A 230,686-nucleotide genomic window follows, 5' to 3' on the forward strand; every position below is an offset into this window, starting at 1 on the left:
CGCTTGACCGCGAAGAGCGGCACGATCACGCGAGACGACATGGTCGAGGTCTTCGGTGCCCCACCGGAGGATCTGGAGCTGCCGGACTGGCTGATCGAATGGAGCCGAAACAATTCGCTGCCGAGCCGCAGGCAGCCGGCGCCCCACGACTGGAGGTGAGCTGTGCGGAGACGCCATCTGAGGCTCGACGCGCCCTAGCCGCACCCGTGTCCGCTCGGTACATTCGGAAGGTATGGACAACAGTTCACGGGAGCCGATCGACTCGAACCGCATCAGCGACCAGCCTGCGCTGCGCAGCTCGTCCGGCACGATCTGGATCGTGGCCGGCGCGCTGTTCCTCGTCGTGATCGCGGGCGTCCTGGCCGCAGTCATCTCCTCCGGGGGACCTGCGATCGGGTATGCGATCACCACGATCGCGGTGGCAGCTGCGCTCTACCTCGTCCTGCTCATCTCCCGATTCGCCATTCGCCCGGGAAAGGTCCGCCTGTGGGTGATGGCCGGGTCGATGATCGGCATGGCCCTCGTCGCGGTCATCGGTCTCATGCTGTGCGTGGGGGCCGCCTCGGCGGGGGCCTGAACCGACGCCACCCAGTGAGACGGACCATTGCGTTCGAACGCCCGCAGATTAGACTCAGCAGCTGATAGATGAGCGCGCCTGCGGGCCGCATCAACCCCGGATGGCGAGCAAAGGCGCATGCATCCCTGAAGAGATGTAGAGGTAGGCCATGAGTGCATCGGCTGTGGAATCGAGTGCGGACAGGGCACGGGTGAGGAAGGCCGTCGTCGCGGCCGGATTGGGCAATGCCCTCGAATGGTACGACATCATCCTCTTCGGCTTCATGGCGACGTCCATCACCGCGGTCTTCTACCCGGGGGAGGGTCTGTCCGCACAGCTGATGACCTGGGCGACCTTCGCGATCACCTTCGTCGTCCGTCCCCTCGGGGCCGTCATCATCGGCCGCTACGCCGACAAGCACGGCCGCAAATCCGCGCTGTCGCTGACGATCGGCCTGATGACCCTCGGCGTATTCATCATCGTCGTGCTGCCCGGGGAATCGGTGCTCGGCATCTGGGCGGCGATCATCCTCATCATCGCCCGCATCATCCAGGGCATCTCCGCCGGCGGCGAATTCGGTTCGGCGACGGCCTTCCTCACCGAGAACGCGAAGCACGGCAAGGCCTTCTACGCCTCCTTCCAGACCGCGACTCAGGGCATCTCGATGGCCATGGCCGCCGGAGTCTCCTGGATCTTCAGTTCGGCATTGAGCGAGGACGCCCTGCACTCGTGGGGCTGGCGCGTGGCCTTCGCCATCGGCCTGCTCATCGGCCCCGTCGGCTGGTACATCCGCTCGAAGATGGACGACACCCCTGAGTTCCAGGCCGCCGAGAAGACCGACAGCCCGCTGCGCACCCTGCTCGGCCAGCACTTCGGACGCCTGCTCTCGGCGTTCCTCATCATCGCCATGGCCACGATCTCGGTCTACCTCATCACCTTCCTGCCGCAGTTCGCTGTCGACAACCTCGGCCTCGAACCCTGGGCGGCGTTCCCCGGCGCCGTCGTCGCCGGCGTCATCACCCTCGTCGGCTCCCCGTTCGCCGGGAAGCTCGCCGACAGGGTGGGCCCGACGACCGTGATGATCCCGACCACCATCGTCGGCGTCATCGTCGCCTGGCCGATGTTCATCCTGCTCACGTCCAACCCCTCGATCAGCGTCCTCACCCTGTGCGAGGCAATCGTCGGCCTGTTCATGGTCTTCTACTTCGGGCCGATGCCCGCCCTTCTCTCGGAGCTGTTCCCCGTCCAGGTGCGCAGCTCGGGCATGACGATCGCCTACAGCCTCGGCGTGGCGATCTTCGGCGGCTTCGCCCCGCTCATCCTCACCGCCCTGCTCAGCGCCACCGGCGAGCTGACCGTGCCCGGCTTCTACTACGCTGCACTGTCGCTGCTCTCCCTCATCGGCGTGATCGCCGCGCGGAAGGCGTACAAGCAGCGCTGACGTCGCCGAGGCGGCGCGACGCGGCCGCGAGGCGTCGGGAGGGCGCTTGGGTCCGTTCGTGTCCGGGGAACCCCTCATTCAACGTCCAATCCGGTTTTCGCGACGAGGCAACCGCGAAAAGCTGACTGGCCGTTGAACGAGCGCCGGGTGCTCGCGAGCCTTCACCGCCGGGAGCCTCACCTGCCGACTGAAACCGAGCTAGTCGCGTCCTCGGCCGCGCGAGCAGCCGAGACCCGGCGCTCGAGGCGGACGACACGGGCCAGCAACGCGACCCATGCGACTGCCAAGGTCCCGAGGACCAGCCATACCGCAGTCGGCTGCGTGCCCAGGGCGAGCAGGATGGCGCGGGCGTTCGTGAGGATGATGATGCCTCCGGCGGCGATCGCGAGGACACGCGCGGGCAGGAGCTTCACCAGCCATGCGGCGAACGGTGCGGCGATCACTCCGCCGATGAGCAGAGCAGCCACGATGGTCCATTCGATGCCCTGCGAGCCGAGGGCGATGAGGAATCCCAAGGATCCGCCGACGGCGACGAGGAACTCGCTCGTGTCGACCGAACCGATGACCTTGCGCGGTTCCAGACGACCCGATGACAGCAGAGACGTGGTCCCGATCGGACCCCAGCCGCCTCCGCCGATGGCGTCGAGCGCCCCGCCGACGAAGCCCACGGGCACGAGCATCCCGGCGCTCGGCCGTGTTCGCAAGGTCGGACGCCGCCCGCCGAGGGCGAGGAACCGCCAGATGACATAGACGCCGAGGGCGAGCAGAATGCCCGAGACCCACGGCGTCACGGCCTCACCGTTGAGATTGGCCAGAACGGTCGAACCGATGAGAGCTCCGATGAATCCCGGTCCCGCGAGGATGCTCACCGTCCGCCAGTCGACGTTGCCGAACCGGTGGTGCGAGATGCCGGAGACCAGTGTCGTCCCCAATTCGGACAAGTGCACCGCCGCCGAGGCGGCCGCCGGCGCCGTACCCGCCGCGAGCAGCAGAGTCGTCGAGGTCACCCCGTAGGCCATACCCAGCGATCCGTCGATGAGCTGGGCGAGGAGGCCGACGAAGCCGAGGACGATGAGCTGACGCATGTGCTTGCCTTTCGGAGAGACACTGAGAATGCACACACTATCCAAACTGTTGAGCAGAATGCCATGCGGCAGGGGCTCCTGACGAACTCGGACGCTTTGCGTCGAAAAATGACATCGAACGCCCAAAGTGCCCGGGTGGCTGCGGGTTTAGGCCAGACGTTCGGATTCGGATAGCCTGATCGGATGGATGCAATCGACATGAACCGCATCGGCACGATCGAGAAAACAGTTGAACAATCAGCGGAAGGGTGGGCGTGGTGACGGTCCATTCATCCCCCGGCTCGCCCGCCCCTGCCGTGGCGGGCTCGTCCTCGACAGGGAGGTCTGCATCCGGTCTGCCCTCGCTCGGGCTCATCTCCCACGGGACCTCATCGGCCCAGGGCCAGGCTCTCATCGAGGCGCTCGCCGCCGCGGTCGCTGACGACCTGCGTGAACGGGGATTCGTCGACGAAGTCGTGCTCGGCCACGTCGATGTGCAGCAGCCCGATGTCGACGAGGTGATCGACCGACTGCCGTCCGACTGCCCCGCGGTGCTCGTGCCCCTGCTGCTCTCGCCGGGCTACCACGTCCACGTCGACCTCGCCGAGGCCCTCGAGCGCGCCGCCGACCGCGATGTCCGCCTGGCCATGACCCTCGGCCCCGATGCGCGACTGGCGAAGATCCTCGCCGACCGTCTCCCGCCCCTGCGCGAGGACGACGAGGTGGTGCTCGCCGCCGCCGGCTCGAGCGACGAGCGTGCGAACAGGTTCTGCGAAGCGATGGGCGAACTGCTCGCCAGTGAACTCGGCCGGGCTGTCTCGGTGGGATTCCTCGCCGGCGGGGGAGTGCCGCTCAAGAGCTTTGTTGAGCAGAATCGACCGGACGGTTCCCGCCTCATCGCGGCCAACTATCTGCTCGCGCCGGGCTTCTTCGACGACCTCGCCAGGTCCCTCGTGACCGACCCAGGCCCGGCGCAAGGAGGCAGCGAGCAGCGCCTCCTCTCCACGCCCCTGCTCGCCCCGGGTCCCGAGACCTGCGCCGTCCAGAACCCGGGCGAGGCCCGAGTCCAAGCGGTTCCCACGGAGCTCGTCGACATCGTGCGCGACCGCGTGCTGGATGCCTTGGGCGACTGACCGCCACTCCCTCCCCGCAGCCACCTCCTCCCATCGCCCCGCGGGGCCTCTGCCGCCGGCGGGCCTCCAGCCGCCCAGCCCGAGAGCGCCGCCCCTGGTTCTGTGACGTCATATGTCGGCCGGTGACATCCATTCAACTCGTGAATTTGTTGAGCAATCTAAAGTCTTGTAGCGTGACTCATCACTGGTTCCCCGCAGCGTTTGGAGATGACCATGTCCACTCAGGTGGAAACGAGCAAGAAGAGCCCTGGTGACAGGGCCGCACGGAAATCGACGCGCCCGAAGAAGTCCAATGGGCAGTGGAAGGTCGACGGCCATGAACCGTTGAACAAGAACGAGATCGACAAGGCCGAAGACAACGGGCTCAATGTCCGCGACCGCATCGAGAAGGTCTACGCGAAGGGCGGATTCTCCTCGATCGATCCTGATGACCTGCACGGGCGCTTCCGCTGGTGGGGCCTGTACACGCAGCGCAAACCCGGCATCGACGGCGGCCGCACCGCCACCCTCGAGCCCCATGAGCTCGAAGACGAATACTTCATGCTCCGGATTCGCATCGACGGCGGAAAACTCACCACCGAACAGCTGCGCACGATCGCGGACATCTCGAACGAATTCGCCCGCGGCAGCGCCGATCTCACCGACCGCCAGAACATCCAACTCCACTGGGTCGAGATCGAGAACGTCCCCGAGATCTGGCGCCGACTCGAAGCAGTCGGACTGCAGACGACCGAAGCCTGCGGCGACGTCCCGCGCGTCATCCTCGGTTCACCCGTAGCCGGTATCGCCGCTGACGAACTCATCGATCCGACTCCGGCGATCGAGGAGATCTCCCGCCGCTACATCGGCGACCCGAGCCTGTCGAACCTGCCTCGGAAGTACAAGACCGCGATCACCGGCCACCCCAGCCAGGATGTCGTCCACGAGATCAACGACTGTTCCTTCGTCGCCGTCGACCACCCCGAACACGGCATCGGCTACGACCTGTGGGTCGGCGGAGCCCTGTCGGTTGTGCCGCGCTTCGCTGAACGCCTCGGCGCCTGGGTCGCCCCCGACCAGGTCGTCGACGCCTGGCTCGGCGTCACCTCGATCTTCCGCGACTACGGCTACCGCCGCCTGCGCAACAAGGCGCGCCTGAAGTTCCTCCTCGCCGACTGGGGGCCGGAGAAGTTCCGCGAGATCCTCGAAACCGAATACCTCGGTTTCAAGCTCGCCGACGGACCCGCCCCGGACAAACCGCTCACGGCCGGCGACCACGTGGGCGTGCACAAGCAGGCCGACGGCCGGTACTTCATCGGCGTCAGCCTCATCGCCGGACGCGCCTCGGGCACTCTGCTCGGCCAGGTCGTCGACCTCGCCGAGAAGTTCGGATCCACCCGGCTGCGGACCACCCCGCACCAGAAGATCCTCCTGCTCGACATCGAGGAATCCGACGTCGACGATGTCGTCGCCGGACTCGACGCGCTCGGCCTGTCGAGCCGCAGGGACCTGTTCCGGCGCTCGACGATGGCGTGCACGGGCATCGAGTTCTGCAAACTCGCGATCGTCGAGACCAAACAGACCGCCGCCGACGCGGTCGCCGTGCTCGAGGAGCGCCTCGCCGGGCTCGACCTGCCCCACCCGATCAGCCTCCACCTCAACGGCTGCCCGAACTCCTGTGCCCGCATCCAGACCGCCGACATCGGCCTCAAGGGTCAGATCGTCACCACCGACGACGGACAGCAGGTCCCCGGCTTCCAGGTCCACGTCGGCGGGGGACTGGCCTCACAGGATCGCGACGAGGCCGGGCTCGGCCGCACCGTGCGCGGACTCAAGGTCACCGTCGAGGACCTCAACGATTACGTCGAGAAGCTCGTCCGCCGATTCCTCGACGGCCGGACCGAGACCGAGACGTTCTCCGAATGGGCCCACCGCGTCGACGAGGAGGAACTGAAATGAGCACGACCGCTGCCAAGCGCACCATCGACGAACTCAAAACCCTCGCCGAGGCGGGCGCCCGTGAACTCGGCGGCGCCCCGGAGGCCGGCGCAGCCGAGTCCAACCCTGCCGACGTCATCCGCTGGGTGTCCGAGCACTTCGACACCGCCGCCTGCGCCGTGGCCTGCTCGATGGCCGACGCGGCCCTGCCGCACTATGTCGCCCAGTACCTGCCCGGCGTCGATGTCCTCTTCCTCGACACCGGCTACCACTTCCCGGAGACCTACACCACCCGCGACGAGGTGGCCCGCAGAGTCGACGTCACCATCGTCGACGTCCTGCCCGAACAGACCGTGGCCGAACAGGACGCCGAGTTCGGCAAGGACCTCTTCGCCCGCGACCCGGGACTGTGCTGCGCCCGTCGCAAGGTCGCACCCCTGCAGAGATCGCTGGCCGGCTACGAACTCTGGTTCACCGGCGTCCGCCGGGACGAGGCGCCGACGCGGACGAACACACCGCTGATCACCTTCGATCAGAAGAACGGGCTGGTCAAGGTCAACCCCCTGGCCGCCTGGTCCTTTGACGACCTCCTCGACTACGCACGAGCCTTCGACGTGCCGGTCAACCCACTGCTGTCACAGGGCTACCCCTCCATCGGATGCCAGCCCTGCACCCGTCCCGTCGCCGAGGGCGAAGACCCCCGCGCCGGACGCTGGTCAGGAACGACGAAAACAGAATGCGGACTCCACACATGAGCATCACCGACCCCACCATCGACCAGACCACCCGGACCACCCTGTCGACCCTCGACGTCCTCGAATCCGAGGCCATCCACATCGTCCGCGAGGTCGCCGCCGAATTCGAGAGACCCGTGCTGCTGTTCTCCGGCGGCAAGGACTCCGTGACCGTGCTCCACCTCGCGGCGAAGGCCTTCTGGCCGGCGAAGATCCCTTTCGGCCTCCTCCACGTCGACACCGGCCACAACTTCCCGGAGATCATCCGCTTCCGCGACGAGACCGCGCAGCGTTTCGGCCTCGACCTCACGGTGGCCCGTGTCCAGGACTACATCGACGACGGCCGGCTGCGCGAACGCCCCGACGGCACCCGCAACACCCTGCAGACCCAGCCTCTCCTCGACGCCATCGCCGCCGGCGGCTTCGACGCCGTGTTCGGCGGGGCCCGCAGGGATGAGGACAAGGCCCGGGCGAAGGAGCGGATCCTGTCGCTGCGCGACGAATTCGGCGGCTGGAACCCCAGCAGCCAACGCCCCGAGCTGTGGAACCTCTACAACGGCCGCCACCTGCCCGGCGAACATGTGCGCGTGTTCCCCATCTCGAACTTCACCGAACTCGATGTGTGGAGCTACATCGCCCGGGAGGACATCGCCCTGCCCGAACTCTACTTCGCCCATGAACGCGAGGTCTTCGATCGTGACGGAATGTGGTGGGCCACCGGCGAATTCTCCACCCCGCGCGAGGACGAGACCGTCACCCGCCGCATCGTGCGCTACCGCACCGTCGGCGATATGAGCTGCACGGGCGCCGTCGAATCGACCGCGAGCGACATCGACTCCATCCTCGCCGAGGTGGCCGCCACCACCGTGACCGAGCGCGGAGCCACACGCGCCGACGACCGGATCTCGGCCGCGGCCATGGAAGACCGAAAGAAGGACGGGTACTTCTGATGACACTCCTGCGCTTCGCCACTGCCGGATCCGTCGACGACGGGAAATCGACCCTCGTCGGACGTCTGCTCCACGACGCGAAGGCGATACTGGCCGACCAGCTCGCCGCCGTGACCGCCACGAGCGCCGAACGCGGCTTCCTCGGCGGGGAGTTCGACTTCGCGCTGCTCACGGACGGCCTCCGGGCCGAACGCGAACAGGGCATCACGATCGACGTCGCCTACCGCTACTTCGCCACCGACCGCCGCTCCTTCATCCTCGCCGACTGCCCCGGGCACGTGCAGTACACCCGGAACATGGTCACCGGCGCCACGACCGCCGATGCCGTCGTCGTCCTCATCGACGCCCGCAACCGGCCCACCGAACAGACCCGACGCCACCTCACCGTCGTCTCCCGGCTGGGCATCCGGAACGTCATCATCGCCGTCAACAAGATCGACCTGCTCGACTATGACCAGGCCGCGATCGAATCCGTCGCCGAGGAGGTGCAGGACCTCGCCGCAGAGATCGGCCTCGACACCCCGCACATCATCCCGATCTCCGCCCTGGCCGGGGACAATATCGCCACCGCCTCCGACAACACCCCCTGGTACACGGGACCGGCGCTGCTCGAACTCCTCGAGACCCTGCCGAGCACCGAGGAGGACACCGCCGACCTCGAACCCTTCCGCCTCGACGTGCAGACGGTGCTGCGACCGCAGGGCGGACTGGCCCCCGGTCTCGACCCGGACGCCTTCCGCGACTACCGGGCCGTGGCCGGACAGATCACCTCGGGGCGGGTCCGACTCGGCGATGAGATCGACATCCATCCTGCGGGGGTGCGGTCGACCGTGGTCGGCATCGACACCGCCGACGGGCAGCTCGAATCCGCCGGTGCCCCGCTGTCGGTGGCGCTGCGGCTGGCCGATGACGTCGACACAGCACGCGGCAGCGTCATCGCCGCCGCCGGCACCCTGCCCCCGGCCCGCAGGCAGCTGCGCGCCGAAGTGTTCCCCTTCAACGCCGAGGGTCTGCGTTCGGGGGACCGCGTGCTCATCAAGACCGGAACGACCAGCGTCAAGGCCATCGTCACCATCGACGCGAAACGCAACCTGGCCACCTCGGTGCTCGAGGACGCCGAGGTGCTCGCCGGCAACGACATCGGTCTGGCGCAGGTCAAGCTCGCCGCCGCTCTGCCGGTCCCGGACTTCCGCGAGCACGGCCCGGCCGGTGCGTTCCTCATCATCGACCCGCAGACCGGCAATACGCTGGCCGCCGGAATCCACACACCCGAACAGGAACTCTCATGAGCCTCTTCCTCGCACAGGCCCCGGGCAGCGTCATGCTCATCGGCGCCGGACCCGGCGACCTCGGCCTGCTCACCGTCACCGGTCTGCGCGCCCTGGAAGCGGCCGACGTCATCGTCGCCGACCGCCTCGGCGCGCGCTCGATCATCGACCAGCTGACCGAGGAGAGGGGAGCACCCCTCGATGCGGTGGTCATCGACGTCGGCAAGCAGCCGGGCCACCACCCGGTGCCGCAGGAGAGGATCAACGAGATCCTCGTCGAGGAGGCCCGGCGCGGCCGCCGCGTCGTCCGCCTCAAGGGCGGGGATCCCTTCGTCTTCGGGCGCGGGGGAGAGGAGGTCATCGCCTGCCGGGAGGCCGGGATCGACGTCCAGGTCGTGCCCGGAGTCACGAGCGCGAACTCCGTTCCGGCCGTCGCCGGCATCCCGCTCACTCACCGCGGGCTGGCCACCTCCTACACCGTCGCCACCGGCCACGACCAGCTCACCGAGATCGGCGGCGACCGCGACCACACGGTCGTCGTGCTCATGGGCATCGGCACACTCGTGCATTCGGCGATGGTGCTCGCCCGCGGCGCTCGCGGCCCCGACTGCCCGGTCGCGATCGTCGAGGACGGCTTCAGCGATTCCCAGCGCGTGACCATCGGGACGCTGGGCACCATCGCCTTCCACGCCGCCCGTCGCAGTGTGCGCTCGCCGGCCGTCATCGTCGTCGGCGACGTCGTCACCCTCAGCCCCTATGCCGCCGGCGCCTTCGACTCCGCGGCGGCACCGCACCCCGAACTGGCAAGGAACCCATGACCTACATCATCGCCCAGCCCTGCGTGGACGTGAAGGACCGCGCCTGCATCGAAGAGTGCCCGGTCGACTGCATCTACGAGGGCAAGCGCTCCCTGTACATCCATCCCGACGAATGCGTCGACTGCGGCGCCTGCGAACCCGTCTGCCCCGTCGAGGCGATCTTCTTCGAAGACGATGTGCCCGAGGAGTGGGAGGACTACCACGCCGCGAACGTCGACTTCTTCGACGACATCGGCTCCCCGGGCGGGGCCGCCGCCCACGGGGTCATCGACAAAGACCACCCATTCATCGCGGGACTGCCCCCGCAGAACACCGACGACTGACCGAGGAGCACCCATGACGACAACACCCTTCCGCGTGGCCATCATCGGCGCCGGACCCGCCGGCATCTACGCCGCGGACCTGCTGACGAAGGCCGAGCACGACCTCGACTTGAGCATCGACCTGTTCGAACGCCTGCCCTCACCCTTCGGCCTCGTCCGCTACGGCGTCGCCCCGGACCACCCCCGCATCAAAGGCATCATCAACGCGCTCATCAAAGTCCTCGACCGCGGCGACATCCGCCTGTTCTCCAATGTCGAATACGGCGCCGACATCAGCCTCGGCGAGCTCACCGATCGCTATGATGCAGTGATCTTCTCCACCGGCTGCTTCAGCGACGCACCGCTCGAGCTGCCCGGCATCGACCTGCCCGGTTCCTACGGGGCCGCGGACTTCGTCAACTGGTACGACGCCCACCCCGACGTCGACCAGACCTGGCCGCTGGAGGCCGAGAAGGTCGCCGTGCTCGGCAACGGCAACGTCGCCCTCGACGTGGCCCGGGTGCTCGCGAAGCAGGCCGATGACCTGCACACCACGGAGATCCCCGACCACGTGTACGAAGGGCTGAAGTCCTCACGCGTCACCGACGTCCACATCTTCGGCAGGCGCGGGCCCGCCCAGGCGAAGTTCACCCCGCTCGAGCTGCGCGAGCTCGGGCAGGTCGCCGACGTCGACATCATCGTCTACCCCGAGGACTTCGAGTTCGACCAGGGTTCGCTCGAGGCCATCGAGTCGAGCAACCAGGTCAAACAGGTGACGAAGACGCTCACGGACTTCGCCATGCGGGAGGAGACCGGGGCGAAGCGGAGATTGCACCTGCACTTCCTGCATGCACCGGTGGCCGTCCTCGGCGAGGATCGGGTGACCGGTCTGCGCACCGAACGTCAGGAACTCGACGGCACCGGCGGGGTCACGGGGACCGGTCAGTTCCACGACTGGGACATCGACGCCGTCTACCGCGCCGTCGGCTATGCGGGCACGCAGCTGCCGCAGCTGCCCTTCGACGAGGCCAAGCGCGTCATCCCCAACCACGAGGGACGCGTCGTCGACGCGAAGACCCAGGCACAGGCCGCCGAGGCGGACGTCATCCCCGGCGTGTACACCACCGGATGGATCAAACGCGGGCCCGTCGGCCTCATCGGCCACACCAAGGGTGATGCGCTGGAGACGATCACGCACATCCTTGCCGACCAGGACGCCGGGGCGCTGACCGACCCCGTCTACCCGGAGGAGGACGCGATCGTCGAGCTGCTCGAGGCCAAGGGCGTCGACTACGCCGATTGGGCCGGCTATCACCGTCTCGAGGCGGCGGAGAAAGCTCTCGGCGAGGCCGAGGGCCGCGAACGGGTGAAGATCGCGACCCGTGAGGCCATGCTCGCCGAGGCTCGCGCCCATCTCACCGCCGAGGCGAACGCCGCCGGCTGACATGGTCGGCTGACACGCTCGGCGACGAAAATATGTGAGTCATCTGGAGGCGTGATTGTCCGTTGTCGGGGGCACAAGCCGGTGATAGCTTCGTCAATTGTCCCGAATCGTCCTGCGAGAGGAGCATTCGATGTCAAAGCATTCCCGGGGCAGTGCTCGAATCGAGCAAGAGCACGCCCCTCCGCCCGATGACCACCGGAAGCCCGACTCGCCTGCGGACATCACGAAGCCCTCATGGGCGTTCATCTTCAGGTCGACGATCCGCGAATTCTCCGCCGATGGATGCACCGACCTCGCCGCGGGGCTGACCTATCGCACTGTGCTGTCGATCTTCCCGGGTCTGCTCGGCCTCGTCTCGATCCTCAGCCTCGTCGGACAGAGCACCGCGGTCTCCACCGTCCTCGACCAGGTGCAGGGAGTCGTTCCCGCTGATGCCTGGAAGTCCATCCGGCCCGCGCTCGAGAACGTCCTCTCGGCCCCGGCCCCGGGCATCGGCCTCCTCATCGGTCTGCTCGCAGCCCTGTGGTCGGCCTCCGGGTATGTGAAGGCCTTCGGCAGGGCCATGAACATCCTGCACGACATCCGCGAGGGACGCGGATTCATCAAGTTCAACCTCCAGATGTACCTGCTGACAGCTTTGATCCTCGTCCTCGGGGCGATCGCGCTGCTGATCTTCGTCCTCTCGGGACCGATCGCCGAGGCTGTGGGCAGCGCGATCGGCTTGGGTTCGGTCGCACTCATGGTGTGGAGCATCGCGAAGTGGTTCGTCCTCGCCTTCATCGTCGTCTTGGTCCTCGCTCTTCTCTACTATGCGACCCCGAACGTCCAGCAGCCGAAGTTCCGGTGGATCAGCCTCGGCGCCTTCGTCGCCATCGTCGTGATCGTCCTCGCCTCGGCCGGGTTCTTCTTCTATGTCGCGAACTTCGGCAACTACAACAAGACCTACGGCGTCCTCGGCGGGGTGATCGTCCTGCTGCTGTGGACGTACATCGTCAACGTCATCCTGCTCTTCGGTGCCGAGATCGACAGCGAACTCGAACGCGGCCGCGAACTGCAGGCCGGGCTGCCCGCCGAGGAGGACCTCCAGCTGCCTCCGCGCGACACCAAGGCCAGCGATAAGAAGGAGCGGAAGCGCCAGGAGGACATCGAGCGTGCCCACAATCTGCGCAGAACTGAGGGGGAGAGCCAAGAGTAGAGGGATGCCTCGGGCAGGCAGCAGACGCGACCAACTGCCCCACCCGCAGGCCTCACATAGTGACCCGAAACGTTCCGCTATTCGACCCCGCCACCAGGAATCCGACCGCATCGCCGCCCGAAGCCGCGACCTCGGCGGATGCGGCTCCGGAAGTGATTGACATAACAGGACTGCAGGAGAAGACTGACCGCGGAGATTCTGCCGTCACAATCCTGGGAGGCGAAGGTGCCCTCAAAAAATCCCCTGTCATCCGGCTCGCACACGAGCGTGACAGTCGTCCATGACAAAGGACTCAAACGCGATATCGGCAAGACCGGGCTGCTCTTCACCGGAGTCGGGTCGATCATCGGTTCCGGTTGGCTTTTCGGCGCCTTCGACGCCGCGAGCATGGCCGGCCCGGCCGCGATCCTGTCCTGGGCGCTCGGCGCGGTCCTCATCATCTTCGTGGCGCTGAACTACTCCGAACTCGGTGTCATGTTCCCCGTCGCCGGCGGTGTCGTGCGCTACCCGCACTATGCATTCGGTTCGTTCGCGAGCTACACCAGCGGGTGGATCACGTGGCTGTCGGCGGCGGGAACCGTCGGCATCGAGGTCCTCGCGGCCGTGCAGTACGCCTCGAGCTATATGCCGTGGCTGATGGAGTCGAAGGAAGGCGTCCTCGTCCTCACGGTGCCGGGTATCCTCGTGAGCATCGCGATGGTCGCGGTCTTCTGCGTCATCAACATGTTCGGGGTGAAGTTCTTCGCTCAGTTCAACAACGTGCTCGTGTGGTGGAAACTGCTCGTCATCGTCCTCGTGTTCGTCGGACTCGCGCTGCTGGCCTTCAACCCCGGTCACTTCCACATGCCCGAGTTCGGCGGATTCGCCCCCAACGGCATCGCACCGATCTTCGCGGCCCTGCCCGCGGCGGGCATCGTATTCTCCTACCTCGGATTCCGCCAGGGCGTGGAGTTCGCCGGCGAGACGAAGAACCCGCAGAAGAATGTGCCGTTCGCTGTCATCGGTTCGATCGTGCTCACCGGCATCATCTACATCCTCCTGCAGGTCGCGTTCATCGGCGCCATCCCCACCGACCTGCTCAAAGACGGCTGGGGCGGACTGTCGTTCTCGAACTCGGCCGGACCGTGGGCAGAGATCGCGATCATGCTCGGTGCGATGTGGCTGGCGATCATCCTCTACATCGATGCCGTCGTCTCCCCGGCCGACACCGGCCTGATCTTCACCGCGCTCACCCCGCGCCTGTCGTACTCGCAGGCCCGCGTGGGCAATGCCCCGAGTGCGATGACGAAGCTGAACAAGAAGGGCATCCCGTGGTTCGGCCTGGTGGTGACGTTCATCGTCGCCTGCTTCCTCTTCTTCCCGTTCCCGTCGTGGGCGAAGATGGTCGGGTTCATCACCTCCGGCACCGTCATCTCCTTCGGATCCGGCCCGGTCACGGTGGCGGCGCTGCGCCGTCAGCTGCCCGACCAGGAGCGTCCGTTCCGGCTGCCCGGCGGGGACACCCTGCCGTTCCTCGGATTCCTCGCCGCGAACCTCATCGTGTTCTGGACCGGCTGGGACACGAACTGGAAGCTGTTCCTGGCGATGGTGCTCGGCTACGTGGTCCTCGGTCTGCACTACGCCTTCAGCGACCGCAGCAAGATCCCGCCGCTGCAGTTCAAGTCCGGCTGGTGGATGGTCCTGTGGCTCGGCGGTCTGGCCGTGCTCAGCCTGCTGAGCAACTATGGCGAAGGTGCCATGGGCGTGCTCACGTTCGGATGGGGCGAGCTGATCTGCACGGTCTTCACCGCGATCGTCTTCTACGTCGGCATCAAGACCCGCCTGAAGTCGGAGGAAGTCATCACCAACGTCGAGAACACCAAGGAGACCCGCGCCGAACACATCGACGGGGAGTGATTCGTCGTCCGAGCCAGACGGGCCGCCGCGTCAGATCTCACTGACGCTGCGGCCCTCGTCCTAAGGTTGCCTCGTCTCGACCCCGACGCGTTCCGCGTCTGCGAACGGGGCCGATACATTTCGGCCAGCCGATCATTGGTGTTTTTCTCTACGCTGCCAAGTGAGTTGAAGCGCATGGTGACGCGAGCAGTCTGTCTGAGTCATGTGGGGTGATTGACGGTGTTCGGCCGGGAGCCCAAGATGAAATCAAGTCGCCGCTCGGTGGCTTGCGCCAGTTGAGACCGGAGGGGTTTTACTTCGGGGCATGATTCGAGGAGGTCGGTGATGGGGAAGAAAAAGAGGCAGTTCCGGACACCGTGGAGCATCCTGACGATCGGAACACGGGGGAAGACAAGGAAAAGACGGAAGCCGGGGAAGCTGTCTCTGACCAGGCGGAGGACGAGCAGTTCGAAGAGTGTTCCGAGACGGGGTCGTTTGAAGAATTGGCTCACGCGATAGTCCGCAGCCGTTCTGCAGGGGGTTCAATCGTGTCACCGTCCGCTTGACGATGAATTATGGAACTGACACACATGAAGAGCTTCACGAGGTGAACGATTCATTCGCTGAGGAGATGAGACCGGTGGACGTACCGGATCGGATGACAGCCGCTTACATCGAGGCCACCGGAGGGGTCAAGAACATTCGGATCGGCGAGCTGCCCGTCCCCGAACCGGGCGCGACCGAGGTGCTCGTGCGGATGGAGGCCAGCGAGGTCAACCACGTCGACCTCTTCGTCCGCTCCGGCGCATTCCCCACACCGATGCCGTTCCCCTTCGTCATCGGCCGGGACCTCGTGGGCACCGTCGTCGCCGTCGGCGAAGCGGTCGAGGCATTCAGCCCGGGTGATCGAGTGTGGTCCAACAGCCTCGGCCACGGCGGTCGCCAGGGCGCGTTCGCCGAATACGTCACCGCCCCGGCCGCACGGGCGTACCCGCTTCCCGAGGGCATCGACCCCGCCGAGGCGGCCCCGGTCCTCCACGCGGCCGGAACCGCCTACATCGGGCTCGTGCGCGAGGCACGGCTGCGCCCGGGCGAGACCATCGTGGTCAGATCGGCCAGCGGGGCCGTGGGCACCGCGATCGTCCAACTCGCCGCGGCCATGGGCGCCCACGTCATCGCCGGTGCCTCGACCGGCGACGAACAATGGGTCGCCGACTGCGGTGCCGCGGACGTCCTCGCGAAGCATACCGATGACTTCTGCGAACGGGTCGAGCACGCCGCCCCACACGGCGTCGACGTGTGGTGGGACCCCAGCGGCGATGACGACTTCGACCGGTCCGTTCCCCTGCTCGCTCACGGCGCCCGCATCATCGCGATGGCAGGGATGCAGGCCACGCCGAGACTGCCGCTGGGCCAGCTCTACACGCGCGATGCCAGCGTGCTCGGCTTCGCGATCAGCAATGCCTCGGCCGCCGACCTCGCCGAGGCGGCCCAGGCGATCAACCAGATGCTGGCGACCGGGCGCCTGCGCGGTCGCACCGGTGCGACCTTCCACCTCGCCGAGGCGGCCGAAGCCCACCGGGCCCTCGAAGACGGGGGAGTGCGGGGCCGGATCCTCATCCTGCCCTGACCGGGACGAGCAGAGACGGCGAAGCGGTGGGAGCTATCGCCCGGCCTTCCCGGTCGGCACCACCATGACAGGTCCTCGCGCGCGATTGAGGACCTCGCGGCTGACGGAACCGAGCAGTGTGCTCTTCATCCCGCCACGACCGCGAGTGCCGACCACCGTCAGCTGCGCCGTGCGGGTCTTCGCCTCGAGGAGGTCGGCCGGATCGCCGAGCTCGACGTCGACGGAGATGTCGAGGCGCGCATGGCGTCGACGCAGCCAGGTGATCTCCTTCTCGACCGATGCCTGCAAGTTGCTCCGGCGAAGCTCGGTGATCGTGTCGAACTCTTCGAGGTCCGGGTACCAGTACTTCCACTCTCTCAGCAGCGGCAGCGCAGTCAGCACCCGCAGAGGGACCTCGAATTGCTTCGCCTGCTGTGCGGCGAGAAGCAGCACCATGCGGCTGCGCTCGGACAGGTCGATTCCAGCCACCACCGGCGCGGTGTCCCGATCGTGTGTGAAGAACTCGCCGTCCGGCCCGTCTCCCGGTTGGTAGTCCTGCGGGATGACCACGGTGGGGCACTGCGCATGGGCGGGAAGGGCCGCGGCGACCGAACCGAGAAGCTGTCCGATGAAGCCGCCGCGACCATGGGCGCCGACGACGACCGTCTGCGCACGAGCACTGAGTTCGGCGAGCACTCCGGTCGGGCTGCCCTCTGCCGAAGAGAACGTCGCTTCTCCCGGGTAATCGCGCAGATACTCCCGAGCGTCATCGAGGAGCTTCTCGGCACGATCTCGTTCGGCTCGGGCTTCGGCCGTGACCAGAATCGCCGGCTCACCGGTGTACATCATGGGAGGGAGCCGGTAGACGGTGGCGACCGTGAGGGCCGCCCCGCTGCTCAGTGCTTCTGCGGCGGCGAAATGCAGTGCGGACCGGGCATGATCCGAACCGTCGAAGCCCACCAGCACGCCGAAGTCGCGATCGGCGGAATCGAAGGCAATTGTGTCGTTCATGACCAGAGCCTCAGGCTATGACTGGCGGGGAACGATCATCACCGGACCCTGAGCGCCGTTGAGCACACCGCGAGAGACGGAACCGAGCAGCGCGCTTCGCACCGCACCGCGGCCTCTGGTGCCGACCACGGTCAGCTGCGCCGTCGCACTCCAGTCACTGATGACGTCCACGGCGTCGCCGATCACGACATCGATGGAGATGTCCAGGTTCGAGTGATCGTCGTACATCCATGAGTGGTTCTCGCGGATCGTCTTCTCAAGTTCACTCTGACGACTCTGGCTCGACTTGTTCTGGAGTTGGACGTCGGGATACCAGTACAGCCATTCCTCCGCCAGCGGCATGACCATGAGGATCTTCAGCGGCGCGGCCTTCTCCTCTGCCACTTGTGCCGCCTGCTTGAGGACCTCGTCGCTCTGCACTGAGCCATCGATCGCGGCGACGATCGGGCCGCTCTGCTTCTGCTCGGCACCGGTCTCGTTCTTCGCAGTCGCCTCGGCGGAGGCGGTCCCGGGAAACACGATCGTGGGGCAGTGGGTGTGAGCCGGAAGCGCCGCGGCGACCGAACCGAGAAGCTGCCCGATGAAGCCGCCGCGTCCGCGAGCACCGACGACCACCAGCTGGGCCTGCTTGGAGAGTTCGGCAAGGGTGCCGGTGGGATTGCCCTCGGCGGCGGCGAGGATGACCTCGCCAGAGTGGTCTTTGAGTTGTTCCTGGGCCACCTCGAGTGTGGCTTCGGCGGCCTTCCGTCGGGCGCGATCTTCCGGCTCCGAAGGCAGAGACGCCATATTGGGATAGATCGGGACAGGGACCGTGTAGGCGGTGACGACAGTGAGAGTCGTCTTCCGGCGAAGTGCTTCGCTCGCGCCGAACTGCAGAGCCGATTCGGCGTGGTCTGAGCCGTCGAAGCCGACCAGGACTCCGAGATCACGGGTGCTCAATTCAGCGGCTGTTACATCCTCGTACATCGTGAACCTCCTGCCGGGGTTTCTCAGATCCCGAGCGACGGCGACAACCCCGAAAGCGAAAGCACCGTCGTCCGATTCCACTATATCAATGTTTTCTACATTATGTAGAATTCCTTGCGTCCATATCGCTGGTGCTGTTGGGAACGATCAGAACGGGCGATCTCGCCTGGTTGAGCACACTCCGACTGACTGACCCGAGGAGCAGGCTGGCGACACCTCCGCGACCGCGGGTGCCCAGCACGACGAGTGCTGCCGTGCGTGCCGCGTCAGTCAGCGCGACCGCTGCCGAACCTTCCGGCAGCTCGAAGCGTACCCTCAGCCCTCGGTGACGTTCCTTGACGGCCTCAGCCAACTCTTCGAGATGGTGTGCGTATGCGTGAGACGTCGCGGCACGGTCACCTCCACCACGCGCACTCGACGCTTCAGTGGGGACGGCTGAGACGAAAGCGAGTCGACGCCCGCTCAGCTCGGCGGCACGTGCGGCGACCTCGGCGACCGGCAGAGCAGAGGAATCCAGGTCGATTCCGGCGACGACCTCATCCTCGTAATTCGACCGAACCTGTTGAGACTCCGAAGACGATTCAGGAGAGTTCTCCCGCGTCAGTGCTTCTTCGTCGACATCTGTGTCCGGGAACGGCACCACCAGCACGGGGCAATGCGAATGTGCAACGAGCGCGCCCGAGACGGTGCCCAGCAGTCGGCTCGCCAGCCGGTTGCGTCCGCGTTTGCCGACGACCGCCAGCCGCGAGTAGCGACTGGCTTCGGCGAGCACTTCTGCCGCGTCTCCCTCGATGGCCTGCGCAGAGGCCTCGACGCCCGCGCTCCGAGCCTCCGCGGCAAAGTCTTCGAGCATCCCCTGCGTCGCATGCCCGATGCTGCGATGGCGCTCGTCGGAGATCGTCGGAGCGTGACGCCGGGGAATCACCGGGACGCTGTAAGCACCCACCACCCGAAGCGAACAGCCGTGCTCTTCGGCGATGGAGACGGCGGTCGTGAACGCCTGCCGGCTGTTGTCCGAGCCGTCCACTCCGACCAATATATCCGCCGGTGGGAGGGTGAAGAGAGCAGTCATGGCCTCACCGTACGCGAAGTGCCCGATTCTTGGGAGGGCCACCTCGCCGGGGCGGCGCCCCGCCCGGGCAACCCCGCGTCCCGTTCACGCCGGGATTCAGTCGGCGGAGTCCTTCTCCTCGGCGAACCGAGTGAAGTAAGTCAGCGTCTCGAACACGTCGACGGCGTCGGGGTTGGCCACCCGTTCGAGGGGGTGGCCCTGAATGAGCCGCTTGACGGGAACCTCGAGCTTCTTGCCCGTGCGGGTGTGGGGCACCGCCGGCACGTCGATGATGTCATCGGGCACATGTCGCGGGGAGGCCTTCGTGCGCAGCTCCTCCCTGATCTTCTCGCGCAGCCGGTCGTCGAGTTCGACGCCTTCGGCCAGGACGACGAACAGCGGCATCCAGTATCCGCCGTCGGGCTGTTCGGCGCCGATGACCAGGGATTCGGTGACCTCGGAAATGCCGTCGACGACGTCGTAGATGTCGGCGCTGCCCAGGCGCACGCCGTGTCTGTTGAGCGTGGCGTCCGAGCGTCCCGAGATGATGACGCTGCCGCGGTCGGTGATCGTGATCCAATCGCCGTGGCGCCACACTCCGGGGAACATCGAGAAGTAGGTGTCGCGGTAGCGCTCACCGTCCGGATCGTTCCAGAACTTCACCGGCATCGACGGCATCGGTGCGGTGATCACCATCTCCCCGACCTCGCCGATGAGAGGCTCGCCCGCATCGCCCCAGGACTCCAAGGCCACACCCAGGACCGGGGCCGACAGTTCTCCTGCCCACACCTCGAGGTTCGCAGCCGAGCCGGCGAAGCCGCTGACGACGTCCGTGCCTCCGCTCGTCGAGGCCAGCTGAACGCGCTCGCCGACGGCGTCGCGGACCCAGGCGAAGCAGTGGGCGGGCACGGGCGCGCCGGTGGCGCCGATCGTCCGCAGGGCCGACAGGTCGAGCTCCTCGCCGGGTTTCAGCCCGGCCTTCATTCCCGCGAGGAAGATCCCCGGGCTCACCCCGAGGACGTTCACCTCGTTCTCCGCGGCGATCTCCCACAGCCGGCGTGGGCCGGGGTAGAGGGGGCTGCCGTCGAAGCAGACGGTGGTCGCGCCTGCCAACAGCGCCGAGGCGACCAGGTTCCACATCATCCAGTTCGTATTCGTGTACCAGAAGAAGCGGTCGCCCGGGCGAAGGTCGAGGTGCAGTCCGAACAGACGCAGATGGTCGATGACGACACCGCCGTGGCTGTGCACGATGCCCTTGGGGATTCCCGTGGTGCCGGAGGAGTAGAGCACCCACAGCGGAGTGTCGAAATCGACCCGGACGAACTCCGGCGGTGTATCGCCAGAGGCGATGGCGTCCCACGCGACGAGATCAGTGATCTGATCCTGATCGCCCCATGACCCCGCACCGAGGTTGTCGATGCCGACGACTGCCCGCAGCGTAGGGATGCGCGCGGCGAGGTCGGCTACCTGGTCGCGGCGGTCGAAGGCAGCGCCGTTCCAGAAGTAGCCGTCGGCGGCGAAGAGCACTGTCGGTTCGAGCTGTCCGAGCTTGGCCGCTGCGCCTTCGGCCGCATAGTCCTGGGCACAGGCCGACCAGATGGCGCCGATCGAGGCGGAGGCGAGGAAGGCCACGAGCGTGTGGTGGGTGTTCGGCAGGTAGCCGACGACCCGGTCGCCCTGCTCGACTCCGCGCTCGCGCAGCCATGCGGCCACCGATCCGACCTGACGTCGCAGCTCCCGCCACGTGACCTCGATACGGTCGCCGCCTTCGGTGACGGTGATGATCGCCGGCTCGTCGACCAGCTGTTCGTCGAGTGCGGCGCGCAGGGCATGTTCGGCGTAGTTGACGTGAGTTCCCGGGAACCAATCGGCGCCCGGCATGGACCTGTTCGCCAGCACCTCGGTGTAAGGCTCGTCGGAGACGACGTCGAAGAAATTCCAGACCGCACCCCAGAACCCGTCGAGATCGCTCACCGACCAGCGCCACAGATCGTCGTAGCTGACCATGTCGCGGCCCGTGCGCTGGTTCGCGAATTCGGTGAATTCAAGGATCTGCGGGCGGGGAGTCTGGTCGGGGTACGGACGCCAGATCGGTTCAGCGGTCAATTCTTCTCCTCAGCTCAGCACCTCAGTGGGCAGCAGTGGTCGAAAGCCTCGAGCACAGGAACGAGCGAGGCTCCTCATGCAGGTGAGACGGTGACTCAACTTTATCCCTACCGACGGCTCATACGGCACCTGAACCGAGGGGCATCCGTCAGCGTCGTGCCTGGTGGCGTGAACTTTGCTGTGATTTTCCGACACGACCGCAGTGAATTGCCTATGAATGTAGTTGAACTATGTAGGATCGTTTGGGCATTTCGGAAGAATGCAGCGTCAAGTGGAGGAACAGAACAGTGATGCGGCTCGGGGAACGGCTTCGGCGTTGGGGTGCTGAACAGGCTTCGACGAAGCAGAAGGTCACCGTTTCCAAACTTCGACACCGCGAGTACAGGTGGCAGCGGCCGTTCCAGGAACGTCAGGTGAAAGCAGGGCTGGCGCCTGAACGCGGCTACGATGCTCGAGCCGTGGCTGAGGACAATCTTTCGGTCGTGACGAGTGCGCTGAGCTCTGCTGGAGTCGAGTTCGTGGTGCTACCCCGCCCGAACGAGTTCAATCCGATCGTCGTCATCGCTGAAACCGAAACACCACAAGCCATTGATGCCCTGTTGCAGCTGGACGCACACGAAGGTTGGGACTCGCACGCAACCGGTTTCTCGGGGCGGCGGGGGCTGCTGTCGAAATTCTCCTCGAAGCCTGAAGACGTAAGCAGGATCCGTTGTCGGCGCCGTCTGAAGGCGCGGAACGGCAAGCTCATGAATACGCGCTTCGAGGATGTCATCATCGAGACCTGGGCGGTATTGGGCTCGGAGGTGGAACGGGTCGACGGCGATATGCACGCCGCGGGGACTCTGCACCGCCGCATTGCGCAACGAGGAGTCCCCGTCGAATATCTGACTCCGGAGAAGTGGCAGAAGACAGTTGCTGCGGGAGGGCAATTGACTCTGCCGTACCCCCACCTCTACGACGTCGTCGACCCTGTTGACATCGTCTACACCTGGGTCGACGGAGACGACCCAGACTGGCGGCAACGCAAGCGCGCCGTCGAGGCGGCACTCGAACATGGAACGGTGAACGAGACCGCCACGATTCCGTCGCGTTTCACCAGCAGAGATGAGCTCAAGTACTCATTGCGCTCGGTCGAAGCCTATGCCAGCTGGGTCAACCACATCTACATCGTCACAGATGGGCAAGTGCCGGCCTGGCTGAACACCGACCATCCGAAGATCACTGTCGTCGACCACCGCGAGATCTTCACCGACAACGCTGCCCTGCCGGTGTTCAACTCCCATGCGATTGAGTCGCAGCTTCATCACATCCCAGGCCTCAGCGAGAGATACGTCTATCTCAACGACGACATCTTCTTCCTGCGCCCCACCGACCCGTCGCTCTTCTTCACCGGCAATGGACACTCGAAGTTCTTCCCGTCGAAGGCCCCTCTCGATATCGATCCTCCGTCGGTCCGGGACCTGCCGGTCCTGTCAGCAGCGAAGCGCAATCGCGCGTTCCTGCAAGGCAAATTCGACAGAACAGTGACGAACAAGTTCAAGCACACTCCTCACCCCCAGCTGCGCTCGGTGCTCTCAACGATGGAGACAGAGCATTTCGACGAGTTCGCGAGAGTGGCACGGTCGACGTTCCGTCATCCTGACGATCTGTCGATCCCGTCTGCGCTCTACCATTTCTACGCGTACGCCATCGGACGCGCCATCCCTGGCAGCATTCGCTACGCCTATATGGATATCGCCCGCGAGGACGCCGAGCTGTACTTTCTGCGGCTCTCCAGACGGCGTGACCTCGATGTGCTCTGCCTCAACGACACGAACACCGCTGATGCTGATCAGGAAAAGCTCGATGAGATGATGCGAGATTTCCTCGAACACCAGTTGCCCATACCCAGCACTTTTGAGAAGAGGGCGGAAGACCAATGACCGATAAGAAGTTTGCGGTGGTCTCTGCCGTCTACAACGTTTCGCGCTATCTCGACGACTTTCTGACTTCCCTCGACCATCAGACGCTTGACCACTCCCTCATCGAGATCATCCTTGTCGATGACGGCTCGACTGATGACTCGCTCGACCGGCTGAAAGAATGGGCCGCTACGACGGACTTCGCCGTAACAGTCCTGACCAAGACCAACGGAGGTCAGGCATCCGCCCGAAATCTCGGCCTCGGCGCAGTCACCGCTGAATGGGTGACGTTCACCGACCCGGACGACACGTTGGCGGAGGACTACTTTGAGGCTGTCGAAGCGTCCTTAGGTTCTCACCGCAACGCTGAGATGGTGATCTGCCACCTGTTCGATCACTTTGAAGCGACGGGCGAAGTGAAGGACTCACATCCGCTGCGGCATCGGTTCCGTGGAGGCGACCAACTTGTCGATATCGATCGCTTCCCCGAATATGTCCACTTGCATGCTTCTTCCGCCTTCTTCCGAACAGCAAAGGTGAACGGTCTCGGTCTTCGATTCGACGAGAGGATACGACCCACTTTCGAAGACGGCCATTTCGTGCAGAAGTATCTTTTGGCGCTGCCGAAGAGGCTGGTCTCGGTGGTCGATTCGGCGAAGTATTTCTATCGTCGGCGGGCCGATAAATCCTCAACTCTTCAAACCAGCGCGACCGACCCTGGCAAGTACACGACCGTTCTAGAACTCGGATGCCTCCAGCTCCTCGAACAGGCGGCACCCGAGGTCCCTTTGTGGTTGCAGTACGTCATCATCTATGAGCTGACGTGGACCTTGCGTGCAGAAGAGGCAATGTATTCGGCAACGTCGAGCATAGAGTCGACTGCCGCTGCCCGGTTCCACGAGCTCGTCAGCCGGATCAGAGGACATCTCTCGTCAGAAGCAATCGAATCGTTCCCTCTGATCAAACGATCCACGACCCAATTCGAGGCACTGGCGCACGGCTACGTGCAAGAGAACTGGCGGTGGCAGTCTGTGGTGGTAGACAGTCTGGATGAAGATCGTCGCCTCGTCGAACTGCGTTATCACTACACGGGAACTATGCCACGCGAAGAGATTCGCTTCAGAGGCAAACCTATTGAACCCTTGGCCGCGAAGACTAGAGATTTCACTTATCTGCGCGAGGCACTGGTTCACGAGCGAATCCTCTGGGTGTCCGCAGATGGGACTGTCGAGATTCTTCTCGATGGGAAGCGAGTTCCGGTGACATTCGGTTGGCCGAAACCCCGCCGGTTCTCGGTTCGACCGGCTAAGGTTCAAGCACAACGGGGCGCAAAGCGAAAACAGAATCCAAAGACGAGGCGTTTTGCGCCGAAGAAGCGTCGTTCAAAGGTCACCGCGGAGGACTCTTTCGTGTCGTCGATGGCTCGGTCGGCACCAATACGTCGAATGTTCGCGGATGCATGGGTGCTGATGGATCGTGACGTGAATGCAAATGACAACGCTGAACATCTGTTTCGCTACCTGCGCAAGCGACGGCGCGATATCAACGCGTGGTTCGTGGTCGAGAAAGACTCGTCTGATTGGGACCGTCTGCGCGCCGAGGGGTACAAGCGGCTGATCCCCTATGGTTCGCGACTGTGGAAGGCGCTCTGCCTGAATGCGCGCTTTATCGTCTCGTCACATGCCGATGCCTATGTTTCTTCTCCTTTTATTCTGTCGAATGGGGAGAAGCCGAAATGGAAATTCGTCTTCCTCCAACACGGCGTCACCAAAGACAACATTTCACGCTGGCTGAACGGCAAGAAGCTTGCGGGGATGGTGACGTCTACGGTTGAGGAATTTGCTTCGATCGCAGGCGACCATTCACCGTACAAACTCAGCGCCAAAGAAGTCTCACTCACCGGAATGCCACGCCACGATGTGCTGGCGAAGAAAGCCTCTGCTTATACGCTCGAAGAGCGGTCGATTATCACAGTCATGCCGACTTGGCGCCAATTTCTGGTCGGCGACACAATCGGCCGCGGCAATCGGCGGCACCTCAACCGCGAGTTCTTCGAATCAGAGTTCCTGCATCGTTGGATGAACGTTCTTGAGTCTCCCGAACTTCAAAAGATGGCGAAAGCGCACGAGTGCAGGATCATGTTCATGCCACACCCGAATCTCGAGGACTACTTGCCCGAACTGACTCTGCCCGACCACATCGAGGTCCGTTCCTACTCGGAGATCAATGTCCAGGATGTGATTGCTCAATCGGCTGTTGTGGTCACTGATTACTCTTCGATCGCCTTCGACGCAGCAATTGTGCATCGACCTGTTGTCTACTATCAGTTCGACCGAGACAGGGTTTTCGGCGGAGACCATCTGACAAAGCCCGGATACTTCTCGTACGTCGAAGACGGATTCGGACCGGTCGCGCTCGAACACGACCATGTGCTGGAAGCTCTGCGTACGACTCTAGAACATGGCAAAGAACCAGCACCGGAATACATGCGAAGGATCGAACGAACCTTCGTCGCACCCGGCCACGCGTGCAGCCGTGTTACCGAGATGATCGAAGAACTCGACCGTCCGGTGAAGATCGGCGATCACCGCCCTACCCCGGAAGCTCCAGAGATCCAATACAGCAATTGAGCCTCTGGGCGTCTTTCTTCAGCCCGAACGATTGCGGTGACGAGGGCATCGTCTTTCCTTGATCCGGTCGGCGTTTGCACGAGGCACCGGTCCCGGCCACGACCCCTGTTGTGATCATGCGCGCGGGTCTAGCGTGGAAAACGCGAACCCGTTCCGGCACTGGCGTCTCAGGAAGGAAGTGGCACCCATGACTGGGGAACACACAGCATCGGCTGGATCACGTGATCGCACCCCGTGGACCGCACCGCAGCGACGGGCCCTGTTCGCCGGTGTCGGCAGCTGGACTCTGGACGGTCTCGACTACTTCATCCTCGTCTTCGTCCTCACCGATGTTGCGCACGGGCTGAAATCCACGGTGACGACCGCCTCGCTGGCCATCACACTCACCCTGCTGCTCCGGCCCATCGGCGCGATCATCTTCGGCGCGTTGGCGGAAAAGTTCGGACGCAAGCACATCCTCGCGCTCAACGTCGTGCTGTATTCGCTCATCGAGGTCATCAGTGCCCTGTCGCCGACGATGGCCTTCTTCCTTGTCACCCGCATCTTCTACGGCATCATGATGGGCGGAATCTGGGGCGTGGCTTCGGCGCTGACGATGGAGACGGTGCCGAATCGGTCCCGCGGGTGGGTCTCCGGCATCTTCCAGGCGGGCTACCCCATCGGATACCTCATCGCAGCAATCCTCTACGGGCTCCTTGGCGAAGTTATCGGCTGGAGGGGCCTGTTCGCGCTCGGAGGTCTGCCGATCCTCCTAGCCGTCTACATGTGGATCTTCGTCAAGGAATCCCCAGTGTGGCTGGAGCGCGGCACTTCGAAGGAGTCGAAGCCCCGCTATCTGGAGACCTTCAAGCAGTCGTGGAAGGTCATCGTCTTCGCCATCGTGCTCATGGCGGCGTTCAACTTCTTCTCCCACGGCACACAGGACATGTACCCGACGTTCCTCAAGGAGCAGCACGGATTCGGCAACGGAGTGGAATCCCTTATTGCGATCTTCTACAACATCGCTGCGATCCTCGGAGGGATTCTGGCGGGCACACTGTCGCAGAAGTTCGGCAGGCGGTGGGTCATGATCGTCATGGCGCTCCTCGTCCTCCCTGCGATTCCCCTGTGGGCTTACAGCCACAGTGCCGTCATGCTCGGCCTCGGAGCGTTCCTCGTCCAGTTCATGGTCCAAGGCGCATGGGGTGTAATTCCGGCCTATCTCAACGAGCTCATGCCTATGGGTGCTCGTGCCATGCTGACAGGTTTTGTCTACCAGGTGGGCAACGTCATCGCCTCCCCGAATTCGACCCTGCAGGCCAGCTGGGCTGAGCATCTGGGCGGCAACTTCTCCCTGCCGATGTCCGTCATCGCCGCCAGCGTGGCCGTCATCATCGCCGTCCTCGTCTTCTTCGGAAAGGAGACGAGGGACAAGAGCATTGAAGGCGATGGATAGGGCCTGCCGTCACTTCCGGCTGTTCAGCCCCACACCCCGCGCGTATCGTGGACGATCTTCTGCGTGAGCAGGGTCCGATCGAGGCGCGTGAACTCGGTGTGGTCGACCAGCAGGAGAACGATGTCGGCCGCTCGTACGGCCTCATTCACCTCGGTGAGAGTGACATTGCCCCGAGCCTCGAGCTCTTCGGGCAGTTCGTCGATATTCGGTTCGACAGCCATAATGGTCGCCTGGGGGAGTTCGTCGGCGAGCTGGCCGACGATCTTGCGGGCCGGGCTCTCGCGCAGGTCATCGATGTTCGGCTTGAACGCGAGTCCGAGGGCGGCGATCTGCACGTCCTGGATGCGCCGAGCCTGGGGGAGGAGCTTGTCGAGCACGTAGCCGGGCTTAGCGTCGTTGACCTCACGAGCGGTTCTGATCAGTGAGGATTGCTCAGGGGCAGTGGAGACGATGAACCACGGATCGACGGCGATGCAGTGTCCGCCGACGCCGGGCCCCGGCTGCAGGATGTTCACGCGCGGGTGATGATTGGCGAGCTTGATGAGCTCCCAGACGTTGATGTCGAGCCCGTCGGAGATCATCGACAGTTCGTTGGCGAAGGCGATGTTGACGTCGCGATAGGCGTTCTCGGTCAGCTTCGCCATCTCAGCGGTGCGGGCATCGGTCATGAGGAACTCGCCCTCACAGAACAGCTCGTAGAGGTCGCGCGCCCGCTCACCGGCGTTGCCGTTGAGGGTGCCGACGATGCGGTCGTTCGTGCGCAGCTCGATCATGATCCGACCGGGCAGGACTCGTTCGGGGCAGTGCGCGAAGTAAATCGTCTGTGCGCTGCCGGGCTTGAGCGTGAGATCCGGGCGAGCGTTGATGATCGTCTCGGCGAGGAACTCCGTGGCTCCGGGAGGTGAAGTAGATTCGAGAATAATCAGCTCATTGCCTTCGAGCAACGGCGCGATCTGCTTGCCTGCGGTCTCGATATAGGACAGATCCGGTTCGTGCCCGTCCTTGAATGGGGTGGGCACCGCGACGATGTAGTTATCGGCGTGCGGCGTCTCCGTGGTGGCGCGGAGGTAGCCCTGCGAGACGACTCCGGCCACTGTCGTCGCCATGTCCGGTTCGACGAAGGGAACCTGGCCGGCGTTGATCGTGGCCACTGCATCGGCATTGACATCGACCCCGATCACGTCCGCTCCGGAACTGGCCAGAACCGCCGCGGTCGGCAATCCGATGTAGCCGAGGCCGATAACTGCGACTGACGGTCGGTCGTTCTCGGAAGTCGGGTTCATAAAATATCTCTCCAAGTTTCTAGGCTCCGGTCAACGACCGCGGCGCGGCAAGGTAGCATCTGCGCGGCTCAGACGCCGACCGACGTGGCGCACAGCAGAAGTAATGCTAATAAAAAAACTCACATCCATGAAATAGTAGCCGTTTACAGCATAGCTCCTGAGGACTCGACAGTAGCTGAGTTAAGTTTCGATAAATATTTGCGCTCGCGATACTCTCAGCGCGAACTGCCCGCGAAAATCTGGTCTAATTGCTTGAAAATCGAACTTTTATACTCGCTGTCGGCGGGCCCGGCCATGAAGCCTCGGTCGGGCCGTTTTTTTGCGTCGCGAACACAGCTTCAGAACACGAAGGAGCAGCTTTGAACGCTGACAATTCGGGCATCTGCCCCAAAGTGATGGTCATTTACGGTACTCGTCCTGAAGCCATCAAGGTGGCACCCGTGGTCAAGGCGCTCGAAGCTGCCCCGAATCTCACCCCGATTGTCGTTGTCACGGCCCAGCACCGTGAAATGCTCGACCAGGTCAATGCGGTCTTCGATATCGTTCCCGATGTAGACCTCAACCTCATGGCACACGGGCAGACGCTCAATTCCATTGCTGGCAGTGTCATCACGAAGATCGACACCGTCCTCGAAGAGCACAGGCCTGACGCGGTCGTCGTGCAGGGTGACACGACGACAGTCATGGGAGCCGCGATTGCGGCCTTCAACCGCGAGATCCCGGTGGTGCACTTGGAGGCGGGACTTCGCAGCGGTGACATCAACTCGCCATTCCCCGAAGAGGCGAATCGCAAGATCGTCTCGCAGATCGCTCGCGTGCATCTGGCACCGACGATGGTCTCTCGCCGCAACCTGCTGGCAGACGGCGTCGCGGATGAGGACATTCATGTCATCGGCAACACTGTGATCGATGCCTTGCATTGGGCGGTTGCGCGGCCCGTGGAGTTCAATGTACCTGAGCTTCAGAAGCTGACTCACGACGAGCGCAAGGTTCTGCTGGTGACCACGCATCGTCGCGAGAATCTCGGCGATAACATGGTGAGTATTGGGAAGGCCATGCGCCAGTTGGCGGTGACCTATCCGGATCTGCTCATTGTGTGGCCGGCTCATAAGAACCCAAAGGTTCGTGCATCGATCGGACCTCACATCGGTGACCTCGATAACGTTCTTTCGATCGAACCTGTCGAATATGGGGAGTTCTCGCATCTGATCAACGCATCTGACATTGTGCTCACTGATTCCGGCGGCATCCAGGAAGAAGCGCCGAGCCTCGGCAAGCCCGTGTTGGTGCTCCGCGAGAACACCGAGCGCCCCGAGGCGGTTGATGCAGGAACGGTCAAGCTCATTGGCACAGCTGCTGAACGTATCGTCTCCGAAGTCTCAGCACTGCTCGACGATTCGAAGACGTACCGAGACATGGCGAACGCCGTCAATCCTTACGGTGACGGACATTCAGCTGGTCGCAGCGTGGCAATTCTCAGGCAGTTGGTCTCCCCGTCGCAGGGCTGAATCTTTCGTCGTGCTCTCAGTCAGAAGCAGTAGTGCTCGGGGGCGTACCCAAACGAATGGACATCACTGTTGGCGAGTAGCAGATCGTCGTCAACCGACCAAGTATGCGAATGGTTCCCCCGGACTTGAACGAAGTTGAAACGGTCGGCTGAATATATCCTAGCGCCCGCGTCGATGAGCCTTCGCTGCAGATCTGTGTCCTCGCCGAGCGTGAGCTCGGCAAAAGGGTGATCGCGCAGAGTATTGCGCCGCGCCATGAGTGTGGGACCCATGACGAGATCGGTGTATCGGTGCTCGCGTTCCGGGAACCGGCACATGACGATATTGCGTCCTCTGAGCAGAAGGTAGTGCGCCTGCTTGCCGATGAGATCAGCATGGGAATAGCGAAGCGCGGCGAGCTGGTCTGAGAGGTAATGTTCGCCGTAGATATCGTCATCGTCCATTTTGGCGATCACGTCTCCGCCAGCGGCCTCGATGCCGCGATTGAGGCATGCGCCCAGTGTGAGATCAGTGGATGCGGTAACAATTGTGAAGTTGTCGATCCCGAGGTTCTTAGCGCGCGTACGGAGGTCGGCGGCTGGATCGAATCCATGAGCGACCAGGACAAGTTCCCGGTTTTCATGCGCCTGTCGCGCGTGGGTGGAGAGTACATCGTCGAGGTGGTCTGGACGATTCGTGGAGACGACTGCCGAGACGGACTGGGGGAACGGCTGCTCATACTCGACGCCAAGCGAATCCATGACGGTCATCGCCCGATGCGTGTATGTGTGTTCCTTCCAGATTCTCCGCTGCGCCTTGTGCACGGCGCGCTCACGTAACTCCTTGCTGCGTACCAGTGCTCGTAGGGTCAATTCCGCATCCTCGCGTGTCTCGGGCTGCGGCACCTCGTCGGCCGGGAAGAACTCCTTCGTTGCCGCGTTCGGTGTGGTCACCACTGGAGTCCCTGCTGCCGTGATCTCGAAGATCCGTCGCGCACACATACTCGGCGAATCCACAACGGAGTTGACATTAAGGAACACCTTGAAGTTCTTATATGCGGTGAGCAGGTTCCGGTACGGAAGCGAGCCGATCACGTGCTGATCAAGTGGGCTGGGGAACTGATAACGCTCGTCTTGGCCGAAGAACCGGGAGAAGATCTCGAGACCGTGCTGCATCCGACCCGAAATATTCGAGGCGGCACCGAGGAGCATGTCCATCTGCTCCCGGCGCTCCGGGTACTTGTGGGCGAAGTACATGCCGGCGAAGGCGATATCCCGTGCGGCGACGTTCTTAGCAGGACGGGACGGGTTGTGAATGACGGGCTGAGCCGCGAACGGAAGGGCCGCGACATTGTCGTGGCCCACGACCGACTGGTAGTCGGGGATGAGTCGACTGTCGCTGGTGAAGACGGCGTCGGCGAGCTTCGCCAGCGGAAGGAAGTCGTCGAAATGTGGCGGGTCTTCCTTGTTCCAGAAGACGGTCGGAAGGCCCCGACGGCGGCACTCAGCAAGCAGGTCGACGATCTCGGCGCTGGGGCCGGAGCTCCCAGTCAGCTTGAACTTCCACTCGCCGTCATTGCCGTTCCACGCAGACTCAACGAAAACGAAATCGAGATCGGCGAGCTGGTTCGGCCATTCCGTTCGAGAGAGCGGGATGGTGGTCCACTCGAAGCCGAGGCTCTGCGCAGAGAACTCGTCGAGGATGGCTCCGACCCGAACGTCAGCGAACACCGGTGAATGCTGGGGAATTGGCATGGGCGGGAAAAGTTCTTCGAGGTCGTTATTTGCCAGACGACTGGTGGCTATCTCCGCGGCAGACTCCGAAACGCCCTGGGCGATGGCGCGGCGACGTCTCCACGTCGAGAGTTGGGTGGGCCCACCCTTGCGCAGATGCCACAGCGCGGTTCTGAGCGTGCGAAGCGGAGCGTCGACCAATTATTGTTCCTTTCGGCGGAAATTCGCGCGAGTCGAATGGTGTCGCCACGATTTCTGTATCAATCCTGTCAAAGTCAATAGTACAATCGGAGAGTTGAAATGCCCTGACTGCAACTTTTGTAGTCATGCTCGGTTGAATGACCTCCCGCCGAGCATATGAGTCGAATGAAATGAGGACAGTGGGAAGCAATTCTGGGCCCATTCCCTCACGGACCCCAATGAGGCGGAACGGCAGAGCCATGGCGCTGTCCCTCATCGATGGTCTCGTCTTCGCGTTCCTCGTCATGGCGATGACCCTCGTGCGGTACGACTTCCACACCTATTTCGTCAACGCTCCAGGCATGCTCGTCTGCTCGGCGATCGCTCTGGTCGTCTTCCTCATCGGCGGTCCACTGGCGATCTATCGCGGACGCTATCGTCGCGGATCGACCGATCAGTTCGCCGCCATCGTCGGCACCGTCGCGTTGGGCGTCGGCCTCATGTGGGTGGCCGAATTCGCCTTTGCCAAACGACTGCTCATCCCCACCAGTGTTCCCATCGCCGCAGGCGCCCTGATGATCGTGGTCAAGAGCCTCGAGAACTGGGTGCGGCGCAACCTGCGACAGCGCAGACTCACGACCTCGGGGTCGTCGCGGCCGACCCTCGTCGTCGGCGCGGGAAATCAGGGAACGCTCGCTCTCGACATGATCGCGCAGGACACGCGCAACGAGTTCGTCGCCGTCGGCATCCTCGACGACGATCCGGCCAAACGGCACCTGCGATACAACGGCACCCGGGTGCTCGGGCCGATCAGCGATATTGCGGCTCAAGTCGACCGCACCGGTGCCGGTGTCGTCATCATCGCCATCGCGGACCTGCAGCCCGAAGAGCTCTCTCGGATCGCTTCCAACCTCGAATCGCGGCCGGTCGAGATCAAGATCATGCCGAACCTCTCGGACTCCGATTACACGCGGCCCGAACCCGATTCGCACGATGTCGCCGATCTGCGCCACCGCGGCTTCCGCGATGTCAGCCTCGAAGATCTCATCGGTCGCCAGCCGATCTCGACGAATATCGACGACATCGCCTCGGCGATCACGGGCAAGGTCGTCCTCGTCACCGGGGCCGGCGGCTCGATCGGCTCGCAGCTGTGCCGTCAGGTCTTCCGCTTCGACCCGGCCCGCCTCGTCATGACCGACCGGGACGAGTCCGGTCTGCACGCCACCGAGCTCGGGCTCGAAGGCTCGGCGCTGCTGACCAGCGACGACCTCGTCCTCGGTGATCTCCGCGACCCCGCATTCATTGATTCCCTCGTCGCCGAGGTCAAACCCGACATCATCTTCCATGCCGCAGCGCTCAAGCACCTGACCTTCCTCGAACGCTTCCCGGAACAGGCCGTGCGCACCAATGTCGGTGCCAGCCTCGATCTGCTCGAAGCCGCTGTGACCCATGACGTCGAATCCTTCGTCCACATCTCCACGGACAAGGCGGCCGGGGCGACGTCCGTGCTCGGTCGCACGAAGTTCTCGATCGAACGGGCGATCGCCTCCGTGGCGGAAGAGACCGGGCGCCGGTACATGTCGGTGCGGTTCGGCAATGTGCTCGGCTCCCGAGGTTCGGTGCTCGAGACCTTCGTGGCTCAGGTGGCCGCGGGCGACCCTGTGACCGTGACCGACCCGGAGGTCACCCGGTACTTCATGACCGCCGATGAAGCCTGCGAGCTCGTCCTGCAGGCGGCCGCCATCGGAGGGCCGGGCGAGACGCTGGTCCTCGACATGGGCGAGCCGATCAGGATCGACGACCTGGCCAAACGCGTCATCGCCCTGTCCGGTCGGACCGACGCGCGGATCGTCTACACGGGACTGCGTCCGGGGGAGAAGCTCAGCGAAGCGCTTCTGTCGCCGGGCGAAGTCGACGATCGCCCCAATCATCCGCTGATCACCCAGGTTCCGATCACCCCGATCGACCTCGAGGCGCTCAAGACGCTCGTGGCCGCATCCCGGGATCCGCAGGTCTTCACCCATCGCGAAGCGCTCGAAGCGCGGCTGACAAGCATCCTGGGCTTCGATCAGAACCCCGAGATCGGGGCGGCCGCTGCCGTCGCCGAGGCCCCGGCGACCGCGGAGCCGACCGGAGGCGAATTCGGACCACAGGACACCGGAGCCTGCCGCTGATGGACCTGCAGTCGCTGGTGATCCTCGTCGTGGCCGCTGTGGTCACGGCGTTCAGCGCCCTCCTCGCCTTCCCTCTGCTGCGCCGGGCCGGGGTCGTCGATGTCCCTTCGCATCGGTCCTCACATTCGCAGTCGACCGTTCGCGGCGGAGGCATCGCCATCGGTTGCGGCATCACCGTCGCCACCGTCCTGGCGATGGTCTGGAACATCGCCGAGCATGGGGTCTTCGGGCTCGGCAGCATCCTGCTGCCCATTGGTTTCCTGGTGCTCACCTGGTGCTATTCGGCGATCGGGATGAGCGACGATCTCGACTCGCTGAGGCCTTCCGGACGGCTGTTCGGACAGGTCGTACTGGCGCTGCTGTTCAGCGCGACCATTGCGATGTTCTCCACGCAGGGGATCGCCCACGTGCTGGCCTTCGCGGTCATCGGGGTCGCCACCGTCAATGCGGTGAATTTCGTCGACGGACTCAACGGCTATGTCACCGAATGGGCCATCGTCACCGGCGGCTGGTTCGCCTTCGTGGGCGCATGGATCGGAGAGAAGGACGTGGCGCTCCTGGCTCTGGCGCTGGCCGGTGCTGCCGTCGGGTTCCTGCCCTTCAACCTCGGCCGGGCCAAGGCCTTCCTCGGCGACACCGGCAGCTACGGCATCGGCGCGGCGGTCTTCGCCCTGGCCGTGTGGCTCTTCGTCCAGGGAGTGCCGATCGTCGTCATCGTCGCCCCGATGATCTTCGTCTTCTTCGATGTCGGCCTCACCCTGGTTCTGCGTCTGTTCCGCGGTGAGAACATCTTCCTGCCGCATCGGGAGCACATCTATCAGCGCATCCAGCAGGCCGGTTGGCCGCACAGCTCGGTGTCCCTCTTCCACGCCGCACTGAGTGTGCTGGCCTGCATCTTGGCCGTTCCGACGCTGCTGAGCGGCAACACCGCGACGACTTATCCTGCCCATGTGTTCTGGATCGTCCTCATCGCCCTCTATGTGCTTCTCCCGCTGTGGCTGAAGCGACGCACGGAACAGGAGGCGGTGCCGGTATGAGGATCGTCCTGCTCAGCCATTACTACTATCCCGAGGTCGGTGCCCCGCAGCGTCGCTGGCGAATCCTCGTCGATCACCTCCGTGCCGTCGGTCATGACGTCATCACGGTCGCTCCGCACCCCCACTATCCGTATTCCGATCGGGCCGGTTTCTTCGGGTCCCGGGTCGGGTGGGGCCGTCGCCGTGTCGACGTACGGCTCGGCGGCACGTGGGACACCGGAGTCGACGGGGAGCGGATCCTGCGCGTGCCCTACCTGCACAGCGGCTCATCCATGGCCCGGCAGCTGCTCGACCAGACGGTGTCCGCTACCGGAGCCATGTCGGCCGTGATCGATCGGCTGCGTGGCAAGATGAGACCGGACGTCATCGTCTCGACGACTCCGGCCCTGCCGTTCCTGCTCGCAGGAGACACTCTGTCGCGTCTCCTGCGCGTGCCGCACGTCGCGGAGGTGCGCGACGCCTGGCCGGATCTCATCTCGGAGATGAACCTGGTCACGGGTGCCCTCGGAAAGTATCTGCCGGGCACGCTGACGAAGTCCCTCGAACATCGTCTCCTGCCCGGTCTGCTCACCCGTGCCCAGCGCCGAGCCGCGGTCGTCGTCGTGACCACCGATGGTTTCAAACACCGGCTGGAGCAGCGCGGAGTCACCGCCGAGGTGGTGCGCAGCGGCGTCTCTCCCGCAGAGCTCGAGGGTGCTTCCGGTCTGACGGCTACGGGAGCGATCCCTCTGATCGCACCGGCAGAGGAGACCGAAACCGCAGCCGACACTGCGAAACGCAGTTCCGCGGCTGCTGGTAGCGGCCTCAACCTGCTCTATGTCGGCACTGTCGGCCGGTCTCAGGACCTGAGTACCTCGATTCGTGCCCTGGCCCGCACCGAGGGTGTGCGTCTGCGCATCGTCGGCGGCGGCGTCGACACGGCCGAGCTCAAGGCAGTCGCGGCCACGTACCACGTCCCCGTCGAGTTCTACGCCCAGCACGCAGGGGCAGAGCTTGCCGCGCACTGGGAGTGGGCCGATGCCGGGCTCGTCAGCCTCAGTCCGCTCGAGTCCTATGAATACACGGTGCCTTCGAAGCTCTATTCGCTCATGGCTCGTCGGATCCCCGTCCTCGGCGTCGTCGCCGGCGAGGCAGCGGACATCATCACCGGCACTGCCGCCGGCGAGATCGCGATTCCTGGGGACACGGACTCCGTGGCCGCGGCGATGACGAGGATGCGCGAACGCGTCGAGGCCGGGGAGGACTTCGGCACGAACCCGCCGGCCGGTCAGGAACCGCGCGAATGGGTGATCCGGCACGCCTCGGCGGCGGCGATGGGACACGGTTACGAACGCATTCTCAGGCAGGTGATCGCGTGAATCTGCTCTTCCTCGCCCGCCAGATCACCAATGCCGTTGCCACAACCGCAGGTCATGTCACCGACGACCGCGTCTTCTTCAGCATGCAGCTGGCCCGTCGCCTGCCCAGCCCGGCTTCGCGGCTCGTCGGGCGCGCACTCGGCCGAATGCCCGGTGACGCCAGTCAGGCCGCTTCTGCTTGGCTGCTCGGTGAGGAGACGAAAGCGAAGAGACTCGTCACCGGTTCGCGGACACCGTCGCGGCTGCTCGGCGAAATTGCCCTCAACCTCGGACTCCTCGACGAGGCCGAAGCCATCGCGGAAGCCGTGCCGGAGGCCACGGCGTTGAACTCGCGCATTCAGTGGACCAAAGGACGCATCGACGAAGCCATTGACGTGCTGCCCGACGGCGCCCGACGAACACGACTGATCGAGGAGCGCCTGTGCCTGCAGCCCGGCTGGTGGCCCGAAGTTTCGAGCCACATCACAGCCCGTCCGGCCGGCAATCGAGCGGAGACGGCTCAGCAGCCGGCGGCCCTGCATGTGCTGACGAATTCGCTGCCCCACACGCGTTCGGGTTATGCCTACCGTTCGCATGCCATCCTCACGACCCTGCAGAAGGCCGGACACCGAGTGGCCGCGGCGACCCGCCCCTCCTATCCGGTCACGATCGGACGGGTGAGCTCGGGCCCGGTCGAGACCGTCGACGGTGTCGACTACCTGCGACAGGTGCCGCTGCGTCCGCGGCCCACACCCACAGGACGACTCAGTGATCAGGCGAGCTGGATCGCCGCTCAGGCACAGGACCGCGGCGCTCAGATCCTCCATACGACCACGCATTACGTGAATGGTCTGGCCACGGGGGCGGCAGCGAACGCGGCGGGCCTGCCCTGGGTGTACGAAGTCCGTGGTGTCCTCGAGGAGACGTGGGCGGCCGCAGGTGGCAGCCCAGCCGAGCGCACCGCGCGACGAGACAGTCAGCGCTTCAAGCTCATGCGCGCCAAGGAGATCGAAGTCGCCCAAGCCGCCGACGCCGTCATCACGCTGGGCGAGACGATGCGCGATCACCTCATCGCCGGCGGAGTGCCGGAAGAGACGATCACCCTCATTCCGAACTCGGTTTCCGAAGCCGTCGTCAACGCCGACGTCGAACGCGCCCCGGCCGAGGTGAGGAACAGTCTCGGCCTGCCCGAGGAAGGCATCTGGGTCGGAACTGCGGCCTCGATCGTCGGCTACGAAGGTCTCGATGACCTGGTCGACGCCGTCATCATCGCCCGGGACAACGGCATTGACCTACGACTTCTCATTGCCGGAGACGGTGTCGCCCTGCCGGAGCTGCGAGAACGAGCCTCCGCACTTGGTGACAAAGCGGTTTTCACCGGACGGGTGTCGCAGGTCGAGGCGATTGAATATCAGCTCGCGCTCGACGCTATCGTTGTCCCTCGGAAAGATGAGCCCGTGTGTCGTCTGGTCACGCCGATCAAACCCATCGAAGCGATGGGGTTGGCGCGGCCGGTCGTCATCTCCGATCTGCCAGCGCTGCGGGAGCTGGTTCCGGGGTCGGCAGGTGTGTGCGTGCGGCCCGGAAATCCGAGAGAATTGGCCGATAGGCTGTCGGAGCTGGCCTTCGACGAGGGCGCAAGGAAGAGATTCGGACAGAATGGACGTGAACATGTGCTCGGGACACGGAGGTGGAAGGACATCGCTCGACGATACGGCCAGGTCTATTCCCAGCTCACGGGAGCGGGTGCGAAGTGAGTGAGACAAAGAGCTCGAACGAGGCGACGAACCCGCTCGGCCTGAGTTCGATTCCCTCTGTCTCGAGCGAGGGACTTGTCCCCGTCGGTCGAAGAACCAGTCTCCGCAGCTATCTTGGGGCCCTGTGGAACCGGCGGCACTTCATCCTCGCCGAATCCCGGGCCAAGATGAGCGGTTCGACGAGGAAGAACCTACTCGGATACGGATGGCTATTTCTCAACCCGTTGCTCTCCGTGCTCGCGTTCTGGTTCATCTTTGGATTTATCCTCGGTTCCTCGCGTGGAATTGAGAACTTTATTGGCTATCTCGTTATTGGCGTCTTCTTCTTCCAATACACGGGCAAGTCGATGACCGGCGGGACTGGGGCGATACGAGCTGGTGCATCAATGATCCGGGGATTCCAATTTCCGCGTGCCGCCTTACCGGTCTCAACGGTGCTGCGGAACCTTCTCGACTTCATTCCGAGCGTTGCCGTCATGGCGATACTCATTGCGGTTATCCCGCCTGCCGAGGTGATCACCTGGAGAGTAGTGCTCATCATTCCGGTCATCATTCTGCAGACCGTATTCAATGTTGGCCTTGCCTGCTTTCTCGCTCGAATCGGTCACAAAATCCCCGACCTGACGAACTTCATGTCAATTATTAGCCGCTTCTGGCTCTACGGTTCCGGAGTATTTTTTTCAATCGATGAGATGCTGTCCGGTCGTCCTATTCTGTTAACGATAATGCAGTTCAATCCGATGCATGCGTTCCTGACATTGACCAGGGATTCGCTGCTCTACGGTGTCGACTCCCCGACGTGGTTGTGGGTCGTGGGCGTCGCATGGGCTTTTGGTCTGCTCATCGTCGGATTCATATTTTTCTGGCGAGGGGAGGAAAGCTATGGCCGACTTTGAATCACATGCTCCCAATATCGTCGCAGACAATGTTCAGGTCCGCTACACCGTCGATACGAATGACCCCACCCAGAGAACGAAAGGTTTGCGCCGAGTTTCCGACTTATTAGTTGGCCGACAGGGACAGACCACAGTTCGTGCGTTGCGTGGCGTGAATTTCGTTGCGCGAGAAGGAGAAATGGTCGGTATCGTCGGAGCCAATGGCTCGGGGAAGTCGACGTTTCTTCGTAACGTCGCGGGTGTCGAACAACCAGATCGCGGGCGCATCCTTGTTCGTTACCAGCCGTTGCTACTTGGAGTTAGTGCAGCACTGCAACCCTCGCTCTCTGGCAGTGAGAATGTACGGCTAGGCTGTCTGGCCATGGGGTTGTCGCCCGAAGAGGCAGACGAAGCCTATGACCGTGTCGTCGAACTCTCGGCACTAGGGGACGCGATTCATCGTCCGATGGGCACCTATTCATCAGGAATGGGCGCCCGCCTGCGGTTCGCGATCGCGCTGTCAGCCCGCCCGAAAATATTGCTCATCGATGAGGCGCTATCCACTGGCGACGCAACATTTGCTGAACGCAGTGAACGAGCTATGGACGAACTTCTTGACGAGGCGGGAACAGTCCTGCTGGTCAATCATGCAGCGAAGGTCATCCAAGAATTGTGCACGCGTGCTGTGTGGATGCACAAGGGCGAGATCCTCATGAACGGTCCGGCCGACGCTGTCGCGGAGAAATACCGGTGGTGGGCGTGGAATGTGGCCAAGGGGAAGGAGGACATCGCGGATAAACTTCTCGCCGACGTTGTCAGCAATGCGATCAAAGAGGAAATCAATATCCTCGAACCCGAACTCATCAAGCATCCGATTCCTCGTCATGCGGCGCGACTGAAGAAACGGAAGAAGGCATCGGAGCGAGCAAGACATTTAAAGAAAAGAGACGATCTGGCAAATCCTGAAGAAGGTGGCTCACTACTTGCGACCAGTGTAGAGCCACGCGTTTGGCCCAGAGACCTTGAACGGCCTTTGCCGAAGGCGGAATTTCCTCCTCTTCCTAAACCGGCGTCAAAAGCAATATCGGACGTTCCGCGTTTAAATGATGCTACACCTCGTCGACTTAGGACAGGGGACAGGAGAGTGATCCTCAGAGCCGCTGACCCGGAAGATCGCGCTTCGTCGGTAGCAACTGGCGGTGATCTAACCAACCGAAGAATAGCCTCGCGATCTCGTGTAGGCACCGACGAGCGGTACGCGGAGCGACAAAAACAACATGCGGCCTATAGACAGCAGAGATCAGAATATGATGATGCGCAGTCAACAGGAGACTCGTCTTGATGAACATTGCAATCTTTGGTTCGTGCGTCAGCAGAGACACCTGCGAGTTCATGCCGGGTGCTCAGGTTCTGACTTACGTCGCACGACAATCGGTCACTAGCTTGATATCCCCTCACGGCCGAACCGGAATTGATCTGAGCGGACTGGAATCAGCGTTTCAGAGGCGGATGGTGCAGAGCGACCTGGATGGGACCGGCTTCCACCGAATTGCGAATAATGACAGGCCGCTGGACCTCGTGATTATCGACCTGGTGGACGAGCGACGAGGGTATTGGGAGTATCCCGACGGAACGACCATAACCAATTCGGTAGAGATAGAATCCTCTGGTGTGGCCGCCAGGGCTAGTGAGCATGGTGCAAAACTTGTGGAATTCGGGACAGACCAACACTTCGAAGCGTGGAAAAAAGGCTTCTCGTTACTTATTGATCAGTTGCACTATACCAATCTTTTGGGGCGGACCGTCCTGTTAGATATCGAATGGGCTAGAGCAATCGACGAGGCTCCTCACCCGAAAGGCGGTATCGTCAACCGACTTGGCCGCCGTTGGCGGCAAATGCAGCGAGGCATACGAGACGCTTCTAGGCAACTCTCCTCTGGGTACGGGATAAAGAAGGCCTGGGACCGGTTCTCCAACATAAAACCGACGCTCGCTGAGGAATTTTCAGAACGAGCTATGGAGGCGAACTACCTATACAGACGGTATCGCAAATACGCCTGTTCTAGGGTTGAAAAAACCATTACGCGATCAAGCCAGGAAGTTCGTATAAATTCTAGGCATAAGTGGGGTCCTCAGCCGTTTCACTATCGGGACGCCGACTACCGCTCAATTGTAACAAGCATACTGGCAGATCTTTCGACAGCCCAATAAAGCTCGGAGAACTCATTGCATATCTGCTCCAAAGAAGCCTACAGCCACGGCACTCAGCCGAGAATGGCCGGACTATGAATGGAACACATCTTCCTACCGATACATATCACACTTCACTGCTGACGTGATAAGGTTATGACGTGAATTACTTTGAGCATATGAAGCTAAGGCTTGCCGGTGGCGAAAACTATGTTCCGCACCGGTTGGGTCGGAAGAGCGAAGTCACTCAGCTCGCAAATCTTATAGGAGTAAAAACTCCGAAACGATACGCTGTAGCGAACATAGAGGATGTGTTGAGTTCCGACTTGCCGGATGAGTTTGTCCTCAAGCCTCTTTTCGCGTCTACATCAATTGGCGTTAACATTCTTCGTAGAACCGAAGATAGATTTATTGATCTCATGTCCGGCGATCAGCTGACAAGAGACTTGCTGATTGAACAGGCTCGTTCAATCTCCCTTCGTTTTCTCGACGATGAGAGAAAGGGCGAATACATAGCAGAGGAGCTGCTCCGAGACCACGAAGGTGCCTTTCCTCCCCCGGATATTCGAGCCTACACCTTTCAAGGCGAGATTGGCATGATCCTTAAAGAACATCATTTAACTGCTCCGGCTCGGGCTATGTATTTTGATGGGGACTTCCTCCCATTTCACGATGTTCATAATAGATATGGTGTGGCAAGAGGAATGGAAAAGTTGGAGTCCATTGAGGAAGCCGTGACTCCGGAAAACTGGCAGAACATCCTCAGGGTCGCAAAGCGTGTCTCAACTTCCGTGCCTAGCGCCTTCTGCCGAGTGGACATGTATGATGCGCAGGGTGGCATATATCTCGGCGAAATTACGCTGCTACCGGGGACATTTTACTATCAAAATCGGAAACTGATGAGCCAATCTGAGGCTGAACGACTCGGTCGCATGTGGACCCGCGCTAAAACCCGTCTAGAAGGTACTGCCGAGACGTGGAAATAATAAACGGAAAGCGTACGGGGCCTCTCCCACCCCCGCCCGGTTCCTGATGGGCGAGGAAATATACACAATGGTACATCCAATAGAGATAATCGTTTAGGGTAAAGAGGGTTTGATAATGTCAGACAACTTCTCAGGAAGAATATCAAGGTCCCTTCGTAAGGCAGCAATCAACAGGAAGTTCGCTGCAGACTATTTTCCTGTGATCGAACAGGCCTGTACTGAAATCGAGGAGATTCGTGAGCGGTATTCTGTTGTGCCAGGTGAACGGGTGTGGTTTGCGATTCAGACCCGTACATCCGCTCCGACAACTTCGAACTCTGCTCTATTAGAAATTCGTGCCCTTGGCCGCGATGGTACGCGGCAGAGTATCCCCGGGTGGGGGTTTGTATCGGGTCGTGTCGGTGAGTATCACTACATTGAAGTCGAGGAGGAGAACCAGCCCTCGATTACTAAGTTCGCAGTTCGGGTGCCCAGTAATGTAGTCGAGGTCGAGCTGGTAGGCCATCGGTGGAAACGTGATGTTCGTACTCAGGTAGTCGGAAGCATCACTGTTTGGAATTCACTACCGGGTCGGATCCCAACCACGGATTCGGGTATTCCAATTGAACTTCCTGCGGATCAGTATATGCAGGAAGAGCAACTGCCGGATCGCACAGGAACGGTTAGCGTCCGATTGCCTATCAGGGGTGGTACCACAGCTGGACGGGTACCCATCGCCGTCAGCTATTTTAACGGTAGCGAAGAAATTATGCCTGTTGCAGATATGGCGCAGCATAAAGACCACGGCCCGATTGTTCTATTCGACTCCGAACCTTACTCGTCCAAAATGATACAGTTCGATTTGACGATCCCTGACGGTGCAACCGAGGTCGCATTGAAGGGTCTTGACTGGGGAAGTTCAACTCCAACTATATTGAACAACGCGGATTTGTACTTCTCCAAAAGTAGCGACTCTGAGATCGATCAGTTCTTAACAGGGCTGGAATCCACTGACAGGTTGTTGGTTATAGACACCACCGCTCCTCCCGTTGGTCATGAAACCTTGTCGTTGAGGCCGAACAACCTTACGTTGGCCTGGGCCAAGTTGGGCATAAACGTCATCTTCCTTCCGTTCTCTAGTATCCAGGACCAGTCGATGCGTCCAATTCCAGGCGTGCTACAGGTTGGACGAGAGATGGTAGGGCGGATTAGGGATTGGTTGGTAGAGAACAGGCAAGGAGCGATGAATACATATGTTTGCTCGTCGTTTCCTGATGCTGATTCAGTGGCTGCTATCGACGTTTTCAACGCGCTCGGGTGGAATACGGTCTATGAATGCCGCGACGATATGGAAGAATTCAACCGCGTAGGTTATTCCAAGTGGTATAACGTTCAACTGGAGCGTCGAGTAGTAGAGTCCGCAAACACGGTCACGGCGGTAAGCCATTCGCTGGCAAATAAATTGAAGTCATTGACTTCCAATGAAGTTGATGTGACGGTTACTCCGAACGGGGTGTCGGCGGATTTAATAGGGGACTGTGCGGAATTGAGAACAATGATGGCTTCGGAACACAGAGCGCAGTCTCATGTGTTTGGGTACGTCGGACACCTGACTGATGCTTGGTTTGATTGGGACCTATTAATCACCGCCGCTACAGCTCGTCCTCGTTATGTGTTTGAGGTGGTTGGTCACGGTATACCTACGGGCGTTGAATTTCCAGAAAATGTTAGATACTTGGGTCCGAAGACTCATGAGGAGCTTCGATCCATCGTTGCTAACTGGCGTGCAGGTTTAATTCCATTTATTGAATCGCCTCTCACCCGTTCTGTGGATCCCAATAAGATTTATGAATACTTTGCATGGGGTTTACCTTGCATTTCCGCGCCTATGGGAAGCGTGCATGAGTATGTCTCGACTTACGTTTATCGAAATATAGACGAATTTCTGGTTTCCTTGGACAGAGTGGCGTCGGAGTCCGTCGGACCTAAAGAACTTGCGAATATGAACCAGTTTCTAGAAGAGTGCTCGTGGGCCGCCCGCGCGCGCCAGACCTCCGAGCTGTTCTTTAGAGGAGAATAATGAACCGCGAGCTGTTTATGTACCCGAACTATTCTAAAGGAGGCGTGTCTGCGGTACTCCGTGGCCGTGCTGCTGCATCTTCGGATACCGATTTTCATGCAGTATTTGACCGCGATATGAAGGGTCGGGGCGCCTATAGCGGGTTCAATAACATCACGCCTCGTGTGGTGAGGCCAGACCGTCAAGCCTCGTATTTGAAGTATACGTCTACGCGTTTTTCGATTGGGTCGGCGTCTGTGCTTTCCCATCCTAGTGGGGCCTCGATTCTCGGCAATCTGCCAGATCTATTTTTGGCCTATGAATTTCATTCAAGTGATATGAACGTCGTCAGCGCGGAGTTGGCGAAATTGGACTTGAACCGAATTGACGAGTACCGGGTGCCTAGCGAATATATGGCGTCTCGATTACAGCGGATCAGTCCAAAGCGAGTTTACCAGCGGTTGCGAGTCGTTCCTAACGTCATTGACTCTAGCGTATTTTCCGTTACTGGCCCGTCAGATTTTTTATCGCATCGTGCACGCGTTGAAACTGAGGGGCATGAAGTTCCCATTGTTTGGGTAGGTCGGTTCGATAAAGGGAAAGGATATGGTTATCTTCTCCGCACGTTGGCGATGTTGCCGGAAAATTACCGGGCTTACTTTGTGGTCTCGCTTGAGAACGACCCAAATAGGCTAATTGAGTTCGTTTCGGAGGCGGCAGCGCTCGGAGTTTCCGAACGGGTCTCCGTGTTTGCCGATTTGAGCCCAGCGACGTTGGCCAATTTATTTCGTTCAGCTCGTGATATGGGTGGATGCCTTGTCTCCACTTCGTTGTTGGAATCGTTTGGATTTTCTGTTGCAGAAGCTTTAGCGACGGGACTTAAGGTTCGTGCTTTCGACCTTCCTGTTTGGCGTGAGCATGATTCTTTTGCGCGTCTAGGCGTATCTGTTGCTCCCGGTAGCGTGATGGAGCTCGCTGAGTCGATTAGTGATTGAAATTCGTTATTAGAGAGTTATTTTGTAAGCTGCCATTGCGACAGGTTTCTCTTGATGTTTCTATGTCCTGCTCGGTGCTGAGTTCGACAATCTGACGGTTGTTTTCGTTTTGACATGTACAGCCGTACGGCTTTCAGCGCTGCCGGTGTAGGGAAGTCGCATTCGGTAGCACTTGTGCATCGAACCGGTAGCAGGAGCGCGGGGTGTCCTGTCTCAGGGCATCGTGGACACACGATCTCATGACATCGGAGACACCATGTCTGATGACATCGTGAACACATCGGGACTGATGCAAGGAGAGGTGACAATCGGGGTTTCACCTGAGTTGCTTCACTTTAGTGTCCCCAACCCGGGCCTGTAGTTTTCGACGTGGCTGACGAGCTCGGCGGCCTGCGGCGGGATATCAGGAGGGAACACGAGTTCGTGCCCGTCGATCTCGCCCACGAACTCGCGTAATGGCCTCAGCGTGGTGATGATCTTCTTCAACGACAGCCCCGTCGCCTCCTGAGTTGCTTCACTTTAGTGTCCCCAACCCGGGCCTGTAGTTTTCGACGTGGCTGACGAGCTCGGCGGCCTGCGGCGGGATATCAGGAGGGAACACGAGTTCGTGCCCGTCGATCTCGCCCACGAACTCGCGTAATGGCCTCAGCGTGGTGATGATCTTCTTCAACGACAGCCCCGTCGCCTCCTGCATGAACCGCGCGACCGCTAATGCCGTGAACACGACCGTCAAGTGCGCCTCGATCGCCTCACGTGTGCGATGAAAGATCGGACGGGCCCTCAGATCGGTCTTCGACATCCGAAAAGACTGCTCGACATGCCATAGATCATGATAAGAACCCACGACTTCGCGGGCTGTCATCGTCGTGGCTTCGATGTTGGTGACGTAGCCTTTCCAGCCGGCAAGGCCCACTGCTTTGTCGTAGCTGGACTCGTCGAAGACCTTCGTCGACCCCTTGGTCTTGACAAACCGTGCTGCCTTCGGCTTCGAATCCCCATCGATGATCCGCATCGCCCGATTACGCTGCAGATTCAGCGTCTCACGATCCCTCACGGCTCGTTTGCGTCGGTACTGCCACACCGCCCGCCATGCCTTCGGATGCTCGATCGGTGACCACACTGGCTCGGCGCGAGTCAGCGTCCGGTTCTTGTTCAACGCGACTGTTGCCCTTGGTGTCAGCGTATCGACGAGCTGTCCATCGTCAGTGTTGGTGCCATTCCACGTGAAGAACGTCGCCAGATCATTCGGTGCCTTCGTCTGCCTTGATCCGACGATGAACCGCAGCCGGGCATCATCAAGTTCTGTGAGGTTCGCGGCTGAGAGCATTCCGGCGTCAGCGACGATGACCATGTCTGTGACGCCGTGGCGGTCTTGGAAGTCCTTGACGATGGGGATCATTGTGTAGGTCTCGGCTTTGTTGCCTTCGAAGCACCCGATCTCTAACGGAAATCCGGTCCGGTCGACCAACAGGCCAACAACGATCTGTGGATCGACGCGGCGTTCTTTCGAGTAGCCGACCTTGCGGAGTCCATCTTCCTTTTCTGCTTCGAAGTACAAGGTGGTCACGTCATAGAGGATCAGGGAGATCCCAGTCGTCGCCACGGAGTAGTCGAAGCACTGACCGGCGATGATTTCTCGGTACGCATCGGCATTGATTCGTTGCAGACATCGGGTGAAAGTGCTGCGGTGCTTGGCATCGACACCAAGTTCGTCAAGGACACGGATACTGTCGGACTTCGATGTCGGTTCGACGAGCCTGGCGAGGACGAGTTGGAAGAACGCCTCGTCATCGACGATAGTGAAACCGAGCCGGTCATAAGCAGTACGGATCGTGTCGATGAGCAATCGTGATGCCGACCCTTTCGCACGCCGACGCGACACTGTTGAGACGCTGTTGCCCGTGTCGAGGTCGAGGGACAGCTGTCCAGTGGACTCGTTGATCTTCTCGCGGCCGGCTTCTTCGAGGGCCGCGAGTTGGGCCGGGGTGTGGGCAGAGCCGAGGTGCTCGATGACGGTGAGTTTGCCGTGGCGTTTCGTCACGATCTGGACCGCGGTTGCCCCGGACGCGGTCGGGACTTTCCTCAGTCGCAGGCTCATACCCCTCATTCTACGGACCCGATTAGTGTCCCAAATCCCCACTTCGCAACCCTGTCACCAGGATCGATGACGAAAACTCACTCGAAATCGACCAAAGTGAAGCAAGTCAGGTGCTCAGGCACAGTCAGGGCCGCGAGGATTCGCATAGCAGTCCTCGTCGACGAGATATCGGTGATACCGATAGACATCGATGTCGATCTCGTTGCTCGCCACATGCGCGAAACCGTCGATGGGCAGCCACGGGCCGCCGTCGACGGAGAACTCGCCGCTGAACGTTGCAGTCATCGACACCGAAACGGCACCGGACTTCTGGTATTCGTGTCCGATCTGCGGCCTGTCGCCGGGAAGCGGTTTTTCGCCTTTCACCGAGGTCGTCTTACCGGCATCATCGCCGAAATCCCAGTGAAAACGTACGGGCGTGACCTTGACCGTGACTGCATAGGTCAGCAGAGTCATGTCGATGTAGCTGACTTCGCTGTTGGTCCAGAAAGCCGCGGGCTTGCCGACGACGGCCCAGTCCTTCGGCCACGCATAGATCGTCGGTGCGGGGATGTCGAAGCTCTGGAATTGCGATTCCGGGATCCGGGTCGGTGGGGCAGGTCGGGCCGGGGCGCCTCCGCCTCCACCGCCTCCGCCGCCTGGGCCGGGGTCGCTGACGCAGAGATGGCCGACTTCTTCGAGGCTGCATTCGGGCAGTTCGGCTCCTCCGCCGCCACCGCTCCCGCCTCCGCCGGAACCGCCGCCTCCACCGCCGGTGCCGCCGCCTCCTCCGGACCCGCCGCCGCTGCCGCCGCCTCCGCCCCCGGAACCTCCGCCACCACCTGGGATATCCGCTGAGCAGTTGTTGATGTTCCGCATGTCACATGTGGGTGAAGCAGACGCAGGTGCGGGATTGGAAAGGACGAGCGTCAAGCAAATCATGAGGAACGCGGAAAAGGAGGCTGCCGACTTCAGCATTTTCGTTCTCTAAGAGTCTGCTCGTTGACCCTCCACCCATCGGAGCTTTTATGAATTATATGTTCCATAGTGATGAGGTCAGATTCGGAGGGTTCAGGTGACTCGTCCTGCGGAAGTAACGACCATTGAGAAAGGTCAAAACAGAACTGGAGGGTCACGTTGTTGGGAACAGCAGCTCCGTCATCGGCAACAACTTGGTCAATCTTGATCTTTTTAGGAGTAACGGTGCCGGAGAATTCATAGGAGCCATTTTTGATAACTTCGACATCTCCATTTATAGAATCCAACGCATCGCCACTTGCAAAGTCTGGAAACTTCTTAGCTGACGCGAACTCACCAGAGTACGCTTCGTTGACAGTTCGAAAGTAGCCGACAAATGCCACGAGTGCGCCGTCGACGGCTTCCTCTTCTTCAGGCGTGAGATCGAGGTCGGTCTCGTATTCGGGGATGTCGACATCGGTGGCGGCATCGGTAGGGTGGCCGCTGGGCTGCGGCTGCGGAAGTGTCGACGTCGGGGCGGCCACAGGGGAGCTGTCAGCGCACCCAGCCAAGCCCACAAGAGCCACCACTGTAAAAATGGCAACGAAAGCCAAGGTCGGTCGACATAACGGTCGGGACGATCCAGTTCTCATTCCACGCCTCTGTGGTCTGCAACTGCGGTGCGGCCCGCGGCCGACACCCGGAATCCCTACATTATTCGACAGGAGTGCTTTTTAGAACAGGCGAAGTCGAATCCGTGGATAACTCGCGTGGAAGTGGAGCTCCTACTTCTTCGCTGCCTTGGCTGCTTTCGCTGCGGCCTTCTGCTGCTTCTTGAATGCCCGAACTTCCTGCAGAGTGCCTTCATCGACCACATCGGCGATCGAGCGCCTGGCGTCCTCCGCCCCGTAGTCACCGGCTGCCTCCTGCCATCCCTCGGCAGTGAGACCGAACTGCTTGCCCAGCAGAGCGAGGAAGATCTTCGCCTTCTGATCGCCGAACCCGGGCAGCTTCTTCAAGCGCTTGAGTACCTCGGTGCCACTGGGATCGTCGCGGGTCCAGATCGCTTCGGCCTCACCGTCGTAATCATCGACGATGGCCGCGGCAAGCTTCTGCACGCGCGTCGCCATCGACTTCGGGAAACGGTGGACGGCTGGACTGGCGGCGAAAGCGTCGAGGAAGTCATCGGGGTTCATCTCGGCGATCTCATCGACATCGAGACGGCCCAATCGTTCGGCCAGCTTGGCAGGGCCTGCGAATGCGCTCTCCATGGTCACCTGCTGGTCGAGAAGCATCCCGATCAACAGGGCGAAACGGTCTTCGGCCAGCAGCGCATCGGCCTTCGGATCTCCGGATAAGAACACTGAGCTCATGGCTCCATACTGGCACGCAATCGCCGATCGATCATCTCCGGTTATCATCTGTCCATGATCTGTCCCTGTTCCGGAATGCCTCCGGGCACCGATTACGACCGCTGCTGCCGCCCCGCACTCGACGGTGAGGTGTGGCCGACGACTGCCGAGGCGCTCATGCGGTCACGGTACACCGCCTTCGTCCGCGGGGATGACGATCACCTCTTCCGCACCTGGCACCCCAGAACCCGTCCCGCTGACCCCGGAGCGGACCCTGGGATCGAGTGGCTCGGACTGACCATCCTCGCGACCACGGACGGGGGAGTGGAGGACTCGACCGGCACAGTGCACTTCCGCGCATACTGCAGGGACCACCTCGGCGAGCAGGTGCTCGAGGAGAAGTCGGCATTCGTCCGTCGCGCAGGACGATGGATGTACCTCGAAGCGCTCGAGAACTGAGACCGACTGGGTCTATACTTATCTCCGGCGCATCCAACGCCCAGCCGAGGTCGTGGTCCCAGCACATCGACCGCATGGCGAAGGGGAGAGAATCCTCGGACGAAACCGGCACGGTGTATTCCTGACCAGGTTTCGTGCTGGGGGAGACTTGGTCGTCTGAGGAAGAGGCACCATGACCAAGGACAAGGATTTCAAGAGACTCGTGCGGTCGCGGATGACGGCGACAGGTGAGAACTTCACTTCTGCGCGGGCAGCTCTGCTCGGTTCCGCCGCAGCCGAAGGAGCGTCAGAGACGGATCACGCAGGAATCGACCCGCGCATCGCACGATTCCGCACCAAGACACTCGCGACCTTCATGCCAGAAGGACGGATCATCGCCATCCCGACCAAACGCAGAGCTCTCGTCGTCCTCCTCATCGAGGTTCTGGCGGCCTTCGACGCCGACCGGATCTACAGCGAGAAGCAGGTCAATCGCGTCCTGGCCGATTTCCACCCGGACTTCGCACGGCTGCGACGCGAACTGATCGATTACCGACTGCTCGAGCGCAATCCGCACACGGGACAGTACTGGGTGAATGCGAACCCGCCGGAGCACATCGGCTCTCAGGCGCAGGAGATGGCCGGGCTCGGAGCATTTCTGCGCTGAGTCTGCGACAGCGTATCCTTGAAGCTCCGGCCAACACAGGGCAGACAGAAGGAGCATCCATGGCTTATCACGCCGATTCGACCGAACTCGACGACAAAGAGATTCTCAGTTGGGACCTGTTCGGTCAGTCGGCGCGTGAGCTGGCACAGACGATCGCGGATTCCGACTACGATCCCGAGATCGTCATCGCCGTCGCCCGTGGAGGCCTGCTGCCTGCCGGGGCTCTCGCCTATGCCCTCGGCCTGAAGCTCTCCGATGCGATCAACGTCGAGTTCTACACCGACGTCCACGAGACTCTGCCCGATCCGATCCTGCTGGCTCCGATGCTCGACATCGATGCGATCAAGGGCAAGAAGCTGCTCGTCGTCGACGACGTGGCCGATTCCGGTCGCACCCTGGCGCTCGTCCTCGAGCTGCTGCGCAAGCACGGTGCAGAGGCCCAGTCCGCGGTCATCTACGCGAAGTCCGCGTCGATCATCGACCCCGACTTCGTATGGAAGCGCACCGACGAGTGGATCGTCTTCCCCTGGTCGGCCGAGCCTCCGGTGGAACCCAGCAAGTAAGCGGTCCAGATGGAGCAGGGAACTCACGACATCCTTGCCCCGTGCGGACGTGTCCGCGCCTATGAGGCCGACGATGTGATCCGTGCACGGGGGATCCGCTATGCCCGCGCCGAGCGGTTCCGCCCGCCAGTCGACGAACCACCCGTGGAATTCATCGACGGCCGCAGCCCGGGGCCCGCGAGCCCGCAGCTGCGTCGCGACCCGAACGCAGGAATGACCTTCGACCAGCTCGGTGGTCTGCCCATCAGCGAGGACTGCCTGCGCCTGAGCGTGACGATGCCGAAGGGTACCGACCCCGAGGCGAAGCTTCCAGTCCTCGTGTGGATCCACGGCGGTGCCTATGTCGCCGGTGCCGGGGACGCGGAGATCTACGATTCGCACACTCTGGCGGCCGAACAGAGCATCATCGTCGTTTCGATCACCTACCGCCTCGGCGTACTGGGCTACCTCGGCACGGGCAGACCCGAACATTCGAACCTCGGTGTGCTCGACCAGATCTCGGCGCTGCGCTGGGTGCAGACCAACATCTCCTCCTTCGGCGGGGATCCGGACAACGTCACTATCGCCGGTCAGAGCGCCGGTGCGGATGCCTGCGCCCACCTGATGATCGCCGAAGGCACCGCAGGCCTGTTCCAGCGTGTGCTCTTGGCCTCTGCCCCCTTCGGACTGGCCGGTGGCACGGACGCGATGAACTGGGCGATGGCGAGGGTTGCGCAGAAGATCGACCCCGCGGCGAGCATCGACGAGATCCTCGCAGCGCAGGAGGAAGTCCACAGAGCCGCCCTCGTCGGAGGCCTGCACGCAGGCATGTGCTTCGGCGTCCATTACGGGAGGCGACCTCTGCCGACACGGTCGGAGGCGGCCGCCGCCTGGGTCGAGGCCGCGCCGAAATACGATGTGCTCATGACCCGCACCGAGCGCGAGATCGCCTTCTTCGCGGGTTTCGTCCCGGCTCTGCGTCGCCTCCACGAGCGGGCCCTGACCTCGCCCATGCTCGAATCGCTCATCTCCGGACTCACCTCGGCCGTTTATACGCGAGCGGGGAAGGAGTTCTACGACCGGCACCGCATGTCCGGCGGCCAGGGAGCACGCCTGCTCATCGTCTCTCGCGGTGACGGCAGCTTCTTCGACGCCGCGCATTCGGGAGACCTGCCGCTGCTCTTCCCTGGTGAGATCTGGCATGACTCCTTCCTCGACTACGGCGAGACCACCGCCGTAGCCGGACCGGAGCTGCGCCGGATCTGGGGCCGCTTCGCGACTTCAGGCACTCTGCCGAGAGTGCCTGTGCCCGGTCTCATCGACATCATGGGCTGAGCAAGCCGGCCCCACGCCTCCACGAACGTCGGATTTTCACAATCGTCGTGTCACCCCTGTCGACTATCTTTGAGCCATGGACACACATCAGGTCTCCGCGGCCCGACTGATCTCCCAAGGACTGGTCGGGCCCTCGCCCCAGTCGCCGACCGGGACGAAGCTGTCCGCGGCCGGTGCGATCGTCGAGCACCTCGGATGCCTCCAGGCGCAGGCTCTGGGTGGGGCGCTGACCTCGGTTGCGCTGCGACTCAGGGTCGGTGGGTCGGCGGGCAGCACTGCGGTGAGAGCCGCCGTCGACGCCGGTGAGATCGTGCGCTCCTGGACTCAGCGCGGCACGATTCATCTGACCACAGCCAAGGACCTCGGTTGGATCCTCGGCCTGACAGGGCCACGGACGATGAAGTCCACGGCGAAGCGGCGCGAGTTCTTCGGCATCACCGACGCCATGCTCGAATCGGCTGCCGAACTGGCCGCCGAGGCGATCCGAGAACGTGGTCCGCTGACCCGGGAGGAGCTGCTCGAATCCTTCGCACCCCTGGGTGCTGGCAAGGAGTACGGGCCCGCCCGATACCTCATCACCTCCTTGGCGCTGAGCAACCTCATCGTGCAGGCACCCATGATCGATGGCAAGGACGATATGAAGTACGTCCTCACCGCCGACTGGGTGCCCCGGCCCACACAGCTCGACGCCGAGGCGGCGCTGCACGAATGGATGAGACGCTACGTGCTCAGCCACGGGCCGGTGACCATCGAGGACGCGGCACGGTGGACGGGACTGCCGAAGACCGGGATCGGAAAGGCGATGGACGCCGCCGTCGACGCCGGCGAGATCATGAGCGCGAGGATCGGTGACGTCCAGTGCTTTCAGGCGCCGGATCTCGACGATCGTCTGAGCGAATGGGAAGCAGAAGCCGCCGAGACTCTGCTGCTGCCGGGATTCGATGAGATGGTCCTCGGCTACAAGGACCGCAGCGCCACACTCGACCCCGACGACGAGAAAGCCGTCGTCCCCGGTGGCAATGGGATGTTCAAGAACACTGTCATCTCCGGCGGTCGGGCCCGCGGCACGTGGAAGCGCTCACCCCGCAAGACCGGGCCACGCGTCATCGTCGAAGTCTTCCCCGGCCAGACGGTCGATGCCGAAGCCGTCGAAGCCGCCGCCGCGACGCATCCGGCTTTCAGCTGAGAGCGGGGGAGTGTGGAGGACAGAGCCGAACAGCTGCGAGCGACGACGAACGTCGGGATCATCATCAACCCCAAGCACGCGGCCACGAACCGTGCCTACTCGACCCTGACAGAGGCGCTGCGGGATCGTCGCGTGGCCTACCGGACCATGACGACGACTGCCGCTCGCGGCGGACGGTGGCAGGCCGAACAGCTGGTGGACTGGGGCGCGAAGGTCGTGATCATCCTCGGAGGCGACGGCACGATCCGAGCCGCCGCACCGCCCCTCGCAGGTGCCGGGATCCTCGTGCTCCTGGTGCCGACGGGCACCGCGAACGTTCTCAGCCGACACGTGGGCATCAGTTCGACGCGGCAGGCGATCGAGCACTGCCTGCACACTCTCCGGAACGCGGCCGACGGTGTCCGGATGCACGGCGGCGGCATTCCGCTCAACACCGCCGAGGCCCGGCTAGCCGACGGGAGGTGGCAGCAGACGGTCTTCCTCTGCCTGGCCGGAATCGGCGGAGACGCACGGGCCGTGGCCCGACATCACCTCGCACCGGGGCTGCTCGGGTACGCCTGGGGCGCGGCCAGGGCTCTCTTCGCCCAGGGCTTCACCCTGGACGACACCGATCGGACCGCCAGCGAGCCGGTGTGGTCCGTCATGGCCTCGAAAGTGCCCCGTCCAGCCGGGCCCGTCTCCGTCTTCCCCGCCGCACGCATCGACGGCGCCGAGTTCTCCGAGCTCATCGTCGGCCCGCTCCCGCACGGCCGAGCACAGCTCATCCGTGCCTGGGCCGGCATCGCCGCCGCATGCCTGCAGAGCCGGCCGGAGGCGCATCCGCTCATGCACTATCGCAGCACCACCGCAGTGACCGCCCGGCTTAAGACCCCGGCACCGGCACAGCTGGACGGAGACGTCCTCGGAGACTGCCTCGAGCTTCGCCTGAGCGTGGGAGAACAGCGGCTGCTGGTGTCGTCACCGTCGCCGTGACGTTGCGGAGGAATTCGGCGTGGATCCGCAGGTCCCCGCCCAACTCAGGATGGAAGCTTGCGCCCCACACGTTGCCCTGCCGTACGAACACGGGCCTGTCCTCGTGCCGGGCGAGCACCTCGGTGCCGGGCGCGAAATCGATGATCTGCGGAGCCCGGATGAAGGTGCCCTCGAAGGAACTGTCGCAGCCTTCGACGCTCAGACCTGCGGTGAAGGACTCACGCTGCCGACCGTAGGCATTGCGTGCGACGGTGATATCGAGCCCGCCGAGGCGCTCATAGCCGCCCAGCGAATCATCGCTGAGCCGGTCGGCCAGGAGGATGAGCCCGGCGCAGGTGCCGAAGACCGGAAGACCATGTGCGATGCGCTCGCGCAGATGAGCGAAGAGATCGGTGCCGGAGGCGATGCGCACCATAGCTGTCGACTCACCGCCGGGCAGGACGATTGCGTCGAGGCCATCCAGATGCTGCGGGCGGGTGACCTTGCGGGCTTCGGCCCCCAGGGAACCGAGCATGAGCAGATGCTCACGGAAGGCTCCCTGGAGGGCGAGGACGCCGACTCTCACCATCCGCGTTCGGCCAGGCGGTGGGGTGCGGGCACATCGGCGACGTTGATGCCGACCATCGCATCACCGAGGCCTCTTGAGGCCTTGGCCACGGCCGTCGCGTCATCGAAGTGGGTGGTGGCCTCGACGATGGCCTTCGCTCGGGCCTCCGGATTGCCGGACTTGAAGATTCCGGAGCCGACGAACACTCCGTCGGCACCGAGCTGCATCATCATCGCCGCATCGGCCGGGGTCGCGATACCACCGGCGACGAAAGTCACCACGGGCAGACGGCCGAGACTCGCGACCTGTTTGACGAGGTGGTAGGGGGCGGCGATCTCCTTGGCGGCGACATAGAGCTCGTCCTCGCTCTTGGCAGTCAGCGCACGGATCTCGGCATTGATGGTCCGCAGGTGCCGCATCGCCTCGGAGACGTCGCCGGTGCCGGCTTCGCCCTTCGACCGGATCATCGAGGCGCCTTCGGTGATGCGGCGCAGGGCCTCGCCGAGGTTAGTGGCTCCGCAGACGAAAGGCACTTGGAAGACGGACTTGTCGATGTGGTTGACGTAGTCGGCGGGGGAGAGGACCTCGGATTCGTCGATGTAATCGACGCCGAGCGTCTCGAGGATCTGAGCTTCGACGAAGTGCCCGATGCGGGCCTTGGCCATGACCGGAATGGAGACGGCCCCGACGATCGAATCGATGAGATCGGGATCGCTCATGCGGGCGACTCCGCCTTGGGCGCGGATGTCTGCGGGAACGCGTTCGAGAGCCATCACGGCGGAGGCTCCTGCGGCTTCGGCGATGCGGGCCTGCTCCTCGGTGACGACGTCCATGATGACGCCGCCTTTGAGCATCTGTGCCAGTCCGGTGTTGAGCGGGGTCTGTGTCTCGGTCATTGGGGTGTTCGTCCATTCACTGTCGGAGTCGATCCGGGTCGACCATGCGGACAGAGCCGAGTCGCCTCGGACATCTGTCGGGTCGGGATCGTTGGTCTTCGGGGTGAACGGCCGTTCCCCATCAGCCTAGACCTCAGGGTGGCTCATTCGGAGGGCCAGAAATATGTCGATATTTTAGGCCAGATCGATGTGACGGCTCTATCATCGGATCATGGAACCCACCACAGGCCGGGGACGAGACATTCAGACAGATGGTGTCGCGCTGCCTCTCACGGTCGACAGACAACTGCCGACTCCGCTGCCCGATCAGCTCACGCAGGGCCTGCGCCGGCTCATCGCCGAAGGGAGTCTGCTGCCGGGCGATGCTGTGCCCTCGAGCCGCCGTCTGGCTGTCCACCTCGGGATCTCCCGCGGCAGCGTGGAGTCCGCCTATGCGCAGCTCGGCGTCGAAGGGTTCCTCGTCAGTGCCGAACGTTCGGCGACGCGGATCAATCCGGAGCTGCCCGCCACGGCCCGGGGTCTGCGGGCCCGGCCTCAGGTCCCCGCCTCGCCGAGGCGGCGCCTGCGCAACTATGTCGACCTGCGTCCCGGCTTCGGCGGTGACGACCCTCTGCGGGAGCCTGCTTTCCGCCGGGCCTGGCGGGAATCACTCGATCTCGACCCCGGGCCGATCGATCCGCTGGGCCAGCCGGGAGCCCGGTGGGCCATCGCCGACTACCTCCGATTGGCCCGTGGAATGGCGGTCGACCCGGACGAGATCATCCTCACCAGCGGCTCCCGTGACGGACTGCGACTGCTGCTGAGCAGCGGCCTCGACGGGGCCATCGCCGTGGAGAATCCCGGCTTTCCCGGTCTGCGGCAGGCGATGACGGACCAGCGGCTCGTTCCGCTCGACATCGTCGACGAATCCGGAGCAGCCGGGGTGGGGGCAGCCGTCGTGACACCCAATCACCAGTTCCCGCACGGGACGCCGATGCCCGTCGACCACAGGGTGAGGCTCCTCGAGTGGGCGGCACGCAAGGACGTCATCCTCGTCGAGGACGACTATGACAGCGAAGCGCGATTCACTCGCACCGTGCTGCCCACGCTCTACGAGCTGGCCTCGTCGACGGGCAGCAGTGCACAGGTCGTTCACATCGGCACGTTCTCCGCCCTCCTGACCTCAGCCGTGTCGACGGGCTACCTGATCACACACGGGGAGACCTCCGCGCGTCTGATGCAGATGCGGACCGCACTCGGGCCGGCGTTCTCTCCGATTCTGCAGATGGCCATCGGCTCCTATCTCGGCTCCGGGGGACTGCGGCGGCGCATCGCCCGCGGCCGGCGCCGACTGAAAGCCGCCGAGGATGTGGTCGCCGCAGCCGGACCGATCCCCGGGCTGGTCCATGAGGGGCGCACCCTCGTCATCGAAACCTCGCAGAGCGAGGCGGAGAATCTGCTGCGGGAACTGGCCGATCGCGGGATCCTTGTCGCCTCCCTGGCACGCGGCTGGACCGGCGGGGAACAGATCCGCCACGGACTCGTCATCGCCCATTCGAACGTCGAGGCGCCGGTGCTGCGGAGGGCGCTGGCCACCCTGCAGACGCTGTTGAGTAGGATTCAGACATGACGAAGTCCGGATTCACCGTCGACGGCATCATCAAGCTGTTCCTCGCCGTCGTCGGGGTCGTGTCCCTTTCCGCTCTCGAGGCATTCTTCCTTGCCCCGCGCTGGTTGGTCATCACCGCTCTCGTGCTGCTCTTCCTCAGCGCTGCCACCCAGATCTCCTACGCCGTTCGCAAGGGTGAGAAGCGCTTCCTGAAGTACCCGATGCTCTTCGACGGCCTGCTCGTCGTCGTCGCCGTCGTCGGCATCATCCTCGCGCTTGTGGGCAATCCGGCCGCTGCGTGGGTTCTCTTCGGTGCGGTGGCGCTGGGATCATTGGGCATCGCGGTGGTCTTCACCACCGGCGAGAACGGTCCTCAGTTCAGCGACTGAAGCAACAGCGGCTGAAAGCTGACAGCCGGCCGCCGCCACGGCGGAGAGGAGCCTGGGCCCCGGCATCGTCGGCCTCAGCGATTGAATGCGATCGCGGCGAAATGACCGGATGGGATCCCGGACTCGAGATCGTGGATGTCGACGTCCGGGTGCGCTGATTCGGGCTCCGGGCCGGTCCCGACGTAGTCCATTCCCGGGTCCCGTGCCAGGCCGGTGCTCAACGCCCGGAGGAACGCCTCCTTGCGGGCCCACAGCCGGGCGAACTCAGCAGCCAGCTCGGCTTCGGGAAGGGCTTCGAGCTCGGTGCGTTCACGCGGATGCACGAGCTGGAGGGCCTCGGCGGCCACCGCAGGGTCGGGCGCGGCCTCGATGTCGAGGCCGACCGGATCCTCGGCGACGGCGACGAGGACGAGTCTGCGGGAGCGGGAGACGGAGAACTCACAGTCATCGTTGCGCGGCTTGCCCGCCGAATCGAGGCGGATCTCGATGCCGGCAGGGTCTCGGTCGAGGTGAGCCCCGAGTACGTGCCTGAGGACGACGCGGCCGGCCGACCAGGTGGCGGCGGCTTCGGCGTCGAACTCGTGTGCGTAGTTGCGTTCCTGTTCGGTGAGCACGGAATCGTCCTCACGTGCCCAGGCCGCCTCGGCGGCGGTGTCGGCGAGGACGAGAGCGGCGGGCAGGTCGGTCGGCAGTTCAGTGAAGCTGGGGTGGAACGCCATGGATCAGCGGCCCAGAGCCTTGTGGATCTTCTTCAGCCTGCGATTGAGCACGAAGATCCGCACGGAGCCGATCAGCCCGGCGATGAGGATGCCGCCGATCGCGGCGAAGAGCATGGCCACTCCCAGCGGCAGCTCGAACTGCCAGCCGAAGTACTGGAACTGGGCGGGCACGTTGTTCTGGAGGATGAAGATGAGGAGCAGGACGACGATGATCGCTCCGATGATGAGCGAGGCCCACATGCCCGCGGACATGCCCGTTCCGCCCTTCGTCGAGGGCAGGTCGTCGGTGTGAGCTGCCGGAGGCTGCGTCTGCTCGTGAGATTCGATCTCGCGAGTCTCGCCGGTCGTCGGAGTCTCGTCCCCGAGCACGGAATCGGTTTCGGCCAGGAGCTCTTCGGGCGTCTGGGACTCGCCGCGGGGGTCTTGAGTACTCATGCGCCCCATCATAACCGCTGATGGGGCGCATGAGTCGGGTGGTGAGGCAAGTGTTCGGGAACCGTTGCCCGGCATGCTCACACCGTGTCGAACATCAGATCAGACGTTTGCACTCAGTGAGGAGATGATCTCGTTGAGCGTGGCCGAGGGGCGCATTGCCGCGGAGATCTTCTCCTCGTCCGGGTAGTAGTAGCCGCCCAGTTCCACGGGGCTGCCCTGGACTTCGAGGAGTTCGGACGCGATGGTCTCCTCCTTCTCGGTCAGGGCCTTCGCGACCGGTCCGATGGCCTCGGCGAGGGCCTCATCGGCGGTCTGCTCGGCCAGGTTCTGTGCCCAGTAGAGGGCGAGGTAGAAGTGGCTGCCACGATTGTCGATCTCGCCGACCTTGCGCGAGGGCGACTTGTTCTCCTCGAGGAACCGGCCGGTGGCGGCGTCGAGGGTGTCGGCGAGGACGCCGGCGCGTTCGTTGCCGTGGACGTTGAACTCGTGACGGAAGGACTCGGCCAGTGCGAGGAACTCGCCGAGGGAGTCCCAGCGCAGGTGGTTCTCCTCGACGAGCTGCTGGACGTGCTTCGGCGCCGATCCGCCGGCACCGGTCTCGAACAGCCCGCCGCCCGCGATGAGCGGAACGACCGAGAGCATCTTCGCCGAGGTTCCGAGCTCGAGGATCGGGAACAGGTCGGTGTTGTAGTCGCGGAGCACGTTGCCGGTCACCGAGATGGTGTCCTTGCCCTCACGGATGCGGTCGATGGAGAACTGGGTGGCCTCCACCGGATTCATGATGCGGATGTCCAGGCCCTCGGTGTCGTGGTCCTTGAGGTATTCCTCGACCTTCGCCCGGATGTTGCGGTCGTGCGCGCGGGTCTCGTCGAGCCAGAACACGGCTGGGGTGTCCGAGAGACGGGCGCGGGTGACGGCGAGCTTGACCCAGTCGCGGACGGGGATGTCCTTGGTCTGGCAGGCACGCCAGATGTCACCGGCGGCGACATCGTGGCTCATGAGCACTTCTCCGGCGGAGTCGACGACCTCGACAACACCGGCTTCGGCGATCTCGAAGGTCTTGTCGTGGCTGCCGTACTCCTCGGCCTTCTGCGCCATGAGGCCGACATTGGGCACGGTGCCCATCGTGCGCGGATCGAATGCGCCCTTGGCCTTGCAGTCCTCGATGACGGTCTGGTAGACGCCGGCGTAGGAGGAGTCGGGGATGACGGCCAGGGTGTCCTGGGTCTGATCGTCCTTGTTCCACATCTTGCCGCCGACGCGGATCATCGCGGGCATGGAGGCGTCGACGATGACGTCGGAGGGCACGTGGAGGTTCGTGATGCCCTTGTGGGAGTTGACCATAGCGAGGTCGGGGCCGTCTGCCAGGCCCTTCTCGATTCCTGCCTTGATGCCGGCTGCTGCGTCGGCGGGCAGGGACTCGAGACCGGCGAGGATGGCCGCCAGCCCGTTGTCGGAGGTCAGACCCGCCTCGGCGAGGACATCACCGTATTCGGCGAAGACATCGGGGAAGAAGGCCTCGATGACCTTGCCGAAGAGGATGGGATCGGAGACCTTCATCATCGTGGCCTTGAGATGGACGGAGAAGAGGACGCCATCGGCCTTGGCCTGGGCGATCTGGTCTTTGACGAATGCATCCAGGGCTGCGGCGTTCATCTTCGTCGCATCGACGATCTCACCGGCGAGGACGGGCAGGGATTCCTTGAGGACGGTGGTCTCACCGGCCGCGGTGCGCAGACGGATCGTCAGCGTGTCGTCGGACTCGAGGACGACGGACTTCTCGTTGTCGCGGAAGTCATCGGAGCCCATGGTCGCGACCCTGGTCTTCGAGTCCTGGGACCATTCGCCCATCGAGTGCGGGTGCGCCTTGGCGAAGTTCTTCACAGCCTCGGGAGCGCGGCGATCGGAGTTGCCCTCGCGCAGAACCGGGTTGACGGCCGAACCCTTGACCTTGTCGTAGCGTGCTCGGACGTCCTTCTCCTCGTCGGTCGAAGGCTCTTCCGGGTAGTCGGGCAGATCATAGCCCTGCGACTGCAGCTCGGCGATGGTGGCCTTGAGCTGAGGCACGGAGGCCGAGATGTTGGGCAGCTTGATGATGTTCGCGTCCGGAGTCTGGGCGAGAGCGCCCAGCTCGGCCAGGGCGTCGTCGACCTGCTGGTCTTCGGGGAGGCGGTCACTGAACTGCGCCAACACGCGCGCGGCGAGGGAGATGTCGCGAGTCTCGACCTCGACGCCGGCCGAGGTGGCGAAGGCTTCGATGATCGGTTTGAGCGAGTATGTCGCCAGAAGCGGCGCTTCATCCGTGCGCGTGTAAATGATTTTAGCCATAGTGATGGACTACTCCGCATCTTCTTGGGGTTTGTCAACGCCATCTTACCTTCACGACGATTTCGGTAGTCCGAGTGGGCCGATGATGGTGCTCACATCCCTGCTCACGTGCGAGCGGCCCGGCGGGCCCCGGGCCGACCGCGGGCGAGCGGTTGTTCGGCGGTAGTCTTCTGTGTCGGCACGGACAACAGAAAGAGGACGACAGTGGCCAAGCTCTACTTCCGGTACGGTGCGATGAACTCAGGCAAGTCGACCGCTCTGCTGCAGGCCGCCTTCAACTACGAGGAGCGCGGTCAGCGTGTGCTGCTGGCCAAGCCGGTGGTCGATACGAAGGGTGCCTCCGAGATCGTGTCGCGACTGGGAGTGACCCGGGAGGTCGACTTCCTCATCCCCGAACACGGGGATGTCGAGACGATCTACGCCGAACACGCCGACTACGTCGATCACGACGCGCTGCTCGAATCCATCGATGCTCCGAAGACTCCGGTCGCCTGCTTGCTCATCGATGAGGCCCAGTTCCTCACTCCGGTCCAGGTGGACTCTCTCATGCGCATCGCCACGAACGCCTCGGTGCCGGTCATGTGCTACGGGATCCGCACGGACTTCCGGACCAAGGCGTTCCCCGGTTCGGCACGCCTGCTGGAGATCGCCCACACCCTCGAAGAGCTCAAGACGATCTGCCGCTGCGGTCGCAAGGCCATGTTCAACGGCCGCCTCGTCGACGGACAATTCATCTTCGCCGGCGATCAGGTCGCCATCGACGGCAATGCCGTGACGTATGAGTCGCTGTGCCCACGCTGTTATCTCGAATTCTCCGGCGGTAGGCTGACCACGGAAGACTCCTGACCGCACGGTCTTCGGAACCCAGTCGAACCCTCACGCACACCAAGGAGCCTCAGATGCGCATCGCCCTCCGCGCCTTCAACGACAACCCCGGTTCTCCCGTCCTCGTCTTCGGCAATGCGCTGGGAACGAGGATGTCGCTGTGGTCGGCGGTCGCCGGCCGACTGACCGATGATTTCCAGATCTACATCTCAGACCTGCCCGGACACACCCTGCCGGCAGACGAAACGCTGAGCGAGGCGACCGCACCGTTCACGATCGCAGACCTGGCATCCGGACTCGTCGAATCCCTGGCCGCGGTCGGGGTCGACACCTTCACCTACTGCGGCGTCTCGATCTCCGGAGCGATCGGGCTGACTCTCGCTCTCAACCACGCCGAAGCGCTGACCGGGCTCATCGCCTGCGCGACCGGCGACAAGCTCGGCACCGAACAGACATGGGATGACCGGATCGCCGAGGTCCGCGCCGACGGCACTCGCGGGCTCGTTGACGACACGGCCGACCGCTGGTTCGCCGCCGGGTTCATCGGCGAGGACATCGCCGCCGGACCTCTCGTCCTCGCCGACCTCGCTCTGATCGACGACGAAGCGTACATCGCGGCCGCCACCGCGGCGAAGTCCTATGACCTCAGCGATTCGCTGCGGAACATCACTGTGCCGACCCTGTTCCTAGCCGGGGCCCAAGACCCTGGCTTCTCACCGGAGGCGATGTCATCCTTGGCCGATCAGGTCGACGGGTCGCGACTCGTCTCCGTCCCCGATTCCGCCCACCTGCCGATGGTCGAACACCCGGACCTCGTCGTCGACCACATCCACAGTTTCTGCAGCGGTCTCTGAGCACGGCCGGTCGTGACCGGCCCAGGGAGCACCTCTGATCTCTACTGCGGCAGGGTGCAGGTCTTCTGCCGTCGACCGCATAGACCGCAGAGATCGCACGATCGCCTGTGCGACCCCTGCAGTAGGCTGGGTGGAAACACAGGCGAATCTGCTCGATGAGGAGTGAGAATGTCCCCACATCCGACGTCCCCTGACGGTGCCTCGACCGAGATCGATATGCGCTCCCCGGGCGAACGAGCGCCCGGTGTCATGCGCAGCACGCTGCGGATCCGCTGGACCGGCTTCCTGCTCGGGCTGATCTTCTCGACTCTCATCTACGCGGTCATGCCCGCCGAGGTCGGTCATCCGGCGAAGCTGACCGCGGCGGTCGCGGTCCTCATGGCGGCATGGTGGATGACCGAGGCGCTGCCGATCGCGGCGACCTCCTGGTTCCGCTCGTCGCCTTCCCGGTGCTGGGAACCGATGTGGAGATGGAATCGGTCGGCGCCTCCTACGGCAATCCGATCATCTTCCTGTTCCTCGGCGGCTTCCTCATCGCCCTGTCCATGCAGCGCTGGAACCTGCACCGGCGGATCGCGCTGGTGACGCTGAGCATCATGGGGGACCGACCCGGTCCGATGATCGCGGGCTTCATGATCGCCACCGGCTTCATCTCGATGTGGGTCTCGAACACCGCCACCGCGGTGATGATGCTGCCGATCGGCGTTTCGGTGCTCATGATCGTCTCGAAGGTCGTCGGGTCCGCTCTCACCGACGGAACCGACGAGGCCGATGTCGGGGGCGAAGGCGAGTCGAGCGCCGACGACACCGGTCTCGGAGCTGTGGTGAAGTCCAACTTCGGCACCGCACTCATGCTCGGCATCGCCTATTCGGCCTCCATCGGCTCACTCGGCACCATCATCGGCACCCCGCCGAACCTCTTCCTCGTCGGCTACCTCAAGGACAACCACGACATCTCGATCGGCTTCGGCCAGTGGATGCTCGTGGGCGTGCCTCTGTCGATCGTGATGATGGCCATCGCCTGGTTCCTGCTCGTCAAGGTGCTGTTCAAACCCGAGATCGACAGGATTCCGGGCGGGCGCGAACTCATCCGCGACGAGCTGCACAAGCTCGGTCCCATGTCGATGGGCGAAAAGCTCGTGCTGGCCATGTTCGTCCTCGCCGCGGCGAGCTGGATCTCTCTGCCGCTGATCTTCGACGAACCGCCGATCACCGATGAGGGGGTCGCCATGGTCGTCGGCCTCCTCCTCTTCCTCATCCCGGGAGGAGCCAATCGCGGTGTCCGTCTGCTCGACTGGGAGACTGCGGAGAAGCTGCCGTGGGGAGTGCTGCTCCTCTTCGGCGGCGGTCTCGCGCTCTCGGCGCAGTTCTCCTCCTCAGGGCTGACCGAGTGGATCGGGAAGACGACGAGCGGCCTCGGCGTTCTGCCCACGGTGTTCGTCGTCGCCATCTTCGCCGCGATCATCCTCTTCCTCACCGAGCTGACCTCGAACACCGCGACCGCGGCGACATTCGTTCCCGTCGTCGGGGGAGTGGCGATGGGCCTCGAACTCGATCCGCTGCTGCTGACGATCCCCGTCGCTCTGGCCGCGACATGCGCGTTCATGCTGCCTGTGGCCACCCCGCCCAATGCCGTGGCATTCGGCTCCGGCTATGTCACCGTGGCGCAGATGGTCAAGGGCGGACTGTGGCTCAACGTCATCAGCATCGTGCTGATCACCCTCACGGTGTATCTGCTCGCTGTTCCGGTATTCGGGATCGCTGTCTGAGCACGCAGCGAACTGGCAGAATTGAGCCATGACTCAGCTCTTCGAACCGCTCACCCTGCGCGGGACCGAGATCCCCAATCGGATCTGGCTCGCACCGATGTGCCAGTACTCCTGCGAGGCCGAGGACGGCATGCCCGGTCCCTGGCACCTCGTCCATCTCGGCGCACGTGCGCAGGGAGGGTTCGGTCTCATCCTCACCGAGGCCTCCGCCGTCACCCCCGAAGGACGCATCTCCCCGCAGGACGCCGGCATCTGGAACGACGAGCAGGCCGAATCCTGGTCGGCCGTCGTCGACTTCGTCCACTCCCAGGGCAGCGTCATCGGCGTCCAACTTGCGCACGCGGGTCGCAAGGCGAGCACCTATCGGCCCTTCGCCGGCGAGCCCAAGGGCAGCGTTCCCGAATCGGACGGAGGCTGGCCGACTGCCGGCGCAAGCGCCATCGCCTATCCGAAGCTCGCCGAACCGGTGGAGATGACGACAGACGACATCGCCGAGGTGGTCGACGCCTTCGCGTCCGCGGCCGCGCGGGCGATCGACGCCGGGTTCGACCTCGTCGAGCTCCACGCCGCACACGGCTATCTGCTCCACTCCTTCCTGTCGCCTCTGTCGAACCAGCGCAGCGACCGCTACGGGGGCGATCTGGCCGGGCGTTCCCGCCTGCTGAACGAGGTGTACGCGGCTGTGCGTGCAGAAGTCGGTGAGGAGGTTCCGGTCTTCGTCCGCATCTCGGCCAGCGAATGGCACGAAGGCGGCTTCGACATCGCCGAGGCGGCCGAGGTCTGCCGGGACCTGTCCGAAGCCGGAGTCGACCTCATCGACGTCTCCTCCGGAGGCAACTATCCGGTGCGCGTTCCCATCGGTCCCGGCTACCAGGTGTCCCTGGCGGCAGCGATCCGCGCCGAGGGCGTGGCGACCGGTACCGTCGGGCTGATCACCGACCCGAAGCAGGCCGAGACCATTCTGAGCACCGGCCAGGCCGATGCGATCTTCATGGCCCGTGCCGCGCTGCGCGAACCCTCCTGGCCGCAGCGGGCCGCCCACGTCCTCGGCGTCGAACCCGCCCCCTATCCTCCGCAGTACACGCGCGGAGCCTGGTGACCCGAATCCTGATCCCTGCGGAGAGCCCGTAGCCGACGCACAGAACAGTCCACAGCGTGAAGAGGAGTACGGAAATGAACATGATCGAGACCGAGCACGTGGCCATCCGTTCGATCGCAGTCTCCGAGATGGAGAACAACGTCTACCTGCTCACGGCCAAGGAGACCGGGTCGCAGGTGCTCATCGACGCCGCCGATGATGCTGAGGCGATCACAGAGCTCGTGGCCTCCGGGACTGAAGACACCGAGGCGGAGACCACGCTGAGGGCGATCATCACCACCCACCGGCATTGGGATCACATTCGGGCGCTGCCGGCCGTCTCGGCGCAGCATCCGGAGGCGATGACCATCGCTGGGGTCGACGATGCCGCAGCCATCACCGAGGCCGAAGGCGTGGAGATCGCGCACACCGTCGACCACCTCGACGTCGGCGATTTCGGCGGGTTCGTCCTCCAGGCGATCGCTCTGCGCGGGCACACACCCGGCTCGATCGCACTGCTGCTGAGCGACGGGGGGCGGACGATCCTGTTCTCCGGCGACTCTCTGTTCCCGGGCGGACCGGGCAAGACGTGGTCGAAGGCGGATTTCACCTCGCTCATGGATGACCTCGAAGAGCGGGTATTCGGCCAGCTGCCCGACGACACCCTCGTGCTTCCCGGCCACGGGGACTCGACCACGGTGGGGCAGGAGCGTCCGAACCTGGGGGAGTGGCGCGCACGCGGCTGGTGAGGTCTCAGCTCGGCAGAGCCGCGAAGCCGAGCACCGCCCAGGCGATGGCGAGGAGACCGACGGCAATGACGCCGAGGTTCCAGATGGTTTCGATCCTCCGCTTCCCGCCGGGATTCGCCAGTTCCTCATCGCTGAGTCCGGCATAGCGGTCGAGCACGGTGCCGACGGCCGGGTTCGGATTCTCGACCAGGCGGCGGATGTCGTGCTCGTCCCTCTCCCATTTCTTGCCCCTGCCGGCCAGCGGCCAGGAGGAGAACTTCTTCTCGTGGGTGCGCACAGTGAGGCCGAAGTGCGTCTCGAAGCCATCGATGAGGTTCCACGGAATGGTCACCGTCTGCAGCGGGTTGACGAGCACGAGCTCGCTGCGGTGCAGCTCCACGCGCGGGAATCGGTAGAGCACGAAGACCAAGGTCGCGACGGCCAGCGGGATCCCTGCGGCGGCGAGTCCGCGCAGGGAGAAGTCGCCGATGAGAATCGAGATGACGCCGATGGAGCAGAGGCCGGCGACGACGAAGAACAGAGCTGTGGAGCTAGTCGTTCGCACGATCGTCGACTGAAGACTTGCTGAATTGCGATCCATCTCACTGTTAGCCACCTGGCCATCCTATCCACTGAGACTGGACAAAACTTGTCCGTTCCCTTGATCTCGAAACAGTAACGATTCGGTTTTTTGCTCAATATGTGGACTCGGTCACAGTCGCGAGTGAATTAACTTTGAGGCAATCCATGTGAAAAACATGAACGCGATCACGTCCGATCGGAATGTGCCGACGGGGCAACCGTGATCGGAATGCATCCCGGTCTTGGGGTGCACGTACGAGGGTGACTCGCCCTAAGACAACAAGGAGAGAACGTGAACAAGCGCTTCCTCGCGGCCGGCGCCTCAGTGGCCGCAGCCGCAATGGTGCTCACCGCATGCACACCCCCTGGCGGCGGCGATGACAATGACGCATCGAAGGATACGAACCTCAACATCGGTTGGAACGAATCCTTCCGCTCGATGAACACTCTGACTGCGAACGGCAATGCGACCTCGAACGCCATTCTCACCTACCTGATGAACGACAACTTCGGGTACTACAACGACGACCTCGAGGTCACCGACGGCAACCTTGGCAAGGTCGAGAGAGTCTCGGAGGACCCGCTCAAGGTCAAATACTCCTTCAATGACGATGCAAAGTGGTCGGACGGGACCCCTGTCGATGCCGCGGACCTGGCGCTCACCTGGGCCGGAATGTCATCGAACTTCAATACCGTCGAAAGCAACTCCGACGACGAGGGCAACGTCAAGAAGAACGACGAGGACACGGTCTACTTCGACTCGTCGACGATCGGCGCCTCGCTCATCAAGGATTTCCCTGAGATTTCCGACGACGGCAAGGAACTCACGTTCGAGTACACGAAGCCCTATTCCGATTGGGCCGATGAGTTCGGCATCGGCGCTGACGGCGTCGGCGTGCCCGCGCACATCGTGGCGAAGAAGGCCTTGGGAATCGATGACGCCGAAAAAGGCAAACAGGCGATCCTCGACGCGATCAAGGACAAGGACACGAAGAAGCTGTCGAAGATCTCGAACGTGTGGAACACCGGCTTCGATTTCACTTCGATGCCCGAGGACGAGGACCTGCTGGTCCACAGCGGTCCGTACAAGATGACGAAGTTCGAAGAGGGACAGTACGTGACCCTCGAACTCGATGACAACTACAGCGGCCCGACGAAACCGAAGATCAACACCATCACTGTGCGCTACAACGGCGACCCGATGGCCATGGTCCAGGCCGTGGAGAACGGCGAAGTGGACCTCACTCAGCCTCAGGCGACATCCGATGTGCTTTCTGCGGCCGAGGACCTTGACGGAGTCAAGGTCGACACCGGCGACGATGCGACTTATGAGCATGTCGATTTCACCTTCGACAACAAGGGGCCGTTCGATCCCGCAGCCAATGGCGGCGACGAGGACAAAGCGAGGAAGGTTCGCCAGGCCTTCCTCAAGACAGTTCCGCGTCAGGACATCGTCGACAAGATCATCAAACCGCTGAACCCCGACGCCAAGACCAGGGACTCGTTCAACCAGGTGCCCGGCTCACCGATGTACGACGCCATCGTCAAGGGCAACGGAATGGAGGAGCTCAAGGAAGTCGATGTCGATGGCGCGAAGAAGCTGCTCAAGGAAGCAGGCGTCGACAGCCCGACGGTTCGTGTCATGTATGACAACACGAACTCGCGTCGTCAGCAGGAGTTCCAGCTGATCAAGGAATCGGCTGAGAAGGCCGGCTTCGAGATCAAGGACGTCGGAGACGTCAACTGGGGCACCCGCCTCGGCGACGGCACTTACGACGTTGCGCTCTTCGGCTGGCAGTCCGAGGGCACCGGCATCACGGAGTCCGATGCGAACTACCGCACCGGTGCTCAGAACAACTACGGCGGCTACTCGAGCAAGAAGACCGACAAGATCCTCGACAAGATCCTTGTGGCGCCCGAGGAAGACCAGGAGAAGCTGTCAACGCAGCTGGAGAAGCAGCTCACCGATGATGCGTTCGGTGCACCGCTGTTCCAGTTCCCATCACTGCTCATCTATAACGAGAAGCTCAAGAACGCTTCGACGATCACGGTGTCGCCGACACTGATGTGGAACTACTGGGAGTGGGAAGTCAACTGATCCGCGTCCGACGCGGTCGGTTCCTCTCCACCCTTGCTGCTGTGGGGATCACTGTGTGGTCCCCACAGCGGCGTTTTCGGAAGATTGAAACGGACACCACATCATGATCAGATTCATTCTGCGACGATTGCTGTCGACGGCCCTCGTGCTGCTCGTCGTCACCTTCGTCCTCTACCTGCTGCTCAACGTCGCCCTGGACTTCTTCTGGGACCTGCGTTCGAGCACCTCCCCGAACATCGAGGCCCTCTACGAATCACGTCGGCGTCTGCTCGACCTCGACACTCCCGCTGTCATCAGGTACTTCAAGTGGCTCGCGGGAGTCGGCGGCTGCGCCATCGGCCAATGTGACTTCGGCATCGCCTGGAAGTCCGGGCAGGAGGTCACCGACCAGCTGCAGGGTGCGATCGTCAATACGATCAAACTCATCACCGCCTCGACGATCGTTGCCATCATTCTCGGCATCGCGGTCGGTATGATCTCGGCGATCCGCCAGTACTCGGGCTTCGACTACTTCATCACCTTCGTCTCGTTCCTCCTCTACTCGCTGCCCGTGTTCTGGGTGGCAGTGCTGCTCAAGCAGTACGGTGCGATCGACATCAACAACTTCATCAATGACCCGACATTTGATTCCTGGTGGCCGATCATCATCGTCTGTGCGGCGATGGGCCTGTTCTGGATGGGGGCGCTGGGCGGCAATGGGAAACGGCGAGTCATCACGTTCTCAGCCGCTACGCTCATCACCTTCGCGACGATCTATTACATCCTGGCCAGCAGCTGGCTGCAGCATCCGAGCATCGGCGTCGTCGGCGTCATCATCATCGGGCTCGGTGCGGCCGTCGTCATGACCTATCTGTCAACGGGTCTGAAGAATCGCCGGGTCCTCTATGCCTCTCTGACCACCGCGGCCATCGGTGCCCTGCTGTTCATGCCGCTGCAGTATCTCTTCTACTACGTTGAGATGAACTGGCTGTGGATGGCAGGTCTTCTCATCGTCGCCATCGCAGTCGCGATCGGCGTCGGGCTGGCGTTCCGCGGGCCCGATCCATGGGACACGGCGCGCACCACGAGCTTCACGGCGATCATCGTGGCCTTCCTCATCTTCGCCGATCGCGTGCTGCAGGGCTGGCAGGATTACTCGAACGACCCGGCCATCAACAATCGCCCGATCGCGACGATCGGCGCCTCGGCACCGAACATCGACGGCGATTTCTGGATCACCAACCTCGATTCGTTCACCCATCTGCTGCTGCCGTCGATCGCGCTGATCCTCATCTCCTTCGCCTCCTACACCCGCTATACGCGCGGTTCGATGCTCGAGGTCATGGGCCAGGACTACATCCGCACGGCACGTGCCAAGGGGCTGAACGAACGCACGGTGATCATGCGTCACGCTCTGCGCAATGCGCTGCTGCCGCTGGCGTCGGTCGTGCCCGTCGACATCATCACGATGATCGGCGGTGCCGTGATCACGGAGACGATCTTCGGCTGGAACGGTATGGGCAAACTCTTCATCGATTCGATGAGGCAGGCCGAGCTCGACCCGGTCATGGCGTACATCTTGATCACGGGTCTGCTCTCCATCATCGCCAACCTGGTCGCGGACTTCCTCTACGCCGTCCTCGACCCGAGAATCCGAGTGAACGCATGAGTACCAACAACGACAATCAGAACGCTCTCGCTCTCGACGAGGTACGGGACAATGCGATCGAGTCGAAGGAAACCGAAGGACTGTCGCAGGGCAAGATCGTCCTGCGCAAGTTCCTCCGTCACAAAGGCGCGATGATCAGCATCATCGTCCTCGTCCTGGTGGCGGTCTTCGCCTTCAGCGCACAGGGCATCGCCGGTCTGCCCGGCTGGTGGAAGTACAGTCACACCGCCTCAGGGCAGGTGCTCAACCCCGGAGGCGCCCCGACCTGGTCGTTCTCGAACCTCTTCTCGCTGGGTGAACACCCCTTCGGGCAGGACGAGATCGGCCGCGACAACTTCGCGCGAGTGATGAAGGGGACGCAGATCTCCATCATCGTCATGTTCATCATCGGCGCCGTCTGCCTGATCATCGGCACGACCGTCGGAGCTCTGGCCGGGTACTACCGCGGCTGGATCGATTCGGTGCTGATGCGCATCACCGACGGCTTCATCATCCTGCCGGTCATCGTCGTCGGCTCGATCCTCGGTGTCCTCGTCGGCGGGTCCAGCGGACCGATGCTCGGCCTGGCGCTCGGCTGCATCCTCTGGACTGGCCTGGCGCGCCTCGTCCGCGGTGACTTCATGTCTCTGCGCGAACGCGAATTCGTCGACTCGGCGCGTGTAGCCGGTGCGAGCGACTTCAGGATCATGTTCAAGCACATGCTGCCCAATGCCATGGGCGTCATCATCGTCAACACCACGCTGATCATGAGTCAGGCGATCGTGCTCGAGGCCTCTCTGAGCTATCTGGGCTTCGGCATTCAGCCTCCCGGCATCTCATTGGGACAGCTCATCAGCGAATACCAGACGTCCTTCGCCACCCGCCCGTGGCTGTTCTGGTGGCCGGGCCTGTTCATCATCATCATCGCTCTGTGCGTGAACTTCATCGGCGACGGTCTGCGCGACGCGTTCGACCCGAGGATGAAGACGATCCCAAGCTGGAGGAAGATGAAGAAGGCCGAACGCATGGCGCAGAAAGGGGCGAAGTGATGACTGAAAAGACACGCAGCGATTCGCAGCCCGGCAAGGGATCCCCGATCCTCGAAGTCAAGGACCTCGGGGTGAAGTTCTGGGTCAGCGACGAATGGTGGACGGCCGCTGAACACCTCGACTACACGGTCAACGCCGGCGAGGTGCTGGCGATCGTCGGCGAGTCCGGATCCGGAAAGTCGCAGTCGAGCATGTCGCTGCTCGGTCTGCTTCCGAGCAATGGTCGGGCCACGGGCTCGGCCGTGCTCAACGGCACGGAACTCATCGGCATGCCTCCGGAGAGGATGCAGGGCGTTCGCGGCAACGACATCTCGGTGATCTTTCAGGAGCCGATGACCGCGCTGAACCCCGTCTACACCGCTGGCTACCAGATCGTGGAGACCTTGCGTGTCCACCTCGACATCGGACCGAGTGAGGCGAAGGAGCGTGCACTCGAGCTCATGCGCCTCGTCGAGATCCCGGACCCGGAGGATCGGTTCCACTCGTTCCCGCACCAGCTCTCGGGCGGTCAGCGTCAGCGCATCATGATCGCGCAGGCCTTGGCCTGCCAGCCGAAGCTGCTCATCGCCGACGAGCCCACCACGGCCCTCGACGTCACGGTCCAGGCCGAGATCCTCAAGCTCATGCGTGAGCTCAAGTCGAAGCTCGACGCGGGGATCATCCTCATCACCCACGACATGGGCGTGGTGGCGGACATGGCCGACCGCATCATCGTCATGCGTGCCGGCCAGGTGGTCGAGGCCGGCACTGCAGAGGAGATCTTCTACCATCCGCAGCATCCCTATACGAGGCAGCTGCTCGACGCGGTGCCCCACCTCGGCGCCGGGACCGAAGGTGAGGTCTTCGGCTCCAGCCTCGACGACGTCGAGTCCTCGTCCTTCCGACATGCGGAGGAGGGCGAGGTCGATCCGCATCACGACGGTTCTCGCGATTCGCTGGGCACCAAGCACGCGGGTTCCGCGACCGTGGCGGAGGGAGGTGCCAACCGCACCGATGACCTCGACGCCGAATCCCGTGAGCTCGCCGAGGCGGGGCAGCCGGACCATCACATCGAGATGGATTCGACGGAGACCTTCTACCACCCCGGTTCGCAGGCGGACTTCTCGAAGCCTTCGGCCCTGCAGCTGCGCGATGCCGCGATCGAGTATCCGGCTTCCGGGCGGAAGAAGGCCTTCCGGGCCGCCCACCACATCAATCTGATGATCGCACCCGGCGAAGTCGTCGGGCTGGTCGGGGAGTCCGGCTCGGGCAAGACGACGATCGGTCGCGCCGCTCTCGGTCTGCTGCCGACGGTCGAGGGCGACATGGTCGTCAACGGCACGAGCATCAAGGGTCTGAGCAACAAGCAGATGCGTCCGCTGCGCAAGGAAGTCGGCATCGTGTTCCAGGATCCCGGTTCCTCGCTCAACCCGCGTCTGCCGGTGGGCGAATCAATCGGAGAACCGCTCTATCTCCATGAGGGGATGAAGGGACCGGAGCTGAGCAGGAAGGTCGAGGAGCTGCTGACAGCGGTCGAGCTTCCGACGTCGATGCGCAACCGGTACCCGCATGAGCTCTCCGGCGGTCAGCGCCAGCGCATCGGCATCGCCCGGGCGCTGACGCTGCGGCCGAAGCTGCTCATTGCCGACGAGCCGACCTCGGCGCTCGACGTGTCGGTGCAGGCCAAGGTCCTCGACCTGTTCGAGGGGCTGCAGAAGGAGTACGGTTTCGCGTGCCTGTTCATCAGCCATGACCTGGCGGTGGTCGAGCGGATCGCCGAGCGCATCGCCGTCATGCGCCACGGCTACCTCGTCGAGATCGGCAAGAGCTCGCAGGTCGTGAGCAATCCCGTCCATCCGTACACGCAGCGTCTGCTCTCGGCGGTTCCGGTTCCCGATCCCACGGAGCAGCGCAAGCGTCGAGAGGCCAGGGACGCGGTCCTCGAGGCGACCACGAACGCCTGACCCGGCGGATCGGCACGCAGAGGCCGGCTGCCCGCCGCGGCGTGCGGGGGACCCGCTCGCCCGCCGCCGAATGTGGTCACGGAACCGAGGCGAATCGCCCGAATGGGGCTTTTGGCCTCGGTTCCGTGACCACATTTCAGTTTCAGCCGGCTCGCGTCCAGCTTTCCGGGGCCGGTCGGGCTCCGTTTCCGGGGCCGGCTGAGCACCGGCTGTCACCGCGTGTGTGCCGGTGGCCGTATAATTGTCTGTTGGGTCCGGGCTGGACCGATCTCTCTATCTCAAAAGGTTCTTGATGACTGAAGCCATCACACGACGGGACAACCGCCGCAATGTAGCAATCGTCGCACACGTCGACCACGGTAAGACCACCTTGGTCGACGCCATGCTCCGGCAGACCGGTGTGTTCAGCGAGCACGGCGACTTCGCCGAGCGCGTCATGGATTCCGGTGACCTTGAGCGTGAGAAGGGCATCACCATTCTCGCGAAGAACACCTCGGTGCTCTACAACGGCCCCTCGGCCGGCGAGGATCCCATCGTCATCAATGTCATCGACACCCCCGGCCACGCCGACTTCGGCGGAGAGGTCGAACGCGGCCTGTCCATGGTCGACGGCGTCGTCCTCCTCGTCGACGCCTCCGAAGGCCCGCTGCCGCAGACGCGCTTCGTCCTGCGCAAGGCGCTGGCCGCGAAGCTGCCGGTCATCCTCGTGATCAACAAGACCGATCGTGCCGATGCCCGCATCGACGGAGTCGTCGAGGAAGCACAGGACCTCCTCCTGGGCCTGGCCTCCGATCTCGCCGATGAGGTCCCCGACCTCGATGTCGATGCCGTGCTCGACGTGCCCGTGGTCTACGCCGCCGCGAAGGCAGGTGCCGCCTCCCTCGAACAGCCCGCCGACGGAGAGGTTCCGGCCAACCCCGATCTCGAGCCGCTGTTCAAGACCATCCTCGAGACGATCCCGGCCCCGGAGATCAATGAGGACGGAATCCTGCAGGCCCATGTGACCAACCTCGACGCCTCGCCGTTCCTCGGCCGACTGGCGCTGCTGCGGATCTTCGGCGGGACGCTGAAGAAGGGCCAGCAGGTGGCCTGGGCCCGCGGCGATGAGATCAGCTCGGTGAAGATCACCGAGCTGCTCGAGACCCAGGGACTCGATCGTGTGCCCGCCACCCAGGCCTCGGCCGGCGACATCGTCGCGGTGGCCGGCATCCCGGACATTATGATCGGTGACACCCTCACCGACATCGACAACCCGAAGCCGATGCCGGCGATCGTCATCGACGATCCTGCGATCTCCATGACGGTCGGCATCAACACCTCGCCGCTGGCAGGGCGTGAGAAGGGCACGAAGGTCACCGCCCGCATGGTCAAGGATCGCCTCGATCAGGAGCTTGTCGGCAATGTCTCGCTCAAGGTCGTCCCGACCGAACGTCCCGATGCCTGGGAAGTCCAGGGACGCGGAGAGCTGGCGCTGGCCATCCTCGTGGAGCAGATGCGCCGCGAGGGCTTCGAACTCACCGTCGGCAAGCCCCAGGTCGTGACCCGGCAGATCGACGGCAAGCTGCACGAGCCCTTCGAAGAGCTCACGGTCGACGTTCCTGAGGACTACCTCGGCGCGGTCACCCAGCTCCTGGCCGCCCGCAAGGGCGTGATGTCGACCATGACGAACCACGGCACCGGCTGGGTGCGCATGGAGTTCAAGGTCCCCGCCCGCGGTCTCATCGGCTTCCGCACACGGTTCCTGACCGAAACCCGCGGCACCGGAATTGCGAACACGATCTCGGCCGGATACGGGCCGTGGGCCGGCAACATCGAGTTCCGCATCAACGGTTCGCTCGTAGCCGACCGCGCCGGAGCCGTGACCCCGTACGCGATGATCAACCTGCAGGATCGCGGCACCTTCTTCGTCGAACCGACCTCCGAGGTCTACGAGGGCCAGATCGTGGGCGAGAATTCGCGCGCCGACGATATGGACGTCAACATCACGAAGGAGAAGAAGCTGACGAACATGCGTTCGGCGTCGGCCGACAGCTTCGAGAACCTCACCCCGCCGCGCAAGCTCACCCTCGAGGAGAGCCTCGAGTTCGCGCGCGAGGACGAGTGCGTCGAGGTCACCCCGGGAGCGATCCGCATCCGCAAGGTCGAACTCGACCAGAAGGAGCGCGCGAAGCTCTACGCCAAGCTGCGCCGACAGAACGCCTGAACCAGCACCACCGATGACCTCGAGTTCCCAGGATCCCATGACAGTCACGCCACGCGTCCTCTTCGTGCACGCTCATCCCGACGATGAGACGATCACGACGGGAGGCACGATCGCCGCACTGGTCTCCGAAGGGGCCGAGGTCATGGTGCTCACGGCCACCCGAGGAGAGGGCGGCGAGGTCATCCCCGCCGAACTCGGACACCTCGAGGGCGACCGCGCGGGACTGGCCCGGGTGCGGGAGCAGGAGATCGCCGAGGCGATGCGCGCCCTGGGCGTGCGCATGCACACCTTCCTCGGCGGCACCACGCGCACCTTCGAGGACTCGGGCATGGAGTGGGGACCCGACGGCCACGCCCGTCCCGCGTCGACCATGCCCGACGACGCTCTGTGCGCGGCCGAGGTGATCACCGTTGCCCGGCACATCGCCGCGGTCATCGATGCGCTGCAGCCGCATGCGGTCATCACCTACGCTGCGAACGGCGGGTACGGTCATCCCGATCATGTGCGGGTGCACGAAGCCACAGTGACCGCGATCGACCTCGCCGAGTGGCGCACCGGCCGGCTGCTCTTCGTCGACACTCCCACCGAGGCGGCGCGTGCGGCCTTCGACCCCGAGCAGCCAGGGTTCGCCGCGACCGGTTTCGCCGCCGCCCAGACGATTCCCGCGAAACCGCCGGTCGGACGGATCGTCATCGGCCAGGACATCTCCTCGGTGCTCGCGGCCAAGCGCGCAGCGCTCGAAGCACATCGGACCCAGGTGAGCGTCTCGGACGGCTTCTTCGCGCTGTCGAACGGCGTCGGTCAGCGGATCGGGGATCGGGAATACTATTCCATCGGCGCCGGCGGCGAAGTCCCTGAGGAGGAACTGCGTGACGGACTCACTTCCCATGTCCTCACCGGACTCGACATCGCTGCGGTGGAAGCGCAGGAGCACGCGGCGGGCCCGGCACCACTGAGGCGTCGCCGGGAACCGAAGAAGCCCGGCCTCTTCGCCTATCTGCATGCCTCGGTCCTGGCTGTGCTCATCGCGTTCCTCGGAGCCATGCAGCACCTCAATGCCTGGGTGGTCCATCCCGGAGGCACCCCACTGATCCTGCCCTGGGGAGTGGTCCTGTCGCTGCTGTTGGCGGCCAGCGGACTGTGGCATCTGAAGACCATGTACCGCAGCAGCTCGCCGATGCTGCTCGCCGCGGTCATCATCGCAGTGCTGTCCTATGTGCTCGGTCAGCCGAACTGGCTGCCCGGCGCGGACATGGTCGTCACCGGCACCCTGCGCTCGGTGGCTTGGCTGCTGGGACCGATGCTCCTGGCGGCTGTCTTCGCCTTCATCGATGTGCGCGGGCGCGAACGGACTCGCTAGACTCGTCCGAACAGAGACGAACCGGTCTTTTTCGACATCCTCGGGAGGAAGATGAGGCCCCAGACCCCAGCCGACGGAACCTCGGGCGCTGTTGGGCCCCGCTCCTCGGTCGAGGGTGCCCGGACGAAGCGGATCTGGCCCCTCTTCCTCATCGTCCTCATCGTCCTGGCCGCGCTCTATATCGTGGTCGGGTTCCTCAGCGGACGCGTGCTGACACCGGGGACGACCGTGGCCGGAATCGACATCGGAGGCAAGAGCGCCACCGCTGCTGAGAACACTCTTCGCAATGATCTGCATGACGAAGCGAACAGGGACATCGTCCTGCAGGCAGGAGAACCGACGGCGAAGCTCGATCCCGCCGATGCCGGCATCACCTTCGACGCCGAGGCGACGGTCGACCGGGTCACCGGCTTCAGTCTCGATCCCACCGTGATCTGGAACCGCCTGTTCGGCGACAGCGAGGTCGCCCCCGTCATCGACGTCGACGAGAAGAAGTTCGACAAGGCCACCTCGAAGGTCACCGAATCGCTGGCCGTCGAGCCCAAGAACGCGGAGCTCGGCTTCGAGAAGACCACCCCGAAGGTCAAGGACGGTGCCGTCGGGCAGACGGTCGAGGCCGATCAGGTGCGCACAGCGATCGACGAGAACTGGCTGCGCACGAAGGACGCACTGCCCGTCCAGCCGACGCAGGTCGATCCCGACATCACCACTGCAGAGGCAGAGGACATGGCCACCGGGTTCGCCGAGGACGCGGTGAGCAAAGACCTGAAGATCGCAGCCGAACCGGGCAAGGACGCGGACTCGAGCGTCAAAGGCGGTGACCTGAATGTGTCGCCCGCGATCATCGCGAAGACGATGACCTTCGATGCGAAGGACTCGAAGCTGGTGCCGGTCTTCGACCAGGAGGCACTGCAGAAATCGGTTCTGGACGCGAACAAGGACATCGGCAGACCCGCCGAGGACGCGAGTTTCACGATCAAGCACGGAAAGCCTCAGGTCGTGCCCTCCAAGAAGGGCATCGGAATCAAAGCCAAGGAACTGACCACGGCCGTCTCCGATGCGATCAAAGGAAAGAACGACACCCCGGAGGTGACCCTGGCCTCCGTCGAACCCGACTTCACGACGGAGGATGCGAAGAAGGCCGATGTGTCGAAGGTGGTCTCCGAGTTCTCCACCGGCTACAGCTCCGAGCCCAACCGCGACAACAACCTCCGAGTGGCCTCGAAGAAGGTCTCAGGGACCGTGTTGCAGCCGGGCGAGCAGTTCTCCCTCAACGAGACCCTCGGCCAGCGCACAGCGGCCAACGGGTACAAGCCGGCGGGTGTGATCTCCGACGGACAGATGAAGGAAGACTTCGGCGGGGGTGTCTCGCAGGTGTCGACGACGCTGTTCAACGCCGCCTTCTTTGCCGGTTTCGACCTCGATGAGCACCAGGCCCATTCGCGCTACATCTCCCGCTACCCGGAAGGCCGGGAGACGACGCTGGACTGGTCCTCCATCGACTTGAAGTTCACGAACAACTCGAAGACTCCGGTCGTGCTCGATATGTATCTCAAAGGCGGAGAGGTCCACGCCAGAGTCTTCGGCGTGAAGAAGTACGACGTCTCGGCCGGTGCTTCGGACCGGTTCAACCACACCTCACCGGGATCGCTCACCGAAGGCGGCGCTTCCTGCACCCCGCAGGCACCCAAGGGCGGATGGTCGATCCGAATCACGCGGACGATGAAGGACGTCGAATCGGGTCGGACCACGAAGGACGGGTTCACCACGGTGTACCGACCGGTGAACAAGGTCGAGTGCAAGGGCTGAGCACGATCGTTCGCAGGGGGCTGAGCTCGACTTTCGGGCTGCAGCGGCCGAGCCTCGCTCGCCACGGCCGGGATCAGGCGCGCTCGGCGTACCAGGAACGGTGGCGCATGGCAGCTCCGAGTGAGCCGAACAGGTTCAGCGAGGCCTCATTGCTCGCTTCGATGTCGACGAGGTAGGACCTCACCCCTCGTTGCGCCAGGAGAGCCGCCGCGGCCCGGACGACCGACCGTCCGGCACCTCGACGACGGAGATCAGGACGGGTCACGAGGTTGGTGATGACGCCCCATTTGCTGCGTTCGACCACCCGGGCTGCGGAGACCATGGACCGCGATCCGTCGGGGTGCTGGGCGTATGCGGTGACGAATTCGCAGGGCTGGTCGGCCGTGATGAGAGAGCGGAAGGCCTCTGCCGCGCCGGACGCGTCCCCGGGGCTGCGCTGACTCGTCCACGCAGCGAAATGCTCCGGTGTCGGCGCATCGGCGACGTCGATGGCCAGTCCCGGGGCGGCCGCCTCGGCGGGGGCCGAAGCACCAGCGGCCGCCTCGGCGGTGGCGCCGGTCAGCAGGAGGACTGCCTCGGAGGGGGAGTAGCCGCGTGCCGAGAGCAGGGGTGCCAGTCCCTCGCATTCGGGTGCCAACGTGGACGAATCGTCGGCCGAATAGATCTGGATCCGGCTCGGCTTCTCCCGCGTGCGGTACCACTCTTCGACGGCGTCGAGGCTCTGTTCCCACCCCAGTCCGGAATCGGTCACGGGCAGGCAGCTGTTGGCTCGGCGCGTGGCGGAGTCCGAACTGCGCAGCAGCCATCCCTTCTGGAGCAGGCTGAGGTCGGCGGCGGACTCAGTGCCCTCATTGCGCAGGTTCTCCACGTGCAGCCACGACACGTCCTGCGGAAGCCAGGCGGCGGCCGAGATGCGACGGAGATCGACAGCGGAGACGATCTCATGGGTGCGCCCCGAGCGGGTCGGTGCCGGCGGCACCTCGTGGACGAGCAGGATCTGGGGGCGCGAGATGCGCAGCGGCCCGCGTTTCGTGTCGATCTCGACCCCCGCCTCGTCGACGGTGGTGACGACGCCGAGCGCATCGGAGGTCGAATGGGAATCCCCGGGGTCGAGCGAATACCGTACGACCACTCGTCTGCCGGGCTGCAGCTCGTCCACTTCTCGCCTTCCTCCGTCGAATCCGTGCTCTCCCACCCTAAGACACGGAGGCGGCCGCCTGGAGCAGGCGTGACGGTCGAGGGCAGATGCAATGCGAATCACCTGAGACCGATGGGCGTGGAATACGGGCGAAGGCGTATTGTGGGATGTGTATGCGCATCATCTGTGAAGCTTTCGAGGAGTCAGTCCTGTGACGTACATCATTGCTCAGCCCTGTGTCGATCTCAAGGACAAGGCCTGCATCGACGAATGCCCGGTCGACTGCATCTACGAGGGCGAACGCAGTCTCTACATCCACCCGGACGAATGCGTCGACTGCGGAGCCTGTGAGCCGGTGTGCCCGGTCGAGGCGATCTTCTACGAAGACGATGTGCCGGAGGAATGGGAAGAGTACTACAAGGCCAACGTCGAATTCTTCGACGACCTCGGTTCGCCGGGCGGAGCCGCGAAACTCGGCAACACGCACAAGGACCACGCGATCATCGCTGCCCTTCCGCCCCAGAGTCACGACCTCTGAGCTTCTGAGCCATGACGACTTCCTTCGGACTCGACCTGCCCGACTACCCCTGGGACCGGCTCACTGACTTCCGTCGCCGCGCGGCCGAACATCCCGACGGCGTGTGCGACCTGTCGATCGGCACCCCGGTCGACCCGACGCCCGAGGTGATCCGGCGCGCCCTGGCCGCCGCCGGAGACGCACACGGCTATCCCACGACGGCGGGCACCTCGGAACTCCGCGAGGCCATCGCCGGATGGTATGCGACATGGCATTCGGTCGCACTCGACCCCGCCACCGAGATCCTGCCGACCGTGGGTTCGAAAGAGCTCGTGGCCTGGCTGCCGACACTGCTGGGCCTGCGGCAGAGGGGACTGGCAGTGGCCTGTCCGTCGGCCGCCTACCCGACCTATGAGATGGGGGCGACGATCGCCGGAGTCGAATGCCGGCGCCTCGATGCCGCCGAGGTCGCTGCGGGAGCGTCACTCGAGGGCATCGGGCTCCTGTGGATCAACACACCGGGAAACCCGACAGGGGAGGTGCTCGACGCCGATATCCTCGCCGAGGTGGCCCGCCGTGCCCGTGCCGCCGGAGTCGTGCTCGCCTCCGACGAGTGCTACGGACTGCTCAATTGGGAGTCCGATGAGCCTGCGCCGAGCGTGCTCTCCGTCGTCGGGGAGACCCGCACACGTGTGCTCAGCGTCTACTCGATGTCGAAGCAGTCGAATCTCGCAGGCTACCGCGCCGCCTTCGTCGCCGGAGATGCGGACCTCATCGCCGACCTGACCCGTTCCCGCAAGCACGCGGGAATGATCGTGCCCTACCCGATCCAGGCGGCGATGGTTGCGGGACTCGGCGACACCGAGCACGTCCGCGTGCAGAAGGAGATCTACCGATCGCGGAGGAACCTGCTCCGAGCGGGACTAGAGGACTTCGGATTCCGCATCGATCATTCGACCGCGGGCCTCTACCTGTGGGCCACGGCGGACAAGAACTGCTGGGATTCGCTCGGCGACCTCGCCGAGCTGGGCATCGTCGCGGGACCGGGAGAATTCTACGGCGCGGCAGCCAGCGACCACGTGCGCATCGCCCTGACTGCCACCGACGAACGCATCGCAGCCGCCGCAAAGCGACTCCATGAGGCGGCGGCGTGAGATTCGCCGTCTGTCCCGGTCTGACGGACCGGGGCGAGGGAGCTGCGGTCTCCGAGGGTTTGCCAAGGTTGCGCAAAGACTGCATTCAGGACAGAAAAGTTCGTGTTTGACCAGGTCAAATGTATTACCGGTGAGTAGAAGCGGGGTGCAGCGATTTTCTCATTCCCACAGTTATCGGTAGTCTTTGAACGAACTGTGCAAGACACCTCAGGAAGTTCTTGAGGTACGTCAACGGTGAGGAGATCGAATGACTTCGGAGGCGAACCTCAAGATCGCTGACACGGAGCTGACACTGCCCGAGGTGTCGGCGTCGGCGGGCAACAACGGATACCGTATCGGCTCTCTGCTGAAAGAGACCGGGTCGGTCACATATGATCCAGGGTTCGCCAACACCGCATCCACGTCTTCGGCCATCACCTTCATCGACGGCGACGAGGGCGTTCTGCAGTACCGCGGCTATCCGATCGAACAGCTCGCCGAGCAGTCGAACTTCGTCGAAGTCTGCTACCTCCTCATCTACGGCGAGCTGCCGACTCAGGAACAGTTCGATGCCTTCGATGCCCGACTGCGCGGACACACGATCGTGCATGAGGATCTGCGCCGCTTCTTCCGTGCCTTCCCCTACGATGCACATCCGATGCCTATGGTGGCAGCGGCGGTCGCGGCTTTGTCGACGTTCTACCAAGATGACCTCGATGTCTTTGACGAAGGTCAGATCGACACCTCCTCGTTCCGACTGCTCGCGAAGATGCCGACCATCGCTGCTCTGGCACACCGGAAGAACATGGGTCTGCCGGTCATCCATCCGGACAACTCGCTGAGCCTGGTCGAGAACTTCCTGCGTGTGAACTTCGGAGTCCCCGCCGAGGAATACGAGCCGGATCCGCTCGCCGTGAAGGCCATGGATCAGCTGTTCATCCTCCACGCCGATCACGAGCAGAACTGCTCGACCTCGACAGTGCGACTGGTCGGTTCGTCCCAGGCCAACGTCTTCCAGTCGATCTCTGCCGGTGTCAACGCCCTGGCCGGGCCCCTGCACGGTGGCGCGAACTCCGCAGTGCTGGAGATGCTGCAGCAGATCGCGGCCTCCGACGACGGACCGAAGAAGTTCATGGAACGCGTGAAGAACAAGGAGGACGGAGTCCGCCTGATGGGCTTCGGCCACCGCGTGTACAAGAACTACGATCCGCGCGCGAAGATCATCAAGAAGACTGCAGACGAGGTCCTCGCTCGTTCCGGCGGTGATCCGCTGCTCGAACTGGCACAGCAGCTCGAAGAGATCGCGCTGGCCGACGACTACTTCGTCGAGCGCAAGCTCTATCCGAACGTCGACTTCTACACGGGGCTCATCTACAAGGCGCTCGGATTCCCGACGAATATGTTCACCGTGCTCTTCGCCGTCGGCCGCCTGCCCGGTTGGATCGCGCAGTGGCGCGAGATGATCAAGGATCCCGAGACGAAGATCGGTCGCCCGCGGCAGATCTACACGGGTGCCTATTCCCGCAACTACACGGACATCAACGACCGCTGAGCACCCGCGCGCTCACGGCTGCTGAGCCCCCGCGCGGCAGAGACACCTGAGCACCCGGGCGGCAGGGACACCTGAGGCCTTGCGGCCCGTGCTGACGGCGCCGGAGCAGAATCCTCTGCCCGGCGCCGTTGCGCATTTCCGGCTTGATACAACGCACAGAACTCCACGCATCGCACATCGTTGCTCTCGTACAGAGCTGCACGCATCCCTCACCGTTGCTCTCGCACAGCACTCCCGGCGCTACAGCCCACCCCAGGTGACACAGCCCCGTACCGCCGCCGAAGGACACCTCGAGCGGCGAATCACCCTGCAGGAAAGGGGCGTTGAGCGGCTGACTGGAGGAGGAGCCGCCTCGGCGAGGCCCCGCTGCGTCCCACACCGTTGCTGCTGCATCGCACCGGCAGTGTTGTTGCGCACCGGTGGCAGCACATCCTCTCGCAGGAACACGCGGGTATGTCAGGAACGGGTCGGAGCGGCAGGTACGGGTCGGTACGACAGGAACGCGTCGCGATGGCAGTTTCCCCTTCAGGGCACACGGGGTGAATGCCGCGAGGGCGCGTCCACATCGTGTGAACGCGCCCTCGTCTTCCCAGAGGTCGCCAAACACGTCGCCGCGGGCGCCCCGTGCAGAAGGCGATGAGTGCCCCCGGCCGCATAGTGCCGGCCGCTCAGCGCAGCGTCAGCTCAGAACTGCCGACGGCTCAGTGCAGATCGGGGTTGAGCTCGATGCCCTTGGAATCGCGGGCGATCGCCTCGACGGCGCCGGTGATCGAGTTCCGGCGGAAGAGGATGTTGTTCTGTCCGCTGAGCTCGGCGGCCTTGACCACAGCATTGTCCTCGCCCGGCACGGTGACGCGTGTGCCGGCGGTGAGGTAGAGACCGGCTTCGACGATGCAGTCATCGCCGATGGAGATGCCGACTCCCGCGTTGGCACCCAAGAGGCTGCCCGAGCCGATGGAGATGCGGTGGGTGCCGCCGCCCGAGAGGGTACCCATGATGGAGGCCCCGCCGCCGATGTCGGATCCGTCGCCGACGACGACGCCCTGCGAGATGCGTCCTTCGACCATGGCCGATCCCAGAGTGCCGGCATTGAAGTTGACGAATCCTTCGTGCATCACCGTGGTGCCCGACGCCAGGTGTGCGCCGAGGCGGACACGATCGGCATCGGCGATGCGCACGCCGGAGGGAATGACGAAGTCGGTCATGCGCGGGAACTTGTCGAGTCCGTAGACGGCGACCGGCCCACGTGCCAGCAGCTTGGCGCGGGTCGCTTCGAAGTCCTCCGGCGAGCAGGCGCCGTACGAGGTCCACACCACGTTGGAGATATGGCCGAAGATGCCGTCGAGGTTGACATCATTGGGGGCCACGATGCGGTGGGACAGGGCATGCAGCCGCAGATAGGCGTCCGCCGCCGAGGCGGGACCGGCGTCGAGGTCGATCGTGGTGGTGACCACCTCGGCGCAGGTCCCGCGAGCCTCGTCGGTGCCCACCAGGGCATCGAGTCCGTCGTCGGCGGCGCGAGCGGTGGCGGCAGCCTCGGCGGCCTCAGCGGTCTCACCCGTGCTCAGTGCGGGGTACCAGACGGAGAGGACGATGTCGGAATGGGACGTGGCAAGGCCACGTGCGGAAATGATGCGTTCTGTCATGCCTCAAGCTTAGTCGGTGGCGGCAGTACTAGGCTAAGGGACATGACTGTCGATCCATCTGCTGAGACTGATTCCATCTTCGCGTCCCCGACCGACCCGGGGGACTCCCTCTTCGCCGCTCTCGATGACCCGGCCGAGCTCACGGGGCGTCTGTGCGCCATCGAATCCGTGTCCGGCAACGAAGCCGTCCTGGCCGATGCCGTCGTCGAGGTGCTCGAGAGGATCAGCGCAGGACCCGGACCCGAGCTCGAGATCCTCCGCGATGGCGATACCATCGTCGCCCGCACGAACCTCGGCCGGGCTGAGCGGATCGTCGTCGCAGGACATCTCGACACGGTTCCCGTCGAGCACAACCTGCCTCCCGTGCGCACGAGGATGACCGGAAAGGACTACCCCGACGACGAGGTGATCTGGGGGCGCGGGGCCTGCGATATGAAGGCCGGAGTGGCCATGCAGCTGGCCACGGCCGCCGCGTTGCGCAGCCCCGCCCGCGACGTCAGCTGGGTCTTCTACGATCACGAGGAGGTCGACGCCTCCCTCAACGGACTCGGCCGAGTCGCGCGCAGCCACCCCGATTGGCTGAGCGGTGACTTCGCGATCCTCGGCGAACCGTCGAACGCCTCGGTCGAGGGAGGATGCAACGGCACCATCCGCGTCGACGTCGTCACCACGGGTGTGCGCGCCCACTCGGCCCGCGCCTTCATGGGCGTCAACGCCATCCACGCCGCCGCCGAGGTGCTCGCCCGGCTGGCCGAGCACGAGACGGATACGGTGACGGTCGACGGACTCGACTACCGCGAGTCGCTGTCGGCGGTGAACATCAGCGGCGGTGTCGCCGGCAATGTGGTGCCCGATGAATGCCGCGTATCCGTGAACTACCGTTTCGCCCCGAGCAAGTCGGCGGCCGAGGCGGAAGCGTTCCTGCGCGAATTCTTCTCCGGCTTCGACCTCGTCGTCACCGATGCGGCCGAAGGCGCCAGGCCTGGTCTCGACCGTCCGATCGCGCAGGACTTCATCGACACGCTGGGACTGTCCCCGGCCCCGAAGCTCGGCTGGACCGACGTCTCTCGGTTCAGCGCACTCGGTGTTCCCGCGGTGAATTTCGGACCCGGCAATCCGCTGTATGCCCACAAATCGGATGAGCACGTCAGAGTCGCCGAGGTGGAGCAGGCCACCCGCATCCTGTGCAGCTACCTCGAGGGCCGGTGAGTCCGATGGACGACAGAGGACAGTCCGCTCCGAGCACGTCGGCCGGGTACTACCGGAAGGGCCCGCTGCGTCTGCGCGGTGATCAGGTGCCTAAGGCGACGGCGGATCAGCGTCTGCTCGACCGGGGCTCGGGAGCCGCTTGGGCGCACGAGGACCCGTGGCGGGTGATGCGCATCCAGGCCGAGTTCGTCGAAGGCTTCGGGTCGCTGGCCGAGATCGGCCCGGCCGTGGCGCTGTTCGGCTCCGCCCGGCTGCACGCAAACACGCAGGCCTATGCGGACACCCGTGAGATCGCCCGTCGTCTCGCCGCAGCCGGAAATGCCATCATCACCGGTGGTGGCCCCGGCATCATGGAGGCGGGCAACCTCGGTGCCGTCGACGGCGGGGGAGTGTCCATCGGCTTGGGCATCGAGCTGCCCTTCGAATCGGGACTCAACGACCACGTCGAACTCGGGGTGAACTTCAGGTACTTCTTCGTCCGCAAGACGATGTTCCTGAAGTACTCGCGCGCCTTCGTCGTCATGCCCGGCGGCTACGGCACGCTCGACGAGCTCTTCGAAGCGCTGACTTTGGTGCAGACGGGCAAAGTGACGTCATTCCCGATCGTGCTCTTCGGCCGTCGCTATTGGCAGGGACTCGTCGACTGGCTGACCGAGTCGATGCTGGCTGCAGGCGCGATCGGTCCGAAGGACCTGTCCCTGTTCACCCTCACCGACGATATCGACGAAGTCGTGGCAGCGATCGGACCGGGCCGACCGGGACCGGGCACCGGCGCTGCGTCCGAGACGAGCAGGAGCCGACCGTGAGAGGCAGCAGCGCCACACAGTCCGGCCCGGCACCTTTCGACCTCGCACAGGCTCGGCCGGGTGCACCGGCGATCATGGCCGTGATCAACCGCACGACCGATTCGTTCTATGAATCCGCTGCGACTCTCGACGAAGCCATCACCGCCGTCGAGGCTGCCACCGCCGACGGCGCCCACATCGTCGACGTCGGGGGAGTGCGCGCTGGCCGCGGTCGGGAGATCTCCGCGGCCGAGGAGATCGAACGCGTGTGCCCGACCATCGAAGCCGTCGCCGCCGCGCACCCGGACGTTCTCATCAGTGTCGACACCTGGCGACACGAAGTCGCCGAAGCTGCCTGCCGGGCCGGAGCCGGTCTGATCAACGACACCTGGGCGGGAGTCGACCCAGAGGTCGCCGAGGTGGCCGCCCGCTTCGGGGTCGGGATCGTGTGCTCCCACACCGGTGGGCTGATTCCGCGAACAGATGCTCATCGCAACCGGTACGGCCTGCATGCGGCGGAGGTGGTCGACAAGACCCTGTCCGGAGTCAGCGAACTCGCCGCAGCCGCCCGCACCGCCGGCGTGCCCGAGGACCGGATCGTCATCGACCCCACCCCGGACTTCGGGAAGAACACCTACCAATCGCTGCGTCTGCTGCGCGAACTCGACCGCTTCGCCGACACCGGCTACGCGGTCCTGCTGGCGATCTCACGCAAGGACTTCGTCGGAGAGGCGATCGGTGACGTGGTCCCACCGGATCGGCTCAACGGCACCATCGCCGCGACCGCTCTGGCGGTCGAACGCGGCGCGGCGCTGATCCGCACCCATGATGTGCGTGCGACCGCCGATGCCATCGATGTGACTCTGGCGATCACCGGCGAGGCCGAGCCGAAACACACCGTGCGCGGCCTGCGCTGAGCCTCCGGTGCACGCGACTGTGCGAAAATGAAGCCATGCCTGTGTGGATTGTGATCGGTGTCGCGGCTGCGATCTTCGTCCTCGTCTTCGTCGTCGCGGCCACCTTCAACGTCTTCTCAGCCGAGACGCTCGACGAGGCGGAAGAGCCCTGGACCGGGCTTCCCGAGGGATTCACGGGAGCGGACCTGGAGGCGGTGACCTTCCGCCCGGCGCTGCGCGGCTATCGGATGGAGGATGTCGACGAGGCCATGCAGATGTTGAGCGAACGCCTGCGCGAACTCGAATCCGCACACGCCGAGGACTCGCGACCGAACCCGTCCGCCGTCGATTCAGCGGACCGACCGAATCTGTCCGCCGCCGACTCAGCGGACCGGCCGAACGCGCCTGCCGTCGAGCCGACGGATCGGCCGGCGTCCGCGCACTCGGATCGGGGCCCTGCCGCCGATGCACCGGAAACGGCTGCCGGACAACGATGAGCCGACCTGCCGACCTGCCCGGAATCACCCTCGCCCGCGAAGCCTTCGACTCCTCCCGACTCTCCCGTCTCGGCGCGCTGTTCCTGTCGCTGCCGGTCTGGGTCCAGGCCGTTGCCGTGTACTTCGCCTCCCGCGTCGTGAGCATGTCGATCTTCGCCGCCGTCCTAAAGCGGCAGGACCCGGCGAACTGGTCGTCCTCGCCGGTGACGACGACGCTCAACGACTTCCTCAACTTCTGGGACGGCGGCTGGTACGCACGCGTTGCGGACGAAGGCTATCCGCGGATCCTGCCGATCGACGACAGCGGCGCTGTGGGAGAGAACCAGTGGGCCTTCTACCCGCTGCATCCCTCCGTGGTCAGCACCCTGTCGGACCTGACCGGAGTCAGCTACGAGATCATCTCACCGATCGTGTCCACGCTCGCCGCCGGACTGGCCTCGATCGTCATCCTCCACCTGTTCCGGAAGTATGTCGACGGCGACCAGGCGCTGATGGGTCTGGCGCTCGTGATGTTCTTTCCGCCGGCAGCGATCTTCTCCACCGGTTATGCCGAATCCCTGACGCTTCTGCTGCAGGCGATGGCGCTCTTCCTCGTCGTCGAACGCCGCTACCTCTCCGCGCTGCCGGTCGTCGTCCTCATGGACCTGTCCCGTCCGATCGGTGTGGCCTTCTCGTTCTTCATGTTGCTCCACCTCATCGACCGGTTCCTGCGCCGCAGGCACGATCCGTACCCCGCCGCCGAGGCGGTTCGGTCATGGACCCTGGGCGTGCTCTCCTGCGCGGCGGCCCTCATCCATCCCGTCCACGCTTGGTGGGTGACCGGATCGATGACGGCCTACACCGACACCGAGGCGGCCTGGCACACCGGAGAGACGACGTTCCTCGTCCAATGGGTCGCCCAGTCGATCAACCTCATCGGTCCGTTGGGTCCGGTGCTGCTCGCCATCGTCGTCGCCGGGATGCTTGCGCTGATATTCTCCCCGGCGGGAGCGCGTATGGGACGGACGATGCAGCTCTTCTGCCTCGGCTACGGCATCTATCTGCTCATCTTCTTCAATCCCCAGACCTCGACCCTGCGTCTGCTGCTGCCGCTGTTCCCGATGGCTCTGACCCTGGCATCGGTGCGCTCGCGAGGTTACCGAGCCGCGCTGCTGGTGGCCTATATTCTGCTCCAGATCGTGTGGGTGGCCTATCTGTGGCACTTCACCCCGCCGGCCGATCTGCCGCCCTGATCGCTCGTTTCGTCGAAAGTTACCCGGATCGACCGGATCGTGGAATAATCGAAGAACAACATTCGGTGCACCAGGTGTGGACCGTCTTTGCATGACAACGGAAGGAAGAGCTCACATGGCAGCCCAGAAACCCCGCACCGGCGACGGACCTCTGGAAGTGACCGAAGAAGGCCGAAGCATGGTGATGCGGCTTCCTGTCGAAGGCGGAGGCAGACTGGTGATCGAGCTCAGCAGGGACGAGGCCACCGGATTGCACGACACCTTGGCTGAGACGCTGGGACTCTGAGCGGAGGGCCTGGGGACCGCGGCCGCTGAGAACCGCACGAACAGCAGAGACCGATCAGAGGTCTCTGCTGTTGTCGTATTCAGGGGGTCTTCTGGAGCAGGAGCAGGCCCTCGCCGATGGGCAGCAGCACTCGTTGGAGACCCTCCTGGCCGGCGATGCGGTTGAGCAGCCCTCTGGCCGCCTGCGTGCGCGGACTGCGGTCGACGGGATCGGCCACAGCGCCTTTGAGCAGCGTCTGGTGGATGACGAGGAGGCCGTGTGCGTCGAGCAGCCGCAGCGAAGGCTGGATCATCCGCTCGAGGTTGCTCGGCTCTGAGTCGATGAAGACCATGTCATAAGCCGCCGGAGCCAGCTTCTTGAGCACCTCCTCGGCACGCCCATTCATCAGCCGCAGCCTTCCGGGACGGATGCCGGCCATATCGACGAGGTCGCGGGCGGCGCCCTGGGCAGTGGAATTCGTGTCGATCGACGTCAGTATCCCCGCGGTGGGCATGCCGCGCAGCAGGGCCAGCGTCGACGTGCCGACGCCGGTGCCCACCTCGACCGCGGCGACCGGGGTGAGGAGTCGCGCGAGCAGGCTGAGCGTCGTCGCCGTCGTCTGGGAGACCGGCACGAGCCCGAACTCGTGTGAATGCGTGCGAGCGGCGTCGAGCAGAGGGTCGGGGCCGTTGTACTGTTCGGAGAAGGTGAGATCACCTGCATTTTCGCGTGACAATCGGCCCTCTCTTTCCGCTGATGACTGCCCCCAAGTCTAACCGCATTCGGGCTCGGTTCCGTGAGCGCGCCACAGCTCGTCGAGTTCATAGAGGTCGAGGAATGCGCTGCGATCGACACGTCGGTGCGAATGCGGTGTTCCTTCGAGGCTCCATCGGATGCGTGCCGCCGGGAGGATCCCGTCGGGCAGGACGCCCGCCGCGTTGACGACCCTCCACCAGGTGACATTGGAGCCGAACTCCTTCATCACCCGTCCGACATACCGGGGTGAGCAGCCGGCGACGGCACCTACGGTTCCGTAGGCGACGACACGGGCGGCAGGGACGAGCTCGACGATGCGCAACACCCGCTCGACCGCTATCTCATCCATCGCCGCTCCCGCCTCATGCTGTGTGCGAACCTGTGCCGACCATGAGTCGATGCTACCGCCGTGCACGGTAGACTGGGTGGCATGTTCATGGGTATCAACGGCACCGAAATGGTGATCCTGGTCGTTGTGGCCTTGGTCGTGATCGGACCCAAGCGCCTGCCCGAATATGCGCAGAAGCTGCGTGAACTCGTCCGTCAGATGCGACGAATGGCCGAAGGCGCGAAGGACAGTGTCCGCCGTGACTTCGGAGACGACTTCAAGGACGTCGACTGGCAGAAGCTCGATCCCCGCCAGTACGATCCGCGGCGGATCGTGCGTGAAGCCCTTGTCGAAGAGGACGCTGCGATCCGTGAGTCCAAGCGCCGGGAACATTCGGCGCTGGAGTCTTCGGACCCCGAGACAGATGCGGCTGATATCGAGACCTCTTCCGGGAAGACCGCTGCCGAAGTCAGGCGGGAGCAGTCGCCGATCGAACGTTTCCAGGCTCAGATCGACCTGCGGGATCCTTCCGTCGGCGCTCCGTTCGATCCCGAAGCCACCTGAGACCTCCGAGCCGGTCCCTTCAGTCCTTGTGCACCGAGGGATGCTCGGGATTCGAGCACAGTTCGTCGGCGTAGCCACGGCAGAAGTAGGAACCGCCCGGTTCCCAGTCGATGCCGTCGAAGAGCTCGCGCACCGTCACGGCGTACAGCCCTTTGTCCGCAACGGCTGCGAACACCGCCGGCGCCGCCTCGACCGTCGTGGGGTGGATGGAGTGCATGAGCACGATCGAGCCCGGGTGCGTCCTGTCCTTCACCCGTCTCACCGTCGTTCTCGGGTCCCTGTCCCGCCAATCGTCGGTATCGACATTCCAGATGATCGCAGGACGGTCGAGAACGTGCGCGGAGCGTCTGTCGAGGGCGCCGTAGGGAGGTCGGACGAGGGGCTGCGCGGTCTGCCCGACGGAGCGCAGCGACTTCTGGGTGCGATGCACCTCTCGGCGGATCTTCGCGGACTCGGTCCGATCCAATCGCGGATGCCGATAGGTGTGGCTGTCGACCTCGTGTCCGGCCGCGACGATGCGTTCTGCTGTGTGCGGGTACTCGTCGATGTTCCGGCCCAGAAGGAAATAGGTGAGCCGGATGTCCGCGGCGTCCGCAGCATCGAGCAGCGCCTGTTCGGTGCTCGCTCGTCCGGGACCATCGTCATAGGTCAGCGCCACGCAGGGCAGCAGGGCGCAGGAGAAGTCCGGCGACCGCCGGTCGCCCGGTTGTGGAAGTTCGAGCGAGGTGCGCAGAGCCGCGGACACGGACCTCCCCAGATCCGAGAGGAGCCCGTCTTCGACCGTCTCGCCCTGGACGGTCAGGGCACCGGTGGCGTTGACCGAGATCTCAGCGGGGTCGATGCGCATCGAAAACAGCTTCTGCGCATCGACCGTGGTATCGGCTTCGAGATCGGTGAGCAGAACCTCCGTCCGCGGGCGAGGTGACCGCTGCCGCAGCGCTGTGACGATGTAGCGGCCGCCGGAGGTGAGAACCGTGCTGGCGATGTCGATGGTGCGGCGCTCAGGCGCGCGCTCGGACAGTGGCTCGTCCTCGCGGGTCCGAACTTCGGAGGCTGCGCCGACAGCCGGAGCCGCCGGGGAGGCTGAGATGGGCGGATTGAAACTCGTTGTCGGCCACCGGTGGACCGGGGCCGTCTGCGGGGGATCGAAGGCGGCGCGGCCGGCGAATCCGCCGGATCCTTCGACCGCGGTCAGCAGCTTCGACTCGATTGCCGAGTTCAGCGACGGTGCTCCGGGCAGGCCGAAGACATGGACATTCATCCTCGGCGTCCTCTTCTCGGCCACGACGGCATAGCTGCGCATCGCAGCCGACAGCTGGGCGCGGTTCGCCTCGGCGATGGCTCTGTCGGCGGAGGAGGGTGCGCCGTCGGCAGGCTCACTCGGTCGGTGCAGGGAGACGATGCTGCCGGCGAGCAGGATGAGGACGATCAGGGCATCGGCGAAGACGAACACGGTGTAGACGATGGTGTCTCGTCGGTCGAGGGAGAACGCCAAGGGCAGAGATCCTTGTCAGCAGCGCACGGGGATGGGGATCGGGGTGGGGGAGGGCTCCGTCGTGGCCGTGCCGTGGTCAGCGAGCCGAGCCCGACAGCGCATTCGACGCATTGCGGATCAGACCGGGCTGAGTCCCAGGGACCGTCCGGACAGGCCGCGCGAGCGCTTGCGCAGGGATTCGGCCAAGATATCGAATGCCTGCGCCGCCGGAGAGTCGGGGTTGCCGAGCACTACCGGCGTGCCTGAATCCGAGCCTTCCCGCAGACGCGTGTCGAGGGGGATCTGAGCCAGCAGCGGCACCTCGTGCTCCAGGGTGGCGGACAGGTTCTCGGCCACGCTGGCACCGCCGCCGGAGCCGAAGACCTCCATACGGGTGCCATCGGGCATGTCCATCCAGGACATGTTCTCGATGACCCCGGACAGCCTCTGCTTCGTCTGTGTGGCGATCGATCCGGCGCGTTCGGCGACCTGGGCCGCAGCCGACTGCGGTGTGGTCACGACGAGCAGCTCCGAGCCGGGCAGCAGCTGCGCCACGGAGATCGCGATGTCACCGGTGCCGGGCGGCAGATCGAGCAGCAGGACATCGAGATCGCCCCAGAAGACGTCGGTGAGGAACTGCTGGAGTGCGCGGTGGAGCATCGGACCGCGCCACACCACGGCTTGGCTCGGCGGGACGAACATGCCGATGCTCATCACCTTCACGTCGTGGGCGATCTGCGGCAGGATCATATCGTCGACCCGGGTCGGTTTCCCCGACAGACCGAGCATGCCCGGGATCGAGAATCCGTAGATGTCGGCATCGACGACACCGACGCGCAGTCCCTTGGCCGCCAGCGAGACAGCGAGGTTCGCGGTCACCGAGGATTTGCCGACCCCGCCCTTGCCGGAGGCGACTGCGTAGACCTTGGTGAGCGAATCGGGACGATTGAACGGGATCTCGCGCGTGCCGCTGCCCTGCAGCTTCTCCTTCATCGCCTTCCGCTGCTCGGGTGTCATCGTGCCCAGGACCACGGAGACCTCGGTGACACCTTCGACACGGGAGACCGCAGCCTTCGTGTCCCTCGTGATCGTGTCCTTGAGCGGGCACCCGGTGATTGTGAGCAGAACCGTGACGGTGACCTTCCCACCGTCGATGCTGATGTCGTCGACCATATCGAGTTCGACGATATTGCGGCGGATCTCCGGGTCGATGACGCCGGTCAATGCCTCTGTCACTGTCTCCACATCGGGACCAGTCATGCCCACGTCCTTTCCTCCCCGGCTCAGCGCTCCCGGGGCTTCAACCCTACATCTTCGGGCTCAGCGCCGTCATCCTTTCCGACGCTGCCGCCCTGGGTCTCCTGCGGCTCCGTCGCGGTCCGTCCGGCCTCAGGCTTCGCCTCCTCCTCGAGCTCCTTGAGCAGATCCTTGAGCTCCGAGCGAATGAAGTCTCGCGTGGCGACCTCGCGCATCGCGATGCGCAGTGCCGCCACCTCCCTGGCCAGGTACTCGGTGTCGGCGAGGTTGCGTTCGGCGCGCTGCCGATCGTGCTCGAATTCGACGCGGTCACGATCGGTGCTGCGATTCTCCGCGAGCAGGATCAGCGGCGCAGCGTATGACGCCTGCAGCGACAGGATGAGTGTGAGCAGAGTGAAGTTCAGCGACCGGGGGTCGAACTGCCACGCTTCGGGCAGCAGAGTGTTCCACAGAAGCCACACCGTGCAGAAGACCGTCATGCCAACGAGGAAAGCCGGGGTGCCCATGAAACGGGCGAACGCTTCGGCGCCGCGACCGAAGGCCTCGGGGGAGACGGCGAAGCTGGGCAGTCTGCGCTTGCTCGACCGTGGGATCTCGAAATCGTCGACTGCCATGCCTACCCCCTTCTGGGATCGTCTCGACCGGTGGTGCGCCAGTCCTCGGGAAGCAGCTCGTCGAGGACGTCATCGACGGTGACCACACCGACGAGGCGGTCGTTCTCGTCGGTGATCGGCACCGACACCAGATTGTACGCGGCCAGCAGCTTCGCGACCTCTCCCAGAGCAGTGTCCGGAGACAGGGGCTCGACCTCGGTGTCGAGCATGATGCCGAGGGCCTCGTGGGGAGGGTGGCGGAGCATCTCCTGGATGTGGACGAGACCGAGGTACTTTCCGGTCGGAGTCTCCACCGGCTGTCGGCAGACGAAGACCGCCGCGGCCAATGCCGCGGGCAGATCCTCCCTGCGCACATGCGCCAATGCCTCGGCCACCGTGGCCTCAGGAGTGAGGATCACCGGCTCGGTGGTCATCAGTCCGCCGGCGGTGTCATCGTCATAGGCCAGCAGGGTGCGCACGTCCTCTGCCTCGTCGGGCTCCATCATCGCGAGGAATCTCTCGGCCTGCTCGTCGCTGAGCTCACCGAGGAGATCGGCCGCGTCATCGGGTTCCATCTCCTCGAGCACGGTCACGGCGCGTTCGGTCTCGAGGCCGGTGAGAACCTCGATCTGCGTCTCCGCCGGCAGCTCCTCCACGACATCTGCGAGGCGCTCGTCGTCGAGGGCCCGCGCCACCTGAAGCCGCCTGGCCGAGTTCATCTCGAAGAGCACATCGGCGAGGTCGGCGGGTTTCGTGTCCTGATAGGCGGCGATGAGCTGGGTGGCCTCCTGGTCGACCTCGGAGTCGGCCGGATGGTCGGCGTCGGTCCAATCGATCTGCTTCGTCTCGCCGCGGCGGCGGAAGGCCGCGAAGGCGCTTCGTTCGGGAACCCGACGCACGAAGAGGCGGGTGACCTCCCAGTCCTTGTTCACCTGCTGCTCGATCCCCACATCCTCGACGAGGATGGGCGAATCGTCCTCCCGCAGACGCAGTCGACGGTCGAGGAGATCGTTGATGACGAGAGTCTCCGACTGGCGCTGTTCGAAGCGACGCATATTCACCAGACCGGTGGTGATGACCTGGCCGGAGTCGATCGCGGTGACCCGGCCCATCGGGACGAAGACGCGCCGTCTGCCCGGAACCTCGACGACGAGGCCGATCACCCGGGGGAACTGGCGCATGGTCGCCCGATAGACGATGACGGCATCGCGGACCCGCCCGACCTGATCTCCGAGAGGGTCGAAGACGGGGGCGGAGACCAGCCGGGCGACGAAGACTCTTTTCGGTGGACCACTCATGATCTCAGACTACGTGGTGGCCGTGCGTCTGCGGGCCGCAGCCGCCGAATTCGACGCAGATCACAGCTGACGGCCATCGACGATGGCCAGACCGCCGGCAGCGCGGGAGGCAGCGGCCGGGGCATGAGCCCGGCAACCCGGTTCGACGGCGATTCATCAAGCCGTCCTGATGGCTTCACCTCGGCGTCGCTCGGTCTCCCTAGCGTCGTGACTCGGCAGATGCAGCCACAGTCGAATACAGGAGACATCCATGCACGCACGACGAATCCATCCCCGTACAGCCGTCGCAGGTCTGGGGGCCTGCGCCGCGCTCTCGCTCTTCGCCCCGCTGCTCTCACCCACAGCGGCGGTGGCATCCGAGGCGCCGGCCGAACTCTACCGAGGACATGTGCAGGTCGACCGGGGGCAAGCGGCCGATCCGGAGCAATTCACCGGCCAGGTCTTCGACGATGTCAATGAGAACTCGAAACTCGACGGCGACGAACGCGGCATCCCCGGGGTCGCAGTGTCCAATGGGGTCGACGTCGTTCAGACCGACGGAGCCGGTCGCTACTCGCTGCCGGTGCGCGAGAACATGACCGTCTCCGTCACCCAGCCCGCAGGTTGGCAGGTCCCCGTCGACGAGGACAAGGTCGCGCAGTTCAGCTACAACCATCTGCCGGAAGGCTCCGGGGACCTCAAGTACGGCGGAATCGAACCGACGGGCCCGACCCCGAAGGCCGTGAATTTCCCGATGATCGAGTCCCAGGCCTCGGCGGAATCGGAGCAGAATTGCCCGATCGCCTCCGACACGCAGACCTATGACCGGACCGAGGTCGGCTATGCCCGCGATGGTGCTGTCGGAGACCTGGCCGATCGTGATGACTACGGCGCCTGCGGCGTGCTGCTGCTGGGCGACAATGTGGGCGATGACCTCAGCCTCAACGATGAACTGCGTGACATCTACTCGCAGATGAACGGTCCCGTCCGGGTCGCGCCCGGCAACCACGACCAGGACTACGACGCCGTCGACGACTCCCATGCTCTCGACACGTTCCGCGACCAGTTCGGTCCGGCCCACTTCTCCTATGACGTCGGCAAGACCCATTTCGTGGTCCTCGACAGCATCGAATACGAGGGCAGGGCGAATCAGAAGAAGTACAAGGAGAAGATCACTGAGGAACAGCTGACCTGGCTGGAGAACGATCTGAAGAACGTCCCGAAGAACGCCCACGTCGTCATCGCCACGCATGCGCCGATCCTCACCCACCGCGAGGTCGTGGTCGACAACGCCGAGGACTTCTACGATGTCATCGCCGACTATCCGAACACAGTGACCGTGGGCGGTCACACGCACACTCAGGAGAATCTCGTGGCCGGAGAGAGGCGCGAGGAATGGACCGACGCCGGGATCGACGAGCTCTCCCACACCCAGATCGTGGCCGGTGCGGTCTCCGGCGACTGGTACTCCGGAGGCCTGAATGCCGACGGACTGCCGTACGCTTTCACTTCGGACGCTTCGGAGCCCGGTGTCCTCACGCTCGAGTTCGACGGTGCTGCGCGCAGCGAACGCTACACCGTCCGCAACGAGTCCGATGACCATCAGCTGCTGCTCGGCGTGAACTCACCGCAGTGGCGCGACTGGGCGCAGAAAGCTCAGGAATGGCAGGACGCGGACAAGACCGGTCCGGCCCCGGAGCCGATCTCGGAGCGAGTCGTCACGCGGAAGGACCTCGAACGAGGCGACACCTGCCTGACCTCGAGCTTCCTGGCGGGAACCTCGGACGCCCGAGTCGAGGTCAGCTTCGACGGCAAGAGGCCGGACCAGGCAGAGCATACGCAGCCCGGCAGGGGAGAGGAACTGGCCGAGGGCTGGGAGTACACCGACCCGTACACGGCTTCGCAGAACCTGCGCACCTCCGGCAGCGTCGGGCAGTCGAGCTCCCACCTGTGGCGAGCCGAGATCCCCTCGGACCTCGACCTGGGGACCCACACCGCCGAGGTGACTGCAACCGACCGCTACGGCCGTGAGTTCACTCAGACCGTCCGGTTCACCGTGGTCGAGGACGAGGCGCAGGCCAGCAGCGAATCGCAGAAGCTGCTGCGCGGCGACGGCTTCGACCTGCACCAGGAGAAGAAGGTCACCGGAGACGACCGCAGGGGACTGGACTCCGAAGAGGCCCGCAGCAGCTAAGACAGGGCGGTGAATGCCCGGACGAAGTCGGGTGAGACGGCGCCGAGAGTCGGCGGCTGCCCCCATCCGGCTTCGTCCGGCGCTGCCGCGGCATGGGCGTCGAGGATCGCCAGGCTCAGAGCATCGGCTGCCGCGGCAGTGATGGCGACGAGCTCCCGGGTGGAGTGATCGAAGCCTTCGGGCAGCGCCCGTGACCCGGTGGCGATGCCGAAGACCGTGTCACCGTCATAGAGGGTGTGCGAGGGCTGCACGGCACGAGCGATGCCCGCATGCGCCCCCGCCGCCATGCGAGTGACCTCCGCCGAATCCAGCGCCGCATCGGTGGCGACGACCGCGATCGTCGTATTCTTCGCAGCGGTGCCCGGACCGGGCGCCGCTGGCAGGCCGGTCACAGCCGGCAGATCGAGGCCGTAGGAGCGCAGCAGCGGGTCCAGCCACAATCCTCCGGTCGGAGTGCCGATCGTGCCCATGGAGTTCGCCGCGACCAGGGCCGCGACCGTGACTCCGCTGGGCAGACGGATCGCGAAGGAGCCGAGCCCGCTGCGCAGGGTCTGGAAGCCCGAACGCGCTCCGAGGCCCGCCCCGAGGCTGCCCCTGGGCACCACCTCGGCGCCGGTGTCTCCGCCATCCCCGGACAGCGCTGCACGTGCGGCCAGAGACCCTTCCTCCGGGGTGGGCGGGGCCACGGAGCCGTCACCGCGACCGAGATCGAAGATCGCGGCCGCGGGAACCAGCGGAATGACCGTGTCGTCCAGCCCCGGGGCGGGGAAACCACGGCCTGCCTCGGCGAGAGCCGTGACGACTCCGCTGACGGAGGCTAGTCCGAGTGCGGACCCGCCCGTGAGAACGATGGCGTCGGCGCCGTAGGAATGCGTGCCGGGCGCGATGACATCGGTCTCGTGGGTGGCCGGTCCGCCTCCGCGGACATCGACGCCGACGGTCGATCCCGGGGGAGGCAGCACCACGCTGAGGCCGGTCAGCCGATGTCGGGAGAACTCTCCGGCGTGACCGAGACCGATCCCCGGGACCTCGAGGATCCCACGGCCGCGGACCGGGCCGGCGCTCCTCTCAGCTGCCGACCCGGCGTCGTGGCCGCTGTCGATCATCGGCCCTGCACCCAGGCCTCGACCTCCGCGCGGGTGCGGGGGAAGCCGGCGGAGAGATTCTCCACTCCTTCGACGGTGACGAGCACATCGTCCTCGATGCGCACACCGTTGCCGCGGAACTCCTCCGGCAGGAGCAGATCATCGGACTTGAAGTACAGTCCGGGTTCGATGGTGAAGACCATCCCCGGCTCGAGCTGAGCATCGAGGTACATCTCCGCCCTGGCCTGCGCACAGTCATGGACGTCGAGACCGAGATGGTGGCTGGTGCCGTGCACCATCCACCTGCGGTGCTGCTGACCCTCGGGCGAGAGCGATTCCGCGGCGGCGACGGGCAGGACGCCGAACTCCTCGAGTCGTTCGGCGATGACTTCCATGGCCGCCTCGTGGACCTCCCTGAACTTCACCGGCCGGTTGACGTGGTCGGCGGCGACGGCGAAGGCGGCATCGGAGGCCGCGAGCACGGCATCGTAGATCTTCGCCTGCACCTCGGTGAAGGTGCCGGACACCGGCAGGGTGCGGGTGATGTCCGCAGTGTAGAGCGAGTCGGCTTCTGCGCCGGCGTCGACGAGCACGAGGTCGCCGTCCCTGACCTGACCGTCGTTGCGGATCCAGTGCAGAGTGCAGGCGTTGTTGCCCGATGCCGCGATCGTGTCGTAGCCGACCCCGTTGCCGTCGGAGCGGGCGGCGGTCTCGAAGGCGGTTTCGATGACGCGTTCTCCACGACGGTGTCTGACCGCCTGCGGCAGAGAGGCGACGACGTTGTCGAAGCCGGCACGGGTGATGGCGACCGCTTCGCGCAGAGCAGCGATCTCGTGGTCGTCCTTGATCAGGCGCAGCTCGGAGAGAGTCTGCGCCAGTTCTGCGTCCCCGGCCTCAGAAGTCTCGAGGTCGGCCTGGACCTGGGTCCGGGCGAGGTCGATGACTCCGTCGATGCGGGAATCTGCTTGGCGCACGAGACGCACGGAGATGGCCCCGAGGTCCTTGGTGATGGCGTCGTCGACGATGGCGGAGTTCTCCGTGGCGATGCCGGTCATGGTCGACATGGCCGCGAGGTCCGCTCGCGGGCCGACCCAGTATTCGCCGTAGCGGGAGTCGGAGAAGAACTCTTCGGTGTCGGCACCGGCACGGGGGCGGAAGTACAGAGTCACCTCGTGGCCGTCGTCGGAGGGTTCGAAGACGAGGACGGCGTCGGGTTCGGAATCGGCCTCGAGACCGGTCAGGTGGATGAAAGCCGAATGCGCCCGGAAACGGTAGTCGGTGTCGTTCGACCGGACCTTGAGCCCGCCGGCCGGAACGACGAGCCGTTCTCCGGGGAAGGCGGCAGAGACCTGGGCACGGCGTGCGGGAGTGAATCCGGCGGCGGCGAGGGCTTCGGCATTGAGCGGGGTGCGATCCCACCCGGAGGCGACGAAATCGCGGAAGGCCTGAGAATTCGGGCGGTGTGAGCGGTTGTTGACGCGGTCTGCGAGTGCCTGAGTCGTGTCTGGTGTGTCTGAGTTCTGCTCTGTCATGCTCCCAGTCTAGGCGGCCCGGCTGACTCGGGGTCCGCATGGGGAAGACGGAACGACAGATGCAGATAGACTGTGACCATGGTCATCGATCTCCATGTGCACACCGCATTCTCGGACGGGACCCAGACTCCTTCCGAACTCATCTCCGAAGCCTCGATGGAAGGCATCGACGTCGTCGGCATCACGGACCACGACACCACGGCGGGTTGGACGCTGGCAGAGGACGCCGCACGGGTCTACGGCCTCGGACTCGTCCGCGGCATGGAGATCTCCTGTCGGTACGAGGGCATCAGCGTGCACCTGCTGTCCTACCTCCACGACCCCTACGACACGGGACTGGCCGAGGTCGTGCAGGAGACCAGGCGGGCGCGCCTGCACCGCACGCACCTCATCATCGAGCGCCTGGCCGAGGACTATCCGATCGACATGGACGCGGTGCTCTCGGTCTCCGGTGAGGACGCCACGATCGGACGTCCGCACATCGCCGACGCCCTCGTGGCGGCCGGTGTCGTCGAGACCCGCACGGAGGCCTTCTCCTCGATCCTGTCCAGTCGCGGCAAGTACCATGTGGCGTTGCCGACGATCGACCCGATCACCGCGATCGGGCTCATCCGCGAAGCCGGCGGAGTCTCGGTCTTCGCCCATCCGCGCGCGGCCATGCGCGGACGTGTCGTCCCCGATTCCGCGATGACGGAGTTCATCGCCGCCGGCCTCGACGGTCTCGAGGTCGACCATCGGGACAATCCTCCGCAGGAACGGGAATCCATGCGCAGGCTCGCCCATGAGCACGATCTCATCATCACCGGCTCGAGCGACTATCACGGGACGGGGAAACCCAATCGCCTCGGCGAACACGTCACCACCGAGCACATGCTCGCCCGGCTGCTCGACCGTGCCGCTTCCCGGCCCAGGGGAGTCGACTTCATCCAAGGCTGATGACTCAGGCGCCTCGGCCCCTGCCGAGACAGCATGCTCAGCCGAGAATCCTGCGCAGGCGCAGCCTGCCCCACGCGAAGCTGAGTGCATAGGATGCTGCGGCCATGGCGGCGAGGAGACCCAGATACTGGACGACGAGAAGCGCCGGTCCGGCCTCGACGTCGAAGAGCTGCTCGAAGAAGAGTTCGAGGAAGAACACATGGACCAGGAACGCGCCGAACGAGGCCGAAGCGAGGCGGGTGAACACTCTCTTCGACCGGTTGCCGAGGCGGAGGCGGGAGACGATGAGGATCACGCTGAGCGCGAGACCGACGATGAGGGGGTTCGCGTTCTCGATCGGATAGGACTTCCGAGACTCCCACCACAGCACGCCGAGGGCGGAGACAGCGAAGAGCAGGCACAGGGACCAGAGAGGCGGGCGCAGCTCGGCGGCGTGATGGATGACGAAGGCGCCGATGACGAAGTAGACGACCTGATAGGTCGCGAATCCCCATTTCCACGCGGTCTGCTCGGAGCCGAGGGCCTCGAGTACGAAGGGGGCCCAGACGGTCGATCCGGCGAGGACGAGGGCAAGCGCTGCCAGCCTCCACGGACGCAGGCCCTTCCAGAACAGGACCAGTGTGCCGAACACGAGGATGAGCGGGATGTACGCATAGAGGTACCACAGGTGGAAACCGGGCCGGCCGGCCTCGAGGAGGCTGCGCACGAGGTCGTGGCGGACGTTGACCTCATCGGAGTCGAAGAGGTTGAAGCCGAGGACGAAGATGATCGACCATGCGCCCAGCGGCACGAGGTGACGGACGATCCGATCCCACATCTTCGCCTCGGTGCGCGGAGGTGCTCCTGCGAGCACGGCCCAACCGGCGATCATGAAGAACATGGGCACAGCCCAGGGGTTGACCGCCTCGGCGAGGTGTCCGAGCCACCAGGCGTCACTGCCCTCCTCGGCGCGGCCGATGAGCACTCCTCCGGAATGGCCGACCATGACGGTCAGTCCGGCGAGGACGCGCATGACGTCGACATCGTAACGATGTCCCCTCCCATTCCCAGCGCTGCCTGCCGATGTTCGGGGCGGAGTCGTTTCCGCGCGGGCCTCCGATGCCGGTGGCGACTGCCTCGGCAGGGGTTCCCCGGTGGGGGCGAAGTCGACCCGGGTGGGTGCTGCGGGGGACTGTTCGTCCAACCGGCGTGAACCGAACAATGACTCACTCTCGTTCGTACTCGATGACATTGCGTCCGGTCAGTATCGGAGACCGAATTGAACGGCATCGGGGGTCGAATTGAACACAGAGTGAACGCAGGGCCCCGACCGTGCGGTCGGGGCCCTGCGGGACGGATCGGGGCTCACCCGGCATCGAGGCTCACCCGGGGGCGGGGCTCACCAGGTGGTGGGGGGCGTGGCGTGGCGCGAGCTGATCAGTCCTCGCTCGCTCCGCTCGTCGGACGGCCGCCCTGAGGCCGATTGACCGGCTTGCCCCCGCGAGTGCGGCGGCGCTGACGCTGACGACGCGGCTTCCGTTCCCCGTCACCGGAACCGGCGGACGAGCTGCGCCCATCGGAGGGCCCGCCTCGGCGCTCATCGGAGCCTCTCCGGCCGGAACCGCGTCTGCGATCGGAGCTGCGGCTCTTCCTCTCGCTGCTCGCTTCGTCCTCGCCCTCGGCATGCTGGCGTGGAAGACGCCCCTTGGTGCCCTTCGGGATGCCGAGGTCGGAGAAGAAGTGCGGCGAGGTCGAGTAGGTCTCTGCGGGTTCGTCGAAGTCGAGGCCGAGCGCTTTGTTGATGAGCCGCCAGCGCGGCATGTCGTCCCAGTCGACCAGGGTCATGGCGACACCCGAGTTGCCGGCGCGGCCGGTGCGCCCGATCCGGTGGACGTAGGTCTTCTCGTCTTCGGGGCACTGGTAGTTGACCACGTGCGTGACATCGTCGATGTCGATACCGCGAGCGGCGACATCGGTGGCTACGAGCACGTCCACCTTGCCCTCGCGGAAGGACTTCAGCGCCTTCTCGCGCTGGGCCTGACCGAGATCGCCGTGCAGAGCCCGGACGGCGAAACCGCGATCGCCGAGTTCGGCAGCCAGCTTGTCGGCGGTGCGTTTGGTGCGGGTGAAGATGATGGTGCGCCCGCGTCCCTCGGCCTGGAGCATGCGGGCGACGAGTTCGCTCTTGTCCATCGAATGGGCACGGTAGACGAACTGTGTGGTGTTCTTGCCCATCAGAGACAGGTCCTCATGGTCCTGTGCCCGGATGTGCGTGGGGTGATTCATGTAGCGGCGAGCCAGGGTGATGACCGCCCCGGGCATGGTCGCCGAGAACAGCATCGTCTGACGGTGGGCGGGCACCGCATTGATGATCTTCTCGACATCGGGCAGGAACCCGAGATCGAGCATCTCATCGGCCTCGTCGAGGACGACGGTGCGGACCCGATGGAGCTTGAGGATCTTCCGCCCGTAGAGGTCGAGCAGCCGACCCGGGGTCCCGACCACGACGTCGACGCCGGCCTTGAGGCGGCTGATCTGCGGGTCGAAGTCCATGCCGCCGTAGATCGTCATGATGTCGATATCGCGCTGCACGGAGGCGGTGACGAGATCGGCCGCGACCTGCTTGGCGAGCTCACGGGTGGGCACGACGACGAGAGCCTGCGGCAGGCGGATCTCCTCGGTGTCGGCCCGGCTGTCGGGAGTCGACTCCGGATCGGAGGTCACCGACGAGTCCTCCGTCTTGCCGACGACACGCTGGAGCAGAGGGATGCCGAAGCCCAGGGTCTTGCCGGTGCCGGTCTTCGCCTGCCCGATGATATCGGCGCCCGAGAGGGCCACCGGCAGCGTCAGCGCCTGAATGGGGAAGGGATGAGTGATCCCTGCTGCGGCCAGCGAGGCCACGATCGGTCCGGCGACTCCCAGCTCTGCGAAATCCGCTTCTGTCTCCGCCATATTCCAAACTCCTTTTAGCGCATGTGCGCTTGTCATGGCTCAGAACCGGTAGTCTTGAGCTATGCCCGATTCTGTCCCATTGGCTGTGAATGATGCTGCGACGCTCGCACTTCTGGCGTTCGGCGAGCTGACCGGTTTCGAACGTATGGCCACCAACGCGACGACCGCAGCGGATCTGGATGACAAGGTCATCCTGGCGCGGTTGGCCTCTCATTCATTCGCGAACTTCGAACAGCTCTCACAGCACATCGATCAGATGGGCCAGGATGTGATCGAGCTCTGTCAGCACTTCGAGCCGACCTTCAGCACTCTGGCTGAAAGGACTCGTCCTCGCGACTGGTACGAAAGCCTCATGAAGGGATTCGTCTTCGACGGAATCATGAGTGATTTCTACCGCACGGCTGTGGACGAACTCGCGGAGCCCGGATACAGCCTGGCTATTGCAATTCTCGATGATACACGGGCCAGCGATTATGCGCGCAATCGTCTGACCTCCGAGGTGGCCGAGGACACACAGCTGGCATCGCGTCTGGCGCTGTGGGGGCGCAAGCTCGTCGCCGAGACTCTCGGTCGGGCTCGCAGCCTGCTCACCGATCCGATCCTCGGCATCGACGAAGACCTCGTGGTCGAGATGATCCCCTCGGTGACCTCGAACCATTCGAAGCGGATGTCAGCCGTCGGCCTCGTCGCCTGACCTCGTCGCAGCCGGGCGCCCCGACCGGCACCGGAGTCGGCGGAAAGCGATGACCGCGCGGACAGCGAAGGGCCCCGGTCACGACCGGGGCCCTTCGCTGACTGTCTTCATTTCCTCCCGACCGTCTCGTCGCTGCGAGGAGAGCGGTGGGATCTGCCGCTCAGGCGCTGAAGCCGACGCGACGAGCGGTTTCGGCACCGATCTCGACATAGCCGAGAGATCCGGCGGGAACGAAGATCTGACGTCCCTTCGTGTCGGTGAACGTCAGCAGCCCTTCGGACTGGATCTTCTCCTCGATTCGCGCGGCAAGCGCCTTCGCGTCCTCGTCGGTCTCGAGAGTGATCTCCCGCTGAGTCTGCTTGACGCCGATCTTGATTTCCATGGTGCTCCTTGTGCGGATCCTAGGTGGCAGATGATGGACTGGTCTGTGTTCAGCTTAACGTCAGTTCACGGGAGTTTTCTTCCCGTCGGATTCAGCTCTGGGCTGATGCGGAGGCGACTGCTCAGCGCTGGGAGAAGGACCGCAGTCCGCCCCAGCTCATCTGAGTCAGCAGTGACACGGCGGAATCGACATCGACCCCCCGATGCGAGTCGAGCTGTTTGACCACGACTTCGGCGGTGCCGATGAGTGCTCGGCAGAGCAGCTGGGCCTCGTCGTCGTTGAGGCGCGTGAAGTTCTGCAGCGCCGAGACCACGCGGGCGGCCGAACGCTCACGCAGGGCGCGCAGCTTCTGCTCGGCCTTCGGCTCGTAGACATCCGAGTTGAAGATGATGACGAACTCTTCACGGTGGGAGACGACGAAATCGAAATAGGCGCGGTAGGTGGCGCGGACCTGCTCGTGCGGATCGGACGTCGAACCCAGCGCCTCCGCCAGACGGGAGTCGAGGTGTGCGGCCGAGGAGTCGATGAGCGCGAGATACAGATCCTGTTTGGAATCGAAGTGCTGATAGAGCACGGGTTTGGACACGCCGGCGGCCTCGGCGATCATGTCCATCGAGGTCGTCCGATATCCACGGGTAGCGAAGACGGAGCGTGCCACTGACACCAATTGGTCGCGGCGTTGGTCACGGGGCAATCTCTGTTGTGGACTCGACATTCTTCAATGCTACGCGACGTCCTGCCCCTCACCGGGCATGCGGGTCAGTCGGCGACGCGCCGGATCCGGGGGCGCGAGGAGCCGTGTCAGCTGCTCGTGGTGGAATACGAGTATGGAAGAGATGACGGAGGAGATGGGCGGCATTCTGCTCGGCGGCGGCTGCGTGAACATCATCGGTCGACCTGGCACCGGGAAGACGAGCCTGCTCGAATCGCTCTACTCGCATCTGGTGACCCGGATCGCTCCCGCCTCCGTCCTCGTGCTCACTCCCGACCGTGAGCATGCAGATGTGCTGCGCAACCGCCTCGAGGTGCCTGCGGATGCAGTGCTGTCGGCCGCCCCCGCCCGCAGCCTGTCCTCCTTCGCATACGGGATCTGCCGAGCCGCGCACACGACGAGAACCGGAGAGGACCTCGAATTCATCTCCGGAGCCGACCAGGACGTGTTCCTCGCAGATCTCCTCGCCGGTCACGAGCTCGGCCACGTCCGCGCGCCCGTCTGGCCCGCGGAGATCACCGCAGAGGTACGGTCGACCTCGGCGTTCCGCACCGAAGTCAGGGACGCACTCAACCGCGTGATGGAATTCGACTTCGGTCTGCGTGTGCCCGAGCCGGCGGACAACGGTTCCGAATCCGGTGAGTTCGTCTTCGACTATGGACGCAGCGCGCTCGATCGAGTCCTCGCACAGCATCCCGATCCTCGGTGGTCGGCCGTGGCCGAGATCCTCGACGAATATCTGGGCATCATGTCGATGCCGGGCTACGGAGGGATCGACTCCGCCACCGTCCTCGCCCTCGCAGCCTTCGAGATCTTCCGCGAACCCGCCGAGGTGACCGCGGGCAGACCGTGGACCTTCGCGCCCGATCCCGTGCCGACGGTGGTGCTCGCCGACGCCGTGCAGGACTTCCCGGCGGCCAGTTGGGGGATCCTCGACCAGCTGAGGCGTCGGGGCAGCGCACTCGCCCTGTTCGGAGCCCCGGAGACGGTGACCGGCCGCTTCCACGGTGCGGACGCCTCGATCATCGACCGGGCCACGACGGACACGCAGTTCGATACCGTCGTCCTTGACCGGCAGCGGGACGCCCATCCGGGACTCACCCGGGTCGTCGACGGCTTCGGCGGCAGGATCACCACTCGCTGGTCCCTGGGACACATGCCCAGACCTCGCCCGCAGGCCGCTGGGGACGGCGCCGCTGGGGCAGGGGACCGGTCCGCTGGTCCTGAGGTCGCGGGCTTCGCAGAGCCCGCACGGGCCGGCGCCCCGGCGGGGGACGACGCCCCCGTGGAGGCGGATCCGCAGTCCGATCCCGAAGTACGGGTGGAGACCCACGTGTTCGAAGGACATGCCTCGGGGCACCGGTATCTGGCCCGACGGATCACGAACTTCGTGGAGAACGGGCATTCCTGGTCGGATGTCGCCCTGATCTGCCGCAATTCGACGACTGCTCGGACGATCGCGAACGAGCTGCGCGCCTCGGGAGTCTCCATCGCCACCCTGATGCAGCCGCTCAACGTCGACCCGGCGACCGCCCCGCTCCTGCAGCTGCTCTCGACGCCCCCGGACTTCGACGACGATGAGTCCATCGCCGAACTCGCCCTGTCCTTGGCCGGCAGCATCTATGTCCGACTCGACCCGGTGCAGATCCGCCGCTTCAGACGCACCGTGCGCAGACTGTTCCCCGCGCCCAGCAGCACGGCCTCGCTCGCCCAGGCCCTGCGCAGTCCGATCGGCGATTCGTCCCCCCAGGGTCTGGCGACGATCTCGCGCATGCTCCATGCAGCGGCCGAGGTCGGGACGGCAGATCCCCATCAGGCTCTGTGGACGATCTGGGAGGCCGCCGGAGTGGCCCAGAGGTGGCAGACCGAGGCGCTGCGGGATCCGGAGTCGGTGACCCACGGCTACCTGGATTCGGTGCTGCGCCTGTTCGCGCTGGCCGAGAAGATCGCTGACCGCGGTGGATTCACCGCTCGCTCCTTCGCCGGAATCGTCGCTGAACAGGACATCGCGCAGGACTCCCTGGCCGACACCGCCGGATTCGCCGATCATGTGCGGGTCGGTACGCCCGCCTCGCTGGCCCATGTGCGGGTGCCGTTGGTCATCATCGCCGATGTCAACGACGGAGTCTGGCCCAACCCGAAGCTGCGCGGCGGCATCCTCGGTCTCACCGATCTCGCCTCGGTGCTGGCCACCGGGGTGACGGTGACGGGAGACCCCGGATACCACTCGCACGCGAAGCGAACGAATCTGCGCGAGGAGGGCGAACTGTTCTACACCGCATTGAGCCGGGCTCAGGAACAGGTGATCGTCACGGCCGTGACGGATGCGGAGACCGAGCCCTCACCGTTCTTCGACGTTCTGGCAGCCGGGACCGTCAGGGGCACCGAGGCGGCCGACGGCTACGCGATCACCCACGAGGACGAGCTGCCCCCGCTGACCCTGCCGGAGATGGCCGCTCATGCGAGAGCTCATCTGCTGCAGGCCGCCGCGCACCGCGCAGACGCGCAGCTGGACCCGGAACGCGGGAACGACGACCACTGCGAGGCCGCGCACAAAGCCGAGGCGGCCTCTCCCGACGAGGAGACTCGGACCTGGGCACAGCTGATGAGAGCTCTGTCGGCGGCGAGCTCGGCGGTCGAAGGGCCGGAACGGTGGCGCGAATCCGAGGACATCACCTCGACCGAGCCGCTCTACACCTCCGCCGACACCGTTCGGGTCTCGCCATCGCAGGTCGAATCGTTCACCGATTGTCCCCTGCGGTGGTTCCTCACCCGCAACGGCGGGGACCGCCCGAGCTCCACAGCTCAGAACCTCGGCACCATCATCCACGCGGCCGCCGAGAAGCATCCCGAAGGGCCGACCTCTGCGCTCCGCGCCTATGTGCAGCAGGAATTCGAGTCACTCGAGTTCGACGCGGACTGGGAGCGCGAGCGCGAACTCGACGTGGCGATGAAGATGGCCGACCGCCTCGGCGAATACATCGTGAACGCCCCCGGCAGGCTCGTCGGAGTCGAAGCGCAGGTCTACGCCGTCGGCGTCGACGCCGAGGGACGGCAGTGGAAGGTCACCGGCCGCCTCGACCGGGTCGAGGAGGTCGAGGGCGGCCTGCGGATCGTCGACTTCAAGACGGGCAGGAACGTCGTAGCCGGAAAGGAGATGGACCGGCACGCACAGCTGGGCGTGTACCAGGAGGCGATCAACTCGGGAACCATCACGGTCGGAGAGGATCAGAGGCTCGACGCTCGCGCCTTCGGGGCCGAACTCGTCTTCCTGCGCAACTCCTCCCGCACCGTCAGGGAGCAGCCGGCCCTCGAGATCGCTGACGATCCGGGGTGGGCACGAGAGCTCATCTCCGACGTGTCCGGCCGGATGCGAGCGGCGACCTTCCCCGCCCGAGTGGAGCCGCAGAAATGTCAGAGCTGTCCCGTCCGTTCGTCCTGCCCGGCGATCGGACCGAAGATGCTGGAGGAGAACTGATGCGTTTCAGCGCCGAGCAGCTCGCGCGACTCACGGCGGCCGACCCCGCGCAGGCTTTCCCGCCCAGCCCCGAACAGCGGGTCATCATCGAAGCCGACCCGCAGCAATCGATGAAGGTCACCGCCGGTGCGGGGTCCGGCAAGACCACCGTCATCTCCCAACGGGTGGTGTGGCTGGTGGCCAACGGGTATGTGTCCCCGGAGGAGATCCTCGGACTCACATTCACGCGCAAAGCCGTCGGCGAGCTCGGAGGACGCATCCGCGTGCTCCTGTCCCGACTCCGGCACAGGCTCGGGCAGGGCCAGGACCTGTCGCTGCCCGGCCTGGACAATCCCACAGTGTCGACGTACAACTCCTATGCCGCCTCGATCGTGAGCGAACACGGGGTCAGCATCGGCATCGAACCCGAGACGGTGCTGCTCGACGATGCCGCCGCACACACCCTCGCGGGAAGCCTCATCGACTCCACACCCCCGGACGAGATCCCAGGCAACTTCTCCCGGGAGACGATGATCGGCGACATCATCGCGCTGGCTGGAGCCATGAACGATCATGGGCGAAGCGTCGAGGAAGTCACCGACTACCTCGAGCAGTGCCTTGCCGCACTCGTGTCCAGCAAGGGCAAACCGGTCGACCCGAACGGACGACGAGCGAAGATCGAGGCGAAGATCAGAACGGCACGATTGGCTGATGTCTATATGCAGGCGAAGCGACGGAACCTGGCCATGGACTTCTCCGACCAGGTGAGATTCGCGCAGCGGATCATCGACCGCGTGCCGGCCGCAGCCGAAGCCGAGAGAGCCCGGTGGAAGATCGTCCTCCTCGACGAGTTCCAGGACACGTCGGTCGCCCAGCTCAAACTGCTGCGCGACCTCTTCCACTCCACCGCCGTCACCGCCGTCGGAGATCCCAGGCAGGCCATCTACGGCTGGCGAGGTGCCAGCGCCGACAACATGATCCGCTTCTCCGCGGACTTCAGCGACGTCGAATCGCTGACGCTGAGCACCAGTTGGCGCAATGACTGCTCGATCCTGCAAGTGGCCAATCGCATCGCCGACGGTCTGAGCGACAGCAGCGAGACCCCGCTGTCTGCCCGCGACGGCGCCGGCGACGGGCAGGTGAGCATCGAGATCAGCTCGGGTGCCCATGATCCGGACTACCTCACCAACGGGCTGAGAGCACTCACCGAATGGTTCCGCACCGTCCCCGAGGGCTCGACCAAAGCAGTGCTGTGCCGCAAACGATCACATTTCGCCCCCGTCGCCGCCGCTCTCAAGGTCGCAGGGTTCGGAGTCCATGTGCACGGATCGTCCGGGCTTCTCAGCGATCCCTTCGTCGCCGACCTCAGGGCGGTGCTCACCGTGGCCGTCGACCCGATGGCCGGCGACGAGCTCATGCGGCTCATCAGCGGGCGCATGCTCGGACTCGGCGCCGGCGACATCGCCGGACTGCAGACCTTCACCCGCAGGCAGACCGAACGACGTCAGGCGGAGCGGGGCGGAACCGGGACCGACCCGGAGGAAGTCATCGTCGAAGCCATCGACCAGGCGACCATCGTCGAGGGCCTCGACGAACTCATCGACGTCCGACGCGCCCTCGACCAGGGTGCGCGATCGGCAGCGGAGAAGACGCTGGCCGGGGACTTCCAGGGCGCGGGGCTGAGCCGAGAAGCGCTGCACCGACTGGTCAGACTGGCCCGGGCGCTGCGCACCATCCGGTCCGGGACCGGGACCATCTCCGCGATCATCCGCACGGCGATGTCGGAGACCGGCATCGACTCGGACATCTGGGGGCTCAGCGGTTCCCTGCGCAATCTGCACAGGTCCGCCGTCGATTCCTTCCTATCGGCGGCCAGCCAGTACTCGGCCACCGACGATCGCCCCTCGATCGCCGGCTTCCTGTCCTGGCTCAGCCTCATGGAGGCTCACGATGCACTCAACACGGTGGAGCCGACAGCCGCTGCCGATGCGATCAACATCATGACCGTCCACGCTTCGAAGGGACTGGAGTTCGATGCAGTCGCCGTCCCCTCGCTCGTGGTCAAGGACTTCCCGACTGAACCGCGTGACAAAGAAGGATGGATGGAGCGCACGGCCCTGCCGTATCCGCTGCGCGGCGACCGAGCGCATCTCGTCGACTTCGACCTGCGAGAGGCCGAGTTCGAGACGAAGAAGGCACTCGACGAGTGGATCGGGGACTTCATCCGACCGCGCATCGCCGAGGCCCATGTGGCCGAAGAGCGGCGTCTAGCGTATGTCGCCTTCACCCGTGCCAAACGATATCTGTGGCTCGGTGCCGAGCTCATGGGCTCGAGAACTGTACCCGACGAGCCGTCCCCGTTCCTCACCGAGGCGATCGAAGTGCTGGGAACGGAGGTGGAGATTCCCGAGCCGGCGGACGAATCGGCGGAGGACAGAATCGAGACCACCCCGTGGCCGGTCTCGCGCACCAGCCAGGTCGCAGCGGCTCAGAGAGCTGCCGACTGGGTCGACGAGAGCCCGAACGTCGGTCTGGAGGCCCTGACGGAAGAACCCGGCCCTGTCGGACGCTATGCGGCACAGGCTCTGCGCATCGGAGATCGACCCGAGACTGGTTCGGCCGCATGCATGCCCGACCGCCTGTCCGCGACAGCGATGGTCGCCTGGCGGCGTGACCCGCAGGGCTTCCGCACCCAGACGCTCCGACCGATTCCGACGCCGCCCAGCCGGGCGGCCGAGATCGGCACCGCCTTCCACTCGTGGGTCGAACAGCATTTCGGGCAGTCGAGCATCGACATCGGTGATGATGAGTTCTCGCGACCGATCGACGCGGACACGATCGAACGGCTGCAGAGGACCTTCCTGGGCTCCGAATTCGCCACTCGAAGAGCAGACCATGTGGAGATGTCGTTCGAACTCGTCCTCGGCAGGTTCCGGGTTCCCGGCAAGATCGACGCCGTGTTCATCACCGACGGGCACGCCGAGGTCGTCGACTGGAAGACCTCGAAGAAGCCCGAAGCCGACGTACTCGAAGTGATGAAGTGGCAGCTGGCGCTCTACCGGTTCGCGATACTGCGCGCGCACCCGGAGATCACCGAGGTGACCGGAACCTTCTTCTTCGTCGGCAGCGATGAGATCGTGCGCTTCACCGAGCTTCCCGACGAGGACGAGGTCATCCGATGGCTGGAAGACAATGACATCGCCTGAGTGAACCTCGGCCTGCAGGAAGACCGCTCTCAGGGATCCGGAGACTCAGGGGCGATCCGATTGCCGGCCGGTGTCGTCTTGTCCGTCCGAGGCCGGGTCGATGTCGGGTGCGGCATCGCCGGCGTCGGCGGTCGGTCGGGCCCGCGGGATGAAGACATCGCTGCGCTGTCTCTCGGTGATCGCAGCCTCGACCCCGCCGGCCTCCGAGTCCGCGGAACGCTCGGGTCGCGGGGCACCGGGCGAGTCGTCGCCGGCGGCTGCGGAGGCTGCAGCGGAATCCGCGACGGTCTCCTCGCCCCGCCCACCGCCGGAATCGGAACCGGTGGCCGGAGCGGCGGCGAAGAGAACATCATTGAATGATGCCAAGAGGTCGGCGGCGTCCTGAATGGCGCTCTCGTCGCCGGAGTCGACGGCTTCGAGGAGCCAATCGAGCACAGCGAACTCGGCCAGGAGTTCGGCGCGGGCGACGACGTGATCATCAGCGCGGGGGCGGGAACTGAGATACTCCTCGAAGAACGTCGACAGGGCCGCCGGGTCGATGAGCGCGGAAGCCGCAGCCAGATCGACAGCAGGGTCCGCGACCCGCAGCCGACCGATCTCGGACAGTGCGAGCACCCGCTCCTGGTCCGTGTAGACACTCATCTCGTCGATGGATCCGTGGATCGGGGTGGCAAGGAAGTGCCAGAGAGCGACCTTCTCGAACTCCTCTTCCCAATGCTGGAGCAGAGCGGAGGGAACCCGTCCGGTGCTCGCGGCCTGATCGAGTCGTTCGAGGATGAGGAACTGCGACCGTGAGGGATCCTCGACCGGGAAACCCGCTTCGGAGACCGACTCGGGCGCGGCCGAGTGCAGCGTCGCCAGAGCCTGTGCCAGCGAGCTGGCCCGAGCCGTGTCGGCGATGGGCACATCGCCCAGAGGCGCCCCGGGCAGCGGATCGACGAGGGTCACGGTCGTGGGAGTCGAGGTGCCGAAGTATTCGGCGTCGACCTCGGTGAGGGCCCGCAGATGCGGCCATGTGAAGTCGGCGTGCGGGTACATGGCATCGTAGATGCGCCCCGCCTCGGCGGCCGAACCGGTGTCCGCGGTGCGGTCGAGGTGGGTCTGAGCCGTCGCCACGAGCTGCTGCCGGTCGTCGGCCAGCAGGACTCTGACACCGTCGTCCAGGGGCGGCAGGGGTGTCCATTTCGTCGGGGCGAAGCCGTCGAGCATCGTCGCCGCGATCGCAGTCAACTTGAGCGCCTTGTTATCCACCTTTCCCAATCTACCGTCTGCCCCGCGCTGAGACACGGGACGCGCCGCCGAGCGTGTCAGCCGCAGCCGAGCAGGACGGCCGGACGGTGCTCGCTCGCGGGCCGGGACGTGTCAGAGCCCTGAGATATCGTGGAGAGCATGAAGCCATTGCCTCTCGTGCAGCCGATCAGCCTAGCCCGCCATGGAATCGATCGAGATCATCTCACCCGGGGAGGGGACGGAGATCTGACTGAGATCTGGGAGTCCGAAGCGGTTCCGGTCTTCGAACATCGCGGGAGTCTGCTGGTTGCCGCCGGTGGGCTGTTCCTCGGCGACCGCGATCTGGTGCCCGAGGGCCAGACCGAGATCTACCTCGGCAGGGATGCTCAGGGGGCGCGGTACATCGGCGTGTCACTCGATGACGCCGGGCGCAGCCGCCTCGATTCCGCTTTGGAGATCTTCCGTGCCCGTGACGCCAGTGACCTGCTCACCGCCCCCGGCGGCATCGACAGCACCGAGCCCGTGTGGCTGCCCCTGCGACAGCTGGCCGAAGCCCTCGACGACGTGCAGGTGTCCCTGGCCTGTGAAGTCGTCGGAGTGGGGAATTGGCATCGCGCCCATCAGTACTCTCCGCGCACCGGCGCTCCGACCGCACCGGCGCTCGGCGGTTGGGTGCGCCGCGACCCGGAGACCGGCAGCGAGCACTTTCCGCGCACGGACCCCGCCGTCATCGTCGTCATCGTCAACACCGATGACGATGGTGTCGAACGTGTGCTGCTGGGCAACAACGCGGCGTGGGAAGCCGATCGGTATTCGCTCCTGGCCGGGTTCGTCGAACCCGGAGAGACACTCGAACGCGCGGTGATCAGAGAGATCTGGGAGGAGGCCCACCTCGAGGTCACCGACCCCAGGTACCTCGGGTCCCAGCCGTGGCCTTTCCCCTGCTCACTCATGCTCGGATTCTCGGCCGAAGCTCCCAGTCGCGAATTCGCCGCCGACGAGGCTGAGATCGCCTCCCTGAAATGGTTCACCCGGGATGAGCTGCGCACGGCCATTGCGGAGAAGGCCGTGCGCGCCCCGTCGACCGTCTCCATCGCAGGCCAACTCCTGTACAGCTGGTTGGACAACGCGTGAACGCTTCGGCCACGGCCCTTCTCGAGGCCCTGGACGAGGAGCAGCGAGACGTCGCCACCCACTTCGACTCTCCGGTGATCGTCCTCGCCGGTGCCGGCACGGGCAAGACCCGAGCCATGACGCACCGCATCGCCTATGGGATCGCCACCGAGGTGTTCCCGCCCAACCATGTCCTGGCCCTGACCTTCACGGCGAAGGCGGCGGGGGAGATGCGCTCGCGCCTGCGCGGACTCGGTGTGCCCGCAGTGCAGGCACGCACGTTCCACTCCGCAGCTCTGCGCCAGCTGCGCTACTTCTGGGATCGTTTCGCCGAGGGGGATTTCCCCCGCATCATCGAGAACAAAGTCGGCATCATCGGGTCGGTGATGCAGAGCCTCGGAATGGAGACCAGTCGGGAAATGACCCGAGACGTCGCCTCCGAGATCGAGTTCGCCGCGGCATCGCTGCTGGGCATCGAAGACTATGCGACGAAGGCGGCCGCACGCGATCTGCCGGGACAGCTGGGCGTCGAGGACATGGTCCGGATCTTCGAAGCCTATGGTGAGGCGAAGACGCGAGGACGGCTGCTCGACTTCGACGATGTGCTGCTGGTGCTCTCCGGGGTCCTGGCGGAATATCCGGCGATCGCCGCAGAGATCCGCGACCAGTACCGGCACTTCGTCGTCGACGAATTCCAAGACGTCTCACCACTCCAGTTCGATGTGCTCTCCCGCTGGCTGGGCCCTCGCGACAATCTGTGCGTCGTGGGCGATCCCGCGCAGACCATCTACTCCTTCGCCGGCGCCGATGCGAGCCTGCTCGGATCACTCAACACCACCATGCCCGAGGCCAGAACAATCCGACTGGTCCGCAACTATCGGTCCTCACAGGCGATCGTGACCACCGCCAACAGCCTCCTCAGACATACGTCGAAGAGTGCTCTGACCCTTCGAACGGACAATCCTGTGGGTCAACAGCCGAGCATGGTCGAATACCCGACCGATGAGGCCGAAGCCGCAGGAGTGGTCGATGCGATCTCAGCAGAGATCCGAGCAGGACGTCGCCCTCGGAACATCGCCGTGCTCTTTCGCACGAATGGACAGAGCCCAGCCTACGAGCAGGCACTGGCCGCAGCAGGGATTCCCTACGTGCTGCGGGGAGGGGAGCGCTTCTTCGCGCGCAAAGAGGTCAAAGAGGCCGTGCTCATGCTCAAGGCCGCACGAGTCACGTCTTCCGGCCGCCCGCTTCCCGAAGCCGTCGTGGAAGTGCTGGGCTCCCTCGGCTTCACTGGCGAACCGCCGGGCCCAAGCGCCAGCCGGCAGAGATGGGAATCTCTCAAGGCCCTCGTCGACCTCGCGGAGGGACACCAGGCCGGCCAGGAGCTGCCGGTGCCGATGGAGACCTTTCTCGCCGATCTCGCCGATCGTGCCGAGCACCAGTTCGCTCCCGACATCGAAGGCGTCACTCTGGCGTCCTTCCACGCCGCCAAGGGACTCGAATGGGACAGTGTGCACCTGGTCGGCCTCAGTGAGGGGCTGCTGCCGATCAGCTACGCACAGACGCCGCGGGCCATCGCAGAGGAACGGCGCCTGTTCTATGTGGCGTTGACCCGTGCCGGCAGACAGCTGCGGATGAGCTGGTCGCTCGCCCGCTTCGACTCCAAGCAGAAACCCCGCCGATCATCCCGGTTCCTCTCCGAACTCGGACAGCTCGACCAAGCTATGGGGCAACCACGGAAAGCCGATGATACGGCCGTTCTCAATCGCTGCAGCCGGTGCGGACGCACACTCGTGTCGCAAGTCGATCGCGCCCTCGGGCGCTGCTCCGACTGCCCCGCCGATGTCGATCTCGAACTGCTCGACCGGCTGCGGCGCTGGAGAGTCCGGGTGGGGATGGAACAGGGTCTTCCGCCCTACCTGGTCCTCACCGACACCTCTCTGTCCGTCATCGCTGAGAACCGTCCACGTGATCTCGACGAGCTCGCCCGTGTGCCCGGCGTCGGCGCGACGAAACTCGAGCTGTACGGAAAGAGCCTACTGGACCTGCTCTCCGACTGATCCGAAATCCGGCACGGGTGCACGGCAGTGACAGCGATCGTGGAAGGCCAGCCCTTCCTCACTGACAGTTCCTGCATCGAGCGAGATGATGCGACGCACTGGGTCGAGCTCTGGCCGCAGCAGGGCATGTCGCAGCAGCTGAACGGCATGTGCCGCGCCGAGGACACGAGCGAGAGGGTCGGACAGGCTCTCGCGCTCGGGGAGCGCACGGATGCGCGAATGCTGATCGAGCCACCCCGCGTCGGCGTCCTTCCGGTGCAGACAGGAACAGACTGTGCACGGTGTGCGTCCGGGGCGGATGAGGCCCGTGATCTCCACAGCGGACTCGCCGAGGACCACTTGGCAGTGATCGACCTCACGGTCGCTGAGCCACATGGCCGAATGGAGATCGGGAACCAGGTGCGAACTCGTGATGACGAGCGGGGCGGCCATGAGGTCGAGTTCCTCGATGCGCCCTGCTGAGGAGATGGCAAACCCGGTGGCAGCGAGGTGGCCCTCGAGAATGGCCTGCAGCGGCCCGGTGACGAGCACTGGCCGAGAGGCCAGGGCCTGCGAGACTCGGCCGGGAGACAGGCCGTAGCTGTGGGCAGCTGCGAAGACGGGAGAGCCCTTCGGCACTGCACCGGTGTCCGCACCGTCGGGAATGAGCACTCCGGCTTCGCCGAGCAGCGTGATCAGGGAACTCGCTCGGCCGAGATCGGCGCCGAGCTCTTGGGCGCGGGCATAGAACTGGGACGAGCCGATGCCGAGCCGGAGATCTTCGATGAGAGTGGCATCGGCCGGGAGCAATCCGTCGATGAGGATCGGATCGTCCGCGCCGAACTGAATGCACGAGGACGAACGCCACGTGATGGGAACACTGGGAAATATTCTGAACATCGGGGCCCCTTCGCCTCGCCTGCTGTGAGGACTTCCACAGTAGTGAACGGCGAGGGGAATGGCCATGGAGCACGAGAAGCTGTGGACAACTCTGTGGAAAACGATTGAGGACAGGCCGGAAAGCGTCTTCCGACATGCCCTCAACCGCATGATGCCCCAGGCGCTCGCGGAGACTCGTGCGGCTTCCCCTTCCGCACGCATCTCCGGGTTTTCCGGGGTCAAGCATAGAACTTATTCTGCATTCGCCCTCGCGTCAATGCGTCCTCATGCACAGACACGTCAACAGCTTGTGGACAGTCTGTGGATATCACCGCAGAGATTGTGGAGGAAAGGTGCCTTGAAAGCCGCCGAGGCTGTTGATGAGCGCGGCTCAATGAGGGGCGAGCCCCCGCCGGGCAGGGAAATCGAGGACGCACGCGGCTGTGGACGGTCGCAGAGAGGACCAGTGAATCAGAATACTCAGGAAATTCACAAGGTGTGAGGACGGGAGCTCAAGCGGTTCTGCGTCAGTGAGGTTTCCTATGATGGTGCCGTGGCCAAGCGACAGCAGTGGAACGAAGAAGAGGTGCTCCGGGCGATCGCCCGCGGCGAGATCGAGGTGCGCAGATCGGCGCGCCGGAAGAAGACTGTGGCCGTCTCCAAGGAGATCGACACCTATGTGCTGCGCGCTCCGGTGCGCTACAGCGTGGAGGCGAACGTCCGGTCGCTGACCGATCTGCTGAATCGCCTCTCCGCACGTGACCATTCGTCCGCCGCTGACCTCGTCGAGGTCGCCGAGGAGATGAGCAGACGGTATTTCGAAGGACGGCTGCGTCCGGCGTCGATCAGGTGGGTGACGAATCAGAACATCAGCCGATGGGCGTCGACGACGACGTCGACAGGAGACATCCGGATCTCCCATCGGCTCCAATCAGTGCCGCGTTGGGTGCTCGAGACGGTGGTGGTGCATGAGCTCGTCCATCTGCAGATCGGTCCGCATTCGAAGGAGTTCCATGCGCTGGCGGATCGCCATCCGCGGCAGGCAGAGGCAAAACTCTACCTCGAGGGCTTCAGCGACGGAGAGCGCTTCAGCCGCAGGCGCTGAGGGATGCGACCGCAGACCGGTAGAGGTCGGGCAGTCGAGCCGGCAGATCGGGCATGAGGTCTGACGGCAGCTCTCCCAAGGGAAACCAGGCGACGTCGAGGGACTCCGCAGACGCGCTCGGCGACTCGGCCACCGATGCCCGGGCGGCGAAGACGACATCGAAATGACGGGTGCAGGCTCCGAACGCTGAGGACAGATCGTGGACATGCAGGTCGATCGGCGCAGGGGAGACCCAGGCGAAATCGGCCAGCCCGCTCTCCTCCTCGGCTTCCCTCCGGGCGGCCTCGCGGAGGGAGTGGTCGATCGGTTCGAGGTGCCCGCCGAACTGTCCCCACAGCTGCGCCTTGCCATGATGATTGAGCAGCACCGATTCCGCACTGGGATCGAACACCAGGCAACTGGCCGTGAGGTGGTGCGCGCCGCCGTCACGGCGCAGGGAGTCCGCTCCCTGCTGTGCGAAGAGTTCGGCGAACTCGGCGACGAACGGATTCGAGGGCGCCCGCCCGACCTCTCGGCGGGCAGCTTCGAGATCGATCAATCAGCGGCCGTCGGTCTCGTCGGATTCCGGGTCGTCTCCTGACGAGCCCTCGGATGACGAATCGTCGTCTGCTTCGCCGGTCGAGTCTTCGGTCGTCGATTCGGCCGGCCCTGAGCCCGTGACCGAGTCTGTGCCGTCGGCTTGCGACGGATCAGATCCGTCGGTGCCGTCTAGGCCTTCGGCGAGGATGCGGCTGAGTGCCTCGTCGATGCTCGACTCATTGGTCCACTCGGCCTGACGGCGCTCCGAGTACCCGAGCGGATCGTCGAGGTCCTGAGTGGTGGGCAGCAGGTCCGGGTGGGAGAAGACGTTGTCCCTGGCCTCGGCACCGCCCTGCGATTCGAGGTAGGCGAACAGGGCAGCGGCATCCCGGAGGCGCCGAGGGTTGAGCTGCAGGCCGACGAGGGTGGAGAAGGTCTTCTCCGCCGGTCCGGCGGTGGCGCGGCGACGACGCAGCGCCTCGCGGATCTGATCGCGGCCGGGCAGGTGCGCGCAGGCTTCGTAGACGACGACATCGACCCAGCCGGCGATGACGGCGAGCAGATTTTCCAGAGAGGTCAGCGCCTGCTTCTGGTCATCTGTCGTCGGCGGATTGAACAGACCCTGGCGGATGTTCTCGCTGAGATCGGAGATGTTCGACGGATCGATGTTCGATGCCATGTCCTCGATCTGCGAGGTGTCGACCTTGAGACCCTGTGCGTAGCGGGTCAGTGCGGTCTCGACTTGGGCGCTTAGCCACGGGGCGCGCTCGAACAGAGCGAGGTGGGCGAGCTCCTGAGCGGCGAGATAGATGCGGACCTCGGAGGCATCGACGTCGATATCGGTGGCGAACGCGTCCACGTTGGTCTCGACGAGGACGGCGGTGTCGTGAGGCAGAAGGGGCAGGCCCACCTCGGTGCCGGTCAGGACGCTCTCGGAGAGCGCTCCCACGGCCTGGCCGATCTGCATGGCGAACATCGAATCGCTCATCGAGCCGAACATCGACGATGCACCCGCGAGGATGCCCTTCATCTCTGCCGGAACCTGGGACTCGAGGGTCTCAGTCAGAGCCGTGGACATGTTCTCCTTGATGGGCAGCACGAATTTCTGCCAGCCCGGCATCGTCTCGCTGACCCAGTCGGCGCGGCGCAACGGAGTGGCCGTGCGATTGGCCACGGAGAATTCGGTCGCCTCGGCGAGCCACAGCTCGGCCAGACGGAAGGCGTCGGTGGTGGCGCGCTTCGCCTCCTCGCTCACCGCAGGATCGGGAGTCGGGACGGCTTTCTGCGCGATCGAGACCGCCTGGCCCTGCGGGTCGGCGCCCTGACCGAACAGGCCCTGCATCTGATTCATGATCGTCGCCATCATCGACGGGTCGATCTGGAAGCCCTGCGGCATACCGGACTCGTTCTTGTCATCGCCCTGACCGGGGCCATTGGCACCGAAGAGCATTCCGAAGATCTGCTCGAACGGATTCTGCTCGTTGTTGTTGTCATCGGTCATTGTTCTACAGCCCCCAAGAATCGGTTTGACACCCACGTTAACGGTTTCATATGTGGGAAGCTTCCCAATTCGCGGAGGTTTCGCAGGATGTTCGCACCGGGCGAAAGGAGTCTGTGAACCCGACCCTCAGCATTCAACTAGACTGGTGGGGCGGTGCAGCGAAAGGAATACATGACAGAGAACGCCCCTCGGGCCGTGCCGGTGCCAGCGGTGCCGACCCGCGGCACCAGACGTCGACGAACTCCACGTCTGTCCACGACCTCGGGTGTTCTGACCTACGTCTTCATCGCTGTGGCCGTGCTTCTGCCGGTTCCGTATATGCTTCAGCTGCCGGGACCGGTTTTCAACACCCTCGGCGATTACCAGGGCGATTCGATGATCAGCGTCTCTGGTGCCGAAACCTATCCCACCGATGGGCGGATCGACATGCTCACGGTGGCCGTGAGCGGCGGACCGGGCCGTGATGTCTACGCGTCGCAGGCTCTGGGCGCACTGCTCAACGGCCAGGAGACCGTGATTCCCACCGAGGCCTACTATCCGCTCGACACCACACGCGAAGACGTGGCCGAATCGAATGCGGTCGAGATGTCCTCGAGTCAGGACGTCGCGGTTGCGGCGGCCATGGAGCAGCTGGGCAAGTCGTACTCTGTCCATCTGCTCGTCGATGACGTCGTGAAGGACTCCCCGGCCCGGGGCAAGCTCCGCAAGGGAGACCGGATCATTTCGGTGAACGGGAAGAAACTCGATTCCGATCCCGCTGCTGCGCAGATCATGAGCAGCACCGTGCAGTCGGCGGAGTCCGTGGATCTCGTCATCGATCGTGACGGGAAGAGCGAGAAGCTCAGCCTGAAGCCCGCTGACATCGAGGGACGCAAGGCGATCGGCATCACCATGAAGCAGGACTTCGAGTTCCCGGTCGACGTGAAGTTCAATGTCGAAGGTGTCGGAGGCCCCTCGGCGGGCACGATGTTCGCTCTTGCCATCATCGACGAGCTCACCCCGGGAGCGATGACCGGCGGCAAGCACGTCGCGGGCACAGGGGAGATTGATCCTTCGGGGACGGTCGGACCCATCGGCGGAGCCCGCCAGAAGGTGGCCGCAGCGACGGAGAACGGAGCAACGCTGTTCCTCTCACCCGCCGACAACTGCGCGGAAGTCCTCTCGGCCGCCGACCAGTCCAAGATCACGGTGGCGCGCATCGACACGCTCGATGACGCGGAGACCGCCGTGGAGCAGTACGCCGCCGGTGACACTTCCGATCTTCCGAAGTGTTCCGCCGATGGCGCCGACAACAATGAGAAAGGGCAGTAGTGAGCACCTCGTCCTCACCCCACTCCGCACGCATGCCGGCGAATCGGCCAAGACGTTCGCCGCTGCTGCTCACCCTCGTATCCGTGGCGGTTCTGCTGATCGCCTTCATCTCCTTCACTCAGGTCTACACCGAGGTGCTGTGGTTCAGGCAGATCGATGCCGCGCAGGTCTTTCGCAAGATGTGGGTCACTCGCGGCCTGACCTTCCTCGGCGGCTTCATCCTCATGGCGGTGCCCGTGTGGGTGAGTCTGCATTTGGCGTACCGGCATCGTCCCGTCTACGCTCCGACGACGCCGCGCCAGGAGAACCTCGACCGGTACCGTGAGGCGATCGAACCGCTGCGCAGAGTCGCGACGATCGCCATTCCCGCCGTCGTCGGCCTGCTCGCCGGAATCACCGCCTCGGCGCATTGGAACACGATCCTCGAATGGATGAATTCCACCTCCTTCGGCTCGAAGGACCCGCAGTTCGGCCTCGACAAGTCATTCTTCGTCTTCGTGCTGCCGGGACTGCGCCTCATCGGCAATCAGCTCGGCATGGCCCTGCTCATCGCGCTCATCGCCGCGCTCGTCGCCCACTACCTCTTCGGCGGAATCCGCCCGGGGGAGCAGAAGGGCGTGATCCTGACGAAGACGGCGCAATGGCAGTTGGGCATCACCGTGGCGGTGCTCGTCATCGTTCAGGCCGGTCGCCTGTGGCTGGCTCGCTACGACCGACTCACCGCCGCCGGCGGCATCGTTCCCGGTGTCACGTACGTCGATGACCACGCCGCGCTTCCCGCCATGGCGATCGTCGCGATCGCCGCCGTGCTCGTGGCACTGCTGTTCGTCTACACCGCGTGGAAGGGCAACTGGCGGATCTCGATCATCGCCACGCTCACGCTCATCGTCCTCGGCGGTGTGTCGATCATCGCCTACCCGGCAATGATCCAGCAGTTCCAGGTCAACCCCTCGCAGCAGAGCCTGGAATCGGAGTACATCCAGCACAATATCGACGCCACCCGCGATGCCTTCGACTTCGACGACATCGAGGTGACCCCCTACGAGCCGAGCACCAGCGGTGAGAAGGGCGCGCTGCGGAAGGACGCCGAGACCGCAGCCTCGATCAGACTGTTGGATCCGAACCTCGTCTCGGACACCTTCCGGCAGCTGCAGCAGGTGCGTCCCTACTATTCGTTCCCGCAGAAGCTCGACGTCGACCGCTATGACATCAAAGGCGAGAAGCGCGACACCGTCATCGCTGTCCGCGAACTCGCTCCGAGCTCGGTGAACAACCAGAGCTGGTTCAACCGGGCCATCGTCTACACCCACGGCTTCGGCGTGGTCGCAGCCAACGGCAACCAGCGCAACCCCGATGGCGAACCGACTTTCATGGAATCGGACATTCCGCCGAAGGGTGAGTTCCCCCAATACGAACCACGGGTGTACTTCGGAGAGTCCTCACCTGACTATTCGATCGTCGGTGCCGAGAAGGGAGCGACTCCGCGCGAACTCGACTACCCCTCGGATGAGAAGGGCGGCTCCGGCCAGGTCAACAACACCTTCGCCGGTGATGGAGGACCGTCGGTTGGCAACGTGTTCAATCGACTCGCCTATGCGCTGAAGTTCCAGGACGAGCAGATCCTGCTCTCGGACGCACTCAACGAAGAATCGCAGATCCTCTACGATCGCCACCCGCGCGAACGTGTGGAGAAGCTCGCCCCGTTCCTCAAGATCGACGGCGATCCGTACCCTGCCGTCGTCGACGGGAAGATCAAGTGGATCCTCGACGGCTACACCACGGCCGAGGACTACCCGTACTCGACCCCGCAGCCGCTGCAGCAGGCGACCGAGGACTCGACCACGGCGACAGCGCCGAATTCGGTGGCGACGCTGCCGGACGATGAAGTGAACTACATCCGCAACTCGGTGAAGATCACGGTCGATGCCTACGACGGATCGGTCGACATGTACCAGTGGGACAAGGACGATCCGGTGCTCAAAACCTGGATGAAGGTGTTCCCCGGCCTCATCAAGTCCTCGTCGGAGATGTCCGGTGATCTTATGAGCCACGTCCGCTATCCCGAGGACATGTTCAAGGTCCAGCGCGATCTGCTCGCAAAGTACCATGTGACCACGGCCAGCGAGTTCTACTCCGGTCAGGACTTCTGGACTCTGCCGACCGATCCGACGAAGAAGGCCAGCAGCGGACTGACTCAGCCGCCGTTCTACATGACTCTGCAGATGCCGGGTCAGGAAGCGCCGTCCTTCTCGCTGACGAGCTCGTACATCCCGGCTCGGTCGTCTGAGGGCCAGTCGCGCAACAACCTCACCGGGTTCCTCTCGGCCGACGCCGACGCAGGAAGCAAGAAGGGCGAGACGGCCGACAGCTACGGCAAGCTGAGACTGCTCCAGCTGCCGCGCAATACGACCGTGCCCGGCCCGGGACAGGCGCAGAACAACTTCAACACCGCTCCTGACGTCCAGCGCAGCCTCAACCTGCTGCGTCAGGGCGAGTCCGAGGTGGAGAACGGCAACCTGCTGACCCTGCCCATCGGCAACGGTCTGCTCTACGTGCAGCCTGTTTACGTCCGGTCTGCCGGTGAGACCTCATATCCGCTGCTGCAGCACGTGCTCGTGGCCTTCGGCGAGGACATCGGCTTCGCTCCGACCCTCGACGAGGCGCTCGACCAGGTGTTCGGGGGCGACTCCGGCGCCAAGGCCGGCGATGCCGGCACCGAGGACAGCGGCAGCGGCGATTCCGGAGGCTCCTCCTCGGCAGGCAAGGACTCCGGTTCGAAGTCGCCGGACAAGGCCCTCAACGACGCTCTGCAGGAAGCGAAGAAGGCCATGGAGGACTCGGACGCCGCACTCAAGAAGGGTGACTTCGAAGAGTACGGCAAGGCTCAGAAGCGGCTGAAGAACGCCATCGACGACGCCGTGTCGGCCGATCCGTCGATCGCCGAGGACGGCACCGGGGGCAAATCCTCGGCTCCCGCCTCGGAGCCGGCTGAGCAGGGAGGAGACTCCGGCAACTGATCCGGTTCGTCTTCGGTTCGCCTGACCGAGTCGACGTCACACGCCCCCGAGAGCATCGGCTCTCGGGGGCGTGGTCGTTCCTGGGGAATCAGGTGCCGACGGTGAACCGTGCGGAGCTTCGAAAGCGACGCGCCGGCGGTGCCACTCGCCGAACTCCTCCGGCAGTGCGGTCACGCAGTCCTTGCCCATCCGGTCGGTTGCCAGCGGACTGTCGCCGGACAGGAGGTTGCGGTCGCGCACGGTCGCTCCCGACGTATCGTCGTCGACGATTTCGAGTCCGTCCTGCTGCAAGGCCTCGATCATGTCCCGGAATGATGATGAGCTTGTCGTCGTTCTGGAAGTGATCCAGCGCGGCCTGGACATCCTCGGCGAACGGGATGACGTTCATCGCACCGTGGCCCCCGGGAATGAAGATCGCCGCGTAGTCATCCAACCCGTTCGCGATCACATCGGCAAGCCTCCGAGGAGACTTGAACGCTGCTTCGGTGCTCTCCCAAGCCGAGGCAACGCCTCATCGTCGTGAAGCGGGTCAGCAACAGCCGACATCATCGTGGTGTGGCGGTGGGGAACGGGGCGAGTTCCGATGCTGGATCTCCGAGGATGCTGCGGGCCGCGGCATCGCCGAGCAGCGGACCCAAGGTGAGACCGCCTGCTCCATAGCCGGTCATCGTCCATAGACCAGGCCTTCCCGGCACCTCTCCGACGATCGGCAGGTTGTCGTCGCCCATCGGGCGGATCCCGACTCGGGTCTCGACGAGGGAGGCATCGGCGAGGCCAGGGGCCAGGCTGAGCGCGTCCTGGAGAACCTGCAGCTGCCCGGCGGCAGTGATGCGGGGATCGTAGCCGCTGCCGGATTCGCGTGTCGCACCGACTGCGATTCGGCCGTCGTCGAACGGGGTGATGTAGTTGGGTGTGAAGGGGTGGACTGTCGGCCACGGAGAGGTGTTCACGCCTCGGAGACGCAGATGCGTGATCTGACCGCGCTGCGGGTTCACTGCACAATCCACGTCGAGCGGAAGCAGCAGCTCTCGCGTCCTGGCTCCTGCCGCGACGACGACGGCATCGACGTCGGTCGACTGCCGCGTCGTCGTCACTCTCCATCCGGCCCCTCTGAGAGGTTCGACAGCGAGCACGGAGTCCTCGTGGTGCTCGGTACCGAGGATGACGGCTGCGGTCAGCGTGGCATTCCTGAGGACGCGGCCGTCGACGCGTCCGCCGCCGGAGACGTATAACCCTGTCAATTCGGAGGAGAGCGCGGGAAACAATTCGCTGACCTGTGTGCTGTCGACGCGCTCGAGCTTTCCCGCGACGGAGCCGGACGCGGCAACCCGTCGCGCAATCCGGTCTTCGACGGCCTCGAGTTCTGCCGCCTCCCTCGATACCATCAGGGCACCGGACCGTCTGTATCCGAGTTCTGCAATTCCGAGCTCATGGAGACCGGCAAGGAACTCAGGATAGTAGTTGCCGCCAGCGGAGTACGCTTCGTAGAAGTCGCCGTCCGAAGAGGACACCCAGGGAGCGATGATCCCAGCGCTGGCAGCAGTTGCCTGCCCAGCTGCTGCATCGTCGAGCAGAGTCACTGCTGCGCCCCGGCGCGCAAGCCCGTAGGCCGTGGTGACGCCGGCGATTCCTCCGCCGATCACGGCGATCTTCATTGTGTTCATTCTTGACGGTTTTCCTTTCGTCCGACTGGCCGGGCGGCTGGGCAGCCGATGAGCTCGGCTGTGACAACAGGATAGGTCGTGGTCGTTCGAAGGGCCGCAGGTGAATGAGAAGAACCCCCATCCAGTTGAACTGGATGAGGGTTCTGCCACTTTGGTGGCGGGGGGAGGATTTGAACCTCCGACCTCCGGGTTATGAGCCCGGCGAGCTACCGAACTGCTCCACCCCGCGGCGTGTCCTCAACATTACACGAGGGGTTGTGTCGAGACAAAACCGAAGACAGGTGACCTCCGCCACATGTCCACTTGCCGTTCACTTCGGCTCAGCGGGGCTTGCTTATGGTTGAAACATAAACTATAGTCACTGCTGTACTTCAAATTTCAACCAAAAGGAGAAATCATGACTGCTCTGCCTCAGGGACTCACCGCCGGAACTTGGAACATCGACCCCGTGCACTCGGAGTTCACCTTCACCGCTCGCCACGCCGGCGTCTCCAAAGTCCGTGGCCACTTCGAGGAGATCGCAGGCGCTGCGAACATCGCAGAGACTCTCGAGGACAGCTCCGTGACCGCCGAGGCCACTGCCTCCTCGATCAACACCCGCAACGAGCAGCGTGACGGTCACCTCCAGGGCGGCGACTTCTTCCTCGCCGAGGAGCACCCGAAGCTGACCTTCACGTCGACCGCGATCAAGGCCGATGCTGCAGATGAGTTCGAGACCATCGGTGAGCTGACGATGCGCGGAGTGACGAAGGAGGTCGCCTTCTCGACCGAATTCGCCGGCGTTGCCACTGACCCGAACGGAAACCAGGTCGCCGGCATGTCGGCAGCTGCAACCGTCAATCGCCGGGACTTCGGCATGTCCTTCGACGCCGTCCTCGGTGGGGGAGAGCTGCTCGTGTCCGACAAGATCAAGATCGAACTCGAGCTCGAACTCGTCAAGGCCTGACGGGCACTCCTGCGTTCCGGCGCGCCCGAGACGGGAATCCCTCCCGGGCAGTCCGGCCGGTACCAGAGCTCGACAGAAGGGGCGAACCGCATACGATGCGGTTCGCCCCTTCGTGCGTCTCCGTCGGCGGAGACCGCGGAGACTCAGCTCCGAAGCTTCAGGGCCTCAGGGTACTGCCGGAGATGACTTCCGAGCGCGATGAACTGCTGTGCGCCCTTGTCGACGTCGGCGACGGACTTGCAGAACGAATACCGGATCGACGAGCGATAGGCGCTGTAGGCCGGGCTGCCGGGCCTGCAGAGAGCTGGCACCGGAATCCCGACGAGGGAGAATTCCCTGGCCAGCAGGTCGTTGAGCGCAAAGGCATCGAGATCGGTCAGCGCAGAGAAGTCCATGACGGTGAAGTACCCGGCCTGCGGCGTCGACACGATCGCTCCCGGCACAGTGCGGCAGGCGGGCACGAGCACCTCGGCGCGGGCGGCCAATGATGCGCGGTTCTCCTCAACGAAGCGGGAATCGCTGGTCAGCATCGTCGCCATGCCGATCTGCATCGGGCCGCCGGCGGTGAAGGTGAGGAACTGCTTGACCGCCTGGATCGCCTCACGCACCTCGGGAGGAGCGATGACCCACCCGATCTTCCATCCCGTGGCGTTCCAGGATTTGCCCGCCGAGGAGACCGTGACGACCCGTGCCGCGTCCTCGATGGCCACGGCCGGAGGAATATGGGCCTGCTCGGTGAGGACGAGCTGTTCGTAGACTTCGTCGGAGAGGACCCAGGCGTCTGCGGCTTCGGCGGCACGTCCGATATGAGCGAGGTCGTCCGCGGAGAAGATGCAGCCGGTGGGGTTGTGCGGGGTGTTGACGAGGATGATCGCCGGGTCCACCTCGCCGACGACCCGGTCGAAGAGGTCCCAGTCGGGTGTGAATCCCCCATAGCCGTCGGGCAGGATCGGCACCGTGTGCAGACTGCCTCCGGCAGCGGTGACGGCGGCGGGATAGGAGTCGTAGAACGGTTCGAAGGCGACGAGGCTGCGGCCGCGGGGCAGGAGTGCGAGGATCGCGGCCGTCAGCCCCTCGGTGGCGCCGGCGGTGTAGAGCACCTCGGCAGGATCGACCCGCTGCCCGAAATCGCGTTCGCGCTGCTGGGCGACGGCCTCGAGCAGCTGCGGAAAGCCCTGTCCCGGGGCGTACTGGTTGAATCCGGCTCGCATCGCCTCGGTGCTGGCGTCGATGAGTTCGGACGGTGGTTCGGTCCCCGGCGCTCCCTGACCGAGGTTGACCGCGCCGAGCTGTGCTGCGAGCTCGGTCATCTGACCGTAGATCGTTTCGCCGATGGTTCCATCGGGATTGGTCAGTCCCGCGGACTCGGCCATCGCGTGCCACAGGCCCGCGCGGCGGATATCAGGCATCACTCGGTCTCCTTCGGTGCGACTCGGCCGAGCCGGTCGAGGACCGACTCGTGGAATCGGGAGTTGCTCGCGACGGCATTGCCGCCGAAGGGCCCGGGGAGTCCCACGGTGTTCGTGAATGCTCCTCCGGCCTCGACCACGATGGGCGCAAGGGCTCCCATGTCGTAGAGGGCGAGCTCCGGTTCGCAGGCGAGGTCGACGGCGCCTTCGGCCAGGAGCATATACGAGTAGAAATCACCGTAGCCGCGGGTGCGCCACATGGATTCGGCGAGTTCGAGGAACTCGTCGAGCACGCCCAGTTCCTTCCATCCGGACAGCGAGGCATAGGACAGCGACGCATCCGAGAGACGGTCGACTTCGGACACCGATATCCGTTTCGCCGGCGCGCCCAACGCCGAAGCGAAGGCCCCCTGACCGGCCGCGGCCCACCAGCGTCGGCCCAATGCCGGCGCGGAGACCACACCGAGCAGATACTCCTCACCGTCGTAGAGCGAGATGAGGCTCGCCCAGATGGGAACCCCGCGGACAAAGTTCTTCGTGCCGTCGATGGGGTCGATGATCCAGCGTCGTGATGAATCTCCGTGTGAGCCGAATTCCTCGCCGAGGACGCTGTCGTCCGGGCGCGCCTGGGCCAGTCGGTCCATGATGGCCTTCTCCACAGCGCGGTCGCATTCGGTGACCGGCGTGAGATCGGGTTTCGTCTCGACGGTGAAGTCCTGGTCCGTGAAATGCGGGAGGCTGATGCCGTCGGCGAGGTCGGCGAGTTCGATCGCCAGGTCGAGGTCGTTCATGCCCTCAGCCTATCCAGTCGAGGGCAGCAGCCGACGCAGGGACTCCAGCCGTGAGACTCCTCCGGGGCCGGCGTGCCCCTCGGCGACCCAGTCGTCGAGGCGGCAGCCGGGGGAGTCCGACAGGTGGGTGCAGCCGCGGGGGCAGTCAGCAGTGGCGGCGACGAGTTCGGGAAAGGCAGACAGCACCGTCTCCCGGTCGACGTGCGCGAGTCCGAAGCTGCGCACGCCGGGAGTGTCGATGAGCCAGCCCCCGCCCGCGAGCGGGAGGCACACGGCCGAGGACGAGGTGTGCCGTCCGCGTCCCGTGACGTCGTTGACATGCCCCGTGGCGCGTTCGGCGGCGGGCACGAGTGCGTTCGTCAGCGTCGATTTGCCGACCCCCGAGTGCCCGACGAGGACACTCATCCTGTCCGCCAGCCTGTCTGCGATCTCCGTGTCGACCCTCTCATTCTCCGGGTCGAGAGCCGACTCGACGATGTCGACTCCGCTGGCGAAGAACCGCTCCCTGATCTCAGCAGCAGACCGCAGATCGGTCTTGGTGATGATGAGCAGCGGAGTGATGTCCGCATCGAAGGCGGCGACGAGGGCACGATCGATGAGTCCGTATGAGGGCTCGGGGTCCACTGTGGCGGTGACGATGCCCAAGACATCGACGTTGGCGACGATGACGCGTTCGGTCGGGTCGGTGTCATCGGCGCTGCGTCGCAGCAGGTTCTGCCGTTCGGTGATCTCGACCAGACGAGCCAGCGTGCCGGATCGGCCCGAGGTGTCCCCGACGAGCTTGACGATGTCTCCGGGGACGATGGCCCGACGGCGCAGGTGCGAGGCGCGCACAGCCGTCACCGAGGCGGAGCGGCAGCGGTCCTCTGACCCGGCCTGCGAGTGCGCCGGTGTCGTGAATTCCCCCACCGAATCGGCGAGAGTGACCCGATACCGCCCCCGATCGACGGCTGTGACCAGGCCGGACACGGCGTCGGTGTGGTCGGGGCGGTTTTTCGTCCGGGGACGTGAACCGCGCCGGTTCGGTCGGGGACGGTAGTCCTCGTCGCGGTAGATCTTCGCCATCTCAGGTCCCGGAGGAGAGCATGGCTTCCCACAGCTGGATGAAATCCGGCAGCGTCTTGGCCACGGTTCCCGCGTTCTCGACGACCAGCCCTTTGGTGCGCAGGGCGAGGATCGCGCCGGCCATCACCATGCGATGGTCGTGGTAGGTGTGCCACAGGGCTGCCCGAAGGTCCGTGGTTCCGGTGATCGTCAGTGCATCCGGATGTTCCACGACTTCGACTCCGACGGCACCGAGTTCCCGGGTGAGAGCAGCCAACCGATCCGTCTCGTGTCCGCGCAGATGCCCGATCCGGCGCAGGTGCGAGGTTCCGTTTGCCAGGGCCGCCAGGGCGGAGACGACCGGGGTGAGTTCGCCGACCGCGGAGAGGTCGAGATCGACTGCCTCGAGAGTCTCCGGTCCCCGCACGTGCAGGCCCTCGCGGTCGAGGACCACATCTGCGCCGAAGGCCTCAGCGATCCTGCGGAATTCGTCCCCGGCCTGAGTGGTGTGCACCGGCCAGTCCGCGACGGTGACCGAGCCACCGGAGGCGAGTGCGGCCGCGGCGAAGGCAGCGGCGTTGGACAGGTCGGGTTCGACCTCGACGTCGAGTCCGCGCGGCAGACCAGGCTCCACAACCCAGTGTTCGGGTTCGGGTTCGCTGATGTCGACTCCGGCGTCCCTGAGGACCTCGATCGTCATATCGACATGGGTGCGGCTGGGCACCGCGGCCCCGGTGTTGACCAGGTCGAGTCCCAAAGGCATGACGGGTGCCGTCAGCAGGAGTCCGGAGACGAACTGGCTCGAAGCACCGGCATCGATCTCGAGATGGCCGCCGCGCGGCTGAGAGGAGGCGTGGATGCTCAGCGGCAGCAGACCGTTGGGCGAGGAGATCGACGCACCGAGACGGACCAAGGAGTCCACAGTCACGGACATCGGCCGCACGCGCGCTTGCTCGTCACCGTCGATCACGACTTCGCGACCGGTGAGCGCGGCCAGCGGAGGGATGAAGCGCATGACGGTTCCGGCCAGTCCGCAGTCGATGGTCACCGGATCGGCCGGGGACTCGGAGCGAGCCGGTGAAGGGGAGACGGTGAGATCGATGGGTTCGATATGGAGCACATCGCCGTCTTCGTCGATGACGGCACCGAGTCTGCGCAGCGCCTCGATCATGAGCAGCGTGTCCCGGCTGCGCAGCCATCCTCTGAGGACAGAGGCTGACTCAGCCAGCGCGGCGAGGACGAGATACCGGTTCGTCAGCGATTTCGAACCGGGGACGGAAACGGTGGCAGTGATGCCCGAGCCGCCGACCGGCGCCTTCCAGTCGCCGGCCGCCGGGAGTGTGTCAGTGGGGATGTCAGTCAACTCCGAGTGCGCTCAGTGCCTGCTTGGACGTGTCTTCGACGCTGGACCACAGGTCCTCGGCAGCATGCTGCGTGCGCCACCACAGGCCGGGCCGACCGGCGGTGTCGACGCTGGCCAGGAGCGCACCGCCGAGCATGGAGGTCCGCTGCAGCGTGCGCTCGGTGCGAGCCTTCTTCTCTTCCTTCGACGTGGTCTTCTCCGCTGCGAGACGCTCACCCACTGTGTCGAGCAGGTAAGTGCCGACGAGGATCGAAGCACTGATGCGGGGGAAGCGTCCGATGGCCAGCAGCGAACCTGCCGCGACCTGGGCGACGCCGGTGGCGCGCGCGAGAGTCGGAGCGTCCACGGGCACATCGATCCTTTTGCGAGCCTGGTTGAGCAGAGGACCGACCGATGCTGCAGCGGCCTCCGGCCGACGCAGACGATCGACGCCGTTGAGGATGTAGCCGGCGGCCAACATGGGCCGTGCGATGAATCGGATGGGAGACACTGTGGTCCTTCCTACGTGGCGGGCATCTCAATGGCAAGCATAACCGCTGTACAGGGAATAGTGGGACCACGGTCCGATGTTGCATGGGTGAAGCCGATCGGCGGGTGGGACCCGTCGCGAGTCGACAGGCAGAAGGAGAAGTCCATGAGTGCCACTGCCGTCCTGGAGAGAACGGGCGTACCATTGGCTGTGATGACCGAATCAGTCAAAGAAGTCCCCGAGACGGCCGCCGAGAGGTCGGAGCGTTTCGAGCGAGACGCTTTAGAATATGTCAACCAGCTCTACGCGGCTGCGTTGCGGATGACCCGCAACCCCGCGGACGCCGAGGACCTCGTCCAGGAAGCCTATGCGAAAGCGTACGCGGCGTTCCACCAGTACAAGCCCGGCACGAACCTCAAGGCATGGCTGTACCGGATTCTGACGAACACCTTCATCAACAACTACCGGAAGCAGCAGCGGCAGCCGAAGGAGCACGGCAGCGAAGACATCGAGGACTGGCAGATCGCTCAGGCGGACAGCCATTCGTCCTCTGGAGGACGTTCAGCCGAACTCGAAGCGCTCGACCACCTGCCCGACACCGACGTCAAGGATGCGCTCACGGCCCTGCCCGAGGACTTCCGCATGGTCGTCTACTATGCCGATGTCGAAGGCCTGCCATACAAGGAGATCGCCGAGATCATGGAGACCCCGATCGGCACCGTGATGTCCCGCCTGCACCGTGGACGGCGTCAGCTGCGGGAGATGCTGGCCGACTACGCCGCGGAGCGCGGTTTCGTGAAGCCCGAGGGAGGTGCGAAATGAGCGACGAAGAATGCTGCGAAAGCGTCAGGGCGGAATCGCTGACGCGCATCTACCATTATCTCGACGGCGAACTGACGACGACGGAGATCCGGGAGATCTCGGTCCATCTCGAGCAGTGTCCCTCATGTCATGACGAATACGAGATCGAGGCGCTGCTCAAGGAGCTCGTGCGCCGCTCGTGCAGCCACGACCGGGCACCGATGGGTCTGCGGGAGAAGATCCGACAGCGGATCGCACTCGAGCAGACGTCCTGGCCCGGCGTCTGAGTCGGCGGGAGCCGATGTCCGGAGACAGATGACGAGGGCGGGAAGAGAATCGAATTCTCTTCCCGCCCTCGTCGTGTACTGAACGAATCAGTGCATCAGCTGTTCGGACGCTTGCCGTGGTTCGCTTTGGAACGACGGCGATCGCGACGCTTACGGCCACGCTTGCTCATTGTGCTCTCCTTCAATAGACGGTTCATTCTCTCATGATCGCCGGAGCAGGGCAAAGCCGGTGCGGGCACCGGGCACATGCGCTCCTGCCGGCGAGGAAGCTTCGCACTCAGCTGTCGCCGAGGACGTCGCGGACTCCCAGCCAGTTGAACCAGCCGCGATGGAGGACCAGCCAGGCCAGCAGACCGTAGCCCTCCTGCGCGGGCAGATGATCTCGCGATGAGGCGACCTCGCGCTGCCAGACGGGATGTCCGAGCAGGGGAGTGAAGGCATCGACATAGGTGATCCCACGCCTCTTCGCCACATCGGAGAAGCTCGTATTGAGCTCCGCGATGCGACGATTGCGATCTCCGTCGTGCTCCGGCGGAGGCCCGAGCACGAACGTCGACACCTTCCTGGCCAGCGCTTCGTCGAGGACGTTGGCCACGTCGAGGCGAGCCCTGGCGACCGAACGACCTGTATCGAGATCACCCGAGCCCAGAGCCAGCACCAGACGATTGTCACCGTCGGGGGTGAACCGCAGCGACGCCTCGGCGATGGTCCGGGCGTGGAGGCCGGAGGAGTCCTCGCCGGGCACCGCCAGAGGATAGACCTTGAGGTCGGGCAGACTCGGCAGAGTCCTTGCGGTCACCCGGCCGACCCACCCGAGACCACGGCCATCGCCGTGGCCGGCGACCAGGGGGCCTCCGACCACGGCGATGGTTGTGGTGACGTCGCTGCTCACCGGCTGAGGATCCGGTCGACGAGATCCTGCTGCTGCACCTCGTGGATGTGCTTGAGTCCCGTTGAGGTGGCGGCGGAAGCCGGCCGTGAGGTCACCTTGAGCTCACGGCCGCCGAGCAGCGCGGGCAGATGCAGAGCCATGAACGGCCACGCGCCCTGGTTCTCCGGTTCCTCCTGCGCCCACACGATCTCGGCATCGGCCGGGTAACGGTCGAGGACAGCGGTGATTGCCTCCTCGTCGAGCGGGTAGAGCTGCTCGAGACGGACGAGGGCCGTCTTCGTGTCGTTCTCCTTCTCCCGCTTGGCCTTGAGCTCCCAGTAGAGCTTGCCGGACACCATCACGACGCGGTCGACCTGACCGGCATCGATCTCGGCGTCGTCGATGACCGCTTGGAAGCTGCCCGTGGTGAAGTCCTCCGGCGAGTTCGCGGCGGCCTTGAGGCGCAGCATCGACTTCGGGGTGAAGACGATGAGCGGACGCTTGTTCGTCGTCGTCGCGTGACGGCGCAGCAGGTGGAAGTACGAGGCGCCGTTGGAGGGGTAGGCGACCGTCATGTTCGACTCCGCGCACAGCTGCAGGTAGCGCTCGATCCGGCCCGAGGAGTGGTCGGGTCCCTGGCCCTCATACCCATGGGGCAGGAGCATGACGACTCCGGAGTTCTGCTGCCACTTCTGCTCGGATGACGAGATGAACTCGTCGATGACGGTCTGCGCACCCTGCGCGAAGTCACCGAACTGAGCCTCCCAGGCCACGAGTGCGTCCTTGCGTTGGACGGAATAGCCGTATTCGAAGCCGACTGCGGCGTATTCGCTCAGCAGCGAGTCATAGACCAGGAATCGAGCCTGATCCTCGGTGAGATTCTGCAGCGGGGTCCACTCGTTTCCGTTGACCGAATCGATGAGCACGGAGTGGCGCTGGACGAAGGTGCCGCGGCGGGAATCCTGTCCGGCCAGACGCACCGGCACTCCGTCCATGAGGAGCGAACCGAAGGCGATGAGCTCGGCGAAGCCCCAGTCGATGCCGCCCGACAGGGACATCTCCTTGCGCTTCTCCAGCAGGGCCCGCAGCTTCTTGTGGATCGTGAAGTCCGCGGGCACCTCGGCGAACGCCTCTCCGATGCGCTGGAGGGTCTCGGTGCTGATGGCCGTGTCGGCATCGTTGTACGTCTCGATGTCGCTGGGCTCGTAAGGAGCGTTGAAGGCCTCACCGTCATAGGGACCGGTCTCGGCCTCCTTGGTCTCGGCGAACGCCGACTCCAGCTTCGACTGGTAGTCCTTGAGCGCCTCGGCGGCCTCCTCGTCGGTGATGCACTTCCTGCCCACGAGGGATTCGGTGTAGAGCTTGCGCACCGAACCCTTCTTCTCGATGAGGGAGTACATCAGCGGCTGTGTCATCGAGGGGTCGTCGCCCTCGTTGTGGCCCCGGCGACGGTAGCAGACGAGATCGATGACGACGTCGCGGTTGAATTCCTGCCGGTACTCGAAGGCCAGGCGGGCGGCGCGCACGACCGCTTCCGGGTCATCGCCGTTGACGTGGAAGATCGGGGCGTTGATCGACTTCGCCACGTCCGTGCAGTAGAAGGACGAACGCGCCGAGGCGGGCGGAGTGGTGAACCCGACCTGGTTGTTGATGACGATATGGACGGTTCCACCGGTGCGGTAGCCGCGCAGCTCCGAGAGGTTGAGCGTTTCGGTGACCACGCCCTGACCGGCGAAGGCGGCATCGCCGTGGACGAGGACCGGCAGCACCGTGAATCCCGATTCGCCCTGGTCGATGAGGTCCTGTTTGGCACGGACGATGCCCTCGAGGACCGGGTCGACGGTCTCCAGGTGGCTGGGATTGGCCGCCACGTAGACGTCGGTCGTGTTGCCCGACGGAGAGGTGAAGGAGCCCTGCGTTCCGAGGTGGTACTTGACATCGCCTGAGCCCTGCACGCTGTCCGGGTTCATGGTGCCGTCGAATTCGCGGAAGATCTGCCCATAGCTCTTGCCCGCGATGTTCGTCAGCACGTTGAGGCGTCCGCGGTGTGCCATGCCGATCGCGACCTCGTCGAGTCCGGTGTCCGCGGACTGATTGAGGATCTCGTCGAGCATGACGATCGCGGACTCGCCGCCTTCGAGGCTGAAGCGCTTCTGCCCGATGTACTTCGTCTGCAGGAAGGTCTCGAACGCTTCCGCGGCGTTGAGTCGACCGAGGATGTGTCCCTGCTCGGAGCGAGTCAGCTCCTGATGGGGCACCTCGATCTTCGACTGGAACCAGCGCCGCTGCACCGGGTCGGCGATGTGCATGTACTCGAAGCCGATGGTGCGGCAGTAGCTCTCACGCAGCAGTCCGAGGATGTTGCGGAAGGGCATCATCGCCTTGGCGCCGAAACCGCCGGTGGGGAACTCGCGTTCGAGATCCCACAGCGTCAGACCGTGCTGGTTGATGTCGAGATCCGGATGGGACCGCTGACGGTAGACCAGGGGGTCGATGTTGGCCATGAGGTGGCCGCGGGTGCGGTAGGCGTCGATGAGCTCGATGACGCGGGCGGTCTTGTTGACGTCGTCCTGATCCTCGGCGGAGACGTCGGGCACCCAGCGGACGGGCTCATAGGGCAGGCGCAGCGATTCGAAGACGTCGTCGTAGAAGCCGTCCTCGCCCAGCAGATAGCTGTGGACGAGTTTGAGGAACTCGCCGGAGCCCGCGCCCTGGATGACACGGTGATCATAGGTCGAGGTCAGGGTCAGCACCTTGGACACGGCCAGGGTGTTGATGGTCTGCTGGCTCGCGCCCTGGAACTCGGCGGGGTAGTCGAGAGCGCCGACGCCGATGATGCAGCCCTGCCCCTTGGTCAGGCGCGGCACCGAGTGCACGGTGCCGATGCCGCCGGGGTTGGTCAGCGAGACCGTGGTGCCGGCGAAGTCGTCGGCTGTGAGCTTGCCCTTGCGCGCCTTGTCGACGAGGCCGTCGTAGGCATCGACGAACTGGCGGAAGGTCAGGGTTTCGGCCTTCTTGACATTGGGCACGAGCAGCGTGCGTGTGCCGTCCTTCTTCGGCACGTCGATGGCCAGTCCGAAGTTGATGTGGGCCGGCGAGACCATCACGGGCTTGCCGTCGCGGACATCGTAGGACACGTTCTGCGAGGGGAAGTTCTGCAGCGCACGGATGACGGCGTAGCCGATGAGGTGCGTGAAGGAGACTTTGCCGCCGCGGGTGCGCTTGAGATGCGAGTTGATGACGATGCGGTTGTCGATGAGCGCCTTGGCAGGCAGTGACCGGACGGAGGTGGCGGTCGGGACTTCGATCGACTCATCCATGTTCTTGGCGATGAGCTTCGCGGGGCCGCGCAGGGGAGTGATCGTCTCCTCCGGGGCGGCCTTCGGCGCGGTCTCCTTGGCAGTGACCTGGGGGACGGACTTCGTCTCGGCCTTCAGAGTCTCGGACTCGGCCGAAGACGGCGAGACGCCGCGCGAGGTCTCCCGTGCAGTGGATGGAGCCGCCGAGGAACCGGAGGCCTTGGCCTCCGGCTTCGCAGCGGGCTTGTCGGCCGGCTTCGCAGCGGGCTGGGAAGCAGCGGTCTGGGAGCCGCCGCTGTTCTTCTCGTACTTGTCGAAGAACGGCCACCAGGACTTGTCGACCGAGTTCTTATCTGACTTGTACTGCTCATACAATTCCTCGACCAGCCACTCGTTGGACCCGAAGTCTTCAACGGTGCGGTTCGGAGTATTGACGGACACGGCGCTGATCGCCTACTTCCTGATTCAAGACTTGCTGCTTAACGACAACCCCAGCCTAACGCGATGTGCCCCGCAATGTGCACATAAGGGACAATAGTGTTATGCGTTTCATCTCAAATGACCCGAACAGTGATCTGACCTACTCCGATGTGTTCCTCGTCCCGAACTCATCGTCGCTGACCTCCCGCTTCGACGTCGACCTCGCAACGACCGATCCGACGGGGTCGACGACTCCTCTCGTGGCCGCGAACATGACCGCCGTCTCGGGGCGGCGGATGGCCGAGACAATGGCTCGCCGAGGCGGACTGGCGGTGCTTCCCCAGGACATCCCGCTGACCGCGGCCCGGGACACCATCACCTGGGTCAAGAGCCGCGATCGGATCTTCGAGTCCGCTCTGCGCTTCGCGCCGGAGGACACGGTGCTCAACGCGCTGCACGTGCTGGCGAAGCGCCCCCACGGCTTCGGAGTCGTCGTCGATGCCGCCGGACGACTCGAGGGCATCATCGATGCGGCGGGTCTGCGCGACGTCGATCGCTTCACCTCGGTCTCCGAGCTCCTCGACACCTCACCGCACATCATCCGCGCCTCAGAGATCGACTGGGCCGATGATGCGCAGCTCGAATCCCTCTTCGAGTCCATGACCGAATCCCGCGCGGAATTCGCCGCGGTCGTCGACGACGGCAATACCGTGCTCGGCGGTCTGACGCCGAAGTCCCTGCTGCGCTCGTCGATCTACGCTCCGAACGTCGACGAGCACGACCGGCTCAAGATCGCCGTGGCCATCGGTGTCAACGGCGCGGCGGTCGAGCGGGCCACCGCGCTGGTCGAGGCCGGTGCCGATGCCCTCGTCGTCGACACAGCCCACGGGCACCAGGTGAAGATGCTCGATGTGCTCTCCGCGATCGCCGATGCCGACCTCGGCGTGCCGATCGTGGCCGGCAACGTCGTCACCGCCGAAGGCGTGCGGGATCTCGTTTCGGCCGGTGCGCAGATCGTCAAGGTCGGGGTGGGCCCCGGAGCGATGTGCACGACGAGGATGATGACAGCGGTCGGACGCCCGCAGTTCTCCGCTGTGCTCGAATGCGCCGAGGCCGCCCGTGGGCTCGGGGCCCATGTCTGGGCCGACGGGGGAGTCCGCTACCCCCGCGACGTCGCCCTGGCACTCGCGGCCGGCGCTTCGCAGGTCATGGTCGGCTCCTGGTTCGCCGGCACCCACGAATCGCCCGGTGACCTCCTCGTCGACGGCGAGGGGCGGAAATACAAGGAGAGCTTCGGCATGGCCTCTGCGCGTGCGGTGGCCAATCGAACCCGTACGGAGTCGGCATTCTCCCGGGCTCGGAAGGGACTGTTCGAAGAGGGCATCTCTTCGTCGACCATGTACATCGACCCTGAATCTCCTGGGGTCGAGGACCTGCTCGATGGGATCACCTCGGGTGTGCGCAGCTCCTTCACGTACGCCGGGGCCCGGAATCTCGAGGAATTCGCGCAGTTGGCCGCGGTCGGCGTGCAGAGCGCTGCCGGTTACGAAGAGGGCAGGCCGCTGTCCGGAAGTTGGTAAGATCTCTCCATGCACAGTGACAGTCCCGGCCGGCGGGAAGCCGGCGCCCCTGACGACGACCCTCATCCCGCGAGGGTCCGTCTCCTCACTCCTGCAGATCTGCCTACCGCGAACGGCGGGGATCGTCGCTGATGGAATGGCTGTTCCTCGCTCTCGCTCTGTTCCTCATCCTCGGTACGGGCGTGTTCGTCGCGGCCGAGTTCTCATTGCTCACCCTCGATCGCCACACTGCCGACAAAGCCGTCGACGCCGGAGTCGTCGGGGCGAAGACGCTGCGCCGGTCGATGACCCACCTGTCCACCCAGCTGTCGGCGGCGCAGGTGGGCATCACGATCACGACGCTGCTCACGGGCTATCTCATGGAGCCGTCCCTGGGCAAGCTGCTGGCTCCTGTGTTCGAGGACTGGGGAGCCGGCCCCGGACTCGCCGCTCCGCTGGCACTGACCATCGCCCTCATCATCTCCACAGTGGGGTCGATGATCTTCGGTGAGCTCGTGCCGAAGAACCTCGCGATCGCGGTGCCGCTGGCCACCGGACGGATCGCCGCCCCGATCCAGTATGTGTTCTCGATCGTCTTCAAGCCGGTCATCGCCGTGCTCAACGGCACGGCCAACAAGATCCTGCTGTCGATGGGCGTCGAACCGCAGGAGGAGGGCTCGGTCGGTCGGTCTCCGGAGGAGCTGACCTCGCTCGTGAGGCACTCCGCCGAGGAGGGCGTGCTCGACGAGCAGACAGCCGATCTGCTCGAGCGCACGCTGAGCTTCTCCGAGCGGACCGCCGAAGATGTGATGACTCCGCGCACACGCATGTCGACGGTGGCCAAGGACACGACGGCACGCCAGATCATCGAACAGGCCCGGGAGACCGGCTTCTCCCGCTTTCCCGTCGCCGGCGAGGACAAGGACCACATCGTGGGCGTCGTCCACGTCAAACAGGCGTTCGCGGTGCCGCCGGCGAACCGCGACGACGCCTATGCGGGCGGTCTCATGACCGAAGTCACCGAGATCCCGGAGACGCAGAGGCTCGACCCGCTGCTCATGGAGCTGCGGGCCACCGGCCTCCAGATGGCCGTGGTCGTCGACGAATTCGGCGGCACCGCCGGAGTGGTCACCCTCGAAGACGTCGTCGAGGAACTCGTCGGCGAGGTCGCGGACGAGCACGACCGGATGCGGGTTGCTGCGCGGCCGGCGCGCGACGGTTCCTGGATCGTGCCGGGACAGCTGCGACCCGACGAGATCTCGTCGACGATGGGCATCACCATCCCGGAGGACTCCGATTACGAGACCTTGGCCGGGTTCGTGCTCAAAGAGCTCGGCCGGATTCCGGAGCCCGGTGACCAAGTGCGCACCGATGAGGCGCTCATTCGCGTGGAGCGGATGCACGGGCGACGGATCGAACGCCTGCGGGTGGTGCTGCGCTCCACCGATGCGGGCGCCGTCGAAGCAGGAGGTGAGAGCCTGTGAGCACCGATTGGTTCGGATTGATCTGGTTGGTCGTGCTCCTGCTGGGCAACTCGTTCTTCGTCGCCGCGGAATTCGCCGTGGTCGCGGCCAAACGCTCGCAGATCGAACCCCGTGCGGCCGAGGGCTCTGCTGCCGCGAAGACCGCTCTCTACGCGATGGAGCACGTCTCTGTGATGCTGGCGATCTGCCAGCTCGGCATCACCGTGTGCTCACTGCTGCTGGGCAATGTGGCCGAACCGGCCATCCACCATCTGCTCGCCGGTCCGCTCGAGGGACTCGGCATCCCCGCCGGGCTGTCCTCGACGATCTCCTTCATTCTCGCGTTGGGGGTGGTCACCTACCTGCACGTGGTCATCGGCGAGATGGTGCCCAAGAACCTCGCCCTGGCGGCTTCCGGCCAGGCAGTGATGCTGCTGGCCACGCCTCTGGTCTTCCTCGCCCGCGTCTTCGGCTTCGTCATCCGGCCGCTCAACGGTCTGGCCAACGGGATCCTCCATCTGTTCAAGATCGAGGCCCGTGACGAGGTGAACGAGGCGTACACGATCGAGCAGGTCGAATCGATCGTGGCCGAGTCGAAGCGCGAAGGCCTCCTCAGCGACGATACGGGCCTGCTCAAGGGGGCCCTGGAGTTCAGCGACAAGACCGCCGCCGACATCATGGTCCCGATGTCCGAGCTCGTCGCGATCTCTGACAAGGTGACGCCGAACGAACTTGTGACCCTGGTCGGCAAGACCGGCTTCTCGAGGTACTTCGTCGTCGGCGAGGACGGATATCCCCAGCACTACCTCCACATCAAGGACGTCCTGTACGCCGACACCGATGACGCCTTCGGCGCACCCGTTCCGAGCAAGCGGTTCCGACCGCTGTTCACGGTCACCGCCGATGACGAGATCGAAGAGGCGCTGGCGCAGATGCAGAAGGTCGGGATCCACGTGGCCCGGGTCATCGACGCGCAGGCGCACGTGCTCGGTCTGCTCTTCCTCGAGGACGTGCTCGAGGAGCTCGTCGGCGAGGTCCAGGACGCCATGCAGCGAGGACGTTTCGACTTTCGCCGCTGAGGTCGCCGGGCGGTGATCGTCGAGCTTGTCGCCGACGATCACCGCCCGCACACCCGTTTGTAACGGATGGTAACGAACCGGGCTCCATCGTGGTCGCGCGATAGGTCGCCTGTAGTTGTTCGTGACCGTTCGAGACTTCGAATGACCAGGTCACACACGGTGTATGAACGAAAAGTGACATTCGGTAACGAGGTCGTTATAGTGTTGTGACATAAGCTTTTCGGACGCCCGGATCCGGGTCTCCAGCGCACAGCCGCAGTCATGTACAACCACAGCCGACAGTATGGAGCACTATGTCGAGTGAGCTCTCGACCGCCGAGGCGCCGCAGGTCCGCCGCCGCGATCTGCGCAAGCAGCACGCCTCGTCGCCGATTTCGACGATCTTCTCCAGAACGCCCGCGACACCGTCGTCGCGCGTGCCTGAAACCGACCTCTCCGCCACGCTGTCCCCGCGCCGCGCCGCCATGGCCGCCGAGGCACGTGCCGCTGCCGGTTCGCCGCGCCGGGCCGCTATGGCCAAGGAGGCCGCACAGGGGCAGTCCCAGGTGATGACTCCGGCTGGACGCACCTCGACGCTGGCTGCCGCCGAGCTCGGCAGCCGCGGTTCCGACGGTTCGCTGCTGCGCTCGGTCCGTCGGCGTCAGGTCACGACCTTCTCCGCCCTGGCGACCGTCTCGGTCACGGGCACCGCCATCGCAGCGGTGATGGTCGCCGGCAACCTCAGCGGCAACCAGGAAGTGAAGGTCGACGACTCCGCTGCTCAGGCGCAGCCGCGGGCGATCAACGCCGAATCCGTCTCCGCCGACATCAAGGTCGACGAGGACGACAAGACGTCGACGACGATCGGCGCACCGAGTGCCAAGCAGACCAAGGTCGAAGCCGCATCGCGCGCGATCACGAAGACCGTGCTGCCCGGCTGCGAGGGCGAGGCGCCGAAGGGCGACGCCAGCAACGGCGAGCTTCCCGACGAGTGGCTGTGCAAGATCGGAGTCGGCAACCACAAGCTGCGCACCGATGCCGCGGTCTCCTTCGCGAAGATGAACGCCGCCTTCAAGAAGGACACCGGGAAGGAGCTTGCGGTCACCGATTCCTACCGGTCGCTGGAATCACAGGTCTCCGTGGCCGCCCGCAAACCGGGCTTCGCCGCACGACCCGGAACCTCGAACCACGGTTGGGGGCTGGCACTCGATCTCGGAGCCGGAACCTCGAGCGGCACCGGCGAGCAGTACGACTGGCTGGTCGCGAACGCGAAGAAGTACGGCTGGGAGAACCCGGACTGGGCCAAGCGCAACTCCTACGAACTCTGGCACTGGGAATACGTTCCCGGCCGCAAGGACATGAAGGGCGCCTGAGCTCCGTATCCGATGCTGCTTCGCAGCGCCGACGCCGCGTGCAATCGACATCCGATTGCACGCGGCGTCGTTTTGGGAGGTGCCGTGCATCGGTGATAGCATTGCATCCGTTGCCCGCGTAGCTCAGTGGATAGAGCGTCTGCCTCCGGAGCAGAAGGTCGTAGGTTCGAATCCTGTCGCGGGCACCATGGCACCGTCCATCTCACCAGCTGAGGTGGGCGGTTCTGCATTTCCGTTCCGAGTGGTCGACGGCTCGGGCAGCATCTAAGGTAGTCGGAGAGGAATCCCGAACTGCGATATGAGGCCCTTTGATGTCGAAACCGTCCGATGCGACCGGCCGTGCGGCCGCGAACGCCGATGCGGTCTCAGCCGGCGCCACAGTGAGCGAGCCCGATATCGTCCTCCGGGCGCAGAGCCTGCGCAAGAGCTTCGGCCGCGGCGAGACCGCCGTCGACGCACTCGATGACATCAGCGTCGACTTCGAATCGGGTCGCTTCACCGCCATCATGGGGCCCTCCGGCTCAGGGAAGTCGACCTTCATGCATGTGCTCGCCGGTCTCGACCGAGTCGACTCGGGATCGATCGTCATGCGCGGGAAGGACATCACCCGTCTCAACGATCGGCAGCTGACCCAGCTGCGTCGTGACCGAGTCGGATTCATCTTCCAGGCGTTCAATCTCGTCCCGACGCTCAGCGCCGAGCAGAACATCGAGCTGCCCGTGTCGCTGGCTCGGAAGCGGATCGACCGCGAGTGGAAGGCCGAGGTCGTCGAACGCCTCGAACTCGGCGACCGACTGCAGCACCGACCGCACGAACTCTCCGGCGGCCAGCAGCAGCGTGTGGCCGTAGCACGCGCTCTGCTGACCAGGCCCGATGTCATCTTCGCCGATGAGCCCACCGGCAATCTCGACTCCCATGCCGGTGCCGAGGTGCTCTCACTGCTCGGTCGCGCTACGAGCCTGTACGGCCAGACGATCATCATGGTCACCCACGATCCGGTAGCGGCCTCCCATGCCCACCGGGTCGTCCTCCTCAAGGACGGACGGGCCACCGGAGAGGTCCGGCAGCCCACCCGGGAGAGTGTGGTCACGGCCCTGAGCGAACTGAGCTCCTTGTGATCGCTGTCGCTCTGGCGCAGATCCGGATCCACTGGGCCCGCTTCCTCGCGATCGGTCTCGGAATCGCTCTGGCGGCGGGCTTCGTGGCGACGACCCTCATCATCAACTCCTCCCTGCAGAACAGCCTCGAGGACGCCGTCGGTCGTTCGTTCTCGCAGGCCGACCTCACGGTCATCCCCGACAAGGACGTGTTCGTCGGCGGAGACGAGGTCGCGCCGCTGCTCGGCCCCCTGGCCGAGACCGAGGGAGTCCGTTCCGCCTCGCTGTCGGCACGGACGCTGACCGCCGGGCGGGGTTCCGCCTTCTCCGAGAGCTCGTTCGCCCTGTCCCCGGTCCCGGCTGATGCAGGGCTGGACGCCTTCGACATCGTTTCAGGCGAACGCCCGCAATCGACCACCGACCTCGTGCTCGACACGCGCACGGCGAAGAGCCTCGGCGTCGGGATCGGCGACGAGATCCGCTTCACCGTCGATTCCGTCCCCGTGGAGACCGGCGAGGAGGATATGCCCGTCTACCGCGGACCGAGTCACAACAGCGTCACCTTCACAGTCGTCGGTCTCGCACAGATGGGGGAGGACCCGGCCCTGCCCGGAGCCAATCGCGCCCTGACGACCGCCTCCGGCTACCAGGAGTACTTCGCGCAGCAGGGCGACGTCATCGCGATCCAGATCGCACTCGACGAGGGTGCCGACGCCGAAAGGGTGCGGTCGAAGCTGCAGTCGGTCATCGGATCCTCTCAGCTGGACGGCAGCCTCGAGGCGCTCACCGTCGGCGATGCCGTCGAGGTGAAGACCGATCGCCTGTCCGGAGGCAATGCCGTGATCACCGCGCTGCTGCTCGTCTTCGCCGGCATCTCGGTCGTCGTGGCGATCCTGGTCGTCTCCAACACCTTCTCGGTCATCGTGGCCGGGCGCCGTCGTGAACTCGCCCTGCTGCGCTGCCTCGGCGCGTCCCGCGGGCAGATGTACGGCTCCGTCGTCGCCGAAGGCCTCGTCGTCGGTCTGCTCGGATCGATCCTCGGCGTCCTCGCCGGCGTCGGCGTCAGCCACGCGCTGATGCTGGCGGCCGTGCGCTACTGGCCCGAGGAATTTCCCTACGACACCCTCACCGTTCCCGTCTCGGCTCTGATCACCGGTGTCGCCGTCGGAGCACTGCTGACGATTCTGGCCACGATCCGCCCCGCCCGCAGCGCCATCGCCGTGACACCTCTCGAAGCACTCCAGCCCTTCGATGTCTCCTTCGCTCCGTCCACGCGGAACCGTCCCCGTCAGCTCATCGGCATCGGCTGCCTCGTCGTCGGCGCCGTGCTCGTCATCGTCTCCCTCTACGCGGTGTCGGCGGCACAGGCGTGGATCATCGGCGGTGCCCTCGGCGGGGGACTCATCGTCACCGGACTCGTCATCAGCTCTGTGCGGATCATCCCGCCGCTCGTCGGGTGGATCGGCGAAGTGCTGATCAGCCCCTGGGGGATGCCGGGTCAGCTGGCCACGCTGAACACCCTGCGCAATCCGCGGCGGACGGCGACCACCGCGACGGCGTTGGTCATCGGCGTCACGCTCGTCGCGACCATCCTCGTCGGCGGGATGTCGACGAAGGCGACGCTGGGCCACGGCCTCGACCAGCGCTATCCGGTCGATATCTCAGTGCCGCTGTCCGGCCTCGTCGCCGATGATTCGCTCGAGGAGGTGCGGGAGATCCCCGGAGTCGCCCACGCGGTCTCCGCTCACCGCGCCGAGGCGGTCGAGGACTACAAAGACTCCCGCCCGGAGATCTATGTCATCGATCCCGAAACCGCTTCGACGGTCCTCGGTGACTCTGCCGCAGATCTGGTGACCGGCCGGGTGGTGGTGCCCGAGGACTACCCCGACTCGACGGTGCGGATCAGAGGGCTCAACGAGATGAACGTTCCCGTGCACAAGGAAGGCCTGTCCAGTCTGGCGTTCTTCACCACTCCCGAGGTGGGCAACAGCATCGGGGTGTCGGCGACGTCGACCGCGGTGCTCGTGCGCCTCGACGAGGACGTCGATGTCGATGAGATCAGCCGGATCCAGCAGTCCGTCGCCGAGGCTCTCGACGTGCCCAGCGGCGAGGTCGGCGGTTCCGCCGTCGCCCGCGGCGCCTATTCCGATTTCATCGACGTCATGCTCGCCGGAGCTGTGGCGCTGCTCCTCGTCTCCGTCCTCATTGCGCTCATCGGCGTCTCGAACACCGTGAGCCTCTCGGTCATCGAACGCAGGCGGGAGAACGCACTCATGCGTGCACTGGGACTGAGCATCGCGCAGCTGCGCGCGCTGCTGGCCCTGGAAGCAGTGCTCATCTCCTCGGTGGCCGCACTCCTGGGCATCGTCCTGGGCAGCGCTCTGGGCATCGTCGGCACGCGGCTGCTCACCTATGAGTACTCCACCGATCTCATCGTCGACTTCTCAGTGCCTTCCTTCCTCGGCATCCTCGCCGTCGCGATCCTCGCGGGCATCCTCTCGGCACTGGCCCCGGCCCGTCGGGCCGCTCGACTCTCGCCCGTGGAGGGGCTCAAACTCGACTATTGAGATGATTCCCCGGTCGCGTCGCGTCGAGGCCCTCAGCTCGACCCCGGTCGGCAATCCGGCCGAGCGCGTTTGATAGGAAAGAGGGCATGAACTCTGCGCGGACACGCATTCTGATCGTCGTCGGGATCGTCGTCGCCGCATTCAATCTGCGCCCGGGGGTCACCGGTCTCTCGCCGCTGCTCGACGTCATGGGCGAGGAGATCCATCTGAGTGCGGCGTTCCTGGCCATCATCGGCATGCTCCCTCCGCTGCTCTACGGCCTCAGCGGCTTTCTCACCCCACGGCTCTACTCGCGCTTCACCGATCTGGGTCTCGCTCTGGCGGCGATGGCGATGGTCACCATCGGACTCGGGGCCCGGGCCGTCATAGACTCCCCACCTGTGTTCCTCGCCCTCAGCGTGCTCGCGCTGCTGGGGATGGGCATCGGCAACGTCGTCCTTCCGCCATTGGTGAAGTCGTACTTCCCCGACCGGGTAGCACTGATGTCGACCGTCCACGTCGGTCTGCTCCAATTCGGGACCTTCATTCCGCCTCTCGTGGCGGTACCCCTGGCCACAGGGTTCGGCTGGCGCGGCTCCCTGCTCGTGTGGGCAGGGTTCGCCGCCTGCGGGGTCTGCGTGTGGATCGCCATCCGGCTGCTGCGGCCCGCGCCCTCCGCCGAGGTGGCCGCCGCCGTCGTCGGCGGCAGCGAACTGGCGAGACTGATGCGCAGCCGACGCGCCTGGGCGCTGATGACGATGACGGGACTGACCTCGTTCAACAACTTCATCCTCTTCACCTGGCTGCCGACGCTGCTGACACGATCCGGATTCGACGCGGCCTTCGCCGGTGCCATGCTCGCCCTGGTCACCGCGATACCCCTCGTCCTCGGCTTCATCCTCCCGGCCCTGGCGCAGAAGCTGACCTCGGCCTACCTCATCGTCGTCGGATTCTGCCTCAGCCTGGCCGTGGGCTACATCGGGCTCTGGCTGCTGCCGACCGCGGCTCCGGTGCTGTGGACCGTTCTGCTGGGCGTCGGGATCTCGACCTTCCCGCTGGCGCTCACCCTCATCACCCTGCGCGCCCGGGACGCGGATTCGGCGGCGGCGCTGTCGGGGTTCGTCCAAGGCGGAGGCTATCTTCTCGCAGCGACGGGCCCGCTGGTCTTCGCATTCCTCATCCAGAGCTTCGAGAGCATGTGGCCGGCTTTCGCGGTGGTGCTCGCTTCGGTGGCGGTCAAATTCCTCGTCAGCCATGCCGCCTGCCGCCCCGGCGCGATCTGATCGCAGCGGGCGGTGAGGTGCGTCGTCTCGTCATGAGAGCGAAGATGACGTCAGATTCGTCCTCGCGTGGGGCCTCCGAGTACTCTGTTCGGGTGACCCCGGAAGATCTGCAGACCGCACTCGCGCGCGCATTGACGCTGGCCGAATCCGGTCTCGTGGCACCGGGAGCCGCCGATGGGCCGATCGACGTCGTCGCGCCTCGTCGCCCGGAGAACGGGGACTGGTCGACGACTGCGGCGCTGCGAGCCGCCGCTCACCCGTCCGGGCGAAAGGCGCTCGCCGAACACATCTGCGACCACCTGCTGACTCTTCCCGAGGTCGCTGCCGCCGACACCGCCGGTCCCGGCTTCGTCAACATCAGCCTCACGCCGACCGCTCGTGCCCGGGCAGCCATCGACGCCGCCTGCGCTCTGCAGCCACCCCGCGGCCCCTGGTCGAACGCCGGCTCGGGTCCATGGTCGGACGCTGCCGTCGATCCGAATGTGATCGGCGCTCTCCAGCTTCGCCATGCCGCTGCCTGCAGAGAACGGCGGCGCGCGCGGGCCGCCGGAATCACGACCGACGAGGCCGACTCCTCGACGCTCGACCACCCCAGTGAGGCTCGATTGCTCAATGCGCTGGCGGCGCTTCCGGGAGCCGTCGACCGTTCGCGACGCCTCCGGCGCGACGCACCGCTGGTCACAGGGCTGAGCGATGTGGCCGATGCGGTCGAGGAGTGGCTGAGCCGCTGTGCGGTGACACCGACGATCGATGAGGACATCACTGCGAGGCATTCAGCCCGGCTCGTCCTCGTCCGAGCCGCCATCATCGTCCTCGCCGCAGGACTTCGACAACTGGGCGCTGCGGCGCCGGAGAGGATCTGATGCCCGCACATATCGCAGGGACGCTGCATGCGACGCCGGCCCCGGTGTGGCTGCCCTACCCTGATGACGTCAACGCGCTGCTGCCGAGCCTGTGGTCGGACAACGTCGCGAAGACCGACGAAGGGGTGCTCACCATCGCCGGACACTCCGTGACCGATCTGGCCGCCGACTACGGCACGCCCACCCTCGTCATGGACGTGGCCGACTTCAGATCCCGTGCTCAGGCCTATGCCTCGACGTTCGCGAATGCCTTCTCGACGGAGAAGGGACTGGCCGGCGCCGATGTCTACTACGCGGGCAAGGCCTTCCTGTGCACGGCTGTGGCCCGCTGGGTCCACGAAGCAGGACTCGGCCTCGACACCTGTTCGCTGGGGGAGATGATGGTGGCGCGGGCCGCCGGAGTCCCCGGCGAACGCGTGGGGCTGCACGGGAACAACAAGTCCGTCGCCGAACTCGAATACGCCCTCGACTTCGGGATCGGGCGGATCTTCGTCGACAGCCTCGACGAGGTCGAGCGGCTCGAGGCGATCGCCGCGGCGAAGGGCGTCCTCGCCCCGGTCATGCTGCGTGTGACCGTGGGCGTCGAAGCCCACACCCACGACTTCATCGCCACTGCCCACGAGGATCAGAAGTTCGGGCTGTCGCTGGCGGACGGGACCGCAGCCCGGGCCGCGGAGATGGTCGCGGACTCCGCTCATCTGCGTCTCGACGGGCTCCATTCGCACATCGGCTCGCAGATCTTCGACATCTCCGGCTTCCAGGTCGCCGCAGCCCGTGTGCTGGCCTTCCGCGCGGAGATCATGGCCGAACACGGTGTGGATCTGCCCGACGTCGACCTCGGCGGCGGCTTCGGCATCCGCTACACCACGCAGGACACTCCGATCCCGGTTGCGGAGATGGCGGAGGAGCTGGCCGCGGCGGTGGCCAAGGAATGCCGAGGTCTCGGGACGAACGTGCCGCGGATCTCGATCGAACCCGGACGAGCCATCGTCTCCCCGTCCGTGTTCACCCTCTACGAGGTCGGAACCGTCAAGCAGGTGAGCACCGACAGCGGAACCCGCACCTATGTCGCCGTCGACGGCGGTATGAGTGACAACATCCGCACGGCGCTCTACGACGCGGACTATTCCTGCACGCTGGCCAATCGAGCCTCGAATGCCGAACCGGCGATCGTGCGGGTCGTGGGCAAGCACTGCGAATCCGGGGACATCATCGTCCGGGACGAGTACCTGGGTGCCGATGTCACCGCCGGCGACCTCGTCGCCGTCCCCTCCACCGGTGCCTACTGCCGACCCCTGGCCAGCAACTACAACCACCTGCCCCGACCGGGAGTGCTCGCGGTCGATGCCGATAGAGTTGAGTGGATCGTTCTGCCCGAGGACCACTCGCAGATGTTCGCCACCGATCCGGGGATGGCCGGTGGAGAGCCGGGCGGCAGATGAACGTCAACGACAACAGCGGAAAAGGTGAGGATATGCAGGCACTGAAGGTTGCCATGCTCGGATGCGGTGTCGTCGGCACGGAGGTCGCCGCACGCATTCAGAACCGTGCCGACGGCCTGGCCGAACGCATCGGCGCGCCACTGGAGCTCAGCGCAATCGTCGTGCGGGATGCCTCGAAGGCCCGCCCGGGAATCGACCCGAAGCTGCTCACGACCGATGCCGAGGCGGCCATCTCCGGCGCCGATATCGTCGTCGAGCTCATGGGCGGGATCGAACCCGCCAGATCGCTCATCACCGCGGCGCTGCGGCAGGGATCCTCCGTGGTCACGGCGAACAAGGCCCTGTTGGCCGCGAGCTACGGCGAGCTCATGTCCGTCGCCGACGTCGCCGGAGTCCGGCTCGAGCACGAAGCGGCAGTGGCCGGTGCCATCCCGATCATCCGCCCCGTCGGTGACTCGCTGGCCGGCGATCGGATCGACCGCATCATCGGCATCGTCAACGGCACCACGAACTACATCCTCGACCAGATGGACTCCGAGGGCTGGGACTTCGACCGTGCTCTGGCCACGGCTCAGGAGCTCGGCTATGCAGAGGCGGATCCCACTGCGGATGTGGGCGGACACGATGCGGCCGCGAAAGCCGCGATACTCTCGTCCCTGGCCTTCCACGCACCGGTGTCGATCGACGACGTCCATGTCGAGGGCATCGAGGGCATCACCGCTGAGATGGTCGAGACCGCGCGCGATCAGGGTTTCGTCATCAAGCTCCTGGCCGTGTGCGAACGCGTGACCTCCTCGCCGACCGGAGCGGGGCTCTCCGCCAGGGTCTATCCCGCCCTGCTCGACCGCAACCATGCTCTGGCGTCCGTGCGAGGAGCCTTCAACGCGGTCTTCGTCGAGGCCGAAGCGGCCGGAGAGCTGATGTTCTACGGGCAGGGCGCCGGGGGAGCCCCGACTGCTTCTGCCGTGCTCGGCGATATCGTGTCCGTGGCCAGGCGCAAGGTCCTCGGCGGGCGTGGGCAGTACGAGCGGCCGTTCCACGAGGACTCCCGCATCCTGCCCATCGACTCGATCACGACCAGGTACCACATCACGCTCGACGTCGTCGACCGGCCCGGTGTCCTGGCAGCGGTCTCCGAGGTCTTCGCCGATGAAGGCGCGTCGATCGAACTCATGCGCCAGACGGTCGGCGACATCGACGCGCAGGGGGTCCAGCACGCCAAGCTGGTGCTGGCCACCCATTCGAATACCGACTCCACTCTGAGGAGGACGGTCGATCGTCTCATCGATCTGTCCGTCGTCCACGCCGTCAAATCCGTGATCCGCGTAGAAGGACAGTGAGAATGAATTACCCCAGACACCAGTGGCAGGGCGTCGTCGAGGAGTATCGGAGTCTCCTCGACATCTCCGCGAGCACCCCGGCCGTCACACTCGGCGAGGGCGGGACACCGCTGATCAAGGCGGACAAGCTCAGCGAACGCACCGGCGCCCAGGTGTGGGTGAAATACGAGGGCCTCAACCCGACGGCCTCGTTCAAGGACCGCGGGATGACGATGGCGATCACGAAGGCCGCGGCTCAGGGGGCCAAAGCCGTCATCTGCGCGTCGACCGGCAACACCTCGGCCTCGGCGGCGGCCTATGCCACGAAGGCGGGACTGACCTGCGCCGTTCTCGTGCCCGCCGGCAAGATCGCTCCGGGCAAGATGAGCCAGGCGATCGCCCATGGTGCGACTCTGCTCGAGGTCGACGGCAACTTCGACGACTGCCTGACTCTGTGCCGCAAACTCTCGGAGTCCTACCCGGTCCACCTCGTCAACTCGGTCAACCCCGACCGCATCGAGGGACAGAAGACCGCAGCGTTCGAGGTCGTCGACGTGCTCGGCGATGCTCCGGACATCCATGTCCTGCCCGTCGGCAACGCCGGCAACATCACGGCCTACTGGAAGGGCTACAACGAGTATCGGGACTTCGGAGTCGCGAAGAAGGTGCCGCAGATGTGGGGATTCCAGGCCGCCGGTGCCGCACCCCTGGTGCTCGGACATCCGGTCGACGAGCCTGACACGATCGCGACCGCGATCCGCATCGGCAACCCGGCGAGCTGGAGCCGAGCGGAGTCGGCCCGTGACGATTCCGGAGGTCTCATCGACTCCGTCACCGACGATGAGATCCTTCGCGCGCACAAGTTCCTGTCCCGCGAAGAGGGCATCTTCGTCGAGCCGGGTTCGGCCGCCTCGGTGGCAGGTCTGCTCAAGACCGCCGAGGCCGGCAGGGTTCCGGCCGGAGCGACGATCGCCGTGACCGTGACGGGACACGGGCTCAAGGACCCATCCTGGGCGCTGCACACCGAGGACGGGTCCGAGATCGAGACCCAGCAGGTCTCGGTCGACGCGGTCAGCGCCGCTCGCGCCCTGGGCCTCGAGGACAGCTGAGCGTGCGTCTGCGACTCGAGGTCCCGGCCACCTCGGCGAATCTGGGACCGGGATACGACGCCTTCGGCCTTGCCCTGGACATCGTCGACACGCTCACCCTGACGGTCCACGACGGGCCCGTCGACACGACTTCCTGCGTCACGGTGTCGGGAGAGGGAGCTGATGCGCTGCCACGGGACCACACGCATCTGGTCATGCGGGTCATCGCCGAGGTGCTCGCCGCCGAATTCCCCACTGCAGACAAGAGCCTGTTCGGGCGGCTGGAACTCGACTGCGTCAACAGGATCCCGCATTCCCGGGGACTGGGCTCCTCGGCCGCGGCGGTCGTGGCGGGGATCGGGCTGGCCGCCGAGCTCGGACGCTGTGCGACGGGTACGCAGCTCGGACGGGAGCGCATGCTGGAGATCGCCACGGACTTCGAGGGCCATCCCGACAACGCTGCCCCCGCGATCTTCGGCGGTCTGACCATCTCCCTGTCGGCGCCGGCTCGGACGTGGCAGGTGCCGGTGCGCACGCTCGACGGGGTCACCGTGCTGATCCCCGGTGTCCGTCTGGACACCGATATCGCTCGCGGCCTCATCCCAGCCGTCGTCGATCACACGATGGCCGCAGAGAATTCGGCGCGTTCGGGACTGCTCGTGCATGGGCTCGTCAACGACCCCGCGATGCTGTTCGAAGCCACCCGAGACAACCTGCATCAGGAGTTCCGTCGCAGCGCCTACCCGGAGTCGATGGCCCTCGTCGACGGGCTGCGTGCGCAGGGGCTGCCGGCCGTCGTCTCCGGAGCCGGGCCGACAGTTCTCGTCCTCGCAGACTCGGTTCCCGCAAGCGCGGTCCCCGACGGCGTGATCGCCAGGCGAACCTCGATTGACCTCGGGGGATACCGGGTGCGCCGAGAAAATTGAGGAAACGATTCGCAAGATCGGCTCCGAGCAAGTAGACTGTGGGTGTTCCGACAGTGCACGGCTTCCCGCTGTTCTTCACGGGTCCGTCGCCGATGTCAAACATTCTGGAACATCTCCTGCTCATTCTTTAGCAGGTTTTCTTTCACAACGCACCGTCAATGGTGTTTCCGTCGCCGTGAGCAAACGGCACATGCCGCACGGCCGAAAGAGGGAGAAGGACCTTCGTGTCTGAAACCACCACTCACGATTCCACGCCGCGCACAGGCAGCCTCACAGCTCTGCGTCTGCCGCAGCTTCAGGAGATGGCCGCCGGCCTGGGAATCAAGGGTTACCGTCGCCTTCGCAAGAGCGAACTGATCGACGCCATCAACAGCCATTCGGGCGGCTCCGCAGAAGCGGCCGCGAAATCCGCCCCTGCCGAGAAGAAGCCCGCCGCCGACGCATCGCGCGGCAAGGCATCGAAGTCGGCGGAGAAGCAGGACGAGCCGAAGCAGGGCGAGCAGAAGGAAGAGACGACGAATCGTCGTTCCTCACGTCGCGCCGCCGCAGCAGCGTCCGAGGACGCCCCGGCGCTCATCGTCGAACCGAGTTCCGATGCTCCAGCTCAGTCCGAGTCCGCAGCCGAGCAGCCGGGCGGCTCCTCATCCGAGGACGCTGACGGTGACCAGGACCGTCAGCGTTCGCGTCGCAGCCGGTCGCGTTCGCGCGGCTCGGAGTCGCAGACCGAGAGCCGCGAACAGGAATCGGACGACTCCTCCGAGAGAGGACGTCAGGGCCGCGGTTCCGATCGCGATGGCCGCGGCGGACGTGACAACGACCGTCGCAGCCGACAGAGCGATCGCACCGATGATGATCGCAGCGGCCACGACAAGAGCCGCGGCGGCAATGACCGCGACAACAGCGACCGCAACGGCGGCGGAAACGATCGCGGCGGCAGCGACCGAGGCAATGGCGGAAATGATCGCGGCGGCGACCGCGGGCACCGCAACGACCGGGACAACCGCAACGACCGTCGCAATCGCGGCAGCGACGATGACGATCGCGGCAACCGTCGTGGACGCGGTCGGGATCGCAAGCGCCGTGGCCGCGGCAACGACGAGCCGGACATCCGTCACGATGATGTGCTCATCCCCGTCGGCGGCATCCTCGACGTCCATGACAACTACGCTTTCCTTCGCACCTCGGGTTATCTCTCGGGGCCCAATGACGTCTATGTCTCGGCCTCCATGGTGCGCAAGAACGGTCTGCGCAAGGGTGACGCCGTCGCCGGTGCGATCCGTCAGCCGCGGGAGAACGAACAGCGCAACAGCAAGCGTGAGAAGTTCGATGCCCTCGTCCGGCTCGACTCGGTCAACGGTCTCACCGTCGACGATGCGCGCAGCCGCGTCGAGTTCTCGAAGCTCACGCCGCTCTACCCCCAGGAGCGTCTGCGTCTCGAGACGACGTCGAAGCTGCACTCGACCCGCCTCATCGATCTCATCACGCCCATCGGCAAGGGCCAGCGCGGTCTCATCGTCGCGCCTCCGAAGGCGGGCAAGACCACGATCATGCAGCAGATCGCGAATGCGATCACGGAGAACAATCCGGAAGCCCATCTGATGGTCGTCCTCGTCGACGAACGTCCCGAGGAAGTCACGGACATGCAGCGCGCAGTCAAGGGCGAGGTCATCGCTTCGACCTTCGACCGTCCTGCCGACGATCACACCACGATCGCCGAACTCGCGATCGAACGCGCCAAGCGGCTTGTCGAGATGGGCTCGGACGTAGTTGTGCTGCTCGACAACATCACCCGACTCGGGCGCGCCTACAACATCGCTCAGCCGGCCTCAGGTCGCATCCTCTCCGGCGGCGTCGACGCCAATGCGCTCTACCCGCCGAAGAAGTTCTTCGGTGCCGCCCGCAACATCGAGGGCGGCGGCTCGCTGACCATCCTCGCCACGGCCCTGGTGGAGACCGGATCGAAGATGGACGAAGTCATCTTCGAGGAATTCAAGGGCACTGGCAACATGGAGCTGCGCCTGAGCCGTCAGCTCGCGGACAAGCGCATCTTCCCGGCCATCGACGTGAACTCGTCGAGCACGCGCCGCGAAGAGATGCTCATGACCGCCGAAGAGACGAAGGTCATGTGGCAGCTGCGCCGGCTGCTGTCCGGTCTCGAACAGCAGCAAGCCGTCGAACTGCTCATGTCCAAGCTCAAGGAGACAGGTTCGAACGTCGAGTTCCTCATGCAGGTGCAGAAGACCACCCCCCTGCCGAAGTCCTCGACCGACAACAGCTGAGATGGCCGACGACACCCTCTCGGCCAGCGTCAGCGCACTGCTCGATGAGCATGCGCGGGTGCAGGAGGAGCTCTCCGATCCCGCGGTCCACGCTGACGCCGGCCGGGCCAAGAAGCTGACCAGGCGGTACGCGGAGCTCGAGAAGGTCGCCGCTGCCGCCCGTCGCTTCTCCCAGCTCGAGGCCGATCATTCCGCGGCCCTCGAGCTGGCCGAGGACGATCCCGACTTCACCGCCGAGGCGAAGCGTCTGTCCGCGGAGATGGCGGATGTCGAGGCCGAGCTCAAGGATCTTCTCGTGCCCAGCGATCCTGATGACGCCCGCGACGCGATCATCGAGATCAAGGCCGGTGAGGGCGGTGACGAATCGGCGCTCTTCGCGGGGGATCTGCTTCGCATGTATCAGCGCTGGGTCGATTCGCGCGGCTGGTCGAGTCAGATACTCGACGCCACCCACTCGGACCTCGGCGGCTACAAGGACGTCACCATGGCAGTGAAGGCCAAAGACGACGGGGCCTACGGCTGGGTGAAGTTCGAAGGCGGCGTGCACCGGGTTCAACGCGTGCCCGTGACCGAATCGCAAGGTCGCATCCACACCTCCGCCGCCGGCGTGCTCGTCTTCCCCGAGGTCGACGCGCCGGAGGAGATCCACCTGGACGATCACGACCTGCGCATCGACGTCTACCGGTCATCGGGCCCCGGGGGACAGTCCGTCAACACCACGGACTCCGCTGTCCGGATCACCCATCTGCCTACAGGCATCACGGCCAGCTGCCAGAACGAGAAGTCGCAGCTGCAGAACAAGGACGCCGCGATGCGCATGCTGCGCGCCCGGATCCTGGCCAAGCAGGCGGAGGAAGCCGCCGCCGAGGCCGCCGACATCAGACGCTCACAGGTGCGCACCGTCGACCGTTCCGAACGCATCCGAACGTACAACTTCCCGGAGAACCGGATCACGGACCATCGCACCGGCTTCAAGGCCTACAACCTCGACCAGGTGCTGGCCGGCGACCTCGACCCGGTCATCGGCTCCTGCCGCGAGGCCGACAGAGCCGCGAGACTCGATGCCCTGGGAGACTGAACTGGACACCCGCCGGACCACACGCGTCTCCGAACTTCTGTGCGGTGCGATCACACTTCTCACCGAAGCCGGAGTGCCCACGCCCGAAGCGGATGCCGTGGCACTGCTCGCCCATGCCTGGGGCATCGACCGAGCGGCCTTGGGTCGGCGGCGGCTGTTCGACGACCCGGTGCCGACGGACATCGCCTCGGAGTTCGCTCGGCTCTGCGAACGCCGGCGACAGCGGACACCGTTGCAGCATCTGACCGGGACCGCATTCTTCCGGCACCTCGAGCTGCGAGTGGGACCCGGGGTGTTCGTGCCCCGACCGGAGACCGAACTCATCGTCGGAGCGGCGCTCGAGGAACTCAACGCAGCCCGGAGACCAGGACGCCCGTTCGTCATCGATCTGTGTTCGGGCTCCGGAGCGATCGGCCTCGCCGTGGCCACCGAGCATGGGGGAGTGGACGTCCTCGGCGTCGAGCGCGAGGCTGCGGCGCTGGACTGGTCGCGGACGAATCTCGCGCGGACCCGCCTCGGCGATTCGACCGTCGAATTCCTCCACGGAGATGCGACGACGATCGCACGGATGCGTCCCGACCTGATCGGACTCGCCGACGTCGTGGTGACGAATCCTCCTTATGTGCCCGATGATGCGGTTCCGCGAGATCCCGAGGTCGCCGACCATGATCCCGGTGCCGCACTCTACGGCGGAGGCACCGGACTCGAGATCCCCGCTCTCATCGTCTCTGAGGCCGAAGCGCTGCTGCGACCGGGCGGTCTGTTCCTCATGGAGCACGGGGAGGAGCAGGGTGCCGGTGTCCGGGAACTGCTGGGGTCCACGGCCAGTCTGAGACAGGCCGAGACCTACCCGGACTACACTGGACGCGACCGCTACACGGTGGCCCGCCGTGAGGCGGACTGCGACCGGTGACCGTCCGAAGCCACTGAGACCACTGCTAAGAGATTCGAAACGGAGAACTCGTGTCGAGACGATTCGACGTCAGCCAAGCCGAAATCCGCGACCTCGTGTTCGACGAATGCGCGCGCGTGGCCGAGACCGGCAATCTGCTCGTCATCCCCACCGACACCGTCTACGGGATCGCCGCCGATGCCTTCAGCGCTTCGGCCGTGGCGGCGCTTCTGGCAGCGAAGGGCCGTGGCAGGGATATGCCGCCTCCGGTGCTCGTCCCCCGTTCCGAGACCATCTTCGGGCTCGTCGACGGCGTCGACGAGACGATCCTGGCGCTGACTTCCCGCTTCTGGCCCGGACCGCTGACGATCATCGCCAACGCCCAGCCGTCTCTCGACTGGGACCTCGGTGACACTCACGGCACCGTGGCCGTGCGCATGCCCGATGACGAATACGCCCTGGCACTGCTGACTCGCACGGGGCCGCTCGCGGTCTCGAGCGCCAATATCTCGGGCCGACCCGCCGCCACCACCGCCGACGAGGCACAGGAGATGCTCGGCGACGATGTCGACATCTATGTCGACGGGGGAGCACGGGAATCGGGCATGTCGTCGACCATCGTCGATCTCAGCGGAGATTCTCCGCGCGTCGTGCGCCGCGGGCCCATCTCCGCCGAACAGCTGCGCGAAGTCGTCCCCCAGCTCATCGACCTGGACGGCTGAGTGCGCGCCTACCTCTTCATCCTCATCGTCTCCGCCCTCGTGGCGTACCTGCTGACCCCGATGGTCAAGCGGGTGGCGGAACGCGGCCGGATCTTCTCGCCCCTGCGCGAACGAGACGTGCATTCCGTGCCGACCCCGCGGCTCGGGGGAGTGGCGATGTTCGGCGGACTGCTCGCCGGCCTCGTCTTCGCGTCCCAGACACCGTTCCTGCAGCGGATCTTCGTCGATACCGGACCGATCATCGGCGTCGCCGGAGCCGCTGGGCTGCTGTGTCTGCTCGGCATCGTCGACGATGTCTGGGACCTCCATTGGATGGCCAAACTCGCCGGCCAGGCGCTGGCCGCCGGATTCATGGCGATCAAAGGCGTGGCGCTGCTGTCCATCCCCTTCGGCGGAGTCATCATCGGCTCACCGCGCATGTCGCTCATCATCACCGTGCTCGTCGTCCTCGTGACGATCAACGCGGTCAACTTCGTCGACGGCCTCGACGGACTGGCCGCAGGCGTCGTCGCCATCGGTGGCAGCGCCTTCTTCATCTACTCCTACTGGCTGGCCCGCGACGCCTCACCGGAGTCGTACGCGAACCTCGCCTCGCTCATCATCGCGATCCTCGTCGGAGCCTGCCTCGGCTTCCTGCCGCACAATTTCAATCCCGCCCGCATCTTCATGGGCGACTCGGGTTCGATGCTCATCGGACTGCTGTTGGCGGCCTCGACGATCAGGGTCACCGGCCAGGTGGATCCTGCGCTCATCGGTCAGGAACGTGCCTTCGCGACCTTCATGCCGATCATCCTGCCGGTCGCCGTGATGTTCCTTCCCCTGCTCGACCTGGGGCTGGCCGTGGTGCGCAGGCTGAGGGCCGGGCAGTCACCGTTCTCCGCCGATGCCAAACACCTTCACCACCGGATGCTGCGCCTGGGACATTCCCATGCCCGCGCAGTTCTCATCCTCTACACGTGGACGGCGCTCATCGCCTTCGGTTCGGTTCTGCTCCTGTTCCAGGGATGGCTCTTCGTCGTCTGCGTCGTCGGCGGCCTTGTCGCCGTCACCCTGATCTTCACGTTCTACCCACTGCGAATGCGTCAGAAAGCCAGAGAGGAAATCTCGTGACCGATCCGAGTCCGCGCACCGAAACCGCTGTCGAAGCGGCCTGGACCAAGGTATGGAGAACTCTGCTCATCCGAGGCATCGTCCTCGTCCTCGTCGTCGCGGCACTCGGCATGGGCATCGGATGGCTTGCCGCCGATACGACGGGACTCGTCGGCGGCGCCGTGGGCGGGGGACTCGCGGCGGTCTTCATCGTCATCACCCTAGTGATCATGTACATCGGGCGGAACATGGGCCTGACTACCATCGCCGGGCTCCTCGGCGTCGGATTCCTGTTCAAAGCCTTCATCTTCATGATCGTCATCTGGCGGATCAAGGACGCGACCTGGCTCGATGGGACCGTGGCGTTCCTGACCATCGTCGTCGCCGTCCTCAGCACTTCGATCGTCGAGGCTGTGACCGTCGTCAGAGGACGTGTGCCGTACGTCGATCCCGAAGCGAAATGATGTGCCGTGACCGGCCGAATCAGCCCCCGAAGGGGCGGTTGGGAACTGCGGTGACGTATCCGATAAAATCGCTGACAGAAATTGCACAGAGAAGCCTGATGAATTTGTCGGTGACTCTCTACAGTTGGTAGAGTGAACCCGGTGCTGGGGCGGAAGTTCGCCCTCTGTCGCTCCTGAACCTCATGCCACGCATCGTTCGCGTGGCCAAGGCCAGGCCATCAAGGCCCTTGACCATGGGAGAGAAACAACAACGTGGGAACTCTTAACGCCGCGAACACAATGATCAATGCTGCAGAAGGCGGCTTCCACGCTCCTTCGATGTCGGAGTTCTTCCCGGCACCGTTCCTCTTCGAGGGCACCCCGTTCGAGATGAACCGGGTGATGCTCATTCGCCTGATCGCGACCGTCGCCGTCGTCCTGGTCCTCGCCGTGTGGGCCAAGCGCATGAAGCTCGTCCCCGGTCGCTTCCAGTCCTCGATGGAACTCGCGATGGAGTTCGTCACCGTCGGCATCGCCGAGGACACGATGGGCAAGGAGAGGGCGAAGAAGTTCATGCCGCTCATCGTGGCCATCTTCTTCGGCATCCTGTTCTGGAACGTCACGAAGCTCATTCCGTTCCTCAACATGCCCGGAACCGGAGTCATCGGGCTTCCGCTGGTCATCACCCTCGCCGTCTATGTGACCTACCACTGGGCCGGCATCGCCCAGAAGGGGCTCGGGCGCTACCTCAAGGATGCGCTCATCCTGCCCGGCGTCCCGCCGGCCATGCACATCCTGCTCATTCCGATCGAGTTCATCACGAAGTTCGTCACCCAGCCCTTCACGCTCGCGATCCGACTCTTCGCAAACATGATGGTCGGCCACCTGTTGCTGGTCCTCTGCTTCTCGGCCACGAGCTTCTTCCTCTTCGATGCCTCGAACGGATTCCAGTTCTTCTCCATCCTGACCTTCGCCGGAGGAATGTTCGTCTTCCTCCTCGAAATGCTGGTCGTGGTCCTGCAGGCATACATCTTCGCCCTGCTCGCCTGCGTCTACATCAATTCGGCCGTCTCGGAAGAACACTGAGTCAGCCCCCAGATCCGTAACTCACGAGTTGCACGGTCGGGCCAACCACCCGACTTCATTATGAAAGGAAAAGCATCCTATGGATATGCTCGCCGCAGTTGAAGGTAGCGTTTCGACGATCGGTTACGGCCTCGCCGCAATCGGCCCCGGTGTCGGTCTCGGCATCGTCATCGGAAAGACCATCGAAGGAACCGCTCGCCAGCCCGAGATGGCCGGCGCCCTGCGCGGAAACATGTTCCTCGGCATCGCTCTGATCGAGGCCCTGGCCCTCATCGGCATCGCGACCCCGTTCTTCCTTCCCTGATCTCGAAGAGGACTGAAAGATGACTCCGGTAAACATTGTTGCGGCGGCGGAGAACCCGCTTCTCCCAGCGCTGTACGACATCATCTGGAGTGCCGTCTGTCTGCTGATCGTCTTCCTCGTCGTCTGGAAGTACGTCCTCCCGGCGTTCAATAGGACCCTCGATGAGCGTGCGGCGCGCATCCAGGGTGGCATTGAGAAGGCCGAGAAGGTGCAGGCCGAAGCCGACCAGGCTCTGGCCGAGTATCAGAAGCAGCTCGCCGACGGTCGTGCAGAAGCAGCACGACTGCGCGCCGAGGCTCAGGAAGAAGGCGCTCAGATCATCGCCGACATGAAGGCACAGGCTCACACCGAGGCTGACCGCATCATCGCTTCGGCTCAGAACCAGATCGAGGCCGAACGTCAGACCGCCATGGTGCAGCTGCGCTCCGAGGTCGGCACTCTCGCCACGGATCTCGCCTCGCGCATAGTCGGCGAGTCCCTCACCGACGATCAGCGCTCGGCCAATGTGGTCGATCGCTTCATCTCCGATCTCGAGTCCAACTCGTCCGCTCAGCCGGTCAAGGGGGCGTGATGCTCCAGTCGAGCAGATTGTCCCTGCAGGCCGTCCTCGAAACCGCGAATTCCGAGATCTCGGGGGGAGACCCACGTCAGATCGGTGAGGGCACTCTGGCCGTCGTCGGAGTTCTCGCCGAGAACGTCGCACTGCGCAAGGCCTTGGCGGACTCCTCCGAGTCGGCCGAGAAGAAGCAGCACCTGCTGCGGGCTCTGTTCTCGACTCGGACCACGGATGCGGTTCTGCGGATCAGCGACAAGGCCGTCGGCTTGCGCTGGGCCCGGACCCAGGACCTGGTCACCAGCCTCGAGGTCGCAGGCGTCACAGCGATTGCCGCTGCTGCGCAGGCGACCGGTCAGCTCGGTCAGGTCGAAGAGGAGATCTTCCGCTTCGCGCGTCTGCTGGAATCCAACCACGAGCTGGCCCGTGCGCTTGACTCGCAGGCCGCAGCTGAGAGCAAACGCACTCTCATCTCGGATCTGCTCTCAGGCAAGGCGCAGCCCGATACCATCAAGCTGATCGAACAGGCGGCACTGCATCCGCGCGGGCTCCGCGTGAATACCGCGCTCGACCAGTACAGCGATATCCTCGCAGCCCGACAGCAGCGTTCGGTTGCGGATGTCACCGTCGCCAAGCCGTTGAGCGAGTCCCAGATCGAAAGGCTGCAGGCGGCACTGTCGGCCAGCTACGGTCGCGAACTCGTTCTGAATGTCCAGGTCGATCCCGAGGTCCTCGGGGGAGTCCGGGTCCAGGTCGGCGACGAGATGATGAATTCGACCGTGGCCGATCGACTGGCCGATGTGCAGCGCAAGCTCGCAGGTTGACACTAGTGGCCGGCTCCTCCGGCAGCACAGGCGGCCCACCGGTCGTCGGACGCAAGATTTGAGTAAAGGAAGCAGGGAAACCAGATGGCGGAACTGACAATTCGCCCGGAAGAGATCCGGGACGCTCTCGGGAAGTTCGTTGAATCGTACAACCCCGAGAGCTCGGAGAAGACCGAGGTCGGCAAGGTCGTCACTGCCGGTGACGGAATCGCCCACGTATCGGGTCTGCCAGGCACGATGGCCAACGAACTCCTGCGGTTCGAAGACGGCACCTTGGGCCTGGCCCAGAACCTCGACGAGCGTGAGATCGGCGTCGTCATCCTCGGCGAATTCTCCGGAATCGCTGAAGAGCAGAACGTCTACCGCACCGGCGAGGTCCTGTCGATCCCGGTCGGCGACGGCTACCTCGGTCGCGTGGTCGACCCGCTCGGACGTCCCGTGGACGGGCTCGGTGACATCGAGACCGTCGGCCGTCGTGAGCTCGAACTCCAGGCCGCAGGCGTGATGGATCGCCAGGAAGTCCGCGAGCCGCTCCAGACCGGCTACAAGAGCATCGATGCGATGATCCCCGTCGGCCGTGGCCAGCGTCAGCTGGTCATCGGTGACCGCAAGACGGGCAAGACCGCTCTGGCGATCGATACGATCATCAACCAGAAGGCCAACTGGGAGACCGGTGACCCGAAGCAGCAGGTTCGCTGCATCTACGTCGCCGTGGGCCAGAAGGGCTCGACCATCGCCGGCGTGCGCCGCTCGCTCGAAGAGGCGGGCGCGCTCGAATACACGACCATCGTGTCCTCACCTGCTTCCGATCCGGCTGGCTTCAAGTACCTCGCACCGTACTCCGGCTCGGCCATCGGTCAGCACTGGATGTACGACGGCAAGCATGTCCTCATCGTGTTCGACGATCTGTCGAAGCAGGCTGAGGCCTACCGCGCGGTTTCACTGCTGCTGCGTCGCCCGCCGGGCCGTGAAGCCTACCCGGGTGACGTCTTCTACCTGCACTCGCGCCTGCTCGAACGCTGTGCGAAGCTCTCCGATGAGCTCGGCGGCGGTTCGATGACCGGCCTGCCGATCATCGAGACCAAGGCGAACGACGTCGGTGCATTCATTCCGACGAACGTCATCTCGATCACCGACGGTCAGATCTTCCTGCAGTCGGATCTCTTCAACGCCGGTCAGCGTCCCGCTGTCGACGTCGGCGTCTCCGTGTCGCGCGTCGGCGGTGCCGCACAGACGAAGGCGCTCAAGAGCGTCTCCGGCACGCTGAAGATCTCGTTGGCGCAGTACCGTTCGCTCGAGGCTTTCGCGATGTTCGCTTCCGACCTCGACGATGCGACCAAGCGCGATCTGGCTCGCGGAGCGCGTCTGACCGAGCTGCTCAAGCAGGGTCAGTACACTCCGATGCCCTTCGAGAAGCAGACCGTGTCGATCTTCGCCGGCACCAACGGCTTCCTCGACGACATCCCGGTCGACGATGTGCTCCGGTTCGAATCCGAACTGCACGACCACATCGAGCGCAAGACGGGGATCTTCACGACGATTCGGGAGACCCTCAAGCTCGACGACGACACCACAGAAGAGCTGAAGAACGCACTGTCCGAGTTCTCTCAGAATTTCGTCAGCTCCGATCAGGGTGGGTCGAAGGCCGGCAGCGAAGAGACCGCCACCGCGTCCTCCGACGAGGTCGAGCAGGAGCAGATCGTTCGGCAGAAGCGTTGAACCTGTTCCGTAACGGCGAAAGGAAGAACTGATGGGAGCCCAGCAGAGGGTCTTCAAGCAGAAGATCCGCTCGACTCAGTCCTTGAGGAAGATCTTCAAGGCGATGGAGCTCATCGCTGCTTCGCGGATTCAGAAAGCCATTGCGCGTTCGCAGGCCGCAAGTCCGTACGCCAACGCCCTCACACGGGCGGTGTCGGCGGTGGCCAGCGAATCCAACGTCGAGCACGTGCTGACCACGGAATCGGAGAACGTCTCACGGGCCGCTGTTCTCGTGATCGGTCCCGACCGTGGGTTCGCCGGCGCCTATTCGGCGAACCTGCTCCGCGAAGCCGAAGAACTCATTCGGCTTCTGCACAGCGAGGGCAAGGACGTGCAGCTGTTCACGATCGGCAGCAAGGCGAAGAACTACTACACCTTCCGCGATCGCAAGATCGAGAGGTCCTGGACCGGCATCTCCGAGAGCCCGACCGCTGAGAACGCACGGGAGATCGGCGAGGCCCTGTTGGAGAACTTCGATCCGGAGTCCGCTGACTCCGGACTCGACGAGATCTACATCGTGTTCACGAAGTTCGTCTCCAGTGTCACGCATGATCCGGAATACCGGCGGCTGCTGCCCCTGGAGGTCGTCGATGCCGGCGAGGCGTCGACGGGTGGTGGTTCCGCAGAGTCGTCCGGCGCAGCTGCGTTCCCGCTCTACGAGTTCGAACCCAGCGCCGAGGCCGTCCTCGATTCCCTGCTGCCGCGATACATCGATTCGCGCATCCTCTCGGCCCTGCTGAGTGCCTCGGCATCCGAACAGGCTTCGCGACAGGCGGCGATGAAGACGGCCACGGACAACGCGGATGATCTCATCAAGACCTACACCCGGTTGGCCAACACGGCCCGCCAGGCGGAAATCACCCAGGAACTCACCGAGATCGTCGGTGGGGCGGATGCCCTCGCGGCATCGGCAGCCGGCGACTGACCGGCGAGAGCAGAGAGAAAGAGACCATGACTGCCACAGCAACGGAAACCTCTCCGGCACAGGGCACCGCCCTCGGCCGGATTTCCCGAGTCATCGGCCCGGTTGTCGACATCGAGTTCCCGCTCGACTCCGTGCCAGAGATCTACAACGCATTGACCACGACGGTGGACCTGTCCGAGGGAACCAGGAAGCTGACCTTCGAGGTCGGCCTGCACCTGGGCAACGGACTCGTCCGCGCCGTGTCGCTGCAGCCGACCGACGGCCTGGTCCGCGGTCAGGAAGTCATCGACTCCGGTGCACCGATCTCGGTGCCCGTCGGCGATGTCACCAAGCACCACGTGTGGAACACCACCGGTGACTGCCTCAACCTCGCCGAGGGCGAGGAGCTGGAGATCTCCGAACGGTGGCCCATCCACCGTCCGGCTCCGGCCTTCGACGAGCTCGAGTCCAAAACCGAGATCCTTGAGGTCGGCATCAAGAGCATCGACCTCCTGACCCCCTATGTCCAGGGTGGAAAGATCGGTCTGTTCGGCGGCGCCGGCGTGGGCAAGACGGTGCTCATCCAGGAGATGATCTTCCGCATCGCGCACAACCACTCGGGCACTTCGGTGTTCGCCGGTGTGGGTGAGCGTACGCGTGAGGGCAACGATCTCATCATGGAGATGGACGAGGCCGGAGTGTTCAAGGACACCGCTCTGGTCTTCGGACAGATGGACGAGCCGCCAGGCACCCGTCTGCGCGTGGCCCTGTCGGCGCTGACCATGGCGGAGTACTTCCGCGATGTGCAGAACCAGGACGTGCTGCTGTTCATCGACAACATCTTCCGTTTCACCCAGGCCGGCTCCGAGGTCTCGACCCTGCTTGGTCGTATGCCCTCTGCCGTGGGCTACCAGCCCAACCTGGCCGACGAGATGGGTCTGCTGCAGGAGCGGATCACCTCGACGCGCGGTCACTCGATCACGTCGATGCAGGCGATCTACGTTCCGGCCGATGACTACACGGACCCGGCTCCGGCGACGACGTTCGCTCACCTGGATGCCACCACCGAGCTCAGCCGTGACATCGCCTCGCGCGGTCTGTACCCGGCGATCGACCCGCTGGCGTCGTCCTCGCGCATCCTCGATCCGCTGGTCGTCGGTGAAGAGCACTACCGGGTGGCCAATGAGGTCAAGGCGATCCTCCAGAAGAACAAGGAGCTGCAGGACATCATCGCCATCCTCGGCGTCGACGAACTCGGCGAAGAGGACAAGCTCGTCGTTCACCGTGCGCGCCGCATCGAGCAGTTCCTCTCGCAGAACACCTACACCGCTGAGAAGTTCACTCAGGTCCCCGGATCGACCGTGCCGCTGGCCGACACGATCGAGGGCTTCGACAAGATCTGCTCCGGTGAGGTCGACCATGTTCCGGAACAGGCATTCTTCAACGTCGGCGGGCTCGATGATGTCATGCGCAACTACGAAGAGATGCAGAAGTAAGCCATGGCGACACTCGAAGTGAATGTCGTGGCCGCAGATCGCGAGGTATGGGTCGGTGAGGCCAAACGCGTCATCGCTCGTACGCTCGACGGCGAGATCGGCGTCCTGCCAGGTCACGAACCTGTGCTCGGCGTCGTCGCCGACGGCGAAGCGCGTATTCTCACGACTGGGGAGGACACCGTCCGGGTCAAGGCCGATGGCGGTTTCCTCTCTGTCGAGAACAATCGCGTGATCATTGCCGCTGATCAGGCCGAACTTCTCTGATCTGCAGGTTACACTGGCAACCGTGAACCCTTCCGTCCTGCTGATCGTTCTGCTCTCGTTGGTAGGACTCGCGCTTGCTCTGATCGTCGTAGTGACGATCCGACGCAGGTCCATTTCGAAGCTCTCCGGTGCTTTTGACTGTTCCATCAACGTGGGCGAGGAGTATTCTTCTCGCCCACGTTGGCGTTTGGGCGTAGCGGTGTTCTCGGTCGGCTCCTTGGATTGGTACCCCGTGTTCGCCTTGACTCGTCGTGCGGCGTTCCGTCTGCCGCGTGCCGACCTCGACATCCTCGTGCGGCGCAAACCGACCTCGGGGGAGCAGTATTCGGTTCTTCCCGATGCCGTCGTCGTCGACTGCTCCTACGGCAAAGCGGACGGCCGTCCGCGATCGGTGTCGCTGGCGATGGACACCGAGTCGCTGTCCACTATGGCTTCCTGGCTCGAGTCCTCGCCTCCCGGATTCAACCCGACGATGGGACGTTTCACCTGATGGATGTCTTCCGTTTGACAGGACCTGCACGGCTGCAGGGCGCGATCGACGTCAGGGGCGCGAAGAACAGCGTCCTGAAGCTGATGGCCGCGAGTCTGCTGGCCGTGGGCCGGACGACGATCACCAATGTCCCGGCCATCCTCGATGTGAGGATCATGGTCGAACTCCTCGTGCGCCTCGGATGCGTCGTCGATTACGATTCCGAAGGCGGGGTCGTGAGCATCGATGTGCCGAAGGAAGTGGGCATCCAGGCCGACTACGAACTCGTCCGCGCGATGCGTGCCTCGATTTCGGTGCTCGGCCCTCTCACTGCTCGGATGCGCGCCGCCCACGTTGCGCTGCCCGGTGGAGATGCCATCGGCTCCCGTGGCCTCGATATGCACCAGGCCGGGCTCGAAGCGCTCGGCGCGGAGGTCCATCTCGATCACGGCTATTTCGTGGCCGAGGCACCTGAGGGGCTGCGCGGCACGGACATCGTCCTCGAATTCCCCTCCGTCGGTGCGACGGAGAATCTCATCATGGCCGCGACGCTGGCTCGCGGTACGACCACCATCTCGAATGCCGCACGCGAGCCCGAGATCGTCGACATCTGCACGATGCTCGTCGAAATGGGCGCGCGGATCGACGGCATCGGCACCTCCGATCTCACGATCACCGGTGTCGAGTCGCTGCGGCCCGTGACCCACCGGACCGTGGGCGACCGCATCGTCGCCGGTACCTTCGCCTTCGGTGCCGCTCTCAGTGCCGGCGATGTCACCGTGCGGGGCGTGGGCCTCGAGCTCATGCCCAATATCGGGCTGAAGCTGCGCGATTCCGGAGCCACTGTCGACGACCTCGGCGAGATCACCCTGAGCGACGGATCCCGAGGCCGTGGCTTCCGCGTGATCGGAGCAGAACGGCCGCATGCGATCAGGGTGGCGACCATGCCGTTTCCGGGATTCCCCACGGATCTTCAGCCCTTCGTCATCGCTCTGAACTCGGTCTCCGACGGCATCGGACTGCTGTCGGAGAATCTGTTCGAAGCACGCTGGCGCTTCGTTCAGGAGATCGCGCGGCTCGGCGCGAAGGTCCGCATCGACGGCAACCACGCCTTGGTCACAGGCACTGACAGCCTCTCCGGTGCCGAGGTCGAAGCCTCGGATATCCGAGCCGGTGCCGGCCTGGTCATGGCGGCGCTGCGCGCAGGGGGAATGACCGAAGTGTCGGGAATCGACCACATCGAACGCGGCTATGAGAACTTCGTGGCCAACCTGCGCAGCCTCGGCGTCGACATCGAACGGGTCGTCAAGCCCAACGCCCTGAGCTTCGAATAGGTTCAGAGGGCGGAGCGGGCCCTTCGGTACGAGGCTCGTTCACGTCCGTGCGCGTTCTTCGAGCCCCTCCTCTCGCGGGGGAGAGTGATCAGAACAGTCGGGACTCGGGATCGTCCATACCGCGCAGAGCGTCATAGTCGAGAACGACGCAGCGGATCCCTCGGTCCTCGGCCAGAGTGCGCGCCTGAGGTCTGATCTCCTGCGCCGCGAAGATCCCCTGCACGGGGCTGAGCCGCGGATCGCGATTCATCAGCTCGAGGTACCGGGTGAGCTGCTCGACCCCGTCGATGTCACCGCGACGTTTGATCTCGACCGCCACGGACTTCTCGACATGGTCCCTGGCGAGGATGTCGACCGGACCGATCGCGGTCATATATTCACGTCGAACCAGACTGTAGCCCTCTCCGAGGGTCTCGATGTGCTCGGCAAGCAGTTCCTGCAGATGCGCCTCGACGCCGTCCTTGACCAGGCCCGGGTCGACACCGAACTCGTATGTGTCATCGGAGATCACCTCGGCGATGGAGATGATGAGGCGGTCGCCGGTCTTCGTCTGCGATACCTCCCACACTTCGGCCAGGCCGACCGCGGTCTGCTCCGCGTCGGGCTCGAGATGCCTGATCGTGCACGGAGGCGTCATCCAGTTCAGCGGCTTGTAGGAACCGCCGTCGGAATGGATGAGGATCGACCCGTCGGCTTTGAGCATGATGAGGCGGGTGGCCATCGGGAGGTGAGCGGTCAGACGACCGGCATAATCAACGGAGCATTGGGCTATGACAAGACGCACGCGGATCAGCCTACGTGAGACAATGGCCCAATGCCACGATCTTCATCCTCGCGTCGCAAGAACAAATGGCAGAGGCCAGCCCGAGACCTGTCCGAGACCACGGCGGGCATGCGGACGACACGTTCCCTCCCAGACGGAGACTGGTCGGTGCAGACGATCAAGGGCAGCGATTCCGGGAGGGTCTATGTGTGCCCGGGCTGCAGTCGCGAGGTGAGCGCGGCCTCGACCCATATAGTCGCCTGGCGACAGGACGCCCGGCACGGCATCGAGATCGGAGTCGAGAGCAGACGGCATTGGCATACCCGCTGCTTCGAGCGGTTCCGGTGATCGCGATCGACAATGACGAGGGGACCCGCGAACGGGTCCCCTCGTCATTGTCGTGCCCACGGCCGTGCAGATGATCTCAGCGACGGCCGCGGACGGAATCAACGCAGCGAATTGCGCGAACGCTTCGTCTTCGAATTGTTCTTCTTCGATCCCGAGACCTGAGCGTCGATGGCGATGGTGTCCTCATCGGTGGCTCCGTTGGGCAGCTCCCCTCCTCTGCCCTCCCGATCATCGGACTGTGCATCGGAGTCAGACCCGTCACCGGAGCCCGCTGCACCAGATGCCTCGGTGTCAGAGTCCGCGTCGCCGGAACCCTTGTCCTCGGCGTCGCTCGATTCTCCGGGTTTCTGCGCATCGTCGGTCCCGCTCGCCGAAGGCTTCGCCGCATCCTCGTTCTCGCCGGTCTCGCTCGCTGGATCCTGAGCAGCCTTCGCATCCTCGGATTCGGCGGAATCGTCTTCGGCCAGCAGGTCCTCGAGCTCCTGGCCGTTCGCGATCTGCTCGGTGGCATGAGAAGCCGACTCGGCCTTCGCAGGATCGACGCTGTCGCCGCCCATGACCCCCGGCATGGCGAAGAGAGAGCGCAGCTGATCGAGCTGGGCGGTGATCGTCTTACGCTGCTTCGTGAGCAGGTCGACCTGGGACTGCGCGGAGGCCACATTGCGCTTGGCCTCGGCGGCCGACTCCTCGATGGTCGCCTCGGCGGTGGCGCGGGCCTCGGAGATGAGGGTCTGTGCGCGGGACTTGCCGTCGGCGATGATCTCATCGGCCTTCTTCACCGCATCGGTGCGAGTCTTCTCCGCCCGCTCCGCGGCTTCCTTGGCCTCGTTGTCGGCCTTAGCGGCGCGTGCCTGCGCCTCTTCGATGAGCTTCTTGTTCTCTGACTGAGCCTGCTCGTACTGCTTCTTGCGCTCGGACTCCGCTTCCTTGCGCTTCGCCGCGAGCTCGACGTCGAAGTCGTTGCCGGCCTTCTTCGAGGCCTCATCGCGAGCCTTGGCAGCTGCGAGCAGCTCATCGGCCTGCGCCTGTGCCGCAGCCACGGTCTCCTCGGCCTCGGTCTTGGCGTCGGCCCGCAGATCCGCCGCATCCTTCTCGGCAGTGGCGCGCAGTTCGGACAGTTCGAGGTCGAGGCTCTCACGCGCCTCCTTGGCCGAGGCGGCGTTGGCCTCCTTGGCCTGGGTGGTCTCGCGTTCGGTGCTCGCCTTGAGTTCGGCGGCGCGCTTCTCGGCGGCCTTGACCGTCTCCTCGGCGCGCAGCTCGGCCGATGAGATGATCGCATCGGCTTCGGAGCGAGCATTGGACAGGGTGTCATTGCTCTCGGTGTGCATCCGGGCGCGAGCCGAAGCCGCCTCGGCGCGAGCCTTGTTCCGGATGGTCTCGGCATCCGAATTGGCCTGGGCCAGCGTCTCGCGGGCCTGGGACTCGGCGATCTTGAGCAGATGGTCGATCCGGCTTCCGGGAGGACCCGACGCCTCGGCGTTGTCGTTCGCCGCCTTCTTGAGCTGAGCCTTGGCCTCCGAGAGTTCACCCGCGATCTGCAGCTTCGCCCGATCGGCATTGATGACCTGGCTCCGCGCGTCGGCCAGCGCCTTGCGGACCGACTCGACTTCGGTGCGCAACTGCTGCAGGCGCGAATCGACTTCACTCTTTTCGTAGCCGCGCATCGCTGTGCGGAATTCTTCGGTGGGCGTCACTGAAGCGAACTCCTGTCGTCTTGGGAGGGGATGATCTGGGCTGTCCTCGTTCTACTCTAACGGAGACTCCATGAGTGTTGGGTGCGAATGAGCGAGGTTGGACAGCGTCATTCCGAAGTGTGTCGGTCGACCCCGTGATGGAGGCCACAGACTCCTCGACTAGGCTGGGAGGCGTCGAAAAGCACACGTGCCGGGATACGGGTCCAGGCGCGGGAATCCGAGGAGGAAATATGGCTGATGCAGTGATCGTCGCCGGAGCACGCACACCGTTCGGTCGGTTGCAGGGTGAGCTGTCCAAACTCAGCGCCGTCGAACTCGGTGGGAACGCCATCGCCGGTGCGCTTGACCGGGCCGGCATCAAGGGCGACGACGTCGAATACGTCATCATGGGTCAGGTGCTGCAGGCGGGAAACGGCCAGGGCCCCGCGCGCCAGGCCGCCGTCAAGGCCGGGATCCCCATGACAGTCCCCGCTGTGACCGTGAATAAGCTGTGCCTGTCAGGCATCAACACGATCACCCAGGCGGCGCAGCTGGTCCGCGCCGGTGAGTACGACGTCGTCGTCGCCGGCGGCCAGGAGTCGATGAGCCAGGCTCCGCACATGCTCGAGAAGTCGCGCTCGGGCTACAAGTACGGTGATGTCATCGTCAAGGACCATATGGACTACGACGGCCTGTGGGACGCCTTCACCGACCAGGCGATGGGTGGTCTGACCGAAGAGGCGAATGCAGGGGACCGGGAGTTCTCCCGCGCAGAGCAGGACGCTTTCTCTGCGCGCTCACACCAGCGGGCGGCGCAGGCCCAGCAGGCCGGAGCCTTCGACGACGAGATCGTTCCGGTGACCATCAGTTCGCGCAAGGGCGATGTCACAGTCTCCGCCGACGAGGGGGTGCGTCCGGACACGACAGCCGACTCCCTGGGCAAGCTGCGTCCGTCCTTCCGCAAGGACGGGACCATCACGGCCGGCAACGCCTCTCAGATCTCCGACGGAGCCTGCGCCGTGGTGGTCATGTCACGTGAGAAGGCCGAGGAGCTGGGTGCGCCGATCCTCGCCGAAGTCCGCTCCCATGCTTGGACCGCGGGCCCGGATTCCAGCCTGCAGCACCAGCCCTCGCAGGCGATCAAGGTCGCCGCCGATCGCGAAGGAGTGGCCGCGGATTCATTCGATCTCTACGAGATCAACGAGGCGTTCGCCGCTGTCGGGCTCGCCAGCTCGAAGGATCTCGGCGTCGACGAGGAGAAGGTCAACGTCAACGGCGGTGCCGTGGCGCTCGGCCATCCCATCGGAGCGTCCGGTGCCCGCATCGTGCTCACTCTGGCCCTCGAACTCCGACGCCGAGGCGGGGGATCCGGAATCGCGGCTCTGTGCGGCGGCGGCGGTCAGGGTGACTCGCTGATCGTCAACGTTCCGAATCAGGCCTGATTCGTCAGGTCCCGGCAAAGTGGCGGGGAACCGTTCGGTCTCCCCGCCTCTGAGGAAGGAGAACCACCATGCTCGCAGCATTCTCAGTCGCACCGAGCGGGGGAGAAGAACCGGACGCCTCTGTCCACGAGGCCGTTGCCGCCGCCGTCGACATCGTCAGACGCTCCGGTCTGCCCCATCGGACGGACTCGATGTTCACGACGATCGAGGGCGGATGGGACGAAGTCTTCGCCGTCATCAAAGAGGCGACAGAGGCGGTCGGAGAATTCGGAACCAGGGTTTCGCTCGTGGTCAAGGCCGATATCCGCCCGGGATACACCGGCGAGATCGAAGGAAAGCTCGATCGTCTCGAGAAGGCGATCGACGCACGTCGCGAAGACTGATTCGAATTCTTCGGGAATTCACAGTGACGCGGCTCACGTGAAGCGCTACCCTTTTTCCAACGGAAGAAGGAGATGAACAATGAACGGTGCCAAGTACTTCTCGATCGCCACTGCGCTGACTCTGGTGGCTCTGCTGGGCTTCATGCTCGCAGGGTTCTTCCCGATCGTCGTCGACTTCGCCTTCGGCATCGAAGCCGTTGCCGTGGTGCTGGCGATGACCGGCGTGGCGGTGGTGTCCTTCGTGACCATCCGCAGCTCCCTTGAGCAGGCAACGCGTCGCCACTGATCAAGCAATTCGAACCTGCGGCTCCGGACCGTGGGCGCGGACCCCGACGGTCCCGTCCCGCCCGGAGCCGCTTTCGGTTCTCCCACGACCATCGGTTACGATGTGTGAGCCTCCGTAGCTCAGTCGGATAGAGCAACCGCCTTCTAAGCGGTAGGTCGCGGGTTCGAGCCCCGCCGGGGGCGCTTCTCCCGCCTCGGCCCTCGTCCGGTCGTACCGACCCTCTCCGCTTCCAGTCGTGCCGACTCTCTTCCAAATGTGCATTCTGAGCTGTCGCCGCACCCATCGTTATGTCATCGCGGACGGCTGAAGTCTAGAACGAGACGGAGCAGCCACGGGCAATTCTGTGCGGATACGGCGTGGCAATTGGTGCCGAGCTGGGAAAACATAGAGAGTGGATGCGTGATGACAGAGAGCAAGAGCGCCGTGACGCCGCCGATCGGCCAAGCGTTGAACGATATCGTCAAGCGCGTTTCCGAGACCCGCTTCACCCTGCGAACCGAGGACTTCGAGGCCGGTCGCGCAGCACACTCGGCGCTGTCCGCAGAGCTCAACGACTATGTTCTGCCGAGGATCAACCGGGCCCGGACCCCGTTTCTCATCGCCGTCGGCGGTTCGACCGGCGCCGGCAAATCGACGCTGGTCAACTCGCTCGTCGGCCGGACCGTGAGCCCGACCGGGGTCCGCCGTCCGACCACGGGCAATCCCGTGGTGATTCACAATCCCGCTGACGCGAAGCACTTCGAGTCCGACCACTATCTGCCGGACCTGCCGCGCAGCACCGACCCGGAGTCACCGACACCGGGCGTTGTCCTCATCGCCGATGAGGGCATCGAAGCGGGCACCGCGATCCTCGACTGTCCTGACATCGATTCCATCTCCGAGTCGAATCGCGCGCTCTCACGCAGGACCTTGCTCAGCGCCGATCTGTGGCTGTTCGTGACCACTGCGAATCGATATGCCGATGCCGCACCCTGGGCCCTGCTGAAGACGGCGGCCGTGCGCAGCACCTCGGTCGCCATCGTTCTCGACCGAGTTCCGCCCGAAGCCAATCGCGAAGTCAGGCATCATCTGTCGAGCCTGCTCTCCGAGGCCCAACTGGCGAACTCGCCGATCTTCTCCGTGGCCGAACTCGAACTCGAGGACGGGCTGCTCCCTCATTCGGCGATCTATCCCATCCGCTCCTGGATCACGCAAGTCGGAGCCGAGGGCACGTCGTTGGAGCGCATCCGCAGTCGCACACTGACCGGGGCCGTGTCGGCGCTGCCCGGAGAGGTCCGCGATCTTGCGGCTTTCGCACAGTCGCAGGAACAGGCTCACAGCCGACTGGCCGAGGCAGTGGAGAGCCGTTTCGGGGCAGCGGATGCACGACTGACCGAGGTGTTCTCCGACGGCCGAGTCCTGCACGGCGAGGTCAACGCCAGGTGGCAGGACTTCGTGGGCACGGGACAGCTCTTCCGTGGTCTCGAACCGACGATGGCGCGCATGCGCGATCGGATCTCTGCGGCCGTGACGGGTAAGCACGATGCGGCGACTCCCTTGCACATCGCAATCCTGCGCAGTGCTGCCGTATCTCTGCGAGAACAGGCGATCGCGGTCGTCGACGAGGTGAACGCCGAATGGCGCAATACCGCGGCCGGAGCCGCCCTCATCGAAGAGCGACCGGAGCTGCGACATGTCGCGGCAGGCCTCGAAGACTCGGTCAAGTCCGCAGTCAGCGGCTGGTCCGATGAGGTGAATGCGCTCGTGCGTGACATCGGGCAGGGAAAGAAGTCGAAGGCACGGATCCTCTCATTCGGCGTGGCAGGCGTGTGCGCAGTCGTCGAATACGCATCATTCTGGGACCCGAGGCGCTCCGCCGGCGCGGAGCCGGCAGCTGGCCAGGGAGCAGGGGTGGCTCTCAACCTGGCCGAAACGATCTTCGGCGAGGCCGAGGCCGCCGAACTCCTCGCTTCGATCCGGCAGCGCTTCCTGACGGTTGCCTCGGGAATCGTCGTAGGCTGCCGCACCCCATTCGACAACGCACTGAGACTATCCGCGGTACCGGCGCGGCAAGCGAGCGCGCTGCGTTCGTCCGGTGAACGACTTGAGGTGGCATTGTGAACAGTTCTGCACAGACCGAGATCCGACGCCTGGCCGATGGCATCCGGCATTCGCTGTCGCTGAGCGCCGACAAGCTCGCCGAGGATGTTCGCACCGATGCTCAGAACCTGCTCGATCGGGCCGAGGACCGGCTGGGGCTGGGCGAGGACTTCACAGTCGTGGCGTTCGCCGGTTCGACGGGTTCTGGTAAGTCTTCTCTGTTCAACGCGGTCGCCGGTCTCGAGATCGCCCGCGTCGGAGTTCGGCGGCCGACGACCTCACGCCCAACCGCATGCGTGTGGGGCCAGGGCGGAAAGGACGTCCTCGACTGGCTGAGTGTGCCGGAGAGGAGCCGTACGTGGCGCGAATCCGCACTCGACGGTGACGACCAGCGGCGTCTGCACGGCCTGATCCTTCTCGACCTTCCCGACCACGATTCGACGGCGGTTGAGCACCGCGTCGAGTCCGACCGGCTCGTCGGATTGGTCGACGTCGTCTTCTGGGTGGTCGACCCGCAGAAGTACGCGGACTTCTCCCTGCACTCGGAGTATCTGACCAAACTCGCCGAGAACAGCGCGAACATGGTCGTCGTTCTCAACCAGATCGACAAGCTCAGTCCCGAGGAGCAGAAGGCGGCGGCCGATCATCTGCGCCACCTGCTCAACGAGGACGGACTGAGCGAGACGAATGTACGGATCTCCTCGGCCGTGACGAGGGAGGGCATCCCCGAGATTCGCAGCATTCTCGCCGACACCGTCGATTCGAATGAGGCGGCGGCCGAAAGGCTGCTGGCGGATATGCAGGCGATGGCTAAGCGGATCCGAACCGAGCTCGGTGCGCCCGTGGCCTCTCCGGACGAACTTCCGGGCGCATCCCGTCTCGTCGAGACGATGTCGGAGGCCGCGGGTGTCGAAGCGGTGGCCCAGACGGTCCATGATGATTACATCCGCCGTGCCTATCGGAGGACCGGGTACCCCGTGCTGGCTTGGATGCAGCGCAACGCTCCGGACCCCCTCGGGGCCAAACACGGGCAGGGGCGCGATGAGCTCATCCGTGCTTCCGTGCCGGCCACGACCAAGGCGCAGAGTTCACATGTGCGGCTGATGGCACACGAACTGATCACAGAATCGGTGTCGACGATGCCACGGGCCTGGCAGAACGAGGCGGCAGAGGCCGAGAAGCGGAGTACCGACGAACTCTCGGAGACTCTCGACTCGGCCGTCACGGCTGTGGACATCAAACGTCAGGTGCCCGGTTGGTGGTCGCTGGCCAACGTATTCCAGATGATTTTCTTCGCCGCGACCATCATCGGTGTCATCGGTGTCATCGCCTCTGCACTGGTCGCCGCGATCGGTTCCGGGACGCTGCCTGTCTGGTGCTGGATCGTCAGCATCGGTCTGCTGGTCATCGGCCTCATCGGTTCGTTGGTCACCTCGCTGATGGCGAAGTCTGCCCGGAGCAGGGGAGCGAAAGAGGCAGCGGCCGAGGTCGATGGGCGCCTGCGAGATGCCGTCGGTCGCGTCGCCCGGAGCTCTTATCTGGATCCCGTGAAGGTCGTCATCGGTGAGCATCGGCGAGCCTATGAGATGCTTCACTGAGACTTGAGCGCACAAGCTGCGGGACTCGTGGTCGAATGCCCTGTGGACGGAGGAGATCTTTCCACAGGGCATTCTGCGTGTCTGGACATCGTCGTTGTGATCGGGCTGACTGAAGAACCTCGCGTCCGTCGACGGCCGCGTTGAGTCATCCATCAGAAGAGGAGCCACCGATGTCCGCCATTCCGATCACCGTCACCGGCACCATCGCCACCGAACCCGCCGGTCGAACCCTGCCCTCCGGCCGAGCCTGTTCGTCCTTCCGGCTCGCGGTCAATCATTGGCGCGTGGACAGGACCACGGGAGAGTTCATCGACGACGGCACATCGTGGTTCAGTGTCGACTGCTACGGCGACCTGGCCAGCAATACCTCCACCTCGCTGCGCCTCGGCACGGCAGTCATCGTGACCGGCAACCTCAAGATCCGCGAGTGGGAGACCGAAGAGCGCAGCGGCATCGCACCGACGGTCGTCGCCGAACACATCGGTCCGGACCTCCGCTACGGAACCGCACACTATCGAAAGGCCAAGAGTCCCGATCGGGCTCCGGTCCCGTCCAACCGGGCGACGGGGGAGACGGAGTCATCCCGGGACCCGGCATGGGGCGGCCTCGGGGAGACCGCTTCGTTCGGGGACGAGAGCATGTCCTCGGCCTCTCGCACCCATACGTCCCCAGCAGCGGAAACCGGGCACAGCGGGATGGGCGACCCATCCGGTGACCGACAGGGCAGGGACGCTGGCGAGGGGGAAGCCGAGGCCGCCGAGCAGTCCGCCGAGGAGGTCGACAACGCGATCGCGCGCGACACAGCCGACGCTGCCGCGCCGTTCTGACCGATTCGCTGCAGTCGTCGCTCCCACGGATCGGCTAAAGTGAGACTGTCCCCCGTCCCCTCCCGCCGAGGTTTCAGATGCGTCTCGTTCCTGTGCTGGGTGCCGCAGCACTGACTGCGGCATTGTCGGGCTGCTCTCTGCTCGGCTTCGGCGGCGAGGAGCCTCAGCCCGAGCCGAAGAAGACGCACGCGACCCCGGTCGCCGAGGTGGACAAGGTTCTCAAAGCGCTCAAACCGATCACCGGCGAGAAGGACTCGGTTCCGTCGACGAAGAAGTTCTTCTCCACGATGCTCGACGCCGGCTACGAGCCCGAGCAGCTCGAGGCCACGATCGACGAATCGCCGCTGGGCAATGATGTTCCTTCGAAGATGTTCGGGATCAAGACGGACAAGGGATGCGTAGTCGGAGAGATCCGGTCGGGCAAGGCGACGGCCGAGCTCATGCAGCCGACCGAGTCGACAGGGTCGTGTCTCTTCGGTGAGGTCGAACGGCCCAAGGGCGTGAAAGCCCCCAAGGGGGAGAAGCGGGACGAAGACGGTGATTCCAACGGAGCCGGGCATCTGCCGGGCGAGGACATCAACGGTGAGGACGGCCCGACCGAGAGCCCGCAGCCGAGCGAGGACCCGTCCGGCTCCGAAGACGCCAGCGGCTCCGAGACTTCGTCGGATGCTGAGGAGGCTGTCGAAGGCAGCGCCGCCTCATCGAGTTCGGCCGATGGTGGCGACTCCTCGGGAGAGGCGCCCTCGCTCGGGGGAGGCTGAGACCAATTAGCGCTTGAGTGCGCCGAAACGATAGCCTGAGACCACTATGGCCGAATTCATCTACACCATGCACAAGGCGCGTAAGGCGCACGGTGACAAAGTCATCCTCGACGATGTATCGATGTCGTTCTATCCCGGAGCGAAGATCGGTATGGTCGGCCCGAACGGAGCCGGCAAATCAACCATCCTCAAGATCATGGCGGGCCTCGAGCAGCCGTCGAACGGCGAAGCTCGCCTCAGCCCCGGATACACGGTGGGCATCCTCATGCAGGAGCCGCCCCTGAACGAAGAGAAGACGGTCCTCGGCAATGTCGAGGAGGGCGTCGGCGAGATCAAGTCGAAGCTCGACCGCTTCAACGCGATCTCCGAGGAGATGTCGGACCCGGACGCCGACTTCGACGCGCTGATGGAAGAGATGGGCAAACTGCAGGAGGCCATCGACGCCGCCGATGCCTGGGACCTCGATTCCCAGCTCGAACAGGCGATGGACGCCCTGCGCTGCCCGCCGCCGGACGCGCAAGTCTCGGTGCTCTCCGGTGGTGAACGTCGACGTGTGGCGCTGTGCAAGCTTCTGTTGGAGAAACCGGACCTGCTGCTCCTCGACGAGCCGACGAACCACCTGGACGCGGAATCGGTGCTGTGGCTCGAGCAGCACCTGAAGACCTATCCCGGCGCGGTCATCGCCATCACGCACGACAGGTACTTCCTCGACCACGTCGCCGAATGGATCGCCGAGGTCGATCGCGGTCACCTCTACCCGTACGAGGGCAATTACTCGACCTACCTCGAGAAGAAGCGCGAACGTCTCCAGGTGCAGGGCAAGAAGGACGCGAAGCTGGCCAAGCGGTTGCAGGACGAACTCGAGTGGGTGCGGTCGAACCCGAAGGCCAAGCAGACGAAGTCGAAGGCCCGTCTGGCACGGTATGAGGAGATGGCTGCCGAGGCGGAGAAGACGCGCAAGCTCGACTTCGAAGAGATCCAGATCCCGGCCGGACCGCGCCTCGGCGATGTCGTCATCGAGGCCGACGGCCTCGAGAAGGGCTTCGATGGGCGGCAGCTCATCGAGGGGCTCAGCTTCTCCCTGCCCCGCAACGGCATCGTCGGTGTCATCGGACCCAACGGCGTCGGAAAGTCGACCCTGTTCAAGACGATCGTGGGCCTCGAAGAGCTCGACGGCGGTGAGCTCAAGGTCGGCGACTCCGTGAAGATCTCCTATGTCGATCAGTCCCGCGGAGGCATCGACCCGGAGAAGACCCTGTGGGAAGTCGTCTCCGACGGACTCGACTTCATCCAAGTGGGGTCGGTGGAGATGCCCTCTCGTGCCTATGTCTCGGCTTTCGGATTCAAAGGACCGGATCAGCAGAAGAAAGCCGGAGTCCTCTCCGGCGGTGAGCGCAACCGCCTCAACCTCGCGCTCACACTCAAGCAGGGCGGAAACCTGCTCCTGCTCGACGAGCCGACGAACGACCTCGATGTCGAGACCCTGGGCTCCTTGGAGAACGCGCTTCTCGAGTTCCCCGGCTGTGCCGTGGTCGTCTCCCACGACAGGTGGTTCCTCGACCGGGTGGCCACGCACATCCTCGCGTGGGAGGGCACGGAGGAGAACCCTGCGAAGTGGTACTGGTTCGAGGGCAACTTCGAAGCCTATGAGAAGAACAAGGTCGAACGCCTCGGCGAGGATGCGGCTCGCCCGCATCGCGTGACGCACCGTCGTCTCACTCGCGACTGATCGGTTCGGACAGACGCACAGGTGCCCCGGTCTCTGTCGACCGGGGCACCTGTGCATCTGTCCGCCGGATGGGTCTCGCAGCTGAGTTCGGACTCAGGTGCTGGCCGCCAGCCGATTTCGGGCTCCGGACGGGACGCCTGCGGATGTTCAGGAGCTCAGCAGTCGGGCCAGGCGGCCCACCCCATTGAGCACCAGACGAACGAGGACGGTGCCGACCACGCCTGCGACGATCGACAGAACAGCCACGAGACCCATATGCATCCCAGTGTTGGCTCGCAGGAAGAGCAGAGCCAGCATCGAGATGACGATGAACAACGCCACATTGACCAACCGGCTGAGGATGGTGCCGATGATGTCCATCATCGTCGTCTCATCGTTCAACGTGTCTCCTTGATTCGGACCATACCCTCCTGCGCCACCGTGGCCAGCAGGGTGCCGTCCTGAGCGAAGATGCGGCCATAGCCGAGTCCACGTCCTCCCTGGGCAGCCGGTGATTCCTGGACGTATAGCATCCATTCATCGACCCTGACCCGTCGGTGCCACCACATGGCATGATCGAGACTGGCGACTCGCAGCCCGGGGCTCCTCCAGGTCAGCTGCTGACTGCGCAGCACGGGCTCGAGCAGGTTGAAGTCGCTGGCATAGGCCAGTGCTGCGGCGTTGAGCACCGGATCGCCGCCGAAGGGCGCACTCGTGCGGAACCAGGAATGCTGCTCACGCCCTGCGGGAGCGGCGGCCTCGGGCGCGTGCAGGGATGCTTCGACGGGGCGGACCTCGAAGGGACGCTTGCTCAGCCAGTCGGTGACCTGCGGCGAATCGTCGTCTCCGATGATCTCGAGCAGCTCGGGGCAGTCCTCGGGAGCGGGCAGCCCTGTCGGCATCTCCTCGGCGTGTTCGAGGCCCGGCTGCTCGTCCTGGAAGGACGCGATGAGGGACAGGATCGGCGCGCCTTTCTGATACGCGTGCACCCGCCGGGCCGAGAACGACCGTCCATCGCGGAGCCTCTCGACGCCGAACTCGATGGGCTCGCTGACGTCGCCGGCCCGCAGGAAATATCCGTGCAGGGAGTGGATGAGTCTGTCATCGGGAAGCGTCGAGGCCGCGGCGACGACGCACTGTGCGAGCACCTGGCCGCCGTAGACGCGGCCATCCGGCTTGTACTGACTGTGGCCGAGGAAGAAATCCGTCTCGCTCGATGCCGAGGTGAAGTCGAGCCTCCGCAGGTCGAGGAGCTCTTGCAGCCGTGCAACGTTCGTCTCTGTCGCGGCGGATGCTTCATCGGTCATGGGTTTCTCCCTCGGACGACAGTGCCAATGGTGCGTACGAGTCACGATCCTATCGCGTGCCGCACCACAGAGAGGAAGGTGGCATGATGGGAGCATGCACTCAGGCGCCACCGATCCTCTTCTCGACGACTTCACCCGTGTACTGCTGGAACTGAGATGGGGTGACATGGACGCCTACGGGCACGTCAACAATGTCACCCAGCTGAGGCTGCTCGAAGAGGCCCGTGTGAGGGCACTCGGATCACCGACCCACAGTTCCGACGCTCCGACCACGCCCGGTCTCTACGGCATCGCTGAGCCCATCAGCGGAGCGGAGATCCCCGCGGTCTTCGCCGCGGCCTCGGCGACGACCGAGCTGCTCGTGGCCTCCCACTCGATCGAATACCGTGCACCGATTCCCTATCGCACCGGCCCCATCGCCGTCGATCTGATCGTCAGCGAGGTCAAACCCGCCTCGGTGACGGTCGGATACGTCATCTGCGAACCGGACGGCTCCCGGGCCTATACTGTCGCCGAGACCGTCATCGTCTTCATCGACAGAGCGAGCGGGCGCCCGCGGCGCCTGAGCGAATCGGAGATCGATGCCATGGAATCCGTTCTCCGCCCATCCGTACCGCTGCGGAGCAGCCGACGATGACAGTGCTCGAAATCTCTGACCCGCTGGCGATGGCCGACCTCGCCGCGTTCACCTCGCTTGCCCAGCGCGCCGATGCCGACGGCGCGATGCGGCTGCAGGTGATCTCCGACATTCTCGTCGCGTCCGTGGCCCCTCTCTACCCGCACGGGATCGGCGACTCGACGCCCTTGGTGCTGGGGATGAGGATGCTGCGGCTGAGCGGATCTGGACTCGACGGCTTCGATGAGGTGGTGCCGCTGTCTAACCTCCTCGACCGCTTCGCGCGGGAGGAGAACGGCACCTCGCTGCCGGTTCCTCCGAACTCGGTGCTCGTGTCGTGGACCGGGATCGCTCCACCGCGGGGAGGCTGGGACGCCCGCGATACGATCTCGGTCGGTCACCTGCACTCGACCGCGGCGACCGGTGTCGAAGAGATCAGCAGCGGGGCACCGGAAGGGTCGGGAGCGCACGCCGTCAAGGCCCTGCGGTCTCGTGTCTGGTCGCGTGAGATGACGGGATCGCACGGCACCCGGCTGCCCGGGGGACTGGCGTTCGCCGCCACGGCGCTGCGTTTCATCCCCGCCAGGAGGCGAGACGATGATGCGGAGCTGAGCGTGATGGAATCTGCGGGTTGGCTGCGCCTCGTCACCCCGGGCGGCCACCTGCTCACCCGCACTCGCGGGTGAGCCGCGGAAGGCGCTGCTGAGTTTCAGCGGATGTTCGGATTGGCCGTGTTGACCATCGCCGTCGCGGCGCGCTGGAAGTAGTCCCAGAACATCTCGTCGTAGAGCGGAGGCAGGCTCACATCGTCGAGCGCCGCACGCATGCACCGCAGCCACCGGTCTCGGGCATCGAAGTCGATCGAGTAGTCGAAATGCCGCATCCGCAGCCGGGGATGGCCTCGTTCCTCCTGATACGTCGACGGACCGCCGAAGTACTGTTCGAGGAAGGTCTGCAGACGATGCTTGGCGCCGGTGAGTTCGTGTCCGTCGGGGTACATGGCGATGAGCTGAGCGTCCTCGTCGACGTGGTCGTAGAACACATCGACGAGGCGGGTGAAGGTCTCGTGACCACCTACGGCCTCGAAGACCGAATCGTTACTCGTCTGCGTCATCGTTCGATCCTTCGCTCGGGGAGTCCTGCTGGGCAGTGGTGCGGATCTCCTCGTCGCTGGGCAGGCGCGAGGGCGCCGGGTCATTCCGGGAATTCGTGGCGGAAGCCGTACGCTTCTGCCGCACGGGGGCGAGGGCGTCGGTCTCTTCCTTCGCGGCGTCGGAGGATCCGTCACCGCTGGGCAGCGTACGCAGGACCGTCTCCTGGACCATGCCGATCTGCGCACCGCGCTTGGCCATCTCCGTCATGAGTTCGGCCCGGAAGGCCCTCTCGACCATCCACTGCAGGTTCGGCTTCGTCTTGACCATGGTGCGGATGACGCGGTGGGAGCCAGACAGAGATTGGACACCGGCGATCTCCGGGTTCTCGATCATCGCACGGGAGAGCTCGGGGTCCTTCCGGAGCGAGTGGGTGACGGCCTCGGTCATCTCACGGTAGTCGTCCATCGAGGTCGCGTAGTCGATGGGGATGTCGAGGACGGCGCGCGCCCAACCCTGTGAGAGGTTGCCCACGCGCAGGATCTCACCATTGCGCACATGCCACAGGGTGCCCGTGAGGTCCCGGACCTGAGTGCGGCGGAGACCGACGTCCTCGACCTCTCCGACGGCCTCGCCGAGGTCGACGGTGTCACCGATGCCGTACTGGTCCTCGATGACGATGAAGAATCCCGAGAGGTAATCGCGGACGAGCTCCTGGGCACCGAAGGCGATGGCCACACCGGCGATGCCTGCCGAGGCCAGGATCGGCGCGATGTTGAAGTTGAGGGCATCGAGGACCATGAGCGCGGCGATCACGCTGATGAGGATCGTCGTCACCGACGACAGCATCCGCCCGACGGTCCGCGCCCGCTGGGCACGCCGTTCCTTGATCGTCTGCTGATCGATGCCCGTCCTCTGCGCCTCCAGCGCGGTGGAGGAGAACTTCGCGAACCCGGCCGCCTCGGCCTTCTCACTGCCGACCGTGCCCTTGGCCACCGCTGCGGTGAAACGGCGAATGAAGAGACGGACGATGAGATTGACGACCATCGCCCCGATGATGATGACGGTGATCCTCAGGGGACTGCCGAGGAGGAAGGACCAATCGAAGTCGTTCGCGGCTTGGACAGTGTTTTCCATTGCGTCAGAAGTCATGATGTCTCGAGACTAGCTGTCGATATTCAATGATCCATTGGAAGCGCTGGACACACGCTGAACCCGCAGCGCTCGTTCGGCATCGGCGAGGTTCTCCCGCATGAGGCGGAGCAGACCCTTCGGCGCGGCAGGGTGATCGGTGAGCCACCGGTCAGTGGCTTCGACCGTGCCTTCACTCACAGGCGGGTACAGGCGCATAGTCATCGTCTGCGCCATCTCCAGGGTCCGGGTCTCCCACCAGCCGGCCACGCGAGCGAAGTACTCCTCGGAGAAAGGCCGCAGCGGCGCGTCGGAGGCGATGATCTCGCCGGACGGCCTCTGCAGTCCCGCGCCGAAGCCCAGCGCCAGCGCTCCGAGTTCGGAGTTCGGCAGGCCCGCGTCATCGACGAGGCGAGTGAAGGTCCACGACTTCGCCGCCGTGGTGGGACGGGACGCGCGAGCGGTGGCGGCCTGGCGGACACCTGTGGCGCTGGGATCGCGGCGGCTCATCTCGGCGACTGCCGCGTCCTCGACAGCGTCGTGGGCGCAGAGCCCGATGAGGGTCTCCCAGGTGAGGTCCGTGTCCAGGGTGATTCCGAAGACGGACCCGGTCTCCGGAGCCAGCCAGGACGACAATCGGTCCAGCTGCTCCTCGGTGCTCGCGTGCTTGATGAACCCGCACACGAACTGGAACGCCTGATCACTGCCCTCGGGCACCGTGGCGAGCAGCTCGAGGAAGCGGTCCGCCAACCGGGCATGCATGGTCTCGCGCTGCTGCGGCGGCAGGTATGCCGAGACCGCCGAGTCGAGCTGACGCATCTGCGTGAGCAGCCCCGAGGAATGCGTGATCGCGCCCAGATGGGTCATGACCGTGTCGATGTAGTCCTGGACGGGACGCTCACCGTCGCGGACTTCGTCCCACAGCGTGGCGAGGACGAGCAGCTGGGTGAGAGAGTCGTCGAAGTCGCTCAGCCTCCGCGCGGCGGTGCCCATGCTCGCTTCGTCGAAGCGGACCTTCGTGTAGCTGAGGTCGGCATCGTTGACGATGATGACATCCGGACGGGGCAGTCCTCGCGCCTCCTCGACCTCGACGGATTCGTCGTCGAGGTCGAGTGGGAACGAGTGGGTGAGCGCCAGACGCCCGTCTCCGCCGTCCGAGTAGAAGCCGATGGCCAACCGATGGGGTCGCAGCGACGGCGTGGGCTGCCCTTCGAGCGACCACGGAAGCTGGTCGACGCGCAGAGACGAGATCGCACCGTCGTCTCCGGTCTCGACCGCGGCCTCGATGAGGTTGACCCCGGACTCCTCGAGCCACAGCCGCGACCAGCTGGTGAGATCCCGACCCGAGGTGGCCTCGAGCTCATCGAGGAGATCGGCGAGTTCGGTGTTCGACCAGGCGTGTTTGTCGAAGTAGCGCTTGAGCCCGGTGAAGAACTGTTCTCGCCCGACCCACGCCACCAGCTGTTTGAGCACGGAGGCACCCTTAGCGTACGTGATTCCGTCGAAGTTGACCTCGACGTCGGCGAGATCCTCGATCGGAGCGACGATCGGGTGAGTGCTCGGCAGCTGGTCCTGTCGGTAGGCCCAGGACTTCTCGATCGTGGCGAAGGTCGTCCAGGCCTCGGCGAAGTCCGTTGCCTCGGCGGTGGCCAGAGTCGACATGAATTCGGCGAAGGACTCGTTGAGCCACAGATCGTTCCACCAGCGCATGGTCACGAGATCGCCGAACCACATGTGTGCGAGCTCGTGGAGGACGGTCACGGTCCGACGTTCGACCAGGGCCTCGGTCGGACGGGAACGGAACACGTAGTTCTCGAGGATCGTCACAGCCCCGGCATTCTCCATCGCGCCGGCGTTGAACTCGGGCACGAAGAGCTGATCGTACTTCTCGAACGGGTAGGACACGCCGAACTCGCGCTCGAAGAACTCGAATCCGGCCTTCGTGACGCCGAACAGATTCTCGGCATCGAGGTGTTCGAACAGCGAGGAGCGGCAGTAGAGGCCCAATGGAACGAGGGATCCGTCGGACGAAGTCAGCTCCGAATGGACGGAACGGTAGGGCCCGGCGATGATCGCGGTGATATAGGACGAGATCGGCGTCGTGGGAGCGAACTGCCACACCGCCATCGACGGCAGCGGCGTCTCACCGAGCTCGGTGAATGTCTCCGCCGGGCTTCCCGGTGTCGGGGTGGGAGAGTTCGAGACGACGGTCCACTTGTCCGGAGCGACGACGGTGAAGGAGAACGGGGCTTTGATGTCGGGCTGTTCGAAGACGGGGAAGACGCGTCGGGCATCCGGGACCTCGAACTGCGAGTACAGGTAGATCTCGTCGTCGATGGGATCGACGAAGCGGTGCAGACCTTCGCCGGTGTTCATGTAATGGAAATGGGCGTCGACGATGAGTTCGTTCTCGGCAGCCAACCCCGGGAGGGCGATGCGGGCAGGGCCGACCACCTCGGCGAGGTCGAGGTCGAGGCCGTTGAGCCGGACGCGTTCGACACTGGCGGTGATGGCGTCGATGAATGTCGACGACTCCGGTGCTGCAGTGAAGCGGATGCGTGAGCGCACGCGGAAACTCTCACCAACTCCTGTGAGGATCAGGGTGTGCTCGTAGCTCGAGACGTCCACGAGTGCGGAACGTTCGCGTGCTTCGTCGCGGGTGAGGTTGTGTTGCGGCACAGTGAGGTGACCTTCGCTTCGGGAACCGGGTGTACTCCGTCATTCTTTCATGGACGGACGTTCTCCCGGCGGCATTTCCCCTGACGACCGAGATTCGATCGCTTTCCCCGCTCTCGGCTCGCCTTGATAGATTGAGCACCGAAGAGGCGGGCGCCCCCGAGGTTCCCCGCGATCGAAAGAAGGAGGAGAGACAGTGAGCAAGGAAACACTCGAACTGTGGTTCGATACGGCCTGCCCGTGGGCCTGGATGACCTCCCGCTGGGGCCTCGAAGTGGCCGAGGTGCGTGATGTCGAGGTGAGGTTCCGCCCCATGAGCCTCAACTTCCTCAACCGCGACAAGGACATCGACGAGGACTACCGGGCACTGATGAACCGGGCGCTTGCCCCGATGCGCATCGTCACAGCCGCGATCTCCCTGCACGGCGAAGAGGTGGCCGAGCCCCTCTACACCGCAATCGGCACCCGCATCCACCCGGGCGGCGAGAAGGACTTCGACAAGGCGGTCACCGACGCCCTCGCCGAGGTGGGTCTTCCCGCCGATCTCAAGAAGTACGGGGAGACCGACGACTATGACGCCGCTCTCCAGGCCTCCCACGACGAAGCGCTGGCTCTCGTCGGCGATGATGTCGGCACCCCGATCTGCCGCGTGGCGGGCACCGCCTTCTTCGGACCGGTCGTGACTCCGGCACCGAAGGGCGAGGACGCCGGCCGACTCTTCGACGGAGTCCTCGCAGTCGCCTCGACACCAGGGTTCTTCGAGCTCAAACGCACCCGCGACCAGGGACCGAACTTCGACTGAAGCGGCCCGGTCGCCCCTCCTCACCAGCACACACAGATCCGCAGCGATCACCGAAAGGCAGACATATGAAGGTTCACCTCGGCACCGACCACGCCGGATTCGATTTCAAGGAAGTCCTCAAGGGCCACCTCGCCGAGGCGGGGCACGAGGTCGTCGACCACGGCGCGCTCGAATACGACGCACTCGATGACTACCCGGCGTTCTGCATCGCCGCGGCTCAGGCTGTGGTCGAGGACCGGGCCGCCGGCGTCGAGGCGCTCGGAGTCGTCATCGGCGGGTCCGGAAACGGCGAGCAGATGGCGGCGAACCTGGTCAGCGGGGCACGCACCGCTCTGGCGTGGAACCCGGAGATCGCGAAGCTCGCACGGCAGCACAATGATGCTCAGCTCGTCGCAGTCGGCGCTCGGCAGCATCCCGAGGACGAGGCGATCGCCATCGTGGACGCCTTCCTGGCAGAACCCTTCTCGGGCGACGAGCGCCATGCACGTCGGATCGCCATCATGGCCGACTACGAGGAGCAGGGCCCAGCGGCCCTGTGAGAGGGAGGGCGCTGTGAAGATCCAGGGCGCGGTGCTGCGTGAGCTGGAGCGACCCAGGCCGTTCGCGCAGACGCGGCCGATGACGTTCGAAGAGCTTGAGCTCGACGATCCGGGACCCGGCGAAGTCCTCATCCGCATGCGGGCCGCCGGGGTCTGCCATTCGGACCTCTCCGTCGTCGACGGCAACAGGCCCAGACCCGTGCCGATGCTTCTCGGGCATGAGGGCGCAGGTGTCGTCGAGAAGCTCGGGGAGGGCGTCGACGACCTCGAGATCGGCCAGCAGGTCGTGACGGTGTTCCTGCCGCGATGCGGCGTATGTGCGAACTGCCGCACCGACGGCAAACTGCCGTGCATTCGCGGCAGTGCGACGAACGGGGCCGGGACTCTGCCATTCGACGGTCACAAGGTCCGGCTGCACGACGGTTCCGGTGCCGAGGTGCTCCACCACCTCGGCGCGTCCGTGTTCGCCACGCACGCAGTGCTCAACCGTGCCTCAGTCGTACCCGTCGACGACGATGTTCCCGCTCCGATCGCCGCAGTGCTCGGCTGTGCTGTGCTCACCGGCGGGGGAGCGGTGCTCAACGCAGGCCGCCCCGGCGCCGGCGACGAAGTGATGATCGTCGGCCTCGGCGGGGTCGGCATGGCCGCGCTCATCGCAGCGCTGTCGATCGAGACAGCCGGTGTCATCGGCGTCGATGCGAACCCGGACAAGCTCGTTCGGGCGAAGGAGCTCGGTGCTGCGGAGGTGTTCACGCCCGAGCAGCTCGGGGACCGCAGGGCACCCGTCGTCATCGAATGCGTCGGACATGCTCGTGCCTTCGAGACCGCTTTCGAAGCGACGGCAGTGGGAGGCACGACCGTGACCGTGGGTCTGCCCGCTCCAGACGCTCAGTCACATATCACGCCGGTGACGCTGACGGCAGAAGCGCGCACGGTCATCGGTTCCTATCTCGGCTCGGCCGTGCCCAGCCGAGACATCCCCGTCTACGCCGACCTGTGGCGAGCCGGGAAGCTGCCGGTCGACGAGCTCATCTCCGACACCATCGGACTGACCGATCTCAACTCCGCCTTCGACGCGCTTGCCGACGGCGCGGTCGTGCGCCAGATCATCGACTTCGAGGCGTGAAGCCGGCGAGGTGCCTGGGGTCGCCCGATTTCAGAGAGCGCCGAGCCCGTGTGCAGGCGGATGCCGGGTGAGACGGAGACAGACAGCCGCTCGGACCAGCAGGTCCGAGCGGCTGTTGTTCGTCGGGATGACAGGATTTGAACCTGCGACCCTCTGTTCCCAAAACAGATGCGCTACCAAGCTGCGCCACATCCCGCGACGGCATCTATCTAACCACAGCCGGGTTGCCGGTCGCACCTCCGCAGCAGACCTCGCGGGGCAATGCGATGCACCTCACAATGGCCGGGCGACTGGGCGCTGGAGCCGACTCCGCTGTGACGCAGTTCATGAAAGGCGGATTTGGCGGCGGCGGGAAGTCTGGACTATAGTCGATCTCGCACCACGGGGATGTAGCTCAATGGTAGAGCCTCAGTCTTCCAAACTGATGGTGCGGGTTCGATTCCCGTCATCCCCTCAGCGAGCCGGTCTGACCTTCGGGTCAGGCCGGTTTTCTCATGTCCGCGCAGGATTTCGCCGTATCCGAGGGCGGCCATGGTCGCGGCCTCGGGCATATAGCCGTCGGCCTCCGCGGGCCCCTGGTCGTCGATGATGGCGGACGCCGTCGAGTTCGGCGATGGGTGCCGCGCATGGGGAGGTGCGGCGCTTGCCGGAAAACCGCCCGGTTTCGCGTATCGACCGAGGTTTCGCGTAATATAGGTGATTGCGTCTTGCGGACGTGCGCGAAGAATTCGTGGACTTTCGCTCCCCTTAAGGTCACGAGATGGCCGATCAGGCTGTGAGATGGTCGTTTGCGGCCATGAACGGGGCCGATCAGGTCGGAAGATGGCCGAACATGCATGACTGTCGAAATTGAAAGGTCGCACTGTGAAGAGCTCCGTCGAGCAACTCGACCCCACGCGGGTCAAGATCAGCGTGGAAGTCCCATACGCCGAACTCAAACCGAGCGTCGACGAGGCATACAAGACCATCGGTGCTCAGGTCACCGTCCCCGGCTTCCGCAAGGGCAAGGTCCCCGCGCGCATCATCGATCAGCGGATCGGTCGTCCCGCAGTGATCCAGGAGGCCATCAACAACGGCCTCGATGACTTCTACCGCAATGCCGTGGAAGAGAACGAGCTCAAGCCGATGGGTCAGCCCGAGGTCGAGATCTCCGAGGTGCCCGGACTCGACGGCACCGAAGACGGAGACCTCAACTTCACCGTCGAAGTCGATGTCCGCCCCGAGATCGAGCTGCCCGCCTACGATTCGATCACCATCGAGGTCGACCCCATCGAGGTCACCGACGAGGACGTGGACGCCGAGCTCGAGCAGCTGCGCACCCGCTTCGGAACCCTGACCTCGGTCGATCGCCCCGCGGCAGAGGGCGACTTCGTCACCCTCGATCTGGTCGCCACCATCGATGATGAAGAGATCGACACCGCCTCCGACATCTCCTACCAGGTCGGTGCCGGCACGATGCTCGAGGGCATGGACGAGGCTCTCGACGGTCTCTCCGCCGGTGAGACCACGACCTTCGAAACCACATTCGCCGGCGGCGAGCATGCCGGTGAGCAGGGCACGGTGAAGATCACCCTCAGTGCTGTGAAGGAACGTGAGCTGCCCGAGGCGGACGATGACTTCGCTCAGCTGGCCAGTGAGTTCGACACGATCGCCGAACTGCGCGAAGACCTGCGTGAGCAGGCCGGCAAGCAGAAGGAGACCGACCAGGGCGTGCAGGCGCGTGACAAGGTGCTCGAGCACCTCGTCGAGACCCTCGAGGTCCCGGTGCCGGCGAAGATCGTCACCGATGAGGTCGAGCGGCATCTCGAGTCCGAGAACCGGTCGGACGATGACGATCATCGCAAGGAGGTCACCGAGGAGACTGAGCGCAACCTGCGCACGCAGTTCATCCTCGACGCCGTCTCCGAGGCTGAGAACGTCGAGGTCAGCCAGCCCGAGCTCATCGAGTACCTGATCTCCGCATCGCAGCAGTACGGGATGAACCCGAACGAGTTCGCGCAGATGCTCGACAGCTCCGGGCAGGTCAACGCACTGGTCGGAGAGGTCTCGCGCCGCAAGGCCCTGGCCGCAGTGCTTGCCGGTGCCACGGTCAAGGACACCGCCGGAAACGTCGTCGACATGGAGGCCTTCACCTCCGCCGGAGACGATGAGGAAGCCGCCGAGGCCGACGCCGAGGCTGCGGACGAAGTGCCGGCAGAGGCCGCCGAGGAGAACTGAGGAAGAGCCGCTTCACTTGCGGATTCCGGATGAGACGGTGGGCGCGGACGTGGGTCCGCGCCCACCGTCTCTGCCTATCCGCACACGTCGATCACGCTGAGGGCGAACACGGGCCTCGCCGCGGACTAAAACCCGGTGGGGAGCGGTTAGAGTCCATAACAAGCCATCCACAGAACACAGGAGTGAAACGTGAGCGCACACGACATGACAGCTCCCGTCGGCCTCGACGCCGGTGGGGGAATGGGACTGGACGACCATATCTTCAATCGTCTCCTCAAGGAGCGCATCATCTGGCTCGGTTCAGAGGTGCGCGACGACAACGCCAACGCGATCTGTGCACAGATGATGCTGCTGGCCGCTGAGGACCCCGACGCCGATATCTCGCTCTACATCAACTCGCCTGGGGGATCGGTCACCGCGGGCATGGCCATCTACGACACCATGCAGTACATCAAGCCCGACGTCTCGACAGTGGCGATGGGCATGGCCGCCTCGATGGGGCAGTTCCTGCTGTCCTCGGGCACTCCGGGCAAGCGCTACGCAACTCCGCACGCGCGCATCCTCATGCACCAGCCGCTCGGCGGCATCGGCGGCACCGCCACGGACATCAAGATCCAGGCCGAGCTGATCCTGCACATGAAGAAGCAGATGGCCGAGCTGACCGCCGAGCAGACCGGAAAGTCGCTCGAGCAGATCCTCAAGGACAATGACCGTGACCACTGGTTCACCGCCGAGGAGGCCCTCGAGTACGGCTTCATCGACAAGATGGTCACCCGCGCGTCCGACGTCGAGAACAACTGAGCAGGAGTGAGGGAAGAATGAATTCAATGAACTTTATGCCGGGTTCGACGGCGTCGAATATGCCGCAGTCGCGGTACGTGATGCCGCAGTTCGAGGAGCGGACACCCTACGGCTTCAAGCGTCAGGACCCGTACACGAAGCTCTTCGACGATCGCGTGGTCTTCCTCGGCGCTCAGGTCGACGATACGAGCGCCGACGACGTGATGGCCCAGCTGCTCGTGCTCGAGTCGCAGGATCCCGATCGTGACATCACGCTCTACATCAACTCGCCCGGCGGCTCGTTCACCGCGATGACGGCGATCTACGACACGATGCAGTACATCAAGCCGGAGATCCAGACCGTCTGCCTCGGTCAGGCCGCCTCGGCGGCCGCCGTGCTGCTCGCGGCCGGCACCCCCGGCAAGCGACTGGCCCTGCCCAATGCGCGTGTGCTCATCCACCAGCCGGCCATGGAGGGACAGGGTCAGGGGCAGGCCTCCGACCTCGAGATCCAGGCTGCCGAAGTGCTGCGGATGCGTGAGTGGCTGGAGGGGACTCTGGCCAAGCACTCGAACAAGGAGCCTTCGCAGGTCTCGAACGACATCGAACGGGACCTCTTCCTCACGGCCGAACAGGCGAAGGACTACGGTCTCGTCGATCAGGTGCTCTCTTCACGCAAGAACGTGGTCTGAGCCCTGCGCGGTGGTCTGAGGACCGTTGGAACGGGCTCGTGCGGCAGCGACCGTGCGGGCCCGTTCCTCCTCTGTCTGCCGACACACCGAATGACGTCGCTGGGGGTTCGTGTCAGCGACGTATGGGAAGCTATTGAGGTACAGGAAACACGAGCGGTAGAGTTGGGGCCAAGCGTCCTGGCGAAAGGTTGTGACAGTGGCTCGCAGTGCGGACGGAGCAGACCTGCTCAAATGCAACTTCTGTGGGAAGTCTCAGAAGCAGGTTCGAAAACTCATCGCTGGACCTGGTGTTTACATCTGCGATGAATGCATCGGACTGTGCAATGAGATCATCGAAGAGGAGCTCAGCGAATCCAGTCCGGAGCAGGCCGAACTCGAGCTGCCGAAACCGCGAGAGATCTTCGACTTCCTGCAGGAGTACGTCGTCGGACAGGAACCGGCGAAGAAGGCGCTCTCCGTCGCCGTCTACAACCATTACAAGCGCATTCGCTCCCTGCAGTCCGGGGAGGACACGAAGACCCTCGGCAGCGACGATTCGGACGTTGAGATCGCGAAGTCGAACATCCTGATGGTCGGACCCACGGGTTCGGGCAAGACCTATCTGGCGCAGTCACTGGCGAAGCGCCTGAATGTGCCTTTCGCCGTCGCCGATGCCACCGCACTGACCGAGGCCGGTTACGTGGGCGAGGATGTCGAGAACATTCTGCTCAAACTCATTCAGGCCGCCGACTTCGACATCCAGCGCGCCGAGCACGGCATCATCTACATCGACGAGATCGACAAGATCGCCCGCAAATCGGAGAACCCGTCGATCACCAGGGATGTCTCGGGCGAGGGCGTGCAGCAGGCGCTGCTGAAGATCCTCGAGGGCACCCAGGCCTCCGTCCCACCGCAGGGCGGCCGCAAGCACCCGCACCAGGATTTCCTGCAGATCGACACAACGAATGTGCTCTTCATCGTCGCCGGAGCCTTCGCCGGTTTGGAAGAGATCGTCGCCGGCCGCAAGGGCAAGCACGGCATCGGCTTCGGTGCCCTTCTGCAGTCGAAGAACGACGAGGAGGACCTCTACGCGGACATTCTGCCCGAGGATCTGCTCAAGTTCGGGCTCATCCCCGAATTCATCGGTCGGCTCCCGGTGCTGGCAACTGTGTCCAACCTCGATCGCGCGGCACTCATGTCCATCCTGACCGAACCGAAGAACGCTCTGGTCAAGCAGTACCAGCGCATGTTCGAGTTCGACAATGTCTCCCTGACCTTCGAGACCGAAGCGCTCGAGGCGATCGCTGATCTCGCGCTGCTGCGCGGCACGGGAGCGCGGGGACTGCGTTCGATCATGGAGGAAGTCCTCCAGCCGGTCATGTTCGACGTGCCTTCGCGTGAGGATATCGCCGAGGTCGTCGTGACCAAGGACGTCGTCGACTCCAATGTGGCACCGACGCTGGTGCCCAAGCCGCGGAACAGGACCAACAAGAAGTCTGCCTGAGCCTCTGACGGATGAGGCTCTTCGCTGATGGCCGCCCCCTGAAGTACGCGGCGTTCCGTCGCCTGTGGTTGGCCAATATCGTCACCGTCATCGGTGCTCAGATGACGGTCGTGGCGATTCCGGCCCAGATCTTCCATATCACCGCCTCGTCGGGCTATGTCGGTCTGGCAGGTGCCTTCGGTCTCGTACCGCTCGTGGTGTTCGGGCTCTGGGGCGGTTCGCTGGCCGACGTCGTCGACCGGCGCAAGCTGCTCGTCGTCTCCACTGTCGGACTCATCTTCACCAGCGCGTTGCTCGCCCTCATCGCCGTGCTGGACATCGACAACGTCTGGCTGCTGCTGTCCGTGTTCTCCATGCAGCAGGCGTTCTTCGGTCTCAATCAGCCTGCGCGAGGGGCTCTTCTGCCGACGATCGTTCCGCTCGAGCTGCTGCCGGCGGCGAATTCGCTGAATATGACGGTGATGACGCTGGGAGCGGTCATCGGCCCCGTCATCGGCGGCGCCCTCATCCCGCTCTTCGGCTATCAGCTGCTGTACATCGTCGACGCCGTGTTCCTGTTCGCCACCCTCTACGCGGTGCTCCGCCTACCTGCTCTGGTCCCGAAGATGCAGCCTGATACGCGCTCGGGATTCAAAGGCATCATCGACGGATTCCGGTACCTGAAGACCAACACCGTGGTCATGGTGTCCCTGCTCGTCGACGTCATCGCAATGGTCTTCGGCATGCCGCGTGCACTGTTCCCACAGATCGCCGCGGAGACCTTCGACGGGCCGGACGAAGGTGGGATCGTCTTCTCTCTGCTCTTCGCCGCTCTGGCCGGAGGCAGCGCCCTGGCCGGGATCTTCTCCGGATGGGTGTCTCGAGTCGAGCGGCAGGGGCTCGCGGTCATCGTGGCCATCGTCGTCTGGGGCTCGGCGATGGTGGTCTTCGGCCTGTCGCTCGAGGTGGCCTCGAGTCTCTGGACCCTCGCGCTCGTTGTCGCGCTCTTCGGCCTCGCCCTGGGCGGGGGAGCGGACATCGTCTCATCGGCCTTCCGCTCGACGATGCTGCAGGAGGCTGCCACCGATGACATGCGCGGACGGATGCAGGGCGTGTTCATCGTCGTCGTCGCCGGCGGTCCCCGCCTCGCAGACATCCTCCACGGATCCGTCGCGGAAGCGACGGGAACCACCGTCGCAGCGGCAGGCGGCGGGCTCGCAGTGATCGTGCTCGTGCTCGCATGTGCAGTCGTCTTCCCCGCCTTCCGGAGCTACCGGGTGCAGCGGGGGCGTCCCGAGCAGACCGTCGCCGTCGACACCTGAGGTCCGCGAACGACTTCAGGCCTGAGCTGCCGAGTAGACGGCGTTCTCCGCGGGCTGGACGACGACGAAACCGGGGCCGTGGAAAGCGAGCTGGATGGACTCACCGGAGCCGCGACCGAAGAACGTGCCGATGCTGACGTCCGTCTTGATCTGCGGAGCCAGGGCCGAGGACCAGCATACGGCGGCCTGGGGATCGACGAATGTCGGCTGCTGTGAGCAGTCGAGGACCATGGGCTCTCCCTTGCAGCAGATGGCCGCAGTGCCTCGGCCTGCGAGTTCGAGGTTGAATAGGCCCGAGCCGCTGGCCATGGCGCCGACTCCGCCCTTGATGCGCTTGATCTCCCAGCTGAGCGCATCGTCGAAGGCGAGAAGATTCGAGGTGTTGACCGTCAGCGCGTCCTGCGGGCCCTCGAGGGACATCATGAAGATGTTCGAGGCCTCGCGGGCGAAGAACACCTCTCCGTGGCCTTCGACGCGCATGACATTGCCGCCTTCTCCCGTTGCCGCCTTCTTCATGAACTGGCCGACCGACTTCGAACCCTGGTGTGTGAAGTGCACATCACCCTGATAGGCGACCATCGCGCCCTTGGTGGCGATCATCGGAGCGTTCGGCGTGATGACCGTGCGAAGCATCTTCTTCGACTGGAGGGTCCATCGATCCTGGTTCTGGATCTCGGCGTTGCGCTGGGAAAAGAGTTCGCTTCTCACGTTCCGTGGGCCTTTCGATCAGGAAGGAATTCCGTACTTCTTCGGTTGTCGGATCCATAATACGTGCGTTCATCAGCTGGGCACGCCATTCGAATGTGTCCATCCGGGAACATGCAGGAACCCCACGACGCCCGGTTCTCTCGGATCCGGAATCTCGGACATCGTGGGGTTCTGACGGGGTTCGGGGGCGAGCGCCCCGTCGCTCAGTCCTGTTCGACGAAGCTGATCTCGCCGATGGTGATCTCGTCGCCGGTCTCCTCGGTGACCAGAGTCTCGACTCGGCCGGCGGCCTTGAGGTCTCCTTCGGCCGACCGGATCGCAGACACGATGGACGTCGGCGCCTGAATCGTCACTGCGGCGACCGCAGTCTTCTGCGAGACCTTGGCCTCGGTCTTCGTGCGACGGATCTCGGTCAGAGCCGCGGCCACCGAGACCAGCAGATCGGGATCCACGCTGGAATCGGGATGGCTGAGGGACTCGTCGGCCGGCCACGAAGCACGGTGGACCGAACCGGTGCGCCACCACGACCAGACCTCTTCGGTGACGAACGGCATGAAGGGTGCGAACAGTCTCAGCAGCACATCGAGAGCGGTGGCGAGTGTGACGTGAGCCGAAATCTGGTCGTCGGCCCCGGATGCACCGTAGGAACGATCCTTGACGAGCTCCACGTAGTCGTCGGTGAACTCCCAGAAGAAGCTCTCGGCCACGCGCAGGGCGTGGGCGTAGTCGTAGTCGGCCATATGCGCACCGGCCTGCTCGACGACCTCGGACAGCTTCGCCAGCAATGCACGGTCGAGATCGTGCGTGACCGCGCCGAGCTGACCGATGAGTCCCGCATGCACACCCTGGGCGAGGGCGAACTTCGATGCGTTCAGCAGCTTCATGGCCAGTCGACGGCCGATCTGCATCTGAGTGACGTCATAGGCGGTATCGGCGCCGAGCTTCGCGCTAGCCGCCCAGTAGCGGACCGCGTCGGGTCCGTAGCCTGGTTTGGCCTCGGCGAGGATATCGGAGGGCACGACGACGTTGCCCTTCGACTTCGACATCTTCTTCCGGTCAGGATCCAGGATCCAGCCGGACAGGCCGGCATGCTTCCACGGCGCCGAGTCGTTGAGCGAGTTCGCCCGGACCACGGTCGAGAACAGCCAGGTGCGGATGATGTCGTGTCCCTGGGGGCGCAGATCGAAGGGGAAGACCTTGCCGAAGAAGTCCTCGTCTCGCGACCAGCCGCCCAGGAGCTGGGGAGTCAGCGAGGAGGTCGCCCAGGTGTCGAGCACGTCCGGGTCTGCGGTGAAGCCGCCGGGCACATCACGCTGGTCCTCGGCGAAGCCATCGGGCACCTCGGCGATGGGGTCGACGGGCAGGGATTCGGGCACGATCGGGTCGTCGTAGTCCGGCTGTCCATCGGCGTCGAGTCGGTACCACAGGGGGATCGGAACGCCGAAGTAGCGCTGGCGGGAGACCAGCCAGTCGCCGTGGAGGTTCTCCACCCAGTTCTCATAGCGTGAACGCATGAATGCAGGATGCCATTCGATCTCACGACCACGCGCGATGAGCTCATCGCGCAGCTGGGCCGACCGGCCGCCGTTGCGGATGTACCACTGGCGACTGGTGACGACCTCGAGCGGCTTGTCGCCCTTTTCGTAGAACGGAACAGGATGGGTGATCGGTTCGATCTCGCCGATGAGGTCACCGGAGTCGATGAGCATCTGGGCGATGTCCTTGCGCGCGGAGAAGGTCGTCTTTCCTGCCAGCGCCTCGTAGTTCGCCACCGCATCCGGTTTCGGCGAGGCGGAGATCCATTCGGGGACCTCGAGGTTGAGACGGCCGCCGCGGTTGATGACCGCGCGAGTGGGCAGATCGAGTTCGCGCCACCAGGTGACATCGGTGAGGTCGCCGAAAGTGCAGACCATGGCGATGCCGGTGCCTTTGTCCGACTTCGCGAGCTCATGGGCACGCACCTCGACGCTGACACCGAAGAGCGGTGAGACGACGTTCGTGCCGAACATCGAGGCATAGCGTTCGTCGTCGGGGTGGGCTACGAGCGCGACCACGGCGGGGATGAGCTCGGGGCGCGAGGTGAGGATGACGATCGGTTCCGCCGACGTGTCGGCGAGCCCGTCAGCGCCCTCGGGGAAGAACTTCACCTTGTGGTAGGCGCCGTCCTTCTCCCGGTCCTCGAGCTCGGCCTGAGCCACGGCGGTGCCGAAGGTCACGTCCCACATCGTCGGCGCATCCTGGGAATAGGCATGCCCTCCGGCGAGGTCGGCGAGGAACGCTCGCTGACTGACGGCCCGTGAGTCGTCGTCGATCGTCCGATACGTGTACTTCCAATCGACGGAGAGACCGGTGGAGCGGAAGAGATCTTCGAAGACCTGTTCGTCCTCGGCTGAGAGCTGCTCGCACAGTTCGATGAAGTTCTGACGTGAGACCTTGACGAAGTCGCGAGAGTTCTTCGGCGCTTTCTCCGGCGGCTGGAAGTCCGGATCATAGTGCCGGCTGGGATCGCAGGTCACGCCGTAGTAGTTCTGCACCCTGCGTTCGGTGGGCAGACCGTTGTCGTCCCACCCGAGAGGGTAGAAGACGTTCTTGCCCGTCATGCGCTGGTAGCGGGCGATGATATCGGTCTGCGTATAGGAGAACACATGCCCGACGTGCAGCGAGCCCGAGGCGGTGGGCGGGGGAGTGTCGATGGAGTAGACCTGCGCGCGATCGGTCTCGGCGTCGAAGGCGTAGACTTCCGCCTCGCTCCACGCCGCGTCCCATTTGTCCCGAAGGCCCTCGAGGGCCGGTCTGTCAGGCAGGTTCACTGACTCGTGCGTCGAGTCCGAAAAGGCAGGTGTGTTCATAACTGTTGATTTTCTCACCCGGTACGCGTCTGGCCAAACCGGTTCCCGCCCGCGTGCTCGGAAATCGGCAGAGGCCGCAAGCGGCTCCGATCGCGGCCTGCGACGTGGGTGGTCTCACATCCTGAAGGGTCGGTGAGACGACACGGCAGGCCGCAATGAGAATATGGGCCCATGGCGCCCTTGGACCGAATTCCGACAGAGAATCCGCCGCCGACGTCGACGGCGTGGATGAACCCCGCACGGGCGATCGCGATCATCGCCGTCGTCGCCATCCACTCCCTGGGCACTGTCGTAGAGGAGAACTTCGCCGATATGGGCCCCGACTGGTGGGTGGCGAACGCCGTCGACTCCGCCTGCCGCTGGTCCGTACCCGTGTTCATCATGATCTCCGGAGCCCTGGCCCTCGACCCGAACCGGGGCAGCAGGCCTCGGAAGTTCCTGTCCAAGCGCGTCTGGCGCATCGGGATCCCCTTGGTGTTCTGGACCGTCGTCTACGTCCTCTTCCGGCGCTATTACCTGCAGCCCGGCGACGACAGCTGGAATCCGGGGATCGCCATCCTCACCGGTTCGCCCTTCGTTCAGCTGTACTTCCTCTACGTTCTGGCGGGGCTGACGCTGCTCACCCCGTTCTTCCGCCTGCTTAGCGTGCACGGTTCCCGCCGTCTGCAGTGGGGGACGGGTCTGATCTTCCTGGGCATCGGCATGCTCGACCAATGGGTGTCGACGGTCTTCGCTGTGGGCGAGGCGAATATCGCCACCCGTTTCCTGACCATGGCCGGTTTCTACATCCTCGGCTGGGTCCTGCGGGACATCGTGCTCAGCACCCGCGCGGTCGTGTCGGCCTGGGTGAGTCTCATCGGGTCGGTCGCCGTGACCACCCTGTGGGCCGGCTTCGGTCCCGGTGAGAAGCCGTGGATCTTCCCCTACGAGTATCTGTCTCCCGTCGTCGTCATCGCCTCGCTGGCGGCCTATCTGCTTCTCCATCATCACCTGCGATCGGGATTCGGCTTCCTTCACCGGTTCTATCCGTACTCCTTCGGCGTCTTCCTTCTGCATCCGCTCGTCCTCTACCCGGTGCGCAACGAGATGGGGCTGCCGACGACCGTTCCCGGCGTCCTGCTGCATGCCTTCGTCATGCCAATTGCGTACACCCTCATCTGCGCCGTCGTCACCTGGTTCGCCGTGAAGATCCCCGGAGTGCGTGCCGTATTCGGGGAAGGAGGTCCGCGCAACCCGCATGCGAGACCGGCAGCGAAGAGCCCGAGACGCACGGCAGGGAACACGAGGCCTGTGCCGGAGAACCCGAGAACCGCGCCGGAAGTCTCGGCTACCGAAGCGAGAGGACTGTCGGTCGAGCCCCCGCACACCCGGTCCTCGGACCCCGACCCCCTGGAGCCGGAGAATCCGTAGACTGGTCGTCGGAAAAGGTGATCGCGGACACGATCGAAGGAACCGAGACCAGGGAGTACGGAGATGGAAACACTGAGAGCAGTGGTGACGGGAGCGAGCTCGGGCATCGGTGCCGCCACCGTCCGACAGCTGCGCGAACAGGGCTGGGACGTCGTGGCCGTCGCCCGCCGGGAGGACCGACTCAAGGCACTCGCCGAGGAGACCGGAGCCGACTACATCGTCGCCGACCTCACCGATGACGCAGAAGTCGAGCAAATGGCCGCCGAGGTCCTGCGCGGCGGTCCTGTGCATTCCCTCGTGGCGAACGCGGGCGCCGCCTTCGGCGTCGACACGATCGCCGAATCCTCCGTCGAGGGATGGAGGGACATGTTCGACATCAACGTCCTCGGCGTCCTGCGCGTCGTGAAAGCCCTGCTGCCGGCGCTCATCGAATCCGGTCGCGGCGATATCGTCGTCATGTCCTCGACTGCCGGCCACCAGGCCTATGAGAAGGGCGGCGGCTATGTGGCGACGAAGCACGGAGCCCATACGATCGCTGCCACGCTCAGACTCGAACTCCTCGGCGAACCGGTGCGGGTCATCGAGATCGCGCCGGGAATGGTGGCGACCGAGGAATTCAGCGTCAAGCGTCTGGGAGACGCGGAGAAGGCGGCCAAGGTCTACGAGGGGGTCGAGAACCCGCTCACGGCCGAGGACGTCGCCGATGCCGTCGTCTACACGCTCACCCGACCGCATCACTTCAACGTCGACCTCATGGTCATTCGCCCCATCGCCCAGGCCGAGCAGTACAAGGTCGCCCGGAACAGGGGGCTGTGAGGCCGCTGTCTCGTTCGGAGACCACTCGGCTGCGCTGCGCCGCCGCCGAGTGGTCTCGAGCGCAGTCGACGGTATACGATTGATATGCGTCGATCCGGCCATCACCGGGGAGCATCCGGAAGAACGGACCACATGGTCGTGACGGACCGCCTCGGCGGATTCCCTCACATCCGCGGTCTCAGTAGAACCGGACGGGTGGACCCGTCAGCGTCCGGCAATGAGCGATCCGTCGTCTGACCCCATCGGTGCAGACTGCGGATAAGCGAGGTGGTACCGCGGCAGACTGTCGTCCTCGTGACAGTGACCGCAGTGACCCAGAAGGACGCTCATGACCCAGCCTGTCTATCCCAAGGTATCGACCTCGGCCTTCGGCCTCTCCGCCTCGCCGAACTTCCCTGCGATCGAAGACGCCGTCCTCCGCTACTGGCAGGAGGACGACACTTTCAGAGCCTCCATCGATCAGCGCGACGCCGGTGAGAACGGCGAGAACGAATTCGTCTTCTACGACGGTCCTCCCTTCGCCAACGGGCTTCCCCACTACGGCCACCTGCTCACCGGCTACGTCAAGGACGTCGTCCCGCGCTTCCAGACGATGCGGGGCAAGAAGGTCGACCGCCGATTCGGCTGGGACACCCACGGACTGCCCGCCGAACTCGAAGCCGAACGCCAGCTGGGCATCACCGACAAGTCCGAGATCGGCCGCATGGGCCTGGCCGCCTTCAACGACGCGTGCCGCTCCTCCGTGTTGCGCTATACGAAGGAGTGGGAGGAGTACGTCACCCGCCAGGGGCGCTGGGTCGACTTCGACAACGACTACAAGACGCTCAACGTCGAGTACATGGAGAGCGTCATCTGGGCGTTCAAGCAGCTCTGGGACAAGGGACTCGTCTACGAGGGCTACCGTGTCCTGCCTTATTGCTGGAAGGACGAGACCCCGCTGTCGAACCATGAGCTGCGCATGGACGACGACGTCTACAAGATGCGTCAGGACCCGGCGGCGACGATCGGGTACAAGCTCACTGACTCCGATGAGTGGGTGCTCATCTGGACGACCACCCCGTGGACCGTCCCGTCGAACCAGGCCGTGGCCGTCAATCCGGAGATCCCACTGGTCGCGGTCGTGCCCGGCCCCGACGGCGCCGCCGAACTCCAGGGGCGGACACTCATCCTCGCCGAGGCCCGGCTCGGAGCCTACGCCCGCGAACTCGGTGAGAACCCCGAGGTGCTGCGGACCTTCCCCGGCAGCGAACTCGTCGGCCGCGCCTACGAGCCTCCGTTCCCCTACTTCGAGAACCGTCAGGACGAGTTCGGCGACAGGATGCACACCATCCTCGCCGCCGATTTCGTCACCGTCGAGGACGGCACCGGAATCGTCCACCAGTCACCGGCCTTCGGTGAGGAGGACAAGGAGCTCACGGATGCCTACGGCATCACAGCCGTGCGTCCCGTCGACGACGCCGGCCGCTTCGACTCGACGGTCGGCGACTATGCGGGTCAGCAGGTCTTCGATGCGAACAAGGCGATCGTCAAGGACCTGCGGAACCACACGGGCCCGATGGACGGACGGTCGGCCCTGCTCATCCGCCACGAATCATACGAGCACTCCTACCCGCACTGCTGGCGCTGCCGCAACCCTCTGATCTACCGCGCCGTCTCGTCCTGGTTCGTCCGTGTCACCGAGTTCAAGGACCGGATGGTCGAGCTCAACGAGCAGATCAACTGGGTTCCCGACAACGTCAAGCACGGCCAGTTCGGCAGATGGCTCGAGAACGCCCGCGACTGGTCGATCTCGCGCAACCGGTTCTGGGGATCGCCGATCCCGGTGTGGATCTCCTCCGACCCTGCCTATCCGCGCACCGACGTCTACGGGTCTCTGGCCGAGATCGAAGCCGACTTCGGTCGACTGCCGCGCAATGATCAGGGCGACGTCGACCTCCACCGCCCCTGGGTCGACGACCTCACCCGGCCGAACCCGGATGATCCGACCGGCCGGTCCGTGATGCGACGGATCCCGGAGATCTTCGATGTGTGGTTCGACTCCGGCTCGATGAGCTACGCGCAGGTCCACTACCCGTTCGAGAACTCCGAATGGTTCGACAACCACTTCCCGGCCGATTTCATCGTCGAATACGTGGGACAGACACGCGGCTGGTTCTACCTGCTGCACGTGCTCGCCACAGCCATCTTCGACCGCCCGGCGTTCACGAACTGCATCTCCCACGGCATCGTCCTCGGTTCCGACGGGCAGAAGATGTCGAAGTCGCTGCGCAACTACCCCGACGTCAATGAGGTCTTCAACCGCGACGGCTCGGATGCGATGCGCTGGTTCCTCATGGCTTCGTCGATCCTGCGCGGCGGCAATCTCGTCGTCACCGAACAGGGCATCCGCGATGGTGTGCGGCAGGTCGTGCTCCCGCTGTGGAACACCTGGCAGTTCTTCGCCACCTACTCCAATGCCGCTGACGCCGCTGACGGCGCCGCGACCGGTTATCAGGCACAGGCCCGGTACGACTCCGCCCAGGTCCTCGACCGCTATCTGCTGGCGAAGACGCACGATCTCATCGCAGAGTTCGCCGAGGCGATGGAGGGCCTGGACATCTGGGCCGCCTGTGAGCTCGTCCGCAGCTACCTCGATATGCTCACGAACTGGTACGTCCGTCGTTCACGTCGCCGGTTCTGGGACGGCGGGGTGAGCACACACGAGTCCTTCGATGTCCTCTTCACCTGCCTCGAGGCCTTCTGCCGCGTCGCCGCTCCGCTGCTGCCGTTCACAGTGGAGGAGATCTACCGCGGACTGACCGGGCATCGCTCCGTCCACCTCGCCGACTACCCCGACGCCGAGGCGTTCCCCGCCGATGCCGACCTCGTCGCCGCGATGGACCTCACTCGCGACATCTGCTCGACGGCCTCCTCGGTGCGCAAAGCCAATCACCTGCGCGTGCGACTGCCCCTGGCTCGCATGACCGTGGCCACAGACACCGAGCTCGGCACGGAGTTCACCGAGATCATCGCCGATGAGCTCAATGTCCGGTCGGTCGTCGTACTCGACGTCGCCGAGGCCGAGGCTGCCGGATTCTCCCTGTCCCAGAACCTCGTCGTCAACGCTCGCGCAGCCGGGCCCCGCCTCGGCAGACAGGTCCAGCAGGTCATCAAGGCGTCGAAGACCGGTGACTGGTCTGTGGCCGACGGCACCGTCGTCAGCGGCGGCATCGAACTCGTCGAAGGCGAATACACTCTCGAGTCGGTCGCAGAATCCGGGACGGAAGGCATGGAGCTGGCCGCTCTGGACTCCGGCTTCCTCGCCCTCGACACACGGGTCACCCCGGAGCTCGAGGCCGAAGGCATGGCGCGTGACGCCGTGCGCGCCATCCAAGGCATCCGCAAACAGCTCGACCTGCGCATCTCCGACCGGATCGAGGTCACCGTCGAAGCCGATGCCGAGGTCGCTGCAGCACTCGAACCCCACTCCGAGCTCATCGCGGGCGAGACCCTGGCGACCGCACTGGTATTCGGTGCGGCCGACGGCGCAGCAGAGATCTTCACCCCCGATGAGCTGCCCGGCGGCACCCGCTTGGCGGTGAGCCGCGCATGAGCAGCGACGTGACGAACGGCGACGGCGAGCCGCGCGAGGACGACACCGACGCCACTGCGTCGAGCACGGAGTCACGGGCGGAACTGGCCCGGGTCTATGCCCTGCTGCTCGCACGAGCGGGAGAGACCCAGGTCGAGCTGCGCCTCGATGCGACCCGACGGGCCTGCGAGCTCCTCGGCGACATCCACGCCGCGGCGCCGACGATCACCGTGACGGGGACGAACGGGAAGACCTCCACGGCCCGGATGATCGATTCGCTCATCACCGCCCACGAGCTGCGGGTCGGCCGATTCACCAGCCCGCACCTGCATTCGGTGACCGAACGGATCTCCGTCGACGGTGCCCCGGTCTCCGTCGAGACCTTCGTGCGCATCCATGACGAGATCGCTCCCTACCTCGACATCGTCGACGCTCAGCTGGAGTCCGAGGGACGCCCGAAGCTCACCTACTTCGAGGCGCTGACCGTCCTCGCCTTCGCTGTGTTCGCCGATGCCCCCGTCGATGTCGTCGTCACCGAGGTCGGCATGGGCGGACAGTGGGACTCGACGAACGTCGCCGATGCCCAGGTGTGCGTGTTCACGAAGATCGGTCTCGACCATCAGGCGTTCCTCGGTGACACCATCGAGGAGATCGCGGCCACGAAGGCAGGCGTGCTCGATCGCAGCGTCGATCCTTCGCCGGCACCCGAGCCCGTGGCCGTCACCGCTGTACAGGACGAGGAAGCACAGATCGTGCTCGAAGCCGAAGCGGACCGGCGCGAGGTCGAGCTCGTGACCGAGGAGCGGGACTTCCGGCTGCTCGATCGGCGGCGGGCCGTCGACGGACAGCTCATCACCGTGCAGGGGCGGCGCGACGTCTACGCAGACGTCTTCGTCCCGCTGCACGGAATCCATCAGGCACACAACGCAGCGGTCGCCGTCATGGCTGTCGAGACCTTCCTCGGCGCCGAGGACAGACCGCTCGATCAGGAGACCGTGGCCGAAGGTCTGGCGCGGGTGACGTCGCCCGGTCGCGCCGAACTCGTGCGCACCGGCCCCAGCGTGGTCGTCGACGGGGCGCACAACCCCGACGCCGCACATGTGCTCGCCGAGACCCTCGACGAGGCATTCGACTTCGACTACGTCGTCGTGGTGCTGGCGATGCTCGCGGACAAAGACATCCACGGAGTGCTCGAAGAGCTGCACCGCAGCGCCGATGTCTTCGTCGTCAGCGAAACGCTGAGCGCCCGGGCGCTGTCGGCCGAAACCCTCGCCGAGGCGGCTCGAGAGTGGGTCGACGAGGATTCCGTGATCGTCGCTGCCGACCTCAACGCCGCTCTGATGAAGGCCATCGACCTCGCCAACGGCGTGGCGGCGAAGAGCCCCGGGATCCTCGTCACCGGATCGCTCTACACCGTCGCTGAGGCGCGTCTGCTTCTGGGCAAGGGGGAGGACCAGTGAAGTCGAAGTACCCCGTCCTGTGCGGGTCGATCCTCATCTGCGAACTCCTAGTCGTGTATTTCGCCGTGCTCACGACATTCGGGCTGTCCGTGAAGTCGGCGCAGACGCTGAGCCTGGGGCAGCTGCTGATCGGAGCCTCGGTCGTCGCCGTGGTCGCGGTCGCCGCTGTCATCATGCTCCCACGGAGGATCGGTCAGAAACGGCCCGGGGTCATCCTCGGCTGGATCGTCCAGGCCCTGCTGCTGGCCTCCGGCTTCGTGCTCAACTCGATGTTCTTCGTCGCCGTCATCTTCATCGCCCTGTGGGCGGTGGCGGTGTACTGGTCGGCCCGCATCGACCGCGAGGTAGCAGCCCGCGCCTGAACCCCGACCCGGACGGCCGCGCATCGGCGCCCGGGTAAACTGTGGACGGACGTCCACTCGAACTTGGAAGGACCGGAATGGAACGTACGCTCATTCTCATCAAACCCGATGGAGTCGCTCGCGGACTCATCGGACAGATCGTCGCTCGGATCGAAGCCAAAGGCTATTCGATCGACGCGCTGAACCTGCGCACGGCCACCGCCGAGGAGCTGGCCGCCCACTACGCCGAGCACGAAGGCAAGCCCTTCTACCAGCCGCTCGTGGACTTCATGTCCGAGGGACCGATCGTGTCGATCATCGCCTCCGGACAAGGAGTCGTCCCCGGCTTCCGTGCGTTGGCGGGAGCCACCGATCCGACAGCCGCGGCTCCCGGTACGATCCGCGGAGACCTGGGCCGCGACTGGGGCGAGAAGGTGCAGAAGAACCTCGTCCACGGCTCCGATTCCACGGAGTCGGCCGAACGCGAGATCGGGATCTGGTACCCCGCCTGAGGTCACCGGAGCCGAAACGGGCGGAGTGCACGGTGCCTGCGGACCTGATGTCACGGGCACTGCGAGCCTGAGAAACGTGCGAGGGGCGTCCCACCAATCGGTGGGACGCCCCTCGATCGTCTGCTCGACGGAAGGGTCTGCGAGAGCGAAGGCCTCTGGGCGCGGAGGGCCGTCAGAAGAGGGTGGAGAAGTACGACCAGAACTGGACGACGATGCAGGCGAAGATGATGAGCATCCACAGCACCGACAGCGCGATGTTCTCCTTGGCCATGACCCGGACGAACGGACTCTCAGCCGCCCGGGAGCCGAAGCGGCCGGAGAGCAGATTGTGCGCCGTCACGGCCACGAACATCGGAATCGTCACGGTCCACACGATGATGCACCACGGGCATCCGACGCCGATCCTGTAGATCGAGACGTAGAACAGGAACATCACGAGGACCACGCCGAGGGCCAGGCCGACATTCAGGCCGAGCATCACCCAGCCCGGCAGTTCCGCTCCGGCGACGAGGAGCACTCCGAGCAGCAGCGGGAAGACGAAAGCCGCGATGCCCAGCAGCTGGTTCGGGAAGCCGAACAGCTCCGCTTCCGCATGTTCCATGACCGAACCGCAGGAGAAGAACGGATTGAGGTCGCAGGAGAGGACGACATCCGGATTCGCGAGCTTCTCGTACTTCTCCGCCGAGAGCGCGAACGATGCGAGGAAGCCGATCACGGATGTGACGATGAGGAAGATGCCGAAGGGAGCCCGCCTGAGCACCCATGCGGAGGTGCCGGGAGCGGAGACGAGGTCAGCGGAGCGAGTCTGTGCACTGTTCACCCCTCAAGAATGCCTGGCCGCACCCCCTGCGGCAAACCCCGAACTCGCCGGAACCCCGGCGGAGGGGGACATGTGTGACATAATGGCGATACGGATACCTGTTCTCACACCGAGCGGGAGAAGTGCCTCCACCGAGTCGAGGGTATGACCTCGCAGGTCGACAACAAGATGAGGCAGCACTGAAGGCCTACGCGCCGAGCGCGAGCCGGACGTGCCATCCACAAGTTTCGGTCCACCGCGGACCATGCAAGGATCCGAAGATCCGTACGGTGTGGACGGCGTCTTCGGACTGGGAGAACTGATGAACGATACGTCGAACGACGGCACAGAGTCGACAGATCCGACCGAAGGCATCCTCGCTGATCTGGCCGACCTGCAGCAGTCGGTCAATGCCAAGGGCAGCGAGAACGACGATGTCGACGACAGCGTGCGTGCACGCCTCGACGACATCGCCGAAGCAGCCGAATCACTGCGTACGGGCGAAGCCGACGACGGTGAGGACGAGGACGAGCCGCCGCAGCGCCGGAGGGATCCGAAGCCGGCACGAGAGGCTGTGGCCAACCGGGGGCTCGTCTTCGAAGAGTTCGTCCGCGCAGGCTCGAACTCAGAGGACGAGGAATCGGACAGTGAATCCGATGACGAGGAAGAGACGGACGACACGGACTCCGCACCCAGTCCCGTGAGCTTCGACCCTCGCAACCCCTTCGCCGCTCCGGCCCCGGCGGCAGCGTCGTCACCGGAACCGCGCCCGACCCCTTCCGTGCCCCATGACGGCGGCCTGATCTTCCAGGTTCCCCAGGCCGAACTCGCCGAGGTAGTGAAGATCGACGACGATGACAGCGACGATTGGGACGAGTCCCAGGACTCCGATGACGACGCTCGCTCCTCCCGCCGAGGCGACGAGGACGAAGACGAGAGCTCGAACGGTCCGCGTCGCCGCCGGGGCGGCCGCGGACGTCGGTCGCGCTCTCGCGACGACTCCGGTGACCACTCCGATGACGGCTCCGAAGAGAAGACCGAGGACGCCCAGGGCACGGAGGATGAGAGCTCCGGGAACGAGGAACCGCGCTCCTCCTCACGTCGGGGCTCGCGATCGAACAACCGCGGTTCCAAGCAGAACTCCGACACGGACTCACAGCATCCGAACGCGAAATCCGACAACGGCAAGTCCGACGAGAACCACTCGCACGATGACGACGATGACGACGATGACTCCGAGGGCGGATCCCGCCGGCGTCGTCGGCGTCGCTCCCGGACGCGCGGCACCGAACGCGACGAAGTGACCTCCCTCAAGGGGTCGACTCGTCTCGAGGCCAAGCGGCAGCGTCGCAAGGAAGGACGCGAGGCCGGACGTCGCCGCCCGATCATCACCGAGGCGGAGTTCCTCGCCCGCCGGGAGTCCGTCGAGCGCACGATGCTCGTTCGCGAAAGCGGTGACCAGACACAGCTCGTCGTCGTCGAGGACGGAATCGCGGTCGAACACTACCTCAAGGAGAACCGCCAGCAGGCCTCGCTCATCGGCAACGTCTATCTGGGCAAGGTTCAGAACGTGCTTCCGAGCATGGAAGCGGCCTTCATCGACATCGGCAAGGGCCGCAACGCCGTGCTCTACGCTGGTGAGGTCAACTGGGACGCCCTCGGCATGGACGGCAAGGCCCGGCGCATCGAAACCGCTCTGAGCCCCGGTGACTCCGTGCTCGTCCAGGTCACGAAGGATCCCATCGGTCACAAGGGCGCGCGGCTGACAAGCCAGATCTCCCTGCCCGGCAGATTCCTCGTCTACGTGCCCGGCAATTCGATGACCGGAATCTCCCGCAAGCTCCCGGACAACGAGCGAGCACGGCTGAAGAAGCTGCTCAAAGAGCTCGTCGGCGATTCCAACGGAGTCATCGTGCGAACCGCGGCCGAAGGTGCCACCGACACCGACCTCGGACGCGACGTCGAACGGCTGGCCAAGCGCTGGGAGACGATCGAGAAGAAGTCGAAGTCGACGAAGGTGCTGGCCCCGCAGCTGCTCTACAGCGAGCCGGACATGATCGTGCGCATCATCCGGGATGTCTTCAACGAAGACTTCAACTCGCTCGTCATCGACGGCGACGGAGCCTGGAACACCATCCACGAGTACGTCGAATCCGTGGCACCGGACCTGCTCGATCGCGTCCACAGCTACAAAGAGGACGAGGGCATCTTCGACCACTACCGGATCGAAGAGCAGATCCAGAAAGCGCTGCAGCGCACGGTGAGTCTGCCCTCGGGCGGTTCGCTCGTCATCGACCGCACCGAGGCGATGACGGTCGTGGACGTCAACACCGGCAAGTTCACCGGCTCGGGAGGCAACCTCGAGGAGACGGTCACCCGCAACAACCTCGAAGCGGCCGAAGAAGTCATCCGCCAGCTGCGACTGCGTGACATCGGCGGCATCATCGTGGTCGACTTCATCGACATGGTGCTCGAGTCCAACCGTGATCTCGTGGTGCGGCGCCTCGTCGAATGCCTCGGACGCGACCGGACGAAGCATCAGGTCGCCGAGGTGACCTCCCTGGGCCTCGTCCAGATGACCCGCAAGCGCATCGGCACCGGCCTGGCCGAATCGATGGTCAGCGCCGGCGCGGACCTCAGCGGTCGCGGGCTGCTGCTGCCGGGCTCCGAAGAGGACGGATCGAAGTCCCACCGCGGCAGCCGGTCGTCCAACGGCGACCACCGTCGCGACCGGAAGCGTCGCGGAGACTCCGGTTCGAAGGCGAAACAGAACGACTCGGACTCGCACGAGGAGTCCGTGTCCTCGGACGCCTCCCGTTCGGCTGTCGCGGCGATCGCCAAAGCCACCATGAAGCAGAGCGATTCGGACTCCGCGGACGAGAAGGCCGTCGGGGCCTCCCATGCGGAGTCGAGGTCCGAAGGCGATGAGGGCGGCAAGGGCCGCTCACGTTCTCGCAGCGGGCGGCGTCGCTCGAATTCCCGGTCGGCGCAGTCGGAGACCGCGTCGTCCGACTCAGCACAGTCGACCGACGAGAAGGAATCCGAGAACAGGGCGCACAGGGAAGCGAAGTCCGCCGCTGAGGACGGCTCGGCTGCGAAGCGCAGGTCTGCCCACGAAGACAAGCCGACCGCGAAAAGCAAGCCTGCCGACGAAGAGCCGAAGGATCTGCCGCTGATGATCGGTGCAGAGACCGAAACGAAGGTGGCTGAGGCGGCTCCGGTCGAGCGCGCCGCGAAGAAGCCGACCGCGGCACCGAAGCGGAAGACGTCCGAACCGCAGCAGGATCAGCTGCCGAGTTCCTTCGTCATCATCGGCGAGGACTGAGGTCGGCCTCGGCGGTGCTCTCCGCCACCGCGCGGCGCATAGCGAAGCGCCCCACCGACGATGACCGTCGGTGGGGCGCTTCATTGCTCGCCGGCGATTCCTGTGCACGCGACACGGCCGGCCATCAGCCCTCCGACTGCTGATTGCGGGTGGTGCTGATCGTCGGCTGGGCCGCCTGATCTCCGCAGAGGACGATCATGAGGTTCGACACGAGATCGCTGCGCTCGGCCTGCCCGAGCCTGACGATCTGCCGTCCCTCGATCTGCTCGATAGCGGTCTCGACCATTCCCACGGCACCTTCGACGATGAGCTGGCGTGCGGCGACGACGGCAGTCGCCTGCTGACGCTGCAGCATGGCCCGAGCGATCTCCGGAGCATAGGCCAACTGTGTGATGCGGGATTCGATGATCGTCACACCTGCGGCCATCACCCGGGCGGCGACCTCGTCGGAGAGTTTCGAAGTGATCTCGTCGGCATTGTCACGCAGGGACATCCGACGGGGATCGGAGGAATCGTAGGCATAGGAATTCGCGATGTGTCTGACAGCGGTCTCGGCCTGGATGGCGACGAACTCCTCGAAGTCGTCGACCTCGAACATCGCCTGAGCGGTGTCCTTGACCTGCCAGACGACGACGGCGCCGATCTCGATCGGGTTGCCGTCGAGATCGTTGACCTTCAGCGTCGATGTCTCATGATTGCGGATGCGGGTCGAGACCTGGTCCTTCGTATAGAAGGGGTTGACGAAGCGCAGACCCGACTGCCGGACGGTGCCGACGTATTTGCCGTAGAGCTGGAGGACGACGGCATGTCCGGGCGCCACTGAGGTGCAGCCTTTGAAGAGGAACATCGAGGCGATGAAGCAGAGGATGCCGAAGATGATCAGGACGACGCCGATCACGGTCTGGGCGAAGGTCAGGACGAAGCCGACGACACCGAGGAGCAGTGCCAGCAGGAGCACGGCGACGGCTCCGACGATCGCGAAATAGCCTGAGACGCCGCCGGCAGATCGTTCCCGCACACGCTCGCCGTCCGGGGAGACGATACGTGTGGGACGAGCATCTCCGGGACCCGGCGGCGAGGCGGGGGAGGGCTGAGCCGAACGCCGGCTCCGGCCTCCGCCGGGCGTCTGCGATGCCGCGGGACCGGGCACGCCGCCACGCGTCTGTGGTCCGCCGGTGTTCGCCTGTGCACCGCCGGGAGGCCCATACGCCACCGGAGATTCGGGAGAACCCGAGGAGCCGGCCTGAGAACCCTGGGACCCGTAATGGCCGTTGGGATTCGTCACGGGCTCGGCACCCGGATACGAGGCCGGCTGAGTGTGTCCGTCCTGGTAGTGCGGAGTCGGGTCGCCCATCGGGAGGGACCCGCGATTCGGGGGCTGGTGGGGGCGTCGTCCGTGTTGCTGGGGATTCTCAGTCATGCCTCCAGTCTAGGTCACAGAATGAGACGCGGGTCTCAGAACGACCGTGCCAGCCCCCGTTGGATAACGGTTTGATAAATGAACGCACCTCCCCGGACCGAAGCCTTGTATGTGACGTACGTCTCAGGGATCTTGAGTGACCATGAACAACATTCAACTCTCTGCAGAACCGGTGTCTCCGGTCGACGATGCCATCAACTCCTGGTTCGATCCGATCGCGACGTGGTTCGGCAACATCATCTTCTTCCCGATCACCATCGGCGAGATCTCCTTTCCGTTCGTCGTCCTGTGGCTGATCTTCGCGGCCCTGGCCTTCACCGTGTATTTCGGATTCATCCAAGCCCGCGGAGCCAAGCTCGCGCTCGAGATCGTCCGGGGGAAATTCTCCTCGCAGGACGACCCGGGAGAAGTCACCCACTTCCAGGCGCTGGCGTCGGCCCTGTCGGGAACCGTCGGCCTCGGCAATATCGCGGGCGTCGGCGTGGCCATCGCCCTCGGCGGTCCCGGCGCGACCTTCTGGATGATCGTCGCCGGCCTGCTCGGCATGTGCACGAAGTTCGTCGAATGCACCCTCGGAGTGAAGTACCGCGAGATCGACGAGAACGGAGTAGTCCACGGCGGACCGTTCAAGTACCTCCCTGTCGCATTCCGGCGCTTCAGCAGGCCCGTGGCAGCGACGCTGACGGGACTGTTCGCGATCGCCATCCTCATCTTCGGCGTCGTCGGCGGTGGGATGTTCCAGGCCAACCAGACCTTCGCCCAGGTGCGCACCGCCACCGGCGGGGATGACGGCTTCCTCGCCGGGCCCTTCGCCTCTCTCGCCTTCGGAATCGTGTTCGCCGCCCTCGTCGCACTGGTGATCCTCGGCGGCATCCGCTCCATCGCGAAGGTCACCGACAAGCTCGTGCCCGGGATGGCGATCTTCTACGTCGTCTCCTGCCTCCTCGTGCTCGGACTCAACTTCTCGAACATCCCGCACGCGATCGGCGAGATCTTCGCGGGTGCGTTCAATCCGCAGGGGATCGCCGGCGGCGTCGTCGGAGTCATGATCATCGGGTTCCAGCGTTCGGCCTTCTCCAACGAGGCCGGCATCGGATCGGCGCCGATCGCCCACTCGGCGGTCAAGACACGTCGCCCGATCTCCGAAGGCTTCGTCGCTCTGCTCGAGCCCTTCATCGACACGGTCATCGTCTGCACCATGACGGCGCTGACGATCATCGTGGCCAACCAGGCCTCCTATCGTGAGGACCTCGGCGCCGGTGAGATCGGGGGAGTGGCACTGACCTCGGACGCCTTCTCCACCGTCGCCTCCTGGTATCCGGTGCTGCTGGCCATCGCCGTTGCGCTCTTCGCCTTCTCCACCCTCATCACCTGGGCCTACTACGGTGAGCAGGCCTGGAGCTTCCTGTTCGGAAATGCGAAGGCGAGCGTCACCGTGTTCCGTGCCCTCGTGTGCATCTTCGTCGTGATCGGCTGTGTGGCCACCTTCTCCAAGGTCGTCGAATTCGCCGACGCCGCACTGTTCATGTGCGCCTTCATCAACATCCTCGGCCTCTACCTGCTCATGCCGGTGGTGAAGAAGGAGATGAAGAAGTATCTGGCCGACCGCAGAGCCGGTACGCTCACGGATCCTGAGACCAGGGACGCCGTGCCCGTCGACGAGCCCGCCTGAGCGAGCCCCTGACGCTGCGGGCAGTGCGCCGCGATCCGTGAGACGCGGCGCACTGCCGTGTCGGCGCATCGTTAGACTGGTGCCGTGGAGCAGAACAGAGACGGAAAGACACGCGCCCAGGAGCGACTGGTGCAGCTGCGCGACAGCATCGACAACATCGACGCCTCCCTCGTCCACCTCCTGGCCGAGCGGTTCAAACTCACTGAACGCGTCGGCGAGCTCAAGGCCGATCATGGGCTGCCGCCGGCCGACGAGTCGCGCGAGGCCCGACAGGTCGCGCGCCTGCGTGTGCTGGCCGAGGAGTCCCATCTCGATCCCGAATTCGCCGAGAAGTTCCTCGCCTTCATCGTCGCCGAGGTGATCCGCCGGCACGAGCGCATCGCCGAGGCGCGAGAGTGAAGATGCCGGCCCGGCTCCACCGCCGGGGGAGGAGAGATGCCTCACAGTTCCGCGGACGGGCGCGAGGCGGCGGCTCATCGGGTTTGCCGATGCCCTGGAGGTTCGATTAGAATTGATCGTCGGTGCGCGTGACGCGCCACGGCTGGAGATTCCTCTCAATGGGAGGCCTGCGGAGGAGACTTCGAGGCAGCCAAGGGATAACCGCCGTTCGTTTGTGTATTAGCAGAAAGAGGGTTCGACCATGGTCTATGCCATCGTCCGCGCCGGAGGCCACCAGGAAAAGGTGAGCGTCGGCGACATCATCACAGTCAACCGAATGAAGGCGAAGGCTGGGGACAGCGTCGAACTCGAGGCCGTGCTTCTTGTCGACGGTGAGACGGTCACGACCGACGCCGACGCTCTGTCGAAGGTCTCGGTCAGCGCCGAGGTCGCAGGCGAGCTCCGCGGTCCAAAGATCGTGATCCAGAAGTACAAGAACAAGACCGGGTACAAGAAGCGTCAGGGCCACCGCCAGGACCTCACCCGTCTGAAGATCACGAACATCAAGTAAGAGGAGACTTCTCACATGGCAAGCAAAAAGGGAGTCAGCTCGACCCGCAACGGTCGCGACTCGAACCCACAGTACCTCGGCGTGAAGCGCTTCGGCGGTCAGGTCGTCAAGGCCGGCGAAATCATCGTTCGTCAGCGCGGAACCAAGTTCCATCCCGGAGCCAACGTCGGCCGTGGAGGAGACGATACCCTCTTCGCTCTGAGCGCAGGCGCCGTGGAGTTCGGCACCCGCAACGGTCGCAAGATCGTCAACATCGTCGGAGCCTGATCCTCCCCGGATCCGATCCGATTCCAATATGATCTCTCCCCGCACGGGGACCATGAAGGGTGAGTCGCCACGACTCACCCTTCATCTGATATAAGGACATTATGGCCACCGAGTTCGTAGATCGTGTCACCGTTCACCTCGCCGCCGGCGACGGTGGGAACGGTTGCGCCTCGATCAGGCGCGAGAAGTTCAAACCTCTCGGCGGCCCCGACGGTGCCGACGGAGGCAACGGCGGCAATATCGTCTTCCGAGTCGACCGCCAGACCACGACGCTCCTGCCGCTGCACCACCGCCCACATCTGCGGGCCGACGGCGGCGGAATCGGCAGGGGCGACCTGCGGCACGGCGCCGACGGACAGAACCTCGTCATCGCCGTGCCTGAGGGAACAGTGGTCAAGAACACCGCTGGGGACGTCCTCGCCGACCTCGTCGACGACGGCACCGAATTCACCGCGGCCGCCGGCGGCCGTGGGGGACTCGGCAATGCCGCCCTGGCCTCGACGAAGCGCAAGGCCCCGGGCTTCGCGCTGCTGGGCGAACCCGGTGAGACCCTCAGCCTCGTCCTCGAACTCAAGACGATCGCCGACATCGCCCTCGTCGGCTATCCCTCCGCGGGGAAGTCGAGCCTCATCGCGGCGCTGTCCGCGGCGAAGCCGAAGATCGCCGACTACCCATTCACCACGCTCGTGCCCAACCTCGGCGTCGTCCAGGCAGGAGATACGCGCTACACCGTCGCCGACGTTCCCGGCCTCATTCCGGGAGCCTCCGAAGGCAAGGGTCTGGGTCTGGAGTTCCTTCGCCACGTCGAACGCTGCGCCGGCCTCGTCCACGTCATCGACATGGCGACCTGGGAGCCCGGCCGCGACCCGGTCTCCGACCTGGCGATCATCGAATCCGAGCTCGCGGCCTATGCCGTCGACCTCGACGACGGCAGCGGTCTGCTGCCGCTGTCCGAACGCCCGAAGCTCGTGGCACTGAACAAGGTCGACATCCCCGACGGTCGGGACCTCGCCGACATCGTCCGTCCCGATCTTGAAGCCGCCGGCTACCGCGTGTTCGAGATCTCCGCCGTCAGCCATGCGGGGCTGCGCGAACTGTCCTTCGCGATGGCTGAACTGGTGCTGGCCGAACGCGAGCGCCGTGAGCAGATCGAAGCCACCCCGCAGCGCGTTGTCATCCGCCCGAAAGCCGTCGACGATCGTGGGTTCGAGATCATCGCCGACCGTGATTCGGAAGGGCCCCTGTTCCGAGTGCTCGGGGACAAGCCGCGCAGGTGGGTGCAGCAGACGGACTTCGGCAACGACGAAGCCGTCGGCTATCTGGCTGACCGACTCGAACACCTCGGCGTCGAAGATGCGTTGTTCAAGGCCGGAGCCAAGCCGGGGGACACGATCGTCGTCGGCGGCGAGGACGGAGTCGTCTTCGACTGGGACCCCACCACTGTCGGCGGTGCCGAACTCCTCGGCTCCCGTGGCAGCGATGCCCGCCTGGAGGAAGAGGCCCGGGCGACCCGCAAGGAGCGCAAGGCCGCCTACCACGAGCGGATGGATGCGAAAGCCGCCGTGCGAGCCGAGTTCGAGCAGGAGCGATTGGCCGAGCGGGGTCAGCGCAAGGGCGGATCGACGCCCGAATCGGCAGCGGACCCTGCAACGGGGACCGGCGAGGAGTGAGCGCCGCACCGAACGGGGACGGTTCCGCCCTTCCGACCCGCGAGGACATCGCCACTGCCCGGCGCATCGTGGTCAAGGTCGGCTCCTCCTCGTTGACGACGATCGATGGAGGCCTCGACGAGGCCAAGCTCATCGCACTCACCGATGTGATCGGAGCGCACCGGGCCGCCGGCCACGAGGTGATCCTCGTGTCCTCCGGCGCGATCGCGGCCGGCCTCGACCCGATGGGACTGACGAAGCGCCCACGGGACCTGGCCAGTCAGCAGGCGGCCGCCGGAGTCGGCCAGGGGCTGCTCATGGCCGCCTACACCCGGGCTCTGGGCCGCTACGATCTCGTGCCCGGTCAGGTGCTGCTGACGGCGGACGATCTGATTCGCCGGACGCAGTACAAGAACGCCCAGCGCGCGATCGACAAGCTCCTGGCTCTGGGCACTCTGCCGATCGTCAATGAGAACGATGCTGTGGCCACCGAGGAGATCAGGTTCGGTGACAACGATCGTCTCGCCGCTCTCGTCGCCCATCTGGCCCACGCAGATGCGCTCGTGCTCCTCTCCGACGTCGACGCCCTCTATTCGGGCCCCCCTGATCGGCCCGGGACGCGCCTGATCGACCACGTGCACGGAATCGGCGATCTGCAGGACATCGCCATCGGGGGCACCGGCTTGGCCGGGACCGGAACCGGGGGAATGGCGACCAAGGTCGATGCCGCGATCATGGTCACCGATTCCGGAATCCCTGCCGTGTTCACCTCAGCGTCGCAGGCCGCCTCGGCGCTGGCAGGGGAGCAGGTCGGAACCTATTTCTCCGTCACCCATCGACGTCGCGGCACCCGCCTGCTGTGGCTGCGCCATCTGGCGCGGACGTTCGGTTCGGTCACCATCGACCAGGGAGCCGAACAAGCGGTCCTCTCTCGGGGCACCTCCCTGCTCGCAGCGGGCGTGACCGGGGCTGAGGGCGATTTCGAGGCCGGGGACCCGGTCGAGATCCGCAACCTCAAGGGCGAGGTCATCGCCCGGGGCATGACGAACTTCTCCTCGGACGAGCTGCCGACGATGTTCGGGTCCACGACCGAGGAACTTGGCACCCGTCTGGGAAATGATTACCGTAAAGAGGTCATCCATCGAAACGATCTCGTTCTCACACAGGTGAGCGGGGGGAGATAGCCCATGACAGCAGCATCCGAGATCCACCCGAAGACAGTCCGCGGCGTGACCCGGATCGCGCGCAACGCCAAGGCCGCCTCGAGCCTGCTCGCAACGACGTCGACGGCGGAGAAGAATGCCGCACTCATCGCCGTCGCCGAGGCGCTGCGGACGGGAACCGACCGCATCGTCCAGGCCAACGACGCCGACATCGCCAGAGGTGCCGAGAACGGCATGAGCGAAGCCCTGCTCGATCGTCTGCGCCTCGACGCCGAACGCATCTCGGCGATCGCCGAGTCCGTCGAAGCGGTCGTCGACCTCGCCGACCCGGTCGGCAACGTCGTCGTCGGACGGACACTGCCCAACGGCATCCGGCTGACCCAGACCCGGGTTCCCATGGGCGTGGTCGGGGCGATCTACGAAGCCCGGCCCAATGTCACCGTCGACATCGCCATCCTGGCTCTCAAATCGGGCAATGCCTCCATCCTGCGGGGCGGGTCGGCCGCCCAGAGCTCGAACGCGGAGATCATCTCCATCCTGCGCAGCGCGGTCGAATCGGTCGGACTGCCGGCCGATACGGTCAACGGCATCGACCAGTACGGGCGTGAGGGAGCCAATGTCCTCATGAACGCCCGCGACTACGTCGACCTGCTCATTCCGCGCGGCGGCGCCGAGCTGATCAACATGGTCGTCCAGGAGTCCATCGTTCCCGTCATCGAGACCGGCGTCGGCAACGTGCACATGTTCATCGATTCCACGGCGACGGTGAAGACCGCCGTCGATCTCGTGCTCAACTCGAAGACCCACCGGCCCAGCGTGTGCAACTCGTTGGAGACGCTGCTCGTCCACGAGAAGGCCGCGAAGCGCGTACTGCCGAAGATCCTCGACCGACTCGATCAGTCCGGTGTCGTCGTCCATGCCGATTCCGAGGTCTCGGCGTTGGCACCGGCTGCGATGAAGATCAAGCGCGTATCGCGGCGGGACTGGGCAAAGGAGTACCTGGGTCTCGAAATCGCGATCAAGCTCGTCTCGGGCATCGAGGAGGCCATCGATCATATCCGAGCGTACAGCTCCGGGCACACCGAGGTGATCGTGACGAAGGACCTCGACAATGCTGACACCTTCGTCGCAGCGATCGACGCCGCGGCCGTGGGAGTCAACGTCTCCACCCGTTTCACCGACGGCGGGGAGCTCGGTTTCGGTGCCGAGGTCGGCATCTCCACACAGAAGCTGCATGCCCGCGGCCCCATGGGCCTCGAACAGCTGACGACGACGAAGTGGGTGATGATGGGCAATGGCCAGATCCGGTCCTGACCCGACAGTCCCGTTCCTGCCCCGGATCGGGTTCCGGGAATCACCGGTCCGGGACCGAGGACGTCGATCATCGGCATCCGTCATCGCTCGACATCATGTCGATGCCGGTTTCCCGCCACGTTCGTGAGAAACTGAGAAGACAGTGAATGCGACGCGCTCCAACAGCGTCGCATGCAATCAGTAAGGAGATATGACGTGAACGCAGCCATCATGGCCGCAGCCCAGGGTGCGGAGCATTCAGCCCACACCGAGCTGCCGATGGATCCGATCTACTTCGGACTCATCACTCTGGCGATCTTCCTCACGATGGGCATTGTGACTCGGTCGTGGAAGGGCATTTCGCACCGCCACTGATATGGCAGAGCACAGACGCAGAGTCGGTGTCATGGGCGGCACCTTCGACCCCGTCCACCACGGCCACCTCGTCGCGGCAAGTGAGGTCCAAGCGACCTTCGACCTCGACGAGGTGGTTTTCGTCCCCACCGGGCGGCCGTACCAGAAGGATGTCGAAGAGGTCACCAGCGCCGAGCACCGATATCTGATGACCGTCATCGCCACGGCATCGAATCCGCGCTTCACCGTCTCACGTGTCGACGTCGATCGTCCCGGCCCGACGTACACTATCGATACGCTGCGCGATCTGGCTCGAAGCTACGGTTCGGACACGGAGTTGTTCTTCATCACCGGCGCGGACGCTTTGGCTCAGATTCTGACGTGGAAGAATGTGGATGAGCTGTTTTCCTTGGCACACTTCGTCGGGGTCAGCCGACCGGGGCACGAACTCCATGGGGAGGGCCTGCCTGTTGACCGGCTGAGTCTCGTGCAGATTCCGGCGCTGGCGATATCGTCCACGGATTGCAGACAACGGGTGATGGATGGCGCGCCCGTCTGGTACCTCGTACCCGACGGAGTCGTGCAGTACATCGCGAAATACGAGTTGTACAGGAGTGAGAATGGCTGAGGAGCAGTTCACGTCACGTCGAGCCCGGCGAGAAGCCGAGCGGCTGGCGGCGGAACAGGCGTTCGAGGCACGAGGGGTTCCTGAGCAGCCGAACGAGGCGCCGAACTCCCGCGCAGATCTGCTCAGCCCACTGCCGCCGAAGAAGCCGGAAGCGGCGCCGGATGCGTCCGCAGCCGGCGCGGAGACCGGTCCCGAATCTGGTTCCGGATCCGACTCGGCCGGGGCAGAGACGGACTCCCGCATCGACCCCGCTCCGTCACCGCGGACCAATCACGAGCGCGGCGCCCTGGCTTCGGACCATCCGCTCGAATCACGACCGCCTGTCAATGCCGAGGACCGTCTCGACCCGCAGCGGACTCCGCTGCCGCACTTCGAGTCCCGTGCCGAGAAGAAGCGGTATCTGCGCGAACACGGACTCTCACTCAACGGTGACCTGTCCACCGGGGCCCTGCCGGTCGTCGCCGACGAGGAGGAACTGGCCGAGCGACGGGCCGCAGCCGAAGGCCGCCTCACCGGGCCGGTGCCCGAAGTCTCGGAGACGGATTCGGCAGAGTTCCCCGAAGCGACAGACGAGACGGAGCAGCCGGAGCAGGAACACGAATCCTACGATGCCGCCGGGTTCGGCGGCGCCTCCGAAGAAGTCGCAGCACGCGACTTCGAAGCTCCGGTGACAGCCGAATCGGCTCCGCGCCCGACGTCGCTCGACGACGAACCCTATGATGCCCTGTCCAAGCCCTATTCGGCGCTCGAGGGCGAGGACGCAGCAGGGACCGATCGGAGCGCTGCCGAGACCGGTCAGAACGCGACCGAGGATGAGGCCCCGAGCGCTGCCGTGTCCGACGACGACGTCCTGAGCGCCGAAGCCCCCTCGTCGGGGGAGGACGAGGGGCCCGAGCCGAGTTCTCGCTCGCGCCGGATGCCGATCGTGCAGCCGCCCTCGACGTCCGGGGTGCGGGTCGTCACGGCGGCATCGGCCCAGGCCCCGGAGGTCGATGAGTCGGCGAACGGACAGGCTTCTCCTGCACAGGAAGCACCCTCGGCTGAGTCGGAGTCCGGCGCTGCGGATGCCACGGCAGACTGGTCGGGCTCTGCGGGGACCCAGGCGTCCGAGTCCGGGTCCGATGACGCGGCACGCGCCTTGGCGGCGAACCCGGAGACCCGTCCCATGGACGCGGTGCCCGAGGCATGGGCCCTGCCGAACGCCGATTACGAGGACGAAGAGACGGAGAACCCCCCGGGAACGCGGATCCGAGCCAGCTCGGTGACCGGTCAGGACGGAAAGATCCTCATGGGCGAAGAGCCCTCGAAGATGCCGTACATCATCCTCGGCGTGGCTGCATTCTTCGCATTGGCACTCATCGTCATCGCCCTCGTCATGTTCCTCTGACCCCTTCCTGCATCCACCCGAAAGGATCTTGTGAGCGAGATCGCCGAATCAACCCAACTGCTGAGGACCGCGGCCAGGGCCGCGGACGAGAAGCTCGGCACCGACCTCGTCGGTCTCGATGTGAGCTCCACGCTCTACATCACCGATGCCTTCCTCATCATCTCCGCCGACAACGAACGTCAGATCGGGTCGATCATCGACGCCGTCGAGGAAGCCGTGCAGCTCGAACACGATCGCACGCCTCTGCGCCGCGAAGGCCGCGGCAGCGACTGGGTGCTGCTCGACTTCGGTGAGATCGTCGTCCACGTATTCTCCACCGAACAGCGCGAATACTACGCACTCGAACGGCTGTGGAAGGATGTGCCCGTCATCGACCTGCAGCTGCCCGGCTCCGACGAGGCTCGATGACGAAGACGGTCCTGTTCTGGCGCCACGGCCAGACCGACTTCAATGTCGAGGGCCGCTTTCAGGGGCAGTCGGACGTCCCCCTCAACGACGTCGGCCGCGCCCAGGCCGAGGACGCGGCCCGCGGACTCGTGGATCTCGGACCCGAACTCATCGTCTCCTCCGACCTCTCGCGGGCGGCCGAGACCGCGGACAGCCTCGCCCGCCTCACCTGTGTCGAACCGGTCCGTGACAAGCGCCTGCGTGAGGCGGCCTTCGGCGAGTGGGAGGGATCGACCCGCGCCGAGGTGGCCGCCACCTGGTCCGCTGAGCTCAGCGAATGGGCCGCCGGTGCCGACATCGCGCCTCCGGGCGGCGAATCGCGCTCTGAATCTGGGAGGCGCGTCGCCGCCGCGATCACCGACATCGTCGAGTCCACTGCCGCCGAGACGGTGGCGATCGTCGCTCACGGTGCCGTTCTGCGCGGCGCCGCCGAGATCTTCCTCGGACTCCGCGGCACCGGGCGCATCGGGGTGCTTCGCAACTGTGCTCACGGAGAATTCGGCTATACCGGCGGGGCATGGGTGCTGCGCAGCTGGGGCGCGGTCGCCCGCTGATCCCGCCGGCGTGTGACCCGACGGTGAGCACTCAGCCTGCGGACCGCCTGCGCGCGTCGACCGAGCGGATCAGTCCGACGAGCGCTTCCGCCGACTGATCCCAATCGAAGACCTGCGACTGCGCGCGCCCGGCCTCAGACCGCTGTGCCCAGGTCTGTTCGTCCGTGAGGGCGGTGATCGACTCCGCGATCGAGCGCGGATCCGTGGGGTCGAAGTACTCGGCGGCGTCCCCGGCGATCTCCCGGAAGATCGGAATGTCGGAGACGGCTGCGGGCACTCCCTGCGCCATGGCCTCGATCACCGGCAGTCCGAAACCCTCCTCCTGCGACGCCGTGACCAGAGCGGTGGCCTCGTCCAGGAGCCGAGCGTAGTCCGCGTCGCTGATCCCACGATGGAACACGACCTTCGCCCGGTCGGGGACGAGTCGGCGCAGCTGCGCCTCCCGGCGCCCCTCGATGCGGCTGGCGAGGTGCAGCGTCCAACCCGGCAGGTGTGCAAGGGCACGGATGAGGGACTCGACGTTCTTGTACGGCAGAAAAGCGCCCATGTAGATGAGGGTCTTCGCGGCATGCCGGTTCACGGTGCGCGCAGCCGAAGCGGTGACCTCGGCGGCATTCGACACCACGCTCACGGGTCGTCGGGTGAGTCGGTGGGCGGCGATGAGATCCTTCGTCGTCTCGGACACAGCGGCGACCGCATCTGCCCGGTCGAGCAGGATCCGCTGGGGCACGTAGCTGAGATGGTAGGCGCGCCACAGCAGACGGATGGGCAGCGGGAGGTCTCCCGGCGGCTGCGGATGCGAATAGTAGATGAGGTCGTGGACGGTGAGGATGAGGCCGTAGCGGCGCCCGGTCGACCCCATCGTCTGCATCGTCGAGAACACGACGTCGGCGCCCAGGGCATTGAGCTTGGCTGCGACGGCCACCTCGGCAGGGGAGGTGGGGTCGTTGAGTCTGACCCACGGACAGTGGGGAAGCAGAGCCAGCTGCGCCTCGTCGCTGATGATCGCGGTGACATCGATCTCCGTCCCTTCGACCGCCCTGAGGAGGGCGGTCAGCAGGCATGAACCGTAGCGCGAGATCCCGTCGTGGTGCCGCGTGCGAGTGAAACGCGCGTCGAAGAAGACCGACAGCCTCGGCGTCGGCTGAGGCCTCATTGTGCTTTTGCTCATGGAACTCCGAGTCGATAGTCTGATTCTTCGAAAGTCTGTGTCTGTCAATGTGCGCACATCGCGATGAAGGATCAGTGAGTGAAGGAACTGTCACCTGTGCCCGCGGCCGCTGAGGCCCGGTCATGATCCTAACGATTATCGCACTTGCCGCACTCATCGCCCTCACTCCCTTTCTCACCCGCGTTGCGGGGAGGGCCAGCGGTTGGCCCCTGGCAGCCGCCTATCTGGGCGTGGCCGGACTGTTCACCCCCACCGCCGCCGAGGTGATGGCCGGGAACACCCCGGAGGTCTCCTATCCCTGGATTCCCACGCTGGGTGTCGATCTGGCCCTGCGCGCCGACGGCATCGGCGTCGTCTTCACCTATATCGCGCTGATCATCGGCGCCGTGGTCTTCGCCTACTCGACGAAGTACCTCTCACCGGGACGCAATACGAGCTTCTACTGGCTGATGGTGATCTTCACCTTCTCCATGGTCGCTCTCGTGCTCAGCAACGACGTCCTCGTCCTGTTCGTGTGCTGGGAGCTGACCTCGCTTGCGTCGTTCTTCCTCATCGCCCGGTCCGGCTCGCCGGGGCAGGCGCCCGCCCTGCGCACCATGCTCTTCACCTTCATCGGGGGACTCAGCCTGCTGGTCGCGACCGGGGTCATCATCGCGGCGACCGGGACGACGAACCTGCATGAGGCGATCAGCTCTCCCGTCTGGGCGGGCCAGCCCGAGGTGACGACCCTCGTCGCGCTTCTCGTCGCGATCGCGGCCATGACCAAATCCGCCCAGTTCCCGTTCCATCCCTGGCTGCCCGACGCGATGGCCGCCGCCACTCCGGTCTCGGCCTATCTGCACGCTGCGGCAGTGGTGAAAGCCGGGATCTTCCTGCTGCTGCGGTTCTCGCCGACCTTCCACGCGACCCCCGCCTGGAACGGTCTGCTCATCGGCGCCGGGCTGATCACGGCCTGCCTCGGCGGCTGGTTCGCGCTCAACCAGCACGATGTGAAGAAGCTCATGGCCTATTCGACTGTCTCGCAGCTCGGTCTCATCACCGCCGTCATCGGCGTCGGCACCGAGGCGGGCATCGCCGCGGCCACCCTGCACGTCATCGCCCACGCCCTATTCAAATCCGGCCTGTTCATGATGGTCGGCGTCGTCGATCATCTCGCGGGGACCCGCGATCTGGCACGCATCCCCAAGCTCATGCGCACCGCCCCCGCCTCGTTTGCGGTCATGATCATCGGCTGCGCGTCGATGGCGGGCATCCCGCCGCTGCTGGGTTTCGTGTCGAAGGAGTCCCTGTTCGTGGCCCTCGGCGAAGCACCGGGAGGCGACTGGACCGGGTGGACGACTCTCCTCGTCGCCGTCGGCGCCTCCGTGCTCACGTTCGCCTACTGTGCGAAGACCGTCTGGGGCAGCTTCATCGACGGGCGCGAACCCGAGCCGCGCCGCCTCCACCAGGGCTCGTCCGTCATGCTCACGGCCGCGGCCTTGCCGATCGTCGCCTCGATCCCGTTGAGCTTCGTGCTCTTCGCCTTCGACAACCCGCTCGATCAGGTGGTTCGCGCGGCGATGCCGACCGCGACAGGGTCTGTGCATCTGGCGCTGTGGCACGGAGTGAACATCGAACTGCTCGCCTCGGCTCTGATCATCGCCGTCGGTGTGCTCATCATCGTCAAACGCTCGCAGGTCTTCGTCTTCTTCCACCGGGCCACACTGCCCTTCGACGGCTCGGATGTGATCGACGCGCTCAACCGGGGGCTGCGCCGCGCCGGCCACGTGCTCTCGGCATTCGTGAGACCGGCGAATTCCGGGCCCTACCTCGCCCTGTCCCTGGCGGGGCTGAGCGTGCTGGCCATCGGTGCGATTCCCGCCGTATACCGGGATCTGCCGCCTCTGCAGGAGGGGCTGGCACGTCCTGTGGACCTCATCCTCCTCGTGCTCATCGCCGTCGCCGTGCTCGTCGTCTGCACGTCCCATTCGCGCCTGACGACAGTGGTCGCGCTCTCCGCGGTGGGGATCCTCGCCACGGTGCAGATCCTCGCCCTCGGCGCCCCCGACGTCACCCTCACCCAGCTGCTCGTCGAGGCGATGACGATCATCGTGATCATGCTCGTGCTGCAGAAGCTGCCTCGGTCGTTCTGGCGCTATCCGAAACGGAAGCAGAGTCCCCGCCTGATCTTCGCGATCATCGTCGGAGCCTGCATGAGTGCTCTGACCCTTGTCCTCAACGGGCGCCGGGAGCGCTCCGATCTCGGCCGCTACTATCTCGAGCATGCTCCCGAGATCAGTGGGGGAGACAACATCGTCAACACGATCCTCGTCGAATTCCGTGCGCTCGACACCCTGGGGGAGCTGACAGTGCTCGGTATGGCCGGCATCGCCATCGTCGCCGTCATGTCGACGGTGAAGGACAAGTACATCGATCCTCCGGCCGAGAACATTCCCGAACCCCCGCGTCCGCCGTGGGTGTCGATCAGGCCGAAGGGCACCACCGCCTACCGTGCCGTCCATGAAGCATGGCCGAACGTCATCCCGCTGCAGCTGACGATCAAGGTCCTCGGCCCGCTGCTGGCCGTGACCTCCGTGCTGATCTTCTGGCGCGGGCACAACTCACCGGGCGGGGGATTCATCGCCGCGCTCGTGGGGGCGGCGGTCA

At 64.7% G+C, this 230,686-nt stretch carries 195 protein-coding genes, 5 tRNA genes and 2 pseudogenes (2 of these 202 cut by a window edge); 142 read left to right on the forward strand and 60 right to left on the reverse strand.

Annotation, left to right across the window (positions count from 1 at the left end):
* The 3 genes from IIE29_RS09340 to IIE29_RS09350 all read left to right on the forward strand — a co-directional run.
* Window positions 1-159: the end of an acyl-CoA thioesterase gene (locus IIE29_RS09340; protein ID WP_209324984.1), read on the forward strand. The gene continues 384 nt to the left of window position 1, outside the view; only the last 159 of its 543 coding nucleotides appear in the window; its start codon lies beyond the left edge, outside the window; it ends in the stop codon at window positions 157-159.
* A gap of 73 nt (window positions 160-232) precedes the next feature.
* The gene (locus IIE29_RS09345; protein ID WP_209324985.1) at window positions 233-577 is read left to right on the forward strand and encodes a hypothetical protein; all 345 of its coding nucleotides are present in this window, start codon (window positions 233-235) and stop codon (window positions 575-577) included.
* Between the two features lie 148 nt (window positions 578-725).
* On the forward strand, window positions 726-1,997 hold the full coding sequence (locus tag IIE29_RS09350) for an MFS transporter (protein ID WP_209324986.1): 1,272 nt from the start codon (window positions 726-728) through the stop codon (window positions 1,995-1,997).
* A 176-nt stretch (window positions 1,998-2,173) separates the two neighbouring features.
* Here the strand turns inward: IIE29_RS09350 and IIE29_RS09355 are convergent, their stop codons facing one another.
* The gene (locus IIE29_RS09355; RefSeq protein WP_209324987.1) at window positions 2,174-3,082 is read right to left on the reverse strand and encodes a sulfite exporter TauE/SafE family protein; all 909 of its coding nucleotides are present in this window, start codon (window positions 3,080-3,082) and stop codon (window positions 2,174-2,176) included.
* 257 nt (window positions 3,083-3,339) lie between these two features.
* Between IIE29_RS09355 and IIE29_RS09360 the strand changes: the two genes are divergently transcribed.
* The 11 genes from IIE29_RS09360 to IIE29_RS09410 all read left to right on the forward strand — a co-directional run bounded on the left by IIE29_RS09360 (window position 3,340) and on the right by IIE29_RS09410 (window position 16,327).
* Window positions 3,340-4,194: a sirohydrochlorin chelatase gene (locus tag IIE29_RS09360; RefSeq protein ID WP_343071859.1), complete on the forward strand. Its 855-nt coding sequence runs from the start codon at window positions 3,340-3,342 to the stop codon at window positions 4,192-4,194.
* 213 nt (window positions 4,195-4,407) lie between these two features.
* The gene (locus IIE29_RS09365) at window positions 4,408-6,132 is read left to right on the forward strand and encodes a nitrite/sulfite reductase (protein WP_209324988.1); all 1,725 of its coding nucleotides are present in this window, start codon (window positions 4,408-4,410) and stop codon (window positions 6,130-6,132) included.
* Entirely contained in the window at window positions 6,129-6,866 is a 738-nt protein-coding gene (locus IIE29_RS09370; RefSeq protein ID WP_209324989.1) for a phosphoadenylyl-sulfate reductase, read from the forward strand. Before IIE29_RS09365 ends, IIE29_RS09370 begins: the two co-directional genes overlap by 4 nt.
* Window positions 6,863-7,795: a sulfate adenylyltransferase subunit CysD gene (gene cysD, locus IIE29_RS09375; protein ID WP_209324990.1), complete on the forward strand. Its 933-nt coding sequence runs from the start codon at window positions 6,863-6,865 to the stop codon at window positions 7,793-7,795. The genes IIE29_RS09370 and cysD overlap by 4 nt, the downstream gene beginning before the upstream one ends.
* Window positions 7,795-9,084 carry a sulfate adenylyltransferase subunit 1 gene (locus IIE29_RS09380; protein ID WP_209324991.1) on the forward strand — a complete coding sequence of 430 codons (1,290 nt, stop codon included), beginning with the start codon at window positions 7,795-7,797 and terminating at the stop codon, window positions 9,082-9,084. The genes cysD and IIE29_RS09380 overlap by 1 nt, the downstream gene beginning before the upstream one ends.
* Window positions 9,081-9,881 carry a uroporphyrinogen-III C-methyltransferase gene (gene cobA / locus IIE29_RS09385; RefSeq protein WP_209324992.1) on the forward strand — a complete coding sequence of 267 codons (801 nt, stop codon included), beginning with the start codon at window positions 9,081-9,083 and terminating at the stop codon, window positions 9,879-9,881. The genes IIE29_RS09380 and cobA overlap by 4 nt, the downstream gene beginning before the upstream one ends.
* Window positions 9,878-10,204 carry a ferredoxin gene (gene fdxA, locus IIE29_RS09390; protein WP_209324993.1) on the forward strand — a complete coding sequence of 109 codons (327 nt, stop codon included), beginning with the start codon at window positions 9,878-9,880 and terminating at the stop codon, window positions 10,202-10,204. Before cobA ends, fdxA (IIE29_RS09390) begins: the two co-directional genes overlap by 4 nt.
* A gap of 13 nt (window positions 10,205-10,217) precedes the next feature.
* Window positions 10,218-11,627 (forward strand): FAD-dependent oxidoreductase, encoded by a 1,410-nt coding sequence (locus IIE29_RS09395; RefSeq protein WP_209324994.1) that lies wholly within the window; start codon window positions 10,218-10,220, stop codon window positions 11,625-11,627.
* 130 nt (window positions 11,628-11,757) lie between these two features.
* Window positions 11,758-12,822 carry a YihY/virulence factor BrkB family protein gene (locus tag IIE29_RS09400; protein WP_209324995.1) on the forward strand — a complete coding sequence of 355 codons (1,065 nt, stop codon included), beginning with the start codon at window positions 11,758-11,760 and terminating at the stop codon, window positions 12,820-12,822.
* 267 nt (window positions 12,823-13,089) lie between these two features.
* Window positions 13,090-14,718, forward strand: a complete 1,629-nt coding sequence (locus IIE29_RS09405; RefSeq protein WP_209324996.1) for an APC family permease — start codon at window positions 13,090-13,092, stop codon at window positions 14,716-14,718.
* Window positions 14,719-15,337: 619 nt separating this feature from the next.
* Entirely contained in the window at window positions 15,338-16,327 is a 990-nt protein-coding gene (locus tag IIE29_RS09410; protein WP_216629694.1) for an NADPH:quinone reductase, read from the forward strand.
* A gap of 33 nt (window positions 16,328-16,360) precedes the next feature.
* Here the strand turns inward: IIE29_RS09410 and IIE29_RS09415 are convergent, their stop codons facing one another.
* The 4 genes from IIE29_RS09415 to IIE29_RS09430 all read right to left on the reverse strand — a co-directional run bounded on the left by IIE29_RS09415 (window position 16,361) and on the right by IIE29_RS09430 (window position 21,440).
* Window positions 16,361-17,317 (reverse strand): universal stress protein, encoded by a 957-nt coding sequence (locus IIE29_RS09415; protein ID WP_209324997.1) that lies wholly within the window; start codon window positions 17,315-17,317, stop codon window positions 16,361-16,363.
* 15 nt (window positions 17,318-17,332) lie between these two features.
* The gene (locus tag IIE29_RS09420; RefSeq protein WP_209324998.1) at window positions 17,333-18,283 is read right to left on the reverse strand and encodes a universal stress protein; all 951 of its coding nucleotides are present in this window, start codon (window positions 18,281-18,283) and stop codon (window positions 17,333-17,335) included.
* Between the two features lie 100 nt (window positions 18,284-18,383).
* Window positions 18,384-19,355 carry a universal stress protein gene (locus IIE29_RS09425; protein WP_209324999.1) on the reverse strand — a complete coding sequence of 324 codons (972 nt, stop codon included), beginning with the start codon at window positions 19,353-19,355 and terminating at the stop codon, window positions 18,384-18,386.
* A 96-nt stretch (window positions 19,356-19,451) separates the two neighbouring features.
* The gene (locus IIE29_RS09430) at window positions 19,452-21,440 is read right to left on the reverse strand and encodes an acetoacetate--CoA ligase (RefSeq protein ID WP_209325000.1); all 1,989 of its coding nucleotides are present in this window, start codon (window positions 21,438-21,440) and stop codon (window positions 19,452-19,454) included.
* Window positions 21,441-21,730: 290 nt separating this feature from the next.
* Between IIE29_RS09430 and IIE29_RS09435 the strand changes: the two genes are divergently transcribed.
* The 3 genes from IIE29_RS09435 to IIE29_RS09445 all read left to right on the forward strand — a co-directional run bounded on the left by IIE29_RS09435 (window position 21,731) and on the right by IIE29_RS09445 (window position 27,406).
* Entirely contained in the window at window positions 21,731-23,362 is a 1,632-nt protein-coding gene (locus tag IIE29_RS09435; RefSeq protein WP_246475879.1) for a stealth family protein, read from the forward strand.
* A complete protein-coding gene (locus IIE29_RS09440) occupies window positions 23,359-25,971 on the forward strand; it encodes a bifunctional glycosyltransferase/CDP-glycerol:glycerophosphate glycerophosphotransferase (protein ID WP_209325002.1) in 2,613 nt (870 codons plus the stop codon). Before IIE29_RS09435 ends, IIE29_RS09440 begins: the two co-directional genes overlap by 4 nt.
* A gap of 187 nt (window positions 25,972-26,158) precedes the next feature.
* Window positions 26,159-27,406, forward strand: coding sequence for an MFS transporter (locus IIE29_RS09445; protein ID WP_209325003.1), 1,248 nt, complete (start codon window positions 26,159-26,161; stop codon window positions 27,404-27,406).
* Between the two features lie 23 nt (window positions 27,407-27,429).
* Here the strand turns inward: IIE29_RS09445 and wecC are convergent, their stop codons facing one another.
* Window positions 27,430-28,689, reverse strand: a complete 1,260-nt coding sequence (gene wecC / locus IIE29_RS09450; protein WP_209325004.1) for a UDP-N-acetyl-D-mannosamine dehydrogenase — start codon at window positions 28,687-28,689, stop codon at window positions 27,430-27,432.
* A gap of 395 nt (window positions 28,690-29,084) precedes the next feature.
* Between wecC and wecB the strand changes: the two genes are divergently transcribed.
* Window positions 29,085-30,197, forward strand: a complete 1,113-nt coding sequence (wecB, locus tag IIE29_RS09455; protein WP_209325191.1) for a non-hydrolyzing UDP-N-acetylglucosamine 2-epimerase — start codon at window positions 29,085-29,087, stop codon at window positions 30,195-30,197.
* A 20-nt stretch (window positions 30,198-30,217) separates the two neighbouring features.
* Here the strand turns inward: wecB and IIE29_RS09460 are convergent, their stop codons facing one another.
* On the reverse strand, window positions 30,218-32,110 hold the full coding sequence (locus tag IIE29_RS09460; protein ID WP_246475861.1) for a glycosyltransferase family protein: 1,893 nt from the start codon (window positions 32,108-32,110) through the stop codon (window positions 30,218-30,220).
* A 218-nt stretch (window positions 32,111-32,328) separates the two neighbouring features.
* On the opposite strand from IIE29_RS09460, the gene IIE29_RS09465 reads away from it, so the two are divergent.
* The 10 genes from IIE29_RS09465 to IIE29_RS09510 all read left to right on the forward strand — a co-directional run bounded on the left by IIE29_RS09465 (window position 32,329) and on the right by IIE29_RS09510 (window position 45,478).
* Complete coding sequence (locus IIE29_RS09465) at window positions 32,329-34,263, forward strand: nucleoside-diphosphate sugar epimerase/dehydratase (RefSeq protein ID WP_209325005.1); 1,935 nt, start codon at window positions 32,329-32,331, stop codon at window positions 34,261-34,263.
* Complete coding sequence (locus IIE29_RS09470; protein ID WP_209325006.1) at window positions 34,263-35,300, forward strand: MraY family glycosyltransferase; 1,038 nt, start codon at window positions 34,263-34,265, stop codon at window positions 35,298-35,300. The genes IIE29_RS09465 and IIE29_RS09470 overlap by 1 nt, the downstream gene beginning before the upstream one ends.
* A complete protein-coding gene (locus IIE29_RS09475; RefSeq protein ID WP_209325007.1) occupies window positions 35,297-36,658 on the forward strand; it encodes a glycosyltransferase family 4 protein in 1,362 nt (453 codons plus the stop codon). The genes IIE29_RS09470 and IIE29_RS09475 overlap by 4 nt, the downstream gene beginning before the upstream one ends.
* Entirely contained in the window at window positions 36,655-38,394 is a 1,740-nt protein-coding gene (locus IIE29_RS09480; protein ID WP_209325008.1) for a glycosyltransferase family 4 protein, read from the forward strand. Before IIE29_RS09475 ends, IIE29_RS09480 begins: the two co-directional genes overlap by 4 nt.
* Window positions 38,391-39,290 (forward strand): ABC transporter permease, encoded by a 900-nt coding sequence (locus tag IIE29_RS09485; protein ID WP_209325009.1) that lies wholly within the window; start codon window positions 38,391-38,393, stop codon window positions 39,288-39,290. Before IIE29_RS09480 ends, IIE29_RS09485 begins: the two co-directional genes overlap by 4 nt.
* Window positions 39,277-40,611, forward strand: a complete 1,335-nt coding sequence (locus IIE29_RS09490; RefSeq protein ID WP_209325010.1) for an ABC transporter ATP-binding protein — start codon at window positions 39,277-39,279, stop codon at window positions 40,609-40,611. Before IIE29_RS09485 ends, IIE29_RS09490 begins: the two co-directional genes overlap by 14 nt.
* Window positions 40,611-41,480, forward strand: a complete 870-nt coding sequence (locus tag IIE29_RS09495; protein WP_209325011.1) for a DUF6270 domain-containing protein — start codon at window positions 40,611-40,613, stop codon at window positions 41,478-41,480. Before IIE29_RS09490 ends, IIE29_RS09495 begins: the two co-directional genes overlap by 1 nt.
* Before the next feature lie 140 nt (window positions 41,481-41,620).
* Entirely contained in the window at window positions 41,621-42,445 is an 825-nt protein-coding gene (locus tag IIE29_RS09500; protein WP_209325012.1) for an ATP-grasp fold amidoligase family protein, read from the forward strand.
* A 115-nt stretch (window positions 42,446-42,560) separates the two neighbouring features.
* Complete coding sequence (locus IIE29_RS09505; protein WP_209325013.1) at window positions 42,561-44,504, forward strand: glycosyltransferase family protein; 1,944 nt, start codon at window positions 42,561-42,563, stop codon at window positions 44,502-44,504.
* On the forward strand, window positions 44,504-45,478 hold the full coding sequence (locus tag IIE29_RS09510; RefSeq protein WP_209325014.1) for a glycosyltransferase family 4 protein: 975 nt from the start codon (window positions 44,504-44,506) through the stop codon (window positions 45,476-45,478). Before IIE29_RS09505 ends, IIE29_RS09510 begins: the two co-directional genes overlap by 1 nt.
* A gap of 330 nt (window positions 45,479-45,808) precedes the next feature.
* Here IIE29_RS09510 and IIE29_RS09515 read toward each other — a convergent pair.
* The 5 genes and pseudogenes from IIE29_RS09515 to IIE29_RS09535 all read right to left on the reverse strand — a co-directional run.
* Window positions 45,809-45,997 (reverse strand): annotated as a pseudogene (locus IIE29_RS09515) (IS1634 family transposase); the annotation flags it as partial.
* A complete protein-coding gene (locus IIE29_RS09520) occupies window positions 45,993-47,576 on the reverse strand; it encodes an IS1634 family transposase (RefSeq protein ID WP_209325016.1) in 1,584 nt (527 codons plus the stop codon). The pseudogene IIE29_RS09515 and the gene IIE29_RS09520, both read right to left, overlap by 5 nt.
* A gap of 114 nt (window positions 47,577-47,690) precedes the next feature.
* Complete coding sequence (locus tag IIE29_RS09525; RefSeq protein ID WP_209325210.1) at window positions 47,691-48,434, reverse strand: hypothetical protein; 744 nt, start codon at window positions 48,432-48,434, stop codon at window positions 47,691-47,693.
* Between the two features lie 92 nt (window positions 48,435-48,526).
* Entirely contained in the window at window positions 48,527-49,057 is a 531-nt protein-coding gene (locus IIE29_RS09530; RefSeq protein ID WP_209325017.1) for a hypothetical protein, read from the reverse strand.
* 240 nt (window positions 49,058-49,297) lie between these two features.
* Window positions 49,298-49,885, reverse strand: coding sequence for an HhH-GPD-type base excision DNA repair protein (locus IIE29_RS09535; RefSeq protein WP_209325018.1), 588 nt, complete (start codon window positions 49,883-49,885; stop codon window positions 49,298-49,300).
* A gap of 54 nt (window positions 49,886-49,939) precedes the next feature.
* Between IIE29_RS09535 and IIE29_RS09540 the strand changes: the two genes are divergently transcribed.
* From IIE29_RS09540 to IIE29_RS09565, 6 genes are all read left to right on the forward strand, one after another.
* Window positions 49,940-50,323 (forward strand): YchJ family protein, encoded by a 384-nt coding sequence (locus IIE29_RS09540; protein ID WP_246475862.1) that lies wholly within the window; start codon window positions 49,940-49,942, stop codon window positions 50,321-50,323.
* Between the two features lie 172 nt (window positions 50,324-50,495).
* The gene (locus tag IIE29_RS09545) at window positions 50,496-50,969 is read left to right on the forward strand and encodes a DUF2087 domain-containing protein (protein WP_209325019.1); all 474 of its coding nucleotides are present in this window, start codon (window positions 50,496-50,498) and stop codon (window positions 50,967-50,969) included.
* A gap of 59 nt (window positions 50,970-51,028) precedes the next feature.
* Window positions 51,029-51,532, forward strand: coding sequence for a phosphoribosyltransferase (locus tag IIE29_RS09550; protein ID WP_209325020.1), 504 nt, complete (start codon window positions 51,029-51,031; stop codon window positions 51,530-51,532).
* A gap of 9 nt (window positions 51,533-51,541) precedes the next feature.
* Window positions 51,542-52,846, forward strand: coding sequence for a carboxylesterase family protein (locus IIE29_RS09555; protein WP_209325021.1), 1,305 nt, complete (start codon window positions 51,542-51,544; stop codon window positions 52,844-52,846).
* Window positions 52,847-52,922: 76 nt separating this feature from the next.
* Window positions 52,923-54,032, forward strand: coding sequence for a winged helix DNA-binding domain-containing protein (locus IIE29_RS09560; RefSeq protein WP_209325022.1), 1,110 nt, complete (start codon window positions 52,923-52,925; stop codon window positions 54,030-54,032).
* A 12-nt stretch (window positions 54,033-54,044) separates the two neighbouring features.
* Entirely contained in the window at window positions 54,045-55,004 is a 960-nt protein-coding gene (locus tag IIE29_RS09565) for a diacylglycerol/lipid kinase family protein (RefSeq protein WP_209325023.1), read from the forward strand.
* On the opposite strand, the gene pdxT is transcribed toward IIE29_RS09565, so the two are convergent.
* Together pdxT and pdxS are read right to left on the reverse strand one after the other, a co-directional pair.
* On the reverse strand, window positions 54,895-55,572 hold the full coding sequence (gene pdxT / locus IIE29_RS09570) for a pyridoxal 5'-phosphate synthase glutaminase subunit PdxT (RefSeq protein ID WP_209325024.1): 678 nt from the start codon (window positions 55,570-55,572) through the stop codon (window positions 54,895-54,897). The genes IIE29_RS09565 and pdxT overlap by 110 nt on opposite strands.
* Window positions 55,566-56,447 (reverse strand): pyridoxal 5'-phosphate synthase lyase subunit PdxS, encoded by an 882-nt coding sequence (pdxS, locus tag IIE29_RS09575; RefSeq protein WP_209325025.1) that lies wholly within the window; start codon window positions 56,445-56,447, stop codon window positions 55,566-55,568. Before pdxS ends, pdxT begins: the two co-directional genes overlap by 7 nt.
* A 211-nt stretch (window positions 56,448-56,658) precedes the next feature.
* Between pdxS and IIE29_RS09580 the strand changes: the two genes are divergently transcribed.
* Both IIE29_RS09580 and IIE29_RS09585 read left to right on the forward strand, forming a co-directional pair.
* Complete coding sequence (locus IIE29_RS09580) at window positions 56,659-58,056, forward strand: aminotransferase-like domain-containing protein (RefSeq protein ID WP_209325026.1); 1,398 nt, start codon at window positions 56,659-56,661, stop codon at window positions 58,054-58,056.
* Entirely contained in the window at window positions 58,053-58,424 is a 372-nt protein-coding gene (locus IIE29_RS09585; RefSeq protein WP_209325027.1) for a hypothetical protein, read from the forward strand. Before IIE29_RS09580 ends, IIE29_RS09585 begins: the two co-directional genes overlap by 4 nt.
* 74 nt (window positions 58,425-58,498) lie before the next feature.
* Here IIE29_RS09585 and IIE29_RS09590 read toward each other — a convergent pair whose 3' ends face one another.
* The 3 genes from IIE29_RS09590 to IIE29_RS09600 all read right to left on the reverse strand — a co-directional run bounded on the left by IIE29_RS09590 (window position 58,499) and on the right by IIE29_RS09600 (window position 61,906).
* Window positions 58,499-59,143 (reverse strand): 4'-phosphopantetheinyl transferase family protein, encoded by a 645-nt coding sequence (locus tag IIE29_RS09590; RefSeq protein WP_209325028.1) that lies wholly within the window; start codon window positions 59,141-59,143, stop codon window positions 58,499-58,501.
* A gap of 3 nt (window positions 59,144-59,146) precedes the next feature.
* Window positions 59,147-59,578, reverse strand: a complete 432-nt coding sequence (locus IIE29_RS09595) for a LapA family protein (RefSeq protein WP_209325029.1) — start codon at window positions 59,576-59,578, stop codon at window positions 59,147-59,149.
* 99 nt (window positions 59,579-59,677) lie between these two features.
* A complete protein-coding gene (locus tag IIE29_RS09600; RefSeq protein ID WP_209325030.1) occupies window positions 59,678-61,906 on the reverse strand; it encodes an NADP-dependent isocitrate dehydrogenase in 2,229 nt (742 codons plus the stop codon).
* 204 nt (window positions 61,907-62,110) lie between these two features.
* Between IIE29_RS09600 and IIE29_RS09605 the strand changes: the two genes are divergently transcribed.
* The 5 genes and pseudogenes from IIE29_RS09605 (at window position 62,111) to IIE29_RS09625 (ending at window position 67,181) form a co-directional block, all read left to right on the forward strand.
* Window positions 62,111-62,752 (forward strand): thymidine kinase, encoded by a 642-nt coding sequence (locus IIE29_RS09605; protein ID WP_209325031.1) that lies wholly within the window; start codon window positions 62,111-62,113, stop codon window positions 62,750-62,752.
* A gap of 53 nt (window positions 62,753-62,805) precedes the next feature.
* Window positions 62,806-63,585 carry an alpha/beta fold hydrolase gene (locus IIE29_RS09610; RefSeq protein ID WP_209325032.1) on the forward strand — a complete coding sequence of 260 codons (780 nt, stop codon included), beginning with the start codon at window positions 62,806-62,808 and terminating at the stop codon, window positions 63,583-63,585.
* 168 nt (window positions 63,586-63,753) lie between these two features.
* A pseudogene (locus tag IIE29_RS09615) lies at window positions 63,754-65,354 on the forward strand (SLC13 family permease).
* A gap of 28 nt (window positions 65,355-65,382) precedes the next feature.
* Window positions 65,383-66,453 (forward strand): NADH:flavin oxidoreductase/NADH oxidase, encoded by a 1,071-nt coding sequence (locus tag IIE29_RS09620; protein ID WP_209325033.1) that lies wholly within the window; start codon window positions 65,383-65,385, stop codon window positions 66,451-66,453.
* A gap of 74 nt (window positions 66,454-66,527) precedes the next feature.
* Entirely contained in the window at window positions 66,528-67,181 is a 654-nt protein-coding gene (locus IIE29_RS09625; RefSeq protein WP_209325034.1) for an MBL fold metallo-hydrolase, read from the forward strand.
* Window positions 67,182-67,185: 4 nt separating this feature from the next.
* On the opposite strand, the gene IIE29_RS09630 is transcribed toward IIE29_RS09625, so the two are convergent.
* A complete protein-coding gene (locus IIE29_RS09630; protein WP_343071860.1) occupies window positions 67,186-67,776 on the reverse strand; it encodes a hypothetical protein in 591 nt (196 codons plus the stop codon).
* Between the two features lie 258 nt (window positions 67,777-68,034).
* Between IIE29_RS09630 and IIE29_RS09635 the strand changes: the two genes are divergently transcribed.
* The 7 genes from IIE29_RS09635 to IIE29_RS09665 all read left to right on the forward strand — a co-directional run bounded on the left by IIE29_RS09635 (window position 68,035) and on the right by IIE29_RS09665 (window position 79,831).
* Window positions 68,035-69,840: an ABC transporter family substrate-binding protein gene (locus IIE29_RS09635; protein ID WP_209325035.1), complete on the forward strand. Its 1,806-nt coding sequence runs from the start codon at window positions 68,035-68,037 to the stop codon at window positions 69,838-69,840.
* A gap of 103 nt (window positions 69,841-69,943) precedes the next feature.
* A complete protein-coding gene (locus IIE29_RS09640; RefSeq protein WP_209325036.1) occupies window positions 69,944-71,488 on the forward strand; it encodes an ABC transporter permease in 1,545 nt (514 codons plus the stop codon).
* On the forward strand, window positions 71,485-72,516 hold the full coding sequence (locus IIE29_RS09645) for an ABC transporter permease (RefSeq protein ID WP_209325037.1): 1,032 nt from the start codon (window positions 71,485-71,487) through the stop codon (window positions 72,514-72,516). Before IIE29_RS09640 ends, IIE29_RS09645 begins: the two co-directional genes overlap by 4 nt.
* A complete protein-coding gene (locus tag IIE29_RS09650) occupies window positions 72,516-74,459 on the forward strand; it encodes an ABC transporter ATP-binding protein (protein WP_209325038.1) in 1,944 nt (647 codons plus the stop codon). The genes IIE29_RS09645 and IIE29_RS09650 overlap by 1 nt, the downstream gene beginning before the upstream one ends.
* A 292-nt stretch (window positions 74,460-74,751) precedes the next feature.
* Window positions 74,752-76,662, forward strand: a complete 1,911-nt coding sequence (gene typA / locus IIE29_RS09655) for a translational GTPase TypA (RefSeq protein ID WP_209325039.1) — start codon at window positions 74,752-74,754, stop codon at window positions 76,660-76,662.
* Between the two features lie 37 nt (window positions 76,663-76,699).
* Window positions 76,700-78,022 (forward strand): PIG-L family deacetylase, encoded by a 1,323-nt coding sequence (locus IIE29_RS09660; protein WP_209325040.1) that lies wholly within the window; start codon window positions 76,700-76,702, stop codon window positions 78,020-78,022.
* A gap of 51 nt (window positions 78,023-78,073) precedes the next feature.
* Complete coding sequence (locus tag IIE29_RS09665) at window positions 78,074-79,831, forward strand: VanW family protein (protein WP_209325041.1); 1,758 nt, start codon at window positions 78,074-78,076, stop codon at window positions 79,829-79,831.
* A 73-nt stretch (window positions 79,832-79,904) separates the two neighbouring features.
* On the opposite strand, the gene IIE29_RS09670 is transcribed toward IIE29_RS09665, so the two are convergent.
* Window positions 79,905-80,990 (reverse strand): GNAT family N-acetyltransferase, encoded by a 1,086-nt coding sequence (locus IIE29_RS09670; RefSeq protein ID WP_209325042.1) that lies wholly within the window; start codon window positions 80,988-80,990, stop codon window positions 79,905-79,907.
* Window positions 80,991-81,180: 190 nt separating this feature from the next.
* Between IIE29_RS09670 and fdxA (IIE29_RS09675) the strand changes: the two genes are divergently transcribed.
* The 3 genes from fdxA (IIE29_RS09675) to IIE29_RS09685 all read left to right on the forward strand — a co-directional run bounded on the left by fdxA (IIE29_RS09675) (window position 81,181) and on the right by IIE29_RS09685 (window position 84,171).
* Window positions 81,181-81,507, forward strand: a complete 327-nt coding sequence (fdxA, locus tag IIE29_RS09675) for a ferredoxin (protein ID WP_209325043.1) — start codon at window positions 81,181-81,183, stop codon at window positions 81,505-81,507.
* A gap of 11 nt (window positions 81,508-81,518) precedes the next feature.
* A complete protein-coding gene (gene dapC, locus IIE29_RS09680; RefSeq protein WP_209325044.1) occupies window positions 81,519-82,640 on the forward strand; it encodes a succinyldiaminopimelate transaminase in 1,122 nt (373 codons plus the stop codon).
* Between the two features lie 247 nt (window positions 82,641-82,887).
* Window positions 82,888-84,171 carry a citrate synthase gene (locus tag IIE29_RS09685; protein ID WP_209325045.1) on the forward strand — a complete coding sequence of 428 codons (1,284 nt, stop codon included), beginning with the start codon at window positions 82,888-82,890 and terminating at the stop codon, window positions 84,169-84,171.
* Between the two features lie 701 nt (window positions 84,172-84,872).
* Here IIE29_RS09685 and dapD read toward each other — a convergent pair.
* A complete protein-coding gene (dapD, locus tag IIE29_RS09690) occupies window positions 84,873-85,817 on the reverse strand; it encodes a 2,3,4,5-tetrahydropyridine-2,6-dicarboxylate N-succinyltransferase (protein WP_209325046.1) in 945 nt (314 codons plus the stop codon).
* A gap of 42 nt (window positions 85,818-85,859) precedes the next feature.
* On the opposite strand from dapD, the gene dapE reads away from it, so the two are divergent.
* The 6 genes from dapE to IIE29_RS09720 all read left to right on the forward strand — a co-directional run bounded on the left by dapE (window position 85,860) and on the right by IIE29_RS09720 (window position 90,722).
* Window positions 85,860-87,026 (forward strand): succinyl-diaminopimelate desuccinylase, encoded by a 1,167-nt coding sequence (gene dapE, locus IIE29_RS09695; RefSeq protein WP_209325047.1) that lies wholly within the window; start codon window positions 85,860-85,862, stop codon window positions 87,024-87,026.
* Window positions 87,027-87,031: 5 nt separating this feature from the next.
* Window positions 87,032-87,832: an LOG family protein gene (locus IIE29_RS09700; RefSeq protein ID WP_209325048.1), complete on the forward strand. Its 801-nt coding sequence runs from the start codon at window positions 87,032-87,034 to the stop codon at window positions 87,830-87,832.
* Window positions 87,829-88,728: a dihydropteroate synthase gene (gene folP / locus IIE29_RS09705; protein ID WP_343071861.1), complete on the forward strand. Its 900-nt coding sequence runs from the start codon at window positions 87,829-87,831 to the stop codon at window positions 88,726-88,728. The genes IIE29_RS09700 and folP overlap by 4 nt, the downstream gene beginning before the upstream one ends.
* A 35-nt stretch (window positions 88,729-88,763) precedes the next feature.
* Entirely contained in the window at window positions 88,764-89,204 is a 441-nt protein-coding gene (locus tag IIE29_RS09710; protein WP_209325049.1) for a DivIVA domain-containing protein, read from the forward strand.
* Window positions 89,201-90,436, forward strand: coding sequence for a hypothetical protein (locus tag IIE29_RS09715; protein ID WP_209325050.1), 1,236 nt, complete (start codon window positions 89,201-89,203; stop codon window positions 90,434-90,436). The genes IIE29_RS09710 and IIE29_RS09715 overlap by 4 nt, the downstream gene beginning before the upstream one ends.
* Before the next feature lie 115 nt (window positions 90,437-90,551).
* Window positions 90,552-90,722, forward strand: coding sequence for a DUF3117 domain-containing protein (locus tag IIE29_RS09720; RefSeq protein ID WP_135538791.1), 171 nt, complete (start codon window positions 90,552-90,554; stop codon window positions 90,720-90,722).
* Window positions 90,723-90,801: 79 nt separating this feature from the next.
* Here IIE29_RS09720 and IIE29_RS09725 read toward each other — a convergent pair whose 3' ends face one another.
* On the reverse strand, window positions 90,802-91,437 hold the full coding sequence (locus IIE29_RS09725; RefSeq protein WP_209325051.1) for an O-methyltransferase: 636 nt from the start codon (window positions 91,435-91,437) through the stop codon (window positions 90,802-90,804).
* Between the two features lie 36 nt (window positions 91,438-91,473).
* Window positions 91,474-91,806, reverse strand: coding sequence for an MGMT family protein (locus IIE29_RS09730; RefSeq protein ID WP_209325052.1), 333 nt, complete (start codon window positions 91,804-91,806; stop codon window positions 91,474-91,476).
* Window positions 91,807-91,887: 81 nt separating this feature from the next.
* On the opposite strand from IIE29_RS09730, the gene IIE29_RS09735 reads away from it, so the two are divergent.
* A complete protein-coding gene (locus IIE29_RS09735) occupies window positions 91,888-92,349 on the forward strand; it encodes a twin-arginine translocase TatA/TatE family subunit (RefSeq protein WP_246475863.1) in 462 nt (153 codons plus the stop codon).
* A 19-nt stretch (window positions 92,350-92,368) separates the two neighbouring features.
* On the opposite strand, the gene IIE29_RS09740 is transcribed toward IIE29_RS09735, so the two are convergent.
* The 4 genes from IIE29_RS09740 to IIE29_RS09755 form a co-directional block, all read right to left on the reverse strand.
* A complete protein-coding gene (locus tag IIE29_RS09740; protein WP_209325053.1) occupies window positions 92,369-93,844 on the reverse strand; it encodes a polysaccharide deacetylase family protein in 1,476 nt (491 codons plus the stop codon).
* Window positions 93,845-93,961: 117 nt separating this feature from the next.
* Entirely contained in the window at window positions 93,962-95,083 is a 1,122-nt protein-coding gene (locus tag IIE29_RS09745) for an Mrp/NBP35 family ATP-binding protein (protein ID WP_209325054.1), read from the reverse strand.
* 23 nt (window positions 95,084-95,106) lie between these two features.
* Complete coding sequence (locus tag IIE29_RS09750) at window positions 95,107-95,694, reverse strand: DUF1003 domain-containing protein (RefSeq protein ID WP_246475864.1); 588 nt, start codon at window positions 95,692-95,694, stop codon at window positions 95,107-95,109.
* 2 nt (window positions 95,695-95,696) lie between these two features.
* Window positions 95,697-96,971, reverse strand: coding sequence for a magnesium transporter MgtE N-terminal domain-containing protein (locus IIE29_RS09755; RefSeq protein ID WP_209325055.1), 1,275 nt, complete (start codon window positions 96,969-96,971; stop codon window positions 95,697-95,699).
* A 250-nt stretch (window positions 96,972-97,221) separates the two neighbouring features.
* Between IIE29_RS09755 and IIE29_RS09760 the strand changes: the two genes are divergently transcribed.
* Window positions 97,222-99,144 carry a calcineurin-like phosphoesterase C-terminal domain-containing protein gene (locus IIE29_RS09760; RefSeq protein WP_209325056.1) on the forward strand — a complete coding sequence of 641 codons (1,923 nt, stop codon included), beginning with the start codon at window positions 97,222-97,224 and terminating at the stop codon, window positions 99,142-99,144.
* Here the strand turns inward: IIE29_RS09760 and IIE29_RS09765 are convergent.
* Window positions 99,141-100,250 (reverse strand): P1 family peptidase, encoded by a 1,110-nt coding sequence (locus IIE29_RS09765; protein WP_209325057.1) that lies wholly within the window; start codon window positions 100,248-100,250, stop codon window positions 99,141-99,143. The genes IIE29_RS09760 and IIE29_RS09765 overlap by 4 nt on opposite strands.
* Window positions 100,247-101,761 carry an aminopeptidase P family protein gene (locus tag IIE29_RS09770; RefSeq protein WP_209325058.1) on the reverse strand — a complete coding sequence of 505 codons (1,515 nt, stop codon included), beginning with the start codon at window positions 101,759-101,761 and terminating at the stop codon, window positions 100,247-100,249. The genes IIE29_RS09765 and IIE29_RS09770 overlap by 4 nt, the downstream gene beginning before the upstream one ends.
* 78 nt (window positions 101,762-101,839) lie before the next feature.
* On the opposite strand from IIE29_RS09770, the gene IIE29_RS09775 reads away from it, so the two are divergent.
* Window positions 101,840-102,697 (forward strand): PHP domain-containing protein, encoded by an 858-nt coding sequence (locus IIE29_RS09775; RefSeq protein ID WP_209325059.1) that lies wholly within the window; start codon window positions 101,840-101,842, stop codon window positions 102,695-102,697.
* Between the two features lie 37 nt (window positions 102,698-102,734).
* On the opposite strand, the gene IIE29_RS09780 is transcribed toward IIE29_RS09775, so the two are convergent.
* Both IIE29_RS09780 and IIE29_RS09785 read right to left on the reverse strand, forming a co-directional pair.
* The gene (locus tag IIE29_RS09780; protein WP_281389125.1) at window positions 102,735-103,928 is read right to left on the reverse strand and encodes an acyltransferase; all 1,194 of its coding nucleotides are present in this window, start codon (window positions 103,926-103,928) and stop codon (window positions 102,735-102,737) included.
* 185 nt (window positions 103,929-104,113) lie between these two features.
* Complete coding sequence (locus IIE29_RS09785; RefSeq protein ID WP_209325061.1) at window positions 104,114-105,628, reverse strand: DEAD/DEAH box helicase; 1,515 nt, start codon at window positions 105,626-105,628, stop codon at window positions 104,114-104,116.
* A 61-nt stretch (window positions 105,629-105,689) separates the two neighbouring features.
* Between IIE29_RS09785 and IIE29_RS09790 the strand changes: the two genes are divergently transcribed.
* Window positions 105,690-106,322, forward strand: coding sequence for a ferritin-like fold-containing protein (locus IIE29_RS09790; RefSeq protein ID WP_209325062.1), 633 nt, complete (start codon window positions 105,690-105,692; stop codon window positions 106,320-106,322).
* 160 nt (window positions 106,323-106,482) lie between these two features.
* On the opposite strand, the gene IIE29_RS09795 is transcribed toward IIE29_RS09790, so the two are convergent.
* Window positions 106,483-106,704, reverse strand: a complete 222-nt coding sequence (locus tag IIE29_RS09795; protein ID WP_209325063.1) for a DUF3107 domain-containing protein — start codon at window positions 106,702-106,704, stop codon at window positions 106,483-106,485.
* A gap of 121 nt (window positions 106,705-106,825) precedes the next feature.
* Window positions 106,826-107,362 (reverse strand): TetR/AcrR family transcriptional regulator, encoded by a 537-nt coding sequence (locus IIE29_RS09800; protein WP_343071862.1) that lies wholly within the window; start codon window positions 107,360-107,362, stop codon window positions 106,826-106,828.
* Window positions 107,363-107,531: 169 nt separating this feature from the next.
* On the opposite strand from IIE29_RS09800, the gene IIE29_RS09805 reads away from it, so the two are divergent.
* Window positions 107,532-110,894 (forward strand): PD-(D/E)XK nuclease family protein, encoded by a 3,363-nt coding sequence (locus IIE29_RS09805; protein ID WP_209325064.1) that lies wholly within the window; start codon window positions 107,532-107,534, stop codon window positions 110,892-110,894.
* Complete coding sequence (locus tag IIE29_RS09810) at window positions 110,894-114,079, forward strand: ATP-dependent helicase (RefSeq protein ID WP_209325065.1); 3,186 nt, start codon at window positions 110,894-110,896, stop codon at window positions 114,077-114,079. The genes IIE29_RS09805 and IIE29_RS09810 overlap by 1 nt, the downstream gene beginning before the upstream one ends.
* A 45-nt stretch (window positions 114,080-114,124) precedes the next feature.
* Here the strand turns inward: IIE29_RS09810 and IIE29_RS09815 are convergent, their stop codons facing one another.
* Entirely contained in the window at window positions 114,125-115,309 is a 1,185-nt protein-coding gene (locus IIE29_RS09815; protein WP_209325066.1) for a protein kinase family protein, read from the reverse strand.
* A 159-nt stretch (window positions 115,310-115,468) separates the two neighbouring features.
* Here IIE29_RS09815 and nudC point away from each other — a divergent pair, with 159 nt between their 5' ends.
* Window positions 115,469-116,443 carry an NAD(+) diphosphatase gene (gene nudC, locus IIE29_RS09820; protein WP_209325067.1) on the forward strand — a complete coding sequence of 325 codons (975 nt, stop codon included), beginning with the start codon at window positions 115,469-115,471 and terminating at the stop codon, window positions 116,441-116,443.
* A complete protein-coding gene (locus IIE29_RS09825; RefSeq protein WP_209325068.1) occupies window positions 116,440-118,479 on the forward strand; it encodes an ATP-dependent DNA helicase UvrD2 in 2,040 nt (679 codons plus the stop codon). The genes nudC and IIE29_RS09825 overlap by 4 nt, the downstream gene beginning before the upstream one ends.
* Here IIE29_RS09825 and IIE29_RS09830 read toward each other — a convergent pair.
* Window positions 118,456-119,358, reverse strand: a complete 903-nt coding sequence (locus tag IIE29_RS09830) for a hypothetical protein (protein ID WP_209325069.1) — start codon at window positions 119,356-119,358, stop codon at window positions 118,456-118,458. The genes IIE29_RS09825 and IIE29_RS09830 overlap by 24 nt on opposite strands.
* Window positions 119,359-119,422: 64 nt before the next feature.
* Here IIE29_RS09830 and IIE29_RS09835 point away from each other — a divergent pair, with 64 nt between their 5' ends.
* Complete coding sequence (locus IIE29_RS09835) at window positions 119,423-119,839, forward strand: hypothetical protein (protein ID WP_209325070.1); 417 nt, start codon at window positions 119,423-119,425, stop codon at window positions 119,837-119,839.
* 51 nt (window positions 119,840-119,890) lie between these two features.
* Window positions 119,891-120,442, forward strand: coding sequence for a M48 metallopeptidase family protein (locus tag IIE29_RS17145; protein WP_343071863.1), 552 nt, complete (start codon window positions 119,891-119,893; stop codon window positions 120,440-120,442).
* Here the strand turns inward: IIE29_RS17145 and IIE29_RS09845 are convergent.
* Window positions 120,426-120,980, reverse strand: coding sequence for an NUDIX hydrolase (locus IIE29_RS09845; RefSeq protein ID WP_209325071.1), 555 nt, complete (start codon window positions 120,978-120,980; stop codon window positions 120,426-120,428). The genes IIE29_RS17145 and IIE29_RS09845 overlap by 17 nt on opposite strands.
* Complete coding sequence (locus tag IIE29_RS09850) at window positions 120,981-122,462, reverse strand: zinc-dependent metalloprotease (RefSeq protein WP_209325072.1); 1,482 nt, start codon at window positions 122,460-122,462, stop codon at window positions 120,981-120,983.
* Window positions 122,463-122,633: 171 nt separating this feature from the next.
* On the opposite strand from IIE29_RS09850, the gene IIE29_RS09855 reads away from it, so the two are divergent.
* Together IIE29_RS09855 and IIE29_RS09860 are read left to right on the forward strand one after the other, a co-directional pair.
* Window positions 122,634-123,773: a YlbL family protein gene (locus IIE29_RS09855; protein WP_209325073.1), complete on the forward strand. Its 1,140-nt coding sequence runs from the start codon at window positions 122,634-122,636 to the stop codon at window positions 123,771-123,773.
* On the forward strand, window positions 123,773-126,790 hold the full coding sequence (locus IIE29_RS09860) for a UPF0182 family membrane protein (protein ID WP_343071864.1): 3,018 nt from the start codon (window positions 123,773-123,775) through the stop codon (window positions 126,788-126,790). The genes IIE29_RS09855 and IIE29_RS09860 overlap by 1 nt, the downstream gene beginning before the upstream one ends.
* 36 nt (window positions 126,791-126,826) lie before the next feature.
* Here IIE29_RS09860 and IIE29_RS09865 read toward each other — a convergent pair whose 3' ends face one another.
* From IIE29_RS09865 to IIE29_RS09875, 3 genes are all read right to left on the reverse strand, one after another.
* Entirely contained in the window at window positions 126,827-127,093 is a 267-nt protein-coding gene (locus IIE29_RS09865; protein WP_209325074.1) for a hypothetical protein, read from the reverse strand.
* A 242-nt stretch (window positions 127,094-127,335) separates the two neighbouring features.
* Window positions 127,336-128,454 carry an NAD(P)/FAD-dependent oxidoreductase gene (locus IIE29_RS09870; protein WP_209325075.1) on the reverse strand — a complete coding sequence of 373 codons (1,119 nt, stop codon included), beginning with the start codon at window positions 128,452-128,454 and terminating at the stop codon, window positions 127,336-127,338.
* A 152-nt stretch (window positions 128,455-128,606) separates the two neighbouring features.
* Window positions 128,607-128,683: transfer RNA gene (locus tag IIE29_RS09875), tRNA-Met, on the reverse strand.
* Between the two features lie 168 nt (window positions 128,684-128,851).
* Between IIE29_RS09875 and IIE29_RS09880 the strand changes: the two genes are divergently transcribed.
* Complete coding sequence (locus IIE29_RS09880) at window positions 128,852-129,400, forward strand: YceI family protein (protein ID WP_209325076.1); 549 nt, start codon at window positions 128,852-128,854, stop codon at window positions 129,398-129,400.
* 143 nt (window positions 129,401-129,543) lie between these two features.
* Here IIE29_RS09880 and IIE29_RS09885 read toward each other — a convergent pair whose 3' ends face one another.
* From IIE29_RS09885 to IIE29_RS09905, 5 genes are read right to left on the reverse strand one after another with little or no spacing between them, the layout of a single operon-like run.
* Window positions 129,544-130,809, reverse strand: coding sequence for an aminotransferase class I/II-fold pyridoxal phosphate-dependent enzyme (locus IIE29_RS09885; protein WP_209325077.1), 1,266 nt, complete (start codon window positions 130,807-130,809; stop codon window positions 129,544-129,546).
* Window positions 130,809-131,600, reverse strand: a complete 792-nt coding sequence (locus IIE29_RS09890; RefSeq protein ID WP_209325078.1) for an inositol monophosphatase family protein — start codon at window positions 131,598-131,600, stop codon at window positions 130,809-130,811. The genes IIE29_RS09885 and IIE29_RS09890 overlap by 1 nt, the downstream gene beginning before the upstream one ends.
* A gap of 9 nt (window positions 131,601-131,609) precedes the next feature.
* Window positions 131,610-132,665, reverse strand: a complete 1,056-nt coding sequence (gene rsgA, locus IIE29_RS09895; RefSeq protein ID WP_209325079.1) for a ribosome small subunit-dependent GTPase A — start codon at window positions 132,663-132,665, stop codon at window positions 131,610-131,612.
* A gap of 1 nt (window position 132,666) precedes the next feature.
* A complete protein-coding gene (aroA, locus tag IIE29_RS09900) occupies window positions 132,667-134,007 on the reverse strand; it encodes a 3-phosphoshikimate 1-carboxyvinyltransferase (RefSeq protein WP_209325080.1) in 1,341 nt (446 codons plus the stop codon).
* A complete protein-coding gene (locus IIE29_RS09905) occupies window positions 134,000-134,497 on the reverse strand; it encodes a DoxX family protein (protein WP_209325081.1) in 498 nt (165 codons plus the stop codon). The genes aroA and IIE29_RS09905 overlap by 8 nt, the downstream gene beginning before the upstream one ends.
* Window positions 134,498-134,641: 144 nt before the next feature.
* On the opposite strand from IIE29_RS09905, the gene IIE29_RS09910 reads away from it, so the two are divergent.
* Both IIE29_RS09910 and rsrA read left to right on the forward strand, forming a co-directional pair.
* On the forward strand, window positions 134,642-135,298 hold the full coding sequence (locus IIE29_RS09910) for a sigma-70 family RNA polymerase sigma factor (protein ID WP_425491450.1): 657 nt from the start codon (window positions 134,642-134,644) through the stop codon (window positions 135,296-135,298).
* Entirely contained in the window at window positions 135,295-135,564 is a 270-nt protein-coding gene (gene rsrA / locus IIE29_RS09915) for a mycothiol system anti-sigma-R factor (RefSeq protein WP_209325083.1), read from the forward strand. The genes IIE29_RS09910 and rsrA overlap by 4 nt, the downstream gene beginning before the upstream one ends.
* Before the next feature lie 95 nt (window positions 135,565-135,659).
* Here rsrA and IIE29_RS17230 read toward each other — a convergent pair whose 3' ends face one another.
* The 3 genes from IIE29_RS17230 to IIE29_RS09925 form a co-directional block, all read right to left on the reverse strand.
* Entirely contained in the window at window positions 135,660-135,734 is a 75-nt protein-coding gene (locus IIE29_RS17230) for a 50S ribosomal protein bL37 (protein WP_425491453.1), read from the reverse strand.
* Window positions 135,735-135,841: 107 nt separating this feature from the next.
* Entirely contained in the window at window positions 135,842-136,456 is a 615-nt protein-coding gene (locus tag IIE29_RS09920) for a GDSL-type esterase/lipase family protein (protein WP_209325084.1), read from the reverse strand.
* Window positions 136,453-140,175 (reverse strand): multifunctional oxoglutarate decarboxylase/oxoglutarate dehydrogenase thiamine pyrophosphate-binding subunit/dihydrolipoyllysine-residue succinyltransferase subunit, encoded by a 3,723-nt coding sequence (locus IIE29_RS09925; protein WP_209325085.1) that lies wholly within the window; start codon window positions 140,173-140,175, stop codon window positions 136,453-136,455. The genes IIE29_RS09920 and IIE29_RS09925 overlap by 4 nt, the downstream gene beginning before the upstream one ends.
* A gap of 101 nt (window positions 140,176-140,276) precedes the next feature.
* Here IIE29_RS09925 and guaB1 point away from each other — a divergent pair, with 101 nt between their 5' ends.
* From guaB1 to murA, 29 genes are all read left to right on the forward strand, one after another.
* Window positions 140,277-141,734, forward strand: a complete 1,458-nt coding sequence (gene guaB1 / locus IIE29_RS09930) for a GMP reductase (protein WP_209325086.1) — start codon at window positions 140,277-140,279, stop codon at window positions 141,732-141,734.
* A gap of 131 nt (window positions 141,735-141,865) precedes the next feature.
* On the forward strand, window positions 141,866-143,197 hold the full coding sequence (locus tag IIE29_RS09935; RefSeq protein WP_209325087.1) for a hemolysin family protein: 1,332 nt from the start codon (window positions 141,866-141,868) through the stop codon (window positions 143,195-143,197).
* Window positions 143,194-144,255: a hemolysin family protein gene (locus tag IIE29_RS09940; RefSeq protein ID WP_209325088.1), complete on the forward strand. Its 1,062-nt coding sequence runs from the start codon at window positions 143,194-143,196 to the stop codon at window positions 144,253-144,255. The genes IIE29_RS09935 and IIE29_RS09940 overlap by 4 nt, the downstream gene beginning before the upstream one ends.
* A 293-nt stretch (window positions 144,256-144,548) precedes the next feature.
* Window positions 144,549-145,607 (forward strand): M15 family metallopeptidase, encoded by a 1,059-nt coding sequence (locus IIE29_RS09945; protein WP_209325089.1) that lies wholly within the window; start codon window positions 144,549-144,551, stop codon window positions 145,605-145,607.
* Window positions 145,608-145,719: 112 nt separating this feature from the next.
* Window positions 145,720-145,795, forward strand: a tRNA-Arg gene (locus IIE29_RS09950).
* 123 nt (window positions 145,796-145,918) lie between these two features.
* Complete coding sequence (locus IIE29_RS09955; protein ID WP_209325090.1) at window positions 145,919-146,725, forward strand: ABC transporter ATP-binding protein; 807 nt, start codon at window positions 145,919-145,921, stop codon at window positions 146,723-146,725.
* The gene (locus IIE29_RS09960) at window positions 146,722-149,271 is read left to right on the forward strand and encodes an ABC transporter permease (RefSeq protein WP_209325091.1); all 2,550 of its coding nucleotides are present in this window, start codon (window positions 146,722-146,724) and stop codon (window positions 149,269-149,271) included. Before IIE29_RS09955 ends, IIE29_RS09960 begins: the two co-directional genes overlap by 4 nt.
* 86 nt (window positions 149,272-149,357) lie before the next feature.
* Window positions 149,358-150,533: an MFS transporter gene (locus IIE29_RS09965; RefSeq protein ID WP_209325092.1), complete on the forward strand. Its 1,176-nt coding sequence runs from the start codon at window positions 149,358-149,360 to the stop codon at window positions 150,531-150,533.
* Window positions 150,534-150,625: 92 nt separating this feature from the next.
* Window positions 150,626-151,396, forward strand: coding sequence for a DALR anticodon-binding domain-containing protein (locus IIE29_RS09970; protein WP_209325093.1), 771 nt, complete (start codon window positions 150,626-150,628; stop codon window positions 151,394-151,396).
* On the forward strand, window positions 151,396-152,838 hold the full coding sequence (gene lysA, locus IIE29_RS09975) for a diaminopimelate decarboxylase (protein ID WP_209325094.1): 1,443 nt from the start codon (window positions 151,396-151,398) through the stop codon (window positions 152,836-152,838). Before IIE29_RS09970 ends, lysA begins: the two co-directional genes overlap by 1 nt.
* A 32-nt stretch (window positions 152,839-152,870) precedes the next feature.
* The gene (locus IIE29_RS09980) at window positions 152,871-154,178 is read left to right on the forward strand and encodes a homoserine dehydrogenase (RefSeq protein ID WP_209325095.1); all 1,308 of its coding nucleotides are present in this window, start codon (window positions 152,871-152,873) and stop codon (window positions 154,176-154,178) included.
* A gap of 2 nt (window positions 154,179-154,180) precedes the next feature.
* Complete coding sequence (thrC, locus tag IIE29_RS09985; protein ID WP_209325096.1) at window positions 154,181-155,266, forward strand: threonine synthase; 1,086 nt, start codon at window positions 154,181-154,183, stop codon at window positions 155,264-155,266.
* A gap of 2 nt (window positions 155,267-155,268) precedes the next feature.
* Window positions 155,269-156,171: a homoserine kinase gene (gene thrB / locus IIE29_RS09990; RefSeq protein ID WP_343071865.1), complete on the forward strand. Its 903-nt coding sequence runs from the start codon at window positions 155,269-155,271 to the stop codon at window positions 156,169-156,171.
* 224 nt (window positions 156,172-156,395) lie between these two features.
* Window positions 156,396-158,450 carry a transcription termination factor Rho gene (gene rho / locus IIE29_RS09995; protein WP_209325097.1) on the forward strand — a complete coding sequence of 685 codons (2,055 nt, stop codon included), beginning with the start codon at window positions 156,396-156,398 and terminating at the stop codon, window positions 158,448-158,450.
* A 1-nt stretch (window position 158,451) separates the two neighbouring features.
* Window positions 158,452-159,528 carry a peptide chain release factor 1 gene (gene prfA, locus IIE29_RS10000; RefSeq protein WP_209325098.1) on the forward strand — a complete coding sequence of 359 codons (1,077 nt, stop codon included), beginning with the start codon at window positions 158,452-158,454 and terminating at the stop codon, window positions 159,526-159,528.
* Window positions 159,512-160,441: a peptide chain release factor N(5)-glutamine methyltransferase gene (prmC, locus tag IIE29_RS10005; RefSeq protein ID WP_209325099.1), complete on the forward strand. Its 930-nt coding sequence runs from the start codon at window positions 159,512-159,514 to the stop codon at window positions 160,439-160,441. The genes prfA and prmC overlap by 17 nt, the downstream gene beginning before the upstream one ends.
* Window positions 160,442-160,491: 50 nt before the next feature.
* Window positions 160,492-161,142 carry an L-threonylcarbamoyladenylate synthase gene (locus IIE29_RS10010; protein WP_209325100.1) on the forward strand — a complete coding sequence of 217 codons (651 nt, stop codon included), beginning with the start codon at window positions 160,492-160,494 and terminating at the stop codon, window positions 161,140-161,142.
* Window positions 161,143-162,252 carry an MraY family glycosyltransferase gene (locus IIE29_RS10015; RefSeq protein WP_209325101.1) on the forward strand — a complete coding sequence of 370 codons (1,110 nt, stop codon included), beginning with the start codon at window positions 161,143-161,145 and terminating at the stop codon, window positions 162,250-162,252. It abuts the gene before it with no gap.
* Window positions 162,249-162,695: a Cg1360 family ATP-synthase-associated protein gene (locus IIE29_RS10020; RefSeq protein ID WP_209325102.1), complete on the forward strand. Its 447-nt coding sequence runs from the start codon at window positions 162,249-162,251 to the stop codon at window positions 162,693-162,695. Before IIE29_RS10015 ends, IIE29_RS10020 begins: the two co-directional genes overlap by 4 nt.
* A 252-nt stretch (window positions 162,696-162,947) precedes the next feature.
* Complete coding sequence (atpB, locus tag IIE29_RS10025; protein WP_343071866.1) at window positions 162,948-163,760, forward strand: F0F1 ATP synthase subunit A; 813 nt, start codon at window positions 162,948-162,950, stop codon at window positions 163,758-163,760.
* Between the two features lie 79 nt (window positions 163,761-163,839).
* A complete protein-coding gene (gene atpE, locus IIE29_RS10030) occupies window positions 163,840-164,064 on the forward strand; it encodes a F0F1 ATP synthase subunit C (RefSeq protein ID WP_209325103.1) in 225 nt (74 codons plus the stop codon).
* Between the two features lie 19 nt (window positions 164,065-164,083).
* Complete coding sequence (locus tag IIE29_RS10035; protein WP_209325104.1) at window positions 164,084-164,635, forward strand: F0F1 ATP synthase subunit B; 552 nt, start codon at window positions 164,084-164,086, stop codon at window positions 164,633-164,635.
* Window positions 164,635-165,441, forward strand: a complete 807-nt coding sequence (locus IIE29_RS10040; RefSeq protein WP_209325105.1) for a F0F1 ATP synthase subunit delta — start codon at window positions 164,635-164,637, stop codon at window positions 165,439-165,441. Before IIE29_RS10035 ends, IIE29_RS10040 begins: the two co-directional genes overlap by 1 nt.
* 84 nt (window positions 165,442-165,525) lie before the next feature.
* Window positions 165,526-167,160, forward strand: a complete 1,635-nt coding sequence (atpA, locus tag IIE29_RS10045) for a F0F1 ATP synthase subunit alpha (protein WP_209325106.1) — start codon at window positions 165,526-165,528, stop codon at window positions 167,158-167,160.
* A gap of 31 nt (window positions 167,161-167,191) precedes the next feature.
* Complete coding sequence (locus IIE29_RS10050; protein WP_209325107.1) at window positions 167,192-168,124, forward strand: F0F1 ATP synthase subunit gamma; 933 nt, start codon at window positions 167,192-167,194, stop codon at window positions 168,122-168,124.
* A gap of 26 nt (window positions 168,125-168,150) precedes the next feature.
* On the forward strand, window positions 168,151-169,599 hold the full coding sequence (gene atpD, locus IIE29_RS10055; protein ID WP_209325108.1) for a F0F1 ATP synthase subunit beta: 1,449 nt from the start codon (window positions 168,151-168,153) through the stop codon (window positions 169,597-169,599).
* A 3-nt stretch (window positions 169,600-169,602) separates the two neighbouring features.
* Window positions 169,603-169,863 (forward strand): F0F1 ATP synthase subunit epsilon, encoded by a 261-nt coding sequence (locus IIE29_RS10060; protein WP_209325109.1) that lies wholly within the window; start codon window positions 169,603-169,605, stop codon window positions 169,861-169,863.
* A 22-nt stretch (window positions 169,864-169,885) separates the two neighbouring features.
* Window positions 169,886-170,353 (forward strand): DUF2550 domain-containing protein, encoded by a 468-nt coding sequence (locus IIE29_RS10065; RefSeq protein ID WP_209325110.1) that lies wholly within the window; start codon window positions 169,886-169,888, stop codon window positions 170,351-170,353.
* Window positions 170,353-171,666, forward strand: coding sequence for a UDP-N-acetylglucosamine 1-carboxyvinyltransferase (gene murA, locus IIE29_RS10070; RefSeq protein WP_209325111.1), 1,314 nt, complete (start codon window positions 170,353-170,355; stop codon window positions 171,664-171,666). Before IIE29_RS10065 ends, murA begins: the two co-directional genes overlap by 1 nt.
* Window positions 171,667-171,754: 88 nt before the next feature.
* On the opposite strand, the gene nucS is transcribed toward murA, so the two are convergent.
* Complete coding sequence (nucS, locus tag IIE29_RS10075; RefSeq protein WP_209325112.1) at window positions 171,755-172,450, reverse strand: endonuclease NucS; 696 nt, start codon at window positions 172,448-172,450, stop codon at window positions 171,755-171,757.
* Window positions 172,451-172,480: 30 nt separating this feature from the next.
* Here nucS and IIE29_RS10080 point away from each other — a divergent pair, with 30 nt between their 5' ends.
* The gene (locus IIE29_RS10080; RefSeq protein ID WP_246475867.1) at window positions 172,481-172,777 is read left to right on the forward strand and encodes a hypothetical protein; all 297 of its coding nucleotides are present in this window, start codon (window positions 172,481-172,483) and stop codon (window positions 172,775-172,777) included.
* Window positions 172,778-172,875: 98 nt separating this feature from the next.
* On the opposite strand, the gene IIE29_RS10085 is transcribed toward IIE29_RS10080, so the two are convergent.
* Window positions 172,876-174,471 carry a coiled-coil domain-containing protein gene (locus tag IIE29_RS10085; protein ID WP_209325113.1) on the reverse strand — a complete coding sequence of 532 codons (1,596 nt, stop codon included), beginning with the start codon at window positions 174,469-174,471 and terminating at the stop codon, window positions 172,876-172,878.
* A 230-nt stretch (window positions 174,472-174,701) separates the two neighbouring features.
* On the opposite strand from IIE29_RS10085, the gene IIE29_RS10090 reads away from it, so the two are divergent.
* The 9 genes from IIE29_RS10090 to ettA all read left to right on the forward strand — a co-directional run bounded on the left by IIE29_RS10090 (window position 174,702) and on the right by ettA (window position 183,555).
* Window positions 174,702-175,892: an acetyl-CoA C-acetyltransferase gene (locus IIE29_RS10090; RefSeq protein WP_209325114.1), complete on the forward strand. Its 1,191-nt coding sequence runs from the start codon at window positions 174,702-174,704 to the stop codon at window positions 175,890-175,892.
* A 68-nt stretch (window positions 175,893-175,960) separates the two neighbouring features.
* Window positions 175,961-176,275 carry a thiamine-binding protein gene (locus IIE29_RS10095; RefSeq protein ID WP_209325115.1) on the forward strand — a complete coding sequence of 105 codons (315 nt, stop codon included), beginning with the start codon at window positions 175,961-175,963 and terminating at the stop codon, window positions 176,273-176,275.
* A gap of 79 nt (window positions 176,276-176,354) precedes the next feature.
* A complete protein-coding gene (locus IIE29_RS10100; RefSeq protein WP_209325116.1) occupies window positions 176,355-176,561 on the forward strand; it encodes a hypothetical protein in 207 nt (68 codons plus the stop codon).
* A 108-nt stretch (window positions 176,562-176,669) separates the two neighbouring features.
* Window positions 176,670-176,743: transfer RNA gene (locus tag IIE29_RS10105), tRNA-Arg, on the forward strand.
* Between the two features lie 220 nt (window positions 176,744-176,963).
* Window positions 176,964-178,661, forward strand: a complete 1,698-nt coding sequence (locus tag IIE29_RS10110) for a dynamin family protein (protein WP_216629695.1) — start codon at window positions 176,964-176,966, stop codon at window positions 178,659-178,661.
* Window positions 178,658-180,238, forward strand: a complete 1,581-nt coding sequence (locus IIE29_RS10115; RefSeq protein WP_209325117.1) for a GTPase — start codon at window positions 178,658-178,660, stop codon at window positions 180,236-180,238. Before IIE29_RS10110 ends, IIE29_RS10115 begins: the two co-directional genes overlap by 4 nt.
* A 170-nt stretch (window positions 180,239-180,408) precedes the next feature.
* Window positions 180,409-181,065 carry a single-stranded DNA-binding protein gene (locus IIE29_RS10120; RefSeq protein ID WP_209325118.1) on the forward strand — a complete coding sequence of 219 codons (657 nt, stop codon included), beginning with the start codon at window positions 180,409-180,411 and terminating at the stop codon, window positions 181,063-181,065.
* 77 nt (window positions 181,066-181,142) lie between these two features.
* Entirely contained in the window at window positions 181,143-181,826 is a 684-nt protein-coding gene (locus IIE29_RS10125) for a DUF6993 domain-containing protein (protein ID WP_209325119.1), read from the forward strand.
* A 46-nt stretch (window positions 181,827-181,872) separates the two neighbouring features.
* Window positions 181,873-183,555: an energy-dependent translational throttle protein EttA gene (gene ettA, locus IIE29_RS10130; RefSeq protein WP_209325120.1), complete on the forward strand. Its 1,683-nt coding sequence runs from the start codon at window positions 181,873-181,875 to the stop codon at window positions 183,553-183,555.
* A gap of 147 nt (window positions 183,556-183,702) precedes the next feature.
* Here the strand turns inward: ettA and IIE29_RS10135 are convergent, their stop codons facing one another.
* Together IIE29_RS10135 and IIE29_RS10140 are read right to left on the reverse strand one after the other, a co-directional pair.
* The gene (locus IIE29_RS10135) at window positions 183,703-183,936 is read right to left on the reverse strand and encodes a hypothetical protein (RefSeq protein ID WP_209325121.1); all 234 of its coding nucleotides are present in this window, start codon (window positions 183,934-183,936) and stop codon (window positions 183,703-183,705) included.
* The gene (locus tag IIE29_RS10140; protein WP_209325122.1) at window positions 183,933-184,841 is read right to left on the reverse strand and encodes an acyl-CoA thioesterase; all 909 of its coding nucleotides are present in this window, start codon (window positions 184,839-184,841) and stop codon (window positions 183,933-183,935) included. The genes IIE29_RS10135 and IIE29_RS10140 overlap by 4 nt, the downstream gene beginning before the upstream one ends.
* 94 nt (window positions 184,842-184,935) lie before the next feature.
* Between IIE29_RS10140 and IIE29_RS10145 the strand changes: the two genes are divergently transcribed.
* Together IIE29_RS10145 and IIE29_RS10150 are read left to right on the forward strand one after the other, a co-directional pair.
* On the forward strand, window positions 184,936-185,478 hold the full coding sequence (locus IIE29_RS10145) for an acyl-CoA thioesterase (protein WP_209325123.1): 543 nt from the start codon (window positions 184,936-184,938) through the stop codon (window positions 185,476-185,478).
* Window positions 185,475-186,143, forward strand: coding sequence for a DUF8185 domain-containing protein (locus IIE29_RS10150; protein ID WP_209325124.1), 669 nt, complete (start codon window positions 185,475-185,477; stop codon window positions 186,141-186,143). Before IIE29_RS10145 ends, IIE29_RS10150 begins: the two co-directional genes overlap by 4 nt.
* Window positions 186,144-186,166: 23 nt before the next feature.
* Here IIE29_RS10150 and IIE29_RS10155 read toward each other — a convergent pair whose 3' ends face one another.
* The 3 genes from IIE29_RS10155 to pepN are packed head-to-tail and all read right to left on the reverse strand — an operon-like array spanning window position 186,167 to window position 190,358.
* Window positions 186,167-186,571 carry a globin gene (locus IIE29_RS10155; RefSeq protein WP_209325125.1) on the reverse strand — a complete coding sequence of 135 codons (405 nt, stop codon included), beginning with the start codon at window positions 186,569-186,571 and terminating at the stop codon, window positions 186,167-186,169.
* A complete protein-coding gene (locus tag IIE29_RS10160) occupies window positions 186,555-187,700 on the reverse strand; it encodes a mechanosensitive ion channel family protein (RefSeq protein ID WP_209325126.1) in 1,146 nt (381 codons plus the stop codon). The genes IIE29_RS10155 and IIE29_RS10160 overlap by 17 nt, the downstream gene beginning before the upstream one ends.
* Window positions 187,701-187,712: 12 nt before the next feature.
* The gene (gene pepN / locus IIE29_RS10165; RefSeq protein WP_209325127.1) at window positions 187,713-190,358 is read right to left on the reverse strand and encodes an aminopeptidase N; all 2,646 of its coding nucleotides are present in this window, start codon (window positions 190,356-190,358) and stop codon (window positions 187,713-187,715) included.
* Window positions 190,359-190,551: 193 nt separating this feature from the next.
* Here pepN and IIE29_RS10170 point away from each other — a divergent pair, with 193 nt between their 5' ends.
* The 3 genes from IIE29_RS10170 to IIE29_RS10180 all read left to right on the forward strand — a co-directional run bounded on the left by IIE29_RS10170 (window position 190,552) and on the right by IIE29_RS10180 (window position 192,822).
* A complete protein-coding gene (locus IIE29_RS10170; protein ID WP_209325128.1) occupies window positions 190,552-191,157 on the forward strand; it encodes a mycothiol-dependent nitroreductase Rv2466c family protein in 606 nt (201 codons plus the stop codon).
* A 65-nt stretch (window positions 191,158-191,222) separates the two neighbouring features.
* Complete coding sequence (locus IIE29_RS10175; protein ID WP_209325129.1) at window positions 191,223-191,696, forward strand: ribose-5-phosphate isomerase; 474 nt, start codon at window positions 191,223-191,225, stop codon at window positions 191,694-191,696.
* Between the two features lie 13 nt (window positions 191,697-191,709).
* Window positions 191,710-192,822 (forward strand): alcohol dehydrogenase catalytic domain-containing protein, encoded by a 1,113-nt coding sequence (locus IIE29_RS10180; RefSeq protein ID WP_209325130.1) that lies wholly within the window; start codon window positions 191,710-191,712, stop codon window positions 192,820-192,822.
* Between the two features lie 122 nt (window positions 192,823-192,944).
* Here the strand turns inward: IIE29_RS10180 and IIE29_RS10185 are convergent.
* Window positions 192,945-193,018 (reverse strand) — tRNA-Pro (locus tag IIE29_RS10185).
* Between the two features lie 187 nt (window positions 193,019-193,205).
* On the opposite strand from IIE29_RS10185, the gene IIE29_RS10190 reads away from it, so the two are divergent.
* The 6 genes from IIE29_RS10190 (at window position 193,206) to IIE29_RS10215 (ending at window position 199,295) form a co-directional block, all read left to right on the forward strand.
* A tRNA-Gly gene (locus IIE29_RS10190) sits at window positions 193,206-193,276 on the forward strand.
* A gap of 410 nt (window positions 193,277-193,686) precedes the next feature.
* Window positions 193,687-195,039: a trigger factor gene (gene tig, locus IIE29_RS10195; RefSeq protein WP_209325131.1), complete on the forward strand. Its 1,353-nt coding sequence runs from the start codon at window positions 193,687-193,689 to the stop codon at window positions 195,037-195,039.
* Between the two features lie 204 nt (window positions 195,040-195,243).
* Window positions 195,244-195,840: an ATP-dependent Clp protease proteolytic subunit gene (locus tag IIE29_RS10200; RefSeq protein ID WP_209325204.1), complete on the forward strand. Its 597-nt coding sequence runs from the start codon at window positions 195,244-195,246 to the stop codon at window positions 195,838-195,840.
* 26 nt (window positions 195,841-195,866) lie between these two features.
* On the forward strand, window positions 195,867-196,511 hold the full coding sequence (locus tag IIE29_RS10205; RefSeq protein WP_209325132.1) for an ATP-dependent Clp protease proteolytic subunit: 645 nt from the start codon (window positions 195,867-195,869) through the stop codon (window positions 196,509-196,511).
* 196 nt (window positions 196,512-196,707) lie between these two features.
* Entirely contained in the window at window positions 196,708-197,994 is a 1,287-nt protein-coding gene (clpX, locus tag IIE29_RS10210) for an ATP-dependent Clp protease ATP-binding subunit ClpX (protein WP_209325133.1), read from the forward strand.
* Window positions 197,995-198,005: 11 nt separating this feature from the next.
* Window positions 198,006-199,295: an MFS transporter gene (locus IIE29_RS10215; protein WP_209325134.1), complete on the forward strand. Its 1,290-nt coding sequence runs from the start codon at window positions 198,006-198,008 to the stop codon at window positions 199,293-199,295.
* Between the two features lie 15 nt (window positions 199,296-199,310).
* Here IIE29_RS10215 and IIE29_RS10220 read toward each other — a convergent pair whose 3' ends face one another.
* Both IIE29_RS10220 and valS read right to left on the reverse strand, forming a co-directional pair.
* On the reverse strand, window positions 199,311-200,003 hold the full coding sequence (locus IIE29_RS10220; protein WP_209325135.1) for an AIM24 family protein: 693 nt from the start codon (window positions 200,001-200,003) through the stop codon (window positions 199,311-199,313).
* A gap of 203 nt (window positions 200,004-200,206) precedes the next feature.
* Window positions 200,207-202,852: a valine--tRNA ligase gene (gene valS / locus IIE29_RS10225; RefSeq protein ID WP_209325136.1), complete on the reverse strand. Its 2,646-nt coding sequence runs from the start codon at window positions 202,850-202,852 to the stop codon at window positions 200,207-200,209.
* 171 nt (window positions 202,853-203,023) lie between these two features.
* On the opposite strand from valS, the gene IIE29_RS10230 reads away from it, so the two are divergent.
* The 6 genes from IIE29_RS10230 to ndk all read left to right on the forward strand — a co-directional run bounded on the left by IIE29_RS10230 (window position 203,024) and on the right by ndk (window position 210,962).
* On the forward strand, window positions 203,024-204,262 hold the full coding sequence (locus IIE29_RS10230) for an acyltransferase (protein WP_209325137.1): 1,239 nt from the start codon (window positions 203,024-203,026) through the stop codon (window positions 204,260-204,262).
* 63 nt (window positions 204,263-204,325) lie between these two features.
* Entirely contained in the window at window positions 204,326-205,078 is a 753-nt protein-coding gene (locus tag IIE29_RS10235; RefSeq protein ID WP_209325138.1) for an SDR family oxidoreductase, read from the forward strand.
* Window positions 205,079-205,406: 328 nt separating this feature from the next.
* Window positions 205,407-208,670, forward strand: a complete 3,264-nt coding sequence (gene ileS, locus IIE29_RS10240) for an isoleucine--tRNA ligase (RefSeq protein WP_209325139.1) — start codon at window positions 205,407-205,409, stop codon at window positions 208,668-208,670.
* Window positions 208,667-210,109, forward strand: a complete 1,443-nt coding sequence (locus IIE29_RS10245; RefSeq protein WP_209325140.1) for a bifunctional folylpolyglutamate synthase/dihydrofolate synthase — start codon at window positions 208,667-208,669, stop codon at window positions 210,107-210,109. The genes ileS and IIE29_RS10245 overlap by 4 nt, the downstream gene beginning before the upstream one ends.
* The gene (locus IIE29_RS10250; protein ID WP_209325141.1) at window positions 210,106-210,471 is read left to right on the forward strand and encodes a DUF4233 domain-containing protein; all 366 of its coding nucleotides are present in this window, start codon (window positions 210,106-210,108) and stop codon (window positions 210,469-210,471) included. The genes IIE29_RS10245 and IIE29_RS10250 overlap by 4 nt, the downstream gene beginning before the upstream one ends.
* Window positions 210,472-210,548: 77 nt before the next feature.
* Window positions 210,549-210,962, forward strand: coding sequence for a nucleoside-diphosphate kinase (gene ndk / locus IIE29_RS10255; RefSeq protein WP_209325142.1), 414 nt, complete (start codon window positions 210,549-210,551; stop codon window positions 210,960-210,962).
* A 172-nt stretch (window positions 210,963-211,134) separates the two neighbouring features.
* On the opposite strand, the gene IIE29_RS10260 is transcribed toward ndk, so the two are convergent.
* Window positions 211,135-211,782, reverse strand: coding sequence for a vitamin K epoxide reductase family protein (locus tag IIE29_RS10260; RefSeq protein WP_209325143.1), 648 nt, complete (start codon window positions 211,780-211,782; stop codon window positions 211,135-211,137).
* Between the two features lie 301 nt (window positions 211,783-212,083).
* Between IIE29_RS10260 and IIE29_RS10265 the strand changes: the two genes are divergently transcribed.
* Window positions 212,084-215,086, forward strand: a complete 3,003-nt coding sequence (locus IIE29_RS10265) for an Rne/Rng family ribonuclease (protein WP_246475868.1) — start codon at window positions 212,084-212,086, stop codon at window positions 215,084-215,086.
* 124 nt (window positions 215,087-215,210) lie between these two features.
* Here IIE29_RS10265 and IIE29_RS16870 read toward each other — a convergent pair whose 3' ends face one another.
* Entirely contained in the window at window positions 215,211-216,506 is a 1,296-nt protein-coding gene (locus IIE29_RS16870) for an SPFH domain-containing protein (protein ID WP_246475869.1), read from the reverse strand.
* Window positions 216,507-216,648: 142 nt separating this feature from the next.
* Here IIE29_RS16870 and IIE29_RS10275 point away from each other — a divergent pair, with 142 nt between their 5' ends.
* The 12 genes from IIE29_RS10275 (at window position 216,649) to IIE29_RS10330 (ending at window position 226,869) form a co-directional block, all read left to right on the forward strand.
* Window positions 216,649-218,178 carry an alanine/glycine:cation symporter family protein gene (locus tag IIE29_RS10275; protein ID WP_209325145.1) on the forward strand — a complete coding sequence of 510 codons (1,530 nt, stop codon included), beginning with the start codon at window positions 216,649-216,651 and terminating at the stop codon, window positions 218,176-218,178.
* Between the two features lie 84 nt (window positions 218,179-218,262).
* A complete protein-coding gene (locus IIE29_RS10280; protein WP_209325146.1) occupies window positions 218,263-218,577 on the forward strand; it encodes a chorismate mutase in 315 nt (104 codons plus the stop codon).
* A gap of 241 nt (window positions 218,578-218,818) precedes the next feature.
* The gene (rplU, locus tag IIE29_RS10285) at window positions 218,819-219,127 is read left to right on the forward strand and encodes a 50S ribosomal protein L21 (protein WP_209325147.1); all 309 of its coding nucleotides are present in this window, start codon (window positions 218,819-218,821) and stop codon (window positions 219,125-219,127) included.
* 15 nt (window positions 219,128-219,142) lie between these two features.
* Window positions 219,143-219,394, forward strand: coding sequence for a 50S ribosomal protein L27 (gene rpmA / locus IIE29_RS10290; RefSeq protein WP_209325148.1), 252 nt, complete (start codon window positions 219,143-219,145; stop codon window positions 219,392-219,394).
* A 101-nt stretch (window positions 219,395-219,495) separates the two neighbouring features.
* Window positions 219,496-221,064 carry a GTPase ObgE gene (gene obgE / locus IIE29_RS10295; protein WP_209325149.1) on the forward strand — a complete coding sequence of 523 codons (1,569 nt, stop codon included), beginning with the start codon at window positions 219,496-219,498 and terminating at the stop codon, window positions 221,062-221,064.
* On the forward strand, window positions 221,061-222,227 hold the full coding sequence (proB, locus tag IIE29_RS10300) for a glutamate 5-kinase (protein ID WP_209325150.1): 1,167 nt from the start codon (window positions 221,061-221,063) through the stop codon (window positions 222,225-222,227). Before obgE ends, proB begins: the two co-directional genes overlap by 4 nt.
* A 3-nt stretch (window positions 222,228-222,230) precedes the next feature.
* Window positions 222,231-223,520, forward strand: coding sequence for a glutamate-5-semialdehyde dehydrogenase (locus IIE29_RS10305; RefSeq protein WP_209325151.1), 1,290 nt, complete (start codon window positions 222,231-222,233; stop codon window positions 223,518-223,520).
* A 195-nt stretch (window positions 223,521-223,715) separates the two neighbouring features.
* Window positions 223,716-223,874 (forward strand): hypothetical protein, encoded by a 159-nt coding sequence (locus IIE29_RS10310; RefSeq protein WP_209325152.1) that lies wholly within the window; start codon window positions 223,716-223,718, stop codon window positions 223,872-223,874.
* Between the two features lies 1 nt (window position 223,875).
* Complete coding sequence (nadD, locus tag IIE29_RS10315) at window positions 223,876-224,481, forward strand: nicotinate-nucleotide adenylyltransferase (protein ID WP_209325153.1); 606 nt, start codon at window positions 223,876-223,878, stop codon at window positions 224,479-224,481.
* Window positions 224,474-225,868, forward strand: coding sequence for a hypothetical protein (locus IIE29_RS10320; protein WP_209325154.1), 1,395 nt, complete (start codon window positions 224,474-224,476; stop codon window positions 225,866-225,868). Before nadD ends, IIE29_RS10320 begins: the two co-directional genes overlap by 8 nt.
* A gap of 30 nt (window positions 225,869-225,898) precedes the next feature.
* Window positions 225,899-226,276 (forward strand): ribosome silencing factor, encoded by a 378-nt coding sequence (gene rsfS, locus IIE29_RS10325; protein WP_209325155.1) that lies wholly within the window; start codon window positions 225,899-225,901, stop codon window positions 226,274-226,276.
* Window positions 226,273-226,869, forward strand: coding sequence for a histidine phosphatase family protein (locus tag IIE29_RS10330; protein ID WP_209325156.1), 597 nt, complete (start codon window positions 226,273-226,275; stop codon window positions 226,867-226,869). Before rsfS ends, IIE29_RS10330 begins: the two co-directional genes overlap by 4 nt.
* A 31-nt stretch (window positions 226,870-226,900) precedes the next feature.
* Here IIE29_RS10330 and IIE29_RS10335 read toward each other — a convergent pair whose 3' ends face one another.
* A complete protein-coding gene (locus IIE29_RS10335; protein WP_246475871.1) occupies window positions 226,901-228,040 on the reverse strand; it encodes a glycosyltransferase family 4 protein in 1,140 nt (379 codons plus the stop codon).
* 122 nt (window positions 228,041-228,162) lie between these two features.
* Between IIE29_RS10335 and IIE29_RS10340 the strand changes: the two genes are divergently transcribed.
* Window positions 228,163-230,686, forward strand: the 5' portion of a protein-coding gene (locus IIE29_RS10340) for a DUF4040 family protein (protein ID WP_209325157.1). The gene runs 533 nt beyond the window's last position; the window shows 2,524 of its 3,057 coding nt (coding positions 1-2,524); its start codon is at window positions 228,163-228,165; the stop codon falls past the right edge of the window.

It is taken from the genome of Brevibacterium renqingii, assembly GCF_017808095.1.
Taxonomy (GTDB): domain Bacteria; phylum Actinomycetota; class Actinomycetes; order Actinomycetales; family Brevibacteriaceae; genus Brevibacterium; species Brevibacterium renqingii.

Excerpts from the sequence above, each read along its gene's own strand:
- IIE29_RS09345 (WP_209324985.1), top strand. The coding sequence starts at position 233 with ATGGACAACAGTTCACGGGAGCCGATCGACTCGAACCGCATCAGCGAC.
- IIE29_RS09350 (WP_209324986.1), top strand. The coding sequence starts at position 726 with ATGAGTGCATCGGCTGTGGAATCGAGTGCGGACAGGGCACGGGTGAGG.
- IIE29_RS09355 (WP_209324987.1), bottom strand. The coding sequence starts at position 3,082 with ATGCGTCAGCTCATCGTCCTCGGCTTCGTCGGCCTCCTCGCCCAGCTC.
- IIE29_RS09365 (WP_209324988.1), top strand. The coding sequence starts at position 4,408 with ATGTCCACTCAGGTGGAAACGAGCAAGAAGAGCCCTGGTGACAGGGCC.
- IIE29_RS09370 (WP_209324989.1), top strand. The coding sequence starts at position 6,129 with ATGAGCACGACCGCTGCCAAGCGCACCATCGACGAACTCAAAACCCTC.
- cysD (WP_209324990.1), top strand. The coding sequence starts at position 6,863 with ATGAGCATCACCGACCCCACCATCGACCAGACCACCCGGACCACCCTG.
- IIE29_RS09380 (WP_209324991.1), top strand. The coding sequence starts at position 7,795 with ATGACACTCCTGCGCTTCGCCACTGCCGGATCCGTCGACGACGGGAAA.
- cobA (WP_209324992.1), top strand. The coding sequence starts at position 9,081 with ATGAGCCTCTTCCTCGCACAGGCCCCGGGCAGCGTCATGCTCATCGGC.
- fdxA (WP_209324993.1), top strand. The coding sequence starts at position 9,878 with ATGACCTACATCATCGCCCAGCCCTGCGTGGACGTGAAGGACCGCGCC.
- IIE29_RS09395 (WP_209324994.1), top strand. The coding sequence starts at position 10,218 with ATGACGACAACACCCTTCCGCGTGGCCATCATCGGCGCCGGACCCGCC.
- IIE29_RS09400 (WP_209324995.1), top strand. The coding sequence starts at position 11,758 with ATGTCAAAGCATTCCCGGGGCAGTGCTCGAATCGAGCAAGAGCACGCC.
- IIE29_RS09415 (WP_209324997.1), bottom strand. The coding sequence starts at position 17,317 with ATGAACGACACAATTGCCTTCGATTCCGCCGATCGCGACTTCGGCGTG.
- IIE29_RS09420 (WP_209324998.1), bottom strand. The coding sequence starts at position 18,283 with ATGTACGAGGATGTAACAGCCGCTGAATTGAGCACCCGTGATCTCGGA.
- IIE29_RS09425 (WP_209324999.1), bottom strand. The coding sequence starts at position 19,355 with ATGACTGCTCTCTTCACCCTCCCACCGGCGGATATATTGGTCGGAGTG.
- IIE29_RS09435 (WP_246475879.1), top strand. The coding sequence starts at position 21,731 with ATGCGGCTCGGGGAACGGCTTCGGCGTTGGGGTGCTGAACAGGCTTCG.
- IIE29_RS09440 (WP_209325002.1), top strand. The coding sequence starts at position 23,359 with ATGACCGATAAGAAGTTTGCGGTGGTCTCTGCCGTCTACAACGTTTCG.
- IIE29_RS09445 (WP_209325003.1), top strand. The coding sequence starts at position 26,159 with ATGACTGGGGAACACACAGCATCGGCTGGATCACGTGATCGCACCCCG.
- wecC (WP_209325004.1), bottom strand. The coding sequence starts at position 28,689 with ATGAACCCGACTTCCGAGAACGACCGACCGTCAGTCGCAGTTATCGGC.
- wecB (WP_209325191.1), top strand. The coding sequence starts at position 29,085 with ATGGTCATTTACGGTACTCGTCCTGAAGCCATCAAGGTGGCACCCGTG.
- IIE29_RS09465 (WP_209325005.1), top strand. The coding sequence starts at position 32,329 with ATGAGGCGGAACGGCAGAGCCATGGCGCTGTCCCTCATCGATGGTCTC.
- IIE29_RS09470 (WP_209325006.1), top strand. The coding sequence starts at position 34,263 with ATGGACCTGCAGTCGCTGGTGATCCTCGTCGTGGCCGCTGTGGTCACG.
- IIE29_RS09475 (WP_209325007.1), top strand. The coding sequence starts at position 35,297 with ATGAGGATCGTCCTGCTCAGCCATTACTACTATCCCGAGGTCGGTGCC.
- IIE29_RS09490 (WP_209325010.1), top strand. The coding sequence starts at position 39,277 with ATGGCCGACTTTGAATCACATGCTCCCAATATCGTCGCAGACAATGTT.
- IIE29_RS09495 (WP_209325011.1), top strand. The coding sequence starts at position 40,611 with ATGAACATTGCAATCTTTGGTTCGTGCGTCAGCAGAGACACCTGCGAG.
- IIE29_RS09505 (WP_209325013.1), top strand. The coding sequence starts at position 42,561 with ATGTCAGACAACTTCTCAGGAAGAATATCAAGGTCCCTTCGTAAGGCA.
- IIE29_RS09510 (WP_209325014.1), top strand. The coding sequence starts at position 44,504 with ATGAACCGCGAGCTGTTTATGTACCCGAACTATTCTAAAGGAGGCGTG.
- IIE29_RS09520 (WP_209325016.1), bottom strand. The coding sequence starts at position 47,576 with ATGAGCCTGCGACTGAGGAAAGTCCCGACCGCGTCCGGGGCAACCGCG.
- IIE29_RS09525 (WP_209325210.1), bottom strand. The coding sequence starts at position 48,434 with ATGCGGAACATCAACAACTGCTCAGCGGATATCCCAGGTGGTGGCGGA.
- IIE29_RS09535 (WP_209325018.1), bottom strand. The coding sequence starts at position 49,885 with ATGAGCTCAGTGTTCTTATCCGGAGATCCGAAGGCCGATGCGCTGCTG.
- IIE29_RS09540 (WP_246475862.1), top strand. The coding sequence starts at position 49,940 with ATGATCTGTCCCTGTTCCGGAATGCCTCCGGGCACCGATTACGACCGC.
- IIE29_RS09545 (WP_209325019.1), top strand. The coding sequence starts at position 50,496 with ATGACCAAGGACAAGGATTTCAAGAGACTCGTGCGGTCGCGGATGACG.
- IIE29_RS09550 (WP_209325020.1), top strand. The coding sequence starts at position 51,029 with ATGGCTTATCACGCCGATTCGACCGAACTCGACGACAAAGAGATTCTC.
- IIE29_RS09555 (WP_209325021.1), top strand. The coding sequence starts at position 51,542 with ATGGAGCAGGGAACTCACGACATCCTTGCCCCGTGCGGACGTGTCCGC.
- IIE29_RS09560 (WP_209325022.1), top strand. The coding sequence starts at position 52,923 with ATGGACACACATCAGGTCTCCGCGGCCCGACTGATCTCCCAAGGACTG.
- pdxT (WP_209325024.1), bottom strand. The coding sequence starts at position 55,572 with ATGGTGAGAGTCGGCGTCCTCGCCCTCCAGGGAGCCTTCCGTGAGCAT.
- pdxS (WP_209325025.1), bottom strand. The coding sequence starts at position 56,447 with ATGACCGAGACACAGACCCCGCTCAACACCGGACTGGCACAGATGCTC.
- IIE29_RS09580 (WP_209325026.1), top strand. The coding sequence starts at position 56,659 with ATGGAACCCACCACAGGCCGGGGACGAGACATTCAGACAGATGGTGTC.
- IIE29_RS09585 (WP_209325027.1), top strand. The coding sequence starts at position 58,053 with ATGACGAAGTCCGGATTCACCGTCGACGGCATCATCAAGCTGTTCCTC.
- IIE29_RS09590 (WP_209325028.1), bottom strand. The coding sequence starts at position 59,143 with ATGGCGTTCCACCCCAGCTTCACTGAACTGCCGACCGACCTGCCCGCC.
- IIE29_RS09595 (WP_209325029.1), bottom strand. The coding sequence starts at position 59,578 with ATGAGTACTCAAGACCCCCGCGGCGAGTCCCAGACGCCCGAAGAGCTC.
- IIE29_RS09600 (WP_209325030.1), bottom strand. The coding sequence starts at position 61,906 with ATGGCTAAAATCATTTACACGCGCACGGATGAAGCGCCGCTTCTGGCG.
- IIE29_RS09610 (WP_209325032.1), top strand. The coding sequence starts at position 62,806 with ATGCGCATCGCCCTCCGCGCCTTCAACGACAACCCCGGTTCTCCCGTC.
- IIE29_RS09620 (WP_209325033.1), top strand. The coding sequence starts at position 65,383 with ATGACTCAGCTCTTCGAACCGCTCACCCTGCGCGGGACCGAGATCCCC.
- IIE29_RS09625 (WP_209325034.1), top strand. The coding sequence starts at position 66,528 with ATGAACATGATCGAGACCGAGCACGTGGCCATCCGTTCGATCGCAGTC.
- IIE29_RS09640 (WP_209325036.1), top strand. The coding sequence starts at position 69,944 with ATGATCAGATTCATTCTGCGACGATTGCTGTCGACGGCCCTCGTGCTG.
- IIE29_RS09645 (WP_209325037.1), top strand. The coding sequence starts at position 71,485 with ATGAGTACCAACAACGACAATCAGAACGCTCTCGCTCTCGACGAGGTA.
- IIE29_RS09650 (WP_209325038.1), top strand. The coding sequence starts at position 72,516 with ATGACTGAAAAGACACGCAGCGATTCGCAGCCCGGCAAGGGATCCCCG.
- typA (WP_209325039.1), top strand. The coding sequence starts at position 74,752 with ATGACTGAAGCCATCACACGACGGGACAACCGCCGCAATGTAGCAATC.
- IIE29_RS09660 (WP_209325040.1), top strand. The coding sequence starts at position 76,700 with ATGACAGTCACGCCACGCGTCCTCTTCGTGCACGCTCATCCCGACGAT.
- IIE29_RS09665 (WP_209325041.1), top strand. The coding sequence starts at position 78,074 with ATGAGGCCCCAGACCCCAGCCGACGGAACCTCGGGCGCTGTTGGGCCC.
- dapC (WP_209325044.1), top strand. The coding sequence starts at position 81,519 with ATGACGACTTCCTTCGGACTCGACCTGCCCGACTACCCCTGGGACCGG.
- IIE29_RS09685 (WP_209325045.1), top strand. The coding sequence starts at position 82,888 with ATGACTTCGGAGGCGAACCTCAAGATCGCTGACACGGAGCTGACACTG.
- dapD (WP_209325046.1), bottom strand. The coding sequence starts at position 85,817 with ATGACAGAACGCATCATTTCCGCACGTGGCCTTGCCACGTCCCATTCC.
- dapE (WP_209325047.1), top strand. The coding sequence starts at position 85,860 with ATGACTGTCGATCCATCTGCTGAGACTGATTCCATCTTCGCGTCCCCG.
- IIE29_RS09700 (WP_209325048.1), top strand. The coding sequence starts at position 87,032 with ATGGACGACAGAGGACAGTCCGCTCCGAGCACGTCGGCCGGGTACTAC.
- IIE29_RS09710 (WP_209325049.1), top strand. The coding sequence starts at position 88,764 with ATGCCTGTGTGGATTGTGATCGGTGTCGCGGCTGCGATCTTCGTCCTC.
- IIE29_RS09715 (WP_209325050.1), top strand. The coding sequence starts at position 89,201 with ATGAGCCGACCTGCCGACCTGCCCGGAATCACCCTCGCCCGCGAAGCC.
- IIE29_RS09720 (WP_135538791.1), top strand. The coding sequence starts at position 90,552 with ATGGCAGCCCAGAAACCCCGCACCGGCGACGGACCTCTGGAAGTGACC.
- IIE29_RS09730 (WP_209325052.1), bottom strand. The coding sequence starts at position 91,806 with ATGGATGAGATAGCGGTCGAGCGGGTGTTGCGCATCGTCGAGCTCGTC.
- IIE29_RS09735 (WP_246475863.1), top strand. The coding sequence starts at position 91,888 with ATGTTCATGGGTATCAACGGCACCGAAATGGTGATCCTGGTCGTTGTG.
- IIE29_RS09745 (WP_209325054.1), bottom strand. The coding sequence starts at position 95,083 with ATGACTGGTCCCGATGTGGAGACAGTGACAGAGGCATTGACCGGCGTC.
- IIE29_RS09750 (WP_246475864.1), bottom strand. The coding sequence starts at position 95,694 with ATGGCAGTCGACGATTTCGAGATCCCACGGTCGAGCAAGCGCAGACTG.
- IIE29_RS09755 (WP_209325055.1), bottom strand. The coding sequence starts at position 96,971 with ATGAGTGGTCCACCGAAAAGAGTCTTCGTCGCCCGGCTGGTCTCCGCC.
- IIE29_RS09760 (WP_209325056.1), top strand. The coding sequence starts at position 97,222 with ATGCACGCACGACGAATCCATCCCCGTACAGCCGTCGCAGGTCTGGGG.
- IIE29_RS09765 (WP_209325057.1), bottom strand. The coding sequence starts at position 100,250 with ATGATCGACAGCGGCCACGACGCCGGGTCGGCAGCTGAGAGGAGCGCC.
- IIE29_RS09770 (WP_209325058.1), bottom strand. The coding sequence starts at position 101,761 with ATGACAGAGCAGAACTCAGACACACCAGACACGACTCAGGCACTCGCA.
- IIE29_RS09775 (WP_209325059.1), top strand. The coding sequence starts at position 101,840 with ATGGTCATCGATCTCCATGTGCACACCGCATTCTCGGACGGGACCCAG.
- IIE29_RS09780 (WP_281389125.1), bottom strand. The coding sequence starts at position 103,928 with ATGTCATCGAGTACGAACGAGAGTGAGTCATTGTTCGGTTCACGCCGG.
- IIE29_RS09785 (WP_209325061.1), bottom strand. The coding sequence starts at position 105,628 with ATGGCGGAGACAGAAGCGGATTTCGCAGAGCTGGGAGTCGCCGGACCG.
- IIE29_RS09790 (WP_209325062.1), top strand. The coding sequence starts at position 105,690 with ATGCCCGATTCTGTCCCATTGGCTGTGAATGATGCTGCGACGCTCGCA.
- IIE29_RS09795 (WP_209325063.1), bottom strand. The coding sequence starts at position 106,704 with ATGGAAATCAAGATCGGCGTCAAGCAGACTCAGCGGGAGATCACTCTC.
- IIE29_RS09805 (WP_209325064.1), top strand. The coding sequence starts at position 107,532 with ATGGAAGAGATGACGGAGGAGATGGGCGGCATTCTGCTCGGCGGCGGC.
- IIE29_RS09810 (WP_209325065.1), top strand. The coding sequence starts at position 110,894 with ATGCGTTTCAGCGCCGAGCAGCTCGCGCGACTCACGGCGGCCGACCCC.
- nudC (WP_209325067.1), top strand. The coding sequence starts at position 115,469 with ATGAAGCCATTGCCTCTCGTGCAGCCGATCAGCCTAGCCCGCCATGGA.
- IIE29_RS09830 (WP_209325069.1), bottom strand. The coding sequence starts at position 119,358 with ATGTTCAGAATATTTCCCAGTGTTCCCATCACGTGGCGTTCGTCCTCG.
- IIE29_RS09835 (WP_209325070.1), top strand. The coding sequence starts at position 119,423 with ATGGAGCACGAGAAGCTGTGGACAACTCTGTGGAAAACGATTGAGGAC.
- IIE29_RS09850 (WP_209325072.1), bottom strand. The coding sequence starts at position 122,462 with ATGACCGATGACAACAACAACGAGCAGAATCCGTTCGAGCAGATCTTC.
- IIE29_RS09855 (WP_209325073.1), top strand. The coding sequence starts at position 122,634 with ATGACAGAGAACGCCCCTCGGGCCGTGCCGGTGCCAGCGGTGCCGACC.
- IIE29_RS09865 (WP_209325074.1), bottom strand. The coding sequence starts at position 127,093 with ATGATCGAGGCCTTGCAGCAGGACGGACTCGAAATCGTCGACGACGAT.
- IIE29_RS09870 (WP_209325075.1), bottom strand. The coding sequence starts at position 128,454 with ATGAACACAATGAAGATCGCCGTGATCGGCGGAGGAATCGCCGGCGTC.
- IIE29_RS09880 (WP_209325076.1), top strand. The coding sequence starts at position 128,852 with ATGACTGCTCTGCCTCAGGGACTCACCGCCGGAACTTGGAACATCGAC.
- IIE29_RS09885 (WP_209325077.1), bottom strand. The coding sequence starts at position 130,809 with ATGCCTGATATCCGCCGCGCGGGCCTGTGGCACGCGATGGCCGAGTCC.
- IIE29_RS09890 (WP_209325078.1), bottom strand. The coding sequence starts at position 131,600 with ATGAACGACCTCGACCTGGCGATCGAACTCGCCGACCTCGCCGACGGC.
- rsgA (WP_209325079.1), bottom strand. The coding sequence starts at position 132,665 with ATGGCGAAGATCTACCGCGACGAGGACTACCGTCCCCGACCGAACCGG.
- IIE29_RS09910 (WP_425491450.1), top strand. The coding sequence starts at position 134,642 with ATGAGTGCCACTGCCGTCCTGGAGAGAACGGGCGTACCATTGGCTGTG.
- rsrA (WP_209325083.1), top strand. The coding sequence starts at position 135,295 with ATGAGCGACGAAGAATGCTGCGAAAGCGTCAGGGCGGAATCGCTGACG.
- guaB1 (WP_209325086.1), top strand. The coding sequence starts at position 140,277 with ATGCGTTTCATCTCAAATGACCCGAACAGTGATCTGACCTACTCCGAT.
- IIE29_RS09935 (WP_209325087.1), top strand. The coding sequence starts at position 141,866 with ATGGAATGGCTGTTCCTCGCTCTCGCTCTGTTCCTCATCCTCGGTACG.
- IIE29_RS09945 (WP_209325089.1), top strand. The coding sequence starts at position 144,549 with ATGTCGAGTGAGCTCTCGACCGCCGAGGCGCCGCAGGTCCGCCGCCGC.
- IIE29_RS09955 (WP_209325090.1), top strand. The coding sequence starts at position 145,919 with ATGTCGAAACCGTCCGATGCGACCGGCCGTGCGGCCGCGAACGCCGAT.
- IIE29_RS09965 (WP_209325092.1), top strand. The coding sequence starts at position 149,358 with ATGAACTCTGCGCGGACACGCATTCTGATCGTCGTCGGGATCGTCGTC.
- lysA (WP_209325094.1), top strand. The coding sequence starts at position 151,396 with ATGCCCGCACATATCGCAGGGACGCTGCATGCGACGCCGGCCCCGGTG.
- IIE29_RS09980 (WP_209325095.1), top strand. The coding sequence starts at position 152,871 with ATGCAGGCACTGAAGGTTGCCATGCTCGGATGCGGTGTCGTCGGCACG.
- thrC (WP_209325096.1), top strand. The coding sequence starts at position 154,181 with ATGAATTACCCCAGACACCAGTGGCAGGGCGTCGTCGAGGAGTATCGG.
- prfA (WP_209325098.1), top strand. The coding sequence starts at position 158,452 with ATGGCCGACGACACCCTCTCGGCCAGCGTCAGCGCACTGCTCGATGAG.
- prmC (WP_209325099.1), top strand. The coding sequence starts at position 159,512 with ATGCCCTGGGAGACTGAACTGGACACCCGCCGGACCACACGCGTCTCC.
- atpE (WP_209325103.1), top strand. The coding sequence starts at position 163,840 with ATGGATATGCTCGCCGCAGTTGAAGGTAGCGTTTCGACGATCGGTTAC.
- IIE29_RS10035 (WP_209325104.1), top strand. The coding sequence starts at position 164,084 with ATGACTCCGGTAAACATTGTTGCGGCGGCGGAGAACCCGCTTCTCCCA.
- IIE29_RS10040 (WP_209325105.1), top strand. The coding sequence starts at position 164,635 with ATGCTCCAGTCGAGCAGATTGTCCCTGCAGGCCGTCCTCGAAACCGCG.
- atpA (WP_209325106.1), top strand. The coding sequence starts at position 165,526 with ATGGCGGAACTGACAATTCGCCCGGAAGAGATCCGGGACGCTCTCGGG.
- IIE29_RS10050 (WP_209325107.1), top strand. The coding sequence starts at position 167,192 with ATGGGAGCCCAGCAGAGGGTCTTCAAGCAGAAGATCCGCTCGACTCAG.
- atpD (WP_209325108.1), top strand. The coding sequence starts at position 168,151 with ATGACTGCCACAGCAACGGAAACCTCTCCGGCACAGGGCACCGCCCTC.
- IIE29_RS10060 (WP_209325109.1), top strand. The coding sequence starts at position 169,603 with ATGGCGACACTCGAAGTGAATGTCGTGGCCGCAGATCGCGAGGTATGG.
- murA (WP_209325111.1), top strand. The coding sequence starts at position 170,353 with ATGGATGTCTTCCGTTTGACAGGACCTGCACGGCTGCAGGGCGCGATC.
- IIE29_RS10080 (WP_246475867.1), top strand. The coding sequence starts at position 172,481 with ATGCCACGATCTTCATCCTCGCGTCGCAAGAACAAATGGCAGAGGCCA.
- IIE29_RS10090 (WP_209325114.1), top strand. The coding sequence starts at position 174,702 with ATGGCTGATGCAGTGATCGTCGCCGGAGCACGCACACCGTTCGGTCGG.
- IIE29_RS10095 (WP_209325115.1), top strand. The coding sequence starts at position 175,961 with ATGCTCGCAGCATTCTCAGTCGCACCGAGCGGGGGAGAAGAACCGGAC.
- IIE29_RS10100 (WP_209325116.1), top strand. The coding sequence starts at position 176,355 with ATGAACGGTGCCAAGTACTTCTCGATCGCCACTGCGCTGACTCTGGTG.
- IIE29_RS10110 (WP_216629695.1), top strand. The coding sequence starts at position 176,964 with ATGACAGAGAGCAAGAGCGCCGTGACGCCGCCGATCGGCCAAGCGTTG.
- IIE29_RS10120 (WP_209325118.1), top strand. The coding sequence starts at position 180,409 with ATGTCCGCCATTCCGATCACCGTCACCGGCACCATCGCCACCGAACCC.
- IIE29_RS10125 (WP_209325119.1), top strand. The coding sequence starts at position 181,143 with ATGCGTCTCGTTCCTGTGCTGGGTGCCGCAGCACTGACTGCGGCATTG.
- ettA (WP_209325120.1), top strand. The coding sequence starts at position 181,873 with ATGGCCGAATTCATCTACACCATGCACAAGGCGCGTAAGGCGCACGGT.
- IIE29_RS10140 (WP_209325122.1), bottom strand. The coding sequence starts at position 184,841 with ATGACCGATGAAGCATCCGCCGCGACAGAGACGAACGTTGCACGGCTG.
- IIE29_RS10145 (WP_209325123.1), top strand. The coding sequence starts at position 184,936 with ATGCACTCAGGCGCCACCGATCCTCTTCTCGACGACTTCACCCGTGTA.
- IIE29_RS10150 (WP_209325124.1), top strand. The coding sequence starts at position 185,475 with ATGACAGTGCTCGAAATCTCTGACCCGCTGGCGATGGCCGACCTCGCC.
- IIE29_RS10155 (WP_209325125.1), bottom strand. The coding sequence starts at position 186,571 with ATGACGCAGACGAGTAACGATTCGGTCTTCGAGGCCGTAGGTGGTCAC.
- IIE29_RS10160 (WP_209325126.1), bottom strand. The coding sequence starts at position 187,700 with ATGACTTCTGACGCAATGGAAAACACTGTCCAAGCCGCGAACGACTTC.
- IIE29_RS10175 (WP_209325129.1), top strand. The coding sequence starts at position 191,223 with ATGAAGGTTCACCTCGGCACCGACCACGCCGGATTCGATTTCAAGGAA.
- IIE29_RS10200 (WP_209325204.1), top strand. The coding sequence starts at position 195,244 with ATGACAGCTCCCGTCGGCCTCGACGCCGGTGGGGGAATGGGACTGGAC.
- IIE29_RS10205 (WP_209325132.1), top strand. The coding sequence starts at position 195,867 with ATGAACTTTATGCCGGGTTCGACGGCGTCGAATATGCCGCAGTCGCGG.
- IIE29_RS10215 (WP_209325134.1), top strand. The coding sequence starts at position 198,006 with ATGAGGCTCTTCGCTGATGGCCGCCCCCTGAAGTACGCGGCGTTCCGT.
- valS (WP_209325136.1), bottom strand. The coding sequence starts at position 202,852 with ATGAACACACCTGCCTTTTCGGACTCGACGCACGAGTCAGTGAACCTG.
- IIE29_RS10230 (WP_209325137.1), top strand. The coding sequence starts at position 203,024 with ATGGCGCCCTTGGACCGAATTCCGACAGAGAATCCGCCGCCGACGTCG.
- IIE29_RS10235 (WP_209325138.1), top strand. The coding sequence starts at position 204,326 with ATGGAAACACTGAGAGCAGTGGTGACGGGAGCGAGCTCGGGCATCGGT.
- ileS (WP_209325139.1), top strand. The coding sequence starts at position 205,407 with ATGACCCAGCCTGTCTATCCCAAGGTATCGACCTCGGCCTTCGGCCTC.
- IIE29_RS10245 (WP_209325140.1), top strand. The coding sequence starts at position 208,667 with ATGAGCAGCGACGTGACGAACGGCGACGGCGAGCCGCGCGAGGACGAC.
- ndk (WP_209325142.1), top strand. The coding sequence starts at position 210,549 with ATGGAACGTACGCTCATTCTCATCAAACCCGATGGAGTCGCTCGCGGA.
- IIE29_RS10265 (WP_246475868.1), top strand. The coding sequence starts at position 212,084 with ATGAACGATACGTCGAACGACGGCACAGAGTCGACAGATCCGACCGAA.
- IIE29_RS16870 (WP_246475869.1), bottom strand. The coding sequence starts at position 216,506 with ATGACTGAGAATCCCCAGCAACACGGACGACGCCCCCACCAGCCCCCG.
- IIE29_RS10275 (WP_209325145.1), top strand. The coding sequence starts at position 216,649 with ATGAACAACATTCAACTCTCTGCAGAACCGGTGTCTCCGGTCGACGAT.
- rplU (WP_209325147.1), top strand. The coding sequence starts at position 218,819 with ATGGTCTATGCCATCGTCCGCGCCGGAGGCCACCAGGAAAAGGTGAGC.
- rpmA (WP_209325148.1), top strand. The coding sequence starts at position 219,143 with ATGGCAAGCAAAAAGGGAGTCAGCTCGACCCGCAACGGTCGCGACTCG.
- obgE (WP_209325149.1), top strand. The coding sequence starts at position 219,496 with ATGGCCACCGAGTTCGTAGATCGTGTCACCGTTCACCTCGCCGCCGGC.
- IIE29_RS10305 (WP_209325151.1), top strand. The coding sequence starts at position 222,231 with ATGACAGCAGCATCCGAGATCCACCCGAAGACAGTCCGCGGCGTGACC.
- nadD (WP_209325153.1), top strand. The coding sequence starts at position 223,876 with ATGGCAGAGCACAGACGCAGAGTCGGTGTCATGGGCGGCACCTTCGAC.
- IIE29_RS10320 (WP_209325154.1), top strand. The coding sequence starts at position 224,474 with ATGGCTGAGGAGCAGTTCACGTCACGTCGAGCCCGGCGAGAAGCCGAG.
- IIE29_RS10330 (WP_209325156.1), top strand. The coding sequence starts at position 226,273 with ATGACGAAGACGGTCCTGTTCTGGCGCCACGGCCAGACCGACTTCAAT.
- IIE29_RS10335 (WP_246475871.1), bottom strand. The coding sequence starts at position 228,040 with ATGAGCAAAAGCACAATGAGGCCTCAGCCGACGCCGAGGCTGTCGGTC.